The 228458-nt window shown below is 63.4% G+C and carries 196 protein-coding genes, 2 tRNA genes and 17 pseudogenes (2 of these 215 running past the window's edge); 92 read left to right on the top strand and 123 right to left on the bottom strand.

Annotation, left to right across the window (positions count from 1 at the left end; genetic code table 11):
• The 3 genes in view from ACVDG8_RS16995 to ACVDG8_RS16985 are tightly spaced (at most 18 nt apart) and all read left to right on the top strand, a layout consistent with a single transcriptional unit that may run on beyond the window.
• Positions 1–295, top strand: partial view of an acetone carboxylase subunit gamma gene (locus tag ACVDG8_RS16995; RefSeq protein ID WP_447255696.1) — the 3' portion only. It extends 191 nt beyond the left edge of the window; the window shows 295 of its 486 coding nt (coding positions 192–486); its start codon lies off the left edge, out of view; it ends in the stop codon at positions 293–295.
• A gap of 13 nt (positions 296–308) precedes the next feature.
• Positions 309–1079: a glucose 1-dehydrogenase gene (locus tag ACVDG8_RS16990; RefSeq protein ID WP_447255695.1), complete on the top strand. Its 771-nt coding sequence runs from the start codon at positions 309–311 to the stop codon at positions 1077–1079.
• Positions 1080–1097: 18 nt separating this feature from the next.
• The gene (locus ACVDG8_RS16985; RefSeq protein ID WP_447255694.1) at positions 1098–1925 is read left to right on the top strand and encodes an SDR family NAD(P)-dependent oxidoreductase; all 828 of its coding nucleotides are present in this window, start codon (positions 1098–1100) and stop codon (positions 1923–1925) included.
• A gap of 59 nt (positions 1926–1984) precedes the next feature.
• Here ACVDG8_RS16985 and betI read toward each other — a convergent pair whose 3' ends face one another.
• The gene (gene betI, locus ACVDG8_RS16980) at positions 1985–2623 is read right to left on the bottom strand and encodes a transcriptional regulator BetI (protein WP_447255693.1); all 639 of its coding nucleotides are present in this window, start codon (positions 2621–2623) and stop codon (positions 1985–1987) included.
• 111 nt (positions 2624–2734) lie between these two features.
• Here betI and ACVDG8_RS16975 point away from each other — a divergent pair, with 111 nt between their 5' ends.
• The 5 genes from ACVDG8_RS16975 to ACVDG8_RS16955 all read left to right on the top strand — a co-directional run bounded on the left by ACVDG8_RS16975 (position 2735) and on the right by ACVDG8_RS16955 (position 9532).
• On the top strand, positions 2735–3772 hold the full coding sequence (locus ACVDG8_RS16975; protein WP_447255692.1) for an alcohol dehydrogenase catalytic domain-containing protein: 1038 nt from the start codon (positions 2735–2737) through the stop codon (positions 3770–3772).
• Between the two features lie 142 nt (positions 3773–3914).
• On the top strand, positions 3915–4814 hold the full coding sequence (locus ACVDG8_RS16970; RefSeq protein WP_447255691.1) for an ABC transporter substrate-binding protein: 900 nt from the start codon (positions 3915–3917) through the stop codon (positions 4812–4814).
• An 88-nt stretch (positions 4815–4902) separates the two neighbouring features.
• On the top strand, positions 4903–5964 hold the full coding sequence (locus ACVDG8_RS16965) for a quaternary amine ABC transporter ATP-binding protein (RefSeq protein WP_447255690.1): 1062 nt from the start codon (positions 4903–4905) through the stop codon (positions 5962–5964).
• Between the two features lie 64 nt (positions 5965–6028).
• Complete coding sequence (locus tag ACVDG8_RS16960) at positions 6029–8050, top strand: ABC transporter permease (protein WP_455707795.1); 2022 nt, start codon at positions 6029–6031, stop codon at positions 8048–8050.
• Between the two features lie 198 nt (positions 8051–8248).
• The gene (locus tag ACVDG8_RS16955) at positions 8249–9532 is read left to right on the top strand and encodes an O-antigen ligase family protein (protein ID WP_447255688.1); all 1284 of its coding nucleotides are present in this window, start codon (positions 8249–8251) and stop codon (positions 9530–9532) included.
• 17 nt (positions 9533–9549) lie between these two features.
• Here ACVDG8_RS16955 and ACVDG8_RS16950 read toward each other — a convergent pair whose 3' ends face one another.
• The 3 genes from ACVDG8_RS16950 to ACVDG8_RS16940 all read right to left on the bottom strand — a co-directional run bounded on the left by ACVDG8_RS16950 (position 9550) and on the right by ACVDG8_RS16940 (position 12796).
• Positions 9550–10644 (bottom strand): acyltransferase family protein, encoded by a 1095-nt coding sequence (locus ACVDG8_RS16950; protein WP_447255687.1) that lies wholly within the window; start codon positions 10642–10644, stop codon positions 9550–9552.
• Between the two features lie 114 nt (positions 10645–10758).
• A complete protein-coding gene (locus tag ACVDG8_RS16945; RefSeq protein ID WP_447257367.1) occupies positions 10759–11937 on the bottom strand; it encodes a polysaccharide biosynthesis/export family protein in 1179 nt (392 codons plus the stop codon).
• A 181-nt stretch (positions 11938–12118) separates the two neighbouring features.
• Entirely contained in the window at positions 12119–12796 is a 678-nt protein-coding gene (locus tag ACVDG8_RS16940; RefSeq protein ID WP_447255686.1) for a sugar transferase, read from the bottom strand.
• Positions 12797–13404: 608 nt separating this feature from the next.
• On the opposite strand from ACVDG8_RS16940, the gene ACVDG8_RS16935 reads away from it, so the two are divergent.
• Positions 13405–13653 (top strand): exopolysaccharide production repressor exox, encoded by a 249-nt coding sequence (locus tag ACVDG8_RS16935; RefSeq protein ID WP_447255685.1) that lies wholly within the window; start codon positions 13405–13407, stop codon positions 13651–13653.
• A 7-nt stretch (positions 13654–13660) separates the two neighbouring features.
• Here ACVDG8_RS16935 and ACVDG8_RS16930 read toward each other — a convergent pair whose 3' ends face one another.
• From ACVDG8_RS16930 to ACVDG8_RS16905, 6 genes are all read right to left on the bottom strand, one after another.
• Complete coding sequence (locus ACVDG8_RS16930) at positions 13661–15547, bottom strand: ABC transporter ATP-binding protein (protein ID WP_447255684.1); 1887 nt, start codon at positions 15545–15547, stop codon at positions 13661–13663.
• Positions 15548–15555: 8 nt separating this feature from the next.
• Positions 15556–16539 (bottom strand): serine kinase, encoded by a 984-nt coding sequence (locus ACVDG8_RS16925; RefSeq protein ID WP_447255683.1) that lies wholly within the window; start codon positions 16537–16539, stop codon positions 15556–15558.
• Entirely contained in the window at positions 16536–18455 is a 1920-nt protein-coding gene (locus ACVDG8_RS16920; RefSeq protein ID WP_447255682.1) for a lasso peptide isopeptide bond-forming cyclase, read from the bottom strand. The genes ACVDG8_RS16925 and ACVDG8_RS16920 overlap by 4 nt, the downstream gene beginning before the upstream one ends.
• Before the next feature lie 3 nt (positions 18456–18458).
• On the bottom strand, positions 18459–18977 hold the full coding sequence (locus ACVDG8_RS16915) for a lasso peptide biosynthesis B2 protein (RefSeq protein ID WP_455707794.1): 519 nt from the start codon (positions 18975–18977) through the stop codon (positions 18459–18461).
• On the bottom strand, positions 18961–19260 hold the full coding sequence (locus ACVDG8_RS16910) for a PqqD family protein (protein ID WP_447255680.1): 300 nt from the start codon (positions 19258–19260) through the stop codon (positions 18961–18963). Before ACVDG8_RS16910 ends, ACVDG8_RS16915 begins: the two co-directional genes overlap by 17 nt.
• A gap of 157 nt (positions 19261–19417) precedes the next feature.
• A complete protein-coding gene (locus ACVDG8_RS16905) occupies positions 19418–19570 on the bottom strand; it encodes a lasso RiPP family leader peptide-containing protein (RefSeq protein WP_371008249.1) in 153 nt (50 codons plus the stop codon).
• A gap of 498 nt (positions 19571–20068) precedes the next feature.
• On the opposite strand from ACVDG8_RS16905, the gene ACVDG8_RS16900 reads away from it, so the two are divergent.
• From ACVDG8_RS16900 to ACVDG8_RS16865, 8 genes are all read left to right on the top strand, one after another.
• Entirely contained in the window at positions 20069–21271 is a 1203-nt protein-coding gene (locus ACVDG8_RS16900) for a nucleotidyltransferase family protein (RefSeq protein WP_447255679.1), read from the top strand.
• A gap of 4 nt (positions 21272–21275) precedes the next feature.
• Complete coding sequence (locus ACVDG8_RS16895) at positions 21276–22307, top strand: glycosyltransferase family 2 protein (protein WP_455707793.1); 1032 nt, start codon at positions 21276–21278, stop codon at positions 22305–22307.
• Between the two features lie 125 nt (positions 22308–22432).
• Entirely contained in the window at positions 22433–22819 is a 387-nt protein-coding gene (locus tag ACVDG8_RS16890) for a hypothetical protein (protein WP_447255678.1), read from the top strand.
• Positions 22820–22957: 138 nt separating this feature from the next.
• Positions 22958–23851 (top strand): endo-1,3-1,4-beta-glycanase ExoK, encoded by an 894-nt coding sequence (gene exoK, locus ACVDG8_RS16885; RefSeq protein WP_447255677.1) that lies wholly within the window; start codon positions 22958–22960, stop codon positions 23849–23851.
• Between the two features lie 130 nt (positions 23852–23981).
• Positions 23982–25313, top strand: a complete 1332-nt coding sequence (locus ACVDG8_RS16880; protein ID WP_447255676.1) for a UDP-glucose dehydrogenase family protein — start codon at positions 23982–23984, stop codon at positions 25311–25313.
• A 93-nt stretch (positions 25314–25406) separates the two neighbouring features.
• On the top strand, positions 25407–26852 hold the full coding sequence (locus ACVDG8_RS16875) for a GMC oxidoreductase (RefSeq protein ID WP_447255675.1): 1446 nt from the start codon (positions 25407–25409) through the stop codon (positions 26850–26852).
• Between the two features lie 11 nt (positions 26853–26863).
• A complete protein-coding gene (locus tag ACVDG8_RS16870) occupies positions 26864–27307 on the top strand; it encodes a hypothetical protein (RefSeq protein ID WP_447255674.1) in 444 nt (147 codons plus the stop codon).
• 56 nt (positions 27308–27363) lie between these two features.
• The gene (locus tag ACVDG8_RS16865) at positions 27364–28443 is read left to right on the top strand and encodes a glycosyltransferase (protein WP_447255673.1); all 1080 of its coding nucleotides are present in this window, start codon (positions 27364–27366) and stop codon (positions 28441–28443) included.
• Positions 28444–28476: 33 nt separating this feature from the next.
• Here ACVDG8_RS16865 and ACVDG8_RS16860 read toward each other — a convergent pair whose 3' ends face one another.
• Together ACVDG8_RS16860 and ACVDG8_RS16855 are read right to left on the bottom strand one after the other, a co-directional pair.
• A complete protein-coding gene (locus ACVDG8_RS16860; protein ID WP_447255672.1) occupies positions 28477–29499 on the bottom strand; it encodes a phosphoribosyltransferase in 1023 nt (340 codons plus the stop codon).
• A gap of 56 nt (positions 29500–29555) precedes the next feature.
• On the bottom strand, positions 29556–31055 hold the full coding sequence (locus ACVDG8_RS16855; protein ID WP_447255671.1) for a lipopolysaccharide biosynthesis protein: 1500 nt from the start codon (positions 31053–31055) through the stop codon (positions 29556–29558).
• A gap of 193 nt (positions 31056–31248) precedes the next feature.
• Here ACVDG8_RS16855 and ACVDG8_RS16850 point away from each other — a divergent pair.
• The 6 genes and pseudogenes from ACVDG8_RS16850 to ACVDG8_RS16825 all read left to right on the top strand — a co-directional run.
• A pseudogene (locus ACVDG8_RS16850) lies at positions 31249–32391 on the top strand (glycosyl transferase family 1); the annotation flags it as partial.
• A gap of 54 nt (positions 32392–32445) precedes the next feature.
• Positions 32446–33435: a glycosyltransferase family 2 protein gene (locus ACVDG8_RS16845; protein WP_455707844.1), complete on the top strand. Its 990-nt coding sequence runs from the start codon at positions 32446–32448 to the stop codon at positions 33433–33435.
• Entirely contained in the window at positions 33435–34370 is a 936-nt protein-coding gene (locus ACVDG8_RS16840; protein WP_447255669.1) for a glycosyltransferase, read from the top strand. Before ACVDG8_RS16845 ends, ACVDG8_RS16840 begins: the two co-directional genes overlap by 1 nt.
• Positions 34360–35310, top strand: coding sequence for a glycosyltransferase family 2 protein (locus ACVDG8_RS16835; protein ID WP_447255668.1), 951 nt, complete (start codon positions 34360–34362; stop codon positions 35308–35310). Before ACVDG8_RS16840 ends, ACVDG8_RS16835 begins: the two co-directional genes overlap by 11 nt.
• A gap of 125 nt (positions 35311–35435) precedes the next feature.
• On the top strand, positions 35436–36332 hold the full coding sequence (gene galU / locus ACVDG8_RS16830; RefSeq protein WP_447255667.1) for a UTP--glucose-1-phosphate uridylyltransferase GalU: 897 nt from the start codon (positions 35436–35438) through the stop codon (positions 36330–36332).
• Positions 36333–36502: 170 nt separating this feature from the next.
• Positions 36503–38884, top strand: a complete 2382-nt coding sequence (locus ACVDG8_RS16825; RefSeq protein ID WP_447255666.1) for a polysaccharide biosynthesis tyrosine autokinase — start codon at positions 36503–36505, stop codon at positions 38882–38884.
• Between the two features lie 96 nt (positions 38885–38980).
• Here the strand turns inward: ACVDG8_RS16825 and ACVDG8_RS16820 are convergent, their stop codons facing one another.
• Entirely contained in the window at positions 38981–39913 is a 933-nt protein-coding gene (locus ACVDG8_RS16820; RefSeq protein WP_447255665.1) for a LysR family transcriptional regulator, read from the bottom strand.
• Between the two features lie 159 nt (positions 39914–40072).
• Between ACVDG8_RS16820 and ACVDG8_RS16815 the strand changes: the two genes are divergently transcribed.
• The gene (locus ACVDG8_RS16815) at positions 40073–41065 is read left to right on the top strand and encodes an NmrA/HSCARG family protein (RefSeq protein ID WP_447255664.1); all 993 of its coding nucleotides are present in this window, start codon (positions 40073–40075) and stop codon (positions 41063–41065) included.
• A gap of 78 nt (positions 41066–41143) precedes the next feature.
• Here the strand turns inward: ACVDG8_RS16815 and ACVDG8_RS16810 are convergent, their stop codons facing one another.
• The 4 genes from ACVDG8_RS16810 to ACVDG8_RS16795 form a co-directional block, all read right to left on the bottom strand.
• A complete protein-coding gene (locus ACVDG8_RS16810; protein WP_455707792.1) occupies positions 41144–41911 on the bottom strand; it encodes a metallophosphoesterase family protein in 768 nt (255 codons plus the stop codon).
• Positions 41912–42032: 121 nt separating this feature from the next.
• On the bottom strand, positions 42033–43112 hold the full coding sequence (locus tag ACVDG8_RS16805) for an acyltransferase family protein (protein ID WP_447255662.1): 1080 nt from the start codon (positions 43110–43112) through the stop codon (positions 42033–42035).
• A 106-nt stretch (positions 43113–43218) separates the two neighbouring features.
• Positions 43219–45126 (bottom strand): propionyl-CoA synthetase, encoded by a 1908-nt coding sequence (locus tag ACVDG8_RS16800; RefSeq protein WP_447255661.1) that lies wholly within the window; start codon positions 45124–45126, stop codon positions 43219–43221.
• Between the two features lie 325 nt (positions 45127–45451).
• On the bottom strand, positions 45452–45706 hold the full coding sequence (locus ACVDG8_RS16795; RefSeq protein WP_447255660.1) for a hypothetical protein: 255 nt from the start codon (positions 45704–45706) through the stop codon (positions 45452–45454).
• 456 nt (positions 45707–46162) lie between these two features.
• Here ACVDG8_RS16795 and ACVDG8_RS16790 point away from each other — a divergent pair, with 456 nt between their 5' ends.
• Genes ACVDG8_RS16790 through ACVDG8_RS16780 form a run of 3 tightly spaced genes read left to right on the top strand, consistent with a single transcriptional unit; the run spans position 46163 to position 47858 of the window.
• A complete protein-coding gene (locus ACVDG8_RS16790; RefSeq protein WP_447255659.1) occupies positions 46163–46450 on the top strand; it encodes a PqqD family protein in 288 nt (95 codons plus the stop codon).
• On the top strand, positions 46450–46881 hold the full coding sequence (locus ACVDG8_RS16785) for a lasso peptide biosynthesis B2 protein (RefSeq protein WP_447255658.1): 432 nt from the start codon (positions 46450–46452) through the stop codon (positions 46879–46881). The genes ACVDG8_RS16790 and ACVDG8_RS16785 overlap by 1 nt, the downstream gene beginning before the upstream one ends.
• Entirely contained in the window at positions 46878–47858 is a 981-nt protein-coding gene (locus tag ACVDG8_RS16780) for a serine kinase (RefSeq protein ID WP_455707791.1), read from the top strand. The genes ACVDG8_RS16785 and ACVDG8_RS16780 overlap by 4 nt, the downstream gene beginning before the upstream one ends.
• A gap of 6 nt (positions 47859–47864) precedes the next feature.
• Here the strand turns inward: ACVDG8_RS16780 and ACVDG8_RS16775 are convergent, their stop codons facing one another.
• The 16 genes and pseudogenes from ACVDG8_RS16775 to ACVDG8_RS16700 form a co-directional block, all read right to left on the bottom strand.
• The gene (locus ACVDG8_RS16775; RefSeq protein ID WP_447255656.1) at positions 47865–48848 is read right to left on the bottom strand and encodes a formyltransferase family protein; all 984 of its coding nucleotides are present in this window, start codon (positions 48846–48848) and stop codon (positions 47865–47867) included.
• Between the two features lie 7 nt (positions 48849–48855).
• Positions 48856–49881 (bottom strand): nucleotidyltransferase family protein, encoded by a 1026-nt coding sequence (locus ACVDG8_RS16770; protein ID WP_447255655.1) that lies wholly within the window; start codon positions 49879–49881, stop codon positions 48856–48858.
• A gap of 285 nt (positions 49882–50166) precedes the next feature.
• Positions 50167–51153: a dihydroxyacetone kinase subunit DhaK gene (gene dhaK, locus ACVDG8_RS16765; protein ID WP_447255654.1), complete on the bottom strand. Its 987-nt coding sequence runs from the start codon at positions 51151–51153 to the stop codon at positions 50167–50169.
• Positions 51154–51185: 32 nt separating this feature from the next.
• Positions 51186–51617: a hypothetical protein gene (locus ACVDG8_RS16760; RefSeq protein WP_447255653.1), complete on the bottom strand. Its 432-nt coding sequence runs from the start codon at positions 51615–51617 to the stop codon at positions 51186–51188.
• 7 nt (positions 51618–51624) lie between these two features.
• Positions 51625–53199: a phosphoenolpyruvate--protein phosphotransferase gene (gene ptsP / locus ACVDG8_RS16755; RefSeq protein ID WP_447255652.1), complete on the bottom strand. Its 1575-nt coding sequence runs from the start codon at positions 53197–53199 to the stop codon at positions 51625–51627.
• Positions 53200–53240: 41 nt separating this feature from the next.
• Positions 53241–53543: an HPr family phosphocarrier protein gene (locus ACVDG8_RS16750; RefSeq protein WP_447255651.1), complete on the bottom strand. Its 303-nt coding sequence runs from the start codon at positions 53541–53543 to the stop codon at positions 53241–53243.
• A 19-nt stretch (positions 53544–53562) separates the two neighbouring features.
• Positions 53563–53952, bottom strand: coding sequence for a dihydroxyacetone kinase phosphoryl donor subunit DhaM (gene dhaM, locus ACVDG8_RS16745; RefSeq protein WP_447255650.1), 390 nt, complete (start codon positions 53950–53952; stop codon positions 53563–53565).
• Positions 53952–54545 (bottom strand): dihydroxyacetone kinase subunit DhaL, encoded by a 594-nt coding sequence (gene dhaL, locus ACVDG8_RS16740; RefSeq protein WP_447255649.1) that lies wholly within the window; start codon positions 54543–54545, stop codon positions 53952–53954. The genes dhaM and dhaL overlap by 1 nt, the downstream gene beginning before the upstream one ends.
• Before the next feature lie 10 nt (positions 54546–54555).
• Positions 54556–56192 (bottom strand): annotated as a pseudogene (locus tag ACVDG8_RS16735) (dihydroxyacetone kinase subunit DhaK).
• A 48-nt stretch (positions 56193–56240) separates the two neighbouring features.
• Positions 56241–57254 (bottom strand): ABC transporter ATP-binding protein, encoded by a 1014-nt coding sequence (locus ACVDG8_RS16730; RefSeq protein WP_447255647.1) that lies wholly within the window; start codon positions 57252–57254, stop codon positions 56241–56243.
• The gene (locus ACVDG8_RS16725; protein ID WP_447255646.1) at positions 57247–58353 is read right to left on the bottom strand and encodes an ABC transporter ATP-binding protein; all 1107 of its coding nucleotides are present in this window, start codon (positions 58351–58353) and stop codon (positions 57247–57249) included. Before ACVDG8_RS16725 ends, ACVDG8_RS16730 begins: the two co-directional genes overlap by 8 nt.
• Positions 58354–58355: 2 nt before the next feature.
• Positions 58356–58559 carry a hypothetical protein gene (locus ACVDG8_RS16720; protein ID WP_447255645.1) on the bottom strand — a complete coding sequence of 68 codons (204 nt, stop codon included), beginning with the start codon at positions 58557–58559 and terminating at the stop codon, positions 58356–58358.
• 340 nt (positions 58560–58899) lie between these two features.
• The gene (locus ACVDG8_RS16715; RefSeq protein ID WP_447255644.1) at positions 58900–59850 is read right to left on the bottom strand and encodes a carbohydrate ABC transporter permease; all 951 of its coding nucleotides are present in this window, start codon (positions 59848–59850) and stop codon (positions 58900–58902) included.
• Positions 59847–60794 carry a carbohydrate ABC transporter permease gene (locus tag ACVDG8_RS16710; RefSeq protein ID WP_447255643.1) on the bottom strand — a complete coding sequence of 316 codons (948 nt, stop codon included), beginning with the start codon at positions 60792–60794 and terminating at the stop codon, positions 59847–59849. The genes ACVDG8_RS16715 and ACVDG8_RS16710 overlap by 4 nt, the downstream gene beginning before the upstream one ends.
• Positions 60795–60902: 108 nt before the next feature.
• Positions 60903–62231, bottom strand: a complete 1329-nt coding sequence (locus tag ACVDG8_RS16705) for an ABC transporter substrate-binding protein (RefSeq protein ID WP_447255642.1) — start codon at positions 62229–62231, stop codon at positions 60903–60905.
• A gap of 232 nt (positions 62232–62463) precedes the next feature.
• Complete coding sequence (locus tag ACVDG8_RS16700; RefSeq protein WP_447255641.1) at positions 62464–63162, bottom strand: PIG-L deacetylase family protein; 699 nt, start codon at positions 63160–63162, stop codon at positions 62464–62466.
• 24 nt (positions 63163–63186) lie between these two features.
• Between ACVDG8_RS16700 and ACVDG8_RS16695 the strand changes: the two genes are divergently transcribed.
• The 5 genes from ACVDG8_RS16695 (at position 63187) to nhaA (ending at position 70555) form a co-directional block, all read left to right on the top strand.
• Positions 63187–64077, top strand: a complete 891-nt coding sequence (locus ACVDG8_RS16695) for a DMT family transporter (RefSeq protein WP_447255640.1) — start codon at positions 63187–63189, stop codon at positions 64075–64077.
• 56 nt (positions 64078–64133) lie between these two features.
• Positions 64134–66596, top strand: coding sequence for an ATP-dependent helicase HrpB (gene hrpB / locus ACVDG8_RS16690; protein WP_447255639.1), 2463 nt, complete (start codon positions 64134–64136; stop codon positions 66594–66596).
• A gap of 386 nt (positions 66597–66982) precedes the next feature.
• Entirely contained in the window at positions 66983–68308 is a 1326-nt protein-coding gene (locus tag ACVDG8_RS16685; RefSeq protein WP_447255638.1) for an ActS/PrrB/RegB family redox-sensitive histidine kinase, read from the top strand.
• A gap of 214 nt (positions 68309–68522) precedes the next feature.
• Positions 68523–69086, top strand: a complete 564-nt coding sequence (locus ACVDG8_RS16680) for an ActR/PrrA/RegA family redox response regulator transcription factor (protein WP_447255637.1) — start codon at positions 68523–68525, stop codon at positions 69084–69086.
• Positions 69087–69367: 281 nt separating this feature from the next.
• On the top strand, positions 69368–70555 hold the full coding sequence (nhaA, locus tag ACVDG8_RS16675) for a Na+/H+ antiporter NhaA (protein ID WP_447255636.1): 1188 nt from the start codon (positions 69368–69370) through the stop codon (positions 70553–70555).
• Between the two features lie 97 nt (positions 70556–70652).
• Here nhaA and ACVDG8_RS16670 read toward each other — a convergent pair whose 3' ends face one another.
• The 5 genes from ACVDG8_RS16670 to cueR form a co-directional block, all read right to left on the bottom strand.
• Complete coding sequence (locus ACVDG8_RS16670; RefSeq protein WP_447255635.1) at positions 70653–71672, bottom strand: RNA polymerase subunit sigma-70; 1020 nt, start codon at positions 71670–71672, stop codon at positions 70653–70655.
• 42 nt (positions 71673–71714) lie between these two features.
• Entirely contained in the window at positions 71715–72461 is a 747-nt protein-coding gene (locus tag ACVDG8_RS16665) for an SDR family oxidoreductase (RefSeq protein WP_447255634.1), read from the bottom strand.
• A 181-nt stretch (positions 72462–72642) separates the two neighbouring features.
• Positions 72643–73143, bottom strand: coding sequence for an MmcB family DNA repair protein (locus ACVDG8_RS16660; RefSeq protein WP_447255633.1), 501 nt, complete (start codon positions 73141–73143; stop codon positions 72643–72645).
• Positions 73144–74197: 1054 nt separating this feature from the next.
• Positions 74198–74267 (bottom strand) — tRNA-Cys (locus ACVDG8_RS16655).
• A gap of 133 nt (positions 74268–74400) precedes the next feature.
• The gene (cueR, locus tag ACVDG8_RS16650; RefSeq protein WP_447255632.1) at positions 74401–74817 is read right to left on the bottom strand and encodes a Cu(I)-responsive transcriptional regulator; all 417 of its coding nucleotides are present in this window, start codon (positions 74815–74817) and stop codon (positions 74401–74403) included.
• A 228-nt stretch (positions 74818–75045) separates the two neighbouring features.
• On the opposite strand from cueR, the gene ACVDG8_RS16645 reads away from it, so the two are divergent.
• Entirely contained in the window at positions 75046–75663 is a 618-nt protein-coding gene (locus tag ACVDG8_RS16645; RefSeq protein ID WP_447255631.1) for a L,D-transpeptidase, read from the top strand.
• Positions 75664–75803: 140 nt separating this feature from the next.
• Here the strand turns inward: ACVDG8_RS16645 and ACVDG8_RS16640 are convergent, their stop codons facing one another.
• The 4 genes from ACVDG8_RS16640 to trpS all read right to left on the bottom strand — a co-directional run bounded on the left by ACVDG8_RS16640 (position 75804) and on the right by trpS (position 80632).
• Positions 75804–76373, bottom strand: a complete 570-nt coding sequence (locus ACVDG8_RS16640) for a NifU family protein (RefSeq protein WP_447255630.1) — start codon at positions 76371–76373, stop codon at positions 75804–75806.
• Between the two features lie 144 nt (positions 76374–76517).
• On the bottom strand, positions 76518–78830 hold the full coding sequence (locus tag ACVDG8_RS16635) for an amylo-alpha-1,6-glucosidase (protein ID WP_447255629.1): 2313 nt from the start codon (positions 78828–78830) through the stop codon (positions 76518–76520).
• Between the two features lie 140 nt (positions 78831–78970).
• Entirely contained in the window at positions 78971–79462 is a 492-nt protein-coding gene (locus tag ACVDG8_RS16630; protein WP_447255628.1) for a universal stress protein, read from the bottom strand.
• A gap of 102 nt (positions 79463–79564) precedes the next feature.
• Positions 79565–80632 (bottom strand): tryptophan--tRNA ligase, encoded by a 1068-nt coding sequence (gene trpS / locus ACVDG8_RS16625; protein ID WP_447255627.1) that lies wholly within the window; start codon positions 80630–80632, stop codon positions 79565–79567.
• Between the two features lie 231 nt (positions 80633–80863).
• Between trpS and ACVDG8_RS16620 the strand changes: the two genes are divergently transcribed.
• Together ACVDG8_RS16620 and ACVDG8_RS16615 are read left to right on the top strand one after the other, a co-directional pair.
• Positions 80864–81490: a LysE family translocator gene (locus tag ACVDG8_RS16620; RefSeq protein WP_447255626.1), complete on the top strand. Its 627-nt coding sequence runs from the start codon at positions 80864–80866 to the stop codon at positions 81488–81490.
• 44 nt (positions 81491–81534) lie between these two features.
• Positions 81535–81780 carry a type II toxin-antitoxin system VapB family antitoxin gene (locus tag ACVDG8_RS16615; RefSeq protein WP_447255625.1) on the top strand — a complete coding sequence of 82 codons (246 nt, stop codon included), beginning with the start codon at positions 81535–81537 and terminating at the stop codon, positions 81778–81780.
• A gap of 32 nt (positions 81781–81812) precedes the next feature.
• On the opposite strand, the pseudogene murJ reads toward ACVDG8_RS16615, so the two are convergent.
• From murJ to ACVDG8_RS16600, 3 genes and pseudogenes are all read right to left on the bottom strand, one after another.
• Positions 81813–83416 (bottom strand): annotated as a pseudogene (gene murJ / locus ACVDG8_RS16610) (murein biosynthesis integral membrane protein MurJ).
• Between the two features lie 40 nt (positions 83417–83456).
• Positions 83457–86258, bottom strand: a complete 2802-nt coding sequence (locus tag ACVDG8_RS16605; RefSeq protein ID WP_447255624.1) for a [protein-PII] uridylyltransferase — start codon at positions 86256–86258, stop codon at positions 83457–83459.
• A 10-nt stretch (positions 86259–86268) separates the two neighbouring features.
• Complete coding sequence (locus ACVDG8_RS16600) at positions 86269–87144, bottom strand: glycosyltransferase family 25 protein (RefSeq protein ID WP_447255623.1); 876 nt, start codon at positions 87142–87144, stop codon at positions 86269–86271.
• 117 nt (positions 87145–87261) lie between these two features.
• Here ACVDG8_RS16600 and ACVDG8_RS16595 point away from each other — a divergent pair, with 117 nt between their 5' ends.
• The 4 genes from ACVDG8_RS16595 (at position 87262) to ACVDG8_RS16580 (ending at position 92004) form a co-directional block, all read left to right on the top strand.
• Positions 87262–89763: a heavy metal translocating P-type ATPase gene (locus ACVDG8_RS16595; protein ID WP_447255622.1), complete on the top strand. Its 2502-nt coding sequence runs from the start codon at positions 87262–87264 to the stop codon at positions 89761–89763.
• Positions 89764–89805: 42 nt separating this feature from the next.
• The gene (copM, locus tag ACVDG8_RS16590) at positions 89806–90195 is read left to right on the top strand and encodes a CopM family metallochaperone (protein WP_447255621.1); all 390 of its coding nucleotides are present in this window, start codon (positions 89806–89808) and stop codon (positions 90193–90195) included.
• A gap of 90 nt (positions 90196–90285) precedes the next feature.
• On the top strand, positions 90286–91146 hold the full coding sequence (locus ACVDG8_RS16585; RefSeq protein ID WP_447255620.1) for an aldo/keto reductase: 861 nt from the start codon (positions 90286–90288) through the stop codon (positions 91144–91146).
• A 27-nt stretch (positions 91147–91173) separates the two neighbouring features.
• Positions 91174–92004 (top strand): MBL fold metallo-hydrolase, encoded by an 831-nt coding sequence (locus ACVDG8_RS16580; protein WP_455707843.1) that lies wholly within the window; start codon positions 91174–91176, stop codon positions 92002–92004.
• A gap of 11 nt (positions 92005–92015) precedes the next feature.
• Here the strand turns inward: ACVDG8_RS16580 and ACVDG8_RS16575 are convergent, their stop codons facing one another.
• The 3 genes from ACVDG8_RS16575 to mutS form a co-directional block, all read right to left on the bottom strand.
• Complete coding sequence (locus tag ACVDG8_RS16575; protein ID WP_447255618.1) at positions 92016–92585, bottom strand: TetR/AcrR family transcriptional regulator; 570 nt, start codon at positions 92583–92585, stop codon at positions 92016–92018.
• Between the two features lie 10 nt (positions 92586–92595).
• Positions 92596–93060 carry a nuclear transport factor 2 family protein gene (locus ACVDG8_RS16570; RefSeq protein ID WP_447255617.1) on the bottom strand — a complete coding sequence of 155 codons (465 nt, stop codon included), beginning with the start codon at positions 93058–93060 and terminating at the stop codon, positions 92596–92598.
• 77 nt (positions 93061–93137) lie between these two features.
• On the bottom strand, positions 93138–95867 hold the full coding sequence (gene mutS / locus ACVDG8_RS16565; RefSeq protein WP_447255616.1) for a DNA mismatch repair protein MutS: 2730 nt from the start codon (positions 95865–95867) through the stop codon (positions 93138–93140).
• Positions 95868–96108: 241 nt separating this feature from the next.
• On the opposite strand from mutS, the gene ACVDG8_RS16560 reads away from it, so the two are divergent.
• The 4 genes and pseudogenes from ACVDG8_RS16560 to ACVDG8_RS16545 all read left to right on the top strand — a co-directional run.
• Positions 96109–98388, top strand: a complete 2280-nt coding sequence (locus tag ACVDG8_RS16560; RefSeq protein ID WP_447255615.1) for an NADP-dependent malic enzyme — start codon at positions 96109–96111, stop codon at positions 98386–98388.
• A gap of 120 nt (positions 98389–98508) precedes the next feature.
• A complete protein-coding gene (locus ACVDG8_RS16555; protein WP_447255614.1) occupies positions 98509–99789 on the top strand; it encodes a hypothetical protein in 1281 nt (426 codons plus the stop codon).
• Positions 99789–100964 carry a hypothetical protein gene (locus ACVDG8_RS16550; protein WP_447255613.1) on the top strand — a complete coding sequence of 392 codons (1176 nt, stop codon included), beginning with the start codon at positions 99789–99791 and terminating at the stop codon, positions 100962–100964. The genes ACVDG8_RS16555 and ACVDG8_RS16550 overlap by 1 nt, the downstream gene beginning before the upstream one ends.
• Before the next feature lie 59 nt (positions 100965–101023).
• Positions 101024–101149, top strand: a pseudogene (locus tag ACVDG8_RS16545) (phosphate acyltransferase); the annotation flags it as partial.
• Between the two features lie 86 nt (positions 101150–101235).
• Here the strand turns inward: ACVDG8_RS16545 and ACVDG8_RS16540 are convergent.
• The 4 genes and pseudogenes from ACVDG8_RS16540 to ACVDG8_RS16525 all read right to left on the bottom strand — a co-directional run bounded on the left by ACVDG8_RS16540 (position 101236) and on the right by ACVDG8_RS16525 (position 104728).
• Positions 101236–102384 (bottom strand): porin, encoded by a 1149-nt coding sequence (locus tag ACVDG8_RS16540; protein ID WP_447255612.1) that lies wholly within the window; start codon positions 102382–102384, stop codon positions 101236–101238.
• Between the two features lie 374 nt (positions 102385–102758).
• On the bottom strand, positions 102759–103208 hold the full coding sequence (locus ACVDG8_RS16535; RefSeq protein ID WP_455707790.1) for an antitoxin Xre/MbcA/ParS-like domain-containing protein: 450 nt from the start codon (positions 103206–103208) through the stop codon (positions 102759–102761).
• A gap of 146 nt (positions 103209–103354) precedes the next feature.
• Positions 103355–103453 (bottom strand): annotated as a pseudogene (locus tag ACVDG8_RS16530) (hypothetical protein); the annotation flags it as partial.
• Positions 103454–103735: 282 nt separating this feature from the next.
• A complete protein-coding gene (locus ACVDG8_RS16525) occupies positions 103736–104728 on the bottom strand; it encodes an adenosine kinase (RefSeq protein ID WP_447255610.1) in 993 nt (330 codons plus the stop codon).
• Positions 104729–105029: 301 nt separating this feature from the next.
• Here ACVDG8_RS16525 and ACVDG8_RS16520 point away from each other — a divergent pair, with 301 nt between their 5' ends.
• Together ACVDG8_RS16520 and ACVDG8_RS16515 are read left to right on the top strand one after the other, a co-directional pair.
• On the top strand, positions 105030–105941 hold the full coding sequence (locus tag ACVDG8_RS16520) for a DMT family transporter (RefSeq protein ID WP_447255609.1): 912 nt from the start codon (positions 105030–105032) through the stop codon (positions 105939–105941).
• Between the two features lie 118 nt (positions 105942–106059).
• Positions 106060–106755, top strand: coding sequence for a sulfate transporter family protein (locus ACVDG8_RS16515; RefSeq protein ID WP_447255608.1), 696 nt, complete (start codon positions 106060–106062; stop codon positions 106753–106755).
• 27 nt (positions 106756–106782) lie between these two features.
• On the opposite strand, the gene ACVDG8_RS16510 is transcribed toward ACVDG8_RS16515, so the two are convergent.
• From ACVDG8_RS16510 to ACVDG8_RS16495, 4 genes are all read right to left on the bottom strand, one after another.
• A complete protein-coding gene (locus ACVDG8_RS16510; RefSeq protein ID WP_447255607.1) occupies positions 106783–107580 on the bottom strand; it encodes an isocitrate lyase/PEP mutase family protein in 798 nt (265 codons plus the stop codon).
• A 316-nt stretch (positions 107581–107896) separates the two neighbouring features.
• Positions 107897–108556 (bottom strand): HAD family hydrolase, encoded by a 660-nt coding sequence (locus ACVDG8_RS16505; RefSeq protein ID WP_447255606.1) that lies wholly within the window; start codon positions 108554–108556, stop codon positions 107897–107899.
• Positions 108556–109041: a dUTP diphosphatase gene (dut, locus tag ACVDG8_RS16500; RefSeq protein ID WP_447255605.1), complete on the bottom strand. Its 486-nt coding sequence runs from the start codon at positions 109039–109041 to the stop codon at positions 108556–108558. Before dut ends, ACVDG8_RS16505 begins: the two co-directional genes overlap by 1 nt.
• A 176-nt stretch (positions 109042–109217) precedes the next feature.
• Positions 109218–109688: an Lrp/AsnC family transcriptional regulator gene (locus ACVDG8_RS16495; protein WP_447255604.1), complete on the bottom strand. Its 471-nt coding sequence runs from the start codon at positions 109686–109688 to the stop codon at positions 109218–109220.
• A 115-nt stretch (positions 109689–109803) separates the two neighbouring features.
• Between ACVDG8_RS16495 and ACVDG8_RS16490 the strand changes: the two genes are divergently transcribed.
• From ACVDG8_RS16490 to ACVDG8_RS16480, 3 genes and pseudogenes are all read left to right on the top strand, one after another.
• Complete coding sequence (locus ACVDG8_RS16490) at positions 109804–110058, top strand: DUF6356 family protein (protein WP_447255603.1); 255 nt, start codon at positions 109804–109806, stop codon at positions 110056–110058.
• 15 nt (positions 110059–110073) lie between these two features.
• Positions 110074–110872: pseudogene (locus ACVDG8_RS16485) on the top strand (class II glutamine amidotransferase).
• Between the two features lie 947 nt (positions 110873–111819).
• Positions 111820–113193, top strand: coding sequence for an amidase (locus ACVDG8_RS16480; protein ID WP_447255602.1), 1374 nt, complete (start codon positions 111820–111822; stop codon positions 113191–113193).
• Here ACVDG8_RS16480 and ACVDG8_RS16475 read toward each other — a convergent pair.
• A complete protein-coding gene (locus ACVDG8_RS16475) occupies positions 113187–114266 on the bottom strand; it encodes an NAD(P)/FAD-dependent oxidoreductase (protein WP_447255601.1) in 1080 nt (359 codons plus the stop codon). The genes ACVDG8_RS16480 and ACVDG8_RS16475 overlap by 7 nt on opposite strands.
• Positions 114267–114363: 97 nt before the next feature.
• Between ACVDG8_RS16475 and ACVDG8_RS16470 the strand changes: the two genes are divergently transcribed.
• The 3 genes from ACVDG8_RS16470 to ACVDG8_RS16460 all read left to right on the top strand — a co-directional run bounded on the left by ACVDG8_RS16470 (position 114364) and on the right by ACVDG8_RS16460 (position 117567).
• On the top strand, positions 114364–114960 hold the full coding sequence (locus tag ACVDG8_RS16470) for a TetR family transcriptional regulator C-terminal domain-containing protein (protein WP_447255600.1): 597 nt from the start codon (positions 114364–114366) through the stop codon (positions 114958–114960).
• Positions 114957–115877 (top strand): haloalkane dehalogenase, encoded by a 921-nt coding sequence (locus tag ACVDG8_RS16465; RefSeq protein WP_447255599.1) that lies wholly within the window; start codon positions 114957–114959, stop codon positions 115875–115877. Before ACVDG8_RS16470 ends, ACVDG8_RS16465 begins: the two co-directional genes overlap by 4 nt.
• A gap of 97 nt (positions 115878–115974) precedes the next feature.
• Positions 115975–117567 (top strand): peptide chain release factor 3, encoded by a 1593-nt coding sequence (locus ACVDG8_RS16460; RefSeq protein ID WP_447255598.1) that lies wholly within the window; start codon positions 115975–115977, stop codon positions 117565–117567.
• Between the two features lie 80 nt (positions 117568–117647).
• On the opposite strand, the gene ACVDG8_RS16455 is transcribed toward ACVDG8_RS16460, so the two are convergent.
• Positions 117648–118118 (bottom strand): VOC family protein, encoded by a 471-nt coding sequence (locus tag ACVDG8_RS16455; protein ID WP_447255597.1) that lies wholly within the window; start codon positions 118116–118118, stop codon positions 117648–117650.
• A 247-nt stretch (positions 118119–118365) separates the two neighbouring features.
• Between ACVDG8_RS16455 and ilvD the strand changes: the two genes are divergently transcribed.
• A complete protein-coding gene (gene ilvD / locus ACVDG8_RS16450) occupies positions 118366–120210 on the top strand; it encodes a dihydroxy-acid dehydratase (protein ID WP_447255596.1) in 1845 nt (614 codons plus the stop codon).
• A 188-nt stretch (positions 120211–120398) separates the two neighbouring features.
• On the opposite strand, the gene ACVDG8_RS16445 is transcribed toward ilvD, so the two are convergent.
• Positions 120399–122153, bottom strand: a complete 1755-nt coding sequence (locus ACVDG8_RS16445) for an ABC transporter ATP-binding protein (protein ID WP_447255595.1) — start codon at positions 122151–122153, stop codon at positions 120399–120401.
• Positions 122154–122323: 170 nt separating this feature from the next.
• Between ACVDG8_RS16445 and ACVDG8_RS16440 the strand changes: the two genes are divergently transcribed.
• Positions 122324–123604, top strand: a complete 1281-nt coding sequence (locus ACVDG8_RS16440) for an amidohydrolase family protein (RefSeq protein ID WP_447255594.1) — start codon at positions 122324–122326, stop codon at positions 123602–123604.
• Between the two features lie 83 nt (positions 123605–123687).
• The gene (locus tag ACVDG8_RS16435) at positions 123688–124611 is read left to right on the top strand and encodes a DMT family transporter (protein ID WP_447255593.1); all 924 of its coding nucleotides are present in this window, start codon (positions 123688–123690) and stop codon (positions 124609–124611) included.
• On the opposite strand, the gene ACVDG8_RS16430 is transcribed toward ACVDG8_RS16435, so the two are convergent.
• Positions 124608–125510 (bottom strand): LysR family transcriptional regulator, encoded by a 903-nt coding sequence (locus ACVDG8_RS16430; RefSeq protein WP_455707789.1) that lies wholly within the window; start codon positions 125508–125510, stop codon positions 124608–124610. The genes ACVDG8_RS16435 and ACVDG8_RS16430 overlap by 4 nt on opposite strands.
• A gap of 58 nt (positions 125511–125568) precedes the next feature.
• Between ACVDG8_RS16430 and ACVDG8_RS16425 the strand changes: the two genes are divergently transcribed.
• Positions 125569–126123, top strand: a complete 555-nt coding sequence (locus tag ACVDG8_RS16425; RefSeq protein WP_447255592.1) for an ester cyclase — start codon at positions 125569–125571, stop codon at positions 126121–126123.
• A gap of 18 nt (positions 126124–126141) precedes the next feature.
• Here ACVDG8_RS16425 and ACVDG8_RS16420 read toward each other — a convergent pair whose 3' ends face one another.
• On the bottom strand, positions 126142–127047 hold the full coding sequence (locus tag ACVDG8_RS16420; RefSeq protein WP_447255591.1) for a phosphotransferase: 906 nt from the start codon (positions 127045–127047) through the stop codon (positions 126142–126144).
• Positions 127048–127143: 96 nt separating this feature from the next.
• Between ACVDG8_RS16420 and ACVDG8_RS16415 the strand changes: the two are divergent.
• Positions 127144–127775 (top strand): annotated as a pseudogene (locus tag ACVDG8_RS16415) (class I SAM-dependent DNA methyltransferase).
• 9 nt (positions 127776–127784) lie between these two features.
• On the opposite strand, the gene ACVDG8_RS16410 reads toward ACVDG8_RS16415, so the two are convergent.
• The 4 genes and pseudogenes from ACVDG8_RS16410 to ACVDG8_RS16395 form a co-directional block, all read right to left on the bottom strand.
• Positions 127785–129209, bottom strand: coding sequence for a glycine cleavage T C-terminal barrel domain-containing protein (locus tag ACVDG8_RS16410; protein WP_455707842.1), 1425 nt, complete (start codon positions 129207–129209; stop codon positions 127785–127787).
• Positions 129195–129677, bottom strand: a pseudogene (locus ACVDG8_RS16405) (NAD(P)/FAD-dependent oxidoreductase); the annotation flags it as partial. The pseudogene ACVDG8_RS16405 and the gene ACVDG8_RS16410, both read right to left, overlap by 15 nt.
• A complete protein-coding gene (locus ACVDG8_RS16400) occupies positions 129620–130225 on the bottom strand; it encodes an NAD(P)/FAD-dependent oxidoreductase (RefSeq protein WP_455707788.1) in 606 nt (201 codons plus the stop codon). The pseudogene ACVDG8_RS16405 and the gene ACVDG8_RS16400, both read right to left, overlap by 58 nt.
• Positions 130222–131106, bottom strand: a complete 885-nt coding sequence (locus ACVDG8_RS16395) for a phosphotransferase (protein WP_447255588.1) — start codon at positions 131104–131106, stop codon at positions 130222–130224. The genes ACVDG8_RS16400 and ACVDG8_RS16395 overlap by 4 nt, the downstream gene beginning before the upstream one ends.
• Positions 131107–131493: 387 nt before the next feature.
• Between ACVDG8_RS16395 and ACVDG8_RS16390 the strand changes: the two genes are divergently transcribed.
• Positions 131494–132258 (top strand): DeoR/GlpR family DNA-binding transcription regulator, encoded by a 765-nt coding sequence (locus ACVDG8_RS16390; RefSeq protein ID WP_447255587.1) that lies wholly within the window; start codon positions 131494–131496, stop codon positions 132256–132258.
• Positions 132259–132275: 17 nt separating this feature from the next.
• Here ACVDG8_RS16390 and ACVDG8_RS16385 read toward each other — a convergent pair whose 3' ends face one another.
• The 4 genes from ACVDG8_RS16385 to ACVDG8_RS16370 form a co-directional block, all read right to left on the bottom strand.
• The gene (locus tag ACVDG8_RS16385; RefSeq protein ID WP_447255586.1) at positions 132276–133172 is read right to left on the bottom strand and encodes an NAD(P)/FAD-dependent oxidoreductase; all 897 of its coding nucleotides are present in this window, start codon (positions 133170–133172) and stop codon (positions 132276–132278) included.
• Positions 133162–133611 (bottom strand): Rrf2 family transcriptional regulator, encoded by a 450-nt coding sequence (locus tag ACVDG8_RS16380; protein WP_371008153.1) that lies wholly within the window; start codon positions 133609–133611, stop codon positions 133162–133164. Before ACVDG8_RS16380 ends, ACVDG8_RS16385 begins: the two co-directional genes overlap by 11 nt.
• A 76-nt stretch (positions 133612–133687) precedes the next feature.
• Positions 133688–135043: a sensor histidine kinase gene (locus tag ACVDG8_RS16375; protein ID WP_447255585.1), complete on the bottom strand. Its 1356-nt coding sequence runs from the start codon at positions 135041–135043 to the stop codon at positions 133688–133690.
• Positions 135040–135714: a response regulator transcription factor gene (locus ACVDG8_RS16370; RefSeq protein WP_447255584.1), complete on the bottom strand. Its 675-nt coding sequence runs from the start codon at positions 135712–135714 to the stop codon at positions 135040–135042. Before ACVDG8_RS16370 ends, ACVDG8_RS16375 begins: the two co-directional genes overlap by 4 nt.
• Positions 135715–135981: 267 nt before the next feature.
• On the opposite strand from ACVDG8_RS16370, the gene ACVDG8_RS16365 reads away from it, so the two are divergent.
• The 3 genes from ACVDG8_RS16365 to ACVDG8_RS16355 all read left to right on the top strand — a co-directional run bounded on the left by ACVDG8_RS16365 (position 135982) and on the right by ACVDG8_RS16355 (position 138214).
• On the top strand, positions 135982–136581 hold the full coding sequence (locus ACVDG8_RS16365) for a class I SAM-dependent methyltransferase (protein ID WP_447255583.1): 600 nt from the start codon (positions 135982–135984) through the stop codon (positions 136579–136581).
• A complete protein-coding gene (locus tag ACVDG8_RS16360) occupies positions 136578–137195 on the top strand; it encodes a DedA family protein (protein WP_447255582.1) in 618 nt (205 codons plus the stop codon). Before ACVDG8_RS16365 ends, ACVDG8_RS16360 begins: the two co-directional genes overlap by 4 nt.
• Positions 137196–137308: 113 nt before the next feature.
• Positions 137309–138214: a LysR substrate-binding domain-containing protein gene (locus tag ACVDG8_RS16355; RefSeq protein ID WP_447255581.1), complete on the top strand. Its 906-nt coding sequence runs from the start codon at positions 137309–137311 to the stop codon at positions 138212–138214.
• Here the strand turns inward: ACVDG8_RS16355 and ACVDG8_RS16350 are convergent.
• Complete coding sequence (locus tag ACVDG8_RS16350) at positions 138211–138702, bottom strand: helix-turn-helix domain-containing protein (protein WP_447255580.1); 492 nt, start codon at positions 138700–138702, stop codon at positions 138211–138213. The two genes, ACVDG8_RS16355 and ACVDG8_RS16350, sit on opposite strands and share 4 nt — an antisense overlap.
• A 76-nt stretch (positions 138703–138778) precedes the next feature.
• Between ACVDG8_RS16350 and ACVDG8_RS16345 the strand changes: the two genes are divergently transcribed.
• The 6 genes and pseudogenes from ACVDG8_RS16345 (at position 138779) to ACVDG8_RS16320 (ending at position 145544) form a co-directional block, all read left to right on the top strand.
• The gene (locus tag ACVDG8_RS16345) at positions 138779–139624 is read left to right on the top strand and encodes a class I SAM-dependent methyltransferase (RefSeq protein WP_447255579.1); all 846 of its coding nucleotides are present in this window, start codon (positions 138779–138781) and stop codon (positions 139622–139624) included.
• Positions 139625–139829: 205 nt separating this feature from the next.
• Positions 139830–140984: an ABC transporter substrate-binding protein gene (locus tag ACVDG8_RS16340; RefSeq protein WP_447255578.1), complete on the top strand. Its 1155-nt coding sequence runs from the start codon at positions 139830–139832 to the stop codon at positions 140982–140984.
• 213 nt (positions 140985–141197) lie between these two features.
• Positions 141198–142195 (top strand): annotated as a pseudogene (locus tag ACVDG8_RS16335) (ABC transporter ATP-binding protein).
• Between the two features lie 49 nt (positions 142196–142244).
• A complete protein-coding gene (locus ACVDG8_RS16330) occupies positions 142245–143210 on the top strand; it encodes an ABC transporter permease (RefSeq protein WP_447255576.1) in 966 nt (321 codons plus the stop codon).
• Positions 143200–144015: an ABC transporter permease gene (locus ACVDG8_RS16325; protein ID WP_371008144.1), complete on the top strand. Its 816-nt coding sequence runs from the start codon at positions 143200–143202 to the stop codon at positions 144013–144015. The genes ACVDG8_RS16330 and ACVDG8_RS16325 overlap by 11 nt, the downstream gene beginning before the upstream one ends.
• A 101-nt stretch (positions 144016–144116) precedes the next feature.
• Positions 144117–145544, top strand: a complete 1428-nt coding sequence (locus ACVDG8_RS16320) for a gamma-aminobutyraldehyde dehydrogenase (RefSeq protein ID WP_447255575.1) — start codon at positions 144117–144119, stop codon at positions 145542–145544.
• Positions 145545–145628: 84 nt separating this feature from the next.
• Here the strand turns inward: ACVDG8_RS16320 and ACVDG8_RS16315 are convergent, their stop codons facing one another.
• The 11 genes and pseudogenes from ACVDG8_RS16315 to ACVDG8_RS16265 all read right to left on the bottom strand — a co-directional run bounded on the left by ACVDG8_RS16315 (position 145629) and on the right by ACVDG8_RS16265 (position 157983).
• Entirely contained in the window at positions 145629–147041 is a 1413-nt protein-coding gene (locus ACVDG8_RS16315; RefSeq protein WP_447255574.1) for an FAD-binding oxidoreductase, read from the bottom strand.
• Between the two features lie 314 nt (positions 147042–147355).
• Positions 147356–147670 carry a hypothetical protein gene (locus tag ACVDG8_RS16310; protein WP_447255573.1) on the bottom strand — a complete coding sequence of 105 codons (315 nt, stop codon included), beginning with the start codon at positions 147668–147670 and terminating at the stop codon, positions 147356–147358.
• Positions 147671–147715: 45 nt separating this feature from the next.
• Positions 147716–148078 carry a nuclear transport factor 2 family protein gene (locus ACVDG8_RS16305; RefSeq protein WP_455707787.1) on the bottom strand — a complete coding sequence of 121 codons (363 nt, stop codon included), beginning with the start codon at positions 148076–148078 and terminating at the stop codon, positions 147716–147718.
• Between the two features lie 83 nt (positions 148079–148161).
• Positions 148162–148641 carry a carboxymuconolactone decarboxylase family protein gene (locus tag ACVDG8_RS16300; RefSeq protein ID WP_447255571.1) on the bottom strand — a complete coding sequence of 160 codons (480 nt, stop codon included), beginning with the start codon at positions 148639–148641 and terminating at the stop codon, positions 148162–148164.
• Between the two features lie 109 nt (positions 148642–148750).
• The gene (locus tag ACVDG8_RS16295; protein ID WP_447255570.1) at positions 148751–150304 is read right to left on the bottom strand and encodes an alpha/beta fold hydrolase; all 1554 of its coding nucleotides are present in this window, start codon (positions 150302–150304) and stop codon (positions 148751–148753) included.
• 143 nt (positions 150305–150447) lie between these two features.
• On the bottom strand, positions 150448–150735 hold the full coding sequence (locus tag ACVDG8_RS16290; protein WP_447255569.1) for a formate dehydrogenase subunit delta: 288 nt from the start codon (positions 150733–150735) through the stop codon (positions 150448–150450).
• Positions 150725–151555, bottom strand: coding sequence for a formate dehydrogenase accessory sulfurtransferase FdhD (gene fdhD / locus ACVDG8_RS16285; protein WP_447255568.1), 831 nt, complete (start codon positions 151553–151555; stop codon positions 150725–150727). Before fdhD ends, ACVDG8_RS16290 begins: the two co-directional genes overlap by 11 nt.
• 380 nt (positions 151556–151935) lie before the next feature.
• Positions 151936–154848 carry a formate dehydrogenase subunit alpha gene (gene fdhF / locus ACVDG8_RS16280; protein WP_447255567.1) on the bottom strand — a complete coding sequence of 971 codons (2913 nt, stop codon included), beginning with the start codon at positions 154846–154848 and terminating at the stop codon, positions 151936–151938.
• A 10-nt stretch (positions 154849–154858) separates the two neighbouring features.
• Positions 154859–156415, bottom strand: coding sequence for a formate dehydrogenase beta subunit (locus ACVDG8_RS16275; protein WP_447255566.1), 1557 nt, complete (start codon positions 156413–156415; stop codon positions 154859–154861).
• Positions 156412–156891, bottom strand: a complete 480-nt coding sequence (locus ACVDG8_RS16270; RefSeq protein WP_447255565.1) for a formate dehydrogenase subunit gamma — start codon at positions 156889–156891, stop codon at positions 156412–156414. The genes ACVDG8_RS16275 and ACVDG8_RS16270 overlap by 4 nt, the downstream gene beginning before the upstream one ends.
• A gap of 193 nt (positions 156892–157084) precedes the next feature.
• Positions 157085–157983, bottom strand: a pseudogene (locus ACVDG8_RS16265) (LysR family transcriptional regulator).
• A 114-nt stretch (positions 157984–158097) separates the two neighbouring features.
• Between ACVDG8_RS16265 and ACVDG8_RS16260 the strand changes: the two are divergent.
• The 3 genes and pseudogenes from ACVDG8_RS16260 (at position 158098) to ACVDG8_RS16250 (ending at position 160817) form a co-directional block, all read left to right on the top strand.
• Positions 158098–159276: an Mrp/NBP35 family ATP-binding protein gene (locus tag ACVDG8_RS16260; protein ID WP_447255563.1), complete on the top strand. Its 1179-nt coding sequence runs from the start codon at positions 158098–158100 to the stop codon at positions 159274–159276.
• Positions 159277–159373: 97 nt separating this feature from the next.
• Positions 159374–160476, top strand: a pseudogene (locus ACVDG8_RS16255) (IS5 family transposase).
• Positions 160473–160817 carry a hypothetical protein gene (locus ACVDG8_RS16250; RefSeq protein ID WP_447255562.1) on the top strand — a complete coding sequence of 115 codons (345 nt, stop codon included), beginning with the start codon at positions 160473–160475 and terminating at the stop codon, positions 160815–160817. Before ACVDG8_RS16255 ends, ACVDG8_RS16250 begins: the two are co-directional and overlap by 4 nt.
• A gap of 14 nt (positions 160818–160831) precedes the next feature.
• On the opposite strand, the gene ACVDG8_RS16245 is transcribed toward ACVDG8_RS16250, so the two are convergent.
• Positions 160832–161281, bottom strand: coding sequence for an SRPBCC family protein (locus ACVDG8_RS16245; RefSeq protein WP_447255561.1), 450 nt, complete (start codon positions 161279–161281; stop codon positions 160832–160834).
• Between the two features lie 149 nt (positions 161282–161430).
• Here ACVDG8_RS16245 and ACVDG8_RS16240 point away from each other — a divergent pair.
• Positions 161431–163234, top strand: a pseudogene (locus ACVDG8_RS16240) (IlvD/Edd family dehydratase).
• Positions 163235–163240: 6 nt separating this feature from the next.
• Here the strand turns inward: ACVDG8_RS16240 and ACVDG8_RS16235 are convergent.
• The gene (locus ACVDG8_RS16235) at positions 163241–163489 is read right to left on the bottom strand and encodes a hypothetical protein (protein ID WP_455707786.1); all 249 of its coding nucleotides are present in this window, start codon (positions 163487–163489) and stop codon (positions 163241–163243) included.
• Here ACVDG8_RS16235 and ACVDG8_RS16230 point away from each other — a divergent pair.
• Positions 163391–163789 (top strand): hypothetical protein, encoded by a 399-nt coding sequence (locus tag ACVDG8_RS16230; RefSeq protein WP_447257451.1) that lies wholly within the window; start codon positions 163391–163393, stop codon positions 163787–163789. The genes ACVDG8_RS16235 and ACVDG8_RS16230 overlap by 99 nt on opposite strands.
• A gap of 20 nt (positions 163790–163809) precedes the next feature.
• On the opposite strand, the gene ACVDG8_RS16225 is transcribed toward ACVDG8_RS16230, so the two are convergent.
• Positions 163810–165399 carry a trimethylamine methyltransferase family protein gene (locus tag ACVDG8_RS16225; protein ID WP_447255559.1) on the bottom strand — a complete coding sequence of 530 codons (1590 nt, stop codon included), beginning with the start codon at positions 165397–165399 and terminating at the stop codon, positions 163810–163812.
• A 219-nt stretch (positions 165400–165618) separates the two neighbouring features.
• Positions 165619–167112, bottom strand: a complete 1494-nt coding sequence (pdxR, locus tag ACVDG8_RS16220) for a MocR-like pyridoxine biosynthesis transcription factor PdxR (RefSeq protein WP_447255558.1) — start codon at positions 167110–167112, stop codon at positions 165619–165621.
• A 429-nt stretch (positions 167113–167541) separates the two neighbouring features.
• On the opposite strand from pdxR, the gene pgi reads away from it, so the two are divergent.
• Both pgi and ACVDG8_RS16210 read left to right on the top strand, forming a co-directional pair.
• On the top strand, positions 167542–169152 hold the full coding sequence (gene pgi / locus ACVDG8_RS16215; protein WP_447257366.1) for a glucose-6-phosphate isomerase: 1611 nt from the start codon (positions 167542–167544) through the stop codon (positions 169150–169152).
• Positions 169153–169157: 5 nt separating this feature from the next.
• Complete coding sequence (locus tag ACVDG8_RS16210) at positions 169158–169883, top strand: HAD family hydrolase (RefSeq protein WP_447255557.1); 726 nt, start codon at positions 169158–169160, stop codon at positions 169881–169883.
• Here the strand turns inward: ACVDG8_RS16210 and ACVDG8_RS16205 are convergent.
• The 3 genes from ACVDG8_RS16205 to ACVDG8_RS16195 all read right to left on the bottom strand — a co-directional run bounded on the left by ACVDG8_RS16205 (position 169880) and on the right by ACVDG8_RS16195 (position 172895).
• Complete coding sequence (locus tag ACVDG8_RS16205; protein ID WP_447257365.1) at positions 169880–170521, bottom strand: class I SAM-dependent methyltransferase; 642 nt, start codon at positions 170519–170521, stop codon at positions 169880–169882. The two genes, ACVDG8_RS16210 and ACVDG8_RS16205, sit on opposite strands and share 4 nt — an antisense overlap.
• Positions 170522–170595: 74 nt before the next feature.
• Positions 170596–172536 (bottom strand): long-chain-fatty-acid--CoA ligase, encoded by a 1941-nt coding sequence (locus tag ACVDG8_RS16200; protein WP_447255556.1) that lies wholly within the window; start codon positions 172534–172536, stop codon positions 170596–170598.
• A 107-nt stretch (positions 172537–172643) separates the two neighbouring features.
• Positions 172644–172895: a hypothetical protein gene (locus tag ACVDG8_RS16195; protein ID WP_447255555.1), complete on the bottom strand. Its 252-nt coding sequence runs from the start codon at positions 172893–172895 to the stop codon at positions 172644–172646.
• Between the two features lie 101 nt (positions 172896–172996).
• On the opposite strand from ACVDG8_RS16195, the gene ACVDG8_RS16190 reads away from it, so the two are divergent.
• The 6 genes from ACVDG8_RS16190 to ACVDG8_RS16165 all read left to right on the top strand — a co-directional run bounded on the left by ACVDG8_RS16190 (position 172997) and on the right by ACVDG8_RS16165 (position 179883).
• Positions 172997–174595 carry an ABC transporter substrate-binding protein gene (locus ACVDG8_RS16190; RefSeq protein WP_447255554.1) on the top strand — a complete coding sequence of 533 codons (1599 nt, stop codon included), beginning with the start codon at positions 172997–172999 and terminating at the stop codon, positions 174593–174595.
• 45 nt (positions 174596–174640) lie between these two features.
• The gene (locus ACVDG8_RS16185) at positions 174641–175648 is read left to right on the top strand and encodes an ABC transporter permease subunit (protein ID WP_447255553.1); all 1008 of its coding nucleotides are present in this window, start codon (positions 174641–174643) and stop codon (positions 175646–175648) included.
• Positions 175648–176559 carry an ABC transporter permease subunit gene (locus tag ACVDG8_RS16180; protein ID WP_447255552.1) on the top strand — a complete coding sequence of 304 codons (912 nt, stop codon included), beginning with the start codon at positions 175648–175650 and terminating at the stop codon, positions 176557–176559. Before ACVDG8_RS16185 ends, ACVDG8_RS16180 begins: the two co-directional genes overlap by 1 nt.
• Positions 176559–177410 carry an ABC transporter ATP-binding protein gene (locus tag ACVDG8_RS16175; protein WP_447255551.1) on the top strand — a complete coding sequence of 284 codons (852 nt, stop codon included), beginning with the start codon at positions 176559–176561 and terminating at the stop codon, positions 177408–177410. The genes ACVDG8_RS16180 and ACVDG8_RS16175 overlap by 1 nt, the downstream gene beginning before the upstream one ends.
• Positions 177407–178234, top strand: a complete 828-nt coding sequence (locus ACVDG8_RS16170; RefSeq protein ID WP_447255550.1) for a dipeptide ABC transporter ATP-binding protein — start codon at positions 177407–177409, stop codon at positions 178232–178234. Before ACVDG8_RS16175 ends, ACVDG8_RS16170 begins: the two co-directional genes overlap by 4 nt.
• A 293-nt stretch (positions 178235–178527) precedes the next feature.
• Positions 178528–179883, top strand: coding sequence for an MmgE/PrpD family protein (locus ACVDG8_RS16165; protein WP_447255549.1), 1356 nt, complete (start codon positions 178528–178530; stop codon positions 179881–179883).
• Between the two features lie 6 nt (positions 179884–179889).
• On the opposite strand, the gene ACVDG8_RS16160 is transcribed toward ACVDG8_RS16165, so the two are convergent.
• The 5 genes from ACVDG8_RS16160 to ACVDG8_RS16140 form a co-directional block, all read right to left on the bottom strand.
• Entirely contained in the window at positions 179890–181158 is a 1269-nt protein-coding gene (locus tag ACVDG8_RS16160) for a cysteine desulfurase-like protein (RefSeq protein WP_447255548.1), read from the bottom strand.
• Between the two features lie 42 nt (positions 181159–181200).
• Positions 181201–181875 (bottom strand): amino acid ABC transporter permease, encoded by a 675-nt coding sequence (locus ACVDG8_RS16155; protein ID WP_447255547.1) that lies wholly within the window; start codon positions 181873–181875, stop codon positions 181201–181203.
• 202 nt (positions 181876–182077) lie between these two features.
• Entirely contained in the window at positions 182078–182875 is a 798-nt protein-coding gene (locus ACVDG8_RS16150) for an ABC transporter substrate-binding protein (RefSeq protein WP_447255546.1), read from the bottom strand.
• A 72-nt stretch (positions 182876–182947) separates the two neighbouring features.
• A complete protein-coding gene (locus tag ACVDG8_RS16145) occupies positions 182948–184147 on the bottom strand; it encodes a pyridoxal phosphate-dependent aminotransferase (protein WP_447255545.1) in 1200 nt (399 codons plus the stop codon).
• A 182-nt stretch (positions 184148–184329) separates the two neighbouring features.
• Positions 184330–185091 (bottom strand): HpcH/HpaI aldolase family protein, encoded by a 762-nt coding sequence (locus ACVDG8_RS16140; RefSeq protein WP_447255544.1) that lies wholly within the window; start codon positions 185089–185091, stop codon positions 184330–184332.
• 122 nt (positions 185092–185213) lie between these two features.
• Between ACVDG8_RS16140 and ACVDG8_RS16135 the strand changes: the two genes are divergently transcribed.
• Positions 185214–186305: an LLM class flavin-dependent oxidoreductase gene (locus tag ACVDG8_RS16135; protein WP_447255543.1), complete on the top strand. Its 1092-nt coding sequence runs from the start codon at positions 185214–185216 to the stop codon at positions 186303–186305.
• Here the strand turns inward: ACVDG8_RS16135 and ACVDG8_RS16130 are convergent, their stop codons facing one another.
• The 12 genes and pseudogenes from ACVDG8_RS16130 to ACVDG8_RS16075 form a co-directional block, all read right to left on the bottom strand.
• A complete protein-coding gene (locus ACVDG8_RS16130) occupies positions 186306–186701 on the bottom strand; it encodes a RidA family protein (RefSeq protein ID WP_447255542.1) in 396 nt (131 codons plus the stop codon). It abuts the gene before it with no gap.
• 69 nt (positions 186702–186770) lie between these two features.
• Positions 186771–187919: an acyl-CoA dehydrogenase family protein gene (locus ACVDG8_RS16125; protein WP_447255541.1), complete on the bottom strand. Its 1149-nt coding sequence runs from the start codon at positions 187917–187919 to the stop codon at positions 186771–186773.
• 60 nt (positions 187920–187979) lie between these two features.
• A complete protein-coding gene (locus tag ACVDG8_RS16120; RefSeq protein WP_447255540.1) occupies positions 187980–188792 on the bottom strand; it encodes an enoyl-CoA hydratase family protein in 813 nt (270 codons plus the stop codon).
• Positions 188789–189252 (bottom strand): annotated as a pseudogene (locus ACVDG8_RS16115) (MarR family winged helix-turn-helix transcriptional regulator). The gene ACVDG8_RS16120 and the pseudogene ACVDG8_RS16115 overlap by 4 nt, the downstream one beginning before the upstream one ends.
• Positions 189246–190019 (bottom strand): SDR family NAD(P)-dependent oxidoreductase, encoded by a 774-nt coding sequence (locus tag ACVDG8_RS16110; protein ID WP_447255539.1) that lies wholly within the window; start codon positions 190017–190019, stop codon positions 189246–189248. The pseudogene ACVDG8_RS16115 and the gene ACVDG8_RS16110 overlap by 7 nt, the downstream one beginning before the upstream one ends.
• Positions 190016–192309 (bottom strand): annotated as a pseudogene (locus ACVDG8_RS16105) (bifunctional salicylyl-CoA 5-hydroxylase/oxidoreductase). Before ACVDG8_RS16105 ends, ACVDG8_RS16110 begins: the two are co-directional and overlap by 4 nt.
• A 153-nt stretch (positions 192310–192462) precedes the next feature.
• Positions 192463–193293, bottom strand: coding sequence for an ATP-binding cassette domain-containing protein (locus ACVDG8_RS16100; protein ID WP_447255537.1), 831 nt, complete (start codon positions 193291–193293; stop codon positions 192463–192465).
• The gene (locus ACVDG8_RS16095; RefSeq protein WP_447255536.1) at positions 193286–194161 is read right to left on the bottom strand and encodes an ABC transporter ATP-binding protein; all 876 of its coding nucleotides are present in this window, start codon (positions 194159–194161) and stop codon (positions 193286–193288) included. Before ACVDG8_RS16095 ends, ACVDG8_RS16100 begins: the two co-directional genes overlap by 8 nt.
• Positions 194158–195006 carry an ABC transporter permease gene (locus tag ACVDG8_RS16090; protein WP_447255535.1) on the bottom strand — a complete coding sequence of 283 codons (849 nt, stop codon included), beginning with the start codon at positions 195004–195006 and terminating at the stop codon, positions 194158–194160. Before ACVDG8_RS16090 ends, ACVDG8_RS16095 begins: the two co-directional genes overlap by 4 nt.
• Positions 194999–196006, bottom strand: coding sequence for an ABC transporter permease (locus tag ACVDG8_RS16085; protein ID WP_447255534.1), 1008 nt, complete (start codon positions 196004–196006; stop codon positions 194999–195001). Before ACVDG8_RS16085 ends, ACVDG8_RS16090 begins: the two co-directional genes overlap by 8 nt.
• Positions 196007–196075: 69 nt before the next feature.
• On the bottom strand, positions 196076–197602 hold the full coding sequence (locus tag ACVDG8_RS16080) for an ABC transporter substrate-binding protein (protein WP_447255533.1): 1527 nt from the start codon (positions 197600–197602) through the stop codon (positions 196076–196078).
• Between the two features lie 111 nt (positions 197603–197713).
• On the bottom strand, positions 197714–199288 hold the full coding sequence (locus ACVDG8_RS16075) for a phytoene desaturase family protein (RefSeq protein WP_447255532.1): 1575 nt from the start codon (positions 199286–199288) through the stop codon (positions 197714–197716).
• Between the two features lie 120 nt (positions 199289–199408).
• On the opposite strand from ACVDG8_RS16075, the gene ACVDG8_RS16070 reads away from it, so the two are divergent.
• The 6 genes and pseudogenes from ACVDG8_RS16070 (at position 199409) to ACVDG8_RS16045 (ending at position 206683) form a co-directional block, all read left to right on the top strand.
• Entirely contained in the window at positions 199409–200200 is a 792-nt protein-coding gene (locus ACVDG8_RS16070) for a cyclase family protein (protein ID WP_447255531.1), read from the top strand.
• 293 nt (positions 200201–200493) lie between these two features.
• Entirely contained in the window at positions 200494–202065 is a 1572-nt protein-coding gene (locus tag ACVDG8_RS16065) for a phytoene desaturase family protein (RefSeq protein WP_447255530.1), read from the top strand.
• Positions 202065–202547 carry a MarR family winged helix-turn-helix transcriptional regulator gene (locus ACVDG8_RS16060; protein ID WP_447255529.1) on the top strand — a complete coding sequence of 161 codons (483 nt, stop codon included), beginning with the start codon at positions 202065–202067 and terminating at the stop codon, positions 202545–202547. Before ACVDG8_RS16065 ends, ACVDG8_RS16060 begins: the two co-directional genes overlap by 1 nt.
• A 56-nt stretch (positions 202548–202603) precedes the next feature.
• Positions 202604–204756, top strand: a pseudogene (locus ACVDG8_RS16055) (thiamine pyrophosphate-dependent enzyme).
• Entirely contained in the window at positions 204749–206326 is a 1578-nt protein-coding gene (locus tag ACVDG8_RS16050; RefSeq protein ID WP_447255528.1) for an indolepyruvate oxidoreductase subunit beta family protein, read from the top strand. The pseudogene ACVDG8_RS16055 and the gene ACVDG8_RS16050 overlap by 8 nt, the downstream one beginning before the upstream one ends.
• An 84-nt stretch (positions 206327–206410) precedes the next feature.
• On the top strand, positions 206411–206683 hold the full coding sequence (locus ACVDG8_RS16045; RefSeq protein ID WP_447255527.1) for a GCG_CRPN prefix-to-repeats domain-containing protein: 273 nt from the start codon (positions 206411–206413) through the stop codon (positions 206681–206683).
• Positions 206684–206914: 231 nt separating this feature from the next.
• Here ACVDG8_RS16045 and ACVDG8_RS16040 read toward each other — a convergent pair whose 3' ends face one another.
• The 8 genes and pseudogenes from ACVDG8_RS16040 to ACVDG8_RS16005 all read right to left on the bottom strand — a co-directional run bounded on the left by ACVDG8_RS16040 (position 206915) and on the right by ACVDG8_RS16005 (position 212625).
• Complete coding sequence (locus ACVDG8_RS16040; RefSeq protein ID WP_447255526.1) at positions 206915–208153, bottom strand: DUF1501 domain-containing protein; 1239 nt, start codon at positions 208151–208153, stop codon at positions 206915–206917.
• Between the two features lie 18 nt (positions 208154–208171).
• Positions 208172–209641: a DUF1800 domain-containing protein gene (locus ACVDG8_RS16035; RefSeq protein WP_447257364.1), complete on the bottom strand. Its 1470-nt coding sequence runs from the start codon at positions 209639–209641 to the stop codon at positions 208172–208174.
• 263 nt (positions 209642–209904) lie between these two features.
• Positions 209905–210189, bottom strand: a complete 285-nt coding sequence (locus ACVDG8_RS16030; RefSeq protein WP_447255525.1) for a GCG_CRPN prefix-to-repeats domain-containing protein — start codon at positions 210187–210189, stop codon at positions 209905–209907.
• A 109-nt stretch (positions 210190–210298) separates the two neighbouring features.
• A complete protein-coding gene (locus ACVDG8_RS16025) occupies positions 210299–210745 on the bottom strand; it encodes a periplasmic heavy metal sensor (protein ID WP_447255524.1) in 447 nt (148 codons plus the stop codon).
• On the bottom strand, positions 210742–211197 hold the full coding sequence (locus ACVDG8_RS16020; protein ID WP_447255523.1) for a hypothetical protein: 456 nt from the start codon (positions 211195–211197) through the stop codon (positions 210742–210744). Before ACVDG8_RS16020 ends, ACVDG8_RS16025 begins: the two co-directional genes overlap by 4 nt.
• A gap of 73 nt (positions 211198–211270) precedes the next feature.
• A pseudogene (locus ACVDG8_RS16015) lies at positions 211271–211811 on the bottom strand (RNA polymerase sigma factor).
• A 45-nt stretch (positions 211812–211856) separates the two neighbouring features.
• Positions 211857–212279, bottom strand: a complete 423-nt coding sequence (locus tag ACVDG8_RS16010; RefSeq protein ID WP_447255521.1) for an EF-hand domain-containing protein — start codon at positions 212277–212279, stop codon at positions 211857–211859.
• Positions 212280–212436: 157 nt separating this feature from the next.
• Positions 212437–212625 (bottom strand): YodC family protein, encoded by a 189-nt coding sequence (locus ACVDG8_RS16005; RefSeq protein WP_447255520.1) that lies wholly within the window; start codon positions 212623–212625, stop codon positions 212437–212439.
• Positions 212626–212860: 235 nt separating this feature from the next.
• Here ACVDG8_RS16005 and ACVDG8_RS16000 point away from each other — a divergent pair, with 235 nt between their 5' ends.
• Positions 212861–213880, top strand: coding sequence for an NAD-dependent epimerase (locus tag ACVDG8_RS16000; protein WP_447255519.1), 1020 nt, complete (start codon positions 212861–212863; stop codon positions 213878–213880).
• Positions 213881–214469: 589 nt separating this feature from the next.
• On the opposite strand, the gene ACVDG8_RS15995 is transcribed toward ACVDG8_RS16000, so the two are convergent.
• The gene (locus ACVDG8_RS15995; RefSeq protein WP_447255518.1) at positions 214470–215915 is read right to left on the bottom strand and encodes a M48 family metalloprotease; all 1446 of its coding nucleotides are present in this window, start codon (positions 215913–215915) and stop codon (positions 214470–214472) included.
• Positions 215916–216219: 304 nt separating this feature from the next.
• A complete protein-coding gene (locus tag ACVDG8_RS15990) occupies positions 216220–216600 on the bottom strand; it encodes a hypothetical protein (protein WP_447255517.1) in 381 nt (126 codons plus the stop codon).
• 522 nt (positions 216601–217122) lie between these two features.
• Between ACVDG8_RS15990 and ACVDG8_RS15985 the strand changes: the two genes are divergently transcribed.
• Positions 217123–218367 (top strand): RelA/SpoT domain-containing protein, encoded by a 1245-nt coding sequence (locus ACVDG8_RS15985; RefSeq protein WP_447255516.1) that lies wholly within the window; start codon positions 217123–217125, stop codon positions 218365–218367.
• Positions 218368–218645: 278 nt separating this feature from the next.
• On the opposite strand, the gene ACVDG8_RS15980 is transcribed toward ACVDG8_RS15985, so the two are convergent.
• Positions 218646–218721, bottom strand: a tRNA-Thr gene (locus tag ACVDG8_RS15980).
• 186 nt (positions 218722–218907) lie between these two features.
• Positions 218908–219348, bottom strand: a complete 441-nt coding sequence (locus ACVDG8_RS15975; protein WP_455707785.1) for a hypothetical protein — start codon at positions 219346–219348, stop codon at positions 218908–218910.
• A gap of 44 nt (positions 219349–219392) precedes the next feature.
• Between ACVDG8_RS15975 and ACVDG8_RS15970 the strand changes: the two genes are divergently transcribed.
• Together ACVDG8_RS15970 and ACVDG8_RS15965 are read left to right on the top strand one after the other, a co-directional pair.
• Entirely contained in the window at positions 219393–220214 is an 822-nt protein-coding gene (locus tag ACVDG8_RS15970; RefSeq protein WP_455707784.1) for a hypothetical protein, read from the top strand.
• Between the two features lie 73 nt (positions 220215–220287).
• Entirely contained in the window at positions 220288–220698 is a 411-nt protein-coding gene (locus ACVDG8_RS15965) for a YybH family protein (protein ID WP_447255514.1), read from the top strand.
• A 2-nt stretch (positions 220699–220700) separates the two neighbouring features.
• Here ACVDG8_RS15965 and ACVDG8_RS15960 read toward each other — a convergent pair whose 3' ends face one another.
• The gene (locus ACVDG8_RS15960; protein ID WP_447255513.1) at positions 220701–222299 is read right to left on the bottom strand and encodes a cisplatin damage response ATP-dependent DNA ligase; all 1599 of its coding nucleotides are present in this window, start codon (positions 222297–222299) and stop codon (positions 220701–220703) included.
• Between the two features lie 219 nt (positions 222300–222518).
• Positions 222519–223529 carry a ligase-associated DNA damage response exonuclease gene (locus ACVDG8_RS15955; protein ID WP_447255512.1) on the bottom strand — a complete coding sequence of 337 codons (1011 nt, stop codon included), beginning with the start codon at positions 223527–223529 and terminating at the stop codon, positions 222519–222521.
• Between the two features lie 209 nt (positions 223530–223738).
• On the opposite strand from ACVDG8_RS15955, the gene ACVDG8_RS15950 reads away from it, so the two are divergent.
• The gene (locus ACVDG8_RS15950) at positions 223739–224662 is read left to right on the top strand and encodes a class I SAM-dependent DNA methyltransferase (protein ID WP_447255511.1); all 924 of its coding nucleotides are present in this window, start codon (positions 223739–223741) and stop codon (positions 224660–224662) included.
• Between the two features lie 143 nt (positions 224663–224805).
• Positions 224806–225180 carry a hypothetical protein gene (locus tag ACVDG8_RS15945; RefSeq protein ID WP_447255510.1) on the top strand — a complete coding sequence of 125 codons (375 nt, stop codon included), beginning with the start codon at positions 224806–224808 and terminating at the stop codon, positions 225178–225180.
• Here ACVDG8_RS15945 and ACVDG8_RS15940 read toward each other — a convergent pair whose 3' ends face one another.
• The 4 genes and pseudogenes from ACVDG8_RS15940 to ACVDG8_RS15925 all read right to left on the bottom strand — a co-directional run.
• Positions 225181–226122, bottom strand: a complete 942-nt coding sequence (locus ACVDG8_RS15940; RefSeq protein ID WP_447255509.1) for a 2-hydroxyacid dehydrogenase — start codon at positions 226120–226122, stop codon at positions 225181–225183.
• A gap of 37 nt (positions 226123–226159) precedes the next feature.
• Positions 226160–227787 (bottom strand): annotated as a pseudogene (locus ACVDG8_RS15935) (ABC transporter ATP-binding protein).
• Complete coding sequence (locus ACVDG8_RS15930; protein ID WP_455707783.1) at positions 227784–228284, bottom strand: type II toxin-antitoxin system VapC family toxin; 501 nt, start codon at positions 228282–228284, stop codon at positions 227784–227786. Before ACVDG8_RS15930 ends, ACVDG8_RS15935 begins: the two are co-directional and overlap by 4 nt.
• Positions 228284–228458, bottom strand: partial view of a hypothetical protein gene (locus ACVDG8_RS15925; RefSeq protein ID WP_447255507.1) — the 3' portion only. It continues 59 nt past the right edge of the window; only the last 175 of its 234 coding nucleotides appear in the window; the start codon falls outside the window, past its right edge; it ends in the stop codon at positions 228284–228286. The genes ACVDG8_RS15930 and ACVDG8_RS15925 overlap by 1 nt, the downstream gene beginning before the upstream one ends.

Raw genomic sequence — 228458 nt, 5'->3', positions numbered from 1 at the left:
GAGCGGCGATGAGCGTGTGACGAAATGCGAATGCGGCCATTCCTTCGGCGACTATCGCAAGAACTGGAAGCTCAAGGCCGCGGTCATCGTGCGCAACACCGAGGAGGCGCTGCGCGAGATCTATCCCAACAGCGATATTCCCGATCCGCAATGGATGGAGATCCGCGAATTCATCTGCCCGCAATGCGGCACCATGCACGAGGTCGAGGCGGCGGCCCCAGGCTACCCGATCGTCCACGATTTCGAACCGGATCTCGAGGGCTTCTACCGCGAATGGCTCGGCAAACCGCTTTAGGGAACAGGATGTTGTGAACCGCGTCGCAGGCAAGGTAGCTTTGGTCACCGGGGCCGGCATGGGCCTCGGGCGGGCGGCTGCTTTGCTGCTTGCGGCCGAAGGCGCCAACCTTGTCGTCACCGACATCGATGAGGCGGCGGCTCACCAGACGGCCGACCTGATCGCCAGGGGCCGTGGCGAATGCCTTCATTTGCAGCATGACGTCTCCGTGCCGGAAGCCTGGCCGCGCGTGATGGCGGCGGTGTCGAAGCGTTTTGGCCGGCTCGATGTGCTGGTCAACAATGCCGGCATCGCCATCGCCAGGAACATCGAGGACACCTCGCTTGAGGAATGGCGGCGCACCATGGCCGTCAATCTCGACGGTGTCTTTCTCGGCTGCCAGGAGGGCATAAAGCTGATGAAGAGATCCGGCGGCGGATCGATCATCAACCTGTCTTCCATCGACGGCATCATCGGCGAGGCCGAACTTGCCGCCTACTGCGCCTCCAAGGGCGGTGTGCGCACCTTGACCAAGGCGGTCGCCGTTCACTGCGCCGAGCAGCGCTACGGCATCCGCTGCAATTCCATCCACCCGGGCTACATTTGGACGCCGCAGACGGAAAATTACCTGCGCGATCTCGGCACGCTCGACGCGGAAAAGGCCAAGGCTTTGTCGCGCCATCCGATCGGCTTCCTCGGCGAACCCGACGACATCGCCTACATGGTTCTCTATCTCGCCTCGGACGAATCCAAATTCGTCACCGGCTCCGAAATGGTCGTCGACGGAGGCTACCTTGCAGTGTGAATATGGAGACAGTATGCGATGACCAATCTCACCGGCCGCAGCGCCATTGTCACCGGCGGCTTTTCCGGCATGGGCTTTGCCATCGCCACGGCGCTTGCCAAAGCCGGCGCCAATGTCGCCGTCGGCTCCTATGTCGCGCCGCCGCAGGCGGGCAGGGTGGATGCGGCCTATTACCCTGGCGCGGAAGAGATCGAGCGGGTGCGGTCGGCACTGGCGGCGCATGGCACCAAGGTGCACGCCGCCCATCTCGATGTGCGCGACAGCGATCTTGCCAACTGTTTCATGGCGGAGGCCGAAGCGGCCATCGGTCCGGCCGATATCCTGGTCAACGCCGCCGGCACCACCGCCGAGCAGCCGGTCTGCGGCCATTCCGACGAACTCTGGGACAAGATCGTCGACACCAACCTCACCGGGGCGTTCCGTACGACCCGCGCGGTGTTGCCGGGCATGATCGGGCGCGGCTGGGGCCGCATCGTCAACATCGGTTCGACCGCCGCTTCCGTCGGCTGGAAGGACAATCCGGCCTATTGCGCCTCCAAGGCCGGCCTGCTTGGACTGACCCGCTGCATCGCGCTCGAAGGCGCCCCGCATGGCGTGACCTGCGTGATGATCAGCCCGACCTGGGTCGAGACCGAATTGATGCGCCGCAACGTCGCGCAGGTCGTCGAGCGCGAGGGCAAGGGCCGCAGCGCCGAGGAGGTGATGGACGAATTCAGAAAGGGCAATCCTCAAGGGCGCATGATGCAGCCAGAGGAGATCGCGGCGCTCGCCGTGTTCCTCTGCTCGGATCTTGCCAAGGGGATCACCATGGAGAACATCCAGATCACCGGCGGAGCCTTATGGTGACACCCGCGCTGGCAAAGAGCGCTTACAACCGCTCGCCGCCGGCGATGCATTCGGGAGCGTCACGCCGCGCGCAACGGAAGCCGTTTCAGCTTCGACACCATGCCCGCGCCAAGCATCTTTTCGGAATACTCGACGAGCAGCGCCCTCGCTTCCAGATGCGAGATGTCGTCGTTGGAGTGGCCGCGCCGCAGCCAGAAGCCGTCGAGCATGGCGGCGAAGCCGCGCACGAAATGGTCGATCTCCGGTTTGGCGCACAGCGGCGACAGCGCCGAACCGATGTTCGACCGCAGGCGCCTGTAAAACAGCTCCTGCAGCCGGACGTAACGCGGATTGTGCGCGGCCTCGGCATAGAAGGAAATCCAGGCATTGGCGGTGTTGCGCTCGAACTTCTCTTCCGGGAAATTGCCGTCGACGATCGCCGTCAGGCGCTCCCACCGGGTGCCGGCCCGGCGCAGATTGACCACCACGGCGTCCATCAGGACGCGGTTGGCGTACCGCACCATCTCGAACAGAACCTGGTCCTTGTCCTTGAAATAATAGGTCAGGATGCCTTGCGACATGCCGGCCTCGTGGCAGATGCGGGTGGTCGTCAGCCCCTTCAGGCCATCGCGCAGGAAGATGCGGTGCGCCGCTTCGATCAGCTCGATCCGCCTGATGTCCTCGATGCGGGTCTTCTGTTTCTTGGTCCTGGTTGCCATGGGTTTCGTATATCCGACGAATTTTTTGTACGCTCTAACAAATTTTTCTATTGTTATATAATTTTGGCAGGCCTAGGCTGCGATGGCAAGCAGATGCCGGACGGGCAATCGATGACGTCGCAAACACAAACCATGCGGGCCGCGGTCCTTCGCGGATATGGCGAGCCGCTGGAGGTCACCAGCGTGCCGCGTCCCGTCGCAGGCCCAGGTCAGATCCTGGTGCAATTGCAGGCCTGCGGCGTCTGCCACACCGATGTGCACATCTGGCGCGGCGAGAGCGTCCCGCCGCATGCGCCGTCTCCCTTTGTCATGGGCCATGAGGGTGTCGGCCGCGTCGCGGCGATTGGCGAGGGCGTCGCTGGCTGGGCGCTCGGCGACCGGGCCGGCGTGCCTTGGATCCACGATACCTGCCGCCATTGCGACGAATGCCTGGATGGCCAGGAATCCTTCTGCCAGCACCATCGCGCGCATGGCCTGAACGTGCCCGGCACCTTTGCCGAATATGTCGTCTGCGATGCCGGCTTCGCGGTGGCGCTGCCCGAGACCATCGACCCGGTGACCACCGCTCCGGTGATGTGCGCCGGCATCACCGCCTACGGCGCGGTGAAGCGGGCTGGGCTGAAGGCAGGCGAGAGCGCCATCATCTTCGGCTGCGGTGGGCTTGGCCTTTATGCCGTGCAGATCGCCAGCCGGCTCGGCGTCAAGGTGTTGGCGGTCGATCGCGACCCGGCGAAGCTGGAGACCGCCCGCCGCTATGGCGCGGCGGAAACCGGGATCGCCGACAGCGACCTGCCGTCAAAGCTGAAGGCGCGGAGCGAGAAATACCACGCCTGCATCAACTTCGCGCCGACCACAGCGACCTGGGACGCCATGGTCGCTGGCATCCGCCCACGCGGCAGGATCATCGCCGCCGCCATGGTCTTCCAGCCGGTGCCGCTGATCCAGGAATGGCTGACGGCCACCGGCGTCGTCATCACCGGCACCAGCGTCGGCACCAGGCAGGAGATGCGCGAGCTGGTCGCCATGCACGCAGCGCAGCCGCTCGAAACCACGGTCGAGCGCATCCGGCTGGACGGCGTATCGGACGCGCTTGTCGCTCTCGAAAAGGGTCAGTCGAAAGGGAGGTTCGTCATCAGCTTTGAGGAGTAGCAGCGTGTTCCAGCGGCCAGGGGAGTGGCGCGCGGAAAGAGGCTAGCGGCAGCCTCGACTTCAGCTCAAATCATAAAATGCAAAAAACAGGGGAATAATCATGCCGACTTCAAGGAACAGACTGAGAAATGCAGGAATTGGCTTGGCGCTGGCGCTTGCTGCCACGACGCCTGGCCTGAGCGCTGACCTCGGCGCCAAGGACGAGCCGATCAAGCTCGCAATGCTCGAATGGACGGGCGCGCATGTCTCCACGCATATCGCCGGACAGCTCTTGGAAAAGCTCGGCTACAAGGTCGAATATGTGACCGCGGGCAACTTCCCGCAGTTTTCCGGCCTCGCCGATGGTTCGCTCAGCGCCTCGGTTGAGGTGTGGATGAACAATGTCGGCGACATCTATCCCAAGACGCTGGCGGCGAAACAGATCGAGGATATCGGCAAGCTCGATCTGAAGACGCGTGAAGGCTGGATCTATCCGAAATACATGGAGAAAATCTGCCCTGGCCTGCCCGACTGGACGGCGCTCAACAAGCCGGAATGCATCCAGGCGCTGTCGACGCCGGAAACCGCGCCCAATGGCCGCTTCCTCGACTATCCCGCCGACTGGGGTTCGCGCGCGGCGACCATCCTTGCCGACAATTCCATGCAGTACACCGCCGTTCCGTCAGGCTCCGAGGGCGCGCTGGTTGCCGAGCTCGAGTCTGCCGAAGCCGCCAAGAAGCCGCTGATCATGATGTTCTGGGGGCCGCATTATGCGCTCGCCGAAAACGACGTCGGCTGGGTCAAAATGCCGCCCTGCAAGGACCAGACCAACGAGCACTGCATCACGCCGCCCGATGTCGACAAGATCGTCTGGTCGGGCTTCGGCGCCAAATGGCCGGCGGCCTACGCCCTCCTCAAGGCCTTCAAGATGGACGCCGGCGAGCAGGAGAAGATGATGCTCGCCGTCGACAAGAAGGGCGAGGATCTCGACGCGGTGGTCAAGGCATGGGTCGACAAGAACGAGGCGGTCTGGAAACCCTGGGTCGACGGCGCCAAGGGCTGACCCGGCCGATGCGCCCGACAACAGCTGAAGGCAACAGAGGCCCGGCTCCCGCGCTGCGCGGAGCCGGGCGAACAACCGGCGGTGCGCAATGAGCAACGCCGCCCGTCCGATAAAACTCGTGTGCCGCAATGTCTGGAAGGTCTATGGCCAGCGCCCGGCCTATTACTTCGATTCACGCGGCTATGTCATCGATCCCGACGCGCTGGCCGAACGCCTGCGCGCCGAGGCGCATCTGCCGGCCGTCGTCGACGCCAGTTTCGAGGTGGCGGCCGGCGAGATCTTCGTCATCATGGGTTTGTCCGGTTCCGGCAAGTCGACCTTGGTGCGCTGCCTGTCGCGCCTGGTCGAGCCGAGCGCCGGCGAGGTCCTGCTCGACGGCAAGAACCTGCTCCAGGCAACCGGCAAGGAACTGATCGAGTTGCGCCGCCATGCCATGGGCATGGTGTTCCAGAATTTCGGCCTGCTGCCGCATCTCACCGTACTCGACAATGTCGCCTTCCCGCTGAAGATCCAGGGCAGGCCGGCAAAGGACCGCGAGGCGCGTGCGCGTGAAATGATCAGCCTTGTCGGGCTGGAGGGACGGGAAGCCTCCTTCCCGCACCAGTTGTCCGGTGGCCAACAGCAGCGCGTCGGCATCGCCCGCTCGCTGGCTGTCGGCCCCGAACTCTGGTTCCTCGACGAGCCGTTCTCGGCGCTCGATCCGCTGATCCGCAAGCAGATGCAGGACGAATTCCTGCGGCTCCAAAGGATGCTGAAGAAGACCATCATCTTCATCACCCATGACATTGCCGAGGCTTTCCGCCTCGCCGACCGGCTGGCCATCATGCGGGCCGGCAAGATCGTCCAGATCGGCCGCCCGGCCGACATCGTGCTCAACCCGGCCGACGACTATGTCGCGCAGTTCACCGAGGACATGCCGCTGCTGCGTGTCATCACCGCTGGCGATATCGCGGTGTCCGCCAATGGAGCGGCGCTGCCCGAGCAAAGCGTTGCCGCCGACACCAGCCTGGAGGCGCTCATCCCGCAACTGGCGTCGGGCGTCACGGCTTTCGCCGTGCCTGGCGTTGGCGACGGTCCGCCGGCGCTGCTTCAGGCCAGCGCGGTGCTTGCCGTGCTCGGGCGCGAGCAGGCGAGGCGCACGCGCTCATGACGGCGCCGGCCGCGACACTGAAGCCCTCGTCGAGGCTCGCGATGGAGCCGGCGCTTCTTGCCTGGTGTGGCGTGGCCGTGCTGACGGCGCTCTGCCTGCTCTTGAAGGCGGATTTCCCCTGGCTGGTGAATTTCCCCAAGGGTGGACGCTGCCGCTGGCCGACTATGTCAATGCCGTCACCAACGCCATGGTCGCTGTCGTCCAGCCGGCGTTCCGCGCTCTCTCCGCCTTGCTCGACGCGCCGATGCGCGGTGCGCGGTTGGTGCTCGGCTGGCTGCCCTGGCCGGCGGTCATGCTCGCCGTCGCGGCGCTCGCGCTGAAGTCGAGCGGCACGCGGCTGGCGATCTTTGCCGTGCTCACGCTCGCCTACATCCTGCTCGCCGGCTATTGGCCGCAAAGCATGAACACGCTGGCGCTCGTGCTGCTGGCGGTGCCGATCTCGACAGTGCTCGGCTTTCTGCTCGGCGTTCTTGGCTACGCCCGCCCGCGCCTGCGTCCCGTCCTGCTTGGCGCGCTCGATCTGATGCAGACGGTGCCGGCCTTTGCCTATCTCATCCCGCTCTTGCTTTTGTTCGGCTTCGGGCCGGTGGTCGGGCTGATCGCCTCGGCGATCTATGCGACGCCGCCCATGGTGCGCAACACCATGCTTGGGCTCGACCGCGTCCCGGCGGCAATCAGCGAGGCCGGCCTGATGAGCGGATGCACGCGCCGCCAGCAATTCTGGCAGGTCGAGGTGCCGACAGCGCTGCCGCAGCTTCTCGTCGGCTTCAACCAGACCACGATGGCGGCACTGTCGATGGTCATCGTCGCCGCCATCATCGGCGGCTTCGAGGACATCGGCTGGGAGGTCTTGTCTTCCATGCGCAAGGCGGAGTTCGGCCAGAGCATTCTGTCCGGCCTGGTGATCGCGCTGCTCGCCATCCTGATCGATCGTCTCACCATCGGGTTTGCCCGGGAGCCGGCCACCGGGCCGACCCGGGCCATGCAATGGATGACGCCGCGCCGGCTGGCGCTGGCGCTGCTGATGGCGCTCGCGCTCGCCGTGGTGATCCGCCTTGCCGCGCCAGGCGCGACGCTCTTGCCGGAAACCGGTCTGCGTACCGAGATGGGTGGCGTCAACCAGTGGCTGCTCGGCATCGTTCGCGATTATGCCTGGTTCTTCGACGGTGTCCGCAACACCGTCCTCTATTGCCTGCTTCTGCCGCTCAGGATCGGCATTTCCGGAGCCGCCACGCCGGCCATCTGGGGTTTTGTGTTGTCGCCGGCGGCGGTGATCACCTACTTCGCGGTCGTCCTGGCCGTCGCCGGATTGATGCAGCGTGGCTTCGGCTGGCGCGCAGCACTTGCCATGCTCACCGCCGGGCTTGTCCTCTACACCGGTTTCCTCGGCCTGCCCTGGCCTGTCTTCATCCTCGCTGTCGCACTGCTTGCCGGGCAGGTGGCGGGCTATCGCCTCGGCCTGTTCGCCTTTGCCGGCTTCACGCTGATCCTGGTCGACGGCCTGTGGCCGGCGCTGGTGCAATCGCTCTATCTCTGCACGCTGGCGGTGCTGCTTTGCCTTGTGACCGGCGGTGCGCTCGGCACCTGGGCGGCACACAGCGACCGCGTCTCCCGCGCGCTGAAGCCGGTCTGCGACGCGCTGCAGACCATGCCGCAATTCGTCTTCCTGATCCCGGCGCTGATGTTCTTCAAGGTCGGCGAGTTCACCGCGCTGATCGCCATCATGCTCTACGCCATCGTGCCGCCGATCCGCTATGTCGAACACGGTTTGCGACATGTACGCGCCGACGTCGTCGAGGCGGTCGAGCAGATGGGCGCGACGCCGATGCAGACGCTGCTGCAGGCCAAGCTGCCGCTGGCGCTGCCTGTCGTCATGCTCGGCCTCAACCAGACGATCATGGCGGCGCTGTCGATGCTGGCCATAGCAGCCCTGGTCGGTACCCGCGATCTCGGCCAGGCGGTCTATGTCGCGCTCGGCAAGGCCGATGCCGGCATGGGCCTGATCGCCGGCCTGTCGATCGCCTTCCTCGCCATCCTCGCCGACCGCCTGATCCAGGCCGCCGTTGCCCGTTCGGCGGCGGCTTGAGGATATTCTAGCGCTCTCGCCCCATTCCGGCCGTTTCATTGTGCGATGCGGCAAGCCAACAGCACTTGGCCGCTCACGGCAACTTTGCGGTTGAGCCGGCGGCCGTACGGCGGTAGGTTATGCTGCAGTGCACAATGGATGCCGCGCGGGCCGGAGGCTTGCTCGGGCAGATAAAGGGCTCACGGACAAAAATCCGGTATGAAGATTCCGAAATCCATTCTGATCGACCCCGACCGCAATGAAACCTACGGCATTTTCGCCGTTGCGGTTTCCATGATTGCCTTCGCCTACTCGCCCAATTTCGGCCAGATCCTGATCCTCGCCTATTACGCTGTCTGGCTGCCGCTGCTTTTCGTCGATTATCGGCGCTTCACCTGGAAGCTTTCCAGCGCCTGGCTGCCGATCCTCTTTGCAGCCTATGTCTGCCTCTCGGTGTTCTGGTCGCAGGCGGCGGGCGTCAGCGCCCGCGCGGCGGTGCAATATTCCTCGCATATCGCCTGCGCCTATGTCGCGGCGCGCACCATCAGCATGCGCACGCTGGTGGTAGGCTCGCTGATCGGCATCTTCTTGGTCCTGCTCTATTCGCTGAAAGTAGACGATTACGCGCTCGACACGATCGACGGCACGGTCAATTTCGTCGGTGCTTTCGGCTCCAAGAACCAGATCGGCTTTTTCTCCTCGCTCGGCATCTTCTTCACTCTCGCCTTTCTCGCGTTTTACCGGCGCAATTGGTTGAGCTTCGTGTGGACCGCGCCGATCCTGCTTCTGTCGGTTTATATGCTGGCGATAGCCCACTCCGCGACATCCGTCGCTTCGCTGCCGGCGGTGGTCGGCATCGTCGCCCTGCTCACCGCGAGCAAAGTGCTGTCGCTGCGCTATCGTCGCGTGATTTTCATAGTCGGCGCCGCTGCGCTGGTAACCGGCGTGGTGGCCGCGCTCAACCTCGGCCTGCTCGATGTCGTGCTCGGTGTCTTCGGCAAGGATTCCACGCTCACCGGCCGCACCTATCTCTGGGAGCAGGGCTGGAACGCTGCGCAGCAGCGTCCGCTGCTCGGCTATGGCTATGCCGCCTATTGGGTGCAGGGTTTTGCCGAACCGGAGCGCCTGTGGGCGGAATTCTACATCTCGACCCGCACCGGCTTCCATTTCCACAACACCTATGTCGAGACGCTGGTCGAGATCGGCTATATCGGCGTCACCATGCTGGCGCTGATCATCCTGCGCTCCTTTTACGGCCATGTATCGAAAGTCGTGTTCGGCGACTGGAACGCCGATTCGGTGGTGCTGGCCGGCGCCATCGGACTGATGCTGATCCGCTCCTTCTTCGAGGTCGAAATCCTCGGCCCCTACTTCATGGCGTCCTTCATCGTATATTACGGCCTGTTCAAGCTCAGCCCGCTGCCGGTTGCGCGGCGACGCCGGGTGGCTGTTCCGGTTCAGGAGGAAAGGCCGGCGAACGGACGGATGCCCGCTCCGGTCTGATCGGCTCTGCGGAGAATTTAAGCTACCGCCCGCCTGCGCTGCATCAGCCGCTGCAGCAAGCGCCGCACTGGCTCGTCATAGAGCCGCGTGGCGATGTCGGCGATGACGATGACAGCGCCCGCCATGACGATGCCGAACCAGGGATGGTGCGCGAACGGGTCGATCGAGACAGCCTTGCCGGCTCCGGCGATGATCATCAGCATCGGCGTATGGATGATGTAGATCGGGTAGGAGATCCGCCCGAGCCAGCCATAGAAGCCGGCCAGCCGTGGCATGGTCGGGGCTATGGCGCCGGTCACGACCATGGCCGGAAAGATGACGACGATGCAGGCGAGGTCGTAGACGACGCGCGCGCCGCCTGCCGGCGCAATCGCAAAGACGATGAGCGTCAGCAGGATCGCGCCCTCGACCCAGAAGCCGCGCCGCAGGAAGCCGAGGCTGGCCTGGTAGCGCGCCATCGAGCGGCACAAAAGCACGCCCAGGAAGAACGAGAAGGTCACGCGCGGCAGGCCGCTGATGATGGTCTGGCCCGTCATGCCGAAATCGAGCGTGCCGGCGAAAACCGAGGCAATGATGAGCAGCACGAGGCTGACGACGACGAGCCCGGTCAGCACCCGTTTCGACAGCTGGAAGAACACCGCTACATAGGCGATGTTGACAATCAGCTCGAAGAACAAGGACCACGAAGCGGGATTGAGCGGAAAGATCGTGTGATAGGCGTCGCTGATCAGCGGGATGAAGAGCATGCCCGTCGTCAACTGCATCCCGATCTCGGACAGCGGCATGTACTCGCCCGGCATCAGCCGGTTCTTCACCAGCAGGTAGAAGAAGCCGAGCAGCGTGCCGCCGAGATAGAGCGGATAGAGGCGGATTAGGCGGATCATCACGAATGTGCCGAAGCCCATGCCGTTCTCGATCTTGCGGTCATAGGCATGCGCGATGACGAAGCCGCTGAGCAGGAAGAACAGGTCGACCGCGAGATAGCTCGACGGCAGCACCCTGCCGTCGGCAAGGAAGGGCGAGAAATGGTAGAGCATCACGCTGATCGCCGCCACGCCGCGAATGGCGTCGAGGTTGAGGTAGACGTGACGCGGGGCGGCGGCGGACTGCATCTTATGCCTTCAAGCGGTACAAACAGATCGCCCGTCCGCGCCTTGTCGCGAACAGGCCTGACATGTTCCTCCCCTCGTCGCGAACTGCGCCGAAACGCAGGCCAACTGCTGGTGCTACTGGCTGGCCATCGGCGCCAGCTTCACCTTGATCACGTCGCCCGGCAGCACCGGCGTGTCTTCCTTGGCGTCGGTCTCGCTGGTTTTGCCGTTGGCGACACGCACCAGCGAGTACAGAAGCGTCGGTGCCTCGCTGCTGGTGATTGAGGCCGTCGTGGCCGGGTCCGATGCCTGAGCGATCAGGCCCTTTTGCATGTTCACCCGCAACGCCGCCTCGTTCAGGTCGGCTTCGGTCTGCTGCCGGTCGGAGGCGAGGCTCGAGCTCAGCGTGTTGCGGGCGTCGATGGCGTCCTGCGTTGCCTTGCTGATCGATTGCTTGGCGGTGAGGATGGCTGTTTCATAGTCGAGGATCTTGCCCTGAAGGTCGGCGACGGACTGCCTCGAATCGAGCAGTCGCGAATTGGGCACCAGGCCCTTCTGCGCCAGCGGTCCGATGGAGGCGAGCTGCTGTTGCGCCAGGTCGACCTGCTGTTGCTGGTTGACGATCTTCTTCTGCAGCGATTCGATCTCGCCCTGCAGCACGCCCTTCAGGTCGTCGAGCGCATCGAGCTTCAGCTTGAGCGCCTTCTGGTCGGAAGTCAGGATCTGCATTTCGTCGGCAACGACGGTCGGCAGCTTCGGATCGCCCTCGACTTCTTTCGGCGGATCGAAACTCTCCTTGCCGGCAAGATCGGCATCGATGCGCGCGCGCTTGACGAGCAGGCGCACGCGCTGGTCGTCATAGATGTCGTAATTGCCCTTGGCGGTGACGAGGTCCTTGCCGAGCTGTGGTCCGTAGTCGGCATTGCGCCGCATGCCGCCGGCAATGCTGATCGCCTTCAGCACCGTCAGCTCCGGCACATAGGGGAATTGTCCGGGGTTCTGCACCTCGCCCGAAATGTAGAACGGCCGGAATTGCGCCATCTCGACCGAGGCTTCAGGCTTGTCGGGCAGCGCCAGCTTGCGTTGCAAAGCGAGCCCGATCGCCGCGGCGATCTCCGAGGTCGTCTTGCCGGCGGCTTGCATATCACCGACAAACGGCACCGAAAGCGTTCCCGCGGGGCCGACCGAATATTCGCCGTTCAGCGCCGACCAGTCGCGGAACGTGCCGTCGACCGTCTGCCATTCGGCAACCCGGATGTTGAGCTTGTCCTGCGGGCCAAGCTGGTAGTCGCCGGCCGCCGCGATATGCGGCATCGCGAGACAGGCAACGAACGCCACGGCCGCGAGCCGGCCGGGCGCTCTAGGACGAAGACTGCAGGCGAAAGACAGTCCGATAGGGTCTTTTTTCAAATGAACGTTCCGATCCGCTTGGCCCCATCCGCCCGATGAGATCGCTGCCGGATGCCTGCCCCGGTTCCGGGGACAGGCTCGAAGGTCAGTAGCTGCCGCGCGACATCCACACGGCTGGCACGGTCTTGAAGATGATGCGAATGTCCTCGAACATCGACCAGTTCTCGACATAGTGGCGGTCGAAGGCGACGCGCGTGTCATAGGAGACATCATTGCGGCCGCTCACCTGCCACAACCCGGTCAGGCCGGGGCGCGACTTCAGGTAATAGACCGCGGCGCTACCATAGATCTCCAGCTCGTCGCGCACGACAGGGCGCGGTCCGACAAGGCTCATGTCACCCTGCAGGATGTTGATGATCTGCGGCAGCTCGTCGAGGCTGAGTTTGCGCAGCACCTGGCCGACCCGCGTGACGCGCGGATCGTTCTTCAGCTTGCGCGTTGCGAGCCATTCGGCATTGGCGTCGGGATTGGCCGCCAGATACGCGTTCAGCACGCGCTCGCCATCCTGCACCATGGTGCGGAATTTCAGGCAGGCAAACACACGGCCGCCGCGGCCGATTCGCTTGTGGCCATAGAACACGGACCCACCGTCGGAAAGCTTGACCAGCAGCGCGACCATCAGGAAGAGCGGGCTGAGCAAGACAAGGCCGGCCAATGAGCCGACGATATCGAAACCTCGTTTCAGCAGACCACCGATGGGGGGTGGAAAATCAACGCCAGCTTGCGAAAAACCCGCATTAGCCGACTTGGCGACGTCCCTCATGCAAAAGCTCCATACGTTGAACGGATGGTTTACCGCACGATACCAAAAAAATGCTGCATCGCAACACACAATTTCCCATTCCGCTGAAATGTTCACGTCATGAATTGATTAAATAATAAACCTGCCGTGCCCAAATTTTCACCTTTGTGGCACGTTTATGACAAGGTGAGCGAAACCCATGAAAATGTAGTGCGCATTTTGGGCCATTTTTGGACAGTGCATTCTTTGCTGCAGAAGAAATCGGGTTGCAGGTCGCTGGAACCACTCGCAATGGTAAGTTATTCGGATAAAATACTAATCAATGTCGCAGCTTTTACTGCTGCATGAGCCGCCTCTTTGAATAGGTATCGGGGCGGGAGTGTGCGACGCACCATGCCAGAGTCGATCCCGCGAAATCGCTGGATATCACCCCTGTCCGGCCTTGCCGCGGAGTACGCGCCTTAATAGAGTCGCAAATTGTTTCTGTCATAGTCTGCATGGGTAAGGAAGGCCGGAAGCAACCGGCCGGATTGGGCAGCCAGAAATAGCCCTTTGGCGCAACGGGGAGTTACACAGGGTGGGTAAGTCGCAGCTTTTGCATGTTCGCTTCGGTTGAGGGGCGAACGGATATGTCTTTGCCAAAATTCATCGTCGGCATGGTCTTCGCGCTGGCGATCGTCGTCGGCTGGTCGTATTTCGATGGCGCATCGCTTGGCGCTATCGTCATTCGCGCGGTTGTCTGCGCCGCCATCATCCAGGCCGGCTATTTCCTCCTGGTCTTTGCCATGGTCGCCAGGAGCGCACCGGTACCGGCGGACAAGACCCGCGAGGCCGAGCACGGCACGATCCTCGACAAAGTCCCGACGGCGAAAAGCTAGGGCCACTCTAGGCGCCAGGCGCGGCAGCCTCCACTGACCGTTCAACCGGCGCCGGCGCGACTCCAGCCGGCAGTATTGTTCCCGCCTGCTCACCGGACAGCATCCTGGCCAGCCGGCTGCCGGCCTTCGCCTTCAGCCGCTGATACTGGCCGACCTCGACAATGCGGCCATTCTCGATGGCGACGACCCAGTCTGCAAAAGCGATCATCGATGGCCGGTGCGCGATAGTCAGGATCGTCATCTGGCCGCGCAAGCCATCGATCGATTGCGCGATTAGCGATTGATTCTGCCAATCGAGCGCGCTCGTCGCCTCGTCGAGGATGAGCAGCGAAGGTTTGCGCAGCAGTGCCCGCGCCAGCGCGATGCGCTGGCGTTCGCCGCCCGACAGCCTGACGCCGCGGTCGCCCACCACCGTATCCAGCCGCAGGTCGAGTTGTTTGACGAACTCGGCCGCATGGGCGTCGCGCAGCGCCGTCCAGAGCTCATCGTCGCTTGCTTTCGGCGCGGCGAGGCGAAGATTGGCCGCGATCGTGTCGTGCAGCAGGAAAACATCCTGCGGCACATAGGCCACCTGGTCGCGCCAGGCCCTGCGGTTCTGCGCCGTAATCTCGACGCCGTCGGCCAGGATCCTGCCTTGCGTGGGGTCGAGCAGGCCCAGCAGCATGTCGGCAATCGTGCTCTTGCCGGAGCCGGACGGGCCGATCAAGGCCGTCACCTTGCCAGCCGGCAGACCGAAGGTGATGCCCGAGACCACCGGCTTTGCTTCGCCATCGCCATAGGCGAACGAGACGTCGCGGATGTTGAGCCCGGTATCGAGGGACAACTTTGCGCCTTGCCCTGCGTCATTTTCCGCCGGCTCGCGCTCGGCATCGAAACGCGCCTGCAGGGCTTGCATGGACGCATAGGCCGGCAGATTGATCAGCACCTGCTGCACCTGGATCTGCATGTCCATGAAGCGTGGTGCGACCCGCATGAAGACGAGCAGCAACACCACGATCTCGGCCAGCGACAGGTGGAAGCGGACCAGCGCGATATAGATGAACAGGCTGAGCCCGATCACGCTCGCCATCTGGAACAGCGCGGTGCCGAGCGTGGAGTTGCGGACAAAAGCGATGTTGTCGGCCTTCATCCTGTTAAGCGTCGCGCCGAGTTCTGCAAAGTAGCTGGCCTCGACATTCAGGCTCTTCGCCACTTTGATGCCGCCGAGGAATTCGGAGACCGTTCGATACTGGTCCTGCCGGTTGCTGGTCAGCGTCCGGCCATAGGCGCTGGCACGCGCCCGGAACGGCTGCAGCGCAATCAGCAGCACCACGCCGATGAGGATGGCAAAGGACGTCATCACCGGCGAGATGAACAGCGACACCACGAGATAGCCCGTCAGAAGCAGTGCGGCCTGGGTGAACATCAAAAGCGAGAAGGCGCCCACCTGCACGCGGTCGACGTCGCCATTGAGCGCATGGTCGAGGTCGGAGCTGCGCATGCGGGTGAAGACGCCCCAGCGCGCCTTGCCGATGCTTTCGAACAGGTTCAGGCGGACACGGTTGACGAAGTCGTAGAGCAGCCGCGCCATGTAGACCGACTTGAAGCGGTTGAAGATCGCCTGCAGCGCCACGAGTGCCACGAGCAGGGAAAGGATCGCCGCAAGCGGCAGCGTTCCACCCGGCACCAGCCACTGCAACGCCTCCGGCACCCGCACCGCATAGTCCTGATCGGCCTTGCCGATCAGATGCAGCAGCGGGATGAGCAGCAGGATCGAGACGCCTTCGGTCAGGCTGCCCAGGATCAGGAAGGCGAGCGCCGTCAGCGTTCGCCGGCCGCCGACATGCGCGATCATCGCGCCGAAGCCGGCGATATCCCGAAACAGCGACAGACGCAGCTTGGATGACCAGCCCATGTTTTGGCTCATGTCGTTGCGGGTGCCAGATCGCCTTCGATCAGCGCGACCGCCTCGTCGATCCGCGCCAGCCCGGTAGGCACCTCAAGCCGGCTCACACCGATCCGCCCGGCAAGCTGCGCGCTCTGGCCAAGATGCATGGCTGCGGAATCGCCGGTGAGCGCCTGCCGGCCGAAGCGCGTGATGTAGGAGAATTTGATGATCGCGGGCAGGGCAGCGAGGCTCGACAGCGGAGAGATTGCCGCCTCCTCGCCGCGCTCAAGCACATAGATGCGCGATACCGGTACCGCTTCGGCGGAAAATCCCTGGCGCAGGCGATGCTGTGCCTTGTCGATTTGCGGATGCACTTGCGGGCGCACATCCACCTGCTCGAGGCGGATGGCGTCGGCCGCGTCCGCGGCGAGCTTGAGCTGCGGAAAGCCGGACAGGAGCATCGGCCGGCCGGGGTCGGACAGATCCAGCGCCACGACGTCATCGGTCAGCAGGCGATGGCCGGCGCGGATCATGGCGCCGGCCGTGGTGGATTTGCCGGCACCCTTGTCGCCGAGGAAGATCACGCTCTTGCCGCCGACGGCGATGGCGCTGGCATGCAAGACAAGCAAACCGCGCTGGTGCAGCGCAAGCGCCAGCACCGGCCCGAGCAGCGGGAAGGCAAGCAACGGGTCGTCCACTCCTGCCGCCGGATCGACATCGATACGATTGCCGCCGCTGATCAGGAATGTGCCGACCGCTTGCCAGGAGAGATACTGACGCGCCGGCTCGAAGCGAAAAGCGGTCGCCGCTTGCGATGCCGCCTCGGGAAAGTCGACCGGTGCGACCGCAATCTCGAGATCTGGTTTCGCAGGCGTCGCCGGCTCCAGTTCCGGCAAAGCCACGTCCGAGCCGATGGTCAACCCATAGGCCTTGTAGAAGCGGCGGACACGTCCGCTTCGCGTGTTCGCGTTGATGAGGGGCTCGGGTGTGGCGGCGATAGAAGCGTTGGCGGTGCTCATGCAGGGCTTCCATCTCTTTGAACTTGCCGCAACCACAGCGACAGCGACACTGAGCGCCAGACATGCTGGACATCGGGCAGCGTCGCCTGTTCAGGCTGCTGCAGCATGCGCTGATAGACGGCGTTGACTTCGGGCAGGTTGACATAAGGCGCGATCAGGTCGCTGTCCGCCATCAGCACCTTGTCCAGGAGCTGGCGGTGGTTGCCGAGCATGCCTTTGACCAGATTGGCGGTGAAATCGATCTTGTCGCGCCGCCATTGCACCGCCGGCGGCAGGATGCCTTGCATGGCCCGGCGCATGACATGCCGGCCGAAGCCATCCTTGAGCTTTTCCTCGCCGGGCAGCGACAGGCAGAATTCGATCAGCGGCTTGTCCCAGAACGGGTAGCGCGGCTCGACGCCGAAATTGGCGGCCGCCTTGTCGAGCACCTCGAAAGCGTGCGGCACCAGTCCGGTGGACAACAGCCAGCGATGCGTCAGCGCCTCGCTGGCGCTGACGGCGGCTGGCATATGGCCGGCGCGATGGAACCGCTCGGCAAGATCGGTGCGCCTGGCAAGATCCGGATTGACCAGTCCCGCCCAGGCGGCGCGCCGCACCGGGGCCGGCATGCGCCACAGCCTGCCGGCGACGCGTTTGGCGATCGCTCTCATCCGAGCGATCCGCCAGGCCGGCCCATAGATGGTCAGGAACTTGAAATAGAGCGAAAGCATGCCGTCGCCATAGGTGTTGGCGGCGCTGTGCAGTTCGCGCCACAGCTCGAGCCACCGGCGCGCATTGGCGAGCTCGTGCAGGTGGCCATGGCCTTGCGAGACGACCTCGTCGCCGCCATGGCCGTCGAGAAGCACTTTCACGCCCTTGGCGCCTGCCGTGCGGTAGATATCCCGGGTCAGCGACAGGCCAGGCGCCAGGAATGTTCCTTCCTGTTCTTCCAGGATCCGCTCGAACTCGGCGAAGGGCGCGTAATTACCGACGCCGATCAGCGTGGCGTCGAGCGGCTGGTGACCCAGAACCGCGTCGATGAACGGCTTCTCGTCCATCGACGAGCCCTTGTCGAAAGTGAGCGAGAAGGTCTTGAGCCTGGGCTTGCGCTGCGCCGCGGTCCGCAGGGCCGCAATGCAGGCGATCGAGGACGAATCGAGGCCGCCGCTCAGCATGGCGCCGATGGCCGGCGTGCCGCGCATGCGGTTTTCCACCGATTGCGCGAACAGGTGCCTGAACTCTTCCGCCGCATCCGAGCGCGGCGGCCGCTGCGACGGCTCGATCTGCCAGTAGCGGCGCAGCACCACCTGTCGGTCCGTCACCGTCATGCTGTACCGCGCCGGAAGGCGGAAGATCTCGGCGTAGGGCGTTGCCTGCGGATCGTCGGGCAAGCCGGCGAGGAAGCCGGAAATCTGGTGTTCGCTGATACGCCTGCCGACATCGTCCAGCGCCAGGATCGGGCCGATCTCGGAGGCAAAGGCAAAGCGCTTGTCGGCCGAGTGGTAGTAGAATGGTTTGACGCCGAAATGGTCGCGCGCGCAAAACAGCGCCTGGTGCTCGGCGTCCCAGATCGCGAAGGCGAAATCGCCCTGCAGATAGGTCGGGCAGGTCTCGCCCCATTTGAGATAGGCGCGCATGATGAGCGTCGCATCGGCGATCGACCGATCGCGGATGCCGAGCCGGGCCAGGAGTTCATCGCGGTTGTCCAGCCGACAATCGGCAGTGATGGCGAGCTTGCCGCCGGCCATCGTCAGCGGGCCGGGACCGTCTTCGCTGGTGGTGTCGAGCCAGGCATGGCCTAGCGCCACACCGCCATCCGTCCACCACGAACTGCCGTCGCGGGCGCGATGGCGCATGCGCGCCAGCATCTGCTGAATGTCGCTTGCAGTGGCGGGTTTGCCGCCTTGCCTGGGCTGAATTCCAGCGACGCCGCTCATCGCTTACGGCCCGTGATCGACGAGATGGGTAAAGCCGTTGATCGAGCCGCCCAGCACGATGTGATGGCCGCTCATCAACCAGGCATGTGCCTTCAACTGTGGGCCGCTGTCGCGCTCGATGCCGATCGTGATCTTGGACGCGTTGCCCTGGCGCGCCAGCAGATATTGCCCGGCCAGCGCCTGGGTGAGACAGCTGGCGCCAGGCACGAGGCGCGCCGCGGCGGCGACACCCCAGGCGACGCGTCGCAGGTCGGCGATATCAGCGTCATTTCTGGCATCCAGCCGCGTCACGAGGTTGCGCACACGCCTATAGGAAGACAGCGTCAGTCCGAGCCGCACGACCGTGACCACGACAAGGCAGCGTGTCAGGAAGAACGCCTCCGACAGGCTGAGCGAGCGCAGCCTAGAGCGATCCCAGGAAAAGTGTGAAACGGTTTTCCATCCGGAATTGCGTGAAAACAAAGAGATAGAGCGGTTCGCCGTTTCCGTGAAACGGTGAAACGCTCTAGACCAGTTCCTCATGATGGAGCCTCGCAAGCCCTGCCTCGGTCAGCCCCTTGAGCAAGCCCTCGACATCCGCCTTGCAGCGCTCGGCATCGACATTGTAGCGCGCCAGCACGGCGCTTTGGAGATCGAGGATAGATCTGGGCTCCTGGATCTGCTCCCAGATAAAGGCGCCGACGCCGTTCAGGCTGTAATAGACATTGGATTTAAGGTGAAGCAGCGCCAGCCCGGCGCCGAATTCACAAGCCACCGCGTCGCTGGTCGCAACCACACGGTCATGGTCCGATGGGTTCCAGTGCATCTAAAACCTCGTTCTAGCCGCCACGCCCTCAGACCTGAAACCGGGATCGGTTGCCTGCGATTGCCCCGGGAGCAGGAAGCCGGGGGACATGGCCCCCCGGCTCGCCTGTCTAAAGAGCACCCGGAGCCCCAACTGCGTCACCCCGGATACCGTAAGCTCAAGAGAAGGTCAGCTCACCGACTGGCGTGTGCGCGGGAAAGCTCGCGTCGAGCGCCGTTGTGCCAGCACCGCCCTGCGTGATGGTTTCAATCGAACCATGAACCGTCAGGCTGGGGGTCTCGTACTCATGCTTGTCAACATTCTGTTCCATTTTACTCTCCAACTGAGGACTGGAAGCGGCTGCAGAGTGCCGCCAGCATGCTTCTATGCTGCAACGCAATTGCTGCATGGCAGCATTTATGAGTCAAGTCTGATTTACCGGGCGTTAATCAATTCTCGGTTGCGCCTGCCTTCGTTGGTGACCAAACTGGGCAGTCCCATCATAGACGCTGTTCCTTGTCGAATTCAACCGAGCAACTTTGCCGCTTTTATAAGCACATGATTTAATTATGATAATTCTCAAGGCACGAAAATGTGTTCGCAATAGCGAAAAAAATGCTGCAGAAATTCACCTGGCCGCGAGCCGTATCCGGCTTCACCAGGGGTTGTCTCCAAAAGTGATCGCTTATGAGGCAATATGAACGCCCCGGTTGCAGAAATGGGGCGTGCCAACCTGCCGACCACAGTCCGGGTTAATTTTCTCGGTGCTTTCCTTCGCGGTTGCGGTATAAATCGCGCCAGGCGGGTTTTGCGGAGAACGACATCGGGCATGCCCATGCAGGACGGCTCCTACGAAAGGCTGCGTGCAGCCGGCTGCGCCGATGAGGTCGCCTATGTGCAGGCCTGCCTGAGGCTGTTTTTCGCGCCCGGCGCCGAAGCCATCCCCATTTCGTCAGCCGCGCCGGCTCCGGCCATCTCAGCGGAAAACATCGCCGACATAGTGAGGCTGAACAAGGTCGCGGTCTTCCTGCTCAAGGCCCTGGCGCGCGCCCCCGTCGACGCGACGCCACCGGACCTGCTTGCCTGGCTCGACGGCTACCGCCGGCGCACCATCTCGATGAATGCGGCTTGTCTGAGCGATTCGATCGCCATCCATCGCGTGCTGCGCGACAGGCAGGTCGACTTCGTCTTCCTCAAGGGGCCGTTCCAGCAGCATCTGCTTTATGGCGACCACTTCATGAAACCGTCCGGCGACGTCGACATACTGGTTTCGCCTACCGGCTTCACGGCGGCCCGCGAGGCCTTGCGCTCGATCGGCTATGAAGTCGCCGGCAAGTCGCGCTCCGTCTGGTGGATACGCTTCCTCGGCGAGCAGCATATGGTCCGCGACGATGGGGCGAGAGCCTCCACGGTCGATCTTCATCATCGGTTGCAGCAGCCCGGTTCACCCAGCCCGCGTGATATCGATGGTTTCTTGCGCCGCAAGCGCGAGGTCCAGGTCACCGGCGCTGCCATGCCCATCATCTCTGCCGCCGACACGTTGCTGTTGTCCGCGATCAGCGTCGCCAAGGCGTTTTTCAACCGCGAGCCCTGCGCCGGCTATGTCTGCGATGTCCGTGCCAGTGCCAGCCGCCTGAGCGAGGCCGAGCAGCAGAAGGTGCTCGATCACGCCGCCGAACAAGGCCTCGCCGACACGCTGCTGCTCGGTCTGCGCGCCGCCGATGTGCTGCTTGGCGGTGCGGGCTCGCTGCTGTCGGATCGCGCCACCCGGATTTTGGCGCGTATCGACAATGCCGACATCTTCCACATGGTCATCGCGCCCTGGCTGTCGTCGCTGCGCTGGCCACAGCGCCGCCATGTGCTGTGGGAACTCTGCGGCCGCGAGCCCGTCCGCTACTTGGCGGAGGCCGGCTGGGCAGCTTCCGCCGACCTCAGCCGGCGTCTCTTCGAGCGTCCTATCGCGGTCGGGCCAATGCGCGACGATGCCATCAGAATCACGGGCGGGGCAGCCTCCAACGCAATCGAAAGGTGAACCCATGCCTGTGCCGACGCCACCTGTGACGACCCCCGGGGTCTGCGTCATCATCGCCGCGCGCAATGCGGCGCGCACGATCCCCGTCGCCATCGCCTCGGCGCTGCGCGAGAGAGAAGTCGCCGAAGTCGTCGTCGTCGATGACGCCTCCACCGACAACACGCAACGCGTGGCTCTGGCCGCCGATGACGGCAGCGGCCGGCTTTCGGTTATCCGCCTGGATGTCAATCGCGGGCCGTCTTTCGCCCGCAACGCCGCTATTCAAGCTTCCCGGTCGCCTTTCATCAGCATTCTCGATGCCGACGATTTCTTCCTCGAAGGCCGCTTTCGCCGCTTGTTCGCCGGCGCCGACTGGGATTTCGCCGCCGACAACATCATGCTGATCCGCGACGATGCCGCGAACGATCTCGAAAGGGTCGCAGCGCCGCCCTTTGCCGCCGATCCGGAGTTTCTCGATTTCGAGCGCTTTATTGAGGGCAATATCTCCCGGCGTCGTGTGCTGCGCGGCGAGCTTGGTTTCCTCAAGCCGGTGATCAGCCGGGCTTTTCTCAAGCGCCATGGGCTGAGCTACGATGAGAATCTCAGGCTTGGAGAGGATTACGAGCTCTATGCGCGCGCCGTCGCCTGTGGCGCGCGGTTCAAGATCATCAAATCCTGCGGCTACGGCGCGCTCGTGCGTGCTGATTCGCTGAGCGGCCGCCACAAGACGCAGGACCTTAAGCGCCTCGCCGATGCCGATCTGGCGCTGCTGGCGATCGACAACCTGCCGGAGCGTTCGAAGGCCGCGTTGCGGCGCCACGAACGCCATGTGCGCGACAAGTACCGGCTGCGCAATTTCCTCGATGTGAAGGCCGAGCGCGGCCTGGCTTCCGCCGCGGCCTATGCCTTCGCCAGTCCGTCGAATCTGATCCCCATCGTGCACGGCGTGGCGGCCGACAAGCTCGACGTGCTGTTCCGCCGCACCGGCATTGCTGCAAAGCAGCAAGTGCCGCCGACGCGCTTTCTCATGGCGGCAACAAGTGCCGCGAAAGAATGATGGTTCTGGCCATTTCAGCGTCGCGCGAGTCCAGAAAAAACGCGCCCGCAAAACTATAAGGTTGCCTCCTCGCGCGGAGGATGGCAGTCTATGCTGCAATGCAGCAATTTCGAAAGGCCAATCGGATGGCTTCGATTTTCGGCTTCAGGTCGCGCAATCCCGCCCGGGACAAGCAGACCGATCTTCAGCGTTTCGACCGGCTGGCGAAGCTGTTCGACCAGATCGCGGCCGAGATCGAGGCGGAAAAGACCGGCCTGGAGAATCGCTACCGGTCGACGGCCACCAATGCGGCCTTTCTGGTCGAGGCGATGGAGAATGGTTCGGCGTCGACAAGCAAGCTTCCCGACGTCGGCGCGATGACCAGTGCGATTTTGAACTGCGAGCGGCGCATTGCCGAGCTCGCCCGCCAGAATGGCGTGATGAAGGAACTGCGCCATTCGCTCGACGCGATTGTCGAGGATGGCGCCGATCGGTTCGGTTCACAGGCCGACCGGACCAGGTCGGCGGGATGAGGCTGGTGGCGTCCACAGGCAATGTCATCGGCATGAGACGATAAAGGAGTTCAGTCGAGGGCGGAGGATCGGAATCGGCCTGTTCCAGGCAGGCCAGGGAAGACTTGGGTTGGGCGGACAACACAAGGTGAGTTTGTTATGAATGTAGATCCGAACAACACCTCCACGGCGGCGGGTTTCGATCTGTCGCGCGGCCGTTCGAACGAGCAAAAGAGCGTTTGGCTTGGCTTCGTTGGCGCAGTGCTTGCGGCTGCGGCCACATTTGCGGTGGCCCCGACTGCCGTACGCGCCGAGGAGCCTTCAACGGCGGCTGGTCCCATGCAGAGCGCGCCGTCCTTCGTCGACAATTTCTCTAATTTCGACCGTTCGCGTTGGTTCGTTTCCGACGGTTGGAGCAATGGCGCGCACCAGAACTGCACCTGGTCGAAGGACCTTGTCCGGCTTTCCGACGGCGCGCTGTCGCTCGGCTTCGAAAAACGCAAGCTGAAGGATCGCGAGTTCGCCTGCGCCGAAATCCAGACCAAGCAACGTTATGGCTATGGCGTCTACGAGGCGCGGATGAAGACCGGCACCGGCTCCGGCCTCAACGCCGCCTTCTTCACCTACATCGGCCCGCAGGACAAAAAGCCCTGGGACGAGATCGACTTCGAGGTCCTCACCAAGGATCCATCGAAAGTCCAGGTCAACAGCTATATCCAGGGCAAGCCGAAGAACGGCAAGCTCGTCGACGTCGAGGGCGGCGCCGACAAGGGCTTCAACGACTACGGCTTCGTCTGGGAAAAGAACCGGCTACGCTGGTACGTCAACGGCAAGCTGGTCAACGAAGTCACCAATCCCGATGAACTGCCGACCAACTCGCAGAAGATCTTCTTCAGCCTGTGGGGCAGTGAGAAGCTGACCAACTGGATGGGCGCCTTCGCCGATCCTGGCAACAAGGTGACCATGGAGGTCAAGCGCGTCGCTTTCACCGCCTTGGGTGAGCCGTGCCAGTTTCCGGAATCGCTGGCATGCAGCATAAACAAGAGCAACTAAGCATGATCCCCAAAAGTGGGAGCCGGTTTTGGGATAAGGTCATACGGAACATCCAGGCCGATGCGGCCTGGGGGATACCAGAATCGACCGGGCCCGTTCGCGGCCCGGCCTTGCATAGGAAGAGAACCGAATGAACTTGACGGTGTTTGGGATTGGCTATGTCGGTCTCGTCCAGGCTGCGGTGCTAGCCGAGGTTGGCCATGATGTGGTTTGCGTGGACATCGACGCGGCCAAGGTAGAGCGGCTCAACCAGGGCTTCATCCCGATTTTCGAGCCAGGCCTCGAAAGCCTCGTCAAGGAAAACCACGCCGCGGGCCGCATTCGTTTCACCACCGACGCCGTCATGGCGGTCAAGCATGGCGAGATCCAGATGATTGCCGTCGGCACCCCGCCGGGCGAGGACGGCTCGGCCGATCTCAAATATGTGCTGGCCGTCGCCGAGACCATCGGCCGTGAGATGGAGACAGCCAAGATCGTCGTCGGCAAGTCGACGGTGCCGGTCGGCACTTGCGAAAAGGTGAAGGCCAGGATCGCCGAGACGCTGAAGAAGCGCGGCCGCGAGGACCTGGGCTTCGACGTCGCCTCCAATCCGGAATTCCTCAAGGAAGGCTCGGCGGTGGCAGACTGCATGAAGCCGGACCGCATCATCGTCGGCACCTCCAGCGAGGACACCGAAATGGTGATGCGCGAGCTCTACGCGCCGTTCAACCGCAACCACGAGAAGATGATCGTGATGGACGTGCGCAGCGCCGAATTCACCAAATACGCCGCCAATTGCATGCTGGCGACCAAGATCAGCTTCATGAACGAGATGGCCAATCTGGCCGAGCAGCTCGGCGCCGACATCGAGGAGGTGCGCAAGGGCATCGGCTCGGATCCGCGCATCGGCTACCACTTCATCTATCCCGGCCTCGGCTATGGCGGCTCGTGTTTCCCCAAGGACGTGCGCGCGCTGATCAAGACCGCGGAAGGCGTCAAGTTCGACGCCAAGCTGCTGCGTGCCGTCGAGGAGCGCAACAATGCGCAGAAATCGGTGCTGTTCGACAAGGTCCATCGCTATTTCAAGGGCGCCTTGAAGGGCAAGACCTTCGCCGTCTGGGGGCTGGCCTTCAAGCCGAACACCGACGACATGCGCGAGGCGCCGGCACGCGTCCTGATGGAAGCGCTGTGGGCCGCCGGCGCCAAGGTGCAGGCCTATGATCCCGAAGCCATGCAGGAGTGCCAGGCAATCTACGGCCTGCGCGACGACCTGCTTTTGTGTGGCACCAAGGAAGCCGCTTTGCGCGGCGCCGACGCGCTGTTGATCTGCACCGAATGGAAGAGCTTCCGCGCGCCGTCCTTCGATGCGCTCAAGGACGCGCTGACCACGCCGGTCATCTTCGACGGCCGCAATCTCTACGATCCGAAAGTGATCGCGCGCTACGGCATCGAATATTTCTCGATCGGCCGGATGGCGGCGTGATGGCGATCGCCGGCCTGGAAAACCAAACCCGCCTCGGCGAACGACAACGAGGCAGACAGTGACGGTGCGCGTACCGGGAAAGGTCTCGATCTGATGGTGCTCGACGTTCGACCCGAACAAATCGCCAACGAGCATTTCGACCTCGTCGTCATCGGCTCCGGTTTCGGGTCGTCCTTCTTCCTGCACGAGTTCCTGAAGCGGCGCAAAGCCCGCGTCCTGGTGCTCGAATGGGGCCGCCACAACACGCATGAGTGGCAGCTCAATCAGAATGCCAACACCGATATCGACGACGAAAGCACCTACAAGACCGATAATGCCGACAAGCCGTGGAACTACACGATCGGTCTCGGCGGCGGCACCAATTGCTGGTTCGCCCAGACGCCGCGCTTCCACCCCAACGACTTCAAGCTGAAGAGCACCTACGGCATCGGCAACGACTGGCCCATCAGCTACGAAGAACTCGAGCCGTTCTATTGCGACGCCGAGGAGGTGATGTCGATCTCCGGCGATCCGGACATGGCGCAAATGCTGCCGCGCTCGCGGCCCTTTCCGCAGCCGCCGCATCGCATGTCGACACCCGACAGGATGATGAAGGCCGCGCAGGCGGATCAGCATTTTGTCATGCCGACCGCCCGCGCGCGGCTGGCGACGTCGCAGCGTGCTTCGTGTTGCGCCAATCTGAGATGCTGGCTCTGCCCGGCCGACGCCAAATTCACCGTCAACAACGGCCTCATGCACGTCTTCCAACACCCGGATGTCTCGGTCTGCCTCGGCGCCGAGGTGCGCCGGTTCGATCACGCCGGCGGCTCCGCCCGGTCGGTGGTGTTCATGAACAACGGCGAGGAATATAGGGTCAGCGGCGACCTCTTCGTCCTTGGCGCCAATGCCATCCAGAGCCCGGCGATCATGTTGCGCTCGGGGCTCGGCGGCGAGTTCGTCGGGCTCGGCCTGCATGAGTCCTACGGCTGGAATTTCGAGGTCTATCTCGATGGTGTCGACAATTTCGACGGCTCCACGATCACCACCGGCCTGAATTTCGGCCTCTATGACGGCCCGCATCGGGCCGAGCATGCCGCGGCACTCGTCTATTTCGAGAACCGCTGGCAGCACGGCATGCGTGCCGAGCCGGGGCGGCTGCGCCAGGTGCTGCCGCTGGTCATCGTCACCGAGAACCTGCTCGATCCTGAAAACCGCGTCGTCCTGGACGAGAACGACAACGCCTTCGTCAGCTTCAAGGGCGCATCGGACTACGCGACCAAAGGCATGGCCAAGGCGCTGGAAAGGCTGCCGGGCCTGCTCAAGCCGCTGCCGGTCGAAAGGATTTTCGACCGTGGCATCAGGCCGACCGAATCGCACGTGCAAGGCACCTTGCGCATGGGCATCGGCCCGGCTGATTCCGTGGTTGATCGCGACCTGATCCACCACCAGCTCAGGAACCTCGTCGTTGTCGGCACCAGCACCTATCCGACCTGTTCCTGCGCCAATCCGAGCCTGACCGCGGCGGCCCTGTCGTTGCGGGCGGCGGGCCGGCTGGCATGAGGGAGGGCTCGATGAAGATCACAAGACGCACGGCGCTCGCCATCGTTGCCGGCGGTGTCGCTTCGACCGGCATAGCGGCGGCGACCGTCTCCTCTTTCTCGGATGAGGATCTGGTCCGCGTCACGCTCGAAAAATATTTCGGGCCGCTCAACATGCGCATTGAGCACCTGCAGCAATTCGTTCTCGAATTCCAGAACCGCAACCCATGGATATTTCCGAGCGACAGGCTGGCCGACGTGGTGACGCTGGCCGAGACGGTGAAGCTCGGCAAGGCGCGCGATCTGCTGCCGAGGCAGAAGCGGCGCGACCTGCGCCATTTCGATCGCTGGGTCATCGCCGAGTTCCACATGCTGACCGATTATGCCTGGCGCGGTTCGCCGAACGACCCGATCCGCTTCACCGGATGGCATCCCTGCACCAACCCCTTCGCCAACCTCGACCCGCAAAGTGCCTGAAACAGTCCGCCGGACATGCTTCGGCGGCCGAACAGAAATGTGACCAGGAGCCGGATATGAGAGTGCTTTTTGCAGTCGGCAACGGATATCCCCCGCAATTCGGCGGCGGTGTCCAGTCGAGCACGCACCATTTGGCCGAGCAGTTGATCGAGCATGGGCACGAAGCCTCGGTGCTGGCTGCCTTGTTCGGCGACGGCATGTTCGGGTTCAAGGCGCGCGCCAAGATGAAGCTGTTGCGGCAGCGCGCCGTCGTCGACTGCTTTCCGGGCTACCCGGTGATACGCGCCTGGTTCCCTTGGGAAGCCGCTGCCTTCGCCGTCAAGAAGCTGCGGCCGGACGTCGCCGTCGTGCAGTGCCACCAGTCGGTTCCGCTCGGCAAGGCTCTGCAGACCGAGGGTGTACCACTGGTCGTCTATCTGAGGAATGTCGAGTTCCACGAACTGGGCGGCGATCTGCGCGAGCTGGACTCGGCGCATTACATCGCCAATTCCGAATTCACCGCCCGCTCCTATAAGCGGGAGTTCGGCATTGATTCCACCGTCATCCCGCCGACCATCAACCCGGGCGTCTACAGCACGGCGACGACTGGCGAGTTCGTTACGTTGATCAACCCTTACGAGGAAAAGGGCTTTGATCTCGCGGTGCGCATTGCCGCGGCCTGCCCGGAGATTCCTTTTCTGTTCGTCGAGAGCTGGAAGCTGGACGACGATCACCGCGCCAGGATCAATGCGACTATCGCGCCGTTCGCCAATATCAGGCTGGAAAACCGCACCAACGACATGAAGACGGTCTATGGCCGCACCAAAATCCTGCTTGCGCCGAGCAAGTGGGAAGAGGCGTGGGGACGCGTCGCCTCCGAGGCCCATTGCAGCGGGATCCCTGTCGTCGGCTCACGGCGCGGCGGTCTGCCCGAAGCGATCGGCTCCGGCGGCGTGGTACTGGACTACGATGCGCCGCTCGCCGACTGGGTCGCGACGCTCAAGCGGCTGTGGAACGACAAAAAGGAGTATGAGCGGGTCTCGTCCGCCGCTCGCAGCTTCTCGGAGCGTCCGGAACTCGATCCCGACCGTCAGTTCGCCACCTTTTTCGGCCTGCTCGACAATGCAGCGCGGAAGCGTCAACGGCGCGCTGCTTAAAGTTTATGTAAGATTTTACTTACGCAGATCGCCTTATGCCGGGCGCTTGACGCGGTTCTTCAGCATTTCGTAGCCGCGCTCGCCAAGCAGGGTGCGCGCGGCTGCTTTGACGACCTGCTTGCGCCCATCGGGCGAATTCACCTGGCGCAGACGCGCCGGCAAGTTGCGTACCGCCTGTTCGAGAGCCGGCAGCGACAGCGCGTCGGGGAAGCTGACGATGTTGGTCTCGACGCACAGCACCGGCTTGCCCGACAGCCTGGCGATCTTGAGCGCCTGCTCGTGCTCGCTCTCGATGAACAGGATGGCGTCGGACTTGCGGTAGAACTCCGCCTTGAAGCTGCCATGCGCGCCAAGCCGCTGCCGCTCTGCCTTGCTAGGCAGGTCGAGCATGATCAGTTGGTCGTAACTGATCTCGTGTTTGGCGAGCCAGGCCTCGGTCAGCTTGCGGTATTTCTCCAGCCGGCTCGTCACCAGCCAGCCGATCTTGCGCGTCGGTCCGAGCAACGGCCGCGCGGTGGCGAGAAATTTCTCGTAGGCCGGACCGTCGTCATTTTCGTCCTCGGTCGGATCGAGACAGAGCACGCCATCAATGTCGACGCAGCATTGCTCGAGGAAGATGTGGTGCATGAAGTTCCACTGGAACATGCGCGGATGCGGCACGACGTCGAGGACGATGTCGGTCCCCTGGTGCTCCGGCTGAAGCCCAAACACCGCGGCATAGATGAAATCGCCCGCGATCCCGGCAGCGGTGATCTTGTCGCGCGCATCGCGCATGGCGTTGCCGCCGGAGACGCTGTCGTCGATCACCAGGATCTTGCGCATCTCGGAATGCTGACGGTCGAGCGCTGCGCGCCGCTTGGTGATGCCGGACGTGTAGATTTTACCGGCAAGGAAGCTGTCGAGATCGGTCATCGGGATGTTGGCCGTCAGGCTGACCAGCGTCGCCGCCAGGATGCCGCTTCTCGGCACGCCGACCACCAGGTCGATGTCGCGCGGCAGCCGGTGCAGGTTGCGCAGGATGGCGTCGTTCATGTCTGAGATCGAGCGGTAATTCATCGTGTCGCCTTACCTTCAAAAATCAGCGGTTTTGCGGCTTGCTGGCAAGAGCAAGCTCATTTCGCCTCGCTTGGCGCGGCCGGGAAGCCGCCGCGCGCCGGGATCAGCTTCAAAGCCTCCCGCAGTGCCTCGCGACCGGCGCTGAAAGCCAGCGCAACGACGATGGTGATGGCGTAAGCAAGCATTGCCCCGCTTGCCAGCGCCACTACCGGCTGCGCCGGCAGCATCGGTTTGGCGAACCAGATCAGGGCAAGCGCCAGATGCGCGCCAAGCACGAAGGGCGTTGCCGCGTGAAGTATGTGGCCGGCCTTGAGCGGCCCGGCCTTGCCAACATAGAGCCACAGGAACGGTGTCCTCAGATACTCGCTGATCGCATAGGCGACCGCGACGCCGAGCGCGCCGTAAGGCAGGCCGATGGCGAATGCCAACACCGAGGTCACCGCCGTGACGATGCCCCAGCGCATGAAATCGCCGGAACGACCCTGGCTGACGAACAGCCATCCGGCCGGATTGTTGAGCGGCTGTAACAGGCCGGCAAAGCCGAGCGCGAAAAAGATCGCCGCGCTCTGCCGCCATTGCTCGCCGAGCACGAAGGGGATCAGCGTGTCCGACATGGCGGTGGCGAAGGCAACCCCGGGCAGCGCCACCAGCAGGATCAGCGGCATGACGCGCAGATAGGCGCTGCGGTAGCGATCCGGCTCGTCCTTCAGTCGCGACAATGCCGGCACCATGACCTTGGAAAGCGGGTTGGTGATCTGGCTGAGCGGGAACAGAAGCAGCTTGTAGGCACGGTCGTAGAGGCCGAGCTGCGCCTCGCCCCAATATTTGCCGATCAGCACATTATCGAGGTTGCGGGCGAAGAAATTGGCGAAGTTGAAGCCGGTGATGCCGGCGCCGAAATGGATCAGCTGGCCGATGCCGTCGACCTTGCGCGGCAGGCCGGGGCGCCAGCGCGAGGATGCCCAATAACAGATCGTCGGCAGCACCGCGCCGGTCAGCGTGCCGGCGAAAAGCGCCCAATAGGAGCGGTCGATGAAAGTCCAGGCGATCGAGACGGCAAGGCCGGCGACGGCGCTGGCGACGTCGATGACGGCCAGCCGCGAGAATTCCATGCGTCGCGTCAAAAGCGCCAGATGCTGCGCGCCGAGGCCGTATGCCATGATCTGCAGGCCGAAGGCGGCGACCAGCCCCGTGACGCGCGGCTCGCTGTAGAAAGCGGCGACCAGCGGTGCAGTACCCGCGAGCACGCAGGCCAGCGCCGCGCTGACCGCCGCGTTGATCCAGAACAGGGTGTTGACCTCTTCATGCCGAATGCCGGTCTTCTGGATCGTCGCCTGGGTCAGGCCGAAATCCTGGAACAGCGCAATAAAGGCAAGCACTGGCGCGCACATCGCCACGACGCCGAAATCCTGTGGCGACAGTAGCCGCGACAGCACGATGACGGAGATCATCTGGGTCGCCACCCGCACGCCTTGCGCCATGGCGGTGACGACGGCGCCTCGCCCGACAGACTTGCGCAGGGAGCCCTCGGGCGGATCGAATGCACTGGTTTCCAAATTAGGATTCCTGATCTTAGCACCGCCCGACATCGTCGCGACCGGCGCCCACCGCCACGGACAAACTACCGCAAGAAGTTTTTGCAGTGCAACAAAAAACGTGCCGCGCTTGCTACGCCGCACCAAAAATGTTGCGATGCAGCAAAACCTGTACTAGCATCCCAGATGGGTGGGCCAACAGCGGTCGAGTTGCATGCTGCATGTCTTGTACCTTGTGCATGACGTTTCCGACCCGGCGGTTCGCCGGAGGGTTCAAATGCTCAAGGCAGGCGGCGCCAGGGTCACCCTGGCGGGATTCCGCCGCACCACCAGTCCGGTCGCCGAGATCGAAGGCGTCGAGCCTGTCGACCTCGGCGCGACGCGCGACGGCCGATTCGCGCAACGCATCGGCGCTGTCGCCAAAGCCGCCATGTCGATCGGCGCGAAGCTTGGCCCTGTGGCAAGGCCCGATCTCATCATCGCGCGCAATCTCGAGATGCTGGCGCTTGCCCGCCGCGCCAACGGCGCTTTGGGGCAGGACGTGCCGATCGTCTATGAATGCCTGGACATCCACCGCCTGGTGCTGCGCAACGATTTTGTCGGCCGGACGCTGCGCGGCGCCGAGCGCCATCTCGCCCGCGACGTGAAGTTGCTGGTGACCAGTTCGCCGGCCTTCATCGCCAATTATTTCGAGCCATTCGGGCAGATCGACGCGCCTGTCGAGTTGATCGAGAACAAATATTTCGACACCGCGCCAATCGCGGCGGACGCGTTTTTCGAGGAAGACAGCCCGGTGGCGCCGCCGTGGCGCATCGGCTGGTTCGGCGCGCTGCGTTGCCGCCGTTCGCTGAAATTGCTGGCTGACTTCACCCGTCGCCAGAACGGGCGCTTCGAGGTCGTGCTGCGCGGCCGCCCGGCGCTGTCCGAATTCCCGGATTTCCATGGCTTCGTCGACGCTGAGCCATGGCTTTCCTTCCGCGGGCCCTATCGCAACCCGGAGGACATGGCGGCGATCTACCGCGAGGTGCATTTTTCCTGGGCGATCGATTTCTTCGAGGCCGGCCAGAATTCCGAATGGCTGCTTCCCAACCGCCTTTATGAGGGCTGCCGCTTCGGCGCCGTGCCGATTTCGATGGCCGGCACCGAAACGGGACGCTTCCTGAAGGAGCAGGATATCGGCGTGCTTTTGCCGGAAGCCACACCCGATGGCCTTGAAGCGATGCTCGGCCGGATGGATCAGGAGCGGTTTCGCGAGCTGAAGTCGCGGGTGCTTGGCCGCAATCCGCGAACCTGGAGCTACGACCGCAGCGATTGTCTGGCCTTTGTCGACAAGCTGCGCGGCCTTGCCGCGACCCCGCTATTTTCGCGGCCGGAGCGGCGGCTTGATATGACTCAAGAGGGACAAAAGCCGATGACCGATGCCGCTGCATCGACCCTGATCGTCATCCCGTGCCTCAATGAGGCGACGCATATTGGCGCGCTGCTCGAGCAGTTGCGGCCGGCGGCGGCAAGGCTTGGCGCCCGCATTGTCGTTGCCGATGGCGGCAGCGTCGACGGCACGCAAGCCATCGTCGAAAAATTCGTGGCCAAGGACCCTCGGGTCGTCCTGCTCGCCAATCCAAAGCGCCTGCAAAGCGCGGCGATCAATCTCGCGGTGGCAACCTTCGGCGATGGCGCCGATTATATCATTCGCATCGATGCGCATGGCGGTTATCCGGCCGACTATTGCGACAGGCTGGTCGAGGAGGCCCTTGCGACCGGCGCTGATTCGGTCGTCGTCTCGATGCTCACCAGCGGCACCGGCGCGGTCCAAAAAGCTGTTGCGGCGGCGCAGAATTCCAAGCTCGGCACCGGCGGCTCGAAACATCGCCACATGTCGGAGGGCGAATGGGTCGATCACGGCCATCACGCGCTGATGCGCATCGCCGCCTTCCGGGATGTCGGCGGCTATGACGAGAGTTTCAGCCACAATGAGGATGCCGAGCTCGACTACCGCTTGCGCCGTTCCGGCTACCGCATCTGGATGAGCGGCAGGACGCAGATGGTCTACTATCCGCGCTCGACGCTGAAGAGCCTCTATTTCCAGTATCTTGGCTATGGCCGCGGCCGGGCCAAGAACGTGCTGAAACACCGCATGGTGCCGAAAGTCCGCCAGATGATCCCGCTCTTGGTCGCGCCGGTGGTGCTGCTTGCGCTGTTTTCCTTCGTCCATTGGCTGGCTGCCGTGCCTTTCCTTTTGTGGGCCGCCGTGTGCCTCGGCTACGGCGCGGTCACCGCGATAGGCCAGCGCAATCCGGGCCTCGCCCTTATCGGCGTGTCGGCCATGGTCATGCATTTCGGCTGGTCGGTCGGATTCTGGCAGCAGCTTCTGCTGGGTCGGTCCCAGCGCAAGGTGGCGTGATGGCCGGCCGTTCGATCGATATCTGCATCTGCACGTTCCGCCGGCCGGAACTGGCCGACACGCTGCGCTCCATCGCCGTCCTGGAAAAGCCCGCCGGCTTCGAAATCGGCGTCGTCATTGCCGACAACGACGATGCGCCGACGGCGCAGGAAATGGTGAAGACGCTGGCGCGGGACTTGAAACTGCCGATCCGTTATCGCCATGCGCCGGCGCGCAACATCTCGGTCGCCCGCAACGCTTGCCTCGATGCCAGCGTTTCGGATTTCGTCGCCTTCATCGACGATGACGAGACGGCTTCCGCCGGCTGGCTCGTCGAGCTGATGGCGACCGCCGACGCCAACGGCGCCACCGCGGTGCTCGGCCCGGTCCGGGCCCATTATCGCCAGGATGCGCCGGCCTGGATGCGCAAGGGCGATTTCCATTCGACCTTGCCGGTCTGGGTGCGCGGCGAGATCCGCACCGGCTACACTTGCAATGTCCTGTTGAGGATGGCGGACGCCAGCCTGCGTGGCCGGCGCTTCAGCCTGGCGCGCGGGCAGACCGGCGGCGAGGACACCGAATTTTTCGACCAGATGGTGAAGGCCGGCGGCCGAATCGCCTTCGCGCCGGATGCCTTTGTCGATGAGGTCGTGCCACGCGCCAGGGCCGCTTTCGACTGGTTGCGCCGCCGCCGCTTCCGCTTTGGCCAGACGCACGGCCATCTGATCGGAAACAATGCCGGCGGCTTTCGTCGTATCGGCCAGGTCGGCCTCGCTTCCGCCAAGGCCGCCTATTGCTTCGGCATGGCTGTTGTGACCGCCGTCAGCCCGGTTCGCCGGAACCGCAGCGTGCTGCGCGGCATTATGCATGTCGGTGTCATCAGCGGCTTGGTCGGGGTCCGCGAAATCCGCCAGTACGGCCTTGCGCCGCGGGAAGGGGACAAGCGTGCAGCCTGACGTCAGCTTCGTCATCGCGGCCTACAATGCCGAGGCGACCCTCGACCGGGCGATCGCCGGCGCTGTCGCGCAGCGCGGCGTCACGGTCGAGATCATCGTCGTCGACGATCAGTCACGCGACCGCACGCTTGAGCTCGCTCGCGCCTATCCCGAAGACGTCGTGAAGGTGGTCGCGCTGCCCGCCAACAGGGGCCCGGGCGGCGCCCGCAATGCCGGCCTCGACCTGGCGCGTGGACGCTGGGTGGCGGTGCTCGATTCCGACGACGCCGTGCTGCCCGACCGCCTGGCGACGATGATCGCCCGCGCCGAAGCTCAGGGCGCCGAAATCGCGGTCGACAATGTCCAGGTCGTACGCGAGGACGGCACGCCAGACGACGTCATGTTCCCGGCCGGCTATCTGGAGGGCTTACGTGAAATCTCGCTGGCCGATTACATCGCCGGCAATCTGGTCTTCGAATCCCGCTTCAACCTCGGCTATCTGAAGCCGATCTTCCGGCGCCGGTTCCTCGACGAAAACCGCCTGCGCTACGACGAGAAACTGCGCATCGGCGAGGACTACATTCTACTGGCGAGCGCGCTGGCAAAGGGCGGCGGCTGCGTCGTCGAGCCGACCGTCGGCTATATCTATCACATCCGCACGGGCTCGATTTCACGCGTGCTCGAACTGCACCATGTCGAGGCAATGACCCGCGCCGACGCGGCCTTTGCCGCGGCGCATAGGATGGACGACAGGGCCAAGGCCGCCTTTGCCTTGCGCGGCCGCAGCCTGCGCAAGGCGGCGTCGTTCCTGTCGTTGGTTCAGCACATCAAGGCGCGCGCGCCGCTCAAGGCGATCGGCGCGGCACTCAGGGATCCGGCCGCGGTCAGGCATATGGGAATGCCGATCGCGGCCCGGCTGCGAAGGGTTACGGCACGATTTGCCGTGGGGGTGGGGAGATGAAGCATGCGGGCGATTTTCTAGGGCATGATCCCAAAAAGCGGGAACCGGATTTCGGGAAAGATCATGCTCCAACAATGAATTAGCCGGCGATAGGTAGAAATCTTTTCTCTCAGAAGGAATAGCAGATGCAGAAAGTCAGGAAGGCAGTCATCCCGGTGGCGGGGCTCGGAACGCGGTTTCTGCCGGCGACCAAGTCGATGCCGAAGGAAATGCTTCCCGTTGTCGACAAGCCTGTCGTGCAATACGCCGTCGACGAGGCGTTCGAGGCCGGCATCGAGCACATCGTCTTCGTCACCGGTCGCAACAAGGCGGTCATCGAGGACTATTTCGACCTGCATCCTGAATTGATCGGCACGCTGGAACAGACCGGCAAGAAGGCCCAGCTTGAGTCGCTGGAAAGCCTGCTGCCAGAGGCCGGCGCCACCAGCTTCATCCGCCAGCAGTCGCCGCAGGGTCTCGGTCATGCCGTATGGTGCGCCCGCGACGTGATCGGCAACGAACCCTTCGCGCTGCTGCTTCCCGACATGGTGTCGTTTGGCGGACGCGGCTGCCTTGCCGAGACGGTCGATCTCTATCAACGCACCGGCGGCAATGTCATCGCCGTCGAGCGTTGCGATCCGTCCGAGACCAGCAAATACGGCATCGTTGGCCGCGGCGCCGAAGTGGGCTCGGGTTTCGAGGTGACATCCATGGTCGAAAAGCCCGCGCCCGCCAACGCCCCGTCGAACTTCTACATCAACGGCCGCTATGTGCTGCAGCCGGAAATCTTCGCGCTGCTCGGCAACCAGCAGCGCGGCGCCGGCAACGAGATCCAGCTCACCGACGCCATGGTGCGCCTGGCTCAGAGCCAGCCTTTCTACGCCCAGCCTTTCGAAGGCCGCATGTTCGACTGCGGCTCCAAGGAAGGCTTCATTGAGGCCACTATCGCCTTCGCTTTGTCGCGCGACGACATGAAGGGACCAGTCCTGGAAATGCTGCAGCAATTCGTGCGGTCGCATGAGCGCCGGGAAGTAGCCGCATAATGCCCATGTTTTGGGTGCATATGCGAAATTGCGATGGCGCGGCAGCCACGCCGGTGCGCTCGAGCCTCCGGGCCTAGCGCGCTCCTGGCGTTAATGTCGCGCGGTCTTTTCTGGTCATGACGCCGATCTACCAAGGCCGATAGCGCCTGCAACCTGGAATTGGACCGAAGATGAACTACGCCAACTTCCCCCTCGACAAGAGGATGCCATTGCCCAGCGCCGATCAGGAAAAGGGTGAAGACTTCATCGACGTCGAGCGTCTGCTTGGCATGGCCTCCAGACAAGCCAAGGTGGTGGCGGTTTGCGCCATGATCGGGTTGTTCCTGGGCGTGATTTATCTGCAGACCACGCCCAAGCAATATACGTCGGTCGCCGGCGTCCTGATCGACGAGGGCCTGAACAAGGTGGTCGACGACATTTCGGCGGCCTCGGCTACCATGCAGACCGACTCTTCGATGCTCAGCCAGATCGAAATCCTGACCTCGGCGCGGCTGGCCTCGGTGGTGGTCGACAAGCTCAAGCTCGACCAGAACCCGGCCTTCATGAATCCGCCTGAGTCGGCGCTGGTCAAGGGCATCGGTTTCCTGCGCGGCGCGATCGGCTATTTCCGCGGCAGCTCTGCTGACCAGATCCCCGGCATGGAAAATGTCGACGAAGCGACGCGCGAGGCCATGATCAAGACGGCGACGCACGACTACGCCGTGCTGAAGCTGCAAAGCGAGGTGCTGGCGCAGCGCAACGGCCGCAGCTATGTGATTTCCATCGGCTACCAGGCGGCCGATCCTGCTTTGGCCACGGCCATCACCAAGGCCTATGCCGACGCCTATCTCGCCGACCAGCTCAACGCCAGCTTCGACGCCACCGAGCGGGCGGCCGTCTGGCTGCAGGGCAGGTTGTCGGAGCTTCGCCAAAGCTCGCAGGAAGCGGCGCTTGCCGTGGAAAAGTTCCGGGCCGAGCACGGGCTGTCCGCCAACAGCGACGGCCAGCTGATGAGCGACAAGCAGCTCTCCGACCTCAATGCCCAGCTGATCGTGGCGCAGGCCGACACGGCGCGCGCCAGCGCCCGCTATCAGCAATACAAGGCGATCGTCGACAGCGGCTCGGAAAGCGCCTTCAACGATTCCGCGATCGGCGCCGACCAGCCGAGCAGCTCGGTCATCATCGCACTCAAGACGCGCTATCTCGCCATCGCCAAGCGATTGCAGGATGTCGAGACGAATTTCGGTAAGGATCATCCGCAGGCGATAGCCTTGGCCAAGGAAAAGTCGGACGTCTCGGCGCAGATCTTCGGCCAGTTGAAGCAGCTTACCGAAAGCTACCGCAACGACTATGAGGTCGCGCAGGCGCGCGAGACCGCGATGCGCGAGAAGATCAGCACCGCCGCCGGCAAGAGCTCGATCGACAACCAGTCGCAGGTCAAGCTGAAGGAACTCGACCAGCAGGCGCAGGCGCTCACCACGCTCTACCAGACCTTCCTCAGCCGTTACGAGGAAGCCTCGCAGCAGCAGTCCTTCCCGGTCGGCAAGGTCCGCATCATTTCGGACGCGACGATGCCGCTTGCCGCTTCCAGCCCGCGTACCTTGCGTGTGGTGGCGCTCTCGCTGGTGCTGGGCTTGATGCTTGGCGCCGGCTTCGGCGGCCTCAATGAGTTCAACGAGCGCTTCTTCAGGACGGGCGAGGACATTCGCGACCGCGTCGGCCTGAAATTCCTCGGCTATCTGCCCACCATCGGCGGCGGTAAGGCCAAGGATGCCAAGCCCGACGACCTGCCCGCCGACGGCAAGGTCGCCAGCCTCTCGGCCGCCGAGAAACGGGCTCGCATGCGCGTCAGCATCGACGCGCCGGCCTCGATGTTCTCCGAGACGCTGCGCAACGCCAAGATCGCTTTCGATGTGGTGATGGAAGATCGCAACAGCCGGGTGATCGGCGTCATCTCGGTGCTGCCTGGCGAAGGCAAGTCGACGGTTGCGGCCAACCTTGCCGGCCTGCTTGCCGCCAATGGCGCCAAGACACTGCTGATCGACGGCGATCTGCGCAATCCCGGCCTCAGCCGCAGCCTTGGCATGGAAGCCGAGCAAGGGTTGATGGAAGCGGTGGTCAACGGACAGACCTGGCAGTCGGTCGGCAAGGTCGACCGCCAGACGAAGCTTGCCATCATTCCCGCTGTGTTGCGCGGTCAGTTCTCGCACACCAGCGAGCTGCTGGGCTCCGCCGGCATGCGGCGCTTCGTCGAGAACGCCAAGGAGACGTTCGAGTACATCATCGTCGACCTGCCGCCGCTCGGGCCCGTTGTCGATGCCAAGGCCTTCGCGCCATTGGTCGACGGCTTCGTGATGGTCACCGAATGGGGCCGCACGCCGCGCGCCATGGTGCGCTCGCTGCTGGAAGCCGAACCCTATATCGCCAACAAGATCGTTGGCGCGGTGCTCAACAAGGTCGACCTGAAGAAGCTGGCGAAATACGGCTCGCTCGGTGGCTCGGAAAGGTTCTTCGACCGCTACTCGACCTACTATCTGGAAAAGTCGGAAGCGCGCGCCAAACAGGCGGCCTGAAGCAATCCGGGAAAACTGTGAAACGGTTTTTCCGTACCGGCGCCCGCCAGTACCAAAGGACAGCGGTTCTGCATTTCGATGAAATGGCGAACCCGTCTATCGGTGAGCATCGCGCGTCCGAGACGAGGATTGGCGAGCGACAAGCGAGACGATAGCCTCACGGATCCAGCGCTGGCCGCTGTGTCCGTGACCGCGCTCATGCCACACCATTCCCACCGCAAAGCCTTCAACGGGAAATGGACACTCCATCACTTCGAGCTTGGCCGCAGAGCCACGCACCAGCCGCTCCGGGACCAGCGCGACGAAATCCGAATTGGACACGATCTCCGGGACGAACAGGAACGAAGCCGCGGAGAGCACCACCTCACGCTTATGTCCGAGAGCAGCCAAGGCGCTGTCCACCGGCGTTATGAAGCCGCCGCCGTCCAAGGATACGACCACCTGCTCCAACCGAGCAAATTCAGCGACCGTGATTCCTTCCCGCAGCCGCGGATGCTTCCGGCGGCCGATGAGCACATAGCGCTCATCGAACAGATGTCGGGTGCGAAGACTTGGCGGGGCGGCTTGCGGCGTCATCAGCGCTAGATCCACATCGCCGCGCGCCATCTGCGGCTCCAACTGCGCTACGTCCAGATTGCGTATCGCGATGCGAACACCGGGCGCTCGCGCCCTGAGTTCCACAGCGAGCGGCTTGATCAGCGCAGCTTGCAGATAGTCTGTACAAGCGATTGCGAAGGTCAGCTTGGCCTTCGCTGGATCGAAGTTCCGATGCGAGGTGAGCGTGGCGCGAGCCTGATCAAGGGCTTGGCGCAACGGATCGAGCAGCTCCATCGCTTTGACTGTCGGCGTCATCCCTCGCTGGCCGGGAATCAGCAGTTGGTCGCCGAACGCTTGCCTGAGACGGTTGAGCTGGGCGCTCACCGCTGGCTGGCTCAGATGCAGTCGGGCAGCCGCCTTCGTGACGTTGCGCTCGATCAGCAGCGTTTCCAGCGTAACCAACAGATTGAGATCCAGACGCTTGGTATCCATGAAATGGATAGTAGCTGAAAATTTTTACGATTTCAAAAATAGCGTGGAGCAGCCGACACTTGTTGCCGAAGCCAGAACGTTAGGGCGCGCCCTTTGGCAAGCCCGCCGTGGGCGTCTATCGGGGCGGACGCGGTTTCGCCCTCAAACCAGGATGCCAGCATGAGCCAGGCCAATACTTCCAAACCTCTGATCACCGTTGTCGGGGCTTCGAGCAAGCAGGGCCGCAGCGTCGCCAGCTCCTTGCTCGACAGCGGGCGCTACCGCGTACGCGCCCTGACGCGCCGTCTCGACAGCCAGCCAGCGCAAGCCCTGGCGAAGAAGGGTGCGGAAGTCGTGGTGGCGCCCCTTGAACTCGGCAGGCAGGCCGAACTGACCGAGGCACTGAAAGGCTCGGCCGGCGCGTTCTTGATGACGCCGCCCATCGTCAAGGTGCCGCCGGCGGAGCCCGAGCTTGATCTCGGCAAGGAGCTGGCCGATGCGGCGGTGGCCGCCGGCGTCGAACACGTGGTCTTCAGCGGGCTTGAAAATGTCGAAGCGATCACCGGCGGCACTAAGTGGGCGCCGCATTTCACGGACAAGGCAAAGATCGAGGATTACATTCGCGGCTTACCCGTCCGCAGCTCGTTTGTGTACCTGGCGTTTTATTACACCAACTTCCTGGAGTACTACGTGCCGCGGGGTGGGGAGGACGGCATAACGTTCGCCATGTACTTGCCGCCGGATATTCCCATGCCTTTCTGCGACCCGCTCACCGCGGCCGGCCCGGCGGTGCGCGAGATCTTCGATCACCCGGCGCGGTACACCGGCAAAATCCTGCCGGTGATTGGCGAGTTTATCTCGGCGCGGCAAATGGTGGATACGTTTGTACGCGTCACTGGAAGGCGCGCGCGCTATGCCTCTGCATATTCGCGCGAAGACTTGCTGCGTCACTTTCCGGGTTTCGCCGGCAACGAGCATCTCGTGCGCGAGTTGGTGGGCATGGTCGAATACGCGGTCGAATATGGCTACTACGCCCCCGAGCGCGATCTGACCTGGAGTCGGAAGATCGATCCGAATGCTCTGACCTGGGAACAGTTCCTCAAGCGCAGCCAATGGAAAGGCGACCTGCTGTCCTATGGCGCCGCCGCCGAGGCCGGGCTTGCGCAGACCTGAGAGCGGAGAAGCTGCCGCCGCCGCCGTGTGATGGCGTCGCAGCAGTGTTTCGCCATGCGGAGTCCACGACGCTCTTCCTTAATTTTCCGACGACAGCAGCCGGCCGTATTTGCCGACGATCCTGAGCGCGGTCAGCCGTCCCGTCCGGAAGGCGCCGGTATCGATATCGACGCGGCGTCCGTCACGCAGTGGGGCGTCCACGATCGTGTGTCCGTGCACCACCCAGCGGTCGAGACGGTGCGCCGCCTGGAAAAACGCCTCGCGGATGTTGAGCAAATCGTCTTCGTCCTGTGCCTCGAGTGTGACGCCGGGCCTGATGCCTGCATGCACGAAGACGAATTGCTCCGAGCAGACCATGATCGGCAGCGTGCGCAGGAAGTCGACATGGCTGGCCGGAATAGCCTCGCGGATGCGCGCGTCGATCTCGCCTGAAGCATAGAGGCTGGCGAGGCGACCGGGGTCGACACCGTAGGAGAACAGCGTCTCGCGTCCGCCATAGCCGAGCCAGGGTTCGCGCGACAGATAGCCGTCGAGATAGTTGAGCAGCGCCACCTCGTGGTTTCCGGCAAGGCAGACGCGCAGGAAGCCTTTCGGAGCCGGCGCCATCAGGTGTTCGATCACGCGCCGAGAGTTCGGTCCGCGGTCGATATAGTCGCCGAGCATGATGATGACCTTGCGGCCGCGGAACTGCTGCGCGTCCAGCACGATCTTTTGCTCGAGCGCGCGCAGCTCGTCATGGCAGCCATGCACGTCGCCGATCGCGTAGACCACGGTGTCGCGCATTTCGATGACGAGCCGTTCACGCGGCGCGGCGCGGGGTCGTCTCGATCGCTGGAACAGGTTCACGGATTGAGGCTCGGATGTTCGCATTGGGACTGCGCCTCGATATCATGTGGAATGCAAACAATTCCACACCGCGACAACGCGCCGCCCCTGATGGCGCGACAATTGCCCGACGGGCGGACGCTCAGGCGGCCTTCAGCCGGTAGCGGAACAGCGTGTGGTCCAGAAGCAGCCGGATGCGCGGCTCCGCCTCGGCTGCGATCAGCCAGCTCGCAGCGATCATCGCTGCGCCGACGATCGGGATCGCGGCAAGATAGGGCAAGCCGGCCCGCATCAGCGCGCCCAGCATCGCCGCCCCGACGACGTCATGGATGAGGTAAAGCGGATAGGTCATCAGCCCGATGCGACGCCAGCCGCTCCAGGAGAGGTCGAGGCGCAGCGACCATGCCATCAACGCGATCGCAGTCAGGAAGACGACGATCGGCGGCGCATAGGGCATCACGGTCTCGACCTTGATGCTGTGCACATCGACCGAGCTGGCGATCTGCAGCGCGCCACCGAAGAGAAACAGTCCGCAGAAGGCGAGGCGCGGCATGGTCAGTGCCTTGAAGCGCATCAGCCAGATCAGCACGCCGACGGCGAAGAAGGCGCCATGATGCACCAGCGTCAGCTGCAGCCAGCGCGTTTCGGCGAGATCGGTCAGGCCGAAGGCGAAATAGGCGCACCAGAACAACGTGCTGACGAGGCCGATGACGATGGCGATGCTTTCCATCAGGTCGAACCGACCGAGCCGCAGCAGGATCCAGACGATGGCGTAGAAGGCGATCTCGATACCGAGCGTCCAATAGACGCTGTCCACCCAAGGATCGAAGGGGACGAACAGGCCTGTGCGGATAAGCCGGATCACGGCGTCCGTCGGCCAGGACAGGCCGACCATGAGCAGCACGATCGCCGAGATTGGCGCGCAGACCCAGACCGCGGGCACCAGCCGTCTGAAACGCGCTTCGAAGAATTTGAGCGGCGTCGACTTCTCGGCGCTGAAGGCGATGACGAAACCGCTGATGACGAAGAACACCTGCACGCCGACCCAGCCGGAGCCGACAAAACCCATTTCGGGATGCGCCGGAATGCCGCCGGTGGCGCGCGCCGAAATGCCGTCGGGAAACGCCCAGACCCAGAAGCCATAGTGATAGAACATCACCATGACGGCAGCCAGGAAACGCAATATGTCGACACCGCCGAATGTCGTTTTGTGCTGAGCCATGCCGTGCCTTCGGAATGGCCCCCCACACGATGTTTAGGGGCTATTGCTGCATCGCACAACAGCCGATCGCACTGCGGGATGAATTCAGCGGCGGCGCCGCGCCGACCTACACCCCGATGCCACGGCCCTTCAGCACGGCGGTGATCTCGTCGAGAATCACGGGATCGTCGATGGTTGCCGGCATTGCCCAGTCTTCCTTGTCGGCGATCTTCTGCATCGTGCCGCGCAGGATCTTGCCGGAGCGGGTCTTCGGCAGACGTTTGATCGTCACCACCGTCTTGAAGGCTGCGACCGGGCCGATGCGCTCGCGCACCAGTCCAACCACCTCGTTTTCAATAATGTCGGTATCGCGCGACACGCCCGCATTGAGCACGACGAAACCGAGCGGGATTTGGCCCTTCATCGCATCGGCGATGCCGATCACGGCGCATTCGGCGACATCGGGATGCGCGGCCAGCACCTCTTCCATGGCGCCGGTCGAGAGCCGATGTCCCGCGACATTGATGATGTCGTCGGTGCGGGCCATGACATAAAGGTAGCCCTCCTCGTCCATCAGGCCGGCGTCCGCCGTCTTGTAGAAGCCGGGGAACTCCTCGAGATAAGCCTGGCGGAAACGGGCATCGGCGTTCCACAGCGTCGGCAGGCAGCCCGCCGGCAACGGCAGCTTCACCACGACGTTGCCCAGCGTGCCGCGCGGCACCTCATGGCCGGCATCGTCGAGGATGCGGATGTCGTAGCCAGGCATCGGCACGCCGGGCGAGCCGTATTTCACCGGCAGCAGCCCGAGCCCGGCCGGATTGATGGTCATCGGCGAGCCGGTCTCGGTCTGCCACCAATGGTCGACGACCGGACGCTCAAGCTTCTGCTCCGCCCATTTGATGGTTTCGGGATCGGCGCGCTCGCCGGCAAGGAACAGCGTGCGGAACTTCGACAAATCGTATTTCGGCACGAACTCGCCCTGGGGATCCTGTCCCTTGATGGCGCGGAAGGCGGTCGGCGCGGTGAACAGCGCCACCACGCCATGCTGCGCAATCACCCGCCAATAGGTGCCGGCATCCGGCGTACCGACAGGCTTGCCTTCGAACATCACGCTGGTCGCGCCATGCAGCAGCGGCCCATAGACGATGTAGGAGTGGCCGACCACCCAGCCGACATCGGAAGCCGCCCAGAACACTTCGCCGGGCTTCACGCCGAACTCGTTGTCCATCGTCCATTTCAGCGCGACCATATGGCCGCCATTGTCGCGCACGATGCCTTTCGGCTGGCCGGTCGTGCCGGAGGTGTAGATGATGTAGAGCGGATCGGTGGCGAGCACCGGCACGCAGTCGACATTGGCGCCGGCCGCGCGTTCGCGGGCCACCGCGTCGGCATAGTCGAAATCGTAATTGTCTTTCATCTCGCAGCGCAGTTGCTCGCGCTGCAGGATGAGGCAGGCGTCGGGCTTGTGCTTCGATATCTCGATCGCCTTGTCCAGCAGCGGCTTGTAGGCGACGACGCGCCCGGGCTCCAGGCCGCAGGAGGCGGTGATGATCAGCTTCGGCTTGGCGTCGTCGATGCGTGTGGCGAGCTCGTGCGAGGCAAAGCCGCCGAACACCACCGAATGCACGGCGCCCAGCCTCGCGCAGGCGAGCATGGCGATCGCCGCTTCCGCCACCATCGGCATGTAGATGATGACGCGGTCGCCTTTGCCGATACCGCGATGCCTGAGCACCGAGGCCAGCGCGATCACCTCGCGCTTCAGTTCGGCATAGGTAAATTCTTTGACCGTGCCGGTGATGGCGCTGTCATGGATCAGCGCCAGCTGGTCGGCCCGTCCGCCCGCCACGTGGCGGTCAAGGGCGTTGTAGCAGGTGTTGCAGGTGGCGCCGACGAACCAGCGGCCATAGACCCCAGCACTCGGATCGAAGGTGGTTTCGGCCGGCGAATACCAGTCGATTGCCTTTGCCGCCTCGGCCCAGAATCCTACGGGGTCGCGTTTCCAGCCCGCATAGACTTCATGGTAGCGTGAGGCCATTCATTCCTCCCAGGAACATTTCGTTGCCTGGGAGCAGCCTTAAGCCGGTTTTGCCGTCCACGCCACCGGCAAACGCCGCTTCCGGACGAAGCGCCATCAGGCCACCTGAAATGCAACTCGCTTAAAGCGGCAATGCCGCCAGCATCAGCCCCACGCCGCCGGCAATCAGAATAGCGGCAGCCAGTGCCTTCCGATGGCGTTCGAACGCCGTCGGAGCCCGTTCCCAATTGTAACGCATATACGATCAACTCCCCAAAGCCCGGCGGAGTCATAGCTTACTCAAGGGAAGGATGGCAAGTCGAGCGAAAGTCGATAGTGGGTCAGTTTACGCGTTACGCCGGCAATGGCCGCTGGCGTGACCGACAAACTTTGGGAGATTGGCGACATCGTTGCGCTGATCGAGGCGAAAGAAGCCGACCAGCCGGTAGTGCGCGGTCCCTATAGAAAGCGCGAGAAAACTGCTATAGCATAGAGGCATAAGCGCGACGAAAGCGGACCAAAAGTGAAGAAACGACCACAGCAATTCAACTTCCGCAACATTGTTGTTTACATTTGCAGCGCGATCATCATTCCACTTCAAGTCGGTTTCCCCTTCTTCCCGACTTGGTTTAGGCCATACCGATTTCCTTTTATGGTCGTCATATTCGCCTTCGGCGCCGCTATGATATTGATATACAACAAACTAAAATTTGGGCTCTTCCTACCTGGCCCACCAAAGGCATGATCCCCAGCCGTTCGGGGAAATTTCAAACTGACCCACTACCGAACGTCCGTCGTCTTGACAGCCTGCACAGCCAGCCGTCATCCTCCTGATGTGGATTGTCTATCGGGGGTTTCGATGAAGAAAACTTGCGAAAAGCCGAAATTGGTCAAGCGAGAGCGCCTATCGAGCGTCGTTGCCGGTCTAAGTGGCTCGGTCGGACCGAAAGGCTGAAGACATCAGGTCTGCCTGGGGACTGTGTCTTCGTTATTGTGCCGGGTTATGGACGGCGCCACGATGCCGCGCTAATTGACCTGCGGCTAGTGGAGCGGGCGTATGGCTGAAATAGTTTCGGAAACGGTGCTGCGCATGGCCGACGACGCTTCGGTGCAGCATGTCGGCGATGGCGCCGTGGTGCTTCTGGCGCGCAGCGGACAGCTCTATACGTGCAACGATACGACAGAAGCCTTTCTCGATAAGGTCGACGGCGCGCGCAGCCTCGACCAGATCGTCGGCCTGCTCTCGAATGAATTCGAAATCGACAAGGCGACGCTCGACCAGGACATGGCTGCACTTGCCGCCGAACTGGTGGCGGAAGGCATCCTCGCCGATCCGGGCGCATAATGGCTGACGGACCGTTTCTACGCGCGCTGTTTCGCGCTCATTTGTGGCTCAGCGCGCGGCTGATGCCCGCTTTTGTCGGCCGGCGCGATTTCGAAGGCGTGTTGAAACTGGCGCCGCTGCAATTGCCTACGCCCTATCGCGACTTGCCCTGGACCTACATCGTGCAGCGCGTCAACCGGACGGTACGGCGCCCCTGGTTCATGCGCGACCGCCGGTGTCTCAGGGAAGGCCTGCTCGGGTTTCGCTTCCTGCGCATGGCTGGTCTCGATCCCGCTCTGCATTTCGGTGTCGATGCGAAATCGATGCATGAACCGCGCCTGTCGGCGCATTGCTGGGTCTGTCTCGACGGCAAGCCGGTGGTGAGCGACAGCCAGCCCGGCATGGTGGAAATCTACCGCCACCCATCCAGCGCAAAGGCGCCCGCCGCTTGACCGATCAGACCTTCAGCTACGACCTCAAGGGCCAGGTCATCAGCATAACCGCCGCGCGCGCCGATCTCTGGCCGAACTTCGACCTGACGCTCGGCTCCTTGCGCATCAGCGAAGCCGTCGAGCCCGGCTTTCGCGTCAACATCATCGAAACCTTGGAATTGCACGAGAGCCCCGAAGGCAAGCTCGCTTTCGACGGCGAGGTGCCGGTCGACGGCCATTGCCGGATGATCGACGCTGGCGCCGTCTTTCACCTGATCTTTCCCGGCCTGCAGACGGTTTCGATCCACGACGAGCAGCGTTGGGCCGAAATCCGCGTTCATCCCGACAGCAAGATCAAGTGGACGTTGCTGATGATGGTGATCGACGCCGCGCTCGATGCCGGCGGACAGCATATGCTCCATATGGCTGGACTCACCCTGCCCGACAGCGAGGCGCTCGTGCTGATCCACGCGCCGAGCGGCACCGGCAAGTCGACGACGTCGCTGGCCCTGGCGTCGCAAGGCTTCGGCCTCTGTTCCGACGATGTCATGATCCTCGCCGCGGCGCCGGCTGGCGTTACGGCTTGGGGCATGCCGCGCCAGGTGAAGATCCACCGCAACACGGCGGCGATGCTGCCCTTCGTCTCGCCTTGTCTTGGCGACACCTGGAACGTCGAGGACGAACAGGCGGTTTCGCTGGAACGCCTCGGCGAGATCATCCGTGTCAAGGATGTTCGCGCCAGGCCGGTTGCCGCGGTCTTGCACCTTGCACGTTCGGCCGATGGCGAGACCCGGCTGCTGCCGCTGGCGAGGACCGATGCCATGGTGGCGCTTGCCGCCGACAATGTGCGGACCGGCATGACCGGTCTCTTGCCGCTCCAGAAAAGGCGGATGGCGACGATCGCGGTCTTGGTGAAGACGATCCCGACCTTCACGCTGGAAGTCGGCAAGAGCCCGGCGGACGCGGCCGCGCTGATCCAGGCGGCGTTGCAAAGCTGAAGGTAGTCAGTCCGTCACGCCAAAACGCTTGATGTCGAAAGATCGTGGCCCTTGTCCGGTCCGGCGGCGTCTCGACTGCCATCGCAACAACAGCCGGGAAAGCTTGCCATAGGCGAGATGGACGACGCGCGCGTCGGCGCAGTCGAACTCTACCAGTCCCCATCGGTGTTTCGGCGCTTGGCCGGTCGGCGGGCCCAGGCGTCGTACAGGCTGAGCCAACCGGACCGGCTCACCTTTGATCAGGACATTGACCGAAACGCTCGATCCGATGATGCGGCACAGGCGGGCGACATGCTCGCTCGAAGTTTGCAAGCCGACGATCAGCGGATCGGGCTTAAGACGCGCCCAGACATACGCCCCGTCCGCCTGTGGCGCCCCGGCAAGGTCGCCGCGACAGAACTCCGGAACCACATGAGCTACCAGCGTGGCCATCGCATCGGCGAGGGCTTTGGAGACTGTAGCCGCCGAGCGCCAATCGCCGGCGGCAAATCCCACCTGCGCAAGGATATCGCCTTCATCGAAGCCGGCGGTCATCTTGTGCAAGGTGACGCCGCCATGGGTGTCGTGCATCTGGTCGATGACGAGCCGATGCATCGGATGAGGGCCGCGATAGTGCGGCAAAAGCGCAGGATGCAGGTTAAGGCCGCCTTTGGGAAACAACTCCAGAACGGTTTGCGGGATCAGTTTGCCATATCCGAAACAGACCAGCAGGTCGGCGCCAAATGTGCCGATTTGCTGCCTGATCGCATCCCAGTCATTGGACGGGCCGAGTTCCACCAGCCTCGGCATCACGCGCCGAAGCTGAGACCTCAGTGCAAACCTTCGGCGCAAGCGGCGGCGCAAGGTGCTGAAACTGCGGTGTTTGCCGGCACGTGGACCAGGCACGACGATTGCCGCAATGCGATGGCCTTTGTTTACCCAGCTTGCCAGCATAGGGGCGGTGATGGAGGAAACCTCGGTGACGAAAACGGCCGAGAGCGGGTTTTCCATTCCGCGCTCAGGCCGGATACGGTCTTTGCCGGGCAAGCCGCTGCACCCAGCGGAAGGCATCGCGGCTCAGGCGCGAGCGCATCTTGTCGCGCGAGTTGACGCGCAGCAGCATGTTGCCGGTGATCAGCCATTTGGCGAGCCGTATCGAAAGGTCCGGCCTGATGCGGTTGGCGAGCTCGATCGCCCGCGGCGCGCCGAACAGGCGCCCGGTCACGTTGAGGACAGTCGCCAGCTCGAGTTCGATGCCGGTCATCCGAGCGGCCTCGAGCACACGCGCTTCCTCTTCCGGTGATTTCAGCGCGCGCACGCCCTGCAGCACGTCGACGCACAATTGCAGCCGGTGGAACTTGTGGCCACCGGCGGCGTGGACGATGGCGATGGTGAGCAGCGCCGCCGGCGTATCGGTTTGGCCGCCGTCGATCGCCTGCAATTCACGAAAGCCGAGCGAAAGCCGGCGCCGCATGCCGGTGTCGTGCACCAGATTGCCATGCAGCTCGATCAACAGGCTGGAGTTCTCTTTCTCCAGCCATTTGAACTCCTGCAGCTCGTGCGATTCCGCCTCGTCGCTGCCGAGTTCGAAGCCGCATTCGGCAATGGTCCTGTTGGCCTCGGCAATGCTGGCGGGCTCGACAAGGATGTCGATGTCGGTGAACGGACGGTCGGCAAGCTGGCGGTAGAGCTTGCGCGCGAACACCGGCCCCTTGACGATCCGGGCCGAGACGTTCTTCGCCGCCAGCGCCTTCATGATGCGATCGCCATGGTACTGCAGCAGCATCGCCTGCCCGGTCGCCATCGTCGCCTGGTCGCGCAACTCGGCGAGCTTCTGTTGCAAGGCCGGGTCTTGAGGCAAGCTGGCGTCGCCAAGTTCCCTGAGCTTGCGCAGCATGATCGGCAGCACGCCATGGAATTCCGCATTGGCAAGCAGCGCCAGCAGGCCGTTTGCCGAAAGCTCCTTGCCCGAGATCGCCGAGGCATCAGGATCGGCGAAACTAAGCAGCAGTTTTTCGTCGGCAGGCGAAAGAGATGGCAGCATCAATCCGGTCGGCATTCGTTCGTGGAAGACATATATCGTGGATATGGTTGCAGAAAAGCATCAGGGACGCCAGCAATGCGAAAGCAAAGCGATGCCATGAATTGACAGTGCGAGCGAATTTCCTGCATTCTACCGGACTTGGGTTTGAAGGAGGCGAAAAATGATCAAGAAGAAGTATCAGGCACCGGTGCTGCACAAGGCGGGCAAGCTGTCCAGCGTGGGAGCCGTCGCGTCGAAGACGCCGGCCTAGTATAGGAATTTCGCAACTTAGGCTCTGCCGGGTTGCTACAGTCCCCAGCGCAGCGCTGCCGTATGCACCGGCGCGTCCCACAGTGCTGTGGTCTCGTCGTCGAGCATGGTCAGCGTGATCGAGCAGCCGGCCATGTCGAGCGAGGTCACATAAGACCCGACCAGCGAGCGGGTCACGGTCACGCCCTGCTTCTCGAAGATTTTGCGGGCGCTGTTGTACATCAGATAGAGTTCCATCGACGGCGTGCCGCCGAAGCCGTTGACCAGCAGCAGCGCCGGCCCTTTCGCGCGATCGCCGAGATCGCCGGTGATCGCCGCGCAGACTTCCTCGGCGATGGCATCCGCACTTTTCAAGCTGTCGCGCCGGCGGCCGGGCTCGCCATGGATGCCGACGCCGAACTCCATCTCGCCATCGCCGATCTCGAAGGTCGGCCTGCCGGCAGCGGGCACGGTGCCGCTGGTCAGCGCCACGCCCATCGAGCGCGTCGCGCCATTGACGCGATCGCCAAGCGCCTTGAGGTCGGGCAGGGCCATGCCTTGCTCGGCGGCGGCGCCGACGATCTTTTCCACCACCAGCGTGCCGGCAACGCCGCGCCGCCCGGTCGTATAGGATGAATTCTCGACCGCGACGTCGTCATTGGTCACCACTTGCAGCACGCCGGCCGCCATCTCGGCCGCCATGTCGAAATTCATCACGTCGCCTTCGTAGTTCTTGACGATGAACAGGCAGCCGGCGCCGGTATCGACGGCTTGAACGGCGGCAAGCATCTGGTCCGGGGTCGGCGAGGTAAACACCTGGCCGGGGCAGGCGGCGTCGAGCATGCCGTGGCCGACGAACCCGCCATGCAGCGGCTCGTGGCCCGAACCGCCGCCCGAGATCAGCGCGACCTTGCCTGGCTTGAGCGCCTTGCGGCGGATGAATTTGTGCGCCTCGCCGAGCACGAGGATATCGGCATGGGCGGCTGCGAAACCATCGAGGCTTTCGGTCAGCGCCGTATCGACCGAATTCAGGAATTTCTTCATGTGTCCTCCCGACACAGTCTTACGCAACAAGATCAGCCGCCACTCTTGCCGGTGATGCTGGTGATCTTCTGGATGAAATCGTTGACCGCCCGGTCGAGCGCGGCGTTCTGCTTGTCGTCGCCGAAATCGGGGACGATGACCGAGATATGCCTGGTTTTACGCATGCCTGCCGCGACCGACATCTTGCCGGGATGCGCCAGATGGTAGGCAGCGAGGAACTGGTCGCGCTCGGCCTGGCTGAAATGGCAGACGGAAAAGATCGCCGGCAGATGTTTCGAGGGGATCGGGATCGAATAGGTTGGGCTGGAGATCTGCGTGACGAAGCTGCGATGTTTGCCGAGCGCATCGGCCAGGCGCTGCCGCATGCCGGAGGGGCGCTGGTCGATGACATGTGACAGGATCGTCTTGTAGGCACGGATCGCTTCCTCCGATCCCGGCTCCGGTGTTTTGGCAATCTTGGTCATGCGGCGCCTAGACCGCGACGTTCGCGATGGCCGCCTTGGCCATGGCGAGTTGAGCCGGCGCGACCGAGAGGTCGCGCAGGCCTGCCGAAAGCAGCGCCGGGATCGCCGCCGGATCGCCGCCGGCGTCGCCGCACAGGCTGACCGGAATACCCTTCTCGCGCCCGAAGTCGACGACCGCAGCAATCAGCCGCAGCACGGCCGGATGATGCACGCTGTTCAGATGCGCGACCGCCGCATTGTCGCGCGCCGCCGCCATCACATACTGCGTCAAATCGTTGGAGCCGATCGAGAAGAAGGCGACATCGGCGAAGGCTTCCGGCATCAGCGCCACCGACGGCACTTCGACCATGATGCCCAGCGGCGGGAGCTTGTTTGCCAAGCCACGCGCGACAAGCCCGGCCTGTTCCTCCGCGAACAGCGCGGCGGACTGGTCATATTCGTCGGCAGTGGCGATCATCGGGAACATCACCTTCAGATTGCCGTGGATGGCGGCGCGCAGCAATGCCCGGATCTGCACGCGGAAGATGTCGCGCCGCTTGAGCGACAGCCGGATGCCGCGCAGGCCGAGGAAAGGATTGGTCTCCTCGACGGTAAAGCCCGCAATTGGTTTGTCGCCGCCGGCATCGATCGTGCGGATGGTCACCGGCTTGTCGCCCGCCCATTCCAGCACCTTGCGATAGGCGTGGTATTGCGTTTCCTCATCCGGAAGCGTCTTGCCGAACAAAAATTCCGTCCGCATCAGCCCGACCCCGTCGCAGGTCGCGATATCGATGCCGTCGACATCGGACGGATAGGCGATGTTGACCTGCACACGCACGGCGGTTCCGCTCCTGGTCTTTGCCGGTTGGGTCAGGAAGGTCTGCGCCGCGCCCTGCCTGTCGGCGAAAGAGCAGGCTGATTCCCGGAAGGTTTCAATCTCGGCCGGTGACGGCGAGAACACGATCCCGCCGCGCTCGGCATCAAGCAGGGCAAGTCCCTGGACCGTTTCGGCCGAGGCGCCAAGACCCACCACCATCGGCACGCCGCGCGAGCGCGCCAGCATGGCGACATGGCTGGCGGTGCTGCCGGCTCTGAGCGCGATGCCACCGCCCGCGCTCCAGTCGGTCTCGAGGAACCGCGTCGGCGCGATGTCCTCGCCATAGAGTATGGCGCCGAGCGGTGCCGTGGCCTCGCCGTCCTCGCTTAGAGCCCGCAGCACCTGGTCGCGGATGTCGCGCAGATCGGCGGCGCGCGCGCGAAAATAGTCCTGGTCCGAAGCGTCGTAGCCGGCGATCTCGGCGTCGAGCGCCGCCCGCCACGCGCTATCCGCCGGCTGCCCGGCACCGATCGACGCGAGCGCCGGACCGCTTAGCGCATCGTCCTCCAGCATGGCGACATGGAATTCGAGGATGCCGGCGGCGTCCGCATCGGCGGCATCGGCCAGCGCGGCCAGCCGGCCGATTGCCTTACTGATCGCCAGTTCCAGCGCTTCCTTCTCTTCCGCCGCGCTCGCCTTGGCTCTGTATAGGGATCGAGGCCGATCGAGGTCGAACAGCGGGCCTTCGGCATAGCCGGCTGACGCTGGAATGCCCTCAAGCCGCATGGCGCGCATTCCTTGCGGTCAGGGGATCAGGCCGGCTTGCGCTACGCGGACCGGGCATGGTCCGCTTCCTCGTCGAAGTCGCGTTGCACCAGATCGACCAGCGCTTCGACCGCTTGGGTCGCGCCGTCACCTTTGGCGCGGATATGCAGCAATGTCCCCTTGGGCGCCTTGGCCGCCATCACCTTGACGATGCTCTTGGCGTCGAGCCAGGGGCCGTTGGCCGCCACCGCCACTTCCACCTCGGCTGCGAACGACTTGGCAAGCTTGGTGAACTTCACCGACGGGCGCGCGTGCAGGCCCACGGCGTGGGTGATCAGAACGGTTGCTTCGGCGGATGCGGACATTCAGTCGATTCCCGTTCGTTCACGCCGGCGACAATTCGTGCGCCGTCGCCACCACGTCCTTGAGCGAGGCGCCGCCGGAGGATTCGGTCGCCGCCATCACGGCGCCTTCCACGATCGGCGCGTTGCAGACGATGATCTTGTGCGAGCGCGGCTCGCCGATCATCTCGACCGCCATCTCCGAGTTGGTCTCGGCGCCGCCGAGATCGACCAGTATGGCGACGCCGGCTTCCGACCATGCTTTGTCGATCGCGCCCATGATCGCCTCGACGCTGGTGCCGAGCCCGCCATGGCCGTTGCCGCCGCACCAGGCAAGCGGCACCTCGTTGCCCACCATCTGGCGCACCATGTCGGCCGTGCCCTCGGCAACCAGCGGCGAATGCGACACGATGACGATCCCGACATTGCTCATCAATGACCCTCGACAGTTTCCGCGACGGCGCGCACCAAGAGCGCGGTCGAGCGCGCTCCGGCATCCATATGCCCGACCGAACGCTCGCCCAGGAAAGAGGCGCGCCCGCGCAAGGCCTTCATCGGCACTGTGGCGTCCGCCGCCTTGTCGGCGGCGTCGGCGATCTCTTCCGCCGTCTTGCCTTGCGCCAGCGCCTCATACACCGGCTGCAGCACGTCGAGCATGGTTTTTTGGCCAATCTGCGATTTGCCCCGCGCCGCCACCGCCTCGATGGCCTTGCCCAGTGCGGCTGCTAGCCCGGCGCGGTCGGGTTCTACCGGCATCTCCTTGCCGAGCGCCAGGAACAGCGTGCCGAACAACGGCCCGGAGGCGCCGCCGACAGTCATCACCAGCTTGGTGCCGACGGCTTTCAGCGCCTCGGGCAACGGCTTGGCCGCGAAGCCCTCGGCTTCGGCGCGCACCGCCTCGAAGCCGCGCTTCATGTTCAGCCCGTGATCGCCGTCGCCGATCGCCTGGTCGAGCGCGGTCAATTCCTCGGCATGTGCCGCGATCGTGTCCGCCGTCGCCGCGATCAATCGGGAGAAATCGGCCATCACTGGTCCTTCACGCCGGAGCGAACAGCGCCGCCACGGCGGCGAAAACCTCGGCCACCGCATAGGCGCCCGGGTCGGCTATGTCGAGCTTGGTGCCGATATAGGCGGATCGGCCGGCCTTCGCCTTTGCATGGCGACCGTTGCGTCGGCGCCCTGCCGCGCCGCCTTGGCAGCCGCCTCCAGCCCGCTCGCATCGAGCGCCTTCAGCGCCGGTTCCAGCGCGTCGATCATGGTGCGGTCGCCTACCTTGGCGCCGCCATAGAAAGTCATGCGCTCAAGGCCGGCGAGCAGCGCCTTGCTGAGCGACGCGCCCGTGCCGAGCGACTGCGAGGCGGCGGTGAAGAAAATCGACAGCAGCACACCGCTGGAGCCGCCCATCGAAATGCCGAGCGTCTCGCCGATCGCCGCGAGCGTAGCGGCGCGATCGGCGAGCGGCAGCGCGTCGATGCGGTCGAGCACGCTGCGCGCGCCTGTCGCCACGGTCGAACCGGTGTCGCCGTCGCCCGCCTTGGCGTCGAGACTGTTGAGCGGCTCTTCGAGCGAAATCAGCTTTTTGCAGACGGCGGTGATCAGATGCGCCGCGCCTGCGTCGCGGCTGCCCGCCTTCGCCTCATGTCCGGCGGCTTTGCCGATCGCTACCACCACCGGCGCGCGCACCGGCGTCGCCGGCAGCCAGGCATGCGGGCCGACCGGCGCCAGCAGCGCCGCTTCGCGCTCGGCATCCAGCTTGATGAGCGACAGCGAGAACCCGTTCATGTTGAGCGCGGTCATCAGATGTCCGGGACCGATCGTCAGCGCCACGCCCTTCGCCAGCGAAGACGACAGCACGGCATGGGCGATCAACGACATTTCGAGCGGCGGCACCGATCCGAGATTGTTGATCAGCAAGGCACAGCGACTGCCCGGATCGAGCCGCGCGGCGAGGCGCTCGGTCATGATGTCGACAAGCGCGCCGGCGCTCTGCAGCGCGATGCGCTCGACGCCCGGCTCGCCATGGATGCCGAGACCGAGCTCGCCGTCATTGGCGCCGAAACGATCTTCATGCGCCTGTCCCGGGATCGAGCAGGAGGAAAGCGAGATGCCCAGCGAAACGACATCCTTGGCCGCCGCGCGCGCCGCCGTCGCGACCGAGGCCAGATCGTGACCGGCTTCGGACAGATGGCCGGCGATCTTGTGCACGAACAATGTGCCGGCAACGCCGCGCGGCTGCGCGATGTCGGGCAGCGCGATGTCGTCGCCGACGATCACCATCTCGACGGAAAGACCCTCGGCGCGCGCTTTTTCGGCGGCGAGGCCGAAATTGAGACGGTCGCCGGTGTAGTTCTTGACGATCAGCAGACAGCCCGCCTTGCCGGCCGTCGCGCGGATCGCCGCCAGCACGGCTTCGACGCTGGGCGAGGCGAATATCTCGCCCGAAACCGCGGCCGTCAGCATGCCGGAGCCGACGAAGCCGGCATGCGAGGGTTCATGCCCGGCGCCGCCGCCGGAAACGACGGCGACCTTAGTCTTGTCCCAGTCGGCGCGCAGCACGACCTTGATCTCGGGATAGCCGTCGAGGCGCGCCAGCGTGCCGGAACCGGCGGTAGCCAGAAAGCCGTCCAGCGCCTCGGTGACGATCGTCTCTTTGCGGTTGAAAAAGTGCTTCATGGATATCGTCCAGTGCGTGGTCGTCAATCAGTGCGAATCTGTGGATGGCTACATCAGTCTTTGCCCATCCGAGCCGAAATAAAGCGGCGAGCGATAGCGGATCGTCACCTTGTCCCCTTTCCCGAGCGCCGTGTCGGGATCGGTCAGCGTCACCAGCTTCTTCGCCCCGACCGTGACATGCAGGTGGTTCTGGTCGCCGAGATGCTCGACCCAATCGACGACGCCGTCGGCATGACCGTTCGCCGCCTTCTCGATCGACAGATGCTCGGTGCGGGCGCCGATCGTCGTCGTGCCCGCCGGCGCGCCGCCGTCGGGCAGCAGGCCGGCCGGCAGGAGATTGATCGCCGGCTGGCCAAGGCGGGCCGCGACATGAAGGTTTGCCGGCTCGGAATAGATCGTGCGCGGCGTGCCGATCTGCACCAGCACGCCGTTGGCAAGAATGCCGATACGGTCGGCCATGGTCATCGCCTCGATCTGGTCGTGCGTGACGTAGAGCATGGTGGCGCCGAGCTCGGATTGGATGCGCTTGAGTTCCAACCGCAGATCGCCGCGCAATTTGGCGTCGAGCGAGGAAAGCGGCTCGTCCATCAGGTAGATCGACGGCTTGCGCACCAGCGCGCGGCCGATGGCGACGCGCTGCATCTCGCCGCCCGAGAGCTTGGTCGAGCGGTTTGCGAGTTTGTGGTCGATGCGCACCATGCGCGCCACGTCCTCGACGCGGCGGCGCACCGCCTCTTCCGGAAAACGCCGCGCCGGCGAGCGCAGCGGGAAGGCGAGATTGTCGAACACCGACAGATGCGGATAGAGCGAATATTGCTGGAACACGAAAGCGGTGTCGCGCTCCGCCGGGGAGAGCGTCGTCGCATCCTGGCCGGCAATACGGATCGTGCCGCTGTCCGGCCGCTCCAGCCCGGCGATCAGCCGCAGCGTCGTCGTCTTGCCGGCGCCGGTCGGGCCGAGCAGCACGACGAACTCGCCGTCCTTTATCTGCAGGTCGAGACTGCTGAGCGCGACCGTCTCACCGAAACTCTTGGTCACACCCTGGATATGGACGTCAGCCATGACGCGCCTCCGCTGCGGTGTCATGCATGGCGGTCCGGACCGCGCGTCCAGTGCCTTTCTCGAACAGCGACAGCCGAGCGCTGCTCAAGGACAGCCCGACCTGTTCGCCGGGATTGAGGTGGATTTCCGCCGGCACCCGCGCCTTGATGATGCCGTCGGCCGTCTCAACCGCGACGATCTGCGTGGTGCCGAGATATTCGGTGCCGTAGATCGCGCCGCGCAGCTTCGAGCCGTCGTCGAAGCGGATGTGCTCGGGCCGGATGCCCAGCGCCATGTCGGCGGGTGCGATGTCCTCGCGCACCTCCGGCACGGACACTTTCGCGCCTTGCACGACGATCTCTTTCGCGCCCTTGGCGAGCCCGCCGCCGAAGCGCAGGAAGTTCATCGGCGGCGAGCCGATAAAGTCGGCGACGAACATCGTCGCCGGGCGATCGTAGATTTCGCGCGGCGTGCCGAACTGCTCGATGACGCCGTGGTTCATCACCGCAATCTTGTCGGCCATCGACATCGCTTCCATCTGGTCATGCGTGACATAGACCGTGGTGGCGTGGATGCGGTTATGCAGCTCGCGCAGCTCATGCACCATAAGATCGCGGAACTCGGTATCGAGCGTGCCCAGCGGCTCGTCCATCAGGAAGCATTTTGGCCGCCGCACGATGGCGCGGCCGAGCGCGACGCGCTGGCGGTCGCCGCCGGCAAGGCCAGAGACTGATTTCTCAAGCAGATGGTCGATACGCAGGAGCTTGGCGGTCTCCTCGACGCGGCTTCGGATCTCGGCCGTCGGCATGCCCTGCGCCAAAAGCGGAAAGCCGATGTTCTTGCGCACATTCATGTGCGGATAGAGCGCAAAGAGCTGGAAGACGAAGGCGATGTCGCGCTCGCGCGCCCGCAGCATGGTGACGTCGTCGCCGCCGAGCAGGATCTGGCCGCCGGTCGGCAGTTCGAGGCCGGCGATCATGCGCAGCGTCGTCGTCTTGCCGCAGCCGGACGGCCCGAGCATGACGAAGAACTCGCCATCCTCGACGACGAAGTTGGAATCCTGCACGGCGACGAAATCGCCGAAGGCCTTCCTCAGATGTTGGACGCGGATCTCGGCCATGATTATTCCGGGAATTTCGAGACGATGATGAACATCACTGTGCCGGCAAGCATGGTGATGAAGGAATAGGTGTAGAGTGCCAGCGCGAAGGGCTGGAACAGCATCAGGAAGCCGATGGCGATCAGCGCCGTGGCGATGTTTTCCATCAGGCCGCGCCTTGCCCAGCGCGGCCATGATGGTTTTCTGGAGATGGCGGGGCGCGTCATGCGTAGCTCCCTTCCTTCTCTCCGTTCAAGGGGAGAGATGGTTGCCAGGTGGTTCCCCCACTCCGTCGCTGCTTCGCAGCGCCACCTCCCCTCCGGAGGGAGAGGAAGGGAGTCTGGCTGAATGAAGTTCGCGCCCTTCCTCTGCCCCGTCGATCGGGAGAGGTGTCGAGCGAAGCTCGACGGAGTGGGGGTCGACCTGACGCGGCGCGAGACGATGCATGCGCCTGCTTGCCAGGCACGCCATCGCTAAACGCCAAGCGTTCGCAAATGTGTCGATCCCGTAGCCGTGAACGAGGAGAAGGGAAACGGTGGCGCCGTCGGTTTGTTATTCCCACATCGATCATTTGCGCACCGCGCCGAAAGTAATGCCGCGCAGCAATTGCTTGCGGAGCAGGATTGTGAAGACCAGGATCGGCACCAGGAAGATCGTCGTGCCCGCCGCCACCGCCGGCCAGTCCTGGCCGCCTTCGCCGATGATGGTCGGGATGAAGGGCGGCGCGGTCTGCGCCGTGCCGGAGGTCAGAAGTGCGGCGAAGGCGTATTCGTTCCAGGCAAAGATCAGGCAGAAGATCGCGGTGGCGGCAATGCCCGTGGTCGCTTGCGGCAGCACGGTGCGCCAGAACGCCTGCAGCCTGGTATAGCCGTCGATCATCGCGGCTTCCTCATATTCGCGCGGGATCTCGTCGATGAAGCCCTTGAGCAGCCAGACCGCCAGCGAGACGTTGACCGCGGTGTAGAGCAGGATCATGCCGAGCGCCGTGTCCGACAGGCCAAGCTCGCGATACATGAGGTAGATCGGGATCGCCACCGCGATCGGCGGCATGAAGCGCGTCGACAGGATGAAGAACAAGAGGTCGTCGGCCAGCGGCACCTTGAAGCGCGAAAAGCCATAGGCTGAGAGCGTGCCGAGGAACACCGCGCAGAAGGTCGAGCCGAAGGCGATGATCAGCGAGTTGACGAAGCGCGGCAGGAAGTTCGACGGCCCGGCGATCACCATGTTGCGCTTGCGCACCGTCTCGTCGCAGAAGCCGGTCGCCGGGCCAAGCGAGTTGATGTATTCCGGCGTCTGCCGGGTGCGCGTGGTAAACAGGTTGCAATAGCCTTCGATGCTCGGCTGGAAGACGACCTTGGGCGGATAGGCGATCGAATCCGGCGGCGTCTTGAAACTGGTGGCGAAGATCCACAACAACGGCACGATCGAGATCAAGGCGTAGAGAACGATGATCGTGCCGGCAATGCGCTTCGAGTTTGCCGAGGGTGCGACGACGGAATGGGCGGTGGTCAGGCTCATCTCTGCTTCACCTTGTTGAGCGCCTTGACGTAGATGTTGGCGAGGCCGAACACGGCGACGAACAGGATGATGGCGAAGGCCGAGGAATAGCCGGTCCGCCAGCTCTCGAAAGCCTGCCGTTTCAGCGTGATCGAGGCGACCTCGGTGGTCGAGCCTGGCCCGCCGCCGGTGAGCAGATTGACCATGTCGAACATCTTGAAGTTCTCGATGCCGCGAAACAGCACCGCCAGCATGATGAAGGGCAGCGCCATCGGCAGCGTGATCGACCAGAATTGCCGCCAGTTGGAGGCGCGGTCGACTTCGGCCGCTTCATAGATGTATTCGGGGATGGAGCGCAGGCCGGCGAGGCAGATCAGCATCACGTAGGGCGTCCACATCCAGGTGTCGACGATGATGATTGACCACGGCGCCAGCTCCACATTGGACAGCATCTGGATGTTTGTCGGCGGAATGCCGGTGATGAAGGAGATAGCGTAGGAGAACAGTCCGATCTGCGGCTCGTAGAGGAAGCGCCAGAAATTGCCGACCACCGCCGGCGACAGCATCATCGGCACCAGGATGATCGTCGTCCAGAAGGCGTGGCCGCGGAATTTCCGGTCGATCAGCCAGGCCAGCGTGAAGCCGATCAGCGTCTGCAAAAGGATCGTCCAGAACACGAAATGCGCCGTCGTCTGCATGGCGATCCAGATGTCCTGGTCGCCGAGGATGCGCTGATAGTTGGCGAGCCCGAGGTTCTTCACCACCTCGTTCGGCCGGTTGGCGCGATAGTTGGTAAAGGAGAGATAGATCGCCCAGAAAAGCGGGAAGATGTTGATGGCGAGCAACAGCAGGATCGTCGGCGAGATGAACAGCCAGGCGAGGCCTTTGTCGCTGATGCCCCGGACTTTGCGGGCCAACGGTTCCGGGGTCGCCCGGGCAACGTTGTCCGCAGTCCGATTGAGCATGGTAAGTCCTGCTTCGGTCACTGGGTCAGTCTCGATGATGGAATTTATCTGAACTGCGTCCCGTGCCAAGGGCGGCACGGGACGCGTCGGTCTGGCTCGGGAGGAGCCTTACATCTTGCCGTCATCCTGGAAGGTCTGCGTCCAGTCCTTGACCAGACTGTCGAGCGCTTCCTGCGCGGTGCCCTTGTCGGCCACCACATAGTCATGAACGCGCTTCTGCATTGCCTGCAAAAGCGTGGCGTAGCTCGGCTCGGCCCAGAAATCCTTCACGATCGCCATCGAGTCGAGGAAGGCCTGCGCGTAGGGTTGGCTGGCCGGGAACTTGGGGTCGTTCACCACCGCATTGAGACAGGAGTAGCCGCCCAGCGCCCACCATTTGGCCTGCACATCCTTGTTGGCGAACCATTTGATGTATTTCAGCGCGGATGCCTGCTTGTCGGAATAGGAGACGACCGAGATACCCTGGCCGCCGAGCTGGGCGAAATGCCCCTTCGGACCCGCGGGATTGGTGAAGAAGCCGATCTTGTCGCCGCCTACTTTCTCGTCCTTGTAGAGGCCGGGCCAGGTGAAGGCGAAGTTCATATGCAAGGCAACCTGGCCCGATTTGAAGGCGTCGGCCGATTCGCCCATGTAGACGTTCGACGACCCGGGAGGCGTGCAGCAATCATATAGCTTCTTGTAGAATTCGAGGCCCTTGGCTGCGTCCGCCGAGTTGACGAAGCCCTTCATGTCGTAGGGTTTGTTCGGGTTCTGATAGTCGAAGCCGTAGTCGTAAAGGACGTTGGTGACGCCCATGGTGATGCCTTCCGAGCCGCGCTCGGTGTAGATCGAGGCGCCGTAGACCGTCTTGCCGTCGATCTGCCGCTTCTGGAAGAACTCGGCGATTTGCATCAGCTGGTCGTAGGTCTTGGGCGGCCCAAGCTCCCAGCCGTATTTTTCCTTGAATTCCTTCTGCAGCTCGGGCTTGGAGAACCAGTCCTTGCGATAGGTCCAGCCGACGACGTCGCCCATGGCCGGCAACGCCCAGTAGTTCGGCGTGTTCTTCGGCCATTCGGAATAGCCGACCACGGTTGCCGGCACGAAGTCGTCCATGCTGATCTTCTCCTTGTCGAAGAAGTCGTTCAGCTTGACGTAGTGGCCGTTCTCGGCCGCGCCGCCGATCCACTGGCTGTCGCCGATGATCAGATCGCAGAGCTTACCGTGTGAGTTGAGCTCGTTGAGGAAGCGGTCGGCATAGTTGGTCCACGGCACGAACTCGAACTTCATGCCGATACCGGTTTCCTTGGTGAAGTCCTTGGACAGTTCCACGAGCGCGTTGGCCGGATCCCAGGCCGCCCAGCACAGCGTCAGGTCTTCCGCATGCGCGACGTTCGAGACGGCTGTCGACGCAAAGATCGCCGAGGCCAGTCCCAACGCCAGTTTCAAGGTCGATTTCATGCCTTACCTCCCATTTGCGAAACGCGTCCGAATGACGGTTTCAAGAGCCCCTCAACCCTCGCTCCTCCGAGGGCCCAAACATGGCGGGCGCAGCGCCGATGTTTAGTAATTTGTTTAGTGATGCAATTTTTACTAAACAAGGCAAGCGAATTCGTTGCTGCGTCGCAGCATGACGAAACGGGTGATTGAAATCATTTGGGAAAAGCTGCTGAAGAGCTCGACCTTTAACCGCTCAGCCGGCTTCGCCAACGATGCTTGCCTGTGGCGTCACCGGCCGTACCGGCGGCGCGGGCGGCAGCAATGCGCGGATGTCGGCGAAGGGAAATGTCGGCTCGAAGCGGAAGGCCTCGGCCAGTGAGCCTGGGACGCTGTTGCACTGCCCGGCGCGAAATTCATTCTGGGCGCGCGCCCTCTCGACATATTGCTCCGGCATCTGCGACCGATGCGCCCGGATCGCCTGCGCCTTGACATCGCGGTGGGCGGAAATGTCGACATAGTGTGTCGGCGAAAAGCCGGTGCCGCCCATCGTGTCGGCATGCAGCACAGGCACCGCGAACGAGGCCGCGATGCGCACGCCGTCCGACAGTGCGCGGTGGTCGGCGTGATAGTCGTTCGGCGCATGCGTGATGGCGAGGTCCGGCTTCACCTCGCCGATCAGCGCTTTCAGCCCCGAAATCAACGCGGCGTCGGCAATCAGCGCGCCGTCGGGGAAGTCCAGTAAGCGCGGCACGGCGCCAATCAGGCCTGCGCCCGCCGCCGCTTCCTCGCGGCGGACACGAGCCAGGACAGTCGGGTCGCCCTTGCCGCCCTTGGCGCCGTCCGTGGCTATCGCAAATATCAGCTCTGCGCCTTGCGCTGCATAGGCGGCCAGCGTACCGAACATGAATATCTCGATGTCGTCGGGATGTGCGCCCAGCGCCAATATCTTCAAGTCTTCTCTCCCGGAAATGGTAAAGTGCCGAACGGAATCCTGCTCGCCCTGGTCGCCTATGCAAGCTATTCGTGCAGCGACGCCGTTATCAAGAGCCTGGGCGGACAGTTCACCGTCTTCGAGATCGGCTTTTTCTCGACCTTGTTTGCCGGCTGCTTTCTATTCTTCACCAAGCCCAAGGACGAGCGTTGGCGCGATGCCTGGCGCACCAGAAGGCCGTGGGCGGTGCAGGCCCGCGCCTTGGCGGGCATCGCGTCGGGCGTGCTCAGCGTCTTTGCCTTCACCACCATTCCGCTGGCGGAGGTCTATGCGCTGATCTTCCTGGCGCCGCTGCTGGTCACCATCCTGTCGACCGTCATCCTGAAAGAGAAGGTCGGCCCCTGGCGCTGGCTGGCCGTGGTCGCCGGCTTTGTCGGCGTCATGCTGGTGGTGCGTCCCGGCTTTCGCGAACTGCATCTCGGCCATCTCGCCGCCTTTGCCAACGCTTTCCTCGCCGCCACCAGCGTCATCCTGATGCGCTCGCTCGCCCAGCAGGAAAAGCGCACGACGATCCTCGGCGCGCTGGTCGGTTACGGCCTGGTGTTCAACGGGGTGGGTGCCGCCACGACGTCGTTCATCCTGCCCGGTCTCGGGCAATTGGTCTGGCTGATGCTGGCCGGTGTCTTCACCGCCGGCGGACAATTGCTGCAGCTGCTTGCCGTCAAATACGCGCCGGCCAACCGCATCGCGCCGACGCATTATTCGCAGATCGTCTGGGCGGTTATTCTCGGCGCCCTGTTCTTCAAGGAATATCCCGACTGGCTGTCATTGGTCGGCCTTGCGGTGGTGGGCGGCTCCGGCCTGCTGACGATGGTGCGCGAAGAGGTGAGGCTCGGCACCGTGCGCTGGAACCCGTTTTCGCGCAATCGGCTTTGATCCGCAGCCGGCCTCGTACATTGCGTGACGACCGCGACCGCTGATATGCGGGCACGATGACGACGAAACCCTTGCCGGAGCTTCCGGTCACAGCCGTGCTGCCGGCGCTCGGCGATGCGCTCTCTGAGCGCAACAGCGCCGTGTTGGTGGCGCCGCCCGGCGCCGGCAAGACGACATTGGTGCCGCTGGCGCTGCTCGATGCGGCCTGGCTCGGCACAGGTAAAATCGTCCTGCTCGAGCCGCGCCGGCTGGCCGCCCGCGCCGCCGCCCGCCGCATGGCCGAACTGCTCGGCGAGGAACCCGGCGGCGCCGTCGGCTATGCCATGCGCATGGAAAACCGCACCTCGGCGCGTACAAAGGTTCTCGTTGTCACCGAAGGCGTGTTGTCACGCATGATCCTCGACGACCCGGAATTGCCCGGCGTCTCGGCGGTGATCTTCGACGAATTCCATGAGCGCTCGCTCGACGGCGATTTCGGCCTGGCGCTGGCGCTCGATGTCCAGGGCGCACTCAGGCCGGACCTGCGCCTGCTGGTCATGTCGGCGACGCTCGACGGCGCCCGTGTCGGCAAACTGCTTTCCGGCGCGCCGGTGATCGAAAGCGAAGGCCGCGCCTTCCCGGTCGATATCCGCTACGACGAACGGCCCGCCGGAGTGGCCATCGAGGATGCGATGGCCAAGGCCATCCGTTCGGCGCTCGCCACGGAGCCGGGCAGCGTGCTCGCCTTCCTGCCCGGACAACGCGAGATCGAGCGCACCGCCGAGCGGCTTCTGGGCGCTGTTGGCGCCGATACCGATATCGTGCCGCTCTACGGCCAACTTGACAATCGGGCGCAGGATCAAGCCATCAAACCGGCGCCGGCGGGTCGCCGCAAAGTGGTGCTGGCGACGTCGATCGCCGAAACCTCGATCACCATCGACGGCGTCCGCGTCATCATCGATTCCGGCCTGTCGCGCTTACCGCGCTACGAGCCGGCGAGTGGCCTCACTCGTCTGGAAACAGTGCGCGTCAGCAAGGCCTCGGCCGACCAGCGCGCCGGCCGCGCCGGTCGCACGCAGCCTGGCGTCGCCGTCCGCCTGTGGCGCGCCGAACAGACCGCGGCGCTTCCCGCCTTCACGCCGCCGGAAATCCTCGAGGCCGATCTGTCCGGCCTGCTGCTCGACTGCACCGCCTTTGGCGTCGCCGATCCGTCGAGCCTGTCTTTCCTCGATCCGCCGCCGACGCCGGCGCTCAACGAGGCCCGCACGCTGCTCGAGGCGCTGCATGCCATCGACGACGCCGGCCGGCTGACGGAGGCGGGTGCTGCCATGCGCAAGCTCGCGCTGCCGGTGCGATTGGCGCATATGGTGGCCGAGGCGGCGAAGACAGGACAGGCGCTCGCGGCGGCCACGCTTGCCGTGCTGCTGACCGAGCGCGGGTTGGGCGCCGACAGTGCCGATCTGGAGCGGCGATTGATCCGCTTTCGCGGCGAGAAGTCGCCGCGCGCCAATGCGGCGCGGCAACTCGCCGAGCGTCTCGCGAGACAGGCTGGCGGCGGGCAAGGTGGCGAGGCGGCCTCGGCCGGCGCTCTCTTGATCCATGCCTGGCCGGATCGCGTCGCACGGGCGCGCGGCGAGCGTGGCCGCTTCGTGCTGGCAAACGGCTCCGGCGCCATGGTCGACGCCGCCGATCCATTGGCCGGCGAGACCTGGCTGGTTGTCGCCGACCTGCAGGGCAAGGCGCAGAACGCTCGTATCACCGCTGCTGCGCCCGTCGACGAAGCCGACATCCGCGCCGCCCTTGCCGACCGCATCGAGACGAAGCGCAAGGCCAGCTTCGACCGCGAGCGGCGCGCGGTGCGCGTGCGCGAAACCGCCAGGCTCGGCGCCATCACGCTGTCCGAGCGCATGCTGCCGCCGCCTTCGGGCGCCGACGCTGACCGCGCCATCCTTGACGCTTTGCGCGAGCACGGCCTGTCGCTGCTCGACTGGGGCAAGGACGCGCAGACGCTGCGGCAAAGGCTTGGCTGGCTGCATCGCGGCCTTGGCGCGCCCTGGCCGGATGTTTCGGATGCCGGGCTTCTGGACCGCCTCGACGATTGGCTGGTGCCGTTTCTTGCCGGTGACGCCTCTTTCGCGGCCATCAAGCCAGCCATCCTCTCGGCGGCGCTGATGGCCTTCGTTCCGCATGATCTGCGGCGCAAGGTCGATACACTGGCGCCGACCCATTTCGATGCGCCATCCGGCAGCCACGTGCCGATCCGCTACGACGGCGAATGGCCGGTGCTGGCGATCCGCGTCCAGGAGCTGTTCGGCCTCGACCGTCATCCCGCGATCGCCAATGGCAGCGTGCCGCTGACGCTCGAACTCCTGTCGCCGGCACATCGCCCCATCCAGACGACGCGCGACCTGCCCGGCTTCTGGCGCGGTTCCTGGGCGGATGTGCGCACCGACATGCGTGGCCGCTACCCCAGGCATGTCTGGCCGGAAAACCCGCTGCTGGCCGCCGCCACCAGCCGCGCCAAGCCGCGCGGGACCTAGCCTTAGCTTGGCGGGCCGCTCGCATTGTCGGAGGTTATACGTTTGCGATTGGCGCAAACGCCCATCACGTCGTCATCCACGGGCGGAGCAAGGAGCGTAGCGACGCGCGCGGACCCGAGGATCCATGCCGTGACTTCGAGACGTTGCGACCGTCCAGAATTCTGCTCCGCTGCATTCTATGGTCAAGGTAACGGAATGGATCCTCGGGTCTGCGCTCCGCTTCGCGTCGCTCCGCCCGTGGATGACGAGGTCGCGGGTGCTTCGGCCAATCTCGGATGTTTATGATGGTGAACCAAGACGAACGATGAAACACCAGCTGCTAGTCTGTCCAGCCGCCTTTAAAGCACTACTAGCGCTTACCCTCCTGCGGCTATAATCGTAAGTCGATGATCAACATCCTGCGCGTGCCCGATTCCCAGCAGAGCCAGCGGTTGCGGCTCAACACGCTGATCCGCCTGCGCTGGCTCGCCATCGTCGGCCAGAGCCTGACGGTGCTGGTCGTCGCCTACGGCCTGAAATTCCCGTTGCCGGTGTCGATGTGCTTTGCGCTCATCGCCTGCTCGGCCTGGATGAATCTTTGGCTCACCTTCCGCTATCCGGCGGCGCACCGGCTGACGCCGCTTTCCGCCTTCGCCATCCTCACCTTCGACGGCATCCAGCTCACCGGCCTGCTCTACATGACCGGCGGCCTGACCAACCCGTTCTCGGTCCTGCTTTCCGTGCCGGTCGTCATTTCGGCGGCGTCGCTGCCGCTGCGCCTCACCTCGGTTCTGGGCGCGCTGGTCATGATCGCCGCCACGCTTCTGGTGTTCTTCCATCAGCCGCTGCCCTGGTACGAGGGCTCGCCTTTGCCGATGCCGTTCATCTATGTCGCCGGCATGTGGATGGCGGTCTTCGCCTCGATCTCCTTCACCGCCATCTATGCTTTCCGCGTCGCCGCGGAAGCGCGTCTGCTCGCCAACGCGCTTACCGCCACCGAGCTGGTGCTGCAGCGCGAGCAGCATCTTTCGGCGCTGGATGGGCTGGCAGCGGCCGCCGCGCACGAGCTTGGCACGCCTTTGGCCACCATCACCGTCGTCGCCAAGGAAATGGAAAAGGCGCTCGGCAAGGATCCGAAATACGGTGAGGACGTGAAGCTGTTGCGCTCGCAGAGCGAGCGTTGCCGCGAAATCCTGAAGCGGCTCACCAGCCTTTCCTCGGAAGGCGAAGTGCATATGTCGCGCATGCCGCTCACCTCGCTGGTCGAGGAAGTGACGGCGCCGCACCGCGATTTCGGCATCTCGATCCGGTTGCGGCCCGGCGAGCGTATCGGGCCCGAGCCTGTCGGCCAGCGCAGCCCCGGCGTCATCTATGGGCTTGGCAACCTGGTCGAGAACGCTGTCGACTTCGCCCGCAAATCGGTCACCGTAAGCTGGGCCTGGGACAATGAGGAAGTCACGTTCTCCATCATCGACGACGGTCCCGGTTTTCCGCCGGAGATCATCGACCGTATCGGCGAGCCCTATATGTCGACACGCCAGGGCACCGAGGCCGGCGGCGGCCTTGGCCTCGGGCTGTTCATCGCCAAGACCTTGCTCGAGCGCTCCGGCGCCACGATCGATTTTCGCAATTCAAGCGGGCTCGGAGAAGGCGCCGTGGTTCAGATCGCCTGGCCGCGCGGCCTCTTTCTCAACCAGGACCTGGCCTCGGCAACCATGTTCGACAATGCCTAGAGCAATTCCAAGCCTTGCATTTACCGCATGGCAGCTCTGTTGCCGGCTGTAAAAATTGGACATTGCTGTTGCAGAACTGTATCTGCGTAAAAGTAAGGCATGTCGCCCGAAACCGTGCAGTGTTTCCGGGAAAAATGACATGCTTGGAAACAGGGACTTAAGACGCGTTCGCTAGAACGATACGAAAGCGCTTCAGGTCGTTAGGGTGCCGATAATGAGCGGAGATGAAACGACTGGCGCAATGGTTGAGGGCGATGACACCTCGCTGTTGATCGTCGAGGACGACAAGCCATTCCTCACCCGGCTCGCTCGGGCCATGGAAACAAGGGGCTTCGTGGTCGAGACGGCCGAGAGCGTGGAGGAGGCGGTCGCCAAGGCGCGCGCCCATCCGCCGGCCTATGCGGTGGTCGACATGCGGCTGGGCGACGGCAACGGCCTCGATGTCGTGGCCGCCATCCGCGAAAAGCGTGGCGACGCCCGCGCCATCATCCTCACCGGCTACGGCAACATTGCCACCGCGGTTACCGCCGTCAAGCTCGGCGCTATCGACTATCTGTCCAAGCCGGCCGACGCCGACGACGTTTTCGCGGCACTGACCCGCACCTCGGGCGAGCGCGCCGCGCCGCCGGAAAATCCGATGTCGGCCGACCGCGTGCGCTGGGAGCACATCCAGCGCGTCTACGAGATGTGCGACCGCAACGTGTCCGAGACCGCGCGCCGGCTGAACATGCATCGCCGCACCTTGCAGCGCATCCTGGCCAAACGCGCGCCGCGGTAGACCTAGCTTCGTCATCCTTGGGCGTAGCGACGCGAAGCGGAGCGAAGACCCAGGGATCCATGCCGTGATGTCGGACGTCGAGTGCAACGGAGCAGAATTCTCTACCGAAGCAGCGCTTTGAAGTCCGGGCATGGATCCTATGGTCTGCGCCGCTTCGCTCCGCCATAGGACGACGACGTGATCTCGGCCAATAATCCGAGGCACGTGAGCCTTGCGCCGCCAGCCGTGCTTGCGCATCATCGCCAATGACGCCGACCGGGAAACCCCGCAACGGAGAACATATGCAAGGCCAGCGACCAAAATCGATCCTGCGCGAATTCCTTGACGGCGAGGCGGCCGGTGGCATCATCCTGATGGTTACCGCGGCGCTGGCGCTGATTGTCGCCAACTCGCCTTTGGCCGAAACCTATTTCGCCGCCCTGCACGCCTATCTCGGACCGCTCAATGTCTCGCACTGGATCAATGACGGCCTGATGGCCGTGTTCTTCCTGCTGGTCGGGCTGGAGATCAAGCGCGAGGTGCTGGACGGCCAACTGTCGACCTGGCCGCGCCGCGTACTGCCCGGCATCGCCGCCGCCGGCGGCATGCTGGTGCCGGCGCTGGTCTATGTCGCGATCAACCGCGACAACCAGGCGGCACTCTCCGGCTGGGCGATCCCGACCGCCACCGACATCGCCTTTGCGCTCGGTGTTCTCTCCCTGCTCGGCAGCCGCGTGCCGGCCTCGCTGAAAGTCTTCCTCACCGCTCTGGCGATCATCGACGACCTTGGCGCCGTCGTCATCATCGCGCTGTTCTACACAAGCGGCCTGTCGCTCGCCTATCTGGCGGCGGCTTTCGCCGTCATCGCGGTGCTCGTCGTGCTCAACCGCATGCGGGTGATGACCCTTGTCCCCTATCTGGTGCTCGGCGCGGTGCTGTGGGTGCTGGTGCTGAAATCGGGCGTGCACGCCACGCTGGCCGGTGTGGCGCTGGCGCTCACCATTCCGCTCGAACGCAGTCCCGGCATTGGTCATGACACCGAGCATTCGCCGCTGCACAGGCTGGAGCATGGCCTGCACAAACTGGTTCCCTTCTTCGTCATCCCGATCTTCGGTTTCGCCAACGCTGGCGTCTCGCTCGGCGGCCTGAGCGCCGCAGCACTTGTCGAGCCGCTGACGCTGGGCGTCGCCGCTGGCCTGGTTCTCGGCAAGCTGATCGGCGTCTTCGGCTCGTCCGCAATCGCCATCCGACTCGGCCTCGCCGACCTGCCGGTCAATGCCGGCTGGCTGCACATGATCGGCATTTCGCTGCTGTGCGGCATCGGCTTCACCATGAGCCTGTTCATCGGCCTGCTCGCCTTCGCCAGTGACCCGGCGCTCCAGGACGCAGTGAAGGTCGGCATTTTAGCCGGCTCGCTGGTCGCTGCATTGCTTGGCGCCGCCGTGCTGCTCACGGCGCCGGCGGCGGGTGAGACTGAGGACGAGACCTAAAGCAATTCCAGGAAAAGTGTGAAGCGGTTTTCCGTCCGGAATTGCGTAAAAACAAGAGTTAGAGCGCTTCGCCGTTTCCGTGAAACGGTGAAACGCTCTAAGCCGGCGGCAGACCGAAGGCCGCGAACAGACTGGGGCCGAGTGGCGGCACATAGATCGTCAGCGCGGCGATATTGCCGTCGTCCGGCTCGATGATATGCAACGAGTGGGCTCGCCATACAGGGTCGTTGCGGCTGAGTGCGTAGAGCCCGACAGCAGGCTGGCCGTTAGCCCTTGTGGCCACCGCCCGGTAGTCGGAAAAATTGCCCCAGACAGTTGCCATGAAAGCGCGGATCGCCTGGCGTCCCCGATACCACTCCGGCCGCGGCGGCATGTGATAGATGGCGTCCTCGCGCAGGAGTTCCACGAGATCGTCGAGGCTGGCGGCCTGCCAGGCGCGCATGTAGCGTTCGAGCAGCACCATCTCTTCCGGGCGGGCCTGCGGCCGCTGCAACGGACGTCCCTGCGGATATCGCTGCCCCAGCGTTGCCCGTGCCCGCTGCAAGGCGCTGTTGATCGAAGCGGTCGACCCGCCCAGCAACTGCGCCGTTTCGAGCGCCGACCAGCCCAGCACGTCGCACAGCAAAAGCGCGGCGCGTTGCCTGGGCGGCAAAAGCTGGATCGCAGCGACGAAGGCGAGCTGCACGGCTTCGCGGGTCTCGTAGCGCGCCTCGGGACCAGGCTCGCCATCTGCGAGGTCCGGCAGTTCCGTATCCGGGTAAGGCTCCAGCCAGGAGAGTTCGGGAGGAGGTCCGTCGGATGGCGGCCGCTCGGGGTGTTCAAGAATGCGATGCGCGATCGAGCGGGCCTTGATGGCGTTGAGGCAACTGTTGGTGGCAATCATGTAGAGCCAGCCGCGGACAGAACCGCGGCCGTCGAATTGCGACCTTGCGCGCCAGGCGCGCAGGAAAGTGTCCTGGACCAGGTCGTCCGCTTCGTGCAGCGAGCCCATCATCCGGTAACAGTGAAGCTTGAGCGCGCGCCGGTGTGCCACCGTCAGACGTTCGAAAGCCAGCCGATCAAGGATCGGCTCGCTTGGTTGGCCCAACAGCTCAACCGGGGCGGGAGCGTCTGTCATGGGAAGCCTGCGGTGTTGAAGTGGGCCGGCATCCTGCGCGCCTCATGCTGCCGCCGCAAGGCCGCTGCCGCTGACCACGAACGAGCTGCCCTGCGTTTGGGCGACAGCAAGTGTGACCACGGCGCGCGCGACATCGGCCGGCGTCTGCATGTCGGCCATGCCGGCCAGGAAGTCTGCCCGGCTGATGCCCATATAGGCCGAAATCCCGTCGATGCCGTGATCGCCGACGCCGGTGCCAGGCATGATACGCGCTGGCGAAAGCGCCATGAAGCGCAGGCCGAGGCCTAGCCGGTCCGATTCCTTCTGGCTGTGGCCTGCCAGGAATATCTGCATGCGTTTTGCACCGGCATAACCGCCGGAATTCGGCGGCCCGCCGCTGAAGGCGCCGCCACTGGCGATCAGCACTACCCGGCTTCCCGGCTTGAGCCGGCCCTGGAGCGCAGCCCGGCAGAACAAGAACGACGCCTTGACGTCCATGTCCCAATTTGCCGAGAAAACCTCCCAGCTCTGCTCTTGCACCGGCACAGACGGCGCAAGAGCGCCTGCCGAGATGACCAGCACGTCCGGCGCAAGCGCGCCAAACACCGCATCGGGCGCGGACTCTTTGGTCGCATCGACAGCCAGTGTCTTCAAGCCCGGCTTCTCCCACGCGAACTGCTTCAGCGTCTCGGCATTGCGGGCGACGGCGAGCACGCTCGCCCCCTCGCGGAGCGCGGCTTCCACGATGTAGCGGCCGACGCCGCGGCTGCCTCCGACGACGACGACATTCTGACCTTGCAACGATCCCATGGGTTACCTCTTTCCGGGGCCGCCGGACCATCCGCGCGGGCCTTACCCATCAGGACAGCCGAGATCGGTGAAAATCATCGGTGTGAGGTCAAAATCTTTCTGGGAAGCCGGGTCGCCCATGCAATGCCCGCTCCGGCGACCGGTCTCGCGGCGGCCGGCCTGTCACCGACGCGGCGCCAGGCTACTCGCTCTCGCCATCCAACGCCGGCACCGCGACGCCTGCAAGCTCCGCCGCCAAGAGCCGCGCCGCGCCCGCCCTTGCGATCCGCAGCATCAGTGCCTTGCGTGTTGCCGCCGCCATGCGGTGCTCCGGCGCATCGCGCAGGATCTCCGCGCCGTAGCCGTCGGAAAGAATGAAGCCGCATTCCTCCGGAAAGATCTCCGCGGGCACGCCCGGATGGGTGGCGAAGAAGAAGCGGTCCGAATGCAGCCGGTAGTCCGGCCATTTGCGGTCGACCCGGAAATCCTCGATCGAGGATTTGATCTCGATGATCCAGATATCGCCGTTCCGTGTCAGCGCGACGAGATCGGCACGGCGCCCGGTTGCCAGGGACAGCTCCGGCAGCACATGCGCGCCCATTTCCATGAGCAGTCGCTGCACGCCGCGCCGAACCAGCATGGCGCGTTCGGACTGGCGGCCGTCGATCAGAGGGTTGAGGGGAATCGGGGAAATAAGAGGCATGGCCGGCATCATGCCAGATTTTGTTCACGGTTTGAACCCAGTAAAATCGGGCGATTATGTCGTTGACAGACCGGCTTTCCCTAAAGGCCTTGCGATGCTACCTGTGCGCGAGTGGGGCGGGGGGAACACATGATCCGCATAGCAATCGTCATAGCCATTGCTGGCAGTGCATCGGCGTGCACAAGCCAGGCGAACGTTCCTTATTCGAGCGCGAGGACCAAATGCACAAACCATACCGAGTACGGGGAACTCCCGGGCGGGCAGCTTGTGCCTATCAACGTCCATGTTTGTATCCCGGACACTCCCAATAAATCTTGTAAGCAGTATCTTGATCGTACTACGGGGCAAATGGCGGTCATTTGTACCCCACTCACGCGCAAATCGCCGACGGCCGAAGGTCGCGCTAGACAGCTAGCAGGCAGCCAATACCCCTAAATTCCACGCTAAGCGCTACCCAGTCCTAGGGAAATGACTGCAAAGGAAATAGAACGGCCCACCCTTCCACAAGGCGGGCCGTTCGCGCTATGACTTAGCTCCTACTTGGGGAAGGGGGGCTAAACGCGAGCTGTCGACGCAATACTATTAATTGCCGTAGTACCCGCAGGCATGGGATTTGTCGTTTGCTTTTTCCTGCGACAGAGATTCTGGATCAGACCGGTTATGCTCATGCGCATATTTGCTCTAGTCATGGCTATGATGGGTTACTTGGATATTCGGTTAGCGGAGGCTGTCGGCGGGAAGAGTAATCCGTCGCCCGCTACTTCGATCCAGCCCCAAACCAGCGGATGAACGGCGCATCCTTTGGCCGGCGCTACCCAGCCGTAGGGGAATGGCCGACGCAGGTCCGGGGCTCTCAGGGGGCTTGGGAGGCCGCGCCGGCCATTTGCGGACCAGGCAACAACCCATCCCCGCACTGCACAACTTATAGGCACATTAGAAATCGCTCAATTGAGACTGAATCCCTAGCAGGCATGGGTCTAAAGGCGCGAGATCGGCGCAAGGCTCTTCGGGCATGTCAACCGGATAATCGCCTAAATCGTTGCCGATGAACTGAAGGTCTGAATGGGAATTGAACCCATTACGTCTGTTTTGCAGACCGATGCATCACCGTCCCGCCTCAGACCTCGAAGCCTCTATGCCCGGTCCATAAGGGCATGGTCAACCTATCGATGCCCAGATGGCGCTACCGGAGGCAGCCCGTGGCTGAGCCTCCGGTAACTCAATCCCGGCAAGCGACCTTCTCCCCATCACTGGGCATCAGGCGTGCACCGCCTTGCTGTCGTCGCTCGTCATCCCCGCCATGTCGTCCAGTATCGGACAGTCCGGCCGCTCATCTCCATGACACGCGTGTATCAGCGTCTGCAGGGTCGAGCGCATCGACTGCAATTCGCGTACTTTCTCCTCGATCGCCCTCACATGGGCGGCGGCGATCTCGCGCACGTCGTGGCTGGCGCGGGCGCGGTCCCGGTAAAGCGCCGTCAGCTGCCTGCAATCGTCGATTGAGAAGCCGAGATTGCGCGCGCGGCGCAGGAAGGCCAGCCGATGGATGTCGTCGCCGGAGTAATCGCGATAGCCGTTATCGGCCCGCGCCGGGCGGATCAGGCCGATCTCCTCATAGTAGCGGATGGTCTTGGCCGGCAGGCCGGAACGCTCGGCTGCATCACCGACATTCATGGCACTCTCCTTGATATGCTCGGCAGCGCTTCGAGCTGCCCCATTGATTTTGCTTCACAATCCTGTGAAGGCTGTTGCCGAAATGCCGCAGCTCGGCACTTACCGGCACCTAAGCCTATCCATATAGGCAGTGCCCGCTTGGCAAGCAAAAGAAATGCCAGCATGAATGATGGCAGGAAAGCGGCCGACTCGTGCCGCGAACGTTTAGGCGGGGCATCGGACCTATTCATGCGCTTGAAGTCGCTTGCAGTTTTCGCCGCTCTTGCGCTGTCGACCGCGATCAGCGGCTGCAGCACCATCGGCGGTCAGTTGTTCACCAACAACTATGGCGCGATGACGGATGCCGGCTATCAGCTGCCGCGCATCCCTATCGAGAAGGTTCCCGCCAAGTATCATCGCCAGGAAGTCCGCTACGACTCTTCCGAGAAGCCGGGCACCATCATCGTCGATACGCAGAACAAGTTCCTCTACTTCATCGAGGGCGACGGCATGGCGATGCGCTACGGTATTGGCGTCGGCCGTGAGGGTTTCGAGTGGCACGGCACCGCCCATATCGCGCTGAAGCGCGAATGGCCGACCTGGACGCCGCCTTCGCAGATGATCAAGCGCCAGCCCGAGCTCGCCAAATTCGCCAGCGGCATGGAGCCGGGCCTGAAGAACCCGCTCGGCGCCCGCGCCATGTATCTCTTCAACAAGGGCGGCGACATGGGCTACCGCCTGCATGGCAGCCCGGAATGGTTCTCGATCGGCAAGGCGATGTCGTCGGGCTGTATCCGTCTGATGAACCAGGACATCATCGACCTCTACGACCGCGCGTCGATCGGCGCCAAGGTCATCGTTTTGTAGGCACCAAAAAGTTTAGGAAGCGGACCGTCTAGGCAACAACAAGACGTCCAAAAACAGAAAACCGGGCTGTTGGGGCCCGGTTTTTTGTTTTTGCGGTAGCGCTCAATCCGCCGCGCCAGGCGGCCGGCGGAGTACAATTATCAGGCGACCTGCTCGACCTGCTGCACTTCCGGAACGAAGTGGCGAAGCAGGTTCTGGATGCCGTGCTTCAGCGTTGCCGTCGACGACGGGCAGCCGGCGCAGGCGCCCTTCATGTGCAGGAACACGGTGCCGTTCTCGAAACCGCGGAAGGTGATGTCGCCGCCGTCCTGGGCAACCGCCGGACGCACCCGGGTGTCGAGCAGTTCCTTGATGGTGATGACCAGCTCTTCGTCGGCCTTGTCGTAGAATTCGCCGGTCACGCTGGTCTCGGCGGCGGGGCCGGCCTGAGCCATGACGGGCGCGCCCGACATGAAATGTTCCATGATGGCGCCGAGGATTGCCGGCTTCAGATGCTGCCAGTCGGGGCCGTCCTTGGTGACGGTGATGAAATCATAGCCGAAGAAAACGCCGGTGACGCCCGGGATTTCGAACAGCCGGCCGGCCAGCGACGATGCTTCGGCGGCGCTGTCGGCATCGCGGAAATCGGCGGTGCCTTCGTGCAATACTTCCTTACCGGGCAGGAACTTCAACGTCGCCGGGTTCGGCGTCGATTCGGTCTGGATGAACATGGGTATCTCCAGGCCCTTCAGGGCCGATAGTTTGGAATAATTCTAAATAGGCTCTATCGGCTGGATATTCAAGCGAAACGCATCGCGCGAATAGCTGACTGGTGGAGTATTTTGCCATGATGGAATGTCCGAACCGTGGCAGCATCATCCTCCAACTTCAACAGCCAGTTGTCCGCTCGTCTGCAGGATATCGACCTCAGCGCCATCATCCGCTCGCCTGAATTCGAGATCGACGCTGCCCTTGCCGATACGCAACCCGCGAAGCTCGATGCGGTTCACGAAATCGGGCATTCGCGGCCGCACGATCCGCAGCTTGTTCGCAAAAGCGTCCGGCTCCAGGCCGAGGCAGACCGTAAGCAGGAACGGCACTGCGCCGGCTGCCCAAGCTTGTGGGTGACAAGCCACCGGATAGTGCACCGGGACCTGGAAATCCGCGCGCGGAAAACCCGCCATCGCTTCAGGCAGCCTGTGATGACGAAAGTGCATCGCAGCCTCGGCGATCGTCGTGAAGATACGCAACGCCGCGTCGTGCTCGCCATATTCCCGCAAGCCAGCCGCCACCAGCGCATTGTCGTGCGGCCAGACGGTTCCGAGATGGTAGCCGACAGGATTGTAGCGACGCTCCGAGGCGGCGAGCGTGCGGACGCCCCAGCCGTTGAACATGTCGTCCTGCATAAGCCGCGCCGCCGACCTGCGGCCTTTGTCGCGGTCGGCGATGCCGCACCACAGCGCATGTCCGGGGTTCGAGGAAACGACCGAGACCTGACGTCTTCCTGCTTCCAGCGCGAGGGCGAAGATGCCCTGGTCCTCGCACCAGAAGTCGCGGTTGAAGCGTATTCGAAGCCTCTCAGCCTCCTGGCGAAGCTGCCTTGCGCGATCGGCATTGCCATTGCGCTCATAGAGGTCGGCGATGGCCAGTTTGGCGGCAAAGACATAGCCTTGCACCTCGACAAGGGCGATCGGCGGCTTAGCGAGGCTGCCATCGGCCCTGACGATCGCATCGCCCGAATCCTTCCAGCCCTGGTTGACAAGTCCTTCGCTGGATCCGCTTCTATACTTCAGATAGCCCTCACCGCGATCGTCTCCGGCCTTGTCGATCCAACCCAACGCCTTTTCCACCGGCCCCTGCAATTCGCGGAACAGGCAGAGATCGCCCGTCCAGGCGGCATAATGGCCGAGAAGCAACAGGAAGAGCGGGGTAGCGTCCACGGTGCCGTAGAACCTGGCGTGAGGAACATCGCCTGCGCGCGCGAGTTCGCCGACGCGCAGTTCGTGCAGGATCTTGCCCGGCTGTTCTTCCCGCCATCGATCCGCCCGGGTTCCCTGATAGCTGGCGAGGAGGCGTAGCGTCTGAGCGGCGATCTCCGGCTGGAAGGCCAGCATTTCCAGCGCGACGATCAGACTGTCGCGACCGAACAGAGCAACAAACCAGGGCACGCCGGCGGCAAAGTATCCGCGGTTCCCCAGTTCCGAGCGCAGCATCGCGACATCCCGCAGCGATCTGTCCATGATGCTGTTGAGCAGAACACTGTCGCTGTCGAGCTTGGTGTGCTGTTCCAGCCATTCTTCAGAGTTCGTCCGGAGTTTGCCGGCAAGGCCATCGAGCGTGGCCTCCGGGCGTTTCAATTGCTTGGCCTCGGCATCCTCCGAATGTTCCTGCAACTCGATTGTGACCGCGATGGTTCGCGTCGCTCCCGCCGGCACGTCGATCCGGAATTCGGCCGTCGTCTTTTCCGTGGCATCGGGCAGAGGCGAGAATGCGATCGTTGCCGTCCTGCGGAGCCGGTCGGCGCCGCGATATGCGAAATGCAATCTGCCATTCCTCCAGGCAGGCCGTTCGGCTCTGCCGAGATTCTGCCGCACCAGCCCGCGGACGTTGAAGATGTCCTCGAAGCCGGCGCCGAACTGCAAGGTCAGCGGAAAGTCATGCGCCTCGTGTCCGAGATTCTGGATGGCCACGACTTCCCTTACGCATGTCTGTTCGGCGTCCAGGATGCGCTCCCAGCGAATGCCGAGTTCGTCCTTGGGTATCAATCGGCCCTGCTTGGAGTGCAGGTCTGGATTGGTCAATTCGAAGAGCGTCGCGTAACCCTTTTGCGCTGTCGAGGCCAAGACAACCGGCGTCAGACCCGCCATGGCCATCTGGTAGCCGCCGATAAAACGGCAGTCGTGAAAATAGAGCCCGAAGCCGTGCCCGTCGCTCACCGGTATCTGCGCATCCGAGGCGATGACGTAGTAGAGATCGAGATTCTTGACGGTAATTGCCCCGGCGATGCTGTCGACCATGGCTGGATGGCCCTTGGCAAGGACGCGATGCTTGCGCTCCCGCTGCGCATGAGGCGTCTGCCGGGCCTTGTCCTGCGCCCTTGCCGAGCGCGAACGCACCAACGATCCGGCGCCCGTATTTTTCGCCCCCGGTTGTCCGCGTCGGCTTGCCCCTTGTTTCGTTCTGTCCATCGGTTCTCCATTGGAATGTCGCGCAGGATTCCAAATGGCGCGCCGCGGACGCCGGCCAAGGGTAGCGTTATCGTCGGGTGGCTTCGGTCGGTGGCGCTGCGAGTGTCGGGCGGCAAGCGCAGCCGAAAGGCCTTCGCAAGTCAGGCGAGGCTCTCGATTTCCTCGTCGGAGAGGTTCTGCGGCACCACGGTGACCGGAATGGGGAAGGCTGCGCCCTTGCCGGCCACGGCGCCGACCAGCGGTCCTGGGCCTTCCTTGCCGGCGCCGGCCGCCAGTACCAGGATGGCGATGTCCTGGTCTTCCTCGATCAGCTTGTGGATCTCTTCGGTCGGCTTGCCTTCGCGCACGACCAACTCCGGCTCGATGCCGAGCTTCTGGCGCACCTTGTTGGCGTAGCCGTCGAGCGCCGCGCGCGCAGTTGCGGTTGCTTCCTCGCGCATGATCTTTTCCACGCCCAGCCAGTGCTGGAAGTCGTCCGGCTCGATGACATAGAGCAGCACCAGCACGCCGCTGGTGCTCTGCGCCCGCTTCGAGGCGTACGCGACGGCGCGTTCGCATTCGGGCGTATCGTCGATGATCGCCAGGAATTTCCTGCGATGGCCGGCTTCACGGCTGAGGCGTTTGGAGACCATGTCTATCTGCTCGGTATGGTTCGGCCGCAATCTGCCACCGCCACGGACCGGCGGCAAGCGGCCGGCGAGCGTGGCGATGGATGTTCAACGCGACAGGAGTAATCAGTCCTGCAGCAGCCCGATGATGTCGCGCACGGTTTTCATCGTGCCTTCGGCGAGCGCGCGGGCGCGGTTGCCGCCATCCTTGAGCACGGCGTCCACATAGGCGCGGTCGCCCTCGATGCGGCGCATCTCGGAAGCGATCGGCGCGAGCTTTTCCACCGCAAGGTCGGCAAGCGCCGGCTTGAACACGGAAAACTGCTGGCCGCCATATTCCTTCAGCACATCTTCCTTCGACATCTCGGCAAGGCCGGCGTAGATGCCAACCAGGTTTTCCGCCTCGGGCCGGCTTTCCAGCCCGCCGACCTCGCTCGGCAAGGCTTCCGGATCGGTCTTGGCCTTGCGGATCTTCTTCGAGATGGTGTCGGCATCGTCCGTCAGGTTGATGCGCGAGAGATCCGACGGGTCCGACTTCGACATCTTCTTGGAGCCGTCGCGCAGGCTCATGATCCGCGCCGCCGGGCCGCCGATCACCGGTTCGGTGATCGGGAAATAGCCGTTCACCGTCTCTTCGCCGACCTGCATTTCGACGCCGACGCCAAGCGCGGCGATCTTCTCGGAGAAGTCGTTGTTGAACTTCTGGGCGATATCGCGCGTCAGCTCCAGATGCTGCTTCTGGTCCTCGCCCACCGGCACATGGGTGGCGCGGTAGAGCAGGATGTCGGCGGCCATCAGGCTCGGATAGGCGAGCAGGCCGAGCGAGGCGTTCTCACGGTCCTTGCCGGCTTTGTCCTTGAACTGCGTCATCTTGTTCATCCAGCCGATGCGCGCCACGCAGTTGAAGATCCAGGCAAGCTCGGCATGCTGCATCACCCGCGACTGGTTGAAGACGATGTGCTTCTTGGGGTCGATGCCCGAGGCAAGGAAGGCGGCGGTGATCGAGCGCGTCTGGTCGCCGAGATCCTGGTGCACGAGCTGTGCCGTCAGCGAATGCAGGTCGACGACGCAATAGATGCAGTCGGACTGTTCCTGGAGGGCGACGAATTTCTTGATGGCGCCGAGATAATTGCCGAGATGCAGATTGCCGGTCGGCTGGACGCCCGAAAAGACGAGTGGCTTGAAGGCGGACATATGTTCCTCGTGGCTTGTGGAGGGCCGTATAAGCATGATTCCAAAAAGTTGCAGACTTTTTGGAGCCAATCATGCGGCTGGAAACCGCGCGCGGCGAAAGTCTTGCGACGGGCGCGCTTATGGACGAAGGCGATTGCGGGATCAAGAGGCCAGCCGATCGACCTTGGATTGGCCCTAGCCAGCCCGGGTTGGTCTGGCCTAGCATAGTGGCCTCGCTTGGGGTTCCTCATCATGCTTTCGCATCTGCTCGCCGTGGCGTCCGTATGGCTGGTCGCGGCGCTGTCGCCGGGGCCGAACTTCCTGATGACGGCGCGGATCGCGGTCGCGCGCTCGCGCGGCGCCGGCCTTGCCGCCGTCTGCGGCATCGGCATCGCCACCGCCATTTGGGGCGCTTGCGGGCTTGCCGGCATCAAGGCATTGTTCCTGGCGGCGCCGTGGGCCTATGCAACGATGAAGCTGGCCGGCGCCGGCTATCTCATCTATTCGGGCGCAAGGTTGATCATCCTTGCCGAGAAGCGCAGTGCGGCCGATGCCGCATTGCCTGCCGATCCGAAGGCTTTCCCGGCAAGCAGGGCCTTCTGGATCGGGCTTGTGACCAGCCTTGCCAACCCGCGTTCGGCGCTTTCGGTGGCCAGTATCTTTGCCGTCGCGCTGCCGGCGCAGCCGTCGCTGGCGTTGGGTGTGGCCTCAGTCGCGCTCATGGTGGCGATCTCGGTCGGCTGGTATGCCTGCGTGGTCTGGCTGTTCGCCGCCGAAGTCGTCTCGAACGGCTACCGGCGGTTGCGTCGCGCCATCGACCGCATCGCCGGCGGTCTGCTCATCCTGTTTGGCGCGAGGCTGGCTCTGGAGCGCGGGTGAGGCAGGGCAGGCTCGGCGATGAACATGGCACGGAGATGGAGGGCATGGCCATCAGTATCAAAAACAAGGAAGCGGATAGGCCGATACGGACCCTCGCAGCGGTGGAGGGCGTCGGCCTCACCGAGGCGGTGATGATCGCGATGCGCGAGGCCCTCAAGCGCCGGCGCATTGGCGAGACGCCACTGGAGACAGCTGCGCGGCTTCGGTCCGAGTTTGGAATCGAATTGAGCGAGCAAGCGTGCAACGTGCTGCCGCGATCAGTCTATGACCAGCTAACAGGTGAAGTCTGACGCCTTGTCGTCAGCACCGGCTGTCGTTCGGCTCACGGATCTGAAGACTGTTCCGTAACCGGCGGCGCCGCCTTTGAGCCGCGCTTGACGTTCCTGCGAATCATGCCGAAATCGGCGCCGCCGGTGGCGAAGGCGGCGATGAAGTACAGCAGTGCCCCCCGGCGACCAGCGCCAGCACCGTCGTCGCCTTGACGACCAGCGGCGAGCCCGGCCCGATCCTGGCGGCGAAATAGTGCTCGGCAAAATAGAGCGCCGCCGCCATGATCACCGCCGACAGCACCAGCCGTGGGATGCGTTTCAGCAATGGGACGTCGCGGCCCCAATGTCCCCGTTTGATCAGCATGCCGAGCAACATCAACGCGTTGACCCAGCCGGCGACGGCGGAAGCGACCGCGATGCCCGGCGCGCCCATCGAGGGGAACAGGGTCAGCGCGGTGGTTACGTTCACGGCGACCGAGATGGCGGCGAAGATCATCGGCGTGCGGGTGTCCTCGCGCGCGAAATAGCCGGGCGTGAAGGCCTTGATCAGCACGAAGGCCGGCAGGCCGAGGCCGAAGATCGCCAGGATTGCCGCCACCGTCGGCGTCGAATGGTTGGCGGCGAAGGCGCCGCGTTCATAGACCAGCCGCACGATCGGCTCCGACATCACCCAAAGTGCTGCCGCTGCCGGCAAGGTCATGAACAGCGTGAACTCGACGGAGCGATTCTGCAGATTGGCGGCCTCGATCAGATTGCCCGACTTCAGCGCCCGCGACAGTTCCGGCAACAGCACGATCGCCACCGCCACGCCGACGACGCCGAGCGGCAACTGGTAGACGCGATCGGCATAGGCGAGCGACGACACGGCGCTGTTTTGCGCCGAGGCAATCGCCGTGCCGATCAGTTGGTTGATCTGGGTGATGCCGCCGGTGATCGCCGCCGGCAGCGCCAGGATCAACAGCCGTTTGACGTTGGGCGTCATCTTCGGCCGGCGGAAGCCGACCGAAATCCCGGCATTGCGCACCGCGACCCAGACGATGGCCAACTGCACGATACCCGCCGCCAGCACGCCCCAGGACAGGCCGAAGCCGACATCATGCGCATCGAGGCCGTGATACCAGGCATAGCCGAGCACGCCGATCAGGATGATGTTGAGGAAGGCCGGCGCGATTGCCGCAGCGAAATAACGGCGCAGCGAATTCAGCATGCCGGCCATCATGGCGGCGAGCGACATGCAGATCAGGTACGGGAACATGATCGTCGCCAGCCGTACGGTCGTCTCGAACTTGCCCGGAATGTCGGCAAAGCCCGGCGCGACGAGGTAACGCACGATCAGCGGCATAGCCAGTTCCATCGCGATGGTCAGCGCCAGCAGCGCCGAAAACAGCACGCCGAACACTTCCTCCGAAAAGCGCTTGGCGCCTTCATTGCCGTGCGTTTCGATCTCCTTGGCGAACAGCGGCACGAAGGCGGCGTTGAAGGCGCCTTCGGCGAACAGCCGGCGGAAGGTGTTGGGAAACTGGAAAGCGGCGTTGAAGGCGTCGGCGACCGGGCCGGTGCCAAGCGCGGCTGCCATCAGCATCTCGCGGCCAAAGCCGAGCGCGCGGCTCATCAGCGTGCCGGAGGCGACCGTGGCGAATTTCTTGACAAGGCTCATGCTTGGGACGACTGCCAGAAAAATTGCGTCAAATGGATGGTCACTCGGCCGCCGCCCTGGTCTTGCCGTTGCGTTCGGCGGTTTTGCCTTCAAGCGTATCGATCAGCCGCTTGTGGATGGTGGCGGTGCGCGACGGGCTGTCGATCTTCTGTCCGGTGAGGTCGGTGACGTAGAAGGTGTCGATGACCTTTTCGCCGAAGGTGGTGATGTGCGCCGAGGCTATGTCGAGCGACAGGTCCGACAGCGTTCCGGTGATCTCGGAAAGCAGCCCCGGCCGGTCCAGGCCCTCGACCTCGATCACCGAGAAGCGGTTGGACAGCGTGTTGCGGATCTCGGCTAGCGGCGGGATGCGGAAGGCCTTGGCGCCGCGCTTGGGCTTGGTGCGCTTTTCGATCATCTCGGGCAGCCAGCTCTTGCCCGACAGCACGTCCTCGATCAACCGGCCGACGCGCTCGGCGCGGCGGCGCTCATCCTCGTCGCGGTCGAACTCCCTGGAGATCAGGATGGTGTCCAGCGCGCGCCCGTCCGAGGTGGTGAAGATCTGCGCGTCGACGATGTTACCGCCGGCCGCCGCACAGGCGCCGGCAATCACGGAAAGCAGGCGTGGATGGTCTTGCGCCAGAACGGTGATCTCGGTCACCGCCTCGAATTCATGCGTCTTGACCATGGTGGCCAGCTTCTTGCCGGCCGCGTCCGCTTCGCGGATGAATTCGGCGTGGCGCAACTGATCCGGCAGGTCGACGGTCAGCAGATAGTTTTCATAGTGCTGGGCGACATAGGCCTTGCGCTCCTTTGCCGGCCAGGCGGCGAGCGCCTCGGCCAGCCGCTCGCGCGCCGCCGCCGTGCGCAGGGCGCGCGACACCTCGGAGAAGCCGCCGGTCAAAAGCAGCTCGGTTTCGTAGTAGAGCGTGCGCAGCAACTGCCCCTTCCAGCCGTTCCACACGCCCGGACCGACGCCGCGGATGTCGCAGACGGTCAGGATCAGGAGCAGCTTCAGCCGCTCGACGGACTGCACGATGGAGGCAAAATCCTCGATCGTCTTGCGGTCGTTGAGGTCGCGCGTCTGCGCCGTCATCGACATCACCAGATGGTTCTCGACCAGCCAGGCAACCGTCTCGGTGTCGGCGGCGGACAATCCCATATGCGGGCATATGCGCCGCGCGATCCTGGCGCCGGCCTCCGAATGGTCCTCCGGCCGGCCCTTGGCGATGTCGTGCAGAAGCACCGCGACATAGAGCGCCTCGCGGCTTTTCTTCAGCCCCGGCATCAGCGAATGCGACAACGGATGCACTTTCGCGCCGTCGCCGCGCTCGATCTCGGCCAGCACGCCGATGCAGCGGATCAGATGTTCATCCACCGTGTAGTGGTGGTACATCGAGAACTGCATCATGGCGACTATTCTGCCGAAGTCGGGGATCAGCCTGCCGAGCAAACCGGCTTCGTTCATGCGCCGCAGATTGAGCTCGGCGTAGCGGTCCGAGGTCAGGATGTCGAGGAACAGCCGGTTGGCCTCCTCGTCGCGCCTGAGCGACTTGTTGACGAGACCGAGCGAGCGGGTGAGCAGCTTCAGCGCATCGGGATGGAACTCCAGCCCGTGCTTGTCGGCAAACCAGAACAGCCTGAGCAGATTGACCGGATCGCGCTCGAACACGCCGTCGTCGGCGACGTTGATGCGGTGATTGTCGACAATGAAGTCCGACGTGCCGGCAAGCTTGCGCTTGCGCCGCTGGAAGGTCAGGAAGATGCGGTTGAAGCCAGGCACGTGCTTGGCCTGCTCTTCCTCGAGCGCCGCGCAGAAGATACGGGTGAGGTCACCGACATCCTTGGCGACGAGGAAATAGTGCTTCATGAAGCGCTCGACCGCCGACAGGCCGGGATGCGTGGTGTAGCCGAGGCGCTCGGCGATCTCGCGCTGGATGTCGAAATGCAGCCGCTCCTCGGCCTTTCCGGTCAGGAAATGCATGTGGCAGCGCACCGCCCACAGGAAATCCTCGGCTTTCTGGAACTCGCGATATTCACCCTCGGTGAAGACGCCCTTTTCGACCAGCTCCTCGCCGGTGCGCACGCGATAGAAATATTTGCCGATCCAAAACAGCGTCTGCAGGTCGCGCAGCCCACCCTTGCCGTCTTTCACGTTGGGCTCGACAAGATAGCGGCTTTCGCCCGCCTTGGCGTGGCGCTCGTCGCGCTCGGCGAGCTTGGCCTGCACATATTCCGGCCCGGTCGTGCGCACCACCTCGTGATCGAAGCGGGTCAGCAATTCGTCAAACAGCTTCTGCTCGCCCCACAGGTATCGGGCCTCGAGGATCGAGGTGCGGATGGTGATGTCGCTGCGCGAAAGCCTCAGGCACTCCTCGATGTTGCGGGTGGCGTGGCCGACCTTCAGCCCCATGTCCCACAGCATGTAGAGCATGTATTCGACGATCTGCTCGCCCCAGGGCGTCTGCTTGTAGGGCAACAGGAAAAGCAGGTCGATGTCGGAACCCGGCGCCAGTGTGCCGCGTCCGTAGCCGCCCACCGCGACCACGGCCATGCGCTCGGCCGCGGAGCGGTTCTTCACACGGTAGACGTGGGTTGCCGCGAAATCGTAGAGCGCACGGATCAGCTCATCCATCAGATGCGACAGCCGCTCGGCGCAGGCATTGCCGCCGCCATCCTGCATCAGCATGGCCTCGGCTGTTTTCCGCCCCTCGGCGAGCCTGACTTTGAGCAGTTGGAGAACCGCCGCGCGGATGGCCGGGCTGGAGCCGTCGCCGGCGCTGGCCGCCGTCAGCGCGGTCATGTCGCGACGCAAGGCAGCACTGTCGATGATTTCGTCGAGTTTCAGGGAGATCTTGGCCATTCGGCGGCGTCTATAGCGCGTTTTCTCCGCGCTGTGTATGGGGCCGGTACATTCGCTCACCTTGGTGATCAAATGGCACGATCGAGGAAAATTGCAGCCGGCAGATTCTGTTGAGCCGGCGTGCGAGCCGCTCTACCTCGCGCTTCACCCTTGCCATCTGGGATAGCCGCGGCTTGACGGTCGTCGCCGACCCGTCGCGGTCGTCAGGGATCAGGCTCGGCAGCTGGGCGGCTCCATCGAGATGCTGTTTCTGCACGCACAAGGCTGGACTGAGCTGATAGATCTTGCGCACAGGACTGCGCTGGCGCACCGGATCGAAGAGTACGTGGTCGACCGGCATCGCGATCTCCTCGGTGGCCTCGACGAGGCTGCCGGCGATCCGCTTCGACAGGATGTAGCCCGCACAACCAAGGTGGGGCGTATGCAGCCTGCTGAGCGAAAAGCCATTGCCGACGGCGATGCGCCGAGGGCCGATCACGGCCCGCCGGAAGAAGGTTTCCAGCTTGACGATATCGGCATCGGCGGGAATCCAACCTGCATCGGCAAGCAGGCCGCCGGCTGCGGACGTGAAGACGACGTCATCTTCGAACACGGCAACATGCTCGTCGTCGCCCGCGGCAATGATCGACCAGCAGGCCTTATGGCTGAGCAGGCATGCGATTTCACCATTGGTCAGCCGCGACTGTAGGCGATGCTTCGTCAGCCGCTGCATCGAACTCAGCTCCGGGCGACCGCGCGCATCGAGAGCCGCGATTCGCTCGAACGAAATCCCGATCCGCTCGAATTCGGCCGCCACATGGGCGAGCCGGTCGCTGGATCGGTCGAGATTGATGACGAGGCATTTCATCAGGCGGACTTGATGCAACCCAAAAACGGCGATGTCCATAAGCGGTCATGATGTGACACCGTTTTTTGTTGGCCGGAAAATCAAAATTCAGCCCTTGACCTTCCAGTTACTGGAAGGACTACCTCGGCCTTATTCGAGAATTCCGAGGCATACAGCATGACCCGTTCCGACCATCATCATCATACCCATGGCGCTTCTTGCTGTGCGGCCAAAGAGGCTATGCCGGCGGCCGAAGCGACGACGCGCGATCCTGTCTGCGGCATGATGGTCGATCAAGCGGCCGGCAAGCCGACGGCCGAGCATGGCGGGCGATTTTTTCATTTCTGCAGCGAACGCTGCCGGGAGAAATTCGTTGCCGATCCGGAAAACTACCTGACGGCCATCGATCCGGTTTGCGGCATGAGTGTCGACCGCGCCAGCGCGAAGCATTTTTCACGCTATGAAGGCCAGGGCTTCTACTTCTGCTCGGCGGGCTGCAAGACCAAGTTCGACGCGGAACCGACGAAATACCTTGCTGGCCAGCCCGAACAGCAGCCGATGCCGAAGGGTACCCAATACACCTGCCCAATGCATCCCGAGATCGTGCGCGACAAGCCCGGCTTCTGCCCGATCTGCGGCATGGCGCTGGAGCCGATGGGCGTGCCGACAGGTGAAGAGGGACCCAACCCGGAGCTTGTCGATTTCACGCGGCGGTTCTGGGTCAGCGCCGCACTCTCCTTGCCGCTGTTGGTCATTGCCATGGCGCCGATGCTGGGTTTCAGCTTGGAAAGCTTTGTCGATGGCCGGGAGAAGACCTGGATAGAACTGGCGTTGGCCAGTCCGGTGGTGCTGTGGGCGGCGTTTCCGTTCTTCCACCGCGGCTGGGAATCGATCCTCAACCGCAGCCCAAACATGTGGACGCTGATTTCGCTCGGCGTCGGCTCTGCCTATCTCTTCAGCCTTGTCGCGACGCTGTTCCCGAATGTCTTTCCGCACCAGTTCCGTGGCCATGACGGCACTGTGCCGGTCTATTTCGAAGCGGCTGCCGTGATCGTGGCACTGGTTTTCCTCGGGCAGGTGCTGGAGCTCGGGGCCCGTGAGCAGACCGGCTCGGCCATCCGCGCCCTGCTCGACCTTGCGCCGAAAACGGCGCGGCTGATCGGCGTCGACGGCTCCGAGAAGGACGTGCCGCTCGACAGCGTCAAGACGGGTGATCGTCTGCGCATCCGTCCCGGCGACGCCGTGCCGGTCGATGGCATCGTGCTGGAAGGCCGTTCGGCGATCGACGAATCGATGATCACCGGCGAGCCGCTGCCGGTCGAAAAGACCGAAGGCGATGCCTTGACCGGCGGTACGCTCAACAGACAAGGCTCGCTGATCATGCGCGCCGACAAGGTCGGCGCCGAGACGACGCTGTCGCGCATCGTCGAGCTGGTCGCCAAGGCGCAGCGTTCGCGCGCGCCGATCCAGGGCTTGGCCGACCGCGTGTCTTTCTATTTCGTCCCGGCGGTTGTCCTGGTCGCCATTGTGGCCTTCGTCGTCTGGGCGCTCTTCGGTCCGCAGCCGAGCCTGGCCTTCGCCATCGTCTCGGCCGTCTCGGTGCTGATCATTGCCTGTCCCTGTGCGCTGGGCCTTGCGACGCCGATGTCGATCATGACCGCGACCGGTCGCGGCGCGCATGCCGGCGTGCTGATCAAGGAAGCGGCCGCACTCGAGCGCTTTGCCTCCGTCGACACGCTGATCGTCGACAAGACCGGCACCTTGACCGAGGGCCGGCCGCGGCTGACCGATGTCGTCGCGTCCGGGGACATCGACGAGAACGAATTGCTGTCGCTCGCCGCCGCGCTCGAAAAGGGCTCGGAGCACCCGCTGGCCGAAGCGATCGTCGAGGGCGCCGCCGCGCGCGGTGTGAAAGTGGCGGACGCCCACGACTTCATGGCGGTCACCGGCAAGGGCGTTTCCGGCACGGTTTCGGGCAGAAAAATTGCATTGGGCAATGCGGCGATGATGGCCGACCTCGGGGTCGAAACGTCGGCGGCCAATGCCGAGGCGTTGCAGGCCGAGGGCAAGACAGCGATGTTCGTCGCTGTCGATGGCGCGTTCGCAGGCATCGTTGCCGTTGCCGATCCCGTCAAGGCGACCACGGCCGAGGCGATCAAGGCCCTGCACGGCAAGGGCCTGCGCATCATCATGGCGACCGGCGACAACGAGCGTACTGCTCGCGCGATTGCGGGCAAGCTCGGCATCGATGAGGTGCGCGCCGGCCTGCTGCCGGACGGCAAGAGCGCCCTGGTGGATGAACTGCGCGGCCAAGGCGCTGGCGTTGCGATGGCTGGAGACGGCGTCAACGATGCGCCGGCGCTGGCCAGCGCCGATGTCGGGATCGCGATGGGCACCGGCGCCGATGTCGCCGTCGAAAGCGCCGGCATCACGCTGGTCAAGGGTGATCTCAACGGCATCGTGCGGGCCCGCACGCTCGCCCAGGCGACGATCGGCAACATCCGCCAGAACCTGTTCTTTGCCTTCCTCTACAACGTACTCGGCGTGCCCGTGGCGGCCGGCGTGCTCTATCCGGTCACCGGCACGCTTTTGTCGCCAATGCTGGCCGCGGCGGCGATGAGCCTGTCCTCGGTCTCGGTCATCGCCAATGCCTTGCGGCTGAGGACGTTGAAACTTTGAGCAAACCCCCAGATACGAAACCCAACCACAAAGGAGACCTGAATGACCCTGGCCAAGAAAATCGTGCTGCTGTTGATGGCGGCGGGAATGCTGCTTGCGGTGTTCCTCGAAAGCGTGCCTGCCTCGTCGAAGGAGATGAAGCACGACATGTCCAAGATGGCGATGGGCGCGCAAAGCCCTGCCACCGTCGGCTATGAGGCGGCGATGAAAAAGATGCACAAGGACATGATGATCAAATACACCGGCAATGCCGATGTCGACTTCGTCCGCGGCATGATCCCGCATCATCAGGGCGCCATCGACATGGCCAAGGTGGTGATCGCCAACGGCAAGGATCCGGAGATCCGCAAGCTCGCCGAAGGCGTTGTCGCGGCGCAGGAGGCCGAGATCAAACAAATGCAGGACTGGCTCGCCAAGCATCCGGCGAAGTAGCCGCGACTTTGCCGGGACGGATCGAAGTGACTTCGGTCTGGATTTCCGGCCGGGGCTGTGCTGCGATCGGCGCTCACGCGGAGAAAGCCCATGCCCCCATCAACCAGCCCCTCATCGATCAGAACCCTGAAGCTGCCGTCCGGTGAAACCGTTCCGGTGCTGGGTCAAGGCACCTGGAAGATGGGCGAGGACCGGCGCCGCCGCGACGACGAGGTCGCGGCGCTGAAGCTCGGGCTCGACCTCGGCATCACGTTGATCGACACGGCGGAAATGTACGCCAGCGGCGGCTCGGAAGAAGTCGTGGCGGAGGCGATGGCCGGACGCCGTGACGAAATCTTCCTGGTTTCCAAGGTGCTGCCCTCCAACGCCTCGCGGGCCGGCGTCAAACGGTCTTGCGAGAACAGCCTGAAGCGCCTCGGCACCGACCGCATCGATCTCTATCTGCTGCATTGGCCGGGCAGCGTGCCGCTGTCCGAGACGGTCGAAGTCTTCGAGGCTTTGAAGAAGGCCGGCAAGATCCGTCACTGGGGCGTCAGCAATTTCGACACCGATGAGATGGAGGACCTTGTCGGCCTGCCGTCCGGCGGCAATGTCCAGACCAACCAGGTGCTCTACAACCTCTCGCGTCGTGGCCCTGAGTTCGACCTGGCGCCTTGGAGCAGAGAGCGCGGCATCCCGCTGATGGCGTATTCGCCGGTCGAGCAGGGCGCGCTTGCCCATAATACCAGGCTGGAAGCCGTGGCTTTGCGCCACAACGCCACGGCCGCGCAGGTGGCGCTCGCCTGGGTGATGGCGCAACCGGGTGTCATCGCCATCCCGAAGGCCAGCCGGCAGGAGCATGTCCGCCAGAACGCCGCCGCGCTCGATATCGGCCTGACGGCGCAAGACTTCGCCGACCTCGACCGCGCCTTCCCGCCGCCGACGCGCAAGCGTGGCCTGGAAATGATCTGAAGGCTTGCCGGAGCTCAAACTGGAAATCTGCGGCAAAAGAGAAGAAGCATTGAAACCAATTTCAGCCGGGCCTTATCACACCACCTACAGGATCGGAGACATGACCGTCACGTCGCTGCGCGACGGTTATGTCGACATGCCGACCAGGCGACTGCGCCAGCCGGGAGACAAGCCTTTCGGCGACGATCTCCCGGCGCAGGTGCAACTGGTCGGGGTGCGCTCAGACTGTCCGTCAACGCCTTTGCCATAGACGACGGCCACGAAATCACGCTGATCGACACCGGCTCGTCGAATGCTTGGCATCCGAGCATGGGGTTTCTGCCGCAGGCGCTGAGCGAAGCGAGGATCGCTGTCGATCGGATACGCACGGTTGCCTTCACCCACACTCATCTCGACCATATCCACGGGCTCATCCTCGCCGATGGTCGAGACGGCTTCCCGCAGCTCTCCCGCCTGCTTGTGCCCCGACCGGAGCTCGACATGTTCCGGGCAGAGGCGCGGCTGCAGCGTTTCCATGATCGCGCGCAGCCTTTCGACGCTGGGCAGCGCCTGAGCCCGAATATCGAGACGATAGCCGCTCACGGCCATGAAGTCGGCCACACCTGCTTTCGCGTTGCGAGCGAGGGCGAAACATTGTTGATCTGGGGTGACACCGTGCATGTGCCGTCGCTTCAGTTCGATCGCCCGGAGGTGGCGTGGGAATTCGACGCCGACCAGGAGCGGGCCCGCGCAAGCCGGCTGCGACTGCTGACCCTTGCCGCCGACAACGCTTGTTTCGTTGCAGGAGCGCATCTCGATTCGCCGGGCGTGGGCCGGGTTTTCCGAACCGAAACAGGCTTCCGCTTCGAACCCTTGTAGGCCGGTCGGAGCTATCTCCCTGCCTGTATCTCCAGGCGCATGCGCACCCTGCGCAGGGAGCGCGAAAACACTGCCGTGTCGTCAGCGGCGCGGGCAAGCGTGAGCGCGCCCTGGATGGCTGCGACGGCCTCTTCGGCAAGTTCGGCCGCCTCGGCTTTTGCATGTCCGGCCCGCGTCAGCGCATCGGCGAGATGTGCGATCCAGCGGCCGAAATAGTCGCGGATCGGCCCGGCGAAGAGGTCGCGGGATTCATCGAGCGCGAAGGCGCCGATCAGGCAGACGCGGCGGCCGGATCGGAAATAGCGGTCGGTCGCCTCCAGCATATGCTCGATCCCGGCGCGTGGATCGGCGCCGTCGCGCAGCGGTGCGAAGACATTTTCCTCGAACCAATCGTCGATATGGGCAATGACGGCCCCTGCCATCTCTTCCTTGCCGCCGGGAAAGAAGTGGTAGAGACTTCCCTTGCCCAGTCCGGTTGCCTGGCCGATCAGGGCCAGGCTGGCGCCTTCATAGCCGTGCTCGCGAAACACCTCGGCGACCATCGCCAGCAGGCCGTCACGATCGGGCGCTATCCTGCGCATTCCCGGGGCTTTACAGCCCGAGTTCAGTCAGGCCCGGATGATCGTCCGGTCGACGGCCGAGCGGCCAGTGATATCTGCGCTCGCTCTCGGCGATAGGTAGATCGTTGATGCTGGCGACGCGCCGGCGCATCAGCCCGGCGTCGTCGAATTCCCAATTCTCGTTGCCGTAGGAGCGGAACCAGTGGCCGCTGTCGTCGCGCCATTCATAGGCGAAGCGCACCGCGATGCGGTTTTCGTTCCAGGTCCACACTTCCTTGATCAGCCGATAGTCGAGCTCGCGCGCCCATTTGCGCGCGAGGAAATCGACGATCTCACCTCTGCCGAAAACAAATTCGGCCCGGTTCCGCCAGGTGCTGTCCTCGGTATAGGCGAGCGAGACCCGTTCCGGGTCGCGGCTGTTCCAGGCGTCTTCGGCCAGCCGCGCTTTTTGCGCGGCGGTCTCGGCCGTGAAGGGCGGCAGTGGCGGACGGCTCATGGGGATCTCCTGTGACAAGGTATCAACCAACATTGTACCGATCGGTACAATGAGTCAATAACGAGCGGGATCTCAGTCTATCGTTTCGTCGCCAGCCCCTTCAGCCGGTAGAGCGCGTCCAGCGCCTCGCGCGGCGTCATCTCGTCGGGATTGATCGCGCCGAGCGCGTCGCCAAGGGCATCGCTCTTCACCGGCTTTTGCGCCTCTCGCTTGACCGCCACTGAAAACAGCGGCAGGTCGTCGACCAGCCGGTTGGTCTTGCCCGAGACTTCGCCTTCTTCCAGCTGGTGCAGCACTTCCTTGGCGCGCGCCACCACGGATTCCGGCAGGCCGGCGAGCCTCGCCACCTGGACGCCGTAGGAGCGGTCGGCGGCGCCCTTGCCTACCTCGTGCAGGAAGACGACTTCGCCCTCCCATTCCTTGACCCGCATGGTGACGTTGAAGAGGCGAGGCAGTTTGCCGGCCAGCGCCGTCATCTCGTGGAAATGCGTGGCAAAGATTGCCCGGCAGCGGTTCTTCTCATGCAGATACTCGACCGCCGCCCAGGCGATCGACAGACCGTCGAAGGTCGCGGTGCCGCGGCCGATCTCATCGAGGATGACCAGCGCCCGCTCGCCCGCCTGGTTGAGGATCGCCGCCGTCTCGACCATCTCGACCATGAAGGTCGAGCGGCCGCGCGCCAAATCGTCCGAGGCGCCGACGCGTGAGAACAGCCGGTCGACGACGCCGATATGGGCCGACGTTGCCGGCACGAAGGAGCCGGTCTGGGCAAGGATGGCGATCAGCGCGTTTTGCCGCAGGAACGTCGATTTACCGCCCATGTTGGGGCCGGTCAGCAGCCAGATCACACCGTTCCTGGCACTCCCCTCGGGCGAGAGGTCGCAATCATTGGCGACGAACGGGCCTTCGCCCGACCGCCGCAGCGCCTGTTCGACCACCGGGTGCCGGCCGCCGGCAATTTCGAAGGCAAGGCTGGCATCGACGACGGGCCGGCACCAGCCCTCGCTTTCGGAAAGCAGCGCCAGCGCCGCGGACACGTCGAGCACGGCTAGCGCCTCGGCGCCGGCGCGGATGCTGCCGGCCTCGCTCACGACTTCGGCGGTGAGCCGGTCGAAGGTGGCGAGCTCGATGCCGAGCGCCTTGTCGGCGGCGTTGGCAATCTTGGATTCCAGTTCCGCCAGTTCCGTCGTGGTGAAGCGCATGGCATTGGCCATGGTCTGGCGATGGATGAAGCGGGCTTTTACGGCATCGCTGCCGGTCATGATGGCATGATGGTTGGCGGTCACCTCGATATAGTAGCCCAGCACGTTGTTGTGCCGGATCTTCAGCGAGCGGATGCCGGTCTCCTCGATCAAAGAACGCTCCAGCCCGGCGATCACCTTTCGCGACTCGTCGCGCAGCGCCCGCATCTCGTCGAGTTCGGCGTGATAGCCGCCGCGCACGAAGCCGCCGTCGCGCTTGATCAGCGGCAGTTCGTCGTCTAGCGCCTCGCTGAGGTGCCGGGAAAGCGCTTCCGGCAGGGCGTTGATTGCCGTCAAAGCGGCCGCCAATTCAGCGGGCAGGGCGGTCGCGGCCAGCAAGCCGGCGATCGCGCCGGCCGCCTCGAAACCGGCGCGCAGCGCGCCGAGGTCACGCGGGCCGCCGCGGTTGAGCGCCAGCCGCGACAACGCCCTTGGCATGTCGGCAACGCTCTTGAGGCTGTTCCGCAAGCCTTGGCAAAGCCTGGTCTCGGCACGAAAGAACGAGACCGAATCCAGCCTTGCTCCGATCATCGTCGGATCGGTGAGCGGCGCCATCAGCCGGTCAGCCAGCAGCCTGGCGCCGCCGCCGGTCACCGTGCGATCGATCGCCTTGAACAGCGAGCCTTCGCGGCTGCCGGACAGCGTGCGCAACAGTTCCAGATTGGCGCGCGTCGCCGGGTCGATGAACAGCGTCGAGCCGACCTCTTCGCGCTCCGGGCGCGACAGCGGCGGCCGCTCGGCCTTCTGCGTCTTCTCGACATAGGCGATGGCGCCCGAGATCGCCGACAATTCGGCGCGCGAGAACGTGCCGAAGCTGTCCGGCGTCGCCACCTCGAAGAAGCGGGCGATGCGTCCCGTGGCCGATGCCGAATCGAACAGCGATGGCGGCTGCGGACTGGCGACGCGGCCAAGCACGTCGAAGACCGGCCGCAAGTCCGGATCGTGGAACACCGGCTCGGCGACGATCAGCTCGCGCGGATCGACGCGGAAGATATCGGCGAGCAGGCGGTCGGCCGTCGTCTCGGCGACCCGGAACGCACCGGTGGAGATGTCGATCCAGGCAAGCGCGAAGCTGCCTTGGGCAACATTGCCGGCCTTCACCCGGCCCAGCGCCATCAAAAAACTCGATTCAGACGGCGCGAGCAGCTTGTCTTCGGTGATGGTGCCGGGTGTGACGAGCCGCACCACGTCGCGCCGCACCACCGATTTCGAGCCGCGTTTCTTCGCTTCCGCCGGGTCCTCGATCTGCTCGCAGACGGCAACGCGAAACCCCTGCGCGATCAGTTTTTGCAGATAGTCGTCCGCCGCATGCACCGGCACGCCGCACATCGGAATGTCGTGGCCCTGGTGCTTGCCGCGCTTGGTCAGCACGATGCCGAGCGCCTGGCTCGCCTTCTCGGCATCGTCGAAGAACAGCTCGTAGAAATCGCCCATGCGGTAGAACAGCAGCGAATCCGGGTTCGCCGCCTTGATCTCGATGAACTGCTCCATCATCGGCGTCACCCCGCCCGTGGCGGGCGCTGGCGTCGTCGTCTCCTCGGGATCGGTCGGCATGTGCATGTTCATGCCGGAACGCTAGCAGATCGGCCAGCGCGGTTTAATGCCGGACGCTCGAAAAGCAGGGGAAAGCGCTGGTGATGCTGCCAGTTGGTGTTGCAACGTGTCGGCCGGGCAACCTCGTCGGCATTGAAGCAGCTTTGCCGGGCTTGCCGGTTTACAGCCGCCGCCTGTAGCCTTAGTCCTGGAAACCATAAGGAAGCACCCATTCAAGCGGTGCCGCGTGAAGGCGAGGAAATCAGAAAGCATCATGGCCAGGAAAACCGAAAACAGCGGCCCCTCCGTCAGCCCCGAGGAGGCGCTGGAATTCCACGCCATGGGGCGGCCCGGCAAGCTGGAGATCGTCGCCACCAAGCCGATGGCCACACAGCGCGACTTGAGCCTCGCCTACTCGCCGGGTGTCGCCGTGCCGGTGCGCGCCATCGCCGAGGACCCCAGCCGCGCCTTCGACTATACGACGCGCGGCAATATGGTCGCGGTCATCTCCAACGGCACCGCCATCCTTGGCCTCGGCAATCTCGGCGCGCTCGCCTCGAAGCCGGTGATGGAGGGCAAGGCGGTGCTGTTCAAGCGCTTTGCCGATGTCGATTCCATCGACCTCGAGGTCGACACCGAGGATGCCGACGAGTTCATCAATTGCGTGCGCTTCCTCGGACCCTCCTTCGGCGGCATCAACCTCGAGGATATCAAGGCGCCGGAATGCTTCATCATCGAGCAGCGCCTGCGCGAGCTGATGGACATTCCGGTCTTCCATGACGACCAGCACGGCACTGCCATCATCTCCTCCGCCGGCCTGATCAACGCGCTGGAGATTACCGGCCGCGACATGAAGACCACGAAGATGGTCTGCAACGGCGCGGGTGCGGCTGGCATCGCCTGTATCGAACTGATGAAGGCGATGGGATTTGCGCCGGAAAACATCATCTTGTGCGACACCAAGGGCGTGGTTTTCCAGGGCCGCACCGAAGGCATGAACCAATGGAAATCGGCGCATGCGGTCAAGACCGAGGCGCGCAGCCTGGCCGAAGCGCTGGAGGGCTGCGACGTGTTCCTTGGCCTGTCCGCCAAGGGCGCGCTGACCACGGCCATGGTGCAGTCGATGGCCAAGAACCCGATCATCTTCGCCATGGCCAATCCCGATCCGGAGATCACGCCGGAGGAGGTCGCCGAGGTCCGCACCGATGCCATCATGGCCACCGGCCGCTCGGACTACCCGAACCAGGTCAACAACGTGCTTGGCTTCCCCTACATTTTCCGCGGCGCGCTGGATGTCAGGGCCACCACCATCAACGATGACATGAAGATCGCCGCCGCCCGCGCGCTGGCCGAGCTTGCCCGTCAGGACGTGCCCGACGACGTCGCCGCCGCCTATCAGGGCAATCGGCCGAAATTCGGTCCCAACTACATCATTCCCGTGCCTTTCGATCCGCGTCTGATCTCGGCAATCCCGCTGGCGGTGGCCAGGGCCGCGATGGAGTCCGGCGTCGCCCGCAAGCCGATCCTCGACCTCGACCGCTACGCGCAGGAGCTTTCCGCCCGCCGCGACCCGATCGCCTCCACTCTGCAGCGCATTTACGACCGCGTGCGCCGCCAGCCCAAGCGCATCGTCTTTGCCGAAGGCGAGGAGGAGCAGGTGATGCGCGCCGCCGTGTCCTATGTGAACCAGAGGCTCGGCACGGCGATCCTGCTCGGCCGCGACGATGTCATCAAGGATAATGCCAGGAATGCCGGCATCGACTTGAACAAGCAGGGCATCGAGATCATCAACGCCCGCCTGTCGCGCCGCAACGGCATCTACACCGACTATCTCTACGAGCGCATGCAGCGGAAGGGTTTCCTGTTCCGCGATTGCCAGCGCCTGATCAACAACGACCGCAACCATTTCGCCGCCTGCATGGTGGCGCTGGGCGACGCCGACGGCATCGTCACCGGCGTCACCCGCAATTATTCGACCGCGCTCGACGATGTGCGCCGCATCATCGACGCCAAGCCTGGGCACCGCGTCATCGGTGTCTCGATCGTGCTGGCGCGGGGCAAGACGGTGCTCGTCGCCGATACCGCCGTGCACGACATGCCGAATGCCGAGCAGATCGCCGATATCGCCGAGGAAGCGGCAGGCTTTGCCCGCCGCATGGGCTACGAGCCGAGGCTCGCCATGCTCGCCTACTCCACCTTCGGCCATCCGCAGGGCGAGCGCTCCGAGCGTGTCCAGGAAGCGGTGCGCATCCTCGACAAGCGCCGTGTCGATTTCGAATATGACGGCGAGATGGCCGCCGACGTGGCGCTGAACCCACGCGCCATGGCGCAATATCCGTTCATCCGGCTCACGGGCCCGGCCAATGTGCTGATCATGCCGGCGTTCCACTCGGCTTCGATCTCGACCAAGATGCTGCAGGAGCTCGGCGGCTCGACCGTCATCGGTCCGCTGCTGGTCGGCTTGAACAAGCCGGTGCAGATCGTGTCGTTGAACGCCAAGGATAGCGATATCGTCAACATGGCGGCGATCGCGGCCTATACGGCAGGGAACTGAGCGGTCCACGCTCGGTATTCTAAAATTCCACTAAAAATATAGGAGATTCCTACCTATTTGAGTCGAATAAGATTGCCCGTCGAATAAGATTGCCCAGAGAGAAACCTGTGGAGTGGGTATATGACCAGTAGTTATGACAAACTTTCGAAAGCTGGTAAGGGCGCATGGGTAGTACATCACGGCCAAAAAACCTCAGGAACTATAGGAGCCGGGGCGCAATTTCCAGCATTGGAAGTTGCTGGAAAGGCCGCGGCGCTCCTGTCGCAATTCGCGGCGACCGACCAGATTGTTCTGGATAAAGCACGTGTAGACGCGTTGGCTGCTGCGGCGGGTATTAACCCGAAGATGGAACTCCCCGTGCTTATGGATATGTTGAGACGACGTCGCGTTATCGACATTGGAGCGATGGGGGACGTGGAAGTTATTGGCTTAACTAGTGCGGTCACTGTTCAGCATGCTTCCGAATTGTTTGAGGCAGAAAACCCCACGCAGGAAGAACGGGCAGCCATCGCGCTTGCTGAAATTACGTCTAAAGCTCCCCTCGAACACGGTACTACACAACAAATCATCTCCGACGAATTCGAAATTGCGTCCGCAAAAACGAACGACCTTCTCAAGGTTTCAGAGACCATCGGTTTCGTCGACGCCGAGGGTCAAGGTAACGAAAAACTCTATTTTAATGGGAATTTATTCCGACGCGATAATTTGGCAAAAGTTAAACGCGTCCTAGATTCCCTGTCATCAGCTGAAAGGGTAAAGGTAGTTGAGCTGGATGGGATGCTTGACCGTATAGGTTGTGTGTCAGTTGAAAAGACGGAGCGTGTCCTTGGAAAAATGTTGTTTGAAAAATTAAAAGCTGCAGCGATGTATGATGTCAATCACGTCGCCAATGCTTCCGGAGAATTCGGTTTTGTGACTAAGCCGGCGGCGTTTCACAAATTCAATGATCCTATGGCGGATGACGCTTTTGATCTAGCGAAGACACTAGTTGCCGCGCTTACATACGGCATGACACAGAGCTCGTCTGGCCTTGGCAAAATTGAGTTTATTAGATTGTTGCTCAATAAACTGAACTCCGGAAAGCCGGTAGGCCCTGCCACAGCGATAGGAGAAGACTATCGGGTTCTCGAGATGAGAGGTGTCTTGAAGGTCCAGAAGGCGTCGGGCTACGGCTACATTATGACCCTACTCAAGAGGGATATTGGACAGATGGCATTGGCGGTGCTCACGACTGGCGAGACAGCGTCGGTCAATTCGCTAAGCCAGATCCTCCCAGGTTCGATGACAGGCTACATTGGACCCGAGAAATCGCGCTCTGACTTTCGCAGGAAGCAAGTGGCGCCCAGCAAGCGAATGACCGAAGACGTGTTGCAGGCACTACGCCAGCAAGGAGGCCTATAATGGCTACTGCGAGTCGCGGAGGAAAAGGGTTTGAGCTTGAAGAGAGTTTAAAGGCGTATTTCTGGCAAGCTGGCTACTTTGTAGTCCGTGGTCTTCCCTATCAACTCGACGGAGAGGACGTAACAGATGTGGATTTGTGGCTCTATGAGCGCCCAACTGCATCGACCCGCAGACGTATTATCGTCGATATAAAAAACAAGAGATCACCAAAGGCTGCTGAACGAGTGATCTGGACCCGAGGCCTTCAAGCGGCTCTGGCAGTCGATGGGGCGATTGTGGCGACAACTGACAATCGCCCGGCCATCCGACGTTTTGGAAAGGTGCTTGGCCTACAAGTCTTAGACGGAGATGCGGTATCGAAAATTGTCCAGAGCGACAAGCTAAAGATAGCCGACCAGCTATCGCTTGAGGATTTGAACATTTCAGTGCGCAATGTCGATGATGAGCGGCGTTCCAGTGATTGGCGTACAACTGCCCATGACGCTCGAGCCTCAATGATAGCAGGAATGGGAGTTCAGTCTGCTAACAAGAATCTAGCCGCCAGCGCATTTTTTGCGGAGCAGGCAGTCCTCGCACAGCCATCGTCTGCCCAGGCTTTGGTAGGGCTGCGGTTATTTTATTTAACGTCTGCACTTGCGGCAATCAGTCTCGATTTTGTGCTTGCAGATCAAGCGTTTAGGTCGCCTGACGAGCGAAAGAAAATAATTGTAAACGCAATTAGGTTTGGTCAGTCGGAAACGGTTGCATCCGTGCCGATTGTAAAAGCTGCTATCAGTTTGGCGCGAAAATACGCTGAGAATGGGCAGGCTGCCGCAAAGCAAATTGAGTATGGCTTTTACGAAGATGCGGATCGAATACCAGCAGAAGTCATAGCGGACTACCTCTCGAAAATCTCAAGAGCTGATATGCTATTTAATGCAGCCCGAGAAATAGAGCGTGCTTCTTTCTCGGTTAACGTACCTGGATATGATGCACTTGGTCCCGAAGCGCGTTCCATTTTGGGTGTTTTCTTGGATTTTAACGGCATTTCACGTGAGAAAATTGCGTTGGCTTTTCCTGTGGAAGGTAGTCGAGCTAGGGTTGGCCCGCAGCCTGACCTTGGCTTTTTTGAGGATGCAAAAGACGAGGGCGCTCCAAGTGCAACGACCAGTTCGAACACGGGAAACTCGAAGTGAAGCGCCACAATGACTTCGAACCCCGAAACCCCCAAACGAGTTAGGCTGTGCTCAACTGCGGCTCGACCGTCATCGGTCCGCTGCTGGTCGGCTTGAACAAGCCGGTGCAGATCGTGTCGCTCAACGCCAAGGACTCAGACATCGTCAACATGGCGGCGATCGCGGCCTATACGGCAGGGAAATGAGGCACGACTGACCTCGGCTTTCGCCGACCGAAAAAGCAAAAGGCCCGCGGCGATGCCGCGGGCCTTTCTGTTTGATGTCGTGTCGATCAGAAATTGCGCTGGAAGCGGACGATGCCGCCGACGCTGTCTTTCTTGTCGGCGTGGGTGAAGTTCCCGTAGATCGAGGGATTGCCGAAATTGCCGTAGTGGTCCCAATCGACTTCGGTCGTGATCGTGAAACCGGGCACGATGGTGTAGGCAATGTTCGCGGCCAGAGCGTAGTTCTTGTCGTCGTCGGCCGAGGCCTGGACGTTAAACGCCGTCTTATCGCTGAACTTGTAAGTGCCGCCACCCCAGACAGCCCAGTTGCCGCCCCATGGCTTGTACTGAGTGCGGCCGCTCGGGGCAAAGTCGTCGCTGTTGTTGGTAGAACCATAGCCGCCCATGATGAACAGCGACAGCTGCTTGTTCACGGTGACGTCCAGGCGAACCTTGCCGGTGACTTCCTCGTAATTGCTGTCATAGGCCACGACGCCGGTGATCGCGCCCCAGTCGCCCTTGTACTTCAAGCCGCCGGTGACATGCGGAACATAGCTGTCGATCGAGTTGGCGCCTGTGCCTTCTTCGAGCGAGGCGAAGCCCGTGAAGCCGCTGCCAGCGTCGAAGTAATAGCTGACGACGTTGGTGTCCTTGATGCCATACGGGATGATCGTGTCCTGGATGACGTTGCCGGCATAACCGATGAACTGGTCGTAAGGCGTTTCGTCCTTACCGACGCGCAGGCCACCGAGCTGGATCCAGGCGAAGTTGAGGGTGGTGTTCTTGTTGCCGGCCTGCCAGCCGGAGCCGCCCGCCACATCATAGTCGTTGGACGAGTTGCCGAACTGGAAACGGGTCTCGGTGAAGGTCTTCAACGTGCCGAGTTCGGTTTCCTGGCCGGTATAAGTGCGCAACGTGAAGCGCATGTTCTTATACCAGGTGTCGTGGGTTTCGCCGCGGTTCATATGATCCGGGACGTTGTTGACGCCATCCAGCGTGCCGCTATCACCCACACCCATGTCATAGCGGAGGTAGCCGCCGATGCGCAGGCAGGTCTCGGTGCCGGGGATATAGAAGTATCCCGAGCCATAGACGTCGCAGATCTTAACATATTCGGCCGGTTCCGGCTCGGCAACGGTCACCGCGTCGGCGGCGCGGGCGCCCGAAACTGCGACCAGGGCCGCAGCGGAGCCGAGAAGAAGGCTCTTGATGTTCATTTTCTTGAATCTCCAGTCAAAGGTTCAAGACAGGCTTCGGCAGGCCTCTTGGGCTCTCCTGCCATCCCCCGTCCCCATCATTGAAAAAGTCGCGCGCACCGGCGCCGCTTCTTCGCTTTGGACATGACCCAAATGGCCGTCACGCACAACAGAGATTGTGTCCGAAAGGCGACTTTTCGTATCTTCTGAAAGTCTTGTTGCCCAAATATCACGTCACATAACTGCAAAAATGGGATTAAGTGTAATCGTTATGTCGAACTAAGCTCTAAAATGTGCCGAACGTGCCAATTATTACAGTTTTATGACGGTTATTTTGCCGAATAAATTTCTACAAATGCGGATAATCGTGAAAAAATCGACTCCAGAAAGCCGGGTCAGGACAGCGCACGGGCACTGCGTATCACATCCTCGACCTCGTCCTTCCGCAACATCTCGATAGGCGCGCGACCATCGAGCTCGGGTGAGGGCCGGGTCAGCCAGAGCCAGGCGATCCGCGGGTTGGGGATCGCCGACAGCACCTCGCTGATGCCTGGAACCGGCCTGCCGTCGATGAATTGCGCCAGCGGGAAGACATGCTTGCGCCCACCCTTGCGCAGCGCGACGACCTCGCCGCGTCGTTGCCAGCGATGCAGTGTCGAGCGTGGGATGCGCAGCCTTTCCTCCAGATAGGTCGAGCCGGCGACCTCGCCGGCCCAATCCTCGATCAGCATCGACTGCAGGTCGGCGGCTTGCTCCGCGATAGTCCGCGCGATGGTCCTGCCCGCCTCCTGTTGCATGCGTTCAGGACGCTGATCGGGCGCACCGTTTGCGATCCCGGCCGGCATCGTGCGGAAGAACTCCGAGACAAGCGCGGTCCAATCGCCCTTGAAGGAACCGATGGCAAGGCGCTGCGCCTGCGGCAGGAAGGAAGAGCTGCGGCCATGCTGCCGGCCAGCGCGCTGGCTGAAACCAGGGCCTCGGCATCCAGCAGGACACCATGCTGCGTCAGTGCCTGTTGCACTGCTTCGGTTACCAAGCCTGCCAGGGTCTCCTGCGAAATCCCCTCAGGCGGAGTCTGAAATCTGGTCATGCGTTCGTCGTTTGGCCCGCGCTCCTCCCCAGGCGCCGGCGATTGTTCAAATTCTACAGCGGAAAACAAAAATTACGGCGGCAACAAGCACCGCGGCCCGGCAAATTGCTGGCTTGCATCTTTACACCCCTGGTTTTTGGGCGCGCCGAAATGTCAGTCGCGGAACGCCTCATCTTGCCTGTAGGAGCGCTCTGTGACACGTGCGCGACAGAGGTCCCAATTTGGAGACCAGCCGTGATGACGCGACGACAGGTAGCCTTCAGGCTTGCCGCGGGAACTGCTCTAAAGCAGCCCCGCCCGCTCGGCCTCTCGGCGCAGGTTCTGGCGCGGGCGCGGGCCGAGCTGCTGGATCACCAGCCCGGCGGCCAGCGAGCCGAGATCGCCGCATTCCCGAAGACTGCGCCCGCTCGTGTAGCCGTAGAGGAAACCAGCGGCATAGAGATCGCCGGCGCCGGTCGTGTCGACCAGTTCCCTGATCGTCGTCGCCTTTATGGTGACGGTCTCATCGCCGCGCACGATCACCGAACCTTTTTCCGAACGGGTGACGGCGGCGATCTTGCAGTCCTTGCGGATGGCGGCGAGCGCGTCCTCGAACGACGCGGTCTGGTAGAGCGACTTGATCTCGTGGCTGTTGGCAAAGACGATGTCGACGGTGCCCGACCGCATCAAATCGAGAAACTCGTCGCGGTAGCGGTCGACGCAGAAGGAGTCCGACAATGTCATCGATACTTCGCGCCCGGCCGCGTGCGCCAACCGCGCCGTCTGGCGGATCGCCTCCTTGGCGCGCGGCGGATCCCACAGATAGCCTTCGAAATAGGTGACCTTGGCGCCGGCGGCCTTGTCGGCCTCGACGTCCTCGGGGCCTAGTTCCACGCAGGCGCCGAGATAGGTGTTCATCGAACGCTCGCCGTCGGGTGTGACGAAGATCATCGAGCGTGCCGTCGGCGGCTGGCCCTGGAGCGGTTTGGTGTCGAAGGCAACGCCCTGGGCATGGATGTCGTGTGCGTAGATGTCGCCCAGCGCATCGTTCGACACCTTGCCGAAGAAAGCCGCCCGTCCGCCCAGGCTGGCGACGCCCGCCGCCGTGTTGCCGGCGCTGCCGCCTGAAGCCTCGATCGCCGGACCCATGCGGCTGTAGAGCAATTCGGCGCGCTGGGTGTCGATGAGGTTCATCGCGCCCTTGATGATGCCGTTGGTTTCGAGAAAGGCCTCGTCGCATTGCGCGATGATGTCGACAATGGCATTGCCGATGCAAAGCACGTCATATTCCGGCATCAAAATCTCCGCCAAGAGCCGATCCCGCTTTCTGGCCGGCTTTCCAGCCGGCTTTCTGGCACGCCGGCCGGGCGCGGTCTAGCGAGTTGCCGTTGCTTTGCCTACCCCGAAAATCGCCATTGTCTTCCACCACGTCGACTTGAGCGCCGATTGTTCGCCGGCTGCGGCAGTGTTCGCATCCAACTGGCCCATATCAGGCGCAACCATGGCGGCTATGGTTTCACCGCGATCGAAACGTTTCCGCCCCATCGTGAGCTAGAAGCGGATCGTTCCGGCAGCAGGCTGAAGGCGCCAACAACCAATGTCCGAAAAGACCGAAACGACCACCGATCTCGCCCTGCTTGGCGTGCTGGCGGTGTTGTGGGGCGCCTCCTACACCTTCATCAAGATCGGCGTCGAAACGATCCCGCCGGTCACCTTCATCGCCGCTCGTACCTTGGTTGCCGGCGGCATCCTGTTCGCCATCATCCGCTGGCGCGGCCTTGCCATGCCCAGGGATGCGGTGACGTGGCGCCGCTTTGCCTTCCAGGCCTGCCTCAACAGCGTCGTGCCGTTCACGCTGATTGCCGCCGCCGAGCGCTCGGTCGATGCCGGCCTTGCCACCATCCTCAATTCGACGTCGCCGATCTTCACCTTCCTGCTGACGGCGTTGATCACCCGCCACGAGCCGGTCACCGCGCGCAAGCTACTCGGCGTCGGCGCCGGCATCGTCGGGATCGGCCTCATCGTCGGCATGGAAGCCCTGGGTGGCCTGGGCCAGCAATTGTGGGCGCAGCTTGCCATCATCGTCGCGACGATCTCTTACGCCGGCGCGGCGATCTTCGGCCGCGGCTTCAAGGGTCTCGATCCGATGATCCCCGCCGCCGGCTCGATGCTGTGCGGCGCGGTCATGCTGGTTCCGCTCAGCCTGGTCGTCGACCGGCCCTGGACACTGGCGCCCTCGACCGCCTCGATCCTCGCGCTGCTTGGACTGTCCATCTTCTCCACCGCGCTGGCCTTCGTCATCTATTTCCGCCTGATCCATACGCTGGGTTCGGTCGGCACCACCTCGCAGGCCTATCTGCGCGTGCCGATCGGCGTCGGCATCGGCGCCGTATTCCTTGGCGAAGGCCTGGGTCCTGCGGTGTGGGTCGGCATGGGCTTTGTCGTCGCCGGTGTGGCGGCGATGACCATCCCGGCTCGGCGGGCAAGAGCAATTCCTGGAAAAGTGTGAGCTTCGGCGACTTCGCCGTGGCCTCTGTCCGGAATTGCGTTACTGGCGCAGCAGTTGCGCTGACCGCCAGGCCCGCCTATCTCGGGGACGTCGTTCTCGATGAAGGCTTGGACCTGACGTGATCCCAGACGCCGCCCGCGCCGCCGCCAGCCAGCTGTTCTCGCCCGAGTTCCGCTCGGTCTTCGTCAAGACCCTGGGGCTGACGTTGTTGGCCCTGGTGGCGCTCTGGTTTGGCATTGAGAGCCTGCTCGAATGGCTGGCCTGGCCTTGGCTCGAGGCATTGCTGCCTGGACTTCCCGCCTGGGCCGGATGGCTGGGCGCGATCGTCGCCGGCATCGTCCTGGCGATCGGCATGGCCTTGCTCGTCGCGCCGGTCACCGCGATCATCGCGGGACTGTTCCTCGACGATGTCGCCGCCGTCGTCGAGCGCACGGACTATCCCAACGACCCGCCGGGCCGGCCCTTGCCGGCGCTGCGCTCGCTGATGCTGGCGATAAAGTTCTTCGGCGTCGTCATCCTCGGCAACATCGTCGCGCTGCTGTTGCTTCTGGTGCCCGGCGTCAACATCGCCGCCTTCTTCATCGTCAACGGTTATCTGCTCGGGCGCGAATTCTTCGAATTCGCGGCCATGCGTTTTCGCCCGGAGGCCGAGGCCAAGGCGCTGCGCCGCAAATATGCCGGCACGGTGTTTTTGGCCGGACTTGTCATCGCGGTCTTCCTGGCCGTGCCGCTGCTCAATCTGCTCACGCCGCTCTTTGCCGCGGCCATGATGGTGCATCTGCACAAGGCGGTTTCGTCGCGAGAGCCGGCATGACCGTCTTCGTCATGCGCCCCCTCAAGCTTAGGATTGGCGAAACAGCGCCTGCAGCTTGCCGAACGGCATCGCGGCGCGGGTGAAGCCGAACGTGCCGTCCTGCTGGATTTCGCGCGCCGCGGTCTCCAGCATGCCATAGGCGAAGTTGGTGAGCCACGGCCCGAGCGAGATGCGCTTGATGCCGGCCATGGCAAGATCGGCGATGGTGAAGCCGGGCAGCGCCATGACATTGACCGGCTTGCCGACCGATGAACAGACCGTGCGGATGGTCTCGACATCGCTCAGGCCCGGCGCGTAAAGCACGTCGGCGCCGGCTTTCTCGAAGGCCTGCAGCCGCTTGATCGTGTCGTCGAGATCTTTCTTGCCCCACAGGAAATTCTCGGCCCGCGCGGTGAAGACGAAATCGTGCTTGAGGGCGCGAGCCGCTTCGGCCGCCGCGGCGACCCGCTCGACCGCATGCGAGAACCCGTAGATCGGGTTGTCCGGATCGCCGGTATGGTCCTCGATCGAGCAGCCCGCGAGGCCCGCCGCTTGCGCCGCGAAGATGGTCTCCGCCGCCTGCTCGGCGCTGTCCCCCTTGCCTTTTTCAAGGTCGGCCGAGACCGGCAGGCTGGTCGCCGCCGTCACCTCGCGGCAATGATGGATCATGGCGTCGAAGGTCACCGCGCCGTCCGGCAGGCCGCGCGAGAAGGCAAAGCCGGCGCTGGTCGTCGCCAGCGCCTTGAAACCGAAGGAGGCCAGAAGCTTGGTCGTGCCGACATCCCACGGGTTCGGCATGACGAAGGTGGAAGCATGCAGGTCGCGAAAGATCTTGCCCTTGTCCATGGCGGGTCCTCAATCATGAGCGGGTCGTGCGAGGAATTTATCGCGGCAGTCGGGCCCGGGCAAACGAATGCGGTTGGTTCAGAAGCGTTTGGTGTTGTCTGCTGACAGTTTCTCGAATGCCTTTGAGTCCTTGATGTAGCGACCGGGTCTTGCTCCAGTGGTAGGTGACGGAGATCTGGCGTGACGATCGTTTTGGCGGTGCCTCATCGCAAGGATCATCGGTCGGTCCAATGGCATCTGTCACGGTCGCCTTGATGGCGGCGCGGAGCCTATCATAGCGCCTTAAGCCGTCCAGCCTGCTATCTGGCTGGGAAAATCAGCGGATAGGCACCAACTCGGCCAGTTCGCGCATATCGTCGAACAGGATGCCGCCGGCCGCCGCCAGGCCATCGCGATCCGAAAGCGGATCGGCGTAGTAGGAAAACACCCGCATGCCGGCGGCGATACCGGCCTCGGTGCCGGCGACGCTGTCCTCGATGACGATGCAGTCGACCGGCGCGAAGCCCATCGTCTTTGCAGCGTGAAGGAACAGGTCCGGAGCCGGTTTGCCGCGCGAAACCATGGTGGCGGAGAACATCGCGTGCTCGAACAGCGGCAACAGCCCGGTCTGCCCCAGCGTGATGTGCATCTTCGAAATGCGCGCCGAGGAGGCGACGCAATAGGCGATGCCGGCTGCGCGCACCGTCTCGACGAACTCCCGAACATAAGGGATCGCTTCGACGCCATGTGCGAACAGATCAGGCAACCCGGCGTTCCAGCGCTCGACAAAGTCGGCGCCCAGCCTGACCTCTGTCGCCGCTTCGATCTCCTTTTGCACCGAGACCATGCTGCGCCCGGAAAAATGCTTGCGGCAATATTCGAAGGTCGTCGCGAAGCCGGCCGCGCTCAGCCATTCGGCCAAGCGCTTGTTGGCAAGGTTCTCGGTGTCGACCAGAACCCCGTCGCAATCGAAGATGACCAGTTCTGGCACTTTCATTAGGCGGTGCCGGTCGACCCGAAACCGCCGACGCCGCGCGTCGTGCCCCCGGCGAGCGCGCGTTCCTCGCTGGCCACCTGCGCCACCGCGGCGAAGACGATCTGGGCGATGCGCATGCCGCGTGTCACCGCGAAATCCTCATCGCCGAGATTGACGAGCAGCACCTTCACTTCGCCGCGATAATCGCTGTCGACGGTGCCAGGAGAGTTGAGCACGGTGAGGCCGTGCTTGAAGGCGAGGCCTGAACGCGGCCGAACCTGGCCTTCCATGCCTTCCGGAATTTCCATGACCAGCCCGGTCGGTACCAGCGCACGCTTTCCCGGCAGGATCAGCAGCGGCCGGTCCTCCGGCACGGCGGCGCGCAGGTCCATGCCAGCGGCGCCTACGCTCTCATAGGCCGGAAGCGGTAGCCCCTCGCCATGCGGCAACCTGACGAAGCCGACAGCCGGAGCGATGACGGAGGGGTTTTGAAGGGCTGCGCGCATAAAATCGATCCTATCGGCGCAAACGGCGATTCGGTCAATTCGCCCACACTGCTATCAACGGCTTTCTTTGTGGCCTCACCACGACATCACTTTCCAGGCTACGAACTGCGTGCTTTGGCGATTAGCGAAACACCTATGGCTTCGGGAGGCTTCCGCCAAACTCAAACGCAGCGCCACTAACGCAGTTCCACCGGCACCACGGTCGTCTCCTTGATCTCCTCCATGACGAAGGAGGCCGAGACGTCGGACAACGCGACCTTGGCGATCAGCCGCTGATAGAGCCTGTCATACGCCCTGACATCGGCAACCCGGGCCCGCAGCACATAGTCGAGATCGCCCGACATCCGATAGACGCCGGTGATCTCGGCAAACCCGGTCACCGCCGCGCGGAATTTCTGCAGCCAGTCCGGATCGTGGTTGGAGGTGCGGATCAGGATGAAGACGGAGAGCCCGAGCCCGAGTTTGTCTGCATCGACCAGCGCGACGCGGCCGGTGATCACGCCATCTTCTTCCAACCGCTTGACGCGGCGCCAGCAGGCATTGCGCGACAGCGCCACCCGTTCCGACAGCTGGTCCACCGAGAGCGTGCCGTCGCGTTGCAGCTCCGCCAGCAATCTTCGGTCAATTTCATCGATTTCAAGCGCCATGTTGGGATGAATGTCCCATAAAAGTGCCAAAAGCAAGGACAAATTGGGACCGATGAACCTAAATGGTGTGGCACCATACTCACTATCGGGGCTTATCCCGGCAGGAGGGATCACCATGACGACCAGGCTTAGCGCACTCTTCACGTCTCATCCGGAGAAGGTCGGCGAAACCTATTTCGGCCACATGGCCTTCGCTGCCTGGTTCTGCTCGCGCCTGTCGATGGCCGCCGGTGCCGCCCTCGTTCACGCTTTCTTGCCGTTTCTGTTTGAGACTACGGCCAGCCGAATCGTTCGCGAGCTCTATGAGCGCACGCACAACAGAGGCTCACACGCGGTCAAGGATCCAGTGGCTCTGATGGATCGCGCTTAACGACGGAAGAAGCGAATGTGCCGGTGGGCGGCCTATCTCGGTGAAGCGGTCTTCCTCGAAGACATCATCACCGCGCCCTGCCACTCGCTGATTGCTCAGAGCCATTGCGCCCAGGAAGCCAAGTCGCCGACCAATGGCGACGGCTTCGGTCTTGCCTGGTATGGCGACCGGCCCGAGCCCGGCCTCTATCGCGACATCCTGCCGGCCTGGTCCGATCCCAACCTGAAAAGCCTTTGCCGGCAGATCAAATCAGGCTTGTTCCTGGCGCATGTGCGCGCCTCGACCGGCGGCGCCACCAGCCGCATGAACTGCCACCCCTTTATCTCCGGCCGCTGGTCGTTCATGCATAACGGCCAGATCGGCGGCTTCGAGAAAATCCGCCGCGCGCTGGAAAATTCGCTCTCCGACGAGGTCTTCGACCAGCGCGAGGGCACCACCGATTCCGAACTCTTTTTCCTGCTCATGATCGACGAGGGTCTTTCCGGTGACCCGCAAGGCGCGGTTGCGCGTGCCACGGCCCGCGTTATCGACGCCTCGCGTCGCGCCGGTTCTTGAGCCGGCTTTGAAACTCACCGCCGCCTTTTCCGACGGGCAGGCGCTCTACGCCGTGCGCTACGCCACCGACGAGCATGCGCCGACGCTTTATACCTCCGTGTTCCGCAATGGCGGCCGCTGCATCGTGTCCGAGCCATTCGATCGCGAGGGCGGAGACTGGCAAGCGATCCCGCCCGCGAGCTTCGTCACGATGACGAGGGATGGCATGAGCATTCGGCCTTTCGCGCCGGCGGCGGCGAAGCTGGCGTTGGTTGGGTAGGTATCTTCGCTAATTTGGTAGCGTCGCTGGACAGCGCCCCCCTCTGTCCTGCCGGACATCTCCCCCACAAGGGCAGGGCAATCGCATATGGCGGCGCTCCCCCGCATGGCAGCTTGGCGCATGCATTGTCTTATGCGGCGCTGGTCGACCCCCACTCCGTCTCGGCTTCGCCGAGCCACCTCTCCCCGATCGACGGGGTAGAGGAAAGGCGCTAAGCTTTTTTGCCGTCAACGCTCGTCCAGCAAAGCTCCCTTCCTTTCCCACCGGAGGGGAAGGTGGCGCTGCGAAGCAGCGACGGATTGGGGGAACCACGTGGCAATCAAGCCTCGGGCCGATCAGTCACGCCAGTCACAGAAGATGAGCATAGCGTAGCGCCGCCAATCGCATATGGCGGCGCTCCCCCGCATGGCAGCTTGGCGCTTGCTTTGTTTAATGCTGCGCTGGTCGACCCCCACTTCGTCTCGGCTTCGCCGAGCCACCTCTCCCCCGATCGACGGGGTAGAGGAAAGGCGCCAAGCTTTTTGCCGTCAACGCTCGTCCAGCAAAGCTCCCTTCCTTTCCCTCCGGAGGGGAAGGTGGCGCTGCGAAGCAGCGACGGATTGGAGGAACCACGTGGCAATCAAGCCTCTGGCCGATCAGTCACGCCAGTCACAGAAGATGAGCATAGCGTAGCGTGATATGCGATTATCCTGCCCACGAGGGGGAGATTGGATGTAATCCCGGTTTCGCCAATCTCAAACGTTGCAGGACTGAGCGAGGCGCTGAAGCTGCCAATCTCGCCACCTGTGGGGGAGATGTCCGGCAGGACAGAGGGGGGCGCCATAGAGCGCTAACCTCGGCGCAATTTCGATCAAGCGCCGTGGACTCTCCAATGCTCCACTCCGCTTGAAACAACGTCACTATCCGCCATCTTGATCGGACGAGCGCTGCCAAAGCCGGAGCGTCAAATGGACCCCATCTTTTCCTCGGTCATCGACCTCGCCGCAGCCTTCGCCGCGCGCAAAATCTCCACCGTCGAAGCACTCGACGCCCATCTGGCGCAGATCGACCAACATAACGACGCGGTCAACGCTGTAATCTCGCTCGACAGGGAGTGCGCGTACGAGCGCGCCAAGAACGCCGACTCGGCGCTCGCACGTGGCGCCATGACCGGCCCGCTACATGGCGTGCCTTTCACGCTGAAGGACATGCATGAGACGGCAGGCTTGAGAACCACGGTCGGCTTCCCACCTTTCGCCGACTACGTCGCAAAAGCCGACAGTCCGCTCGTTGCCAAGTTGAAGGCAGCCGGCGGCATTCTGATCGGCAAGACCAATGTGGCAACCATGCTGGGCGACTGGCAGTCGAACAATCCGCTGTTCGGCCGCACCGGCAATCCGTGGGATCTTTCGCGCACATCGGGCGGCTCAAGCGGCGGCGCCGCGGCGGCGGCCGCGGCCGGCATGACACCATTCGATGTCGGCACCGACATGCAGGATTCGATCCGGCTGCCGGCCGCATTCTGCGGCGTCTACGGGTTGAAGCCGACCGAGCATCGTATATCGCTGGCCGGCGCCTTCCCGTATCCGGACGACACTGCGTGCAGCGTACGGCTGATATCCTGCCTCGGGCCGCTGGCGCGTGGCGTGCCCGATTTGGCATTGATCTATCGCATCATCGCCGGGCCGGATGGAGCGGACACCGACCTTGCGCCGGTCCCGGTCGAGGCCATGCCGAAGCTCGACCTCAAGACATTGCGCATCGCCTTTGCGCCGTCCTTCCCGGGCTTTCCGGTGGCTGGCGATATCAGCGCCGCAGTTGAGAATCTCGCAGGGCAGCTTCAATCCGCCGGCGCCGTCGTCGAGGAAGCGAAACTGCCCAAGCTCGATCTGCGCGACGATCTTGCCCAGGGCGGAGCGCTGATTGGCATGATGATGGAGGCCGCGCAGCCGGAGCCGCCTGAGCAGCCGACACCCGTCTCGCGCTGGTTCGAGGCGCTTGCCCGCCGGGACAGATCCATTCTCGCCTGGGATCAGTTCTTTGGAAATTATGATGCGCTGCTATGCCCGGTCGCCATGACCACGGCCTTTGCGCATTGCGAGCCGGGCACGCCGCTCAAGGTCGGCGGCAAGGAACAGAGCTACTGGATGCTGCCGGCCTATGGCGCTGTCTTCAACTACAGCGGCCACCCGGCGCTTTCGATGCCGTGCGGACAGGATAGCGGCGGCTTGCCGATCGGCCTGCAACTGGTCGGCGCGCGCTGGTCGGAATCGCGGTTGCTCGGCATCGCCGAAGCGATGGCGCCCTTGACCGGCGGTTTTCGCCGTCCACCCGGTTATTGAGCGAAGCGTTCCAATCCATAGGGCGCCAGCAGCCGGTCGCGCTCGCCCTCCAGTATCTCACGGGTAGCAAACAACCCAACCGCAGGCGCTAGCGTGATACCCGAATGCATGACGGCGATGTAGAGGCCGCTTACACCTTCGGCGCGGCCGATGATCGGAAAACCGTCTGATGGCGTAGGTCGGTAGCCGACTGTGTGGAAGTCGAGCTCCAGTCCATCCGCCCCGCGCAACGCTGCCTTGGTGACTTCAAACAACTCACGCGCCGTGGCTTGCGGGTTATCGCCCGGAGCGCCGCCGGCGAAATCGGAACCGGCGATGATGCGGCCCTCGGCCGTCTGGCGCATATGCAGTTTTTCGGCATGGACCAGACCGTTGAGCAGTTTCCTGTAGGGGCGCGAATGCACGATGAGGCCTGGCGGCGTCTCCATCGGCAGCGCGACGCCGGCGGTGGCGGCGATCGCCGGAGCGCCCGTGCCTGCCGCGACGACAATTTCATCGGCGTCGATGGTTTCGCCCGCAACGACAACGCCAGCGACGTTGCCGCCAGCAAGCGCCAGCCTCTCCACGGTCCCGACCACCACCCGTGCCCCGAGCCGCTCGGCGTCGGCCAGCAGCGCCTTGGCGGTCGCCACCGGCTCGGCGACGCCTTCTTCCGCGACATAGACAGCAAAATCGGGAGGCGCGACGAGGTTGGGCTCGATCTGGCCTGCTCGCTTGGCGTCGACCCGCTCGATGCCGTAGCCCCACGACGAGTGCTCAGCCGCATAGGTTTCGAGCCGGTCCGGCGGCAGGTCGAAGCACAGGCCGCCACACCAGGCGAGCGGCAGCCCAGGCGAATCATTCGCCAGCCGCTTCCACTCGGCCATGGCGCGGGCGCGCAGCCGGAAATAGATTTCCGGGTTGCCCCAGCTGGCATTGATCCATGCGAAGGAGTTGGGCGTGGCGACACCGCCGGCGCCACTTGTCGAGACGATCGTCACCCGCGCGCCGGCCTTGGTCAGATGCCAGGCGATCGAGGCGCCGATGATGCCTGCGCCAATGACGATGATCTGCTTCGACACGCTGTTCTCCATCCCGTCTCGATGATCTCTCCACCTGCCATTTGCGACGGCCTTTGCCAACGCAAACTTCTGCGCTTGACATCAATACGTACGTACGTATTATTTGACGATGGCTAGACAATCACTCCGCGAAAACCTCCTCGAAGCCGGCTTTCAGACGATCTGGAATTCCGGCTATAGCGCCGCCGGTGTCCGCGACATCGTCGCCGCGGCCGGCGCCCGTCCGGGTTCCTTCACCAACCACTTTGCCTCCAAGGAGGAGTTCGCCGGCGAGGTGGTCGAACGCTACTTCACCTATGTCAGCGGGCTGGTCGAGAATGCGCTGGCGCGCGACGGCACGCCGCCCGTCGGCAGGCTGCGTCGCTATCTCGAAATCATCACCTCGAGGCTCGAGGCGCATGACTGGGCGCGCGGCTGCATGATCGGCAATCTCAGCCTGGAAACGGCCGTGCACAGCGAACCGCTGCGGCTGCGGCTGGTTGGCGTTTTCGAACGCTGGCGTCAGCCCTTTGCGGCCTGCATTGCCGAGGGCCAGGCTGCAGGCGAGATCACCAACGCCTTCGATGCCGAGGACCTTGCCGATTTCCTGTTGTCGTCCTGGCAGGGCGCCATGCTGCGCATGAAGGTCGAGCGCAGCCCCGAACCGCTCGAGCGGTTCAAGAAGATCATCTTCAGCACGGTATTTGGGAAGGAGACAGTGCGATGAATTCGAAGACCGATGGACGACCGACCGCGTTACGGCGCTCGGAAGTGGCTGTGCTCGATTCCACTATGTCCTATCTGCACGCCGGCAAGGCTGGTCCCACCATCCTGTTCCTGCACGGCAACCCGACGTCGTCCTATATCTGGCGCAACATCATCCCGCATGTCGCGCCGTTCAGCCGCTGTGTCGCGCCTGATCTCGTCGGCTATGGCCAATCGGGCAAGCCCGATATCGACTACCGTTTCTTCGACCACGTCCGCTATCTCGACGCTTTCCTGGAAGCGCTCGACATCAAGGATCTGGTGATCGTGGCCCAGGACTGGGGCACGGCGCTGGCCTTTCATCTTGCGGCCAGACGGCCGCACCGTATCCTCGGTCTGGCTTTCATGGAGTTCATCCGGCCCTTCGAGCGCTGGGACGACTTCCACCAGCGACCACAGGCGCGCGAGCTCTTCAAGGCATTGCGCACACCCGGCGCCGGCGAAAAGCTGGTGCTGGAGGACAATGTCTTCGTCGAGAAGATCCTGCCAGCCTCGGTCCTGCGGCCGATGAGCGAGGAGGAAATGGCCGCCTACCGCGCGCCGTTCCCGACGCCGCAATCGCGTAAGCCGGCGCTGCGCCTGCCACGCGAATTGCCGATCGAAGGCCAACCGGCCGATGTTGCCGCGATCAGCGAGCACGACCATCGGGCGCTGCGGCTCTCCGCCTATCCGAAGCTGCTGTTTGCCGGCGATCCCGGCGCCCTGATTTCGCCGCAGGCGGCCGAAGAATTCGCGGCGGGGCTCAAGAACTGCCGGTTCATCAATCTGGGACCAGGCGCCCATTATCTGCAGGAAGACCACCCCGATGCGATCGGCACGGCGATCGCCGGCTGGCTGCCGGAGACTGCGCGGGCCGAAAGCCTGGCCGAACCGGCCTGAACCGGGACGTCGTGGCTTAGCGGCTTGGCCGCCCAGGTCGACAGGCCGGCGCCGCACTGGTAGAAGCGCCGCCTGTCACACGGAATTCCTAAAAGATATGCCCGAAACCATACCCGAAGAGGTTGCGCGCCGCCGCACCTTCGCGATCATCGCCCATCCTGACGCCGGCAAGACCACACTCACCGAAAAGCTGCTGCTGTTCGGCGGCGCCATCCAGCTTGCCGGTGAGGTCAAGGCCAAGAAGGACCGCATCCAGACGCGGTCCGACTGGATGAAGATCGAGCGCGAGCGCGGCATCTCGGTCGTCACCTCGGTGATGACCTTTGAATATGAAGGCAATGTCTTCAACCTGCTCGACACGCCCGGACACGAGGATTTCGCCGACGACACCTACCGCACTTTGTCGGCTGTGGACTCGGCCGTCATGGTCATCGACGCCGCCAAGGGCATCGAGCCGCGCACGCTGAAGCTGTTCGAGGTTTGCCGCCTGCGCGACATCCCGATCATCACCTTCGTCAACAAGATGGACCGCGAGAGCCGCGATCCGTTCGAGATTTTGGACGAGATCGAGCAGAAGCTGGCGCTCGACACCGCCCCAATCACCTGGCCGATAGGCCGCGGCAAGAATTTTGCCGGCACCTATCACCTGGCGCTGAACGCGGTGCGCAGGGGCGACGCTGAAAAGGAACGCACGCCGGTCAACGGTCCCGATTCCAACCGCGTCGCCGGCCTGCTGCCGGAAAACGAGCGCGAAGCCTTCATCGAGGAACTGGAGCTCGCGCGCGAAGCCTGCCGGCCCCTTGACATAGAAGCCTTCCGCGAAGGCCATCTGACGCCGGTCTATTTCGGCTCGGCGCTGCGCAATTACGGCGTGCGCGACCTGATCGAGGCACTGGGCGCCTACGGCCCGCCGCCGCGCGCGCAGGAAGCCGATACCCGCACCGTGGAGGCGACGGAGGAGAAGATGACTTCCTTCGTCTTCAAGATCCAAGCCAACATGGACCCCAACCACCGCGACCGCATCGCTTTCGTGCGCGTCTGCTCGGGCACGCTGGCGCGCGGCATGAAGGCCAAGCTGGTGCGCACCGGCAAGCCGATGTCGCTCTCGGCGCCGCAATTCTTCTTCGCCCGCACCCGCGTCACCGCCGACGAGGCCTTTGCCGGCGACGTCGTTGGTATTCCCAATCACGGCACGCTGCGCATCGGCGACACGCTGACCGAAGGCGAGGAAATCCTTTTCAGGGGCGTGCCGAACTTCGCCCCGGAAATCCTGCGCCGGGTGCGCCTCGGCGACGCCATGAAGGCCAAGAAATTGAAAGAGGCCTTGCACCAGATGGCCGAGGAGGGCGTCGTGCAGCTGTTCTCGCCCGAGGACGGTTCGCCAGCCATCGTCGGCGTCGTCGGCGCGCTGCAGCTCGACGTTTTGAAGGAGCGGCTGAATTTCGAATACACGCTACCCGTGGATTTCGAGATGTCGCGCTTCTCCATCTGCCGCTGGATCTCCGCCGACGACAAGGCCGAAGTGCTGCGCTTCATCGAGGCGCATCGCGGCGATATCGCCCGCGACCTCGACAACGATCCGGTCTTCCTCGCCCAGCACGCCTTCTCGCTGAACTACGAGGCCGAGCGCTGGAAAGCCGTCCGCTTCGCCACCGTCAAGGACTACCAGGTCCGCGACAAGGCGGCCTGAGTTCTGCCTTCTCCCCGTTCCACGGGGAGAAGGTGCCCGAAGGGCGGATGAGGGGGTATCGCCGACCTTGGCGGTCGTGCTCACCCCTTCGCCGCCGCCTCGATCTTGGCGATGTCGATCTTGCCCATCTGCATCATCGCCGACATCACCCGGCCGGCCTTGGCCCGGTCCGGGTCCAGAAGCAGTCTCGGCAGTTGCTCCGGCACGACCTGCCAGGAGACGCCGAACTTGTCCTTCAGCCAGCTGCATTGCGACGGTTCGCCGCCACCTTCGATGAGCTTGTCCCAGAAATAGTCGACCTCCTCTTGCGTCTTGCAGTCGATCGACTGTGACATGGCTTCGTTGAACTTGAATTGCGGTCCGCCGTTGAGCGCCTGGAACGGCACGCCGTCGAGCTCGAATGTGGTCATCAGCACTTTGCCCGCATCGACGTGGCCTTCGGGCCAGCGCAGAACGCTCAGCACCTTCGAATTCTTGAAGATGGAGATGTAGTGGTTCATCGCCTCTTCGGCCTGGCCGTCGAACCACAGGCAGGTGGTGATCTTTTGCATGTCGTGCTCCTCGCTTGGTTGCGGTTGTCGGTCAAACGGCTGACTTCAGAAATGGTGCCATTCCCTTGCCGTTGATCCAAGGACGGATGTGCGCCGCGCGATCCGACAGCGGTCTGCAATTTTTTAGGAGAATCTGGCGCATTGCAAAATTGTGGCCAGACCATACTTGCGCGTCTATAACGCCTGCGGTCCGAATTCAGCTCCGCCGCGCCATTCCCGGGCTGCGGCCAGCCACCAAGGAAAAGACATGCCTGCCTATCGTTCCCGTACCACCACCCATGGCCGCAACATGGCCGGCGCCCGCGGTCTGTGGCGCGCCACCGGCATGAAGGATTCGGATTTCGGCAAGCCGATCATCGCGGTGGTCAATTCCTTCACCCAGTTCGTACCCGGCCATGTCCATTTGAAGGACCTCGGCCAACTGGTCGCGCGCGAGATCGAGAAGGCCGGCGGCGTCGCCAAGGAATTCAACACCATCGCCGTCGATGACGGCATCGCCATGGGTCACGACGGCATGCTCTATTCGCTGCCGTCGCGCGAGCTGATCGCCGATTCCGTCGAATACATGGTCAATGCGCACTGCGCCGACGCCATGGTCTGCATCTCCAATTGCGACAAGATCACCCCTGGCATGCTGATGGCCTCGCTGCGCCTCAACATCCCGACCGTCTTCGTCTCCGGCGGACCGATGGAAGCCGGCAAGGTGGTGCTGGCCGGCAAGGCGCAGGCGCTCGACCTGGTCGACGCCATGGTCGCGGCCGCCGACGACAAGATCTCCGACGAGGACGTCAAGGTCATCGAGCGCTCGGCCTGCCCGACCTGCGGTTCGTGCTCCGGCATGTTCACCGCCAATTCGATGAATTGCCTGACCGAGGCCCTTGGCCTGTCGCTGCCCGGCAACGGCTCGACCTTGGCCACCCATGCCGACCGCAAGCGGCTGTTCGTCGAGGCTGGCCATCTCGTGGTCGATCTCGCCCAGCGCTATTACGAGCAGGATGACGAAAGCGCGCTGCCGCGCAGCATCGCCTCGAAAGGCGCCTTCGAGAACGCCATGACGCTCGACATCGCCATGGGCGGCTCGACCAACACGGTGCTGCACATCCTTGCCGCCGCGCATGAGGGCGAAGTCGACTTCACCATGGAGGATATCGACCGGTTGTCGCGGCGGGTGCCGGTGCTGTGCAAGGTGGCGCCGGCGAAGTCCGACGTTCACATGGAAGACGTCCACCGCGCCGGCGGCATCATGGCCATTCTCGGCCAGCTCGACAACGCCGGCCTGATCAATCGCGACCTGCCGACGGTGCATACGGCAAGCCTCGGTGAAGCGCTCGACCATTGGGACATTTCGCGCACCTCCAGCCAGAATGTCCGCGATTTCTTCCTGGCGGCACCGGGCGGCGTGCCGACGCAGGTCGCCTTCAGCCAGGACCGCCGCTGGGACGATCTCGACCTCGATCGCGAGAAGGGCGTCATCCGCTCGGCGCAAACGCCGTTCTCGAAGGATGGCGGCCTGGCTGTGCTGAAGGGCAATCTGGCGCTCGACGGCTGCATCGTGAAGACCGCCGGCGTCGACGAGTCGATCCTGAAGTTCACCGGCCCGGCCCGCGTCTTCGAGAGCCAGGACGCCTCGGTCAAGGCGATCCTCGCCAACGAGGTCAAGGCCGGCGATGTCGTCGTCATCCGCTATGAAGGCCCGCGCGGCGGCCCTGGCATGCAGGAAATGCTCTATCCGACCAGCTATCTGAAGTCGAAGGGCCTGGGCAAGGCCTGCGCACTGGTGACGGATGGCCGCTTCTCCGGCGGCACGTCGGGCCTGTCGATCGGCCATGCCTCGCCGGAAGCCGCCGAAGGCGGCGCTATCGGCCTGGTCCAGGAAGGCGACACGATCGAGATCGACATCCCCAACCGCACCATCCGACTGGCTGTCAGCGACGCCGAGCTCGAAGCGCGCCGCGCGGCAATGAATGCCAAGGGCGCGCTGGCCTGGAAGCCCGAGGAAAAGCGCAAGCGCAAGGTGACGACCGCGCTGCGCGCCTACGCCGCCTTCGCCACCAGCGCCGACAAGGGCGCGGTGCGGCACGTGCCGGAGTAAGGTGTTTTTTCCTTCTCCCCTTGTGGGAGAAGGTGTCGCCGAAGGCGACGGATGAGGGTGCTCCAGCTTGGCAGCACCGCTCATGGCTAGGACTTGCCAACGCCTCACTCCGCTGGAACACCCCTCATCCGTCTCGGCGCTATCGCGCCGATCCACCTTCTCCCACAGGGGGAGAAGGGAAGCCGGCGTCAAGGCATCAACTGATATTCATAAAGCTTCTGGTAGAGCCCACCCTGATTGAGCAAGACCCTGTGCGGGCCGCTTTCCACCATCTGGCCTTTTTCCAGCACCACGATCGTGTCGGCCTGGTGCACGGTCGACAGCCGGTGCGCGATCACGATGGTCGTGCGCCCGACGGTGAGCTGCTGCAGCGCGTCGCGGAACAGCGCTTCCGATTCGGCGTCAAGCGCGCTGGTCGCTTCGTCCAGAAGCAGGATCTCGGCGTCGCGCAGCATGGCGCGCGCGATCGAGATGCGCTGGCGCTGGCCGCCGGAAAGCAGCGAGCCGTTCTCGCCGACATCGGTTTCGTAGCCCTTGGCCGTGGCGCTGATGAAGTCATGCGCGTTGGCGGCCTTGGCGGCGGCGATCACCTCTGCGTCGGTCGCGTCTTCGCGGCCGAGCCGGATATTGTGCATGATGGTGCCGGCAAACAGGAACGTCTCCTGGCTGACATAGGCGATCTTCTTCCTGACCGAATCGAGCGTCGCGAACGAAATATCCTGGCCATCGAACTTAACCTTGCCGCTCTGCGGATCGTACATGCGCATGATCAGGTTGAGGATCGTCGACTTGCCGCTGCCGGACGGCCCGACCAGCGCCGTCATCTTGCCGGCCTTAAGCGTCAGGTTGAAGCCGTCGAACACCGGCGCACTTTCCGGATAGGCAAACGTCACATCCTCGAAGCGGATTTCGCCGGGTCCAGGCCGTAGCGGTTTGGCACCGGGCTTTTCGGCCAGTGTCAACGGCCGGTCGGCGAGCTGGAACATCATGCGCACGCCGACAATGCCGGTTTCGAGCGAAATGCGCACCCGCGCCAGTCGCTTGGCCGGCTCATAGGCAAGCAGCAGCGCCGCGATGAAGGCCATGATGTTGCCGGGCATCTGGCCGCCCTGCAGGACCAGGAAACCGCTGACGAAGACGGCGCCGGCGATCGCCAGGCCGGCAAGCGTCTCCATCACCGGGCTGGTGGCGGCTTCCAGCGTGGCGATGTTGTTGGCGCGGCTCTCGACGTCGGAGACCGCCTTGTACATGCGCTTGCGCATGGCGCCTTCGAGATTGAAGGATTTGACGACGCGCACGCCGATGGCCGTTTCCTGCATGACATGCACGATCTGACCGAGCGAGCGGAATTCCTGCTTGGCGATCTTGCGCACCCGCTTCAGGATGCGGTTGACGCCATAGACCGCGATCGGTCCGACGGCGAAGCAGATGACGGACAGTCCCGGCTGCTGCCAGACCATCAGCGCCAACAGGGAAACCAGGGTCACCAGATCCCGTACGTAGGACGTGACGACAAGGTCGAGCACATTGCGTGCCGCCTGCGCGTTGTTGGTCATGCGCGTGATCAGTTCCGACGACGAGGTCGAATGGTAGAATTCGATGCCTTGCGCCAGGATCCGGTCATAGATCTTGCGCTGCCGGTCGGCGATGATGGCATTGCCGACCCGGCTCATGAAATAGGCCTGGATGAAACCGGCGAAGCCCTTGAGGATGAAGATCGCCGCGGTCGCCAGCGCAATGATGTTGACCTGGTCGACCCGCTTGTAGACGACGAACTCGTTGGTGATTTCGCGCAGCATGTAGGCGCTGGCCGCCGTCGTGCCGGCCACCACCAGCATCGATAATATGGCAAGCGCATATCCGACCTTGTGCTCGCGGAAGGACTCCCTCACCAGCCTCGCGATGAGCTGCTGGTTCTCCGTCGAGCGGAAGAAGCGAAACAAACGGCCACCCTCGCGCCAGGCTATGATTTCGGATTCGCCACGGAGGCGAGAGGCGGCTTATAGAGCGAGTTGCTGCCGGATGGAACCTGTAGTGCTCCGGCGACGAAACGGCTGCGGCGGGGTGTCCTTGCGGCCAGGCGTTGTGATTGTTCCTTCAGAGGGGATGACAGATGGATTTCGACCTCATCGTGCGCGGTGGCACGCTGCCCGACGGCAGGATTGCCGACATCGGCATCGTCGGCGAGACGATTGTCGCCATCGAACCGGAGCTTGCCGTCACCGCCGGCACGGCGATCGACGCGCACGGCAATCTCATCTCGCCGCCCTTCGTCGATCCGCATTTCCATATGGATGCCACGCTGTCCTACGGCATTCCGCGCATCAACGCCTCCGGCACATTGCTCGAAGGCATCGCGCTCTGGGGTGAGCTGAAGCCTATTCTGACGCATGAAGCGGTGCGCGACCGCGCGCTCGCCTATTGCGACTGGGCCGTCTCGATGGGCCTGCTCGCCATCCGCAGCCATGTCGATGTCTGCGACGACCGGCTGCTCGCGGTCGAAGCGCTGCTCGACGTCAAGAAAACGGTGGCGCCTTATCTCGACCTGCAACTGGTCGCCTTTCCGCAGGACGGGCTCTACCGTTCGCCGACGGCGCGCGAAAACACAATCCGCGCGCTCGACATGGGCGTCGACATCGTTGGCGGCATCCCGCATTTCGAACGCACCATGGCCGACGGCACGCGCTCGGTGACCGAGCTTTGCGAGATCGCCGCAAAACGCGGCCTGATGGTCGACGTGCATTGCGACGAAACGGACGATCCGCTGTCGCGCCACATCGAGCAGCTCGCCTATGAGACGCAGCGCCTCGGCCTGCAGGGCAGGGTGGCTGGCTCGCACCTCACCTCCATGCACTCGATGGACAATTACTACGTCTCGAAGCTCCTGCCTTTGATTGCCGAAGCCGGTGTTTCCGCGATTCCCAACCCGCTGATCAACATCATGCTGCAGGGCCGCCACGACACCTTCCCCAAGCGGCGCGGCCTGACCCGTGTGAAGGAAATGCTGGCGCTCGGCATCCGCGTCGGCTGGGGCCAGGATTGCGTGCTTGACCCCTGGTATTCGCTGGGCACGGCCGACATGCTCGACGTTGCCTTCATGGGCCTGCATGTGGCGCAGATGTCGAGCCCGGCCGACATGGCGCGCTGCTTCGACATGGTCACCAACGTCAATGCCGCCATCATGGGTCTCGACCATATGGGTCTTGCCGTCGGCAAGCGCGCCAGCCTTGTCGTGCTCGATGCCGGCGACCCGGTCGAGGCCATTCGCCTGCGCCCCGAGCGCCTCTGCGTCATCGCCAGGGGCAAGGTCGTGGCGGAAAGGACGAAGCAGGAAACCAGGCTTTCAATTGCCGGCCGTCCAGGCCAGGTGAACCGGCGACACAAGACCGCGTAGGACCAGCCGGGTTCCACCGCTGGTCTTACCGATTCCCTGGAATGTTCCTCGTCAAACCGGCGGCTTGCGTCTAGGACGCCGCGATGGCTCAGTCCCTTGCCCGCAATTTTACGATCAGGAACGTGCTTCTGGCCGGCATCCTCCTGATGCTGGCCGGCGACTTCATGTTCGCGCTGAACGACGCGATGGGCAAATGGCTGGTCGCCAGCTTTTCCGTCGGTCAGGTGGTGCTGATCCGCTCGATCGGCGCCTTCATCGTGCTCGGACCGATGATCGCCAACCAAGGCACGTCCAAGCTGTTCCACGTCGAGCGGCCGCTGTTGCAGTTCCTGCGCGTGGTGGCGACCACGGCCGACACCGGGCTGTTCTATGCCGCGGTCGTTTATTTGCCGCTTGCCGACGTGATGAGCTTCTATATGGCCGGTCCGATCTATGTCGCGGCGTTGTCGCATCTTCTGCTCGGCGAGAAGGTCGGCTGGCGCCGCTGGCTGGCCATCCTGGCCGGCTTCTGCGGCGTGCTGGTCATCCTGAAGCCATCCTCGGCGGCCTTTTCGCTGTCATCGACCTTCGCGCTGGTCGGCAGCATCGCCTTTGCCTTCGCCATCATCCTCAACCGGCGTCTGCGCGGCACCAGCGACACCACGCTGGTCACCTGGCAGACGATTGGCACGCTGCTGGTCGGCGGTGTGCTCACCATCGGCGCCTGGCGCACGCCATCCGCGCTCGATTTCGGCGCCATGCTGTTGCTCGGCATCGTTTCCTGCGCCGCCCATCTGATGATCACCAGGGCATTGAAGCTGGCGCCGGCATCGACACTGGCGCCGCTGCACTACACGCTGCTTTTGTGGGCGGTGGTCTTCGGCCTGGCGTTCTTCGGCGATGTCCCCGGGCCGCGCATCCTGATCGGCGCGGCTATCGTCGTGCTCGCCGGCCTGTTCATCTTCCACCGCCAGAAAGTGGTGGAAACCGTGGTGCCGCCGGAGAACGTGCCGAAAGGCGTGAATTAGAGTCTTTCGCTGTCCGCATGTTGTTTGATCGCATCGATAAAGGCGCGCAAGGTAGATGGCACATGGCGATGGCCGGAATAGTACAGCGCCAGGCCCGGTATCGAGGGACACCAGTCGGCGAGGACCATCACGAGTTGACCTGAGCGCAGTTTCTCTTTGGCGAAAGATTCAGGCACGTAAGCGATCCCCAGACCATCCGCTGCCGCCTTTACCATCAGGCTATTGTCATCGAGCGACAATGCGCCAGGGACATCGATCGAGGGTTCGAGACCATTGCAGCTGAATTCCCAGAAGTATCTTTTGCCACTGGGCAGTCTCTGGCGAATGCAGGCATGCTGGCGCAAATCCTCGGGGACGGCCGGGGGCTTCCGGTCGACTAGGTAAGCAGGCGCGGCAACCGCGACAAAGCGTGTGGGGCCGCCGAACGGCACCGCGATCATGTCTTGCGGTATCGCGTCGGCCAGTCTTACGCCCGCGTCGAACCCATCGTTGACAATGTCGACGAAGCGACCTTCCGACACCAGGTCAAGCTCGATGCCGGGATAGCGTCTGAGAAAAGGCGGCACGACATGCGTAAGCAGCCACGTCGCCGCGGCCTTGTTGGCGTTGATGCGCAACGTTCCAGCTGGTGCGTCGCGGTCCTCGGTAAGTTCGTCCAATGCTGCATCGAGGCCGTGCAGGACCGGCTCCAGACGCTGGAGCAGTCGTTGTCCCGCCGCGGTAGGCGACACACTGCGGGTTGTTCGGTTGAGGAGCCGGATGCCCAATGTCCTTTCAAGCGCGATGATGGTGTGGCTGAGCGCCGAGCGCGATGTGCCAATGGCGTCGGCCGCTTTGCGAAAGCTGCGATGGGCGGCAACCGCACGAAATGCCTCCAGTTCGGCAAATGTCGGTCGCATTGGTGAAAATCCTTCACGAGATCATGCCGATTTATCCATCTTATGCAACGAATGGAGAATGTCTATCTCCCTCGCATCCTGCCGGGATCATCAACGGCAGATCCATTCACGCCCGCAGCGGAGCATGCCCAGCCTCGCGACGGGATTAGCTAAAATAGAGGACGCCATGAGCACGAAATTTACACGAGACCAACTCGTCGCCCGCCTTGTCAAAGCGGGTGAACTCGAAGTCGCCGGCGCGCCGGCGGCCGAAATCGCCAGCTATTTCGATGTCGAAAATTTTCGGTTTCACGGGCCGGACGGCTTTGAAAGCGATTTCGACGGGCTAAACAGTTATTTTTCCGCCATCCGCGCCGCATTCGAGGATCGCAAGATCCGGCGCGGCATTATTGTGGCGGAGGGCGACACCGTTGCGTGCCAGACCTGGATTACCGGCCGTTTTGTCAATGAGTTTACAATGTCGCCGGCCGGGACGCTGCCGCCCAACGGCGCCAACATCACCATGGACCTGATCAACATCTTCATATTCGACGACGACGGCCGCCTGATTGAAGAGTTCGTCCGTACCGACTATCGGAGTTTTCTCAGGCAGCTCGGCGCCGAGGGTCAATAAGCAAGCTGCTTGGACGGGTCAGTTCGGTCCCGTTCCGATGGCGGCAAGATGGCATGAGAAGTCTGCCGTCTCCATCAGCGCCTTGCAGCGGGCAAAGCGACCGTCGGCATAGGCGCGGAAATCGTCGACCGGGTTGCTGTTGGCAAGCTGGATCAGCCCCCACAGCGTCCAGAGCAGATCGCACATCGCCTTGTAGATCACGACGCGGCCGCGTTCGGCCGGCTTTGCCTCGCCGCCGAAATAGGCGCGCATCATCTCCTCGTCCTGGGCAGCGTCGAATTTGCCCTCGACGGAGAGGTCGCCGAGATCCCACAGCGGGTCGTTCATGCCGGAATATTCCCAGTCGACGATCCACATCCGCTCGCCGGTATCGAGGAAGTTCTCGCACAGCGGATCGCAATGGCAGGCAGTGAGCGGGGCAGAGTGGGCGGCCAGTGCGGCGCGCACGCTGTCCGCCTCGCGCACCACGTCGTGGTAGCCGGCAGGCAGCGTCACATCCTTGGTCGACAGCACCTTGAGATAGTCGTCGATCATGGCGAACAATTCGAAGCGGAAGGGGAAGACAGCACCCGACGAATGCAGCTTGCGGAAGGCCTCGCCGGCGCGCGCGGGACTGCCCGGCCGTGCTTTGAACTTTTCCGGCGACATCGTCTCGGCGCCAATGATGAAACGCGTGACCATCAAGCCGGATGCCGGATCGGCATAAAGCACCTCAGGGCTGACGCCGGCGCGCGCCGCCTCGCGCGCCGCGACCGCCTCATTGGCCCGGTTGATATATTCCTCGGTGCCTTTTCCGGGAATGCGCAGACAGGCCTCGCCGGCCCTGTAGACCATGTTGGTGAGGCCGCCCAGCCGCTCCAGCGGACCGTCATAGCCGGCCAATGACGGAATGGCGGCCAGCGCCCCACGCAGATCCTCGATCATCCCGTGTCCCCTCACCATTATTGTGGCTCTGACGGTTCCACAGTTTTTGCTGCTTGGCTATGATCGGTTCGACATGAATCGGGTTTGGGAGCGGCAATGGCGGACGACAAGCACAGCGGCGGGTTGAGCGCAGCCTATGCGGCGAAGCGGCCGGAGGAGGTTGCTGCGATCTATGACAACTGGTCGGAGACCTATGATTCCGACATGTCGGCCGCCGGCTATCGCCACCCGACGATCTGCCTGGCGCTGCTTGCCCGCCATCTGCCGCGCGGCGCTGAACCCTTGCTCGATGCTGGCGCCGGCACAGGGCTGATCGGCGAGTGGCTGATCATCACCGGCTATCCGAATGTCGAGGCGCTCGACATCTCGCAAGGCATGTTGGACAAGGCGGCGGCCAAGGGCGTCTACAAGGCGCTGCATCGCCTGGCGCTCGGCGGCGCTCTGCCCTTGCCGATAACGCCTATGCCGGGATCGTTTCGGCCGGCGTCTTCACCTCGGGCCATGTCGGGATCGAAGGCCTGGATGAACTGATCCGCATCTGCCGCACAGGTGGCGTCATCGTGCTGACGGTCAAGAACACACTGTGGCAGGCAGGCTTTGCCGAACGCATCGCCGCGCTGGTGGCCGAGGGTACGCTGGCGCGGATCGAGGAAACGCCGCCCTACGCCTCGATGCCGGGTGAGTCTGACACCGTGCCAAGCCGCGGCCTGGTGCTGCGCGTCAGCTGACACCCTATCTCAGGCTTTTGTCTTGGCCCCTGTCGGATCGTACATCGGCACGAGATGAATCCTGGCCGGCGTGCGCTGCATCGCCACGACCAGTTCACACACACCCGAGGTGAGGAAATCGTCGCTGACGCCCTCGGTGTTGCGCACATAGCCGTAGCCGATGTTCTTGCCCAGCGTGTAGCCATAGCCGCCGCTGGTGAGATAGCCGACCGGTTCGCCATTGCGCAGGATCGTCTCGCGACCGAGCAGAACGATCTCGGGATCGTCGACCGTGAAGCCGGCAAAGCGTTTTGTCGGCGGCTTGCCGGCCGATTTTTCCAACGCCCTGCGGCCGACGAAGTCGGTGTTCTCGCGAAGCTTCACTGCCCAGCCGAGGCCGGCCTCCAGCGGCGTGTCGTTGGGCGTGATGTCCGAGCCCCAGGCGCGGTAGCCCTTTTCCAGCCGCAGCGATTCCAGCGCCCGGTAGCCGACCGGGCGGATGTCATGCGGCTTGCCCGCTGTCATCAGCGCGTCGAAGACTTCGCCCGTGGCGGCGATCGGCACATGCAGTTCCCAGCCGAGCTCGCCGACATAGGTGACACGCAGCGCCCGCACCGTATGGCCGGCGATCTCGATCTCGCGGACATGGCCGAACGGGAAGGCGGCATTTGAGACATCCGCGTCGGTCACGGCCGATAGCACATCGCGGGCGCACGGCCCCATCAGCGACAGCGTGCCGAACGCCTCGGTGACGTCCTCCAGCCTGGCGTCGAGACCGGCGCCGATGTGATCGCCGATCCAGGACAGATCATGCGTGCGGAAGCCGGTGCCGGTGACGATATAGAACCTGTCCTCGCCCAGCCGCGAGACGGTCAAGTCCGCCTCGATGCCGCCGCGCGTATTGAGAAGCTGGGTATAGGTCAACCGTCCGACCGGCTTGTTGACGTCGTTGGCGCAGATCCAGTCGAGCGCCTTTAGCGCGTCGGCGCCGGTCAGTTCGTATTTGGCGAAGGAGGACTGGTCGAAGATACCGACCTTCCCGCGCACATGGCGGTGCTCCTCGCCGACCGGGCCGAACCAGTTCTGCCGGCCCATCGAATAGACGTCCTCGGGTTTGGTGCCGTCCGGCGCGAACCAGTTCGGTCGCTCCCAGCCGAGCTTGGAGCCGAACACGGCGCGCTGCGCCTTCAGCCGTTCATAGAGCGGCGAGGCGATGCGCGGCCGTCCCGACAGATATTCCTCATGCGGGAAGCCGACCGTGTAGTGCTTGCCATAGGCTTCGAGCGTGCGGTCGCGGACCCAGTCGCGGTCGCGGTGCAGGCCGGAAAAGCGCCTTATGTCGACCACCCAAAGATCGAGCGGCGCTTCGCCGTCGACCACCCACTGCGCCAGCACCCAGCCGGCGCCGCCGCCCGACGCGATGCCGAAGGCGTTAAAACCGGCGCCGACGAACATGTTCGAACATTCCGGCGCCGCGCCGAGAATGAAATTGCCGTCCGGTGTAAAACTTTCCGGCCCATTGATCATCTGCTTGACGCCGACGGTTTCCAAGGCGGGAACTCTCGCGATCGCCTGGGCCATATGCTGTTCGAAATGGTCGTAGTCGTCATCGAACAGCCGGAATTCCCAATCGTTGGGAACGTCGCCGGTCGTCCAGGCTTGCGGGTTGGGCTCATAGCCGCCCATCGCCAGGCCGCCGACCTCCTCCTTGAAATATGTGCGGCGGTCCGGGTCGCGGATCGTCGGCGCGTCGGTTGCCAGACCGTCGATCTTCTCGGTGATGATGTACTGGTGCTTGACCGGCTGCAGCGGCACGTTGATGCCGGCCATGGCGCCGACCTGGCGCGCCCATTGCCCGGCGCAGTTCACCACCTTGTCGCAGGCGATGTCGCCCTTGAAGTCTTCACCGCTGTTATGCGGCCGTCTTTTATGTCGAACCCTGTGACGCGCACGTCCTCGAACAGTTTTGCCCCGTGCATGCGCGCGCCCTTGGCGAGCGATTGCGTGATGTCGGAGGGGCTTGCCTGCCCGTCGGTCGGCAGCCATGAGGCGCCGACCAGGTCACCGGTTTCCATCAGCGGCCACATGCGCTTGACCTCGGCCGGCGAAAGCAACTGCATGTCCATGCCGAAGCTTTTCGCCGTCGTCGCCAGGCGCTGGAACTCGGTCCAGCGGTCGGCGTTGGTCGCCAGTCTCAGGCATCCCGTCATCTTCCAGCCGGTCGCCAGCCCGGTTTCGGCTTCGAGCCCCTTGTAGAGCTCGACCGAATATTTGAGCACGCGCGTGATCGAGGCCGAGGAGCGCAGCTGTCCGACCAGCCCGGCCGCATGCCATGTCGAACCCGAGGTCAGTTTGCCCTGTTCGAGCAGCACGACATCGGCCTTGTGGTCGCGCGCCAGATGATAGGCCGTCGAACAGCCGATGATGCCGCCGCCGATGACGACGATTGCGGCGTGGCTGGGCAGGGTCATGGCTTTGTTCCGTACTTGGTTCGGTAATTGTCCAGTGACGCGTCGAGCCGCTTGAGGTTCTCCTCGGTGTAGGCGACGTAGTCGATGCCGGGCGCATCGAGGTAGAGCTCGGAAACCATGCTCCACATCGCCTCGCGCAGCAGCGAGGCGCATTGCATGGCGGCGTGCGAGCGCCGAACCTCGATATCCGGCTCCCTCATGAAATAGGCGGTCAGGAAGGCGTTGGATTCATCGTCGCTCATGCCGGCGTTGGAGGTCACGCCCGCAAGGTCGAACATGGCGGTGTTGAAGCCGGCATATTCGAAATCGATCAGCCACAACCGCCTGCCGTCGTCGAGGATATTGGCCGGCAAAAGATCGTTGTGGCCAAAGACGATCGGCAGCAGCTTCTGCGCCCTTTCGAGCTCGTCGGCTAAAGAAAGATAACGCGGCAGCTCGGCCTTCTTGCGGCTGCCGCCATCGTCCAGCGTGCGCGCGTAGTCGCGGATGACGTGGAACACCCAGAACATGAAGCCGGCGCCGGAGACATGGTTGGGCATCTCGCGATGGAAGGAGCGCAGCAGTCCGGCGACGCGACCGAAATTGGCGCGCACGTCTTCGGCGAGAAAAGTTCTCGCGCCGAGAAATTCCGTCACCAGGATGCCCGGCTCGGAATAATGCACTGCCGGCGCAAAGCCCGCCGCCTGCGCCGCCCGGGCCGTCATCACTTCGCGCTCGCGGAAGACATGATGGAATGGGAAATCCTGGCCAAAGCGCACCACGTGCCGCCCGGCGGCATCCGTGACGACAAAGTTGGCGTTGCTCAAGCCGCCCGGCAGCGGCTCGATCTCGATGCCGCCGTTCCAGCACGGCAAGGCGCGGATACGGTCTTCGGCGCTCACGATTTTGCTCCGGCCTCAGCCGGCCCCCCGCAAAATGACGATGAGAGAAAACAAAAAAGCCTCGTCGGTGCGAGACGCCAGGATCGGTATCCCGCACCGCACCGACGAGCCCCTTGGCCAGGTTTGTAATCCCGGCATCCGCCCCCGCGGATCTGAAAAAAGCGCGCGCCTGACAGCCTCCAGACGCTCTGGTCGCTAGGTTGCGGCTCTGCCATCACCCTCCCGTGGCGGTTCCGAAACCAGTCACTGCGCCAATTTCGCGCCAGGGTGGCAGGACTGTCAATCAAAAGCTGTGACCTTTTTTGGGTGTTTTGCCCGAATGTATAAGCAATTTCTTTAAAAGCGTTAGGAATACCTTAGATTCGGTCAAAATCCTCGGACGTCCAGATGATCCATTCAAAACGGCATGGCGAGATCCTGCGGCTCCTCAACGAGGAGGGCACGATCACCATCGCCAGCCTTGCCGAACGTCTCGGCGTGTCGCTGGAAACGGTGCGGCGCGACGTCAAGCCGCTCACCGATGACGGGTCGGTGCTCAAGATGCATGGCGCCGTCGGCCTGGTGGCGCCGAGCGGCGAGGCGCCGTTCGAGCGTCGCATGCGCGAGAATGCCGAGGCCAAGCGCCTCGTCGCCCGCATGGTTGCCGCCACCATCCGCGACGGCGAGTCGATCATGCTCGACAGCGGCACGACGACCTCCATCCTGGCGCGTGAATTGCTCGGCCATCGCCGGCTGACGGTGGTGACCAACTCGTCGGACATCGCCCGCACCCTGGCGACCGTCAACGGCAACAAGGTTTACATGGCGGGTGGCGAACTACGCAGCGATCTGGGTGCCGCCCTCGGCGTCTCGGCGATCGATTTCATCAACCACTTTTCCGTCAGCCACGCGGTGATCTCGATCGGCGCGGTCGACGCCGTCGCCGGCCTTACCGACTATGACCTCGAGGAAGCGGAATTTGCCCGCATGGTGCTGTCGCGGGGCCAGCGTTCGCTGGTCATCACCGATCACACCAAGTTCGGCCGCCAGGGGCTGGTCCGCGTCTGCGGCTTCGACGGCTTTTCCGAACTTGCCACCGACCAGGCGCCGCCCCGCGACATAGCCGCCGCGCTGAGCCAGGCAGGCACGCGCCTCAGCATCGCGACAGCCTAGCGCTGACTGGGCTAGCTCTAGCCGAACACCAGCGACTGGTGCGCGGCGACACCCGCCATCGCACCGCCCGACACCGCAAAGGAGATGTTGTGCATCATTCGCGCCGCGTCCCCGGCCGCAAAGACGCCCGGCACCGATGTCTGCTGCTTGTCGTCCACCACGATCGCCCGGCCGAGCGGGCCTTCGTTGAAGGCGCAGCCCAACTGCTCGGCCAGCGGGCTGACCATTTCGTTGCGCGGCGCGGTAAACAGCGCCCTCACGCCGGCGCTGCGATTGCCATCGAGCCTGACGACCAGGCTGCCGTCGCCGTCATCTTCCAGTTCGGTCACTTCGGCAGGTTCGAAGCGGATCTTGCGCTTCTCCAGCGCCAACGCCTGCTCGGCGTCCGGCTCGAACACCCCGTTGGCGAACAGCGTGACATCGCCCCAGTCGGAAATCAGTTCGGCCTGATGCAGCGACATCGGTCCGTTCGCCAGCACGCCGAGCGGACCGCCGGCGACTTCGTAGCCATGGCAATAAGGGCAGTGCAGCACCGTTCTGCCCCATTTCGCCGTCAGTCCGGGAACATCAGGCAGGATATCGCGGACGCCTGTTGCGAGCACCAGTCGCGCAGCCTTGAAACCTTCGCCGTCGGTCGTCCGGATCTCGAAACCGTCCTTGCCAGCTGTGGCCTGATCCGCGCGTCCGGCAATCACCCTGGCTGTGGGATAGGCAAGCAGCTGCCGCATGGCTTCGTCGAGGATAGCCGATGGCCGGCGCCCGTCCTGGCCGAAGAAGCCATGCGAATGTTCGGCAAAGCGGTTGCGCGGCTCGCCGGCATCGATGACCAGCACCTTGCGCCGCGCCCGCGCCGTATACATGGCAGCGGAAAGGCCGGCGAAACTGCCGCCGACGACGATGACATCATACTGCATGGCTGGATACTCCAATCAGGTCATAACGGCGGCGGAAATCGGCTGTCAGGTCGGCCAGCGTGATATGGCTGAGCTTCTCGGTGAGCAGCCTTTCCGCCTCGATGCGGAAATCATCGAGCACGGCGATCACCGCTTGCTCGACAAGGCATCCGGGACTTTCCGGCTCGGTGCTGAACGGCAGCAATGTCTCGCCGAGCGCGGTGCTGATCTCGGCCAGCGAAATCCTGTCCGGCGCGCGACCAAGCAGCAGTCCCCCGCCATGGCCGCGTGAAGAGGTGACGATGCCCGCCTCGCGCAGGCCGGCGATCGTGCGACGCACCACCACCGGATTGGTGTGGATGAAAGTGGCGAGCTGCTCGGAGGTCAGCGCCCGTTCGGGCTTCTCGGCCATGTGGACGAGGATGTGCAAGGTGGAGGACAGTCGGCTGTTGCGCTTCATGTAACTCAATTAGTTACGAATTGGGCCGATGTCAAATCCTCGCACCACAGCGAAGGTTACGCAGGGCCCAACTGCCTTATGCTGTCGGGAAGGTCATCCTGAAGCAGGCGCCGCCGACCTTGCCGTCGGACACCTCGACCTTGCCACCATGCAGATGCATCAGGTCGCGCACCAGATTGAGGCCGAGCCCGGCGCCATGGTCTTGCGGATGCAGGCGATAGAACGGCTCGAAGATGCGCTCCCGTTCGGGCGTCGGCACGCCGTCGCCCTCGTCCAGCACCTCGATCACGGCGGGCGGGCGCACGCTGATGGTGATCCGCCCGGCCTTGCCGCCATGATCGATGGCATTCTGGATGAGATTCATCAGGGCGCGCTCGATCGCCGTGCGGTCGCCGCGCACGGTGAGTTTTTCGCGGGCCGGCTGGAAGGACATTTCGTAGCCGGCCGCGAATGCGATCGGCGCCAGGTCGACCACGACATTGCGCGCCACGGCCACCAGATCGACCGAGCCGAACTGCTCGGCCAGACGGTCGAGCCGCTGCAGGTCGAGCAACTGATCGGCAAGTGTCGTGAGCCGCGCCGCGTCCTGCAGCAGCCGGGCGCGCTCCGGCGTCGCCGGCAGCGCGGCGAGCCGCGTGTTGAGGATGGCCACGGGTGTGCGAAGCTCATGGGCGGCATCGCTCAGGAAGCGCTTGTGGCGTTCATAGCCGGTGTCGAGCCGTGCGAGTGCCGCATTGACCGCGGTGACCAGCGGCGTCACTTCCTTCGGCACGCCGTCCAGCGGCAGCCGCACGCCGCGCTTGTCGATGTCGATCTGTCCCGCGGCGGTGGCGGCGCGTCCCAGGCTGGAAAGCGCGCCACGCACCACCAAGGGCGTGACGAAGAGCGTTGCCAGCGCCATCAGCCCGGCCAGCGGCAATATCCCCCACAGGAACAGATTTGGCGCCTGGCCAAGTATGCGTAGCAGCGAAAGCCCGCCCTTGGTATCGCTCATGATCTGCACGCTGCCCACCGCCGTATCGGTCCAGCGGATCTTGCCGCCGGGCGGTGCTGCCTCGCCGATGGCGGAATCGATACGCGCGTCGCTGATGTTGTCCAAGAGGCCGACAAAGGGCTGGTAGGCGGCCGGCACCGTACCCTCCTGCAACCGGTGTCCGTCTTTGTCTCGGATGATGAACCAGAGATCCGGAACATCCGACCGCAGCCTGGCAAGCTCGGACGTCTCCTTGAGCGCCAGCCCTCCCTTGGCATCGCGCGAGATCGCGTCGAGCAGCACGTCCATCGTGCCGTCCTCGTAGTCGTGCGGGATCAGCCCGGTGGCGATCAGCGCGCCGATGATGCCGGCAATGATCAGCGTCAGCATCACGCATTGCAGCACCGCGATGCGCAGCACCAGGCTCCATTTCAGCGAGCGTGGCTGGCGAAGGCTCATGTGGTCTCGCGCAACAGGTAGCCGACGCCGCGTATGCCGTTGATGACCACATCGCTCTCCGCCTCGGTCAGCTTGCGGCGCAGGCGCGAGACATGGGTGTCGAGCGCGTTGGATTGTATCTCGTCGTCGAGCCCGAACACCGCCTCCATCAAGGCCTCGCGCTGCACCATGCGGCCGGTGCGCCGCATCAGTGCTTCCAGCACCAGCAGCTCGCGGCGCGGCAGTGCAAGCGGTTCGCCGCGGATCGAGGCCTCGCGATGCCCGACATCGAGCGCAAGATGGCCGGCGCGGATTGTCTGCGTCTCGATCGACGCCGGCCGCCGCAGCAGGGCTCTGAGCCGCGCCAGCAACTCTTCGAAGGCAAAGGGCTTGGCCAGATAATCGTCGGCGCCGAGGTCAAGGCCGTCGACCTTGTCGGCGGTATCGCCCCTGGCTGTCAGCATCATCACCGGCGTCGTGTTCCTGGCAGCGCGAAGCTTCGGCACCAGCGACAGCCCGTCGCCGTCCGGCAACTGCCGGTCGAGCAGGATCGCGTCATAGCTGTCGACGGCGACGAACCCTTCGGCTTCCAGCAGCGAGCCGGCATGGTCGACCACCATATCGTGCCGCTTCAGCGCTGCCCGCAGCGCCGACACCATCTCCGGTTCGTCCTCGACCAGCAGGATACGCATGGCAAACCTATCGCTTTTTAGACGCAATTCGGCGAAGTCGACGAACTTAAACGCTTCACACTTTTCCTGGAATTGCTCTTACAGTTCTTTGCCGGTGGGCTATCGCGCCAAGATTGCGCAAACATGGCGCCAATGTCGCCCGGCCGCCGCCGCCCTTTTTCTTTGCGCGCTCCCGAACCGCGCAATGTCTATGCAATGCCACGCCCGCAAACAGCGCCTCGTCGATGCCGGACGCGCGTATCGTCCGTGCAAGAAAATGAGGTCACTATGCCCGCAAATGACGCTTTGTCTTTCCTCATGGCCTGGACGCTGGCGCCCCTCCGGATTGGCTCGGTGACGCCTTCCAGTTCAAGCCTTGCGGCACTGATGACGCGCGAGATCGGTCCCGAGACGGGTCCGGTGCTGGAGCTTGGGCCAGGCACCGGACCCTTCACCCGCGCCTTGCTGGAACGCGGCGTGCGGGAAAACGACCTGACGCTGATCGAGGCCGATCCCGATTTCGCGCTTCTGCTCACCCGCCGTTTTCCGGCGGCGCGCATCTTCGAGATGGATGCGGTCAGCCTGCGGCATCTGCCGTTGTTCGACGGCCCGGTCGTCGGCGCCGCCATCTCCGGCTTGCCGTTCCGGCTGATATCGCCGCGCAAGACCTTCGCCATCCTGGAAGGCGTGTTCGACAATCTGCGGCCGGGCGCGCCGCTTTACCAATTCACGCTTGGCCATCGCTGCCCTTTCGACCAGACCTTGCTCGACAGGTTGGACCTGGAAGTGACGCGGGTCGGCTGGACATTTCGCAATTTCCCGCCGGCTACCGTCTACCGCGTTTCCAGGATAAAGAAGCTCACAACCTATGACTGGCGCTTTTCATGACCGATTTCCTGTCGGCGATATTGGGGTTGGGGCTGCTCGGCGCCGCTTGCCTGGCCTTCACCGAAAAGATCCTGCCGGTGCCGCCCTCGCATGCCGTGCTTCTGTTCCTCGGCATGGCGAGAGCGCCCGACATGGCGACGCTCGGCATGTTGCTGTTGGTGACGACGCTCGCGTCGACCGCGGGCTGCCTGTTCTGGTACGCGATGGGTGGCCGGCTGGGACCGGCGCGCGCCGATGCTCTGATCCAGCGTTTTGGCCGCTATATTTTCCTGCGCCACGAAACCTATGTCCGTTTTGCCGGCGCCTATCGCCGCAACCACATGCGGGCCTCGCTGCTGGCACAGTTTGTCCCCACTGTGCGTAACTATCTGCCGATCGCCGCCGGCGCTCTGCGCTTGCCAGCCTTGCCTTTCGCCTTCGCCACGCTGGTTGGCGCGATGGTGTGGAACGGCGGCTTTCTCGTCGCCGGCTATGCGATGCGCGACGGGGTCCACGACCTGCCTTCCGTCGCCTTGCGGATCATGGCCATCGTGCTGGCGGTCGAAATCTCGTTCTTCGTCGCGCTGCGCTATCGCCGGCTGTGGTGGCCGCGCGTCGGCGCGGCAAAGAGCTAAAGCAATTCCAGGAAAAGTGTGAAGCGGTTTTCCGTCCGGAATTGCGTTAAATCCAAAAATAGCGGGCAGGTCGGAGCCTTCCTTTCCCGGTCGCGTCGGTGTTTAGTCCGGCCATGGCCTTCACCATCCGTCAGTTGCAGTTCTTCGTCGCCGTCGCCGAGCAGGGCACGGTGTCGGGCGCCGCGCAGAACCTCTCGATCTCGCAATCCTCGGTCACCGAGGCGATCAAGGAGCTCGAGAGCGATCTTGGCGTCGAATTGTTCGAGCGTCATCCGCGCGGCCTCAACATCACCCACAAGGGTCACCAGTTCCTGCGCCACGCGACCAAAATCCTGGCCGATGTCTCCGACGCGCGCCGTGCCTTCTTCGGCGAGCAGGCCGTGACCGGCGGCCGGCTGCAGCTCGGCGTCACCTCGCTGGTCGCTGGCTATGTGCTGTCCGATCTGCTTGCCCGCTACCGCCGCGCCTATCCTGGCGTCGAGGTCTCGGCCATCGAGGACAATGGCGACTATCTTGAACACCTTTTGGTCGGCGGCAAGCTCGACATCGCGGTGATGGTCACTTCCAACCTGCGCGACCGCACCGCGCTGCAGTCGGAAATCCTCGAAGTCTCGGCCTATCGGCTCTGGATCCCGCTCAGCCACAAGCTTGCCAGCGCCGACATCATCTCGATCGGCGACATCGCGTCCGAACCGCTGATCATGCTGACCGTCGACGAGATCGAGGAAAACACCGGCAAGCTGTTGGCTGCGCTCGGCGCCAAGCCGCATGTCGCCTTCCGCACCCGCTCGGTCGAAGCGGTGCGCAGCCTGGTCGCCACCGGCGCCGGGGTGGCGCTGCTGCCGGATCTGGTCTATCGGCCCTGGTCGCTGGAAGGCGACCGCATCGAATCCCGCGACATCTCCGGCTCGCTCCCCGTCGTCCAGGTCGGCACGGTCTGGCGCCGCGGCTCCGGCCTGCCGCAGGCGGCGCGCGATTTCATCGGCCTTGCCCAGTCGCAACGCATGGTCCGCCGCTAATGTGGCCTACTCAGGCTGACGTGGCCAGTCTTGCCTTTGCGCTTTGTGACGGAAACCGCCTCAGCCTTGAATGGCCCGATCGGAGCAACCTCGAAGCGGCCGGCACCGGCAAGCCTGACGGCGCGGCTGAACGTTGGACACTCCATCGGCCGCGCGGCCGGACATCGGGCGGCGTGACGCAAAGCCTCTCGGATCGCCGTCAGGCGCTGGATGATTTGGTCCAGTTCGTTCGCCTTGGCACTCAGGCGCCCTCGATCCATTTTCGGCAGGCCGTCGGGCGTCAGCATCGAGGAAATCTCGTTCAGTGCGAATCCACCGGCGCGTCCAAGCGTGATCAGGGCGAGCCGTTCCAGGACGGCCGGGTCGAACAAGCGGCGCTGGCCGCGACGGCCGATCGAGGCGATGAGGCCCTTCTCCTCGTAGTAGCGAAGTGTCGAGGCGGGCACGCCGGTGCGACGCGACACTTCGGCAATGTCCATATCCTTCATACTTGACCTCAAGTCGGCTTGAACTCGTAGAGTGCTCGCGACGATCGGTGAGAGCAACACAAAAGGGAGGTCCGTTATGCCGCAATCCGCGCCGCCAAACACACGGCAAGCCGCGCTCTGGAACGATGCCAGCGGAAAGACCTGGGTCGAGATGCAGCCGATCCTCGACAAGATACTGGCCCCGTTCGAGCGGCTGGTAGTCGATGCCGGCTATCCCGGGGAAGGCGGCAATGTCCTGGACATCGGCTGCGGCGCCGGCGCCACAACTCTGGCGATGGCGCGCCGCGTGGGCAACGACGGAAATTGTGTGGGGCTCGACATCTCGCAGCCGCTTGTCGCCCTGGCGACGGAGCGCACAAGGGTGGAAGAGGTGGCAAACGCAAGTTTTGAAGCGGGCGATGCCCAGGTGTATGCGTTCGAATCCGGGCACTTCGACGCTGTTGTTTCGCGCTTTGGTGTCATGTTCTTCGATGATCCCGTGGCCGCATTCACCAATATTAGAAAGGCCGCTAGGCGCCAGGGCAAACTCGCCTTTGTTGCCTGGCGCGGTCCGGCCGAGAATGATTTCATGACGACCGCTGCGCGAGCGGCTGCGCCTTTCCTGCCGCCCGCACCCGAGCCAGACCCCGATGCGCCAGGGCAGTTTGCCTTTGCCGACGGCGCCAAGGTGAAGCGGATCCTTGAAGCGAGCGGCTGGTCGTCGATCGAAGTCGAACGGGCGGACGTTCCGTGTCAGATCGCCCAGGGCGATCTGATGACGTATGCCACCCGGCTAGGGCCGGTCGGCGGCGCCCTGCGCGAGGTTGACCAGGCAACAGCCGAAAAAATCACCGCGGTGCTGCCTGCTGCGTTCGCGCCTTTCGTGGGAGACGGTGAGGCTCGCTTCAATGCCGCCTGCTGGCTGGTGACGGCGATTGCCTGACGGCGCCTAGCTATCGGAAAAACCGATATCGGCTTTCTGATAAATGAATTTGCGAAACCGGAATTTTCAAAGCACCTTCCGTTTCAGGGACCAGACCGCCATCAGAGCGGCATCGTGTCCATCGAAGGAACGTTTTTCAGTCCGCGCGTGACCTGGCGAAACCGATGTGGTTTCGGGGTCACCCGCTAAATGGGAGAGATCGACGATGAATTCATTCCTGAAGTCGTGCACGGCGTTGACGGTTGCGCTGACTTTTTCTTGTCAGGCGATGGCCCAGGTCAAGGAACTCGGCAAAAGCGAGGGCGAGGTCGATATCGTTGCCTGGCCGGGCTATATCGAGCGCGGTGAGACCGACAAGGGTTATGACTGGGTGACCGCCTTCGAGAAGGAAAGCGGCTGCAAGGTCAATGTGAAGACCGCCAACACCTCCGACGAGATGGTCTCGCTGATGAACGAGGGCGGCTTCGATCTGGTCACCGCTTCGGGCGATGCATCACTGCGCCTCGTCGCCGGCAAGCGCGTGCAGCCGATCAACACCGATCTCATCCCGAGCTGGAAGAATGTCGACGACCGCCTGAAGGATGCGCCCTGGTTCACGGTCGACAAGGTCCATTACGGCGTCCCCTACCAGTGGGGTCCGAACATCCTGATGTACAACACCGAAATCTTCAAGGAGGCGCCCAAGAGCTGGAACGTCGTCTTCGAGGAAATGAAGCTGCCGGACGGCAAGTCGAACAAGGGCCGCGTCCAGGCCTATGACGGGCCTATCCATATCGCGGATGCCGCCAACTACCTGATGTTCCATAAGCCCGAACTCGGCATCAAGGATCCTTACGAGCTCAACGAGGACCAGTACAAGGCCGCCCTCGACCTGCTGCGCACGCAGCGCACGCTGGTCGGCCGCTACTGGCATGATGCAGCCATCCAGGTCGACGACTTCCAGAACGAAGGCGTCGTCGCCTCCGGTTCGTGGCCTTATCAGGTCAACACTTTGGTCGCCGCCAAGAAGCCGGTTGCCTCCACCGTTCCGGAAGAAGGCGTCACCGGTTGGGCCGACACCACCATGATGGAAGCCGACGCCGCGCATCCGAACTGCGCCTATATGTGGCTCGAGCACTCGCTGGCGCCGAAGGTCCAGGGCGACGTCTCGGCCTGGTTCGGATCGCTCCCCGTCGTGCCCGCCGCCTGCAAGGGCAACGAACTGCTCGGCGAGGAAGGCTGCAAGACCAACGGCTACGACAATTTCGACAAGATCAAGTTCTGGAAGACGCCGGTGTCGAAATGCGCCACCCAGAACAACCAGTGCGTGCCCTATTACCGCTGGGTGTCGGACTATATCGGCGTCATCGGCGGACGGTGAGCTTCTTACCCTCCCTTGTGGGGAGGGTCGATGCGCAGCATCGGGGTGGGGGCAGCGCAGACGTTCGTGCCAAGGCCACCCCCACCCGCGGCTTCGCCTGCGCCGCCCCCACATCGAGGGGGAGGTAGGCGCCCGCACGAGTTCGCGGCCCGCTCGATGAGGGGCGGCGCAGGCGACGCCAGAAGATCAACCGGCAACTGAACTGACAGGCTCATGACCTCTGCCGTCTCCTTCCAAAAAGTCTCGCGCCATTTCGGCAGCGTGCGCGCCGTCGACGCGGTCGATCTCGACATCGCGCCGGGCGAGTTCTTCGCCATGCTCGGACCGTCCGGCTCCGGCAAGACGACCTGTCTGAGGCTGATCGCCGGTTTCGAGCAGCCGACGGCCGGATCGATCTCGATCTTCGGCGAGCGCGCCGAGGGCGTTCCGCCCTATCGCCGCAACGTCAACACGGTGTTCCAGGACTATGCACTGTTCCCGCATCTCAATGTGCTCGACAACGTCGCTTACGGCCTGATGGTCAAGGGCGTCGGCAAAGCCGAGCGCCTCAACGCAGCGGAAGAAGCACTGTCGCTGGTGCGCCTGCCGGGCTACGGCGCGCGCCGTCCGGGCCAGCTTTCCGGCGGCCAGCGCCAGCGCGTCGCGCTAGCCCGCGCTCTGGTCAACCAGCCCAAGGTGTTGCTGCTCGACGAGCCGCTCGGCGCGCTCGACCTCAAGCTGCGCGAGAACATGCAGGAAGAATTGAAGTCGCTTCAGAAGGTGCTCGGCATCACCTTCGTCTTCGTCACCCACGACCAGGGCGAAGCGCTGTCGATGGCCGATCGTGTCGCCGTCTTCAACGACGGCAGGATCATGCAGATCGGCACGCCGGAGGATATCTATCAGCGGCCGAAAACCCGCTTCGTCGCCGATTTCGTCGGCTCGTCCAACGTGCTGCCGCCGGATTTCGTCCAGCGCTATTCCGGCCAGCATCGCTGGGGAGTCTCAGGCCCGAATCCATTCGCATTTCAAACGCCACAAGCGGCGGGGGCGTTGCCGCCCGCCTGGTCGGCACCAACTATCTCGGCGCCACGACAAGGCTGGCGCTCGACGCCGACGGGTTGAAGCTGCACGCCATGGTGCCGGCAGGTACCGCGCTGCCGGCGGAAGGCGAGGCGGTCATGCTCACCTTCAACCGCGAAAGTCTGCATCTGATGGATGAGCAGGCATGATTGAGGTTTGCGCGAAGGATCGCGGCCTCGGTCTGTACACGGTGGCCCCATGACCATTGCCGCTGTTCAATCCAACCCCACCCCTGCCATCCTGCCCGGCAGCGGCGGCATGCGCGGCGCGCTCTCGGACCTCTTCTGGCGCCGGCCAAAGCTGCTTCTGCTCCTCATGCTCGCGCCGCCGGTTCTCTGGCTCGGCATCGTCTATATCGGCTCGCTGTTCGCGCTGCTCGCGCAGAGCTTTTTCTCCATCGACGAGTTCTCCGGCCTCATCAACCGCGAGTTCACGCTCAAGACCTATGGCGATCTGTTCCAGGCCGCCAATCTCGACATCATCCTGCGCACGGTGACGATGGCAGCACTTGTCACGCTTGCCTCGGCGGTGGTCGCCTTCCCGATCGCCTATTACGCCGCACGCTATGCGCGGGGCCGCTGGAAGGCGCTGTTTTATCTCGGCATCATGCTGCCGTTGTGGTCTAGCTACCTGGTCAAGATCTATGCCTGGAAGCTGATCCTGGCCAAGGAAGGCATCCTCACTTGGCTGCTCGCCAAGCTGCATTTGCTGTGGCTGCTCGATGCCTGGCTGTCGCTGCCGATCGTCGGCGGCAACTCGCTGTCGGTGTCCTTCACCGGCACCTTCATCGTCTTCGTCTATGTCTGGCTGCCCTTCATGATCCTGCCGGTGCAGGCAGCGCTCGAACGTGTGCCGGGCAATCTGGTCGAGGCCTCCTCCGATCTTGGCGCCTCGCCGGGTCAGACCTTCCGCAACGTGCTGTTCCCGCTGGCGCTGCCGGGCATCGTCGCCGGCTCGATCTTCACCTTTTCACTGACGCTGGGCGACTACATCATCCCGCAGATCATCGGCACCTCGCGGCTGTTCATCGGCCAGGCCGTCTATTCGCAGCAGGGCACGGCCGGCAACATTCCTTTAGCCGCCGCCTTCACCGTGGTGCCCATCGTCATCATGGGTTTCTACCTGTGGGGCGCCAAGCGCATGGGGGCTTTCGATGCGCTCTGACCGTGGCCAGTCGGCTCCGCTCGGCCTGAAGATCGCCGCCGCTTGCGGTCTGCTCTTCCTGCATCTGCCGATCCTCTTGATCTTCGTCTACGCCTTCACGACGGAAGAGAAGAGCTTCGTCTGGCCGCCGCCGGGGCTCACCTTGCAATGGTTCGCCGTCACCTGGAACCGGCCCGATGTCTGGCAGGCGTTGTCGCTGTCGGTGCGTGTCGCGGCCATCTCGACGACGATCGCGCTGGTGCTCGGCACGCTCTGCGCCGCCGCCGTCTCGCAAACGCGCTTTTTCGGCCGTGAGACCATCTCGCTGCTGGTCATCCTGCCGATCGCGCTGCCCGGCATCATCACCGGCATCGCGTTGCGCTCGGCTTTCGCGCTGGCCGACATCCCATTCTCGTTCTGGACCATCGTACTCGGCCACGCCACGTTCTGCGTGGTCGTCGTCTACAACAACGCCGTCGCCCGTTTTCGCCGTACCTCCGGCTCGATGATCGAGGCCTCGATGGACCTCGGCGCCGACGGTTTCCAGACCTTCCGCCATGTCGTGCTGCCCAATATCGCGACAGCGCTGCTCGCCGGCGGCATGCTCGCCTTCGCCCTGTCCTTCGACGAGGTCATCGTCACCACCTTCACCGCCGGCCAGCAGCAGACGGTGCCGATCTGGATGCTGGAAGAGCTGATCCGCCCGCGCCAGCGCCCGGTCACCAATGTCGTCGCCATGGTTGTCGTGCTGGTGACGCTGCTGCCGATCCTGTTTGCCTATTACCTGACCCGCGACGGCGACCAGATCGCGGGCAGTGGAAAATGAAACAGCGAATAGGGAATAGCGAATAGCGAATAGGGAAATCGACGACCGCCCCTACTCGCTATTCGCTATTCGTTACTCGCTCCTGACAAGGGAGAAAATCCATGGATACCCAGATGCTGATCGGCTCGAGATTCGAGAAGGGCACCGAAACCGAGGAGCCGATCCTCGATCCGAAAACCGGGGCGACCATTCTCAACCTGCCCGAGGCCAGCCAGGCGCAGATCGAGGCAGCTGTCACTGCCGCCGAACAAGCGTTCGTCTTGTGGTCGCGCACGACGCCGGCGCAGCGCTCCGGCTACCTGCTCAAGATCGCCGACCGCATCGAGGCCGAGGCGAAGGCGTTCGCCACCCTGGAGGCGCTGAACTGCGGCAAGCCGATCAACGCCGTGCTCAATGACGAGATCCCTGCGATCGTCGATTGCTACCGGTTCTTCGCCGGCGCGGTGCGTTCCATGCCGGGTGTCGTCGCCGGCGAATATCTGCCCGGCCACACCTCGATGGTCAGGCGCGACCCGATCGGCATCGTCGCCTCGATCGCACCCTGGAACTATCCGCTGATGATGATGGCCTGGAAGCTGGCGCCGGCGATTGCCGGCGGCAACACCGTGGTCTTCAAGCCGTCCGAACAGACGCCGCTGACGTCGCTGAAGCTGGCGACGATCCTGGCGGACGTGCTGCCCGAAGGCGTCGTCAATGTCGTGCTCGGCCGCGGCGACAGCGTCGGCAACACGCTGATCAACCACCCCAAGGTCAACATGATCTCGATCACCGGCGATGTCGCCACCGGCAAGAAGGTGCTGCAGGCCGCCGCCAAGTCGGTCAAGCGCACGCATCTGGAGCTTGGCGGCAAGGCGCCGGTCATCGTCTTCGACGACGCCGACCTCGGTGCCGTGGTCAACGGCCTGCGCGCCTTCGGCTACTACAATGCCGGCCAGGATTGCACCGCCGCCTGCCGCATCTATGCCGGCAAGAAGATCTACGACAATCTCGTCGCCGATCTCTCCTCGGCGGTCTCGACCATCAAATACAACCAGCCCGACGACACCGAAAACGAGATCGGCCCGCTGATCTCGCGTCGCCAGCGCGACCGCGTGTCGAGCTTCGTCGAGCGCGCCTCGGAACTGAAACACATCGAGATCACCACCGGCGGCAAGCCGGGCGAGGGCTCCGGCTTCTACTACCAGCCGACCGTCGTCGCCGGCGCGCTGCAAGAGGACGAGATCGTACGCCGCGAAGTGTTCGGCCCGGTCGTCTCCGTCACGCGTTTCTCGGATGTCGACGAAGCGGTGACCTGGGCCAACGACAGCGACTACGGCCTCGCCTCCTCGGTGTGGACGAAAGACGTCTCGCGCGCCATGGCGACAGCCGCGCGCCTGCAATATGGCTGCACCTGGATCAACACCCACTTCATGCTGACCAACGAAATGCCGCATGGCGGGTTGAAGCAGTCCGGCTACGGCAAGGACATGTCGCTCTACGCGCTGGAGGACTACACCGCCGTGCGGCATGTGATGGTTGCGCACGGGTAATATTGTGATGTGTGGTTGAAGAAGGATGGCGCCTGGCGCCATCCTTGAAATGTTCGCGATTTTCTGCGCACTGGCCGCCCTAGACTAGGCGGCCGTCCTGCCTTGCTCCGTTGATGTCGCGGGCTTGATGTTCTGGTTGACCCGGAAGACATTGGACGGGTCGTAGGTCCGCTTGACCTGGCTCAGCCGCTCGTAGTTCGCGCCATAGCTCGCCCGCACGCGCGCCTCGCCTTCGTCGTCCATCATGAAGTTCACGTAGCCGCCTTCGCCGCTGTGAGGGTGGACGCTCGCCCAGTAGGTCTTCGCCCACTTGGTGAGGGCGGCCGCTTTGCCCGGATCGGGATCGATAGCGGCGATGACCATCGACCAGCTTGCGTCGCGCGCGTTCCAGGCCGTCTCGTCCTTGCCGACGCGGCGAACGGCGCCGTCGATCGGGTAAAGATGCATGAGCGACAGTTCGCTTGGCGCCTGGGCTGCCTGCGCGATATGGGTCGCGATGGCCTCGTCGGGAAGCGACTTGACGAAATCGCCCTTCCAGTACCATTGCAGGCCTTTCGGAAGCAGCGGATCGAACATCCCCTGCAATGCCGGGAACGGCATCACGCCCATCCAGTTGAAGATCGGCGGCGGCAGATTGTCCAGCAATGGCGCCATGGCCTTGCGCCCGTCCTCTTCCGTGCCGTTGTAGCAGGAGATGATGGCGCAGGCGCGCTTGCCCCAATACTCGCGCGGGAAGGGATCGGTCGAGGGCACGGACTTCAGGCCGACAAAGGTGCCCAGATCTTCCGGCGCCGCCGGCAGGTAGTCGCGATAGGCGCGCATGACGGCCGGGGCGTCCTTGGCCTCCCAGAACACCGGGCCGCCGAAGATCATATTCACGGGATGGGCCTGGAACAGGAAGCTGGTCACGACGCCGAAATTGCCGCCGCCGCCTCGGAGCGCCCAGAACAGGTCGGGGTTCTCGCCTTTGCTGGCCCTCACCACGGAGCCATCGGCCAGCACCAGATCGGCTTCGAGCAGATTGTCGATGGTGAGGCCGTATCTGCGTGTCAGATAGCCCGTTCCGCCGCCGAGCGTCAGGCCGGCAACGCCCGTGTTCGACACAATGCCGAACGGAACGGCGAGCCCGAAAGGATGAGTGGCATGGTCCACGTCGCCCGAGGTGCAGCCGGGCGCGACCCTCGCCGTGCGCATTTTCGCATCGACATGCACTCTCTTCATCATCGACAGATCGATGACGAGGCCGTTGTCGCAACTCCCCAAACCGGCGCCATTATGCCCGCCCCCGCGTATTGCGATCAAAAGATCGTTTTCGCGGGCGTATCTCACAGCGGTGATCACGTCGGCGACATCGGCGCAGCGCGCAATCAGCAGCGGGCGCTTTTCGATCATGCCGTTGTAGAGCTTGCGAGCCTCTTCATATCCGGCATCGTCACGCAGGATCAGCTCCCCGCGCAGGCTTTCACGCAGTTTTGCATGGGTTTCGTCGGTCATCATTCTTGCTCCCTTGATTGCGCCAGCGCCAAGCGAAATCGACGCGACGCATTTTTGTTGCTTGGTTCATGCCGCTCATCGGGGCGGCTGCTTTGGACGGTGCAGGAAGAGCACATTGCACCGATCCGGTTCGCGCTGCTTCGCCCGAAAGGGCCACTGGGGGCATGGCCCAGGAGAGCCATGGCAAGGCAGCCGGAAGCTGCCGTCGGAACTGGCCCGCAGGGTGCACGACTCCTCGCCCCGTGCTGAGGCACGATGGGGTGGCCGCCGTCGCGACCACCCCTCCCGTGCTCGCCGCCACACCGGCGCCCGGCCGGCTATTCGACGATACGGAAGATCTGCCAGAGGCTGGTGCCCGACACGACATAGGGCTCCACCTCCTTGCCCCATTTGGCATGGGCGTCGATCTTGCCGATCTTGGCGAACATCGCCTCCAGCTGGGCCAGGCTTTCGACCTGGTGGTGCGACTCGACCGTCGCTTCCCGGGCGCCGATCGATCCGGTCATGATCTGGAACTTCAGGTCGGCGAGGCCGACCTGCGAACCGATCTCGCGTTCCCATTTCTTCAGCAGTTCGAGCACGGTCTGCTTGTGCCCGAACTTGGCGTCGATCTGCCATCTGGCGCTGAACATCTTCTTCTCCTCCAGTTTGCCGCCTAGGCAGCGGCCGCGGTTGATCTACTCGTCCCAGGCCTGCACGACGGTCTGCCGTGCAATGCGCCCGTCCTTCAGCTCCAACATCGCGGCGGCGAACACTTTCGTGCCGTCCGGATAGGCGCAGGCCTGGGTGAAGGCGAGGCTGTCGCCGTTGGCGATGGTGGTGTCGACCTTGTGGGTCATCGCCCGGCTGCAGATGTCGTCCCAGAAGGTGGCGATCGCCGCGCGCCCGCGGACTTCGCGCGGCTTGCTCGGCGGGTTGTTGCGGTCGATCACCCGCACCAGCGCGTCGTCGGCATAGAAGCTCGACAACATTTTACCATCGCGGCCCTCGATCGCCTTCTTGATCGCCGCGCCATCCACGACTTGAGTCTTCGTCAGCATTTTATCCTCCATGTGCCCGTCTTCACGATCGGGCGGTTGTTGATAGGAAGCGCTGCCTAGCAGTCTCCGCCAGGCAGTGATTTTCACTGCGACTTCGCCTTGACGGCAGCGAAGACGTCGTCTGTCTGCTTCTTGAAGGTCGCGAGATCGACCTGGCTGCCGTTGAGAATCGTCGACCAGTGGCGCACGATCGCCGCCATGGCGATCGTCTCCTTGATCTCCTCGTCGCTGGCGCCATTGAGCTTGGCCGCCTCGGTGTGGAAGTAGATGCAATATTGGCAGGGGATCTGTGAGGCGACCGCAAGGCCCATCAGCTCTTTGGTCTTGCCGTCCAGCGCGGTCTTCGGGTTGAGCTGGACGCCCTTGATTTCAGCCCAGGCGCCGGCGATCGCGACATCAGGCAAGGTCTTGAACATGTCCGGCACCGAGCCGAGCGTCGCCTGGATGTCCTTGTAGGCGGCCGTTGCCGACGCATCCTCGGCCTTTGCGGGAGTGACCGTGAACAGCGCGCCAATGCCTGCCGCTATCACCAGTGATCTGACATTCAGTCTTGACTTGAGCATTTCATCCTCCGTTCGCAGCGCCTTCAATGGTGATTATCCGCCTGGCCTGCATGGGGAATTGATAACCCTTAGATCGGCCTGGCCGCTTCGCCCGAAAGCGCCATGGCTCTCATGGCCCGTCCGGGCCAGTGTGCCGGACCGAGAATGCCGCCGCCGCCGCCCGCGACGGCAGGTCGAGCTTGAGCAGGATGTTGGCGACGTGCCGCTTCACCGTATGCTCGCTCAGCCTGAGTTCGGCGGCGATCGCGGCGTTGCTCTTGCCGTCGGCGATTAGGGTCACCACCTCGCTTTCCCTCGCCGTCAGCACGGCCGGTTCGGCCGTTTTGGTCCTGGCGCGGCAGTCGGGCTCCAGATGCTGTTCCGACATTGCCCGCACCAGCGCCATCGGCTCGTCCAGATCGTCCAGCGTGACCCGGCTGGCGTCTTCGAAATGCAGGCCCGAGCCGGTTGCCAGATCCGCGACCAGCCGCGACGCGAGGATATCGCCTCGGCTGGCGTGCGCCGCGAGCTGCGTCGTCACCCGCGCCGTCAGCCCCACAGGCGGCCCGCGCAGTTCGATTTCCCCGACATGCGCGCCCTGCGCACTGGCCACACCGATCCCTTGCGCCGCCTCGCGCAGAGCCGCCGCGCAGCGTATGGCGCGCGCCGGCCCATCGAAGCGCGAAATCATCATTTCGCCTTGCGTACCCAGCGCGCGGCCGCCATGGCGCCCGACCAGCGACCGCCAGGTTTCCTGGAAGCGCTCGCTGCGTTCGCTCCACATGCGGTCGCCCATCCGCGTCGTATCGTAGATGCGCGTCACCAGTAGTGCCGCCAGGACACGGTCAGCTTCCGCCACGGCGCGCTCGCCAGTCAGGAATTCCTCGATCAGGTCGGCGACCCGGTCTACGTCGCCGGTCCAGATCGGATGGTCGCGCCCCGGAATCTCGACCAACCGCGCATTCGGGATTTTCTTTGCCAGGAAGCGGCTGGCGTCGGGATCGACCCGAGCGTCGTTGCGGCGGTGGATCAGCAATGTCGGCGCGCTGATCATCGCCAGGATGCCGCGCACGTCTATCCCGGCGTTCATACGGGCCAGTGCGGCCGCTGCCGTCGGGCTGGCGGATAACCGCTCGAACCGCGCCCACCATTGCGCAAAGTGCGGGTCGTCCACTCGGCCCGGCGCGAAACTGGGCAAAGTGGCGCCGGTGCCCCAGGACGTCTCCGCCGTCTCGATGAAGGCTTCCAGCCGTTCGGGCGGCATCACCCATTTGTGGAAATGCGCATAACCGCCATAAAGCGCCAGCGCCCGCGTCCGCTCCGGATAGGTGGCGGCGAACAGCATGGCCATCGGTGTGCCTTCCGAAGCACCGAGGATAGCCGCGCGGCCGCTGCCTGCCGCATCCATCACCGCGCGCACATCGTCCATGCGGGTCTCCAGGCTGGGCAGGTGATGGGTGTCGACACGGTCGGACAGCCCGGTGCCGCGCTTGTCGAACAGGATCAGCCGGGAGAAGGCCGAGAGGCGTTTCAAGAGGCGGCTGTACCCTTCGTCCTCCCAGTGCAGGTCGAGATTGGAGATGAAGCCCGGCACGAAGACCAGATCGAACGCACCCTGGCCGATCACCTGATAGGCGATCCGCACATCCCCGCTACGGGCGTATCTGGTCTCGATCGGCCTCACGCAACTACCCTGCCTGGCCAGACGTTTCCTGTCTGACCATAGCAGAAGCCGGCCGTTTACGGCAGTGAACTTTAGAAACTAGGAATATAACATTTTACCGCCGAAAGGCCGCGCCGTGCTGCTCGGCGAAACCGCGCTCCGGCTTATGCCGGCCCGGCGTAGCCGATATTCTTGTCGGCCTGTTCCGGCGTCGGCGGACGCTTGATCTTGCCCGACGCGGCGACTACCAGCTCGTCGAAATTCTCGGTGCCGGCGTCCAGCATCTCGAAGAACTGGCGCCGCATCCTCGGTTCCCAGAACTTGTTGATGTGCTCGGCAACGCCGGTAATGCCTTCGTCGCGCGGCTTGGAGTGGAAGAAGGTAGCGATCTGGTTGGCCATGCGCACCAGCTTCTCCCTGGTGCTGGTAACGTGGTCTTCGTCATGCGACATGCTTGGCAACTCCGCAAGCCACCCGGTCCGGGTGGGTGAAAATATCAAAATCGTCGCCGCGCACCAGCGCTACCAGCGTCATGCCGGCGGCATCGGCCGTGCGGATGGCGAGTGCGGTCGGCGCCGAGACGGCGATGATGACGGCAGCGCCGATGGCCGCTGTCTTTTGCACCATCTCGACCGACACGCGCGAGGTCACCACCACCGCGCCGGTCGAGCCGTCAATGCCGGCCTTCGCCAGCGCGCCGGCGAGCTTGTCAAGCGCGTTGTGGCGGCCGACATCCTCGCGCGCCATGACGATGCCCTTGCCGCGAACGTAGAAGCCAGCGGCGTGCACCGCGCCGGTTTGCGTATGCAGCGGCTGCACCTTGGACAAAAGCTTGACCGAGCGGGTGATATCGTCTGCATCAAGCGTAAGCTTCGACGCACCGACTTCATCGACCGAACGCATCGCTTCCTCGATGGATTCGATCCCGCATAAGCCGCAGCCGACCGGACCGGCAAGCCGGCGCCGCCGCGCCTGGAAGCGCGTATTGGCCTTGTCCTTGAGCCTGATCTGGATGTCGATGCCGGCGCCGAGATCCTCGACCTCGATTGCCTCGATTTCTTGCGGATCGGCAATGACGCCTTCGGTCAGCGAGAAGCCGAGCGCGAAATCCTCGAAATCGGCCGGGCTCGCCATCATCACCGCATGGGTGGTGCCGGCGAAGGAGAACGCCACCGGCGTCTCCTCCGGCACCATGCGGTCCGCGGCGGCAGTGCCGCTGGCGCGGTGCGCCAAGCGGGAGATTTGGGAGATAGGAGGGCGTTCGTTCGTCACGAGGCGCACCCCTCTGCCTTGCCCATCCTTCGCAGCAACTGTAGAGGCTCGCGCCTTTCCTCTCCCCGTCGATCGGGGAGAGGTGTCAAGCGAAGCTTGACGGAGTGGGGGTCGACTGCTCGCCAGATACGCCGGTTTGCCTGCCCTTCGGCTTGTGCCCGACTTTCGGCGGCTGCGGGTTGCGGGGCCGGCTTCCCCCACTCCGTCGCTGCTTCGCAGCGCCACCTCTCCCCTCCGGAGGGGAGGAGGGAGCCCAGCGTTCGCGCGCTTTCCTCTCCCCCGTCGATCGGAGGGGGAGAGGTGTCGAGCGAAGCTTGACGGAGTGGGGGTCGACCAACCGTCGCGATTGACGCTTTTATTGTCGAATGCCTCGACAAACTCTACTCCGCCGCCGCCAGCGGAGCGATGCGGCGGCTCTGCTTGGCCTGTTCGTTATAGTCCTTCTGCCAGTCGGTCGGCCCGTTGGACGGCGCCACCTGCACGGCGGTGACCTTGTATTCCGGGCAATTGGTCGCCCAGTCCGAGAAGTCGGTGGTGATCACGTTGGCCTGCGTGTCGGGGTGGTGGAACGTCGTGTAGACGACGCCGGGCGAGACGCGGTCGGTGATCAGCGCGCGCAGCGTGGTTTCGCCCGAACGGCTCGCCAGCCGCACCCAGTCTTCGTCGCGAACGCCGCGGACCTCGGCGTCGTGTGGATGGATCTCCAGCCGGTCCTCGGCATGCCACATGACATTCTCGGTGCGCCTGGTCTGCGCGCCGACATTGTACTGCGAGAGAATCCGGCCGGTGGTGAGCAGCAGCGGATAGCGCGGGCCGGTCCGCTCGTCCGTCGCCACATATTCGGTGCGAATGAACTTGCCTTTGCCGCGCACGAAGCCGTCGACATGCATGATCGGCGTGCCAAGCGGCGCCTTGTCGTTGCAAGGCCACTGCACCGAGCCGACACGGTCGAGCAAGTCGAACGAGACATTGGCGAAGCTCGGCGTCGTCTTGGCGATCTCATCCATGATCTGCGAGGGATGGGTATAGTTCCAGTCGAGCCCGATGGCGCGGGCAAGCTCCTGTGTTGCTTCCCAGTCGGCATAGCGTGCCTTTGGCTCGATCACCTTGCGCACCATGTTAATGCGGCGCTCGGCATTGGTGAAGGTGCCGTCCTTCTCGAGGAAGGTCGAGCCCGGCAGGAAGACATGCGCATAGTTCGCCGTCTCGTTGAGGAAGAGGTCGTGCACGACGACGCATTCCATCGCGGCAAGGCCGCCGGCGACATGCTTGGTGTCGGGATCGGACTGCAGGATGTCCTCGCCCTGGATGTAGATGCCCTTGAACGAACCGTCGACGGCGGCATCCAGCATGTTGGGGATGCGCAGACCGGGCTCATCGTCCAGCTTCACGCCCCACAGGCTCTCGTAGATGTCGCGCACCGCTTCGCCCGAGATATGGCGATACCCCGGCAGCTCATGCGGAAACGAGCCCATGTCGCACGAGCCCTGCACATTGTTCTGGCCGCGCAGAGGGTTCACGCCCACGCCTGGACGGCCGATATTGCCGGTCGCCATGGCGAGGTTGGCGATCGCAATCACCGTGGTCGAGCCCTGGCTGTGTTCGGTGACGCCGAGACCGTAATAGATCGCGCCATTGCCGCCCTTGGCATAGAGACGGGCTGCGCCGCGGATGAGATCGGGATCGATGCCCGCCAGCTGGCCGACGACTTCCGGGCTGTTTTCGGGAAGGGCGACGAAGGACGCCCAGTCCTGGAATTCGGCCCAGTCGCAGCGCTCGCGAACGAAGGCTTCGTTGAACAGGCCCTCGGTGACGATGACATGCGCCAGCGCCGTCAGCACCGCCACGTTGGTGCCGGGCTTCAGCGGCAGGTGATAGTCGGCTTCGACATGCGCCGACTTGACCATCTCCGTGCGGCGCGGGTCGAGCACGATCAGCTTGGCTCCCTGGCGCAGCCGCCTCTTCAGCCGCGAGGCGAACACGGGATGCGCCGAGGCCGGATTGGCGCCGATGATGACGGCGACATCGGTGAATTCGACGGAGTCGAAATCCTGCGTGCCGGCCGAGGTGCCGTAGGTCTGGCCGAGCCCGTAGCCGGTTGGCGAATGGCAGACGCGCGCGCAAGTGTCGACATTGTTGTTGCGGAAACCCTGCCGCACCAGCTTCTGGACGAGATAGGTTTCCTCATTCGTGCAGCGCGAGGAGGTGATGCCGCCGATGGCGGTGCGTCCATACTGATACTGGATGCGCCGGAATTCCTTCGCCGTATGGGCGATCGCCTCTTCCCAGCTCACTTCGCGCCACGGATCCGAGATCTTCTCGCGGATCATCGGCGACAAGATGCGGTCCTTGTGGGTGGCATAGCCATAGGCGAAACGGCCCTTGACGCAGGAATGGCCGTGGTTCGCCTTGCCGTCCTTGTAAGGCATCATGCGAATGACTTCGTCATCCTTGACTTCAGCCTTGAACGAGCAGCCGACACCGCAATAGGCGCAGGTGGTAACCGCCGAACGCTCCGGCATGCCCTTTTCGAGCACCGTCTTCTCGCGCAGCGCGTCGGTCGGGCAGGCCTGGACGCAGGCGCCGCAGGACACGCATTCGGAAGCGATGAAATCCTCATGCATGCCGGCAACCATGCGCGATTCGAAGCCGCGGCCCTCGATGGTCAGCGCGAAGGTGCCCTGCACTTCCTCACAAGCGCGCACGCAACGCGAGCAGACGATGCATTGCGCCGGATCGTAGGTGAAATAAGGGTTGGATTCGTCGCGGGCGATATAGTCGACGACCAAAGAGCCGTGGCCGGGCGCCACACCCCCTTCTTCCTTGACGTGGTTGCGGCCTGCGACGCCGTAGCGGTTCTCGCTCAGGCCGACGGACTTCGCCACTGCGTCGAATTCGCTGGCGCCGGTGCCGGCCTTCTCGTTCCAGCCGGTCGGATGGTCGGAGACATAGAGCTCCATGACGCCGCGGCGGATGGCGTCGAGCCGGTCGGACTGCGTGCGCACCACCATACCTTCGCCAACTGGCGTCGTGCAGGAGGCGGGCGTGCCGCCGCGACCTTCGATCTCGACCAGGCAGACGCGGCACGAGCCGAACGAGTCCAGCATGTCGGTGGCGCAGAGTTTCGGAATCTCGACCCCGCCCTCCATCGCCGCGCGCATGATGGACGTGCCTTCCGGCACGCTGATGCTTTTGCCGTCGACGGTCAGCGTTATCTGTTTCGAGGCCCTCGACTCCGGCGTGCCGTAGTCGATCTCTTCGATGAGTGTCGGGAAGTCGGCCTTGATGTTCATCTGCCAGCTCCTATTCAGCCGCCACGCGCGCCGGCGCCGGCTTGAAATCCTCGGGGAAATGCGTGATCGAACTCATCACCGGGTAGGGCGTGAAGCCACCCAGCGCGCAAAGCGAGCCGAACTTCATCGTGTTGCACAGGTCGGTGACCAACGCGAGGTTGTTCTCCGCCTCGATCCCGGCGGCGACCTTGTCGAGAACCTCTACGCCGCGCGTCGAGCCGAGGCGGCAGGGCGTGCACTTGCCGCAGCTTTCGATGGCGCAGAACTCCATGGCGAAACGCGCCTGCTTCAGCATGTCGGCGGTGTCGTCGAACACGGTGATGCCGGCATGGCCGATCAGTCCATCGCGCTTGGCGAACTCCTCGTAGTCGAACGGCGTGTCGAACAGGCCGCGCGGGAAATACGCGCCGAGCGGACCGCCGACCTGCACCGCCTTGACCGGACGTCCCGTGGAAGTACCGCCGCCGATGTCGTCGACGATCTCGCCCAGCGTCAGCCCGAAGGCCGTCTCGAACAGGCCGCCTTGCTTGACGTTGCCGGCGATCTGGATCGGGATCGTGCCCCGGGAGCGGCCCATGCCGAAATCCTTGTAGAAGGCGGCGCCCTTGTCCATGATGATCGGCACCGAGGCCAGGCTGATCACATTGTTGATCACCGTCGGCTTGCCGAACAGACCCTGGATTGCCGGCAGCGGCGGCTTGGCGCGCACCACGCCGCGCTTGCCCTCGAGGCTGTTGAGCAGCGAGGTTTCCTCGCCGCAGACATAGGCGCCGGCGCCGACGCGGATTTCCATGTCGAAAGCATTGGGCGAGCCGAGCACGTTGACGCCGAGCACACCGGCCTTGCGGGCGATGGCGACGGCCTTGTTCATCGTCGCCACCGCATGCGGATATTCCGAGCGGATATAGACGAAACCCTTGGTCGCGCCCGTCGCGATGCCGGCGATCGCCATGCCTTCGATCAGCACGAAGGGATCGCCTTCCATGATCATGCGGTCGGCGAAAGTGGCGCTATCACCCTCGTCTGCGTTGCAGACGATATATTTGCGCTCGGCTGTCGTATCCAGCACCGTCTTCCATTTGATGCCGGTCGGGAAGCCGGCGCCGCCGCGGCCGCGTAAGCCGGATTCGGTGACTTGCTTGACGATATCGGCCGGCGCCATGGCCACTGCATTTTGCAGCCCGCGCAAGCCGCCCAGAGATTTGTACGCATCGAGCGACAGCGGATCATTGATGCCACAGCGCGCGAAAGTCAGGCGGGTCTGCTTGGCCAGGAACGGGATCTTGTCGGGTGCCCCGAGCCACCGCTTGTGATGGCCACCAGTAAGGAAGCCGCTGTCGAACAGGCTTTTCACGTCCGACGGCTTCACCGGTCCGTAGGCGACGCGACCCTTGTCCGTGGCTACCTCGACCATCGGCTCGAGGAAATAGGCGCCGCGTGAGCCGTTGCGCACGATCTTGGCCTCGATACCACGCTCGGCAAGCTCGGCTTGAACCGCCTTGGCGACCTTCTCCGCGCCAAGCGCCAACGCGCCGGAATCCGCAGGAATGTAGATGCGCGGGATCATGAACGTACCTCCGCGACGATCTCTTCGATCTTTTCGTCATCGAGCCGGCCGATCACTTCGCCGTCAAGCATCGCCGATGGCGAGCAGGCGCAAAGCCCGAGGCAATAGACCGGCTCCAGCGTCACCGACCCGTCGCGTGTGGTTTCGTGGAAACCGATGCCGAGCAACTGCTTGAACTTGGCCGCGACCGCGTCCGAGCCCATCGACTGGCAGGCTTCGGCCTGGCAGACCTTCAGCACATGCCGGCCGGCCGGGTGGCTGCGATAATCGTGATAGAAGGTGACGACGCCATGCACCTCGGCCCGCGAGATGTTGAGCGCATCGGCGATGACCGGCAGCGCGTCCTGCGGCACATGGCCGAACTCTTCCTGGATGCCGTGCAGTATAGGCAGCAACGGGCCTTCCAGGCCTTTCAGCTCGTCGATGATCGCGGCTGTGCGCGATGTGATCTCGGTACTTGCGGGCTGCATCGTCACGCAGCGCCCTCCCTGGGTCGTGGCATCCAATCTATGTCACCCAAAATTCGATAGTGATTTCAGGGCAACGACATGCACGGACGCTATATCGCTAAGTCCTTACGAAATCAGAGAAAACCCCGAAATCAATAAAGCTGTTCCATCGCTTGATAGAAATTTTCTATCGAACTTTGTCCGGCCCGCACTGTCTAAGTCACTTGTGCATGCGGAAATTGTCCGCCAGCGCCATCGCCTCGTCCAGCAGCGCCTGCACCAAGGGCGTGTGCGGCTCGCGCGGCGCGGCGACCAGCCCGACGGTGTGGCTGGCATCCGGCTCAACGATCGGAATGGCGCGGATCGGCTCGGAAAAGCCGAATGTTTCCGCAAGGTTGAGCGGCATGATCGACGACCATTTGCCGGTATGTATATGCGAGAACAAGACGATCATGGAGTTCGATTCCAGCGTCGGCCGCACCTGCACGCCGGCCTCGGACAGATGCTGGTCGATGATGCGCCGGTTCTGCATGTCCGGCGTCAGCAGGCAGAGCGGCAGCTGGCTGATCTCGGCCCATGTCACTTTGTCGCGGTCGGAAAAGGGGTCCCGACCGCCGTGATCAACTGGTAGCGCTCGTCATAGAGCGGCACGCTGGTCACGCGCCCAAGCGGCTCGTTGTCGAGATAGGTGATGCCGGCATCGACATCGAGATTGCCGAGCAGGGTCAGCACTTCGATCGAGGTGCGTGACAGGATCGAGAAGGTCACGCCTGGGTGCTTCTCACGGAACGGCGTCGTCAGCCGCGCCACCATGGCCAGGGCGGTGGGGATGGCGGCGATGCGGATGCGGCCGGACAGGCCATGGCGCGCCGCGCGCATCTCCTCGCGCATCGTGCGTGTATCGCCGACGATGCGGCGCGCCCAGCCCAGCACCTGCATGCCTTCCGGCGTCAGCCCCTGGAAGCGCGAGCCGCGATTGACCAGCATGACGCCAAGCTGGCCCTCCAGCTGCTTGATACCAGCCGACAAAGTCGGCTGGGTGACGCCGCAGGCTTCCGCCGCCCGGCCGAAATGCTCTTCCTTGGCCAGAGCAATGAAGAATTCGAGCTTGTCGATCATGGCTGCGAAGCTGCCATAGGTGCGAGGCGCTGTCAGCCAGACAATGAGACGGCTTGGTTCCGTCCGGAAACTGCACTATCTCAAGCGCCAAAGCCTCGAGGAAAGAACCCAACCATGTCCGTCAGCAAGGAAAATGTCATCGAGCGGCTGAAGACGGTCAACGGGCCGGACTTCACCGGCAACATCGTCGACCTCGGCATGGTCTCCGATATCTTCATCGCCGATTCCAAAGTGTTTTTCTCCATCACCGTGCCCGCTGCCCGCGCGCAGGAGATGGAACCGTTGCGGGCCGCCGCCGAGCGCGTGGTCAAGGCCATTCCCGGCGTGGTCAGCGCCATGGTCGCGCTGACGGCCGAGAAAAAGGGCGGCGGCATGGAAGCGCCCGTACCACCGCGCCCGGCAGCGCCGAGACCTGCAGCCGCTCCGCGGCCGGCGCCGCAGCGTGCCGCGCCGCAGGCTCCGGCCTCGCAAAGCCATGGCAAGCGCGGCGTGCCCGGTATCGGTGCCATCATTGCGGTGGCTTCCGGCAAGGGCGGCGTCGGCAAGTCGACCACCGCCGTCAACCTCGCGCTCGGCCTTGCCGCGAACGGCTTGAAGGTCGGCGTGCTCGACGCCGACATCTACGGGCCGTCGATGCCGAGGCTGCTCGATATCCATGGCCGGCCGCAGACGGTCGACGGCAAGATCCTCAAGCCGATGGAAAATTACGGCCTCAAGGTGATGTCGATGGGCTTCCTCGTCGATGAGGAAACGCCGATGATCTGGCGCGGCCCGATGGTGATGTCGGCGTTGACGCAGATGCTGCGTGAGGTCGAGTGGGGTTCGCTCGATGTGCTGGTCGTCGACATGCCGCCCGGCACCGGCGACGCCCAGCTCACCATGGCGCAGCAGGTGCCGTTGGCCGGCGCCGTCATTGTCTCGACGCCGCAGGACCTGGCGCTGATCGATGCCCGCAAGGGTCTCAACATGTTCAAGAAGGTCGACGTGCCGCTGCTCGGTATCGTCGAGAATATGAGCTACTTCCTGGCGCCCGACACCGGCAAGCGCTACGACATTTTCGGCCATGGCGGCGCGCGCCGTGAGGCTGAGCGTCTCGGCGTGACTTTCCTCGGCGAAGTGCCGCTGGAAATGGGCATCCGCGAAAGCTCCGACGCCGGCGCGCCGGTGGTCGTGTCGAAGCCGGATGGCGCCGAGGCGAAGATCTATCGCGATATTGCTACAAAAGTCTGGGATCGGGTCAACGAAGAACGCGGCGCCGCCGAAGCGGCTGTGCCGAGCATCGTGTTCGAATAGCGCGGATATCCCTCCCCTAGCAGGCTGTTGAAAAAGGCGCTCGCCATCGGTTTGCAACGATGATTCATTGTCTCAGAAGGGATTCGGAGACGGATGCATGCGAGGCGGAGACGAACAGACAGGCGAACTGTTCAGCTACGTGGACCTTGAAGCGCGAGTGCGGCGCAATCATCCATTGCGGGCGATCCGGACGATCGTGAACGAGGCGCTGTCGGCGCTGGAGTGGGACTTCGCGGCGCTGTATTCGCCGATCGGACGGCCATCGATCCCGCCGGAGAAGCTGCTGCGGGCGATGCTTTTGCAGGCGTTCTATTCGATCCGCTCGGAGCGGCTGTTGATGGAGCGGCTGGAATACGACCTTCTGTTCCGCTGGTTCGTCGGTATTGGCGTCGACGATGCGGCCTGGGATCATTCGGTGTTCTCCAAGAACCGTGACCGGTTGCTGGAGGGCGACATCGCTGCGAAGTTCCTGGCGGCGGTGCTGGCGCAGCCCAAGGTGAAGAAGCTTCTGTCGACGGATCACTTCTCGGTCGACGGAACGCTGATCGAGGCCTGGGCTGCGATGAAGAGCATCCAGCCGAAGGGCGACCCAAGCGGCGGTCATGGCGAACCGCCGGCAGGCGGCAGCGGACGCAATGCGGAAGCGGACTTCCACGGCGAGCGGCGATCGAACGAGACGCACGCCTCGACCACCGACCCCGACGCCAGGCTCTACCGCAAAGGCGGGGCAAGGAGGCGAAGCTTTGCTTCATGGGGCATGGGCTGATGGAGAACCGCCATGGCCTGCTGGTCGACGCTTGCCTGACGCTGGCCGACGGGCATGCCGAGCGAGTGGCCGCACTGCATATGATCGAACTCTGCGCCGACCGGCCGCAGTCGATCACGCTCGGCGCCGACAAGGCCTATGACGCGGAGGACTTCATCAACGAGTTGCGCTCAATGAAGGTGACGCCGCACGTGGCGCAGAACACGAACGGCCGCCGTTCCGCGATCGATCGCCGCACCACGCGCCACGGTGGCTATGTTGTCAGTCAGCGCATCAGAAAGCGCATCGAAGAGGCGTTCGGCTGGATCAAAACCGTCGCCGGGCAGGAGAAGACAAAGTTGCGCGGCCGCGACCGCGTCGGATGGGCCTTCATCTTCGCGGCTGCCGCCTACAATCTGGTGCGATTGCCGAAGCTGCTGGCGGTGCCGACATGACCGCGCCCGCGGGCTGCCAACTGATCGGCCGCTGGCGGATCATCGAAGCCGATCTGTGGGATCGCGACTATCTGAACCTCGGTGGACCCGCAACCGTCACCATCGGAACCGACAATAACGGCGAGATCGCCTTTGGCGCCCTGCAAGCTGGCCTCGATCTGAGCTACGGCCCCTCGACAGTTCACTTCACATGGGGCGGATGCGACGAGATGGACGAAGTCACAGGCGATGGCCACGCCGAATTGCTCGATGACGGCTCGATCGAGATCACATTCGCCTACCACAACGGCGACGAAGCCATCCTCAAGGCAGTACGCCAGACTTCTTCAACAGCCTGCTAGAGGTGAGGGAACGCTCAGCCGCCCACCTTTTCGCCGAACGTCGAGAAAAACTGCCCGGCGAGCTTCTTCGACGTCGATTCGATCAACCGGCTGCCGAGCTGCGCGATCTTGCCGCCGACTTCCGCCTTGGCGGCATATTTAAGCACCGTTGCGTCCGCGCCGTCGGCGGCCAGCGTCACCTCGGCGCCACCCTTGGCGAAGCCCGCTATGCCGCCCTTGCCTTCGCCCTGGATCGTGTAGGAGTGCGGCGGTTTGAGGTTCTTCAGCGTCACCGCGCCGTTGAAGGTCGCCTTGATCGGTCCGATCTTCAGCACGACTATTGCCGCCATCTCGGTCGATGATTTCATCTCCAGGCTCTGGCAGCCCGGGATGGCCTGTTTCAGGATTTCCGGATCGTTGAGGGCTTGCCACACTTTCTCGATAGGTGCGGCAATGTGTTCCTCACCTTCCATCACCAATGCCATCGAGACCTCCGGGCGTTATTCCAGAAAAGGGGTAACGCGGGGTCACACGCATGTCCATCAGCACCAAAGTCCTGATTTGGGCAGCACCTTCCTCTTGCCTGCATTCGCGCGTTGTCATAGGGATTTGTCATACAAATACGGAGACCACGATGGCAGGCGCCCCCACCAGGAAGAAGAAACTTCGCTCGCAGGAGTGGTTCGACAATCCCGACAATCCGGGCATGACCGCGCTCTATCTCGAACGCTACCTGAACTATGGCCTGACCCGCGCCGAGCTGATGTCGGGCAAGCCGCTGATCGGCATCGCCCAGACCGGCTCCGACCTTTCACCCTGCAATCGGCATCACATCGAGCTCGCCAAGCGCGTGCGCGAAGGCATCGTCTCGATGGGCGGCATTCCCTTCGAGTTTCCGTGCCACCCGATCCAGGAAACCGGCAAGCGCCCGACCGCCGCACTCGACCGAAACCTTGCCTATCTCAGCCTCGTCGAAGTGCTTTACGGCTATCCGCTCGACGGCGTCGTGCTCACCATCGGCTGCGACAAGACCACGCCGGCGCTGCTGATGGCGGCCGCCACCGTCAACATTCCGGCGATCGCGCTTTCGGTCGGCCCGATGCTCAATGGCTGGCACAAGGGCAAGCGCACCGGCTCGGGCACGATCGTGTGGAATCGCGCCAGCGCCTGTCGGCCGGCGAGATCGACTATGACGAGTTCATGGACATCGTCGCCTCCTCGGCGCCGTCGACCGGCTATTGCAACACCATGGGCACCGCCACCACGATGAATTCGCTGGCCGAGGCGCTCGGCATGCAACTGCCGGGCTCGGCCGCCATTCCGGCACCCTACCGCGAACGCGGCCAGATCGCCTACGAGACGGGCAAGCGCATCGTCGACATGGTGCATGAGGATCTGAAGCCGTCCGACATCATGACGCGCCAGGCCTTCGAGAACGCCATCGTCGTCAATTCGGCCATCGGCGGTTCGACAAATGCGCCGATCCACCTCAACGCGATTGCCCGCCACCTTGGCGTGCCGCTCAACAATGACGACTGGCAGTCGGTCGGCCTCAACGTGCCGCTCATCGTGAATTTGCAGCCGTCGGGTGAATATCTTGGCGAGGATTACCATCATGCCGGCGGCGTGCCGGCGGTGGTCGCCGAACTCATGAAGGCCGGGCTGCTGCCTTATCCCGAAGCCGTGACCGTCAATGGCAAGTCGATCGGCGACAATTGCAAGGGGTCGCCAACGAGAACACCGATGTTATCCGCACCGTTGCCGATCCGCTGAAGGCCAATGCCGGCTTCATCAACTTCAAGGGCAATCTGTTCGATTCGGCGATCATGAAGATGAGCGGCATCTCGCCGGAATTCCGCGAGCGCTATCTGTCCAATCCAAACGATCCCGAGGCTTTCGAAGGCAAGGCCATCGTCTTCGACGGACCGGAGGATTACCACGCCCGCATCGACGACCCGGCGCAAGGCATCGACGAGCACACCATCCTGTTCATGCGCGGCGCCGGTCCGATCGGCTATCCGGGCGGTGCTGAGGTCGTCAACATGCAACCGCCGGCCTACCTCATCAAGAAGGGCATCCATGCGCTGGCCTGTATCGGCGACGGTCGCCAGTCCGGCACGTCGGGTTCGCCCTCGATCCTCAACGCCTCGCCGGAAGCGGCGATCGGCGGCGGGCTGGCGTTGCTCAAGACCGGTGACCATGTCCGCATCGATCTGAAGAAGGGCACGGCCAACATCCTGGTCAGCGACGAGGAGATCGCCAAGAGGCGGGCCGATCTCGAAGCCAATGGCGGCTACCATTATCCCAAGCACCAGACGCCGTGGCAGGAGATCCAGCGCTCGATGGTCGACCAGTTCTCGGAAGGCATGGTGCTCAAGCCCGCGGTGAAATATCTCGACGTGGCGCATAAGAGCGGTGTGCCGCGCGACAATCACTGAACCCGGCTAAATCAAAGGGCGGCTTGCGAAGAGCGGGCCGCCCTTTCGCATGCCCCGCCTTTCACATGCCCCCGCTTTCGTATGCCCTTGTTTCGGCTGCATGGAACCTACAGATAAGCGTGGTTCTTGCGGGTCTTGTGCAAAGGAGAGATGATCATGGCGAAGCGGCGCTCTTCCCTTGGCTTCCTTGGCATGTTCGGCCGCTCCGGCGATTTGCGTCAGCTCGATGACGCGCTGCGCCAGGCGGATCTGCATCCGGCGCTGGTGTCCGAAGGCGTCAAGCTCACCCTCGTCAATCTGATGAACGACCGCTGGCCGGATGAGCCGCCGGCGGATGCCTACTCATCGGCGGCGCAGCTTTGCGGCTATTGCGTTGCCGGTCCGCAAGTGTTTGAGCAGGCCAATGGCAGTGAGCGGACGCAGGATGTGGAGCGCCGCATCGAGGCAGCGCTTGAAGCCGGCGACAGCCTCGACGCGCAGATCGTCCTGATGACGCTCCACGCCAAGCTGATCAACGCCGAGGTGGTCGAGCGCTACGGGCTGAGCGCGGAATGATCCGCTGAGCAGAATGCGTCCTACCCGCCCATGCCGCTGCGCGGCAGCTTGATCATCTCGCCGAAGCGGGCGCGCAGTTTGTCGTCGAGCGTGCGCGGCACGTGGCGCGGGAAGCGCTCGGCCAGCACGCGCTTCTTCTCGGCGATCGCCCGCGACAGGATGTCGGGCCGACCCTTCTCATTCCATTCCTTGGGCGAGAAACGGTCGCCGACGGCCGGATAGAAATACTCGGTCTGCATCAGCCTCAGCGTCTGCTCGTTGCCGAGGTAGTGACCCGGACCTTTGATGCAGACTTCGGCGATCGTGTCGATCGACAGCGCCTCGTCGGTCACCTCGATGCCGCGCACGCAGCGCAAGCAGTGTCCAAGCATGTCGTTGTCGATGATCAGGCTTTCCAGGCAGAAGCCGAGCAGCGAGGCATGCATGCCGGCCGATTCATAGACGAGGTTGAGGCCGGCAAGACCGGCCATCACGTCGGTGATGCCCTTTTCGTAGCCGGACTGGATGTCGGGCAGTTTCGAATCCGTCATGCCGGCGGCCGAGCCGCCCGGCAGGTCGTAATACTGCGCCATCTGGGCGCAGGCGGCGGTCAGCACGGCCTGCTCGGCCGAGCCGCCGGACATGGCGCCGGTCCTGAGATCGGAGACGAACGGCCAGGTGCCGAAGATCGCCGGATGCCCAGGTTTGATGGCGTTGACATAGACCAGGCCCATCAGCACTTCCGCCACCGCCTGAACGACAGCGCCGGCGATCGCCGCGGGGGCCGTCGCACCGGCCTGGCCGGCTGACAACAAGAGGATCGGGATGCCGCCCTCGACGCAGGCTTCGAGCACGCCGCAGGCGTCCTCGGCAAACTTCATCGGCGGCACGACGAAGCAGTTCGAATTGGAGACGAAGGGACGGGCGCGGAAATTCTCCTCGCCGCCGGCGATTGCGTAAAGCATCTCCAGCGCCGGCTTGACGTTCTCGCGCACGGTGAACGAGGTGCCGACATGCTTGGACGTCCCCATCACGCAGGCATAGAGCGTGTTGAAATCCATATCGAGCGGATCGGGAATGTCGCGCGGCACCATGGTGCGCTGGAAGAAATGGATGTTGTCCAGCCCCTCGACGAGACGGGCGGCGTCATAGAGATCCTGCAGCAACGATTCGCGATACTCGCGCTTCTCGACATCGACCAGATGCACCGCAGCACCGGCCGTACCGTAATGCACGCGTTTGCCCTGGATCAGCATGTCGTGCTTGGGGTCCTGGCCGTGCAGCGTGAAATTGCGCGCAGCCCTCTTGATCGTGTCCAGCACCAGCGCGCGCGGCAGGCGGATGCGGCCGTCATCGCCATAGATGGCGCCGACCCTGGTCATGGCCTCGATGCAGGACGGGATCGCATTGGCGAAGCCGACCGTCTCAAGCAGTGTCAGCACCGCTTCGTGGATGCGCTCGCGGTCGTTCTGGCTCAATGGACCATAACTGCCGCCCTCGAGGCCTGCCCGGATTGGACGGACATCGTCGGCTAAAGGCGCTGCCCGCATCGCGCGCCGCGCTTCGCGCCCGCCGGATCGCCGCGAACGCTGGTCCGCTGCCGCGTCCTGCTTCTCAAGAGCCACTGACATGGAAGACACTCCACCTTTGGTTTTGTCGTGGGCAGGGCGCGTGATGATTGGTCCACCATCGGCCTGCCGCATCCCCTTTATGGCTCGACTATGCCGCCGGCATTGGCACAGCCTATGGGCCAGGAATTCCCGTCAAATATGCCAGAGTGCTAAAGCGAGCGCCGCGCCAAAACAAAAGGAGCCGGCGCGTGCCGGCTCCTTAGGCAGTTCGATCGGCGATCAGGCCGCGGCCGGCCTGCGTCCTGCCGCTGTCGCCAGTTCACGGATGCCGGGCTCGATATGCTGCAGCGAGATCGAGGAGATGCCCAAGCGCATGAAACGCGAAGGTTTTTCGCTGCGATCGAAGAAACGGTCGCCGGGCTCGATGATGACGCTGCGCGAGGCAGCGGCTTCGGCAAGGCCACGCGCGTCGGTGCCGCGCGGTCCTTCCAGCCAGAGCGAAGTGCCGCCCGCCGAGTCGGTCGAGCGCCATTCTGGCAGGAACGCGGAAATCGCATGGACCAGACGCTTGCGCCGTTCGTCGAACGCGGCGGAAAGCCTGCGCACCAGCGCCTCGTGGTGGCCGAGCGACAAGAACAGCGCGACCGCGCGCTGGTTGTTTGCCGGCGGATGCCGCAGCATGAAGCGGCGCAGCGCGCGCAGTTCCGCGATCAGTCCAGCCGAAGCCACGATGTAGCCGAGCCGCAAGCCAGGAGCGAGCGTCTTCGACATCGAGCCGACATAGACGACGCGGCCTGAGCGATCGAGGCTCTTCAACGCCTGTTGCGGCGCCTCGTCGAGGAGCTGGCTGTCATAGCCGTCTTCGATGATGATCTGGTTGTTGCGGTTGGCGCGTGCCAGGAGATCCTGCCTGCGCTCCGCCGACAGCGGCACCATTGTCGGGCAATGGTGGCTCGGCGTAACGAAGACAAAGCCGGAATCGCTGGGGATTGCCGAGGTCACGATGCCCGATTGGTCCACCGGAACCGGCTGGATATCGGCGCCGGCCAACCGGAAGATCGAGCGGGCATCCGGGTAGCCCGGATCCTCCATCGCCACCTTCGAGCCCTTGGTCATCAGCAGCGTGGCGAGCATATAAAGCGCGTTCTGCGCGCCCAGCGTCACGATGATCTCATCGGGATTGGCGAAGATGCCGCGGCGCGGCAAAAGCCTGGCCTGGATCTGTTCGATCAGCAGCGGATCGTCGCGGTCGACCATGTCCGACGCCCAGTTGCGGATCTCCAGCACTGCCAGCGCCATGCGGTTGCATTCGCGCCATTCGGCGGTCGGGAACAGCGCCGGGTCGAACTGGCCGTAGACGAACGGGTACGAAGACTTGATCCAGTTGTCGTGCTTGGCCGGCGGCGGCATGTCGCTGGCCGCGATCTGCCGGCGTGCCTTCCAGTCGATCTCGTTCTGCTGGTCCGGCGCCTTCTGATGCGGCTTGGCGGGGGTTGCCAAGACGTCGGGATTGACGAAATGGCCACGCCGCTCGCGCGCCACCAGGAATCCCTGGTCGACAAGCTGCTGGAACGCCAGCACCACGGTGCCGCGGGCAACGCCAAGTTTTTCAGCCAGAATTCTGCAGGACGGCAACGGCATCGAGGCGGCGATTTGTCGATCGAGAATCGCCGCGACGATCGCCTGGCGGATCTGCGCCTGGAGGGTTTGGCCGGATTCGGCCGAAATACGGAACAGGCCGGACCATATGGCCGTGTCATTGCGCTGTGGCATGGGGATCATCCTCGGATGGTCAGCCTTTTTTGCTTGGCTGGACCAGTGGAGTGTATGGGTGGCATAAGGGGTTGCGCCAATCAATTTTTCTGATCGCTGGGATTTATGCCAGTGATCTATCGGGCAGCAAAAATCATGCTGCAATGCACCATAAAAGCCCGATTTGGAGGTTATCAAAGCGCGATGCGCAGCATCGTCGCTCTGTGATGCGCAGCATCGTCGCAGCGGGTCGCGCACCGTGATCATCTGCGACGCCATGCGTCAACGAAGCGTGACACATTGCTTCATTGCCGCGCTTGAATGAAGCGGCAATAGGCTCGATAGATTGTTACGCGACATGCGCCGGAAACATCCGGGCTGCTAAGATAAGTGTAAAAACCCGCCAGGAGCTCGCTAGTGGACCAGTCATCTTTCGACAAGCAACTTGCCATCCTGCGTGAGCAACGCGCTGCCGCCAAGGGCACGATGCGCGAGGCCTTCGCCGCCGATTCCAAGCGCTTTGAGAAATTTTCCGCCACCGATGGCGACCTGTTGCTCGACTGGTCGAAATGCGCCGTCGACGCCGACACCATGGCGATGCTGGAGAAGCTCGCGGCCGCCGCCGATCTGGCCGGCCGCCGCGCCGCCATGTTCGAAGGCAAGAAGATCAACATCACCGAGAACCGCGCCGTGCTGCACACCGCGCTGCGCAACCTGAGCGGCAAGAGTGTCGTGGTCGATGGCCAGGACACCAAGGCCGACGTGATTGCGGTGCTCGATGCCATGGGCGCCTTCGCCGACGCCATCCGCTCGGGCAAAGCGGTCGGCGCCACCGGCAAGAAGATCACCGACATCGTCAACATCGGTATCGGCGGCTCGGATCTCGGCCCGGCGATGGTGACGTTGGCGCTTGCCCCTTACCATGACGGGCCGCGCGCGCATTATGTCTCCAATATCGACGGCGCCCATATCCACGACACGCTGAAGGATCTTTCTCCCGAAACGACGCTCTTCATCATCGCCTCGAAAACCTTCACCACGGTCGAGACGATGACCAACGCGCAGACCGCGCGCGACTGGGTGCAGAAGGCGCTTGGCAAGGAGGCGGTCGGCAAGCATTTCGCCGCCGTCTCGACGGCGCTCGACCTGGTGGCGAAGTTCGGCATCGAGCAGGACCGCGTCTTCGGCTTCTGGGACTGGGTCGGCGGCCGCTATTCGGTCTGGAGCGCAATCGGCCTGCCGGTGATGATTTCCGTCGGCCCGCGCAACTTCCGCGCCTTCCTCGATGGCGCCCATGAGATGGACGAGCATTTCCGCTCGGCGCCGATGCAAAGGAACCTGCCGGTGCTGCTCGGGCTGATCGGCTGGTGGCATCGCGTCGTCTGCAAATATCCCGCCCGCGCCGTCATCCCTTACGACCAGCGCCTGTCACGCCTGCCGGCCTATCTGCAGCAGCTCGACATGGAATCGAACGGCAAGAGCGTGACGCTGGACGGCAGCGCCGTCACCACGCCGACCGGACCGCTGGTCTGGGGCGAGCCCGGCACCAACGGCCAGCACGCCTTCTTCCAGTTGTTGCACCAGGGCACCGATTTCATTCCGGTCGAGTTTCTCGCCGCCGCTGTCGGTCACGAGCCCGAACTGAAGCACCAGCATGACCTGCTTCTCGCCAATTGCCTGGCGCAGTCGGAAGCCTTCATGAAGGGCCGCACGCTGGAGGAGGCGCGCGCGCAGATGCTGGCCAAGGGCATGAAGCCGGCCGAGGTCGACAAGATAGCGCCGCATCGCGTCTTTTCGGGCAACCGTCCTTCGCTGACCATCCTTTACAGAAAGCTCGATCCGCGCACGCTCGGCCGGTTGATCGCGCTTTACGAGCATCGCGTCTTCGTCGAAGGCACGCTGTTCAACATCAATTCCTTCGACCAGTGGGGCGTCGAACTCGGCAAGGAATTGGCGACAGGCCTGCTGCCTGTCGTTGAGGGCAAGGAGACTGCCGCAAAACGCGACGCCTCGACTGCCGGACTGGTGGGACACATCCACCAACTGCGCGGTAAGGAGTAAACGGGTTGGCGGATATCAAGGGAATTCTGTTCGACAAGGACGGCACGCTTGTCGACTTCAATACAACCTGGCTCGGCGTCGCCGACTTCATGGCGATGGACGCTGCCGAAGGCGACCGCTGGAAGGCCGATCGCCTGCTCGCCGCCGCCGGCTTCGATTTCGTCACCAAACGCTTCAAGCCGGATTCGATCTTTGCGTCCGGCTCGAACATGGACGTCGTCGAGCTCTGGTTCCCGCGCCTGTCCGACGAGGACCAGATGCATGCCGTGTCACGCTTCAACGAGATCACCTCGGTGCAGGGCTCGGCGATGGCGGTAGCACTTCCGGGCGTCATCGCAGCGCTGCGGACCTTGCACAAGCGCTCCATTCGAATGGGCGTTGCCACCAACGATTCGACCAGCGGCGCCGAAAGGACGCTTGCCACGCTCGGCATCGCGCAGCTCTTCGATGCCGCCTTCGGCTACGACGCCGTGGCCAATTCCAAGCCGGCGCCCGACACTGTGGTGGCTTTCTGCGATCTGACCGGGTTGAAGCCGGGCGAGATCGCCATGGTCGGCGACAATCGCCACGACCTCGAAATGGCGCGCGCTGGCGGCTGTGGCCTTGCGGTCGGCGTGTTGTCCGGCACAGGCACGCGCGATTCGCTGGCGCCGATGGCCGATGTCGTCCTGGATTCGGTGGCCGACCTGCCGGATTTCCTGGCGGCAAGGGTCGGCGTACCGGCGGGTTAGCCTACGCGATCTGTGATGAATGCGAAGACCGCGCTCGGCTTCTGTTCGCCGCCACCGTTCCCGCCAACGTCGGGCACCTGATATTCGCCAAGCAGGTGAAGCCGCGACCTGGGCAGCCACGCGCGGCCGGGATCGCCGATCAGCACCTCGATGCCGGCGGCGAGGCAGCGGTCGAGGAAGGGTATCATGCGCTGCCCTACCTCCTGCCCGTAGAAGACGTCGCCGGCGAGCACCAAATCGACGGCGGGCGGCGGACCGGCTGTGACGTCTTCGCCGACTACGTCAATGGCAACGCCATTGGCCAACGCATTGAGGTCGATTGCGGCAACGCCGTTGCGGTCGATCTCGGCCGCCATCACGTCCCGCGCTCCGGCCTTCGCCGCCGCGATGCCGACCAGACCCGACCCCGCGCCGAGATCGAGCACCCGCTTTCCGGCAACGATCGAAGGATTGTCGAGAATGTAGCGCGCCAGCACCGCGCCGCCGGCCCAGGCATAGGCCCAGTAGGGTGGCTGCGGCTCGGGCTCGCTGTCATCCGAGCCGCCGTCTTCCTGTTCGAGCAATCGCCTCAGGCCGCTCCCGGGATGGGCTAGGTAAAGCTGGATTTCCGGCAAGGAGGGCACGGGCGCAAGCCGCATGTTTGCCTGGATGAATGCCGCCGCCGGGTTGAGCCCTCTGGCCCGCTTCAGCACCGCGCTCTCGGAAGGTTCGCTCAAGCCTGGTCCCGCAGCGCCCGGCGCAAAATCTTGCCGACCGGCGTCTTCGGCAGTTCGGTGCGGAACTCGATGAATCTCGGCCGCTTGTAGCCGGTCAGGTTCTCCCGGCAGTAGGCCATCAATGTCTCGACGGTAAGCGCCGGGTCCTTCTTCACCACGAACAATTTCGGCACTTCGCCGGAATGCTCGTCCGGCACGCCGATCGCCGCCACTTCGAGCACGCCTGGATGATGCGCCACCACTTCTTCCAGTTCGTTCGGATAGACGTTGAAGCCCGAGACCAGGATCATGTCCTTCTTGCGGTCGACGATCTTGGTGTAGCCGCGCTCGTCCATGAAGCCCATGTCGCCGGATTTGAAGTATCCGTCCTCGGTCATCACCTTGGCGGTTTCGTCCGGCCTATTCCAATAGCCGGCCATCACCTGCGGGCCGCGGATGCAGATCTCGCCGACTTCGCCGAGCGGCACGTTGTTGCCGTCGTCGTCGCGGATGGCGATCTCGGTCGAGGGCAGCGGCAGGCCGATCGTGCCGGTGAAATCGGACGAGCTGAACTTGTTGGCGGTCGCCACCGGCGAGGTTTCCGACAGGCCGTAGCCTTCTGAGATCGGGCAACCGGTCAGCGCCTTCCAGCGTTCGGCCACGCCCTTCTGCACCGCCATGCCGCCGCCCAGCGTCAGGATCAGCGGCTTGAAGTCGAGCTTGCGGAACTCCTCATTGTTGAGCAGCGCGTTGAACAGCGTGTTGAGGCCGGGGAAGATGTGGCTCGGATATTTCGAAAGCTCCTTGACGAAGCCCGGAATGTCGCGCGGGTTCGGGATGAGCACATTCTGCGCGCCCTGCTGCATGCCCATCAGCGCGTTCACCGTCAGCGCGAAGATATGATAGAGCGGCAGCGCGCAGATGAAATTGAGATGCGCCGGCTTCGGCTTGATCGTGTAGGCGTCTTCCACCCAAAGCGAATTCTGCGCGACGTTCGACAGCACATTGCGATGCAGCAGCGTAGCACCCTTGGAGATGCCGGTCGTGCCGCCGGTATATTGCAGGAAGGCGATGTCGTCGCCAGAGACCGCCGCCGGCTTGAAGGCGATCGCAGCACCCGCCTTCAGTGCCGCGTTGAACTTGACATGGCCGGGCAGCGACCAGGCCGGCACCATCTTCTTCACCCGGCGCACGACAAGGTTGACGATCGTGCCTTTCAGCCCACCCAGCATGTCGCCCATGGCCGCGACCACGACATGCTTGACCTGCGTCCTGGCGATCACCGCCTGCAGCGTGCCGGCGAAGTTTTCCAGGATGACGATCGCCTGCGCGCCGCAATCCTTGAGCTGGTGTTCGAGCTCGCGCGGCGTGTAGAGCGGGTTGATGTTGACCACGGTGTAGCCGGCGCGCAGCACCGCCATCATCGCCACCGGATATTGCAGCACGTTGGGCATCATCAGCGCCACGCGCGCGCCCTTCTCCAGCCCCTTCGACTGCAGGTAAGCGCCGAAGGCCGCCGACAGCCGCTCGAGCTCGGCATAGGTGATCGACTTGCCCATGCACACGAAGGCAGGCCGGCCGGCGAACTGCTTGCAGGCGCCGACAAGGAAGTCGCCGATCGAATTGTAGGGCAGGGCGCCAATCTCGGCCGGCATGTTCTTCGGATAGCTTTTCAGCCACGGCTTTTCCGGCAGCCCGGCGGTGAGCTCGGTGATTGCCTTAGGCAGGTGCTTGGCGGCCGGTTTGGCAGTTGCTGTCGCGGGCGTGGCCTTGGCAGTGGTTGACTTGGCAGGTGCTTTTGCCGCTGCCGGTTTTACCGGGGCCGACTTGGCGGCGGGCTTTGGAGCGGTTTTCGCCTTAGGCGCGGCGGCGGCCTTGGCAGGCTTCGGCGCATCGCTCCCGGCGGCAGGCTTGGCCTTTGCTTTCGCCGGGGCTGTCGTCTTTGCTGCTTTTGCCACCTGTCTCTCCCTGTCGCCTTCGATTTGGGCGCTCGCTTCCAAGAAGCGTCCTCCACGCCGGTCGCGGATTCCCCGAGGAAATCCAGCCCTGCATCTATGTATTGCCTCTATCGGCGGCGGTGCAAGCCTTGCCCCTGCGGCAGTGCGGGGAAAGATTTGCCGTCGAAATCTCGCTGTTCGGCCGCCTCAGGCGTCGTGCGCAGGCAGAGGCAGACTCCGGCTAGTGCCGTCTGGCGCACGCTTTTCAAGATGCGGCTGATCAATAAAAAAATGCAGTCGTTAACAATGTCGTGAGTGGAAAAATCTGCTCTTTTTTTCTGCTGTTTGAGGAAAATGCGGATTCTTTTCCTGCTTCCCATGGGGTACGCAAACGAGGTGTTCCAAAGCGAAAAAAACGGTGCTTATATGCGCGCTTCGCGAGCCTGATAGAGGGGCTTGGAAGAACATCAGGGAGTGCTCAATGAAAAAGAAACTGACTTTTGCAGCCGCGTTGCTGGCTGCAAGCGTCCTCAGCGGCATGGCCAGCGCAAAGACGCTTGTCTATTGCTCGGAAGCGTCGCCGGCGAATTTCGATCCCGGTACGACCACCGGCGGCAACGACTTCGATGCGTCTTCGCGTACGGTCTACTCGCGTCTGGTCGAGTTCAAGCATGGCGGCACCGAGGTCGAGCCTGGCCTCGCCGACAAGTGGGAAATCTCCGACGATGGCCTGGTCTATACTTTCCATCTGCATCCGGGCGTGAAGTTCCAGACCACCGATTATTTCAAGCCGACGCGCGACCTCAATGCCGACGACGTCGTCTTCTCGTTCGACCGTCAGTTCAACAAACAGAATCCGTGGAACGGCGACAAATATCTGCCGAACCTGACCTGGGACTATTACACCGGCATGGACATGCCGAAATATGTCGCCAAGTGGGAGAAGGTCGACGACCTGACCGTCAAGCTGACGCTGACCGAGCCGAACTCGCCGATGCTGGCCAACCTCGGCATGGACTTTGCCTCGATCGTGTCGAAGGAATATGCCGACCAGCTCCAGAAGGGCGGCAAGATGGCCGACTTCTCGACCAAGCCGATCGGCACCGGCCCGTTCCAGTTCGTCGACTACCAGCTGGATTCGGTCATCCGCTACGCGGCCAATCCCGATTACTTCAAGGGCAAGGAAAAGATCGACGATCTCGTCTTCGCCATCACGCCTGACGCCACCGCCCGCATCCAGAAGGTGCTGGCCGGCGAATGCGACATCGCGCCCTATCCGAACCCGGCCGACATCGCCACCATCAAGGCCAACAAGGACGTGACCCTGATGGATCAGGCCGGCCTGAACATCGGCTATATGAGCTACAACACCACCATCCCGCCGCTCGACAAGCCTGAGGTGCGCCATGCGCTCAACCAGGCGATCGACCGGGAAGCGCTGATCAAGTCGCTGTTCCAGGATGCGGGCGCAACGCCGGCGCAAAACCTGATCCCGCCGACCATGTGGTCGTGGAACAAGGACGTGAAAACGGACTCCTACGATCCGGATGCGGCCAAGAAGGTTCTGGCTGCTGCCGGGCTGAAGGACATCCAGCTCTGGGCTTCCGACCGCGTTCGCCCGTACAACCCGAACTTCCAGCGCGCCGCCGAACTGATCCAGGCCGACTGGGCCAAGGTCGGCGTCAAGGCCGAGATCGTCAACTACGAGTGGACCAAGTATCGCTCGGAAGGCAAGAAGAAGGACCGTCCCGGCGCCTTCCAGATCGGCTGGACCGGCGACAATGGCGATCCGGACAACTTCTTCGCCACGCTCTTCGCCTGCTCGGCAATCGGCGTGTCGAACTACTCGAGCTGGTGCGACAAGGACTTCGAGGATCTGATCCAGAAGGCCAAGAAGACCAGCGACCAGGCCGAGCGTTCCAAGCTCTATGAGCAGGCGCAAGTGATCTTCGCCAAGGAGGCGCCCGCCTTCCTGCTGGTCCATAGCCAGGTCTATGCAGTCGTGCGCAACAATGTCAGCGGTTTCAAGATGGATCCGCTCGGCATTCACCGCTTCGACGGCGTTGACAAGGCTGAATAAGGCTATAGAGCGGGGCGGCGCAATGAAGCGCCGCCCCCCTACATCATGCTAAAATACATCCTCCACCGAATTGCACTTTTGATCCCGACGCTTGTCGGCATCACGATCTGCGCCTTCGCGTTCGTCAGGTTGCTGCCCGGCGATCCTATCCTTGCCATGGCCGGCGAACACGGCGTGGCGCCGGCGCGTTACGAAGAGCTCAAGGAGCAGTTCGGCTACAATCTGCCGATCTGGCAGCAATACACACGTTATGTCGGTGAGGTCGTGACCGGCGATTTCGGCGTCTCGATTTCGTCCAAGCGCCCGGTGCTCGAAGAGTTCAAGACGCTCTTCCCGGCGACGCTGGAACTGTCGTTCTTCGCCATGATTTTCGCCATGCTGCTCGGCATTCCGGCCGGCATCTTCGCGGCGATCAAGCGTGGCTCGTGGTTCGACCAGTCGCTGATGGGCACGGCGCTCGTCGGCTACTCCATGCCGATCTTCTGGTGGGGCCTGCTGCTGATCATCTTTTTCTCCGGCTATCTCGGCTGGACACCGGTCAACGGCCGCATCGACCTGCAGTACTTCTTCAAGCCGATCACCGGCTTCATGACCATCGACACCTTGCTCTACGGCAAATGGGCTGCATTTCGCTCGGTATTGCGCCATCTGGTGTTGCCGACAATTGTGCTCGGCACCATTCCGCTGGCTGTGATAGCGCGCCAGACGCGCTCCGCCATGCTCGAGGTGCTGGGCGAGGACTACGTGCGGACTGCCCGAGCCAAAGGGCTTTCTTCGGCTCGGGTCATCGGCGTCCATGCTCTGCGCAATGCGCTCATCCCGGTGGTCACCACCATCGGCCTGCAGGTCAGCACCCTGCTCGCCGGGGCCATCCTTACCGAAACGATCTTCTCCTGGCCTGGCATCGGCAGGTGGATGGTCGAATCCATATCCAAGCGCGACTATGTCGTCGTGCAGTCTGGCCTGCTCTTGATTGCGCTTATCGTCATGGCCGTGAACCTGATCGTCGACGTGCTCTACGCCGTCATCAATCCACGCATAAGGGCGGCGTGATGAGCCAATCGACCGAAGTCACCTCGATGGCCGCCGGCAGCCCGGATCGTCTCACCGGTCTCAAGACCTTCTGGTACTATTTCTCGGTAAACCGCGGCGCCGTTATCGGCCTGTTCGTCTTCGTCCTGCTGGTGCTTGCGGCGCTGTTTGCGCCGCTGCTGGCTCCCTATGCACCCGACGTCCAGGATAAGACCGCATTCCTGCGCCCTCCGGCATGGCAGGACGGCGGCTCGACGCAATATCTGCTCGGCACCGATCCGGTCGGCCGCGACATCCTCTCGCGCCTGCTCTACGGCGCGCGCTTCTCGCTGCTGATCGGCGCGGTCGTCGTCACGCTGGCGCTCACCGGCGGCATCACGCTCGGCCTGCTGGCCGGGTATTTCCGCGGCTGGGTCGACGTGGCGATCATGCGCGTCATGGACCTCATCCTGGCTTTCCCGTCGCTGTTGCTGGCGCTGGTGATGGTCACCATCCTCGGCCCTGGCCTGTTCAATGCGATGCTGGCCATCGCGCTCGTCCTGCAGCCGCATTTCGCCCGGCTGGTGCGCGCGGCCGTCATGGCCGAGAAAAGCCGTGAATATGTCGTGGCGGCGAAGGTTGCAGGGGCTGGCCATACCAGGCTGATGCTTCGCACCATCCTGCCCAATTGCCTAGCGCCGCTGATCGTCCAGGCGACCTTGTCGTTCTCGAACGCCATTCTCGAAGCGGCGGCGCTCGGCTTCCTCGGCCTCGGCGCCCAACCGCCGACGCCCGAATGGGGAACCATGCTTGCCTCGGCGCGCGAATTCATCCTGCGCGCCTGGTGGGTGGTGACCTTCCCCGGCCTTGCCATCCTGATCACCGTGCTCGCCATCAACCTGGTCGGCGACGGCCTGCGCGATGCGCTCGATCCCAAGCTCAGGAGGTCATGATGGCGTTGCTCGACATCCAGAACCTCGTCGTCGAATTCCAGACCGCGTCCGGCCCGTTCCGCGCCGTCGACGGCGTCTCGCTGCACGTCGACGAACGCGAAGTGCTGGCCATCGTCGGCGAATCCGGCTCCGGCAAGTCGGTGTCGATGCTGGCCGTGATGGGCCTGTTGCCGTGGACGGCCAAGGTCACCGCCGACAAAATGAGCTTCGGCGGCCGCGATCTCCTGAAGCTAGGCCCTGCCGAGCGGCGCAAGATCGTCGGCAAGGACATGTCGATGATCTTCCAGGAGCCGATGGCCAGCCTCAATCCCTGCTTCACGGTCGGCTTCCAGATCGAGGAGGTGCTGCGCTTCCACATGGGCATGGACAAGGCCCAGCGCCGGGCGCGCGCCACCGAGTTGTTGAAGCAGGTCGGCATCCCCGAACCGGCAGAGCGGTTGAACTCCTTCCCGCATCAGATGTCGGGCGGCCAGTGCCAGCGCGTCATGATCGCCATCGCCATCGCTTGCAATCCGAAGCTCCTGATCGCCGACGAGCCGACGACCGCATTGGACGTCACCATCCAGAAGCAGATCCTCGATCTGCTGGTCTCGCTGCAGGCCAAATACGGCATGGGCCTGATCATGATCACCCACAATATGGGCGTGGTGGCCGAGACCGCCGACCGCGTCATCGTCCAGTACAAGGGCCGCAAGATGGAAGAGGCCGACGTGCTGTCGCTGTTCGAGCAGCCGAAGAGCAACTACACGCGCGCGCTGCTCGCGGCGCTGCCGGAAAATGCCGTCGGCGACAGGCTGCCGACCGTGTCCGACATGCTGTTCGAGCCGGCGCCGTCGGGGGCTAGTGCATGACCATTGTTGTCGAAGGCAAGGACATCAAGCGCGACTACCATGTCGGTGGTGGGCTGTTTCGCGGCGCGCGCACCGTGCATGCGGTGAAGGGCGTTTCCTTCAGTGTCGAGAAGGGCAAGACGCTGGCCATCGTCGGCGAATCTGGCTGCGGCAAGTCCACGCTCGCCCGCATCATCACGCTGATCGACCCGGCGACATCAGGCGAGCTGTTCATCGACGGCAACAAGGTCGACATCGCCAAGAACGGGCTCTCCAAGGAGATGCGCCGCAAGGTGCAGATTGTCTTCCAGAACCCTTACGGGTCACTGAACCCGCGCCAGAAGATCGGCGACGTTCTCGGCGAGCCGCTCTTGATCAACACCGACAAGTCGGCCGAGGAACGGCGCGACCTGGCGATGAAGATGCTGAAGAAGGTCGGCCTCGGACCTGAACATTATAACCGCTATCCGCACATGTTCTCCGGCGGCCAGCGCCAGCGCATCGCCATTGCCCGCGCGCTGATGCTGAACCCCAGCCTGCTGGTGCTTGACGAGCCGGTCTCGGCGCTCGACCTGTCGGTGCAGGCGCAGGTGCTCAATCTGCTCGCCGACCTCCAGGACGAGTTCCACCTCACCTACGTCTTCATCAGCCACGATCTGTCGGTGGTGCGCTATATCGCCGACGAGGTGATGGTGATGTATTTCGGCGAAGCGGTCGAATACGGCTCGCGCGAGGCGGTCTTTTCCGACCCCAAGCACGCCTACACCAAGACGCTGTTCGCCGCGACGCCGCGCGCCGACGTGGCCTCGATCAAGGCGCGGCTGGCGAAGAAGAAGGCGGCCTAGAGCAATTCCAGGAAAAGTGGGGGCGGTTTTCCGCCCGGAATTGCGTAAAAACTCTAGCGTGAAAACCCAACTACCCTAAAAGACCGAGCTTTCAAAGGCGACTTACCCAAGGCGATCGCTTGCGGGTAGTGTCGGACGGTGGTTCGCCGTCTTGGGACTTACCAAGCAGACTTCGATAGTCACCGGGGCGGCCCGGTGATCTACTTCGGCGCCGATCACCTTGGCCGTCGGCCTTGAACAGCCGGCGCACCATCGGGCAGCGCCTGTCGAATTGAATGCGTGGAGGGTTTGACGTGACCAGCTTTTCCGAGTTTGCCGGCAGCCTGACATACGATGCCATTCCCGAAGAGATGCGCGCCATCCTCAGGCGCAGTTTTGCCGATACGCTTGGCGTCGCGGCGGTGGGCTCGACAACGGAGATCTCGTCGATCACCAGGACGATCGCCGATCGGCTATGGCGCTCCTCGCCCGAAATATCGGCTCGGATGATATTCGACGGGCGCCCGGTCAGCCCTGCTGGTGCGGCCTTTGCCGGCGCCTTCACGGTCGATTCCATCGACGGGCACGACACGACCAGCCCTTGCAAAGGCCACGCAGGCTCAGCGGTGTTTCCAGCTCTGCTCGCCGTTGCGGATTCGCTTCGGGCCTCGGGTACCGCCATCTCCGGCGAAGAACTGATGGTCGCACTGGCCATCGCTTATGAGGTTTCCTATCGCGCCGGGCTGACCCTGCACGGCACCGTGCCCGACTATCACACTTCCGGGGCGTGGACCGCGGTTGGCGTGGCGGCCGGTGTTTCCCGGCTGCTCGGGCTCGGTCAGGAGCAGACGCGTCATGCCGCCGGCATTGCCGAATACCACGGTCCGCGCAGCCAGATGATGCGCTGCATCGATTTCCCGACCATGCTGCGCGACGGCGTCGGCTGGGGCGCGCCCTCCGGCGTCATGGCCGCCTATATGGCGCAACTCGGCTTCACCGGGGCACCGGCGATCACGGCCGAAGGAGAAGCCGCCGCACCCTGGTGGAGCGATCTCGGACAGGCCTGGCGTGTCGTCGAAGACACGTCATACAAACCCTATCCCGTGTGCCGCTGGGCCCATCCATCGATCGATGCCGCACGCGACCTGATGCGCGACAACAAGCTTTCCAGCAAGGATATCGCGCGCGTGCGCATCCAGACCTTTCACTATGCGGTGCGGCTTGCCGGCCACAATCCGAAGACGCTGGACGAGATGACCTATTCGATCGCCTTCCCGGTCGCGACGATGATCGTGCGGGGCAAGATCGGACCGCAGGAGTTGCTGCCGCAGGTTCTGCAGGACGAGGAGATCCGCCGTATTTCCAATGCCACCGAACTGGTCGAGACCGAACACTACACCCGCATCAGCGTCGGCAAGCGCTGGGCCGACGTGACGCTCTACCTCAAGGACGGACGCGAAATCATGTCGGAGCCGCGCACGCCGAAAGGTGATCGCGACAACCCGATGAGCGACGACGAGTTTCACCAGAAATATGCGACTTTCACCGACGGGCTGATGGGCAAGGACCGGGCCAACGAGATGGAGACGATGGCCCTGTCCTTCGATGGCCTGGATAGCAAAGGCCTTAGCCGGCTGATTGATCTGACAGTCGCGCCGCTCGACCGCTGAAGCAGATTACGACAGCTTGGCGATGATCGTGCGCAACGCTTCGCCGAAGCGGTGCACTTCCGCCATCGTGTTGTAATGCACCAGCGAGGCGCGGATGGCGCCGCTGTCCATCGACAGATTGAGGCGCTTCATCAGCCGCGGCGCATACATGTGGCCGTCGCGGATGCCGATCTGCATGGCGGCCATTTCCTCGACGACCCTTTGCGGCGAGAGGGTGCCGATGTTGAAGCAGAAGGTCGGCACGCGCTCGTTGATGCGCGCTTCGTCGCCGACGCCGTAGATTGTCGCACCACAGCTCTTGAGCACTGCCAGCATTTCGCGCGCCAGCATCAGCTCGTAATCGCGGATGGCGTTCATGCCGGCGACGATGTTGTCGCGGCGCGAACGGTTGTTTTGGGCTAAGAAATTGCGGCCGATCGATTCCAGGTAGCGCACCGCCGCGTCCATGCCCGAGACATTCTCGTAGATGAACGTGCCGGCCTCGACCTTGTAGGGCGGTTCGTCGGGAATGAAATCCTCGCGGAAGGTCGGCAGCCGCTTCAGCGTTTCGAAGCGGCCCCACAGGAAGCCCATATGCGGCGAGAAATTCTTGTAGCCGGAGCAGACCAGGTAGTCGCAATCCCAGGCCTGTACGTCGATCAGCCCGTGCGGTCCGTAATGCACGCAGTCGAGGAACACTTCTGCGCCGGCGGCATGGGCGATCTTCGCCACCGAGGCGACATCGACGATCGAGCCGATCGAATGCGCCGTCACCGTGCAGGCGACGAGCCGGGTGCGCTCGGAGACGAGCGGCTTGAGGTCGTCGACATGCAGATTGCCGTCCTCGCGCATGCGCCACCATTTGAACTTGGCGCCGGCGGATTCCAGCGCCAGCCAGGTGGCGATGTTGGCATCGTGGTCCATGTCGGTGATGACGATTTCGTCGCGTTCCGAAAGCATCTGGCCGATGCCGAGGCTGACCAGGCGGATGAACGAGGTGGCGTTCATGCCGAAGCAGATTTCCGACGGGCTGTAGGCGTTGATCAGCAACGCTACACTTTCGCGCGCTTCGGCGACCGACTGGTCGACGGTGACGCTGCGGCCATAGCGGCCGCCGCGCTGCACATTGTGGCTGACCAGATGGTTGGTGACCGCGTCGAGCACGCTCTGCGGGATCTGCGCGCCGGCGGCATTGTCCAGGAAGATGAAATCGCCGGCACGCTGCAGCGCCGGGAACATGGCGCGGATTTTTTCGACGGGGAACGCGGCGGCGTTGTCGGTTTGATGCTTGTTCACGGGGGTACGCTCCTACGGGGAGTTGGGGATCGGTTGGTGAGCTCAGCGCGTCTTCTCGGTCTGGAAGCGGCGCTCGAGCAGGCTGACCAGGCGGACCATCGGCCAGAGGAAGATGAGATAGACGAGAGCGGCGCCGATCAGCGGCGAGGGGTTGGCGTAGAGCGACTGCGCGTTGGTCGCCTCTTTCAAAAGTTCCGGCAGTGCCACCGTCGAGGCAAGCGATGTGTCCTTGAACATCGACACGCAGTTGCTGGTCATCGGCGGGATGACCACACGGATCGCTTGCGGCAGCACGACCTTGCGCAAAGTGAGCATGAACGGCAGCCCAAGCGCCTGCGCCGCCTCGAACTGGCCGCGCGGAATGCTCTCTATGCCGGAGCGGAAAACCTCCGCCGAATAGGCCGACATGATGATGGCGAATGCCGTCACGGCGGAAGCCCAGGACGAAAGCCGTATGCCGAGGAAGGGCAGCGCGTAATAGATCAGGATCAGCACCACCAGCACGGGAAGGGCGCGGAAGATGTCGGTGTAGCCGATGGCCAGCCAACGCAATGGCTTGGGCCCATAGAGCCGCACCAGGCTGATCGCCAGCCCCGCGATGACGCCGATGACGATGCTCATCACGCCGAGCAGCAGCGTGTTCAGGAAGCCGCGCAACAGCGCGGGCAGGCTGGACATGATGACATCGGGATTGAAGAAGGTGTCGATCAGCGACATAGGAGCGTTCCCGAACAGTTTGCGTCCAGAGCAATTCCAGGAACTGTAGAACGGTTTTCTGGCCGGAATTGCATCAAATCAAAGAGATAGACGCCTAAGCAAGGCCCGAAACATCACTCAGGTCTGCCCTGCGGTTCCGGGAGAAAGGAAACGAGCCGTGCAGGCCTCGAAAGCCGGCACGGCTCGCTTCTTGTCAGTCCGCTCAAGCCTTCGGCAGCGGCATTTCCTTGACCGTCGAGGAGTCGGCCGGAGCATCGGAGCCGAACCACTTCTTGTGGATCGCGGCCAGCGTGCCGTCCTTCTTCATCGCCGTCAGCGCGTCGTTCAGCTTGCCGAGCAGCGGATGGTCCTTGCTCATCATCAGCCCGTACTGTTCGCCGGTCTTGATGCGCTGCTTGACGACCAGATCCTTCATCTTGGTGAAGGAGTACTGCATGCCGGGGATGTCGCTGACGGCGGCGTCGACGCGGCCGGCGCTGAGGTCGAGCAAAAGGTTCTGCTGCGTGTCGTAACCTTTCACGTCGCTGTAGCCGTCAGCCTCTTGATGCGCCTTGACCCAGGTCTCGCCGGTCGAGCCTGACAGCACGCCGACAATCTTGCCCTTGAGGTCGGCCTCGGCGTTAACAGCACTGTCGGTCTTCGTCGCGATGCCCATGTCGGAATCATAATAGGGCTGGGTGAACGACAGCGTTTTCAGCCGCTCCGGTGTGATGGTGATCGAGGAGATGGCGACATCGATGCGGTTCGAGCTGACAGCCGCAAACAGCGCCTGGAAGCCGAGGTCGGCGATGTCGGTGGTCATGCCGATGCGCTTGGCCGCTTCGTTGATGATATCGACCTCGAAGCCCTCGAAGGTGCCGCTCTCGTTCTTGTATTCGAAGGGCGGATTGGTTGGGTAGGCGCCGACATTGAGCACATCGGCGGAATAAGCGGTGGCAGGACCGGCGGCGATGCCGACGGCTGCGGCCATGATAAGCAGGTTGCGACGCGTAAAGCTCATTTTTGTTCCCTCTGTTGTTGAACGGGCGGGTTGGCCCGCCACGGTTTTTGCCGCCCCGCTTCCGGCAAGGCGTCAATTCATGGCGGCGCTCATGCGCTCGAGCGCCGTTTCTATCTGGCCGCTGTCGCGGCATACGCACATGCGCAGGAACGCTGCCGCCGAATGTCCAAACAGGTGGCCTGGTGCAAGTCCGACCCGGGCGGTTTCCAGGATCCGGGCGCAGGCCTTCCTGGCATCGTCCTCGCCTTCCAGGGCAAAGAAGGCGTACATGCCGCCGCGCGGCTTGGTCGGCAGGATGACGCCCGGGATCTCCGCCAGCCTGTCATAGGCAAGGTCGAGGCCGGTCCTGATCCGTTGCCTGATTTCTTCAACCAGCGGCTCGCCCTGCTGGATCGCGGCGACCGCGCCGGCCTGGATCGGAGCCGCGGTGCCGCTGTTGACATATTGGGTCATGGCGCCGAGCTGGTCGGCGACGCCTGACGGATGCGTCAGCCAGCCGATGCGCCAGCCGGTCATCGCCCAGGCTTTGGAAAAACTGTTGACCGACAGCACCCGGTCGCCGTCCTCGGCGATCTGCAGGATGGAGGGGGCGACATCGTCGTCGAAATAGAGCCGGCCATAGACTTCGTCGGAGATGATCCAGATGCCGGTGCGCCGGCTGAAGTCGAGCAGCGCCTGCATCTCCACGCGCGACGCGGTCCAGCCGGTCGGGTTGGACGGCGTCGACAGGAAGATGGCGCGGGTGCGTGCGTCGCAGGTAGCGAAGAGCCGATCGAGGTCAAGCTGCCAGTCGCCCTTGAAGTCGAGCGAAAACGGGCGCGGCTCGCCGCCGATCAGATGGATGGCGTTGTGGATGTTCGGCCATTGCGGCGCGACATAGACGACATTGGTGCCGGTATCGACCAGCAGCTCCAGCGCCAAATACAGTGCCTGCATGCCGCCCGGCGTGACCGTGGTTCGCGCGATGGGAATGGAGCGGCCGTGGATGCGCGTCTGGTAGTCCGACAGCGCTTCGTTCAGGGGCCCGAGCCCACGCATGTTGGGAACGTAGAAGGTCTGGCCTTCATCGAAGGCGGCCTTTGCCGCGTCGCGGATGAAGGCGGGCGTCACCATGTCGCCTTCGCCGTACCAGAGCGCGATGACGTCGCCGAGTTCGCGCGCGCGCACCGCGAGGTTGGCGATGTTTTCCGTATGCAGATCGCGGATCTGGGCGCGCACGCCATCGAAAGCATAGCGCGCGCTGGACGATGACTGGGGCAGTATGAACGACAAGGACTGAACCCCTCCCACCCGGAGCGCCACGATGGGCTGCCCGAAAAGACCCCTCCGGCGCGGCAGCCACCACCGACTTTGGATGCTATCCAAAGTGCCGCGCTTTTCAAGGAAAAAGTTTTAAGCTTAAAAAGTTTGGCCGGCCTGTTGCTCCGCCGATACGCTTTTCCAGCCACGCCCGCCTATGCCAGTTCGTCGCGCGCGGCGGTACAATTGGCGGCGGCCCCGGCGCCAAGAAACATCGTGTCGCTGGCCAGGACGAAGAAACTCGCGCCCATCATTGCCCAGCGGCTGATGGCCTGCGGGCTGGCGCAAAATATGCCGGCCGTCCTGCCATGCGCCATCGTGGCGGCGATGATGGCCCGGATCGCCTCGTTGAGCTTGTCGGCGCCTTTCGGCCCGATTGCGTCGATCGACACCGAAAGATCGCCGGGGCCGACGAAGATCACATCGACGCCGTCGACGGCCGCGATCGCGTCGATGTTGGCCAGCCCTTCCGCCGTCTCGACCTGGACCGCGACAACGATCCGGTCGTTGGCGGAGGTCAGATATTCGGGAATGCGATAGCCGTAGCCGGCGGCCCGTCCCGGGCCGACGCCGCGTTCGCCCAGCGGCGGATAGCGCGAGGCCTTCACGGCAAGAGCAGCTTGCGCTGCGGTCGAAACGCGCGGGATCAGCACGCCCTGCGCGCCGCTGTCCAGTGCTGCCTGGATCGCTTCGGGCGCATGACCGGGAACACGCACCATGGCCGGCACGCTATGCACGTCGGCCGCGCGTATCATGGTCTCGATCATGTCGCGCGAGATCTGGGCGTGCTCCCAGTCGATGCAGAGGAAATCGAGGCCGGACGACGCCATCACCTCGACCGCGACGGGATGGGGGATGGCGGCAAAGGAGCCGATGAGGCCGGTCTTGGCGATGCATTTCTGGCGGAACTCGCTCATGTCGATCCTCTTTTCATCTGGCACAAATTCATATCCGCAATCGGCAACGACGCGAAGCTATTTCAGGCTTGAAATATTTTTGCGCGGGCCTAGCGTGTGGTCTCCCGCCGCGAGTTTCCAAGATGATCAAAGCGCATCCCCTGCACGGCCCGAACAGACTGAAGCTCGGCGTCTTTTCGACCAACGCCGATGGCGGGCTTGCCATCACCGATGTGCCCGAGCGCTGGATGGCGAGCTGGCAGGACAATCTGACGGCGGCGCAGATCGCCGACCGCGCCGGTTTCGAATTCATGCTGCCGATCGCGCGCTGGCGCGGCTTCGGCGGCCGCAACAAGGTGCGCGAATGGTCGTTCGAGACCTTCACATGGGCGGCGGCGCTCAGCATGGCCACCGAACAGATCGGCCTGTTCATGACGGTGCATGTGCCGCTCGTGCATCCGCTCTACGCCGCCAAGGCGCTGGCGACGGTCGATCATATCAGCCAGGGCCGCGCCGGGCTGAACATCGTCTGCGGCTGGAACCCGAAGGAATTCGGCATGTTCGGCACGCCGCTGGTCGAGAAGGGCTACGACCAGGCGGCCGAATGGATCGAAATCCTGGAGCGGCTTTACGCATCGAGCGAGCCGCTCGACTATGAAGGCATCTATTATCGCTTGAAGGAGGCGGTGAGCCGCCCCGCCAGCCTGCAGGTTCCGCGCCCGGTAACGATGAACGCCGCCTTTGGCGGCCCGGGCAGGGATTTCGCCGCCGCTCGATGCGATTACCTGTTCACGACCTTTTCGGAAATGAGCGATGCCGGCAAGCATGTCGCCGACATCGGCGAGCGCGCCGCAAAGCTCGGCCGCGATGTCGGCGTCTACACCGTCGCGCATGTCGTCTGCCGCCCGACCATGGAAGAGGCGCAGGCCTATTACGCGCGCTATGCCGCCGACATGGCCGACCACGAAGCGGTCGACGCGCATATGGCCGGCAAGAAGGAATTCTCGCAGTCGCACGACCCGCATGCCTATGACCGCTACCGGCAACGCTTCGCCGGCGGCGCCGGCACTTACCCGTTAATCGGCACGCCCGAAACGATTGCCGCCGACATGGCCGCGATTGCCGGGCATGGCTATCAGGGCATCGCGCTGTCCTTCGTCAATTATACGCAGGAACTGCCCTATTTCTGCGACCATGTCCTGCCGCTGCTCAGGCAGGCAGGGCTTCGCGAATAGTCAGTCGGGAATAACAGCCGTCGCCTGAATCTCGATCTTGGCGCGGTCCTCGACCAGCGCCACGACCTGCATCGCCGCCATTGCCGGGAAATGCCGGCCGATCACGTCGCGATAGGCTTCACCGATGCCTTTGAGGTTGCCGAGATATTCGGCCTTGTCGGTGAAGTACCAGGTCATCGAGGTGATGTGCCGCGGCTCGCCGCCAGCCTCGGCCAGCACGGCGACGATGTTGGCGAGCGTCTGGCGCACCTGGCCGGCGAAGTCGTCGGTTTCGAACTGGCATTCGGCATTCCAGCCGACCTGACCGCCGACGAACACCAGGCGCCCGCGCGCGGCGACGCCATTGGCATAGCCGACCGGTTTGGCCCAGCCCTCCGGCTGCAGAATGGTGTGCATGTCTAGCCTCCCCAAAATCAGATATCGCCTGCAATGATGTCGTTCGAAAAACTCATGGGACCGTGCGGCTCAAGCCGCCCCCATCACTTGCCGGGCGATCACCACCTTCTGCACGTCGGACGCGCCCTCATAGATGCGCAGCGCGCGAATCTCGCGGTAAAGGCTTTCGACGATATGTCCCTTGCGTACGCCGTCGCCGCCATGCAACTGCACCGCCTTGTCGATCACCTCCTGCGCCTTGTCGGTGGCGAACAGCTTCGCCATCGCTGCCTCGCGGGTGACGCGCGCGGCGCCCATGTCCTTGGTCCAGGCGGCGCGATAGACGAGCAGGGCGGCGGCGTCGACATCGAGCGCCATGTCGGCGATGTGACCCTGCACCATCTGCAGGTCCGCCATCGGCGCGCCGAACAGTTTGCGCTCGGCCACTCTGCCGATGCTTTCATCGAGCGCGCGGCGCGCGAAGCCGAGTGCCGCGGCACCAACGGTCGAGCGGAACACGTCGAGCACCGACATGGCGATGCGGAAGCCATCGCCCGGCTTGCCGATCAAGGCTGCGGCCGGAACGCGCGCCTTGTCGAAGGAAAGCCGCGCCAGCGGGTGAGGCGCGATCACCTCAAGCCGTTCGGCGATGCCAAAACCTTTCACATCGGCCGGCACGATGAAGGCGGAGAGCCCCTTGGCGCCGGGCGCTTCACCGGTGCGGGCAAAGACTATGTAGAGGTCGGCGATGCCGCCATTGGAAATCCAGGTCTTCTCGCCCGAAAGGATATAGTCGTCGCCGTCGCGCATCGCCGTCATCTCCATATTGGCGACGTCTGAGCCCGAGCGTGGCTCGGACAGCGCGAAGGCCGAGATCGCTTTGCCGGCCCGCGTCTTGGCGAGCCAGTGCTGCTGCTCGGGTGTGCCGAACAAAGTGAGTGCGCCGGTGCCCAGCCCCTGCATGGCGAAGGCGAAGTCGGCCAGCCCGTCGTGGCGCGCCAGCGTCTCGCGGGTGATGCACAAATTGCGCACATCGAGCGGCGCGGGATTGTCGGGATCGAGCGCCGTCGGCTTCAGCCAGCCGTCGCGGCCAAGCTTCGCCACGAGTTCGCGGCAGGCGGCATCGACGTCGTGGTGGTCGACGGGAAGGTTTTTAGCGCACCAGGCGTCGAGGTTTTCGGCGAGGTCGCGGTGACGGGTTTCGAAGAAGGGCCAATTGAGGAAGGAACGGTCAGGCATGGGTGCCTCCGCAGTGCTTCGAGCGCTGTCCCGCCGACGTCTCCACGGAAAGCATCATCCTCAATTCCCCTCGAACACCGGCTTTTCCTTCGCCACGAACGCCTTGTACGCCCGCTCGAAATCGCCGGTCTGCATGCAGATCGCCTGCGCCTGCGCTTCCGCCTCGATTGCCTGGTCCAGCCCCATCGACCATTCCTGGTTGAGCTGCGTCTTGGTGATGCCATGCGCGAAGGTCGGGCCGGCAACAATACGCGCCGTCATCTCAAGCGCGTCGGCTTCCAGCGCGGCTGCATCGACCAGGCGATTGTAGAACCCCCAGCGCTCACCTTCCGCCGCTGTCATCGTCCGGCCGGTGTAGAGCAGTTCGGCGGCGCGGCCCTGGCCGATGATACGCGGTAGGATCGCGCAGGCGCCCATGTCGCAGCCGGCAAGGCCAACGCGGGTGAACAGGAAGGCGGTCTTCGCCTCCGGCGTGGCGATGCGAATGTCGGAGCTCATCGCGATGATCGCGCCGGCGCCGACCGCGACGCCGTCGACGGCGGCAATGATCGGCTTGCCGCAGTTGAGCATCGCCTTGACGAAATCGCCGGTCATGCGGGTGAAGGCCAGGAGCTGCTTCATGTCCATCTTGACCAGCGGTCCGATGATGTCGTGGACATCGCCGCCTGAGCAGAAATTGCCGCCATTGGGCAGGAAAACGACGGCGTCGACATCGTCGGCATAGACGAGGTCGCGGAACGTGTCGCGAAGCTCCGCATAGCTGTCGAAGGTCAGCGGGTTCTTGCGCTCCGGACGGTCGAGCCGGATCTTTGCTACCCGACCCTCGACCTGCCAGAGGAAGTGTTTTGGCTTCAAGCCGGCCATCGCGCTCATTCGCGTCCCTCCCAATTGCTGCGGAACGATTTCAGCATGCCGGTCAGCCGCCGCGCTTCGTCCTCGCTGACATTGCCGAGCAACTCGCCGACCCAGCTTTCATGCGCGGCGGCGATTGCCGCGAACGATGTCGAGCCTTCCTCGGTCAGCCGCACCATCGAGGTGCGGCGGTCGCCATTGCGGCGCGCGCGCGGACCAGTCCTTCCGAAACCAGCCGGTCGACGATACCGGTGACATTGCCGTTCGACACCAGCAGGAAGCGCGACAGGTCGCTCATCAGCATGCCTTCCGGCGAGCGATAGAGTGCTGCCATCACGTCGAAGCGCGGCAGCGTCGTGTCGAACTCCTTCTTCAGCCGCTCGCGCAGTTCGGCCTCGATCGTGCGCGAGGCGCGCAGCAACCGTATCCAGAGCCGCAGCCTGTCCTTGCCCGGTCCGGCGGATGTCGGTCCCGCTACCATGTCTCGCCTCCGGAGATAGAGATCGCCTGCCCGGTGATCGATCGCGCGGCATCGCCGCAGAGCCACAACACCGCGTCGGCGACTTCTTCCGGCTGGATGAACCGCCCTTGCGGATTTGTCGCCGACAGGCTCTGTCGCGCGTCCGCCACCGACCTGCCGGTCTTCTCGACGATGCGCTGGATGGACGCTTCCAGCATGTCGGTCTCGACGAAGCCCGGGCAGACGGCGTTGACCGTCACGCCCGACTTCGCCGTCTCAGCGGCCAAAGCCCGCATCAGCCCGATGACGCCGTGCTTGGCCGCCACATAGGGCGCGACATAGGCATAGCCTTTCAGCCCGGAGGTCGAGGCGACGAAGACGATGCGGCCCTGCTTGCGCGAAAACATGCCGGCAAGCGCCGGCTGCACCGTCAGGAAGGCGCCGGTCAGGTTGACGTCCAGCGTCTTCTGCCAGTCAGCGAGCGGTGTCTTGTGCGCCGGCGCGCTGCCGGCCATGCCGGCATTGGCGACGACGATATCGAATGGCCCGCGCGCCGCCTCGGCCTTCTGATAAAGGGCAGCCATCGAGGCTTCATCGGTGACATCGGCGACAATGCCGAAGACGCGGCCGCTGTCGCCGGCTACCTTGACAAGTTCCGCCTCGCGCCGCCCGCAGATGGTGACGTCGACACCAGCCTTCGCCAGCGCCAGCGCGATAGCCTTCCCGACGCCGGAGCCACCGCCGGTCACCAGCGCATGCTTGCCGGCAATTGCCTGCGTGGCGCTCATACTTTGAGCCCCGCGGCCGCGTCGCGCTCGGCGAGGCGATAGAGTTGGTCACGGCCAGGCAGGTAAGGGTCGGGCCATTTGACGCCGCGATCGCCGAGCGTGACCGCCGCATGCAGCGTCCAGTAGGGATCGGAAAGATGTGGCCGCGCCAGCGCCACCAGGTCGGCGCGTCCGGCCATCAGGATCGAATTGGCGTGGTCGGGTTCATAGATGTTGCCGACCGCCATCGTCGCCATGCCGACCTCGTTGCGGATGCGATCGGAAAACGGCGTCTGGAACATGCGGCCATAGACCGGCTTTGCGGCAATCGAGGTCTGGCCGGCCGAGACGTCGCAAAGATCGATGCCCGCTGCGTGCAGCATCCTGGCGATCTCGACGGCATCGGACGGGGTGACGCCTTCGATGCCGACCCAGTCATTGGCCGAGATACGCATCGAGATCGGCTTCCCCGCCGGCCACACGGCGCGCACCGCATGGAAGACCTCCAGCGGATAGCGCATCCGGTTTTCCAGCGAGCCGCCATAATCGTCGGTGCGGCGGTTGGTCAGCGGCGTGATGAAGGCGGACAGCAGATAGCCATGCGCGGCATGGATCTCCAGCATGTCGAAGCCGCAGCGCTCGGCCATTTGAGCCGCCGCCACGAACTGGTCGCGCACCACGTCCATGTCGGCGCGGTCCATTGCCTTCGGCACCTGGTTTTTCGGCGACCACGGGACAGCCGACGGCGCCATCACCGGCCAGTTGCCGGACGCGAGCGGAACGTCCGTCCCTTCCCAACCGACGCGGGTCGAACCCTTGGCGCCGGAATGGCCGATCTGCGCGCAGATCTTTGCTTCCGTCTCGGCATGGACGAAATTCACCAGCCGCTTCCAGGCGGCCTCGTGTTCGGGCTTGTAGAAGCCAGGGCAACCAGGCGTGATGCGTCCCTCGGGGCTGACGCAGGTCATCTCGATGTAGAGGAGGCCGGCGCCCCCTTGGCGCGTTCGGCATAATGGGAAAAATGCCAATCGGTCGGGCAGCCGTCGACGGCTTTGTATTGCGCCATCGGCGAAACGACGATGCGGTTGTTGAGCGCCATGTCGCGCAGCTTGAACGGCGCAAACATCGGTGCACGGCGCAGGCTGTTGCCGCCGGCGCCGGCCTTGCGCTGGAACCATTCTTCCGCGCCCTCCAGCCATTCGGCATCGCGCAGGCGAAGGTTCTCGTGGCTGATGCGTTGCGAACGGGTGAGCAGCGAATAGTTGAACTGAACTGGATCTAAACCGAGATATCGTTCAACTTCCTCGAACCATTCTAGCGAATTGCGCGCCGCCGATTGCAGCTTCAGCACCTCGGTGCGCCGCGCATCCTCGTATTTGCGGAAGGCGGCCTCGAGGTCGGGCTCGGTTTCGACGTATTCGGCCAGCGCCACGGCGCTTTCGAGCGCCAGCTTGGTGCCGGAGCCGATCGAGAAATGCGCCGATGCCGCCGCATCGCCCATCAGCGCCAGGTTCTTGTACGACCAGCGCTCGCACAGCACGCGCGGGAAGTTGATCCACGCCGAACCCCTGATGTGGTTGGCGTTGGTCATCAGCGCATGGCCGCCGAGATGCTTTGCGAAAATGCGTTCGCACACCGCGATCGATTCCTGCTGCGACATTGCGTCGAAGCCGAACGCAGCCCAGGTCTCTTCGCTGCACTCGACGATGAACGTCGCCGTCTCGCTGTCGAACTGGTAGGCATGCGCCCACACCCAGCCATGTTCGGTCTTCTCGAAGATGAAAGTGAAAGCGTCGTCGAATTTCTGATTGGTGCCGAGCCACACGAACTTGCATTTGCGCGTGTCGATATCGGGCTTGAAGACTTCGGCGAAGGTAGCGCGGGATTTCGAATTCAACCCGTCGGCCGCGACGACGAGATCGTGCGTTTCCATGAACGGCCTGGGGTCGGCGATGTCGGTCTCGAAGGCGAGCTTGATGCCGAGCTCGCGGGCGCGGCGTTGCAACAGGACCAGCAGTCGCTTGCGGCCGATGCCGCAGAAGCCATGGCCGGAAGAGACGGTGCGCACACCGTCATGGATGACGGCGATGTCGTCCCAATAGGCAAAGTGTTTCTTGATCCAGACGGCGCTGACCGGATCGTTTTTGGTCAGGTTTTCCAGTGTTTCGGCCGACAGCACGACGCCCCAGCCGAAGGTGTCGTCCGGGCGATTGCGTTCATAGACCGTCACCTCATGCGCGGCGTCGCGCAGCTTCAGCGAGATGGCAAAGTAGAGTCCGGCCGGTCCGCCGCCGAGAACCGCAACCTTCATGTCTTGCGATCTCCTCTTCGCTTCGGGTCGCCGGTGAACCGGCGATCCCGACTTTCAGTATTGCGCCTGAAGGCAATTATTTCAAGCTTAAAGTTTTAGGATTGAATGTTGCCCGGCGCGCGAGCGCGACCCGTCGGTGCGCTCACTTGGCTCTCATGCCGGCGCCTGTACCGCCGGCCGCAGCCAGTCCGCGTCGATCTCCGGAAGCGGGATCGCCGCCAGCAGGTCGCGCGTGTAGGCTTCCTTCGGGTTCTCGAAGAGCGCGTCGGTGGCGCTCATCTCGACGATCCTGCCTTCGCGCATGACGATGACCTGCTGGCAAAGCCGCCTTATCACCGACAGATCGTGGCTGATGAAGGCGACCGTCAGTCCCATCTCGGCCGCCAGCTTCTCAAGCAGCGTCAGGATCTGAGCTTGTGTCGAGACGTCGAGTCCGGAGACGATTTCGTCGGCCAACACGAATTTCGGCGACAGCGCCAGTGCGCGAGCGATGCCGACCCGCTGGCGCTGGCCACCCGACAACTCGTGCCGGTAGCGGCCGGCGAAATTCTGCGGTAGACCGACGCGCTGCAAGGCCTCCGCCACGCGCTCTTTCAACCTGTCGCCTAGCCCATTCTGCCGGAGCGGCGCGGCGATGATGCTGAAGATCGTATGCCGCGGGTTGAGCGACGACATCGGGTCCTGGAAGATCATCTGCAGGTCGCGACGCAGCGGTCGCAACCCGGCTTCCGAAAGATGGCCGATGTTGCGGCCCTCAAACTGGATCGTGCCGGCGCTTGGTTCCAGAAGCCGCACCAGCGCGCGGCCGAGCGTCGACTTGCCCGAGCCGGATTCGCCGACGATGCCGGTGACCATTCCTTTCGGCAGGTCGAAGTCCAGCCCTTTCAGGATCTCGGCCAGCGGCGCGCGGCCGATCAGCGGCTTGCGCGTCATGTCGGGCAGCGCCACCTTCAGGCCGCGCACCGAAAACAGCGGCTCAGCCATGGCCGGGCCTCCACGCCTGGTCGGTCGCCGCGATTTCCGCCGCAAGCCCGGCGAGCACGGTGTCGTCCACCGGTTTCAGCGAGGCATATGGGTCGGTGTAGCGCGGCGTCGCCGCCATCAGCGCGCGCGTATAGGGATGTTGCGGTGCTGCAAACAACGCGGCGGTCTCGGCCTCCTCGACCACCTTGCCGGCATAGAGCACCGACACCTTCTGGCTAATCTTGGCGACGACGCCGAGGTCGTGGGTCACGAACAGGATCGCCGTGCCGTGGTCGCGCTGCAATTCAGAGATCAGCCGCAGGATCTGCTTCTGCACGGTGACGTCGAGCGCCGTCGTCGGCTCATCGGCAACGATCAGCCTGGGTTCGGCGGCAAAGGCGGCGGCAATCAGCACACGCTGGCGCATGCCGCCGCTGAGCTCATGCGGATAGCATTTCAGCACGCGCTCCGGATCGCGGATCTGCACCTCGTCGAGCAATTGCCGGATGCGCTTGTCGGCCTTCTCGCCGCTCCAGCCAAGGATGCGCACCAACCGGTCGGTCATTTGCGGGCCGATGCGGCGCGACGGGTTGAGCGCGGTCAGCGGATCCTGCGGGATCAGCGCGGTGCGTGCGCCGATCAAGGTGCGCCGCGCCTTGGCGTCGAGCCGGCCGAGGTCCTCGCCCTCGATCAGCATCTCGCCTTCGACGATGCGCACGCTCTTCGGCAGGACGCCGAGCACCGCCTTGCCGATCATCGTCTTGCCGGCGCCGCTTTCGCCGACCAGCGCGCGTACTTCGCCGGGCTGCACGGTGAGCGAGACAGAGCGCAGCACGCGCTGGCCGTTGGCGAGCACTGCGCTCAAGCGGCGGATATCGAGGCAGCTCATCGCAGCACCGGATCGAAGCGCGTCTTCAGCGCCTCGCCGAACTGACTGAAGGAGAGCACGGTGAGGATCAGCGTGATCAGCGGGAACACCAGCACCCACCAGGCCTGATGGATCGACAGCCGGCCCTCGGCAATGATGCCGCCCCAGGTCGGGTCGTCGGTCGAGATCGACAGGTTGACGAAGGACAGGATCGCCTCGACGATGACGGCGATGCCCATTTCCAGCGACAAAAGCGCGACGACCGAAGGCAGCACATTGGGCAGCACCTCGCGCAGCATGATGCCAACGCGGCCATAGCCGGCGATGCGGGCATTCTCGACATAATCCATGCGCGACTGCCCCAGCGCCTCGGCGCGGATGACGCGGCAAAAGCGCGTCCAGTCGATGATCGCGATAGCGAGGATGACGGAACTCAGGCCCGTGCCCAGAACCGCCACCAGCAGGATGGCGAACAGCACCGGCGGGAACGCCATCCAGATGTCGACGATGCGCGAGATGATGCGGTCGGCCCAGCCCCCGAAATAGCCGGCGATCAGGCCGAGCGTCGAGCCTATAAGGCAGGCGGATATCGCTGCCACGAAAGCGACGATAAACGCGATGCGGCCGCCGAAGATCAGCCGCGATAGCAAATCCCGGCCGAGGCTGTCGGTGCCCAGCCAATAGCCGGGTTCAGTGCCGTCCAGCCAGAAGGGCGGCAGGCGCTCCAGCATCAGGTCCTGCGCCAGCGGGTCCTGCGGCGCGACCAGCGGCGCGAAGATGGCGGCGGCGAGCGCGATCAGCAGCCAGCCGCCAGCCAGCCACAGCCTCGGGCTCAAGCCGCGTCGGGCGATGCGCGCCTCATCCATGGCGCAGCCTCGGATTGAGCAGCGCATACATCATGTCGACCACGAGATTGATCAGCACGAAGAGCAGCGCGAAGACCAGCACGATGCCCTGGATCAGCGGCAGGTCACGGTTGATGACGGCATCGATCGCCATGTTGCCGAGACCTTCGTAGGAGAACAGCCGCTCGACGATAACCGTGCCGCCGATGAGAAAGGTGAACTGCACGCCGACCAGCGTCAGCGTCGGCAGGGCCGCGTTCTTCAGCGCCTCGCGCAGGATCACCTGCGTCTCCGAAAATCCCTTGACCCGGGCGAGCACGACATAGTCGAGGTCGAGCACCTCCTTCAGCGACTGTTTGAGCAACTGTGCGATGATCGCCGCCAGCGGCAGCGCCAGCGCAATCGCCGGCATCAGCATATGCTTGAGCAGGTCCCAGGTGAGGTCGAAGCGCAGGCGAAGGATACTCTCGACGAGGTAGAACTGGGTGACGAAGGGCAGGTCGAGCTGTGGCGACACCCGGCCCGAAATGTCGAAGACAGGCACCAGCACGCCGAACAAAAGGATCAGCACCAGCCCCCACAGGAAGTCGGGAATTGAGAGCGTCGCGCCGCTGGCGATATCGATGCCCGCCTCGACCGCCGTGCCGCGATTGCGCGCCCCGAGGATTGCAGCGGGCACGCCAATCCCGATCGCCATCAGCAGCGCGAAGGTCGCCAGCTCCAGCGTCGCAGGCAGCCGGTTGAACACGAGGCTCAACACGTCCTGGCGCAGCGAGATCGAGGTGCCGAAATCGCCATGCAGCACGCCGCCGAGCCAGATGAAGAATTGCTGCACGATGCTCTTGTCCAGGCCATAGAGCGCCCGCAGCCTGGCGATGTCGTCATCGCTGGCGCCGGGCGGCAGCATCATGGCGATCGGGTCGCCGGGCGCGACGCGGATGACGACGAACACGACGATGGCGACGCCGAACAGCGTCACCAGCATCGTCAACAGGCGAACGAGGAACCTTTGCAGCAGCATCTGCCCGTATGCCCGGATGAAAAAGCGCGCCGTCTCGCGGACGGCGCGCGGCAAAAGAAAGGCTGACGATCAGGCCGGAGTCATCAGCGCCGGCAGCAGCGCGCCGGAAATATGCTGCACGACATTGACCTTCTTCGAGTGCACGATCGGCTGCGCATACTGGATCAGCGGCAGCACATAGGCCTCTTCGGCAATGTACTTGTCGACCGCTTTCCAGCCGGCGATGCGCTTGGCCTCGTCCTTCTCGCCCCACAGCGGGCCGATCTTGGCGTCGAGGTCGTCCGTCTTCCACGACGAGTGCGGCGAAGGCCCGAACATGGCAAAGCCGGTCGAGGTCGTCGGGTCGCCGATGGAATTGCCCCAATTGTAGAAGGCCGCCGGCGCCAGCTTGTGCGCGGCGCGCAGCTCGTAGTGCTTGGCAATCTCGTAGACCTCGATCTCGGCTTCGATGCCGACCTTGCGCCACATGCCGACGATCGCCTGCACCATCTCATAGTCCTTGGGCTTGAAGCCCTTGGTCGTCTGTATGGTGAACTTGGCCGGCTTCTTGGTCGAATAACCGGAGGCGGCAAGCAGTTTCTTGGCCTTCTCGGCATTGTGCTCGACCTTGATCGACGGATCGAAGGCTGCGTATTCCGGCGTCTCCAGCGTGTCGATCGGCTGGCCGTAGCCGCGCAGCAGCCGCTTGACCAGAAGTTCCTTGTCGACCGCCATCACGGCCGCCTGGCGGACATTCTTGTCCAGCATGGCGTCCTTGTTGTTGAAGAAGATCATGCCGATGTCGGAGACATTCTTGACCGAGCCGGCGAGCCCGTCCTTGGCGATCAGCCGGTCATATTCCTCGTAAGGAATCTCGAGCGTCACCTGCGAGGAGCCGGACTCGATCTCGGCCACGCGGCTCGCCGCATCGGTGACGAACTTGATCGTCACATTCTCGAAGGCCGGCTTGGTGCCCCAATAGTTCGGATTGGCCTTCAGCCGCAGGAAGGCGTTGCGCTCGAACTTGTCGACCATATAGGGGCCGGTGCCGATCGGCGCTTTCTCGAAACCTTCGGCGCCGACCTTCTCGTAATAGGCCTTCGGCATGATGTAGCCGGTCAGGAACGACATCCATTTGAAATAGACCGGGTCGAACTGCACGACGTCGCCGGTGATCTTGTTGCCGTCGATCTTGAAGTTGTTGACGTTCTTCCAGACGAACTGGATCGGATTGCCGGTCTTTTCGTCACCCGCACGCTGCAGCGACCACACCACGTCTTCCGGCGTGAAGGGCGAGCCGTCATGCCATTTCACGCCTTCGCGCACCGTCATCATCACCTTGGTGCGGTCATCGTTCCAGCCCCATTCGGTAAGCAATCCAGGCGCGAAGGACAGGTCGGGCTTTTGCGGGATGATCTGGTCGAACACCGACTGGTAGAGACCCTGGATAGTCGGGTTGACGGCCGAGGGTCCGGTCGTCGGGTCCCAGGAGGGGAGGTTGACGTTGTAGGCGATGGTCAGTTCGTCGGCTGCCTTGGCAGCCTTCGGCAGGCCAATGGCGGCCACACCGAGTGCCGCGGCACTGTATCCGAGCAATTCGCGTCTGTTGATTGTCATGGTCGTTCCCCTTGTTGGTTATTGTCTTTGCGCCGCAATGTCCGTTCATTGGTTCAAGCTTCGTGGGCAGCAGCGCCTTGCCTCTCGTCGCCTCGATAAAATCGTCGGAGCCTACCTCCCGCCAAGCTGTTGCGCGAGCATGAAGCCCGAGGCCGCGCCGGTGCCGGCGCCCGGCCATGTCGCGGCGCCCGTAAGATGCAAATTGGCGACCGGTGTGTTCCAGCCGGCATAGCCCGGGGCTGGGCGGAACAAAAAGTTCTGCGCCAATTGGTGGCTGCCGCAAATCTGGTCACCGCCGACCAGGTTCGGATTCTCGCGCTCTAGGTCGAGCGGCGAAAACACCGCGCGGGCGAGGATCTTCTGCCGCAAGCCGGGCGCGTAAGTCTCGATGATGTCGAGCACGCGCTCGGCATAAGCGTCCTTGACCTGATCCCAATGTGCCGGTGCGATCTTGCCGGCGGCATCGCCGAGGATTTCCGCCGGCAGCATGCGTACCTGGACCCACAGCACATGCTTGCCCGCAGGCGCTCGCGAGGGGTCGACGGCGGTCGGCTGGCCGACGACAAGCACGGGCTGGTCGGGCAGCATGCCGGCGATCGCCTGCTGGTAGGTGCGCGACATGACGTCGAGCGAAGGCGCCAGATGCACATAGGCAAACTGGCGAAGCTCGGCTCCGGCGCTCCAGTCCGGCAGGTCGTCCAGCGCCAGGTGGATCATCATCGTGCCCGGCGCGTAGCGGAATTTTTTCATCGCCGTGTCGAAGCCGGCATTGCCTGAACCGCTCGGCAGCAACTTGCCGGTCAGCGCCTTGGGCGCGACGCCGGCGATGACGGCCTTGGTGGCGGTATGCGTCTCGCCGGATGCGAGCCGCACGCCCGTCGCCTTGCCGCCGGCAACCGTGATCTCGGCCACGTCCGCGTCGGTTACGATCTTGCCGCCGCCGGCTGTTACCATGCCAGCCAGCGCGTGGATGATGGTGTCGGCGCCGCCTTTGCCCAGCACCATGCCAAAACTCTGGTTGGCCATCGATTCCAGGTAAGGGAACACGGCGCCCCCGGCGATGTCGGGCGCGAAGTCGAGATGCATGCCCCACGCGGCGAGTGTCGTTCGCACATAAGGCGTCTCGAAATTCTCCTCCAGCCACGCGCGCGGCGAGGACAGAAGCAACCGTCCAGTGTCGAGCGCACCGGCAAGGCCCTTCTTGCGCCACAGGTTCCAGGCGGTGCCGGCAAGCGCCCTTGCACTCATCGGCGATCCCAGCAGTCGGAACAGATGCTCCGCCTCGGGCAGGAAACCGGCGACCAGCCGCCGCCATGCCGCGGCATCCGCGGACGAGAAGGCGGCCAGTCGTGCGGCCGTCTTTTCGAGATCATTGCTGACGCCGAACCACTTTCCGTCCGGAAAGGCGCTGGCGAAACAGTCGGCGACGGGCGCGAATTCCAGCCCGTGACTTTTCAATTCATTTGCATATTTCCGGTGGAAGGCCGAGCCGGCGAAGAGGCTTAAGTTCATCGCGCCGAAATCGTGCCGGAAGCCCGGAAGCGTGAACTCGCGGGTCTGGACGGCGCCGCCGATTGTCGCGCTGCACTCGAAAATCCCGATTTTCCAGCCCTTGAGCGCCAGATGCGCGGCGCATGCCAGACTGTTGTGGCCCGCCCCGACGAATATGGCGTCAAACTCGCTCACGCCGCCCCAACCCATTCCTTTATGCTTAAAGATAATTGCAGATGCATATGTTTTCGTCTAGTAGGATATTAAGGGCCGCAACGAGCCTCGATCATCATCGACAAAGAGGGAACTGAGACCATGGACACGCAAAAACTCCTCGGCGAGATCGCCGGCCAGCTGCTTTCGGGCGCCATCAAGGTGGTCGATTTGTCGGCGCCGCTCGGACCGGATACGCCGCTGATCAAGCTGCCGCCGGAGCTTGCCGTCGACACGCCAAAGGTCGAGATCCATCAGATCTCCAAATACGACAAGAACGGTCCGTGGTGGGCCTGGAACTGGCTGAAGCTCGGCGAGCATTCGGGCACGCATTTCGACGCGCCGCAGCACTGGATCACCGGCAAGGACTATCCGGACGGTGCCACCGACACCATCCCGGCGCAGAATTTCGTCGGCCCGGTCAATGTCATCGACTGCTCGGTGGAATCGGCCGCCGACCACGATTTCCTGCTCACCGTCGACCACATCAAGGCCTGGGAAGCCAAGCACGGCGCGATCAATGCCGGCGAATGGGTGGTAATGCGCACCGACTGGTACAAGCGCAACGGCTCCGAGGCTGAGTTCCTCAACGCCAACGAGACCGGCCCGCACACGCCTGGACCGACGGCGGAAGCCATCCAGTTCCTGATCAGCAAGGACATCAAAGGCTGGGGCTCGGAGACGATCGGCACCGACGCCGGCAAGGCCGGCGGCATGGAGCCGCCATTCCCGGCGCACACGCTGATGCACAAGGCCAACCGTTATGGTCTGGCCAGCCTTTGCAATCTCGACCAGTTGCCGCCGAAAGGCGCCATCCTGATCGCCGCCCCGCTCAAGATCGAGCACGGCACCGGCAGCCCGATCCGCGCGCTGGCGCTGGTGTCGAGCAAATAGAGCGAGGTGAGGTCTTCGGGAGAAGATCATGGGTGTAGGCGAGGCGATAGTAAGGCAGGTTGGCGGCGCTAGCGCTCTACGGCGCCCCCTCTGTCCTGCCGGACATCTCCCCCACGAGGGGGAGATTGGCTGTCATCGCGGCCTTCGCCAATTGTCCACGGTGCAGGATTGAGCGGGGCGCAGAAACCGCTGATCTCCCCCTCGTGGGGGAGATGTCCGGCAGGACAGAGGGGGCGCCGTAGAGCGCAATTCCACGCGATTGGGCTCCAGTGCCTGCCGTCTGCGAGCATCCAATGACCGCCCCCGATCACATCATCGTCGGCAGCGGCATCAACGCGCTGGTCTGCGCGGCAATGCTTGGCGCCAAGGGCGCAAAAGTGCTTGTGCTCGAGCGCAACGACCGCATCGGCGGCTGCATGCGTACCGAGGCGATCACGGCGCCCGGCTTCGTCCATGACGTGATGGCAACCACCTTCGTGCTGTTCATCACCTCGCCGGCCTTCGCGGCGCTCGGCAAGGATCTGGCGCGGCATGGGCTGGAGTTCTGCCACACGGCGACGCCGACCGGCGTGCTCACGCCCGACGGCAGCCATGCCGTGCTCACCACCGACCGCGCCGCCAACATCGCGGCGTTGAACCGGATCGCGCCCAGCGACGGCGACCGCCATGGCGGCGATGTCGGCGACATCGAACGCAATGCCGGTCTGCTCTTCGGCCTGCTCGGCGGCGCGCTCTGGTCCTATCCGACGACGAAGCTGCTCGCCGGCGAAGCCTGGCGGCGCGGCCCGCGCAACCTCGCCGCCTTCATGGGCGAGGCGCTGGTTCCCGCGCGGGGCTGGCTGGAGACGACTTACAGCTCGGATACCGTCCGCGCGCTCTGGGCGCCCTGGGTGCTGCATGCCGGGCTTGGTCCGGAAGACGCTTTCTCCGGCCAGATCGCCAGGGTCATCGCCTTCGCGCTGGAGGCCGCCGGCGCGCCGATCGTCAGGGGCGGCGCGAAGAACCTGCTCGCCGCCTTCGAGGCGCTGATCAAGGAACGCGGCGGCGAGATACGCATCAATGCCGACGTTGGCTCGATCGTCCAGAACGGCGGGCGTGCCACTGGCGTTCAGCTCGCTTCCGGCGAGACGTTGGACGCCACGAAAAGCGTCATCTGTTCGGTCACGCCGACACAGCTCTATGGTCGGCTCCTCGGCGACGCGGCCCCAAAGCGCGACGTCGACGCGACGCGCGCCTATCGCTATGGCAAGGGCAATTTCCAGATCCACTACGCTCTCGACAAGCCGCCGGCCTGGCGCGGCGAGGGGCTCGACAAGGTGGCGCTGCTGCATCTGACGCCGGGTCTCGACGGTGTCTCCAAAGCCTGCAACGAGGCGGTGCGCGGCCTGTTGCCGGAGGTGCCGACCATCTGTGTCGGCCAGCCGCATGCGCTCGACCCGTCGCGCTGTCCGGACGGCAAGGCAATCCTTTGGCTGCAACTGCCCGAGGCGCCGCGCGCCATCAAGGGCGATGCCGCCGGCAAGCTGCAAGCGCCCGCCGACGGGCGTTGGACCGAGACGTTGCGCGAAGCCTATGCAGATCGCGCCGAAGCCATCCTCGCCAGCCATATCGACGGCTTCAAGGACACCGTGATCGCGCGCCGCGCCTATTCGCCGGCCGATCTCGAAGCGATGAACGTCAACCTGGTCGGTGGCGATCCATATGGCGGCTCCTCGACCATCGACCAATCCTTCCTGTGGCGGCCGTTCAAGACCAGCCGCAACCACGAGACCGGCATCAAGGGCCTCTACCATATCGGCGCCTCCACCCATCCCGGCGCCGGCCTTGGCGGCGGCTCCGGCTTCCTCTTGGCGGGGAGGCTCTGATGGACCAGAAGGCCCCCGAAAAGCGCCAGCGCATCTCGACCCTTGGCCAGATCGGCCTGCAGCAATTCGCGCCCTATCTGATGAATCGCATCATGGGCCGCTACAACGCCACGCTGCGCGAGGATTTCCGCAAGCAGGGCCTGACCATTCCGCAGGTGCGCACGCTGGCCGTGCTCTCGGTCACCGACGGCGTCACCGTCAACGACCTCTCGGTCTACACCGTCATCGAACAGTCGACCTTGAGCCGCACCCTCGACACGCTGGAGGGGCAAGGCCTGGTGCGGCGCGAGCAAGGTGTCACCGACAGCCGCATCCGCCACGTGTTCCTGACCGACGATGGCCGCGCGCTGTTCACCCGCGCCTGGCCGGCCATGCACGACGCCTTCGAGGCGATGTTCGACGATGTCGACGATGCCGAATATGCCGCGCTGATCGCGACGCTGCAAAAGATGTTGAAGAATATCCGCAAGCACGAAATCTAGATGTACGCGCCGCCTCCCAATGGCAACGGGGCGGGCGGCAACGGAAGGAGGCAGACATGGCCGAGCGGTCTTTTGCCAAGGAAGTCGAAAAACTGAGGCTGGGCGCCGGTGAGGAATTCGCCGGCGAGGGCATCCTCGCCATCACCAAGGCGCTTCTGCAATGCGGCGTCGGCTATGTCGGCGGCTACCAGGGCGCGCCGATCAGCCATCTGATGGATGTGCTCGCCGACGCGCAGGATATCCTCGGCGAACTCGGCGTGCATTTCGAGGCGAGCGCCTCGGAGGCGACCGCAACCGCCATGCTCGCCGCTTCCGTGCACTACCCGATCCGGGGTGCTGCCACCTTCAAGTCGACGGTCGGCACCAATGTCGCCTCCGACGCGCTCGCCAATCTGGCCTCGGGTGGTGTCACCGGCGGCGCGCTGATCATTGTCGGCGAGGACTATGGCGAGGGCTCCTCGATCATGCAGGAGCGCAGCCATGCCTTCGCCATGAAGAGCCAGGTCTGGCTGCTCGATCCGCGCCCGAACCTGCCCTCGATCGTCAAGGCGGTCGAGGACGGTTTCGAATTGTCCGAGGTCTCCAACACACCGGTCATGCTGCAGGTGCGCATCCGCTGTTGCCATGTCCACGGCCACTTCATCGCCAAGGACAACAAGCGGCCGTCGATGACGGTCGCCGACGCGCTGTCGGCGCCGCGCCGCGACACCGGCCGCATCGTGCTGCCGCCCGCCTCCTTCCTGCATGAGAAGGAGAAGGTCCAAAAACGCTGGCCGGCCGCGGTGGACTTCATCAAGAGCCGCAAGATCAACGAGATGTTCGGGCCCGATCACGGTTCCGTCGGCATCGTCATGCAGGGCGGCATGTACAATTCCGTCATCCGTGCGCTGCAGCGGCTCGGCCTCGCCGACACCTATGGCGACACCGAGGTGCCGCTTTATGTGCTGAACGCCGTCTATCCGCTGGTCGATGACGAGTTCCTCGCCTTCTGCGAAGGCAAGCAGGCCGTGCTGGTCGTCGAAGAGGGCCAGCCGAATTACATCGAGCAGGCTTTCGCCGCGACGCTGCACAAGGCCAGCCGTGGCACCAAACTGGTCGGCAAGGAGCATCTGCCGATGGCCGGCGAGTACACCGGACAGGTGATGCTCGACGGCATCGGCTCGTTCCTGCACGCCCATGCCCCGCATCTCCTGCCGGGCGAGGTGCGGGCGCCGAACAAAACGGGCGACGGCGTCGATACGGCCGACCTCATCAATGTCGTTCCCGGTCGTCCGCCGGGCTTCTGCATCGGCTGCCCGGAGCGGCCGATCTTCGCCGCGACAAAACTGGTCGAGCAGGAACTCGGCAAGCATCACATCGCCTCCGACATCGGCTGCCATCTGTTCTCGATCATGCCGCCCTTCGAGCTCGGCGCCACCACGATGGGTTATGGTCTCGGGCCGGCTTCGGCCTCCGCCTTCAATTCGCCCGATGCCAAGCGCCGCTCGATCTCCTTCGTCGGCGACGGCGGTTTCTGGCACAACGGCCTGACCTCGTCGATCGGCAACGCCGTCTTCAACAAAAATGACGGCGTCATCGTCATCGTCGACAATTTCTATTCGGCAGCGACCGGCGGCCAGGACATCCTGTCGTCGCGCGCCTCGAACCGCACCAAGTCGACCAAGCATCCGATCACCGAAGCGGTGAAGGGCATGGGCGTCAAATGGCTGCGCCATATCGACCGCACCTACGATGTCGGCAAGATGCAGGACACGCTGCGCGAGGCGCTGACCACTGACGAGAAAGGCCCGAAGGTCATCGTCGCCTCGTCGGAATGCATGCTCAACCGCCAGCGTCGCGAAAAACCGCTGGTCGACAAGGCGATCAAGGGGGAGAGCGGGTGGTGAAGCCGAAGTTCGGTGTCGATGAGGACATCTGCACCGGCGATCACGCCTGCATGCGGCTGTCCGGCTGCCCGTCTTTGTCGGTGAAATCGCTCGACGATCCGCTGCGCGACGATCCGGTGGCATCGATCGACCAGAGCTGTGTCGGCTGCGGCAATTGCGGCGAGGTGGCGGACGCCGCCGTGCTCTGCCCGTCCTTCTACCGCGCCGATGTCGTGCACAATCCCAGTGGCTGGGACCGTTTCCTGGAAAGCGCGCGCCGCGCCGGCATAGGTCTTCTGCAGCGCCGCCGCGAAAGCCGTCGTTTGATGTTCGCCGATGCTTGACCACAATTCAGCGCTGCGCCCGAAGGCGGGCGCCCATGACGACGAGCGGGTGATAAAGCTCGCCGTGCTTGCCGTCGGCGGCCAGGGCGGTGGCGTGCTGGCCGACTGGATAACCGACGTCGCCGAGCGCAGCGGCTACATCGCGCAGTCGACGTCGGTCGCCGGTGTCGCCCAGCGCACCGGCGCAACCATCTATTACATCGAGATGGCGCGCGACACCGGCCGTCTGCCGGTCTTCGCGCTGTCGCCTTCGCAAGGTGACGTCGACATATTGATCGCCGCCGAGCTGATGGAAGCCGGCCGCGCCATCATCCGCGGTTTCGTTACGCCCGAGCGCACCACGCTGATCACCTCCTCGCACCGCATCGCCGCTGTCTCGGAAAAGATCGAGCCTGGCGATGGCCGCGCCTCGTCGGAGAAGGTGCACGCGACGGCGCAGGCCGCGGCCAAGCGCTTCATCGCCTTCGATATGGAAAAGATCGCCGCCGACAATGGCACCATGATCTCGGCCAGCTTGCTCGGCGCGCTGGCCGGCTCCGATGCGCTGCCGTTTGCGCGCGAGAACTACGAACAGGCGGTGGGCGCCGGCGGCCGCGGCGTCAAAGCCAGCCTCGCTGCTTTCGCCGCCGCTTATGATCGCACGCGGGGTATCGCGGCTGCTCCGTCGGGTGAGACTGTTGCGACAGAACCGGCCGCTCCTGAAACCCGCCCGAAGGTTAGCGGACCGGAGACGCTGCTGAAGGGCTGGCAGGGTCTTGCCGCTCGCGTCGCGTCACTGCCGGAGCCGCTGCGCGACATGGCCGAACGCGGCCTGAAAAAAGTCGTCGACTACCAGGACATCGCCTATGGCGGCGACTATCTTGAACGGTTGGACAAGGCGGTCGAGCTGGACAGTTCGGAACGCGGCTACGCGCTGTCGATCGCGGCGGCGAAGCATCTCGCCAACGCCATGTGCTACGACGACATGATCCGCGTCGCGGACCTCAAGACGCGCTCGACCCGCGATAGGCGCGTGCGCAAGGAGGTCGGCGTCAAGCAAGGCTCGGTGCTGCAGGTGACCGAGTATTTCCATCCGCGCATCGAGGAATTCTGCGGCACGCTGCCGGCTGGCCTCGGCAGCTACATCGAGAACCGCCCAAAGCTCGCCGCTTTCCTCGACCGCCGCATCAATCGCGGCCGCCACATCCGCACCGACAGTTTCACCGGCTTCGCCATGCTGTGGCTCATCGGCGGCCTGCGCCGTTGGCGCCGTCGCCTGCTGCGCCACAGGGTAGAGGTCGAGCATCTGGAGCGCTGGTACCAACTGGCGCTCGGCCATGCGCGCGAGGACTACGCTCTAGCCACCGAGATCCTGAACTGCCGCCGCCTGATCAAGGGCTACAGCGACACCCACGTCCGCGCCCAGTCGAAATTCGACCGCGTGCTCTCGGCACTGCCCATGCTCAAGGGGCGCGACGATGCCGCCGACTGGATCCGCCGCCTGCGCGAAGCGGCGCTGAAGGACGAGAAGGGCGACATGCTGGATGGGGCGCTGAAGACCGTAGCGACGCTCGACGACGCCGCCCGATGACGAACATGTGATCAATCGCGCTCCGACGGAATTCAGCCTTGTCCTCCGTCTCATGGCGGTAGGGATGAATTACGGAGACAATGCATGTTTACAAAATACTTGCTGCCTTTCGCCTTGGCTACCGGCACGTTGGTGCTGTCCGGCGTCGGCTCACAGGCCATGCCGATGGCCAAGCCAAGCGCGTCCTCGCTGCCGGTCGAAACCGTCGGCTGGCGCTGTGGTCCCGGCTGGCACGTGAATCGTTGGGGCAGATGCGTGCCGAATGGACGGGTGATCATCCGCCCGATGCACGTACGCCACTGGCACCCCGGTTTCTGGTATCACGGCCGTTGGCATGCCGGTTTTTGGAGCCGGTGATCCCTTCAGGATTGCGTGAAATGCCCGCTCCGGAAACGGGGCGGGCGTTTTTGTTGAGTCCTCTTGCAAAGGGGTTCATCTCGGTTGGCTTCCCGCCAGCGTTCGTGATTGGCCGAAGCCCCTCAGCTTCGTCATCCTCGGGTCTGCGCCGCGTCGCTTCGCTCCTTGCTTCGCCCGTGGATGACGAAATCACGGGCGCTGGCGCTTATCGCCAGTGGATAAAGTCGAGGCTCACACCACCAGATCGCGCATCGGCTTCACCGCCGCGGACTCCGGAAACACCTTGTCGCCGAGCACCCCGGCTGACAGCCCGAACTGGTCGGCAAGCAGACCCTTCAGCACCGCGCGCACATCGCTGGTCGGCGCGAGGTCGCGCTGCTCATAGAGCTGCGCCGGCTTCAGCCCCGGCCAGTCGGCGATGACGCGGCCGCCCTTGATCGCGCCGCCGGCGAGCAGCACCACCGTTCCCGTCCCGTGATCCGTGCCGACAGTGCCGTTGATGCGGGCGGTGCGGCCGAATTCGGTGATCGCGACGATCGCGGTGTCCTTCCAGCGTGAGCCAAGGCCTTTCTCGAATTCCTCGAAGGCGCCATCGAGGCCGCCGAGCAGATTGGCAAGCCGTCCAGTGGCGCCGCCCTCGTTGACATGTGTGTCCCAGCCATCGAAGGCGAGCGCGGCGATGCGCGGTCCGTCGTCCGCGGCCATCAGCTTTGCGGCACCCTGCGCCGACTGGCGCATGCCGGCGGCATTGTCGAGGCCGCCCTTCGGCTTCATCGTCTTGCCACCGATCTGGTCGCTCATCGCCATCCGGTCGGCGTCGAGGCCTTTCTGAAGTGCCGCCGCCAGCACCGGATCGCGATGATTGTAGAGATCGAGCACGCGTTCGGCCAAAGCATCGCCGGGTGTCGGCAGGAATTGCGGCGCCCAGCCGAGCACGGGCGCCGCACCTCGGATCACCAGCGGTGTCGACGGCCCGACCGCGAGCCCGCCTGCACGGGCGATCCTGTCGCCGGCGGGCAGGCCGGCAAGCGCGCGGTTGAGCCAACCGCTGCTGGCGTTGCCGGGACCCGGCAGGCCGCTTTCCAGCACGTCCTGGCCGTCGAAATGCGAGCGGTCGCGGTAGCCGGTCGCTGCCGCATGCACGACCGCGGCCTGGCCCGCCTTGAACAGGCGGGCAAACACCGGCATTGCCGGATTGACGGCGAAGAAACCGTCAAGCGGCAATGCCGGGTTGGCGCCTGAGAGCGAAAGCGCGATGTCGCCGTGCAGGCCGGCATAGTCCGGATCGCCGACCGGCCCGACAGTGGAGAGCCCATCGAGCGCGCCGCGCAGGACGATGACGATCAGCCGCGGGTCGCGATTGTCGGCCGCGCGGGCAAAGCGCGGCAGGTAGGCCCAGGCGAACAGGGCGCCGCCGGTCATCAGCACGGCGCGGCGCGATAGGGTGGGGGTTTCGCAAAGCAAGCTCATAGCCGCATCTCCATGCTGTTACCGGCGCTGGAATTCGGGCGCCATCAGCAGCAGCGCCAGGCCCTGCTGCTTGGATTCGGCGCGCGAAATCGCCTGCTTTGTCTCGGCGGAAGCAGATGTGCCGATCAGCGATGCCAGCATCTCGTCAGGATTGCCGATCGCGTCGGCCTGCTTCGCCGCCTGCCAGGCGATGTCGAGCCGGGTCTTCAGGCCCTCGGCGGACGCCCAGGCGTCGGTCTGGTCGGGAAAGCCGTTCGGCCCAGGGGGCTCCCAGAGCGGCTGGCCGAGCGCCCTCAGCCAGCGAAGCGTTCGCTGCGGCTCGTTGCCGGCGGAGGGACCGACCGCGCGGCGCAGCGCAACGACGAAGTCGAGCGGCGAGCGCAGTTTGGCCAAAGGCGTCGACCAGGCCTCCGGCATGTCGATCAGCGTCACCGCCACTGCCCTGAGGTCGCCGTCCGTCTTGGCGAAGACCCTGGCGAGACGAGCGACCGCTGCCGGCGGTGGATCGTCTGCTATGAAGTGGCGGGCGAGTTTGGTGGCGATGTGCTGCGCGGTCGCGGGCTGGCTGGCGATGTCGTTGAGCGCGGCTTCCGCCTGGCCCATGCCGCCATCCGGATAGGTCTTGCCGAGCAGCACCGCCTTTCCAGGTTCATGCGCATTGGCGTTGAAGACGAACGTGCCGGGCTCGCCCAGGCGCCCCTCGCGTCCGGCCATCGTCCAGCCGGTCAGCATGCCGGCGAAGCTGGTCACGTCGGCCTGGCTGTAGCCGCTGCCGACGCCAAGCGTATGCAATTCCATGATCTCGCGGGCAAGGTTTTCATTGAGGCCGCGGCCGCGCCTCTTGCCGGCGCGAGAATCCGGTCCGATCGACTGCTGGTTGTCGAGGTAGAACAGCATCGCCGGATGATGCTCGACAGCAAGCAGCATGTCGGCGAAGCGGCCGAGCACGAAGGGCCGGATCGCCCCACGCTCGAAAGCGCCGGCACTTGCCCGCACGATCTGCGCCTTGGCGGCGGACACGCAGAAATGGTTCGACCAGAAGCCGACCAGCCGCTCGACGAAGCCGGCGTCGGCGCTGAATGCCTTGTCGAAGCGGGCCTGCGCTTCGGCGCGATAGATATCGCCCTCGACCGGCGGCACGGCGGGCTTGGTTTTGGTCTCCGCCTGGCCGGGCGGATCGTCCATCGCCGTCCGCAGCATGGCCGGCGCGGCCATTTCACGTCGCGCCGTCTTGCGTTCCGCGGCCGCCGTCATGCTGGCCTGGATCGCGGCGGTGCTGTCCAGCAGCCCGGCATTGGTCTGCTCGTCGACCGACACCAGCGCGATATCCTGCTGCTTCAGCTCGGCCTTGAGATAGCCGCGCGCGTCGGCGGCGATCTTGCCAAGCTCGGTGTCCGGCTTGGCGCCGAGCCCGAAGCGGTTGAGCGCGATCAGCGCCGGATCCGGCGGCGGGGAATTCGAAACGGGTGCGGCCAATACAGCCTCCATCTCCGGCATGATGCCGAAAAGTGTGATGCGGTTTTCGGGCGACATCATGCCGGCTCCAGAAGGCATGATGCCGAAAAGTGTGATGCGGTTTTCGGACGACATCATGCCGGCTCCAGAAGGCATGAGCCGAAAAGTGTGATGCGGTTTTCGGACGACATCATGCCGGCTCTAGAGGACCGACGCCGGGTCGCGTCGGCGGACACGTTCTATGGATCGGAAGGTCTCACGATGCCGGCCGCAGCACCGGCATCATCAGGCGGTTCTTACCAGCGGCGCCAATGGTGCCAGCGATGGTACGGATGCCAGGCTGGGCCGATATAGACCCTTGGTCCGCCCCAGTAATAATAGCCCGGATAGATCACGCGGCGGTAGGGGACGCAGCGACCCCAGGGATTGGGATGCCAGCCCGGGCCGCAACCAAAGGCGACATGTTCGATCACCGCCGGCGCGGTGACCGGCGCGATCGGCATCGCCGAAGCGGCGCTTGCCGCGACCGTCCCGCCGATGGCGAGAGCAGCCGCAATGGAATATTTCGTCAGACCGTTCATGGGAGACTCCCGAATGGTTCGAGGTTTCTAGAGAACCTGCCCGCGTCACGCGGCGCCAGGCTTGTCCCTCTTCTCCTTGAACGGGGGTGCTCGCGCTTTCCGTCGCTGTCTATGGCGATTTTTTTGTGAGGGTAGGCAGTGGCCTGCCGGCACGCCGCAACAGGGCGTCTGCCAGCAGCTGTCGGTCCTCCGGTGAGCTCGATGCGGCGAACTCGACGATGCGCTGTTCCAGCCGTGTGCGGACCGTGACGTCCGCTTTGCGCGCCCGCTCGAGCGCCGCCGCAAGCGCTGCCGTGTCGAGCGTCGGTTGCTGCAGAAGATTGGCCGCTTCGCGCCTGGCGGCCTGGCTGTCGAGGATCACGTCCCGCGATTCCCGGCGAACCTCGCGCAACGCCTGGCGGAACGCCTTGCGTTCCGCGGCAGGCAATTTTCCGCCGGCCGATTCCAGCGAATAAACTGGATTGGATTTGCCGATCAGCCAGCCGGCGCCGCCGGCCACCGCGCCAATCAGAAAGACGTTGAGCACCAGGGATGCGGCGACAAGACGGGGGTTCATAAGTCCTCCTCGGTCTGGTCGGCGTCAGGACTGGCATCGCCGAACGACGTCGCGTTGGCATCCATCACATAATGGTCGGAGGGCATATCCGGGTTGACCACGGTCACCAGCGCCAGCCCGGCAACGGCGCCCGCCAGGCCGACGCCGGCAAGCCCGAAGCCAAGCCACCACAGCCGGTTGCGCCGTCCTTGCCTGACTTCGGCTGTGGCCCTGGCAAGGATCGCGCCATGCAGCACCCTGCCGGGCGCCTCGACGCGGTGCCGATCAAGCATGGCATCCAATCTGCCGGCGCCTGCCAAGATGGCGCGGCCTTCCTCGGTCTCGGCAAACACCCGCGCCCCAGCCTGTTCGGCCTGAGGCCAGCGGTGCAAGGCACTGCCATAGGCGTCTGCCAGCGCGGCAAAGCGGCTTGCATCCAACGGCGCTTGGGCGGCCTTCTTCTCGTCAGCCATTTCGCTCCCCCTTCCACTCTTTCGGCGTGGCCCCCACGCCGCATTCCACGGAATCGGCAAGTCCTTCACTGTCTCAATCATTGCCATCGTCTCCGACGAGCATGGTCTGCAAGGAACGGCGACCCCGCGCGAGCAGGCTCTCCAGCGCATCGACGCTGACCTGCATGGCATCGGCCGCCTCGATGTTGGACAGCTCCTGATAATACACCAGCACGATAGCTTCGCGCTGGCGCGGCGCGATGCGCTGCAGCGCCTCTTGCACGCGCCGCTCCTCGTCGCCAGGCAACGAGTCGGGAAGCGGCGCCTCGTCGGCCACCTCCGGCAATTCGTCCGTCGTCCATTCGCGGCGCTTTCGCAGCCGGTCGTAGCAAAGGTTGAGCGCCACGCGGTGGACCCAGGTGTCGAAGCGCGCGTTCCTGGCGCCAGCCCGAAGCGTGGCGCCAGATGCGCACGAAGGTCTCCTGCGCGACGTCCTCCGCCTCGGCCGCGTCGCCGAGCATCCGGGCGGCCAAAGCCAGGATGCGCGGCGACTTGCGCGCCACCATCGCCTGCACGGCGGCGGGGTCGCCGGCGCCGATGCGGCGGACCAGTTCCTCGTCGGTATCGGCGCCCATCAGCCGGGGCGCTCAAAGGTGTCATCGCGCGGCATAACCTCGTGGTCATTGCTCCTGATTGGGAGCGGTTTTGTGGCTTGGCCGCTCGTCGGCGCTGAGCACGCCGTCGCTGTTCTTGTCGAGCTTGGCGAAACGCTTGGCGAGGAAGGCGTCGAGTTCGCCCTTGTCGACGAAACCGTCCTTGTTGGTATCCATGCGCGTGAAGGATTTCGCCGGATCGCCCTTGGCCTTGCGCTCGGTCTGAAAAGCGGTCCATTCGGCGAGGCTCACCTTGCCGTCATTATCGGTGTCGGCCTGCATGAAGGCCTTTTCCCGCCGCGCCTCGAACTGTTCCAGAGTGATGCCGGTCTTGGTCGCTGGCGTCGCCTGGGTCGGCGCGGGGGCAGGGGTTGGCGTCGTCGTCTGGGCAATCGCCGCGCCGGCGGTCAGCAAACCAAGGGCAACGGCGAATATCGAACGGCGGATCATGCTTTCGTCTCCGGTTGCGCGCGGCCATTGGCGGCCGCGCTTCAGCCGTTAAACGCAGTCATGAGCGAAATCCGTCGGTCCGTTCGACAAGACAATAAGACTATCACATCCGGAGCGGCCGGATTTGGTTCCGTCGTCCAGGGAGACAATTCGGCGGCTATTTCGAATGGTCGATCGCGATCAGTTGGTCCGGTTTGAAGCCCGCGTGCTGCGGGGTCCAGACATCGCCGTCGCGGTTGAACCAGTGGCACAGATACATGCCCGAGGCCGCGCCGTCGCTCACCGTCATCGGCGGCCCTCCGGATTTCAGCTTGACGACGTCTCCGGTCTTGAAAGTATTGGACATTTCGACCTCCCATGCTGATGGTCGAGTTTTCCACCAAACCTCGATTTCGACAATGGTCGATATGCTTCCATCGCTTGGCGCAGGCGGCGGTGACCCGCGGGAGGAGGAGGGGAGAGAACGGCTCTCGTCGGCAGGTATCGAATTGGCGGCACCGCCACATAAAGAGCTAAAAGGGACGACATCGGATCAAGCATCGTTGCTGAACCTGCAAGGCTCGGCCTGAGAGGAATACGCCGTGACATCAAGCAGGCCTGTTCTGGTTACCGGCGCGGCCGGTTTCATCGGTTTTCATCTTTGCCAAAGGCTGCTTGCCGATGGCCAGGCGGTCGTCGGCCTCGATTCCATGAACGAGTATTACGACGTCACCCTGAAGCGGACCCGACTCGAGCGGCTGAAGGCATTTCCCAATTTTCGCTTCGAGCACGTCAATCTCGTCGAGTGCGACCGCATTTCGGCACTGTTTCAGTCGGCAGCACCCGAAATCGTCGTCAATCTCGCGGCCCAGGCCGGCGTGCGCTATTCGCTGACCAATCCGCACGCCTATGCCGAAAGCAATCTCAGTGGCTTCCTCAACATCCTGGAAGGATGCCGGCACGCCTCGGTCGGCCATCTGGTCTATGCCTCGTCGAGCTCGATCTATGGCGGCAGCACGCGCATGCCGTTCTCCGTGCACGATTCGGCCGACCACCCGCTCAGCCTCTATGCCGCCAGCAAGAAGGCGAACGAACTGATGGCGCACACCTACAGCCATCTCTTCGCGCTGCCGACGACAGGACTGCGCTTCTTCACCGTCTACGGTCCGTGGGGGCGGCCCGACATGGCGCTGTTCATCTTCGCCAAGGCCATCCTGGCCGGTGAGCCGATCGACGTCTTCAACCACGGCAACATGCAGCGCGACTTCACCTATGTCGACGACATCGTCGAAGGCATCGTCCGCGTAATGCGGCAACCGGCGACAGCCAACCCGCAATGGTCAAGCGCTGCACCCGATCCGGCGACCAGCAACGCGCCCTACCGGATCCACAATATAGGCGGCAGCGCGCCCGTCGAGCTGAACCGGCTGATCGAGGTGCTGGAAGACGCGCTTGGGCGCAAGGCCGTTCGCAACCTGATGCCGTTCCAGCCGGGCGACGTGCCGGCGACCTTCGCCGATGTCAGCTCGCTTGAGCAGGCGACCGGCTTCAAGCCGAAGATACCGATCGAGATCGGCGTGCCGCGTTTCGTGGAATGGTACCGGGAATTCTACAAAGTTTGATCCGAAGCTTGCAGGTCGGCGAGAAGACGTGGCGGGCCGCCGGCGACTGCGTCGTCCCGTGCGGTCAGGCATCGCTAGGCGGAAGTCCCCGAGTAATTAGACTCACGATTGCCGCCTGCCAGCCTTGGCACTAGTGCTCAAGTAGGTTGCCCAACCGAGAACAGCCTTGTGTCCAGGTGCATCAGCTGAAGGGCCAGAGTGGTGGTCGGTGGTGTTCGGTGACGTGCGATCAGCTAGCAATTGCTTTCCGTCGCCCCGACAAACGCCCGACAGCGGCGTATGTCGGTGAGCTTTCACCGGCGACGCCGTCAGGTTGCGCCGCGGCCTATTTGAGCGCGAGCACCCTAAGCCCTTCTCCTTAGGTAGCTCTTTGAGCAGGTGCTTCGCAAGCCGGCCCTGATTTGCCGGCATCAGCCGCTGAAGTGGGACGGGAGAAGTGCATAAGACCGGACTGATGGCAAAGCCAACTCACCTTCGAATCTAGGACCGCCCGCCCGATCCACCTTTTTTGTGCCACGCTGTCCCTACCAACATCCCGCCAGAGCCGACCTGAATTGGAAGACGGAAATCGCCAGGTATTAATTGACGGTCATCTGCCAAGCTTCGCTATTAAGAACTGACGACCAAGCAATTCATCCTGCGTATCGCGGACTGAACGATAGATATTCCAGACAAAGAAACAATATACCGCAATCGAGCCGAGACCGCCAACAGACGGAACAGCAATAACGTACAGGCCAGATATTGGAATAGAAAAAAGGCTAGCCAATGCTACTCGTTCAATTGCGCGGATAGGCGAAATATCAATTCCGAAGATCAGACTTTCGCTCTCTAGTTCATCAAGCAACGCCAGCGTTCCGGTACGGGCATAGTCGCCATCAAACGTTCTCGCACGCCATGTCCGAAATAAATATCCGAATACTGCCACACACAATGCAATACCAAGTATTGGTGTCCCTATTATCCAAAGCAGCCACCCAACAGCCACCGACGTAATCCCGCACACTCCAAACAGTACAATATCGCGCCTAAGCCGAATGCTTCGCCCTGTCATCGCCTCCGCAACTCCAGCCATTAAACCGAGTCCGACCGCAACTCCGACAATAAACAACATAGCCAAGCCCCACAGCCTCTGCGACGGCACCGGCATCGACATCAGATCAATCGCCGAGTCTCCAATCGCACCCAACAGAACCGAGGGATCAGCGAGCGCGCGACCCACATCATCTCCAAAAAGTGCCGCAGCTGTCACTGCGATCACTCCGAGGCACGCAGCAGGCAGCAAAATAGGCAGGACCTTACCCTTGCCTGCGATCTCTAGGAGTATGAAAGCTGCCGGCGCGACCATTTGAAGTGCTAGCCAGATCCAAAAGAACGATACAAAAATGATTGCGAGAATCAAGACCCATAGCCCGAGAAAGGCCCCAAGCATAAACCCGACTAGCGGTATAACGAGGAGATATCCCGAGGCAACGACACCAACCAACGAAATTTCAGTAAGTGTAACTAGGGCCGCAACGCTTATACCAATAATATTTGAGTGACGAGCGGCAATAACATTCATTCGCTGTTCAAATTTCGGGTGCGTCAGTGCTGACCAGATTTCTCTTTTAATATATTTCTCCCGGCGGGTATATTTACATAATTCTGAAGCAGCTATGTCAATACCAACTATATTCGCGGCAAATTCGTCAGCGTAGTACTCACCATATCGCAACTGAAAGAGCGTGCTTGAGGCTGCAATCACGAACCCCGCAAAAGAAATCGTGATTAGGCTTGGATCGAGCTTAGACTCCAGTCCCGACTGCTTCGTCGTAACGAAGGCGAGAGCGGAGCAAAGAATTCCCAAAAGTGAGGCAAAGAGAACCACTAGCCGGCGCTGATCGTGATAGAGTACGTGTCCGAGTTCATGAGCAAGGATAAAGCGCATCGATCTACCCGCGTCGCTATTCTCGTCCTGCAAGGCAGTTTGTATTTCAGCCACCCGCCCGGTCGGTATGGATATCACCACACGCGAGGGGCGCTCCTTTGCCACCTTTGTCACAAATACTGTATGATCGCCCCTGTGCCCCTCGACCAGATCCACATGTCCACAGATTGCACCGAAAGAAGGTGGGAGAGAAACTGGCAAGAGAGTGGAGGGTGGTCGGCGACGAAAACGCACCATTCGCCAAATGACAGCTATGGTAAGCACGATTGTGACAGCGAGCAAAAAAAGGCGAAACGCTATCGGATCATGATAACCGAAAAACTCATTGAGCCAGTTTATCAAAACCAACCATGAGAAAAGAACGATAAGTAGGACCTCTCGAGCGACGACGTGCGAGAGTCGCCACATATCAAGAACGCTTATCTGAATCAAAATTCTTAAAGAATGTTTGCAGAGTTTCATCGTCCGCATTACGAACCACTACGGTGGTAGAACCATTTATCCCTTTACGCCGCAACACAAGCTCTGTGTGAGGTCGCTTGGCGAAGTATGCGCGAAGTATAGATTGTACGGCATAAATTGCCCCAGACGATCCAAGTGCCAAGATTAGTTGAGTGATCTCAGGAGCGCCCGCCGCAAGAAACGACGTTTTCTTGGTGCGTGCCGTTATATCCTTAAGTTCCGGTAAGTTAGGCTTCATTTCATCTGCGGTATCGAGCAAAAGCGCAAGAGCTTCATGATCGGCTTCAATAGCAATTTCAGTATCTATAGAACTGGATCGCTCGGTCATATTGGCCCCTTAGTGCCGAGATTTAGACTCCGTCGCAGGATGAGCTAACATGGAGTCACTGGCGGCCCTCAACTGACGTTACGGTATCACTCTTTTCCTCGGACTGCCACGGGGACGATCATTCCAACAGGTAGGTTGCACCAGATTTGCCGCCGGCTGCTACGTTTAGCTTTGGCACTTCTCCCGCGACACATTCTCTTTTCAGTTGCTGGCTAGACATTCTCCGGTAGAAACATGCGCAGCCTATGGTCAGCCGTCTGCGGCTGCAGGCCTGCAGCCGCCCGTGGCCGCTGTCCAACTGAGTGATATCTGGAGGAGCCGGTCCTGATTTACGGCGGCTGGTCGCAGGGGAAGGCAAAACTGCTGGGAAATGAAATCAAGCTAACAGTCAGCGGGTAAGCACCACCTCCGGACCAACCACGCGAGGGTCCACGACCGCAAAGGCCTGCGTTTGTGGGAATTCCACGGAACGCCCTTCGGCCATTGTTCGTTTTGCTCCGGCATACCTCAGGGGTATGAGTGATGCTGAATGATTCTCTAGCGGTAGATTCGCCGCTTGATCAGGAGGCCGACGAATACGGCCTGTTCAGAGGCTCGATGGCTGATTATCCACGCCTTGGCTTTAGTATGAAGGCGGTTCGCAAAACCGGCGACCGACTGGCGGGTGAAATTGCGTTCAATCGCGACTTAACCAATTCGGAATTTGGCGACATCATCGAGACCTTCACCATCGCCAACAGTTTCCGCGACTCGCACGTCATGCCGATGAGATCGGTGTTCTACTCGGTGCGGCATAAATTGCGCGCCAATGGCATCAAAGGGGATATGGCCGCCAGACCCAAGAGGATGCCCTCTATCCGGCGCAAGCTTCGGGATAGCAGTGTCAAGTTTGATCAGATGAATGATCTTGGCGGCTGTCGCGCCATAATGCACGACATTCGAGGTGTCCGGACCTTGATTGCCGCTATAGAGGAAAGGTTCCCTCATCCGATCCGGCAGCGGTATCCGTACATCGATAATCCCAAACCGGACGGCTATCGCAGCCATCACATCGTCTTCACTTTTAGCCCGCATAGCGAAGAACAAGACACCTACGCTGGTCGAAGGATCGAGCTTCAAATCCGGACCCGCCTCCAACACTCTTGGGCAACTGCGGTAGAGGCCGCCAGCCTCTACCGAGGCGAAGACTACAAGCACGGCAAAGGTGACTCGGACTGGTTGCGGTTGTTCGAACTGGCCGGCGCGGAATTCTCCTACGTCGAAGATTGTCCGATAGTTGATGGCATGCCCACCCACGATGATCGTGTCAGAGAACTGCGCGACCTGAACAAGAGATTGCAGGCGACCAGCGTTCTAGAGAACATCAAGAACGCTACCCACTTTGCCGAAAATTACACCTACGATGCTGGGCGCTACTACCTCATCAGATACCGAAAAGATCACACCGTCGTGGTGGAAAGCTACGACAGCATAATCGTAGCGACCCAGGAACTTGGCGATGCGGAATTTCGCCTTGCGACTGGTCAGGACGATGACAAGGTCGTGCTGGTCGAGGTCGGCAAAATCAGCAAGCTAATTCAGATGTACCCCAACTACTTCGGCGACGTGTCGCTGTTCGTTAGCAATCTCCGAGAGATATGCAGCGGTAGGAGGGCCATCGAATATAGTATGGCGAAGCCTGAGATTGTCAGACCGAAAAAGATCGAGGTCGCAAACCCCGCGTCGCTCTATCGTCGATACACTAAATGGTTCGAAAAGCGCCGCTAGGTAACGAATCCCGATCCTGTTTCCGCGATTTACCGAAAGCGAATCTATCCAGGGTGATTGTGCTTGAGACCAACGGCGACCAATTGGACATTGATACGGCCTGCAAAGCGGATTGGTTCAATCTGATGACTGATGCCGTCGCCTAAATGGCCATGCCACAGGTAGGACGCGACCCTCACAGGGTTGCCCAACGAAGCATTCTAAGGTGGACATTCGGGTGGATGGAAATCCGTCAAGTTGTTTATCCTACTGGAAATAAAGCATTTTCAGTAGGGGAATGGTGCCGCTTAGGTGACTCGAACACCTGACCCCATCATTACGAATGATGTGCTCTACCAACTGAGCTAAAGCGGCCCGGGAAGCGTTGGGCTTCCAGAATGGGCTGCGTGATAGACGCAACCGGCCGCTAATTCAAGATGGCTGGCGGTGAATTCCGGCTCGGTGGTCGGCAATTCCTGTCCTCGACTGTCGCGCGGGGCAACTCGCTGCCCGCCGCCAGCCGTGGCTCGATCGGGTCCGGGTGACGAAAAATGTTGATTATCAAGCAAAAAATGCCGAAATGGCTCGGGATGCGCCGGCAAGGTCGCCCGCCGCCCGTTGATTGATTGGTCGGCTGCGGCTAACGATCAGGGCGAACGCGCAGAGGGAGCTCGCTTGGACGCCATCGAGAAAGCGATCCGCAATGCCTTCGAGAAAGGCAATGCCGAGGACCGGGCGTTTCGCGAGAGGGTCTATCGATCCGCCTTTGCCGCGCTCGACCGCGTGCTGCAGGCCAATCCGAACATCACGGTTGAAGCTGCCATCAGCCGGCGCAAGGCGGTGCAGGCCAAGATCGCCGAGATCGAATCCGAATTCATAGCGGCCGTGCCGGATGTGACGCTGCCGCCGGAAAATGTTGCCGCCGCCGGTGGCGGTGCTCCAGCCCCCGCGTCGACGCGCCGGCCGTATCCGCCGCGCCGTCGGTCGACGCACCGCGGCCACCGGCGCCAGCCGCGACGTCACCCTCGATTACAGTTGACGGCCCGGTGCAGCCGGACGCCTCCGACCAGCCGCGCTCGCGTGTGCTGCCTGTGGTTCCCGACATCATGCCGGACGAGACGGCGCTGCCCAACGCACCTTCTTTGGATGAAGCGCCGGGCGCTCCTGTCGGCAACGGCGCCCAGGTGACGCCCGATCGCGACGAGCGGCGCATCAGAGGCCGGCGCCTGCCGCTGACGGCGATCTTCGTCGTCGCAACGCTGCTGGCTGCCATCGGCATCGGCGGCTATTTCGCCATACAGAATGGTGTCTTCAAGACGGCCGCGCAGCTCGATACAGGCCCGCCGGAAGCGACGCCGACCCTCGACAGCGAGGATTCCTCGCCGCCGCCCGCCGGCTCGCCGCAGAAGCCGGGCGAGGCGGACCAGTCGAAGAACTGGATCAATGTCTTTACGCCGAGCGACCCGACCCATGTCAGCACGCCCTCGGATGCCGGTGCCGACGTCATGAAGGATGACACCGGGCAGTTCCTGCGCATCCGCTCGGGCGCGTCCGGCTCGGCGATTGCTTTCGATGTCGGCCAGGGCGTGCTGGAAAAGCTCGCCGGCAAGCATGCCATGTTCGACATCGTTGCCCGTTCGGAAGAGGGCAAGGAAACGCAGATCTCGGTCGACTGCAATTTCGGCAATCTCGGCGATTGCGGCCGCAAGCGCTACGCGGTCGGCCACGAGCGCAACGAGTATCTGTTCGACGTCCAGTTCCCGGACAAGCACCCGGGCGCCGCCGGCACGATCGCGGTCAATTCCGACTTCGACAAGCAGGGCAAGTCCGTCGACATCTACGAGATCCGCGTTTCGATCGCGGAATAACCTCCACCAAGCAGTCGTTTCTATCGGGACACGTGACGGGTTTGCCGTTGCTGGCGGCCGAGAGGAGGAAACGATGAATGCTGCCGATCCCCGCACAGGACACACCAACCAGATTCGGCTGTTGATCGAGCAATGGGCCGAAGCCGTGCGCCGCAAGGATATGGACGGCATCTTGCGTCACCATGCGCCGGATTTCGTCATGTTCGACGTGCCACCGCCGCTGCAATCCAGAGGCATCGAAGCCTATCGCGACACCTGGCCGTTGTTCTTCGGCGCTTCGCCCAGTCCTCCCATGTTCGACATCGTCGACTTGAACATCACCGCCGGCGCCGACGTGGCGTTTGCAATCGCGTTGATGCGCTGCATCGTCGTGGGTGACGGCAAATCAAGCGACCTCGATTTCCGGCTGACCATCTGCTTCGAAAAGATCGCCGGACAGTGGACTTTTATGCACGAGCATCACTCGGTGCCGGCTGTCGACTGAGCCTAATCGAGCATCGCCTGCAGCGTCTCGATGCGGTCGGCCTCGGCCGTCGGCTTGTCCCAGCGCAGCCGCGAAATGCGGGGAAAGCGCATGGCGACGCCGGATTTGTGCCTGGTCGAGCGGTTGAGACCCTCGAAGGCCACTTCCAGCACCAGCCCGTTGTTGCGGTCGGCGCGTACCGAGCGCACCGGCCCAAAACGCTCGATGGTATTGTCGCGGACATATTTGTCGATCTCTTTCAGCTCCTCGTCGGTGAAGCCGAAATACGCCTTGCCGACCGGCACCAGCTCTTCGGCGCCCTCCGGTCCGGACCAGACGCCGAACGTGTAGTCGGAATAGAAGCTGGAGCGCTTGCCATGGCCGCGCTGTGCATACATCAGCACCGCGTCGACCGTGTGCGGGTCGCGCTTCCATTTGAACCAGGGCCCCTTAGGCCGTCCGGCGAGATAGGGCGAGTCCCAGCGCTTCAGCATCACGCCTTCGATGATCGGATGCGGCGGCGCCGCGCGCAGCCGTTCCAGTGTCCCCCAATCTGGGAACTTGACCAGCGGCGAGAGGTCGAAGCGGCCGGGATCGAGCGTTTCGATGAAGGTTTCGAGCCGCTTGCGGCGCTCGGCGAAGGGCAGCGTGCGCAAATCCTCGGCGTTGATCTGCAGTGCATCGTAGCAGCGCATGAAGGCCGGATATTGCTGCTGGATTTTTGGCGACACGCTCTTGCGGTTCAGCCGCTGCTGCAGGTCCGAAAACGTGCCAGTCGCCTCGCGTGGATCGCCGACCAGCAACTCGCCATCGAGCGCTGCTTCGAAATGCATTGCCGCGGCAAGATCCGGGAAGGCGCCGGACACATCGTCGCCGGTGCGCGAATAGAGCCGGCGCACACCGCCTTCGCAGACCGCCTGCACACGGATGCCGTCCCATTTCCACTCCGCCGCATAATCGGCCGGAGCGAGCTTTTCGAGATCGCTGTCATCGACGGCGTTGGCAAGCATCACCGGGCGGAACAGCGCGAGTGCCGCGCTCGTCGGCTTGTCCGCCTTGCCTTCCAGCCAGGCGAACAGCTCGGTGTAGGGCGGCGTCAGCCCGTGCCAGAGCTCCTCGATCTCGGCGACATCGACCTTGCCGAAATCGGCCAACGCCTGCTTGGCGAGCCGCGCCGACACGCCGATGCGCAAGCCCCCGGTCACCAGCTTGATGATGGCAAAGCGCGCCGAGATGCTGGCGTCGTCGAGCAACCGCGCCAGCACCTTCGGTCCGTCGGAGCGGCTGGCCGCCTGCAATCTGCCGACGACGTGGGCCAGTGTCGGCACCTGATTGGGGATGTGCCCTGCCGGCTGCGGCCAGACCAGCGACACCGTTTCGGCGAGGTCGCCGACATAGTCGTAGGAGTAACCGAACAGCACCGGGTCCATGCGCTCGACCACCAGCGCCCGCAGCATCGCCGGCTTCACCGCGGCGATCGTGAGGTCCCCGGTGATCGCCGCCAGCGCCAACCCGCGGTCGGGGTCCTCGACGCTGCGGAAATAGTCGGTGAGCAGCGTGAGCTTGCCGTTGCGCGACGGTGTGAGCACCAGACGGTCGAGGAGCTCGGCGAAGCGGTTCATAAGGGTGCACGCGACGCGAATAGCGAAGGCCAGCGCGAGGCGCCCCCTCTGTCCTGCCGGACATCTCCCCCACGAGGGGGGAGATCGGCAGTTGCGCCGCCGGCTCTTCCCCGGCAGCATTGGAGATTGGCGAAGGCCGACGTGACGTCTGATCTCCCCCAGTGGGGGAGATGGCCGGCAGGCCAGAGGGGGCGCCGATTGTCGTAGCTACCTCCGCCATCAATCGCCCTCGTCCTCATATCCCACCAGATGCAACGGCCTCGCGGCTATCCCCTCGATCTCGCACCAGCGCACCAGCGCTTCCTCGCGGCCATGCGTCACCCAGATCTCGCCGGCGCCCGTTTCCTTGATGGTGATGATCAGCTCGTCCCAGTCGGCATGGTCGGAAATGATCAGCGGCAGCTCGACGCCGCCCTGCTTGGCGCGCTGGCGGATGCGCATCCAGCCGGACGCGAAACACGAGATCGGGTCGGGAAAGCGCCGCGCCCAGCGGTCGGCGAAGGCCGAAGGCGGGCCGACGACGATGGCGCCGGCAAAATCGGCCTTGCTGCCGCTCTCCACCGTGCCCGGCTCCAGTTGGCCGAGATCAATGCCCTGGCTTTGATAGTATTCGCTGAGCTTCGTCAGCGCGCCATGGATGTAGATCGGCCGGTCGTAACCGGCATCGCGCAGCAGCCGCATCACGCGTTGCGCCTTGCCGAGCGCATAAGCGCCGATCAGATGCGAGCGCTCGGGAAACTGCACCGCCGATTTGAGCACGCGCGCGATCTCCTCATGGTCCGGCGGATGGCGGAACACCGGCAAGCCGAACGTCGCCTCGGTGATGAACACATCGCATGGGATCGGTTCGAACGGCAGGCAGGTGGCGTCCTTCTGCCGCTTGTAGTCGCCGGAGGCGACGATGCGCATGCCGCGATGTTCGACCGCGATCTGCGCCGAGCCCAGAACGTGCCCCGCCGGGTGGAAGGTGACGGAAACGCCGTTGATATCGATCGTCTCGCCGAGAATTGCTGTCTGCGTCGCGCCGGCAAAATCCTCGCCGTAGCGCAGACCCATGATGTCGAGCGTCTCCTGCGTGGCGAGCACCGATTGATGGCCGGAGCGCGCGTGGTCGGAGTGGCCATGCGTGATCAATGCCCGTTCCACCGGACGCACAGGATCGATGAAGAAGTCGCCGGGTGCACAATAGAGGCCTTCGGGCCGGGATTTGAGCAGGTCGCTGGCGCGCATGCTTGGAAGATAGTCGTTAAATTCCGCGCGGGAAGCCTGTTGCAAGAGACTGCTGACTCATCCTAGATCGCGACGGCGTTTCGTTGAATCGCCTTCACGATCTAACTCTTTGTTGGAGCATGATCTCTCCGAAAAAACCGGTCCCCACTTTTCGGGATCATGCTCAAGAGCCGGCCGCCGGCTAGCTTCACCGGCGGGATGCTTCGCGCATGAAACCGCTTCAAGCCTCGTCCGGCGACTTGAACGCCGACCGTCGCGCCGATTTCGCCGAGATGCTGCTTGCCTCCGGCGAGCCGGCGCAGGCGGCCGAGCTCTTGCTTGGCGCCCTGGAACTGGCGCCGCAATGGGCCGCCGGCTGGTTCCGCCTCGGCGAGATGCAGGAGGCCGCCAGCTTTCTCGATCGGGCGGCGCACGCCTGGGCGATGGCGTTGAAGCTCGACGCCAGGGATCGGTTGGGCGCTGCGCTTAAACTGCAACTGATTGGCCATGCGCCGGCCGCGGCCGCGCCACCCAGCGCCTTCGTCGAAACCCTGTTCGACCACTACGCCGACAGTTTCGAGGAATCGCTGGTACAAAAGCTCGGCTACGGGCTCCCGGATGTTCTCGCCCGGGCGATCGGCAAGGCAAGGCCTGGCCGTTTCCGGCTGGCGCTCGACCTCGGTTGCGGCACTGGCCTGATGGGTGAAAAGCTACGCCCCTTCGTCGACCGTCTGGAGGGCTATGACATCTCGGCCGGCATGCTGAAGAAGGCGCGCGCCAAGAACATCTACGACCGCCTCTCGAAAGCCGACCTCCAGCATTTCGGCCATGGTGATGCCAAGGCCGACCTCGTGGTGGCGGCCGACGTGTTCATCTATATCGGCGCGCTGGAAGGCATCGTCGCTTCTGTTGCAGCGAACCTGGCAGGCAATGGCGTGTTTGCGTTCTCGCTCGAGTTGCTTGCCGGCGACAGCGGCAACTTCGCCTTGCAGCCGTCGCGGCGTTACGCGCATTCCAAGAGCTATATGCGCAGTGTTCTCGCCGCGAATGGATTGTCCATCCTGTCAATTGAGCCCACGGTCATTCGCCTGGATCGTGGCGCGCCTGTCGATGGCTTGGCCATCGTGGCGCAGAGAACGTGGTCTGAACCCTGACCTTGCTGCGAAAAAGCCGAAATTGCATGATCGGGGTTGCACGGGCCAGTCTTTGTTTGTGCAATTCCCGACGGAGGGTTACGGCGAAGTCGCCGAACTTAACCGCTACGCACTTTTCCTGGAATTGCTCTAAGGAGGGATCCATGCGCTGGAACGTGGTCGTATTGGTGTCGTGCCTCACCGTTGCCGGCTGCGTCGGCGGCACCTCGATGTCCGAGCGCCAGGACGAAAACGTGCAGTCCTCGCTGCAATATGACGACGTGCCGTGCGATCAGCTCATCGCCAATCGCAACACGCTGGCGCAGCAAAGCAATCTGCCGATCACCGCCAAGGCCACCTTCTCCAATCCGGCAATGGGTCTCGGCCCGTTCACGCCGGACATGCGCTCGAAGGCTCAGCGCGATAAAGACAAGGCGAGCGGCGAGATCGACGCCATGAACCGCTCGATTGAGCGTCGCGACTGCGGCAAGCCGAAGAAAAAGGAAAGTTTCGCGCTGCCTGGTTCGAAGCCTTCGTAGCTAGTATCCAGCCTTGCGGTCGACCAGGTTTTCAAGCTTTTCGCCGCGCTCGAAGGCTGCCATCTGGCGAAGCATGGTCGGCACCAGATGCGCTGGGTCGGATGTTGCCGCCGCATGCGGCGTGACGAACACCTTCGGATGGCTCCACAGCGGGCTGGTCTTGGGCAGCGGCTCGACCTCGAAGACATCGAGGCTCGCTTCTTTCAACGTGCCGTCGTCGAGTGCCCGCAGGATGTCGGCGTCCTTCTGCAGCCGGCCGCGGCCGGCATTGATCAGCACCGCGCCGCCCAGGCCGTTGCGCCGGCGCAATTCCTTCAGCAGGCCATAATTGACAATGCCCTGGGTTTGCGGCGTCAGCGGCAAAAGCACCACGAGGATATCGGTGGCGTTGAGGAACGGGATCAGCCCGGACTCGCCGCAATAGGTTGAAACGCCTTTCATCGGTCGGTCGGTGCGCGACCAGCCATTGACGGCAAAACCGAGCGAGAGCAGCACGGCGGCCGCGGCGCGCCCAAGATGGCCGAGACCCATGATGCCGACGGAGATGTCGCCCGCTGGGCGCTGCGGCGGTTCATGCCAGGTCTTCTTCTTCTGCTGCGCCTGATAGAGCAGGCCCTGGCGATGGTGGTCGAGCACCCGCCAGACGACATATTCGGTCATGTATTGCGTCAGATTGTCGGCAACGACCTTGACGATCGGCACATCGGGCAGGCCGGGATCGGCAAAGATGTGATCGACGCCGGCGCCGATCGAAAAGATGGCGCGCAAATTGGGCAGCGACGACAGAAGGTTGGGCTTCTGCTTCCACACCACGGCATAGGTGATCGAGGGGTCGCTCGGCCCGTTCGGCTCCAGCACGACCTCGCGTTCGGCGGCCAGCAACTCGTGCCAGCGCTGCGGGTGGAAGCCGGTGACGGCAAGCAGGATTTTGCCTTTTTCCATTCGCGGATTTTCTTCCCTGTGCTGCTGATCGGGTCGGCTACTCGCTGACCACGCCGGTCGGCGCCGTCTCGATCTTGAAAGCGGCCGCCATCAGCGCTCGCGTGTAGTCGGTTTGCGGGCTGCTGAAAATCTGTTCGGACGACCCGGCCTCGACGATCTGGCCATTGCGCATGACGATGACGTCATTGGCAAGGGCGCGGACGACTTTCAAATCGTGGCTGATGAAGAGATAGGCAAGGTCGTGCTTGGCCTGCAGGCTGCGCAAAAGGTCGACGACCTGCGCCTGCACGCTCATATCGAGCGCCGAGGTCGGCTCGTCGAGCATGACGAAGCGCGGGTTGAGCACCATGGCGCGGGCGATAGCCACGCGCTGGCGCTGGCCGCCGGAGAACTCATGCGGGTAACGGTTCCTGGTTGCGGGATCGAGCCCGACCTCCTTCAGCACGGCGACGACCTTGTCGTCGCGCTGGTCGGGTGACAGTTTCGGCTCGTGGATCTTCAGGCCTTCCTCGATGATCTCGGACACCGACATGCGAGGGCTGAGCGAGCCGAACGGGTCTTGGAAAACGATCTGCAATTCGCGCCGGAGCGGTCTCATGGCGCTGAAGGAGAGTTGGTTGATGTCGCTGCCGTTGAACCGGATGGTGCCGGTCGACGAGATCATCCGGGCCAGGGCCAGGCCGAGCGTCGTCTTGCCCGAGCCGGATTCGCCGACGACGCCAAGCGTCTGGCCGGCGCGCACGGTGACGTCGATGCCGTCGACCGCCTTCACATTGTCGACGGTGGTGCGGAAAAAACCCTTCTTGATCGGAAACCAGACCTTGATGTCCTTGCCAGTCATCACCGGCTTGGCGTCGGCATTGGTGGCCGGCGGCTTGCCTTCGGCTCGGCCGCCAACAGGTGCTTGGTATAGGCGTGCTGCGGGTTGGCGAAGATGTCCTTGGTCGGTCCGGTCTCGACGATCTTGCCCTTGGTCATCACGCAGACCCGATCGGCGATCTTGCGGACGATGCCGAGGTCGTGGGTGATGAACAGCATCGACATACCCTTGCGGGCCTTCAGCCCTGCCAGCAATTCCAGGATCTGCGCCTGAACGGTGACGTCGAGCGCCGTCGTCGGCTCGTCGGCGATCAGGAGCTCCGGCTCATTGGCCAAAGCCATTGCGATCATGACGCGCTGGCGCTGCCCACCGGACAGCTGATGCGGATAGGCGTCGAGGCGTTTTTGCGGATCGCGGATGCCGACTTCGTTGAGCAGCTCCAATGTGCGTGCCTTCGCCTGGCGGTCGCCCATGCCTTGATGCAGTGCCAGGATCTCGACGATCTGCTGCTCGATCGTGTGCAGCGGATTGAGCGAGGTCATCGGCTCCTGGAAGATCATGGTGATCTTGTTGCCGCGCACCTGGCGAAGCTGCTTCTCGTTCATGGCCAGCAGATCGGCGCCCTGGAACAGAATCTTGCCTGACGGATGGCTGGCGGTCGGATAGGGCAAGAGCTTCAGCACCGACAGCGCCGACACCGACTTGCCCGAGCCGGATTCGCCGACCAGAGCCACCGTCTCGCCCTTGGCGAGGTCGAAGGAGATGTGGTCGACGGCTATCGACTGGTTGCCGCTTTGGGTGAAGGCGACACTGAGGTCGCGGACGGAGAGCAAAGAAGCAGTCATGCATCAATTTCCGCTATGATCTTATCAACGGCAGAAATCTCGGGTCGAATGATCGAAATTTGCGCTGTCAATTGCGGAGGGACAAGCCGATTTGGCGTGACAGAATAGGCGTCCTTCAATCTGGTATCGGCAGTCAGAAATTGTGTGCACCCGAAATGCATCGCCGTCGAAAGATGAATGGCATCCGGCAGCCTAAGGGAAATGAACTGCGAGCGAAGCTGTGCTGCCTGCCAGAGAACCTCGCGAGTTACCATCCCAATGGAGACAAAGGCGTTACCAATCGAGATATTGTCATAGAGCTCAACAAGCGGCTCATTGCCCTTTTTCAGAGGGTCAACCATCAACTCCGCCAGCACGAGCTCGCTTGTCGCGAGGAAAGGCCGCTTTCTGCCCTCGTTCAGTGAAATGAGCTGAAGCAGTTTTTTTGCCAGAGCATCGTTATTTTCGAAAGCGTAGATGAAAATGTTCGTATCGACGTAAAGCCGGAAGGCGGCCATCAATCCTCCCACTCATCGCGGAGGGCACGAACACGCGCAACGGCCTCTTCGAGACTTGTTCCCGCCGCGTTGGCCTGCGCATTGCGCATAAGTTCAAGCAACTGCCTGTGGCCGAGAGGCCGTTTGGCTTCCTCTTCCACCGTCACCTTAACCGAGGCAGTCAAAGCTATACCC

The sequence above is a fragment of the Mesorhizobium sp. ORM8.1 genome (assembly GCF_053005525.2).
The sequence above is the reverse complement of the archived record's forward strand: the minus strand, read 5'-3'. Positions and strand labels throughout refer to the sequence as shown.

Coding starts and splice junctions, on each gene's coding strand:
- ACVDG8_RS15960 (WP_447255513.1), bottom strand. CDS start 222,299: ATGAACCGCTTCGCCGAGCTCCTCGACCGTCTGGTGCTCACACCGTCG.
- ACVDG8_RS16260 (WP_447255563.1), top strand. CDS start 158,098: ATGTCCGTCAGCAAGGAAAATGTCATCGAGCGGCTGAAGACGGTCAAC.
- ACVDG8_RS16550 (WP_447255613.1), top strand. CDS start 99,789: ATGGCTACTGCGAGTCGCGGAGGAAAAGGGTTTGAGCTTGAAGAGAGT.
- ACVDG8_RS16150 (WP_447255546.1), bottom strand. CDS start 182,875: ATGAGCTTTACGCGTCGCAACCTGCTTATCATGGCCGCAGCCGTCGGC.
- ACVDG8_RS16845 (WP_455707844.1), top strand. CDS start 32,446: ATGACCGATGCCGCTGCATCGACCCTGATCGTCATCCCGTGCCTCAAT.
- ACVDG8_RS16050 (WP_447255528.1), top strand. CDS start 204,749: ATGCTTGACCACAATTCAGCGCTGCGCCCGAAGGCGGGCGCCCATGAC.
- ACVDG8_RS16385 (WP_447255586.1), bottom strand. CDS start 133,172: ATGCAGTATGATGTCATCGTCGTCGGCGGCAGTTTCGCCGGCCTTTCC.
- ACVDG8_RS16870 (WP_447255674.1), top strand. CDS start 26,864: ATGAAGATCACAAGACGCACGGCGCTCGCCATCGTTGCCGGCGGTGTC.
- ACVDG8_RS16945 (WP_447257367.1), bottom strand. CDS start 11,937: ATGCCGCATATCGCGGCGGCCGGCGACTACCAGCTTGGCCCGCAGGAC.
- ACVDG8_RS16290 (WP_447255569.1), bottom strand. CDS start 150,735: ATGTCGCATGACGAAGACCACGTTACCAGCACCAGGGAGAAGCTGGTG.
- ACVDG8_RS16665 (WP_447255634.1), bottom strand. CDS start 72,461: ATGGGATCGTTGCAAGGTCAGAATGTCGTCGTCGTCGGAGGCAGCCGC.
- ACVDG8_RS16340 (WP_447255578.1), top strand. CDS start 139,830: ATGAATTCATTCCTGAAGTCGTGCACGGCGTTGACGGTTGCGCTGACT.
- ACVDG8_RS16025 (WP_447255524.1), bottom strand. CDS start 210,745: ATGAACCCCCGTCTTGTCGCCGCATCCCTGGTGCTCAACGTCTTTCTG.
- ACVDG8_RS16455 (WP_447255597.1), bottom strand. CDS start 118,118: ATGCAAAAGATCACCACCTGCCTGTGGTTCGACGGCCAGGCCGAAGAG.
- ACVDG8_RS16925 (WP_447255683.1), bottom strand. CDS start 16,539: ATGAGCACCGCCAACGCTTCTATCGCCGCCACACCCGAGCCCCTCATC.
- ACVDG8_RS16430 (WP_455707789.1), bottom strand. CDS start 125,510: ATGCGACCGACATTTGCCGAACTGGAGGCATTTCGTGCGGTTGCCGCC.
- ACVDG8_RS16370 (WP_447255584.1), bottom strand. CDS start 135,714: ATGCGTATCCTGCTGGTCGAGGACGAACCGGAGATGGTGTCGGCGCTG.
- ACVDG8_RS16300 (WP_447255571.1), bottom strand. CDS start 148,641: ATGCTCAAGTCAAGACTGAATGTCAGATCACTGGTGATAGCGGCAGGC.
- ilvD (WP_447255596.1), top strand. CDS start 118,366: ATGCCTGCCTATCGTTCCCGTACCACCACCCATGGCCGCAACATGGCC.
- ACVDG8_RS16020 (WP_447255523.1), bottom strand. CDS start 211,197: ATGGCTGACGAGAAGAAGGCCGCCCAAGCGCCGTTGGATGCAAGCCGC.
- ACVDG8_RS16595 (WP_447255622.1), top strand. CDS start 87,262: ATGACCCGTTCCGACCATCATCATCATACCCATGGCGCTTCTTGCTGT.
- hrpB (WP_447255639.1), top strand. CDS start 64,134: ATGACGACGAAACCCTTGCCGGAGCTTCCGGTCACAGCCGTGCTGCCG.
- ACVDG8_RS16085 (WP_447255534.1), bottom strand. CDS start 196,006: ATGCTGCTGCAAAGGTTCCTCGTTCGCCTGTTGACGATGCTGGTGACG.
- ACVDG8_RS16760 (WP_447255653.1), bottom strand. CDS start 51,617: ATGACCAAGATTGCCAAAACACCGGAGCCGGGATCGGAGGAAGCGATC.
- fdhF (WP_447255567.1), bottom strand. CDS start 154,848: ATGAACATCAAGGCCGACTTCCCGACACTCATCGAAGAGATCGACTAC.
- ACVDG8_RS16460 (WP_447255598.1), top strand. CDS start 115,975: ATGCCCGAAACCATACCCGAAGAGGTTGCGCGCCGCCGCACCTTCGCG.
- ACVDG8_RS16360 (WP_447255582.1), top strand. CDS start 136,578: ATGACCGATTTCCTGTCGGCGATATTGGGGTTGGGGCTGCTCGGCGCC.
- ACVDG8_RS16030 (WP_447255525.1), bottom strand. CDS start 210,189: ATGAACGGTCTGACGAAATATTCCATTGCGGCTGCTCTCGCCATCGGC.
- ACVDG8_RS16140 (WP_447255544.1), bottom strand. CDS start 185,091: ATGAGCGAGTTCCGCCAGAAATGCATCGCCAAGACCGGCCTCATCGGC.
- ACVDG8_RS16475 (WP_447255601.1), bottom strand. CDS start 114,266: ATGGAGAACAGCGTGTCGAAGCAGATCATCGTCATTGGCGCAGGCATC.
- ACVDG8_RS16750 (WP_447255651.1), bottom strand. CDS start 53,543: ATGTCCGCATCCGCCGAAGCAACCGTTCTGATCACCCACGCCGTGGGC.
- ACVDG8_RS15985 (WP_447255516.1), top strand. CDS start 217,123: ATGCTGAATGATTCTCTAGCGGTAGATTCGCCGCTTGATCAGGAGGCC.
- ACVDG8_RS15950 (WP_447255511.1), top strand. CDS start 223,739: ATGAAACCGCTTCAAGCCTCGTCCGGCGACTTGAACGCCGACCGTCGC.
- ACVDG8_RS16010 (WP_447255521.1), bottom strand. CDS start 212,279: ATGATCCGCCGTTCGATATTCGCCGTTGCCCTTGGTTTGCTGACCGCC.
- ACVDG8_RS16555 (WP_447255614.1), top strand. CDS start 98,509: ATGACCAGTAGTTATGACAAACTTTCGAAAGCTGGTAAGGGCGCATGG.
- ACVDG8_RS16225 (WP_447255559.1), bottom strand. CDS start 165,399: ATGTCAGTGGCTCTTGAGAAGCAGGACGCGGCAGCGGACCAGCGTTCG.
- ACVDG8_RS16895 (WP_455707793.1), top strand. CDS start 21,276: ATGCCTGTGCCGACGCCACCTGTGACGACCCCCGGGGTCTGCGTCATC.
- ACVDG8_RS16585 (WP_447255620.1), top strand. CDS start 90,286: ATGCCCCCATCAACCAGCCCCTCATCGATCAGAACCCTGAAGCTGCCG.
- ACVDG8_RS16390 (WP_447255587.1), top strand. CDS start 131,494: ATGATCCATTCAAAACGGCATGGCGAGATCCTGCGGCTCCTCAACGAG.
- ACVDG8_RS16525 (WP_447255610.1), bottom strand. CDS start 104,728: ATGCCGGAATATGACGTGCTTTGCATCGGCAATGCCATTGTCGACATC.
- ACVDG8_RS16955 (WP_447255688.1), top strand. CDS start 8,249: ATGAAGATTCCGAAATCCATTCTGATCGACCCCGACCGCAATGAAACC.
- ACVDG8_RS16435 (WP_447255593.1), top strand. CDS start 123,688: ATGGCTCAGTCCCTTGCCCGCAATTTTACGATCAGGAACGTGCTTCTG.
- ACVDG8_RS16805 (WP_447255662.1), bottom strand. CDS start 43,112: ATGGCTCAGCACAAAACGACATTCGGCGGTGTCGACATATTGCGTTTC.
- ACVDG8_RS16635 (WP_447255629.1), bottom strand. CDS start 78,830: ATGGACAGAACGAAACAAGGGGCAAGCCGACGCGGACAACCGGGGGCG.
- dhaK (WP_447255654.1), bottom strand. CDS start 51,153: ATGAAGAAATTCCTGAATTCGGTCGATACGGCGCTGACCGAAAGCCTC.
- ACVDG8_RS16540 (WP_447255612.1), bottom strand. CDS start 102,384: ATGAACATCAAGAGCCTTCTTCTCGGCTCCGCTGCGGCCCTGGTCGCA.
- ACVDG8_RS16800 (WP_447255661.1), bottom strand. CDS start 45,126: ATGGCCTCACGCTACCATGAAGTCTATGCGGGCTGGAAACGCGACCCC.
- ACVDG8_RS15945 (WP_447255510.1), top strand. CDS start 224,806: ATGCGCTGGAACGTGGTCGTATTGGTGTCGTGCCTCACCGTTGCCGGC.
- ACVDG8_RS16120 (WP_447255540.1), bottom strand. CDS start 188,792: ATGAGCGCGATGGCCGGCTTGAAGCCAAAACACTTCCTCTGGCAGGTC.
- ACVDG8_RS16705 (WP_447255642.1), bottom strand. CDS start 62,231: ATGAAATCGACCTTGAAACTGGCGTTGGGACTGGCCTCGGCGATCTTT.
- ACVDG8_RS16865 (WP_447255673.1), top strand. CDS start 27,364: ATGAGAGTGCTTTTTGCAGTCGGCAACGGATATCCCCCGCAATTCGGC.
- ACVDG8_RS16305 (WP_455707787.1), bottom strand. CDS start 148,078: ATGCTGACGAAGACTCAAGTCGTGGATGGCGCGGCGATCAAGAAGGCG.
- ACVDG8_RS16185 (WP_447255553.1), top strand. CDS start 174,641: ATGCTAAAATACATCCTCCACCGAATTGCACTTTTGATCCCGACGCTT.
- ACVDG8_RS16645 (WP_447255631.1), top strand. CDS start 75,046: ATGCGCTTGAAGTCGCTTGCAGTTTTCGCCGCTCTTGCGCTGTCGACC.
- ACVDG8_RS16100 (WP_447255537.1), bottom strand. CDS start 193,293: ATGGCTGAGCCGCTGTTTTCGGTGCGCGGCCTGAAGGTGGCGCTGCCC.
- ACVDG8_RS16535 (WP_455707790.1), bottom strand. CDS start 103,208: ATGCCGGCCGGGATCGCAAACGGTGCGCCCGATCAGCGTCCTGAACGC.
- ACVDG8_RS16110 (WP_447255539.1), bottom strand. CDS start 190,019: ATGAGCGCCACGCAGGCAATTGCCGGCAAGCATGCGCTGGTGACCGGC.
- ACVDG8_RS16480 (WP_447255602.1), top strand. CDS start 111,820: ATGGACCCCATCTTTTCCTCGGTCATCGACCTCGCCGCAGCCTTCGCC.
- ACVDG8_RS16915 (WP_455707794.1), bottom strand. CDS start 18,977: ATGAGGAACTGGTCTAGAGCGTTTCACCGTTTCACGGAAACGGCGAAC.
- ACVDG8_RS16080 (WP_447255533.1), bottom strand. CDS start 197,602: ATGACAATCAACAGACGCGAATTGCTCGGATACAGTGCCGCGGCACTC.
- ACVDG8_RS16135 (WP_447255543.1), top strand. CDS start 185,214: ATGATCAAAGCGCATCCCCTGCACGGCCCGAACAGACTGAAGCTCGGC.
- ACVDG8_RS16930 (WP_447255684.1), bottom strand. CDS start 15,547: ATGGGCTGGTCATCCAAGCTGCGTCTGTCGCTGTTTCGGGATATCGCC.
- ACVDG8_RS16365 (WP_447255583.1), top strand. CDS start 135,982: ATGCCCGCAAATGACGCTTTGTCTTTCCTCATGGCCTGGACGCTGGCG.
- ACVDG8_RS16375 (WP_447255585.1), bottom strand. CDS start 135,043: ATGAGCCTTCGCCAGCCACGCTCGCTGAAATGGAGCCTGGTGCTGCGC.
- ACVDG8_RS16245 (WP_447255561.1), bottom strand. CDS start 161,281: ATGGCATTGGTGATGGAAGGTGAGGAACACATTGCCGCACCTATCGAG.
- ACVDG8_RS16495 (WP_447255604.1), bottom strand. CDS start 109,688: ATGGCGCTTGAAATCGATGAAATTGACCGAAGATTGCTGGCGGAGCTG.
- ACVDG8_RS15930 (WP_455707783.1), bottom strand. CDS start 228,284: ATGGCCGCCTTCCGGCTTTACGTCGATACGAACATTTTCATCTACGCT.
- ACVDG8_RS16715 (WP_447255644.1), bottom strand. CDS start 59,850: ATGAGCCTGACCACCGCCCATTCCGTCGTCGCACCCTCGGCAAACTCG.
- ACVDG8_RS16345 (WP_447255579.1), top strand. CDS start 138,779: ATGCCGCAATCCGCGCCGCCAAACACACGGCAAGCCGCGCTCTGGAAC.
- pdxR (WP_447255558.1), bottom strand. CDS start 167,112: ATGCCACAGCGCAATGACACGGCCATATGGTCCGGCCTGTTCCGTATT.
- ACVDG8_RS16600 (WP_447255623.1), bottom strand. CDS start 87,144: ATGGACATCGCCGTTTTTGGGTTGCATCAAGTCCGCCTGATGAAATGC.
- ACVDG8_RS16425 (WP_447255592.1), top strand. CDS start 125,569: ATGTCTATCTCCCTCGCATCCTGCCGGGATCATCAACGGCAGATCCAT.
- trpS (WP_447255627.1), bottom strand. CDS start 80,632: ATGTCCGCCTTCAAGCCACTCGTCTTTTCGGGCGTCCAGCCGACCGGC.
- ACVDG8_RS15990 (WP_447255517.1), bottom strand. CDS start 216,600: ATGACCGAGCGATCCAGTTCTATAGATACTGAAATTGCTATTGAAGCC.
- ACVDG8_RS16325 (WP_371008144.1), top strand. CDS start 143,200: ATGCGCTCTGACCGTGGCCAGTCGGCTCCGCTCGGCCTGAAGATCGCC.
- copM (WP_447255621.1), top strand. CDS start 89,806: ATGACCCTGGCCAAGAAAATCGTGCTGCTGTTGATGGCGGCGGGAATG.
- ACVDG8_RS16490 (WP_447255603.1), top strand. CDS start 109,804: ATGACGACCAGGCTTAGCGCACTCTTCACGTCTCATCCGGAGAAGGTC.
- ACVDG8_RS16790 (WP_447255659.1), top strand. CDS start 46,163: ATGGCTGAAATAGTTTCGGAAACGGTGCTGCGCATGGCCGACGACGCT.
- ACVDG8_RS16880 (WP_447255676.1), top strand. CDS start 23,982: ATGAACTTGACGGTGTTTGGGATTGGCTATGTCGGTCTCGTCCAGGCT.
- ACVDG8_RS16330 (WP_447255576.1), top strand. CDS start 142,245: ATGACCATTGCCGCTGTTCAATCCAACCCCACCCCTGCCATCCTGCCC.
- ACVDG8_RS16045 (WP_447255527.1), top strand. CDS start 206,411: ATGTTTACAAAATACTTGCTGCCTTTCGCCTTGGCTACCGGCACGTTG.
- ACVDG8_RS16975 (WP_447255692.1), top strand. CDS start 2,735: ATGACGTCGCAAACACAAACCATGCGGGCCGCGGTCCTTCGCGGATAT.
- ACVDG8_RS16560 (WP_447255615.1), top strand. CDS start 96,109: ATGGCCAGGAAAACCGAAAACAGCGGCCCCTCCGTCAGCCCCGAGGAG.
- ACVDG8_RS16005 (WP_447255520.1), bottom strand. CDS start 212,625: ATGTCCAATACTTTCAAGACCGGAGACGTCGTCAAGCTGAAATCCGGA.
- ACVDG8_RS16040 (WP_447255526.1), bottom strand. CDS start 208,153: ATGAGCTTGCTTTGCGAAACCCCCACCCTATCGCGCCGCGCCGTGCTG.
- ACVDG8_RS16410 (WP_455707842.1), bottom strand. CDS start 129,209: ATGTTCGTCGGCGCCGGTTTTAACGCCTTCGGCATCGCGTCGGGCGGC.
- ACVDG8_RS16720 (WP_447255645.1), bottom strand. CDS start 58,559: ATGACGCGCCCCGCCATCTCCAGAAAACCATCATGGCCGCGCTGGGCA.
- ptsP (WP_447255652.1), bottom strand. CDS start 53,199: ATGCGGCTTGAGGGCATTCCAGCGTCAGCCGGCTATGCCGAAGGCCCG.
- ACVDG8_RS16175 (WP_447255551.1), top strand. CDS start 176,559: ATGGCGTTGCTCGACATCCAGAACCTCGTCGTCGAATTCCAGACCGCG.
- ACVDG8_RS16350 (WP_447255580.1), bottom strand. CDS start 138,702: ATGAAGGATATGGACATTGCCGAAGTGTCGCGTCGCACCGGCGTGCCC.
- ACVDG8_RS16440 (WP_447255594.1), top strand. CDS start 122,324: ATGGATTTCGACCTCATCGTGCGCGGTGGCACGCTGCCCGACGGCAGG.
- ACVDG8_RS16320 (WP_447255575.1), top strand. CDS start 144,117: ATGGATACCCAGATGCTGATCGGCTCGAGATTCGAGAAGGGCACCGAA.
- ACVDG8_RS16890 (WP_447255678.1), top strand. CDS start 22,433: ATGGCTTCGATTTTCGGCTTCAGGTCGCGCAATCCCGCCCGGGACAAG.
- ACVDG8_RS15955 (WP_447255512.1), bottom strand. CDS start 223,529: ATGCGCGCCAGCGACCTGCTCAAATCCCGGCCCGAAGGCCTCTATTGT.
- ACVDG8_RS16420 (WP_447255591.1), bottom strand. CDS start 127,047: ATGATCGAGGATCTGCGTGGGGCGCTGGCCGCCATTCCGTCATTGGCC.
- ACVDG8_RS16605 (WP_447255624.1), bottom strand. CDS start 86,258: ATGGCCAAGATCTCCCTGAAACTCGACGAAATCATCGACAGTGCTGCC.
- ACVDG8_RS16685 (WP_447255638.1), top strand. CDS start 66,983: ATGATCAACATCCTGCGCGTGCCCGATTCCCAGCAGAGCCAGCGGTTG.
- ACVDG8_RS16815 (WP_447255664.1), top strand. CDS start 40,073: ATGAGCCAGGCCAATACTTCCAAACCTCTGATCACCGTTGTCGGGGCT.
- ACVDG8_RS16520 (WP_447255609.1), top strand. CDS start 105,030: ATGTCCGAAAAGACCGAAACGACCACCGATCTCGCCCTGCTTGGCGTG.
- betI (WP_447255693.1), bottom strand. CDS start 2,623: ATGGCAACCAGGACCAAGAAACAGAAGACCCGCATCGAGGACATCAGG.
- ACVDG8_RS16310 (WP_447255573.1), bottom strand. CDS start 147,670: ATGTTCAGCGCCAGATGGCAGATCGACGCCAAGTTCGGGCACAAGCAG.
- ACVDG8_RS16190 (WP_447255554.1), top strand. CDS start 172,997: ATGAAAAAGAAACTGACTTTTGCAGCCGCGTTGCTGGCTGCAAGCGTC.
- ACVDG8_RS16125 (WP_447255541.1), bottom strand. CDS start 187,919: ATGCCTGACCGTTCCTTCCTCAATTGGCCCTTCTTCGAAACCCGTCAC.
- ACVDG8_RS16670 (WP_447255635.1), bottom strand. CDS start 71,672: ATGACAGACGCTCCCGCCCCGGTTGAGCTGTTGGGCCAACCAAGCGAG.
- ACVDG8_RS16400 (WP_455707788.1), bottom strand. CDS start 130,225: ATGACCCTGCCCAGCCACGCCGCAATCGTCGTCATCGGCGGCGGCATC.
- ACVDG8_RS16065 (WP_447255530.1), top strand. CDS start 200,494: ATGACCGCCCCCGATCACATCATCGTCGGCAGCGGCATCAACGCGCTG.
- cueR (WP_447255632.1), bottom strand. CDS start 74,817: ATGAATGTCGGTGATGCAGCCGAGCGTTCCGGCCTGCCGGCCAAGACC.
- mutS (WP_447255616.1), bottom strand. CDS start 95,867: ATGAACATGCACATGCCGACCGATCCCGAGGAGACGACGACGCCAGCG.
- ACVDG8_RS16505 (WP_447255606.1), bottom strand. CDS start 108,556: ATGAAAGTGCCAGAACTGGTCATCTTCGATTGCGACGGGGTTCTGGTC.
- ACVDG8_RS16620 (WP_447255626.1), top strand. CDS start 80,864: ATGCTTTCGCATCTGCTCGCCGTGGCGTCCGTATGGCTGGTCGCGGCG.
- ACVDG8_RS16230 (WP_447257451.1), top strand. CDS start 163,391: ATGGCGAAGCGGCGCTCTTCCCTTGGCTTCCTTGGCATGTTCGGCCGC.
- ACVDG8_RS16070 (WP_447255531.1), top strand. CDS start 199,409: ATGGACACGCAAAAACTCCTCGGCGAGATCGCCGGCCAGCTGCTTTCG.
- ACVDG8_RS16195 (WP_447255555.1), bottom strand. CDS start 172,895: ATGGGAAGCAGGAAAAGAATCCGCATTTTCCTCAAACAGCAGAAAAAA.
- dhaM (WP_447255650.1), bottom strand. CDS start 53,952: ATGAGCAATGTCGGGATCGTCATCGTGTCGCATTCGCCGCTGGTTGCC.
- ACVDG8_RS16250 (WP_447255562.1), top strand. CDS start 160,473: ATGACCGCGCCCGCGGGCTGCCAACTGATCGGCCGCTGGCGGATCATC.
- ACVDG8_RS16725 (WP_447255646.1), bottom strand. CDS start 58,353: ATGGCCGAGATCCGCGTCCAACATCTGAGGAAGGCCTTCGGCGATTTC.
- exoK (WP_447255677.1), top strand. CDS start 22,958: ATGAATGTAGATCCGAACAACACCTCCACGGCGGCGGGTTTCGATCTG.
- ACVDG8_RS16470 (WP_447255600.1), top strand. CDS start 114,364: ATGGCTAGACAATCACTCCGCGAAAACCTCCTCGAAGCCGGCTTTCAG.
- ACVDG8_RS16095 (WP_447255536.1), bottom strand. CDS start 194,161: ATGAGCTGCCTCGATATCCGCCGCTTGAGCGCAGTGCTCGCCAACGGC.
- ACVDG8_RS16060 (WP_447255529.1), top strand. CDS start 202,065: ATGGACCAGAAGGCCCCCGAAAAGCGCCAGCGCATCTCGACCCTTGGC.
- ACVDG8_RS16940 (WP_447255686.1), bottom strand. CDS start 12,796: ATGAGGGACGTCGCCAAGTCGGCTAATGCGGGTTTTTCGCAAGCTGGC.
- ACVDG8_RS16090 (WP_447255535.1), bottom strand. CDS start 195,006: ATGGATGAGGCGCGCATCGCCCGACGCGGCTTGAGCCCGAGGCTGTGG.
- ACVDG8_RS16965 (WP_447255690.1), top strand. CDS start 4,903: ATGAGCAACGCCGCCCGTCCGATAAAACTCGTGTGCCGCAATGTCTGG.
- ACVDG8_RS16465 (WP_447255599.1), top strand. CDS start 114,957: ATGAATTCGAAGACCGATGGACGACCGACCGCGTTACGGCGCTCGGAA.
- nhaA (WP_447255636.1), top strand. CDS start 69,368: ATGCAAGGCCAGCGACCAAAATCGATCCTGCGCGAATTCCTTGACGGC.
- ACVDG8_RS16615 (WP_447255625.1), top strand. CDS start 81,535: ATGGCCATCAGTATCAAAAACAAGGAAGCGGATAGGCCGATACGGACC.
- ACVDG8_RS16860 (WP_447255672.1), bottom strand. CDS start 29,499: ATGAATTACCGCTCGATCTCAGACATGAACGACGCCATCCTGCGCAAC.
- ACVDG8_RS16640 (WP_447255630.1), bottom strand. CDS start 76,373: ATGTTCATCCAGACCGAATCGACGCCGAACCCGGCGACGTTGAAGTTC.
- ACVDG8_RS16275 (WP_447255566.1), bottom strand. CDS start 156,415: ATGATCCCGCGCATCTACATTCCTGCGGATTCCGGCGCGTTGGCGCTT.
- ACVDG8_RS16905 (WP_371008249.1), bottom strand. CDS start 19,570: ATGGAACAGAATGTTGACAAGCATGAGTACGAGACCCCCAGCCTGACG.
- galU (WP_447255667.1), top strand. CDS start 35,436: ATGCAGAAAGTCAGGAAGGCAGTCATCCCGGTGGCGGGGCTCGGAACG.
- ACVDG8_RS16630 (WP_447255628.1), bottom strand. CDS start 79,462: ATGGTCTCCAAACGCCTCAGCCGTGAAGCCGGCCATCGCAGGAAATTC.
- ACVDG8_RS16660 (WP_447255633.1), bottom strand. CDS start 73,143: ATGCCTCTTATTTCCCCGATTCCCCTCAACCCTCTGATCGACGGCCGC.
- ACVDG8_RS16155 (WP_447255547.1), bottom strand. CDS start 181,875: ATGTCGCTGATCGACACCTTCTTCAATCCCGATGTCATCATGTCCAGC.
- ACVDG8_RS16235 (WP_455707786.1), bottom strand. CDS start 163,489: ATGCAGATCCGCCTGGCGCAGCGCGTCATCGAGCTGACGCAAATCGCC.
- ACVDG8_RS16820 (WP_447255665.1), bottom strand. CDS start 39,913: ATGGATACCAAGCGTCTGGATCTCAATCTGTTGGTTACGCTGGAAACG.
- ACVDG8_RS16355 (WP_447255581.1), top strand. CDS start 137,309: ATGGCCTTCACCATCCGTCAGTTGCAGTTCTTCGTCGCCGTCGCCGAG.
- ACVDG8_RS16510 (WP_447255607.1), bottom strand. CDS start 107,580: ATGGACAAGGGCAAGATCTTTCGCGACCTGCATGCTTCCACCTTCGTC.
- ACVDG8_RS16205 (WP_447257365.1), bottom strand. CDS start 170,521: ATGCGGCTTGCGCCCGTGCCCTCCTTGCCGGAAATCCAGCTTTACCTA.
- ACVDG8_RS16380 (WP_371008153.1), bottom strand. CDS start 133,611: ATGAAGCGCAACAGCCGACTGTCCTCCACCTTGCACATCCTCGTCCAC.
- ACVDG8_RS16680 (WP_447255637.1), top strand. CDS start 68,523: ATGAGCGGAGATGAAACGACTGGCGCAATGGTTGAGGGCGATGACACC.
- ACVDG8_RS15940 (WP_447255509.1), bottom strand. CDS start 226,122: ATGGAAAAAGGCAAAATCCTGCTTGCCGTCACCGGCTTCCACCCGCAG.
- ACVDG8_RS16825 (WP_447255666.1), top strand. CDS start 36,503: ATGAACTACGCCAACTTCCCCCTCGACAAGAGGATGCCATTGCCCAGC.
- ACVDG8_RS16570 (WP_447255617.1), bottom strand. CDS start 93,060: ATGAGCCGTCCGCCACTGCCGCCCTTCACGGCCGAGACCGCCGCGCAA.
- ACVDG8_RS16775 (WP_447255656.1), bottom strand. CDS start 48,848: ATGGAAAACCCGCTCTCGGCCGTTTTCGTCACCGAGGTTTCCTCCATC.
- ACVDG8_RS16935 (WP_447255685.1), top strand. CDS start 13,405: ATGTCTTTGCCAAAATTCATCGTCGGCATGGTCTTCGCGCTGGCGATC.
- ACVDG8_RS16770 (WP_447255655.1), bottom strand. CDS start 49,881: ATGCTGCCATCTCTTTCGCCTGCCGACGAAAAACTGCTGCTTAGTTTC.
- ACVDG8_RS16875 (WP_447255675.1), top strand. CDS start 25,407: ATGGTGCTCGACGTTCGACCCGAACAAATCGCCAACGAGCATTTCGAC.
- ACVDG8_RS16180 (WP_447255552.1), top strand. CDS start 175,648: ATGAGCCAATCGACCGAAGTCACCTCGATGGCCGCCGGCAGCCCGGAT.
- ACVDG8_RS16840 (WP_447255669.1), top strand. CDS start 33,435: ATGGCCGGCCGTTCGATCGATATCTGCATCTGCACGTTCCGCCGGCCG.
- ACVDG8_RS16950 (WP_447255687.1), bottom strand. CDS start 10,644: ATGCAGTCCGCCGCCGCCCCGCGTCACGTCTACCTCAACCTCGACGCC.
- ACVDG8_RS16130 (WP_447255542.1), bottom strand. CDS start 186,701: ATGCACACCATTCTGCAGCCGGAGGGCTGGGCCAAACCGGTCGGCTAT.
- ACVDG8_RS16985 (WP_447255694.1), top strand. CDS start 1,098: ATGACCAATCTCACCGGCCGCAGCGCCATTGTCACCGGCGGCTTTTCC.
- ACVDG8_RS16315 (WP_447255574.1), bottom strand. CDS start 147,041: ATGATGACCGACGAAACCCATGCAAAACTGCGTGAAAGCCTGCGCGGG.
- dhaL (WP_447255649.1), bottom strand. CDS start 54,545: ATGGCCGATTTCTCCCGATTGATCGCGGCGACGGCGGACACGATCGCG.
- ACVDG8_RS16035 (WP_447257364.1), bottom strand. CDS start 209,641: ATGGAGGCTGTATTGGCCGCACCCGTTTCGAATTCCCCGCCGCCGGAT.
- ACVDG8_RS16900 (WP_447255679.1), top strand. CDS start 20,069: ATGCCCATGCAGGACGGCTCCTACGAAAGGCTGCGTGCAGCCGGCTGC.
- ACVDG8_RS16910 (WP_447255680.1), bottom strand. CDS start 19,260: ATGCACTGGAACCCATCGGACCATGACCGTGTGGTTGCGACCAGCGAC.
- ACVDG8_RS16170 (WP_447255550.1), top strand. CDS start 177,407: ATGACCATTGTTGTCGAAGGCAAGGACATCAAGCGCGACTACCATGTC.
- dut (WP_447255605.1), bottom strand. CDS start 109,041: ATGCGCGCAGCCCTTCAAAACCCCTCCGTCATCGCTCCGGCTGTCGGC.
- ACVDG8_RS16785 (WP_447255658.1), top strand. CDS start 46,450: ATGGCTGACGGACCGTTTCTACGCGCGCTGTTTCGCGCTCATTTGTGG.
- ACVDG8_RS16730 (WP_447255647.1), bottom strand. CDS start 57,254: ATGGCTGACGTCCATATCCAGGGTGTGACCAAGAGTTTCGGTGAGACG.
- ACVDG8_RS16710 (WP_447255643.1), bottom strand. CDS start 60,794: ATGCTCAATCGGACTGCGGACAACGTTGCCCGGGCGACCCCGGAACCG.
- ACVDG8_RS15965 (WP_447255514.1), top strand. CDS start 220,288: ATGAATGCTGCCGATCCCCGCACAGGACACACCAACCAGATTCGGCTG.
- ACVDG8_RS16920 (WP_447255682.1), bottom strand. CDS start 18,455: ATGAGCGGCGTCGCTGGAATTCAGCCCAGGCAAGGCGGCAAACCCGCC.
- ACVDG8_RS16575 (WP_447255618.1), bottom strand. CDS start 92,585: ATGCGCAGGATAGCGCCCGATCGTGACGGCCTGCTGGCGATGGTCGCC.